165 protein-coding genes (2 of these 165 only partly in view) are annotated in these 230,686 nt (G+C 55.5%); 102 read left to right on the top strand and 63 right to left on the bottom strand.

Annotated elements, in window-relative coordinates; all coding sequences use genetic code 11:
* The 3 genes from CA54_RS08920 to CA54_RS08910 form a co-directional block, all read right to left on the bottom strand.
* Positions 1-433 carry the 5' portion of a thioredoxin family protein gene (locus CA54_RS08920; RefSeq protein WP_146370445.1) on the bottom strand. 323 nt of this gene lie to the left of the window's left edge, so 433 of the gene's 756 nt are visible here — the first part of the coding sequence; it begins with the start codon at positions 431-433; its stop codon lies off the left edge, out of view.
* A gap of 452 nt (positions 434-885) precedes the next feature.
* Positions 886-1,695, bottom strand: coding sequence for a glycosyltransferase (locus CA54_RS08915; RefSeq protein WP_146370444.1), 810 nt, complete (start codon positions 1,693-1,695; stop codon positions 886-888).
* A 328-nt stretch (positions 1,696-2,023) separates the two neighbouring features.
* On the bottom strand, positions 2,024-4,195 hold the full coding sequence (locus CA54_RS08910) for a hypothetical protein (protein WP_146370443.1): 2,172 nt from the start codon (positions 4,193-4,195) through the stop codon (positions 2,024-2,026).
* A gap of 513 nt (positions 4,196-4,708) precedes the next feature.
* Between CA54_RS08910 and rpsB the strand changes: the two genes are divergently transcribed.
* Entirely contained in the window at positions 4,709-5,449 is a 741-nt protein-coding gene (gene rpsB / locus CA54_RS08905) for a 30S ribosomal protein S2 (protein WP_146370442.1), read from the top strand.
* Between the two features lie 152 nt (positions 5,450-5,601).
* Positions 5,602-6,441 carry a translation elongation factor Ts gene (gene tsf / locus CA54_RS08900; RefSeq protein WP_146370441.1) on the top strand — a complete coding sequence of 280 codons (840 nt, stop codon included), beginning with the start codon at positions 5,602-5,604 and terminating at the stop codon, positions 6,439-6,441.
* Positions 6,442-6,771: 330 nt separating this feature from the next.
* On the opposite strand, the gene CA54_RS08895 is transcribed toward tsf, so the two are convergent.
* The 5 genes from CA54_RS08895 to CA54_RS08875 all read right to left on the bottom strand — a co-directional run bounded on the left by CA54_RS08895 (position 6,772) and on the right by CA54_RS08875 (position 11,503).
* Positions 6,772-7,977: a DUF4350 domain-containing protein gene (locus CA54_RS08895; protein WP_146370440.1), complete on the bottom strand. Its 1,206-nt coding sequence runs from the start codon at positions 7,975-7,977 to the stop codon at positions 6,772-6,774.
* A complete protein-coding gene (locus CA54_RS08890) occupies positions 7,967-8,713 on the bottom strand; it encodes a DUF4129 domain-containing protein (protein WP_146370439.1) in 747 nt (248 codons plus the stop codon). The genes CA54_RS08895 and CA54_RS08890 overlap by 11 nt, the downstream gene beginning before the upstream one ends.
* Positions 8,710-9,582, bottom strand: a complete 873-nt coding sequence (locus CA54_RS08885; protein ID WP_146370438.1) for a hypothetical protein — start codon at positions 9,580-9,582, stop codon at positions 8,710-8,712. Before CA54_RS08885 ends, CA54_RS08890 begins: the two co-directional genes overlap by 4 nt.
* Positions 9,579-10,547, bottom strand: coding sequence for a stage II sporulation protein M (locus CA54_RS08880; RefSeq protein WP_146370437.1), 969 nt, complete (start codon positions 10,545-10,547; stop codon positions 9,579-9,581). Before CA54_RS08880 ends, CA54_RS08885 begins: the two co-directional genes overlap by 4 nt.
* Before the next feature lie 92 nt (positions 10,548-10,639).
* Positions 10,640-11,503 (bottom strand): RDD family protein, encoded by an 864-nt coding sequence (locus CA54_RS08875; protein ID WP_146370436.1) that lies wholly within the window; start codon positions 11,501-11,503, stop codon positions 10,640-10,642.
* 224 nt (positions 11,504-11,727) lie between these two features.
* On the opposite strand from CA54_RS08875, the gene CA54_RS08870 reads away from it, so the two are divergent.
* From CA54_RS08870 to CA54_RS08825, 10 genes are all read left to right on the top strand, one after another.
* Complete coding sequence (locus CA54_RS08870; protein WP_146370435.1) at positions 11,728-12,888, top strand: cysteine desulfurase family protein; 1,161 nt, start codon at positions 11,728-11,730, stop codon at positions 12,886-12,888.
* 62 nt (positions 12,889-12,950) lie between these two features.
* On the top strand, positions 12,951-13,973 hold the full coding sequence (locus CA54_RS08865) for a DnaA/Hda family protein (RefSeq protein WP_231963009.1): 1,023 nt from the start codon (positions 12,951-12,953) through the stop codon (positions 13,971-13,973).
* Positions 13,974-14,351: 378 nt separating this feature from the next.
* On the top strand, positions 14,352-15,464 hold the full coding sequence (dnaN, locus tag CA54_RS08860) for a DNA polymerase III subunit beta (protein ID WP_146370433.1): 1,113 nt from the start codon (positions 14,352-14,354) through the stop codon (positions 15,462-15,464).
* Between the two features lie 5 nt (positions 15,465-15,469).
* Positions 15,470-15,787, top strand: a complete 318-nt coding sequence (locus CA54_RS08855; RefSeq protein WP_146370432.1) for a DUF721 domain-containing protein — start codon at positions 15,470-15,472, stop codon at positions 15,785-15,787.
* A gap of 106 nt (positions 15,788-15,893) precedes the next feature.
* Positions 15,894-18,386, top strand: a complete 2,493-nt coding sequence (locus CA54_RS08850; protein ID WP_146370431.1) for a DNA gyrase subunit B — start codon at positions 15,894-15,896, stop codon at positions 18,384-18,386.
* Between the two features lie 351 nt (positions 18,387-18,737).
* Positions 18,738-19,616 carry an NAD(P)-dependent oxidoreductase gene (locus tag CA54_RS08845; RefSeq protein ID WP_146370430.1) on the top strand — a complete coding sequence of 293 codons (879 nt, stop codon included), beginning with the start codon at positions 18,738-18,740 and terminating at the stop codon, positions 19,614-19,616.
* A gap of 83 nt (positions 19,617-19,699) precedes the next feature.
* Positions 19,700-20,875 (top strand): mandelate racemase/muconate lactonizing enzyme family protein, encoded by a 1,176-nt coding sequence (locus CA54_RS08840; protein WP_146370429.1) that lies wholly within the window; start codon positions 19,700-19,702, stop codon positions 20,873-20,875.
* 120 nt (positions 20,876-20,995) lie between these two features.
* On the top strand, positions 20,996-22,270 hold the full coding sequence (gene larA, locus CA54_RS08835) for a nickel-dependent lactate racemase (protein ID WP_146370428.1): 1,275 nt from the start codon (positions 20,996-20,998) through the stop codon (positions 22,268-22,270).
* Between the two features lie 124 nt (positions 22,271-22,394).
* Complete coding sequence (locus tag CA54_RS08830) at positions 22,395-23,534, top strand: aminotransferase class V-fold PLP-dependent enzyme (protein ID WP_146370427.1); 1,140 nt, start codon at positions 22,395-22,397, stop codon at positions 23,532-23,534.
* Between the two features lie 292 nt (positions 23,535-23,826).
* Positions 23,827-24,492, top strand: a complete 666-nt coding sequence (locus CA54_RS08825) for a hypothetical protein (RefSeq protein ID WP_146370426.1) — start codon at positions 23,827-23,829, stop codon at positions 24,490-24,492.
* A gap of 73 nt (positions 24,493-24,565) precedes the next feature.
* Here CA54_RS08825 and CA54_RS08820 read toward each other — a convergent pair whose 3' ends face one another.
* A complete protein-coding gene (locus CA54_RS08820; protein WP_146370425.1) occupies positions 24,566-26,254 on the bottom strand; it encodes a serine/threonine protein kinase in 1,689 nt (562 codons plus the stop codon).
* Between the two features lie 419 nt (positions 26,255-26,673).
* Between CA54_RS08820 and CA54_RS08815 the strand changes: the two genes are divergently transcribed.
* The 3 genes from CA54_RS08815 (at position 26,674) to CA54_RS08805 (ending at position 28,531) form a co-directional block, all read left to right on the top strand.
* Entirely contained in the window at positions 26,674-27,153 is a 480-nt protein-coding gene (locus CA54_RS08815) for a metallophosphoesterase (RefSeq protein WP_197532308.1), read from the top strand.
* A 129-nt stretch (positions 27,154-27,282) separates the two neighbouring features.
* Complete coding sequence (gene tadA / locus CA54_RS08810; RefSeq protein ID WP_231963008.1) at positions 27,283-27,771, top strand: tRNA adenosine(34) deaminase TadA; 489 nt, start codon at positions 27,283-27,285, stop codon at positions 27,769-27,771.
* Between the two features lie 160 nt (positions 27,772-27,931).
* Positions 27,932-28,531, top strand: a complete 600-nt coding sequence (locus CA54_RS08805; RefSeq protein ID WP_146370423.1) for a hypothetical protein — start codon at positions 27,932-27,934, stop codon at positions 28,529-28,531.
* A gap of 300 nt (positions 28,532-28,831) precedes the next feature.
* Here the strand turns inward: CA54_RS08805 and CA54_RS08800 are convergent, their stop codons facing one another.
* From CA54_RS08800 to CA54_RS08785, 4 genes are all read right to left on the bottom strand, one after another.
* Positions 28,832-32,230, bottom strand: coding sequence for a hypothetical protein (locus tag CA54_RS08800; protein ID WP_146370422.1), 3,399 nt, complete (start codon positions 32,228-32,230; stop codon positions 28,832-28,834).
* Positions 32,231-32,441: 211 nt separating this feature from the next.
* Positions 32,442-32,870: a VOC family protein gene (locus tag CA54_RS08795; RefSeq protein WP_146372328.1), complete on the bottom strand. Its 429-nt coding sequence runs from the start codon at positions 32,868-32,870 to the stop codon at positions 32,442-32,444.
* Positions 32,871-33,002: 132 nt separating this feature from the next.
* Positions 33,003-35,420, bottom strand: coding sequence for a hypothetical protein (locus CA54_RS08790; RefSeq protein ID WP_197532307.1), 2,418 nt, complete (start codon positions 35,418-35,420; stop codon positions 33,003-33,005).
* 86 nt (positions 35,421-35,506) lie between these two features.
* Positions 35,507-37,309: a GTPase domain-containing protein gene (locus CA54_RS08785; protein WP_146370421.1), complete on the bottom strand. Its 1,803-nt coding sequence runs from the start codon at positions 37,307-37,309 to the stop codon at positions 35,507-35,509.
* 430 nt (positions 37,310-37,739) lie between these two features.
* On the opposite strand from CA54_RS08785, the gene CA54_RS08780 reads away from it, so the two are divergent.
* From CA54_RS08780 to CA54_RS08770, 3 genes are all read left to right on the top strand, one after another.
* Positions 37,740-40,529 (top strand): HEAT repeat domain-containing protein, encoded by a 2,790-nt coding sequence (locus CA54_RS08780; protein ID WP_146370420.1) that lies wholly within the window; start codon positions 37,740-37,742, stop codon positions 40,527-40,529.
* 89 nt (positions 40,530-40,618) lie between these two features.
* Complete coding sequence (locus tag CA54_RS08775; protein ID WP_145373592.1) at positions 40,619-40,999, top strand: STAS domain-containing protein; 381 nt, start codon at positions 40,619-40,621, stop codon at positions 40,997-40,999.
* Positions 41,000-41,049: 50 nt separating this feature from the next.
* Positions 41,050-41,436 (top strand): hypothetical protein, encoded by a 387-nt coding sequence (locus CA54_RS08770; protein ID WP_146370419.1) that lies wholly within the window; start codon positions 41,050-41,052, stop codon positions 41,434-41,436.
* Positions 41,437-41,468: 32 nt separating this feature from the next.
* Here CA54_RS08770 and CA54_RS08765 read toward each other — a convergent pair whose 3' ends face one another.
* From CA54_RS08765 to lpxD, 7 genes are all read right to left on the bottom strand, one after another.
* Positions 41,469-42,995, bottom strand: coding sequence for a S1C family serine protease (locus CA54_RS08765; RefSeq protein WP_146370418.1), 1,527 nt, complete (start codon positions 42,993-42,995; stop codon positions 41,469-41,471).
* A 243-nt stretch (positions 42,996-43,238) separates the two neighbouring features.
* Positions 43,239-43,682 carry a winged helix DNA-binding protein gene (locus tag CA54_RS08760; RefSeq protein ID WP_145373594.1) on the bottom strand — a complete coding sequence of 148 codons (444 nt, stop codon included), beginning with the start codon at positions 43,680-43,682 and terminating at the stop codon, positions 43,239-43,241.
* A 373-nt stretch (positions 43,683-44,055) separates the two neighbouring features.
* Positions 44,056-45,036, bottom strand: a complete 981-nt coding sequence (locus tag CA54_RS08755) for an NADPH:quinone oxidoreductase family protein (protein WP_146370417.1) — start codon at positions 45,034-45,036, stop codon at positions 44,056-44,058.
* Between the two features lie 192 nt (positions 45,037-45,228).
* Complete coding sequence (locus CA54_RS08750) at positions 45,229-46,605, bottom strand: VanZ family protein (protein WP_146370416.1); 1,377 nt, start codon at positions 46,603-46,605, stop codon at positions 45,229-45,231.
* Positions 46,606-46,620: 15 nt separating this feature from the next.
* Positions 46,621-47,082, bottom strand: coding sequence for a transcriptional regulator NrdR (gene nrdR / locus CA54_RS08745; protein ID WP_146370415.1), 462 nt, complete (start codon positions 47,080-47,082; stop codon positions 46,621-46,623).
* Positions 47,083-47,808: 726 nt separating this feature from the next.
* Positions 47,809-48,702, bottom strand: coding sequence for an LpxI family protein (locus tag CA54_RS08740; RefSeq protein ID WP_146370414.1), 894 nt, complete (start codon positions 48,700-48,702; stop codon positions 47,809-47,811).
* Between the two features lie 61 nt (positions 48,703-48,763).
* Complete coding sequence (gene lpxD / locus CA54_RS08735; RefSeq protein ID WP_197532306.1) at positions 48,764-49,852, bottom strand: UDP-3-O-(3-hydroxymyristoyl)glucosamine N-acyltransferase; 1,089 nt, start codon at positions 49,850-49,852, stop codon at positions 48,764-48,766.
* A gap of 399 nt (positions 49,853-50,251) precedes the next feature.
* Between lpxD and aroH the strand changes: the two genes are divergently transcribed.
* Complete coding sequence (gene aroH, locus CA54_RS08730) at positions 50,252-50,623, top strand: chorismate mutase (RefSeq protein WP_146370412.1); 372 nt, start codon at positions 50,252-50,254, stop codon at positions 50,621-50,623.
* 50 nt (positions 50,624-50,673) lie between these two features.
* On the opposite strand, the gene CA54_RS08725 is transcribed toward aroH, so the two are convergent.
* The 3 genes from CA54_RS08725 to CA54_RS08715 form a co-directional block, all read right to left on the bottom strand.
* Positions 50,674-51,477: a hypothetical protein gene (locus CA54_RS08725; protein WP_146370411.1), complete on the bottom strand. Its 804-nt coding sequence runs from the start codon at positions 51,475-51,477 to the stop codon at positions 50,674-50,676.
* Between the two features lie 256 nt (positions 51,478-51,733).
* Positions 51,734-53,260 carry a hypothetical protein gene (locus CA54_RS08720; protein WP_146370410.1) on the bottom strand — a complete coding sequence of 509 codons (1,527 nt, stop codon included), beginning with the start codon at positions 53,258-53,260 and terminating at the stop codon, positions 51,734-51,736.
* 144 nt (positions 53,261-53,404) lie between these two features.
* Positions 53,405-56,086, bottom strand: coding sequence for a zinc-dependent metalloprotease (locus tag CA54_RS08715; RefSeq protein ID WP_146370409.1), 2,682 nt, complete (start codon positions 56,084-56,086; stop codon positions 53,405-53,407).
* Positions 56,087-56,639: 553 nt separating this feature from the next.
* On the opposite strand from CA54_RS08715, the gene metF reads away from it, so the two are divergent.
* The 8 genes from metF (at position 56,640) to CA54_RS08675 (ending at position 67,755) form a co-directional block, all read left to right on the top strand.
* Positions 56,640-57,518: a methylenetetrahydrofolate reductase [NAD(P)H] gene (metF, locus tag CA54_RS08710; RefSeq protein ID WP_146370408.1), complete on the top strand. Its 879-nt coding sequence runs from the start codon at positions 56,640-56,642 to the stop codon at positions 57,516-57,518.
* A gap of 17 nt (positions 57,519-57,535) precedes the next feature.
* Positions 57,536-58,078 carry a CbrC family protein gene (locus tag CA54_RS30180; RefSeq protein WP_146370407.1) on the top strand — a complete coding sequence of 181 codons (543 nt, stop codon included), beginning with the start codon at positions 57,536-57,538 and terminating at the stop codon, positions 58,076-58,078.
* Positions 58,079-58,154: 76 nt separating this feature from the next.
* Positions 58,155-61,865, top strand: coding sequence for a methionine synthase (gene metH, locus CA54_RS08700; protein WP_146370406.1), 3,711 nt, complete (start codon positions 58,155-58,157; stop codon positions 61,863-61,865).
* A gap of 174 nt (positions 61,866-62,039) precedes the next feature.
* Positions 62,040-64,010, top strand: coding sequence for a S16 family serine protease (locus CA54_RS08695; protein WP_146370405.1), 1,971 nt, complete (start codon positions 62,040-62,042; stop codon positions 64,008-64,010).
* Between the two features lie 92 nt (positions 64,011-64,102).
* Entirely contained in the window at positions 64,103-65,548 is a 1,446-nt protein-coding gene (locus tag CA54_RS08690) for a DUF1501 domain-containing protein (protein ID WP_146370404.1), read from the top strand.
* A gap of 146 nt (positions 65,549-65,694) precedes the next feature.
* On the top strand, positions 65,695-66,945 hold the full coding sequence (locus CA54_RS08685) for a mandelate racemase/muconate lactonizing enzyme family protein (RefSeq protein ID WP_146370403.1): 1,251 nt from the start codon (positions 65,695-65,697) through the stop codon (positions 66,943-66,945).
* Between the two features lie 74 nt (positions 66,946-67,019).
* Entirely contained in the window at positions 67,020-67,448 is a 429-nt protein-coding gene (locus tag CA54_RS08680) for a hypothetical protein (RefSeq protein WP_146370402.1), read from the top strand.
* 46 nt (positions 67,449-67,494) lie between these two features.
* Positions 67,495-67,755: a hypothetical protein gene (locus CA54_RS08675; RefSeq protein WP_146370401.1), complete on the top strand. Its 261-nt coding sequence runs from the start codon at positions 67,495-67,497 to the stop codon at positions 67,753-67,755.
* Positions 67,756-67,857: 102 nt separating this feature from the next.
* Here CA54_RS08675 and CA54_RS08670 read toward each other — a convergent pair whose 3' ends face one another.
* Positions 67,858-69,105 (bottom strand): SGNH/GDSL hydrolase family protein, encoded by a 1,248-nt coding sequence (locus CA54_RS08670; protein ID WP_146370400.1) that lies wholly within the window; start codon positions 69,103-69,105, stop codon positions 67,858-67,860.
* 152 nt (positions 69,106-69,257) lie between these two features.
* Here CA54_RS08670 and CA54_RS08665 point away from each other — a divergent pair, with 152 nt between their 5' ends.
* The 5 genes from CA54_RS08665 (at position 69,258) to CA54_RS08645 (ending at position 83,077) form a co-directional block, all read left to right on the top strand.
* A complete protein-coding gene (locus CA54_RS08665; protein ID WP_146370399.1) occupies positions 69,258-72,287 on the top strand; it encodes a PVC-type heme-binding CxxCH protein in 3,030 nt (1,009 codons plus the stop codon).
* A 119-nt stretch (positions 72,288-72,406) separates the two neighbouring features.
* Positions 72,407-75,562, top strand: coding sequence for a PSD1 and planctomycete cytochrome C domain-containing protein (locus CA54_RS08660; protein WP_146370398.1), 3,156 nt, complete (start codon positions 72,407-72,409; stop codon positions 75,560-75,562).
* Between the two features lie 8 nt (positions 75,563-75,570).
* The gene (locus CA54_RS08655; RefSeq protein WP_146370397.1) at positions 75,571-76,992 is read left to right on the top strand and encodes a DUF1501 domain-containing protein; all 1,422 of its coding nucleotides are present in this window, start codon (positions 75,571-75,573) and stop codon (positions 76,990-76,992) included.
* 163 nt (positions 76,993-77,155) lie between these two features.
* Positions 77,156-78,220, top strand: coding sequence for a PKD domain-containing protein (locus CA54_RS08650; protein ID WP_146370396.1), 1,065 nt, complete (start codon positions 77,156-77,158; stop codon positions 78,218-78,220).
* A gap of 243 nt (positions 78,221-78,463) precedes the next feature.
* Complete coding sequence (locus tag CA54_RS08645; protein WP_146370395.1) at positions 78,464-83,077, top strand: inverse autotransporter beta domain-containing protein; 4,614 nt, start codon at positions 78,464-78,466, stop codon at positions 83,075-83,077.
* A gap of 42 nt (positions 83,078-83,119) precedes the next feature.
* Here the strand turns inward: CA54_RS08645 and CA54_RS08640 are convergent, their stop codons facing one another.
* Positions 83,120-86,113 (bottom strand): PVC-type heme-binding CxxCH protein, encoded by a 2,994-nt coding sequence (locus tag CA54_RS08640; RefSeq protein ID WP_197532305.1) that lies wholly within the window; start codon positions 86,111-86,113, stop codon positions 83,120-83,122.
* 89 nt (positions 86,114-86,202) lie between these two features.
* Positions 86,203-86,976 carry an HpcH/HpaI aldolase family protein gene (locus tag CA54_RS08635; protein WP_146370394.1) on the bottom strand — a complete coding sequence of 258 codons (774 nt, stop codon included), beginning with the start codon at positions 86,974-86,976 and terminating at the stop codon, positions 86,203-86,205.
* Between the two features lie 264 nt (positions 86,977-87,240).
* On the opposite strand from CA54_RS08635, the gene CA54_RS08630 reads away from it, so the two are divergent.
* On the top strand, positions 87,241-88,581 hold the full coding sequence (locus CA54_RS08630; protein WP_197532304.1) for a DUF1593 domain-containing protein: 1,341 nt from the start codon (positions 87,241-87,243) through the stop codon (positions 88,579-88,581).
* Between the two features lie 26 nt (positions 88,582-88,607).
* Here the strand turns inward: CA54_RS08630 and pelA are convergent, their stop codons facing one another.
* Entirely contained in the window at positions 88,608-89,729 is a 1,122-nt protein-coding gene (gene pelA, locus CA54_RS08625) for a pectate lyase (protein ID WP_197532303.1), read from the bottom strand.
* A gap of 416 nt (positions 89,730-90,145) precedes the next feature.
* Here pelA and msrA point away from each other — a divergent pair, with 416 nt between their 5' ends.
* From msrA to CA54_RS08595, 7 genes are all read left to right on the top strand, one after another.
* Positions 90,146-90,877: a peptide-methionine (S)-S-oxide reductase MsrA gene (msrA, locus tag CA54_RS08620; protein WP_231963006.1), complete on the top strand. Its 732-nt coding sequence runs from the start codon at positions 90,146-90,148 to the stop codon at positions 90,875-90,877.
* Between the two features lie 145 nt (positions 90,878-91,022).
* On the top strand, positions 91,023-92,288 hold the full coding sequence (locus CA54_RS08615) for an alpha/beta hydrolase family protein (RefSeq protein WP_146370392.1): 1,266 nt from the start codon (positions 91,023-91,025) through the stop codon (positions 92,286-92,288).
* Between the two features lie 16 nt (positions 92,289-92,304).
* Complete coding sequence (locus tag CA54_RS08610) at positions 92,305-92,865, top strand: SMI1/KNR4 family protein (protein WP_146370391.1); 561 nt, start codon at positions 92,305-92,307, stop codon at positions 92,863-92,865.
* Between the two features lie 59 nt (positions 92,866-92,924).
* Positions 92,925-93,116 carry a hypothetical protein gene (locus tag CA54_RS08605; protein ID WP_146370390.1) on the top strand — a complete coding sequence of 64 codons (192 nt, stop codon included), beginning with the start codon at positions 92,925-92,927 and terminating at the stop codon, positions 93,114-93,116.
* Between the two features lie 149 nt (positions 93,117-93,265).
* Positions 93,266-94,534 carry a citrate synthase gene (locus tag CA54_RS08600; protein WP_146370389.1) on the top strand — a complete coding sequence of 423 codons (1,269 nt, stop codon included), beginning with the start codon at positions 93,266-93,268 and terminating at the stop codon, positions 94,532-94,534.
* A 74-nt stretch (positions 94,535-94,608) separates the two neighbouring features.
* Positions 94,609-94,815: a hypothetical protein gene (locus CA54_RS29205; RefSeq protein ID WP_197532301.1), complete on the top strand. Its 207-nt coding sequence runs from the start codon at positions 94,609-94,611 to the stop codon at positions 94,813-94,815.
* Entirely contained in the window at positions 94,799-95,539 is a 741-nt protein-coding gene (locus CA54_RS08595) for a CorA family divalent cation transporter (protein WP_197532300.1), read from the top strand. The genes CA54_RS29205 and CA54_RS08595 overlap by 17 nt, the downstream gene beginning before the upstream one ends.
* Positions 95,540-95,564: 25 nt before the next feature.
* Here CA54_RS08595 and CA54_RS08590 read toward each other — a convergent pair whose 3' ends face one another.
* Positions 95,565-96,209: a DUF2306 domain-containing protein gene (locus CA54_RS08590; protein WP_146370387.1), complete on the bottom strand. Its 645-nt coding sequence runs from the start codon at positions 96,207-96,209 to the stop codon at positions 95,565-95,567.
* Between the two features lie 485 nt (positions 96,210-96,694).
* Between CA54_RS08590 and CA54_RS08585 the strand changes: the two genes are divergently transcribed.
* Entirely contained in the window at positions 96,695-98,467 is a 1,773-nt protein-coding gene (locus tag CA54_RS08585; RefSeq protein ID WP_146370386.1) for an arylsulfatase, read from the top strand.
* A gap of 112 nt (positions 98,468-98,579) precedes the next feature.
* Here CA54_RS08585 and leuB read toward each other — a convergent pair whose 3' ends face one another.
* The 6 genes from leuB to CA54_RS08555 all read right to left on the bottom strand — a co-directional run bounded on the left by leuB (position 98,580) and on the right by CA54_RS08555 (position 105,647).
* Entirely contained in the window at positions 98,580-99,650 is a 1,071-nt protein-coding gene (gene leuB / locus CA54_RS08580) for a 3-isopropylmalate dehydrogenase (protein WP_146370385.1), read from the bottom strand.
* A gap of 124 nt (positions 99,651-99,774) precedes the next feature.
* Positions 99,775-101,160 (bottom strand): UDP-N-acetylglucosamine 1-carboxyvinyltransferase, encoded by a 1,386-nt coding sequence (murA, locus tag CA54_RS08575; RefSeq protein WP_146370384.1) that lies wholly within the window; start codon positions 101,158-101,160, stop codon positions 99,775-99,777.
* A 46-nt stretch (positions 101,161-101,206) separates the two neighbouring features.
* The gene (prmC, locus tag CA54_RS08570) at positions 101,207-102,100 is read right to left on the bottom strand and encodes a peptide chain release factor N(5)-glutamine methyltransferase (protein WP_146370383.1); all 894 of its coding nucleotides are present in this window, start codon (positions 102,098-102,100) and stop codon (positions 101,207-101,209) included.
* Between the two features lie 69 nt (positions 102,101-102,169).
* Positions 102,170-103,255, bottom strand: coding sequence for a peptide chain release factor 1 (prfA, locus tag CA54_RS08565; RefSeq protein WP_146370382.1), 1,086 nt, complete (start codon positions 103,253-103,255; stop codon positions 102,170-102,172).
* Positions 103,256-103,411: 156 nt separating this feature from the next.
* Positions 103,412-103,732, bottom strand: a complete 321-nt coding sequence (locus tag CA54_RS08560; RefSeq protein WP_146370381.1) for a type B 50S ribosomal protein L31 — start codon at positions 103,730-103,732, stop codon at positions 103,412-103,414.
* A 337-nt stretch (positions 103,733-104,069) separates the two neighbouring features.
* Entirely contained in the window at positions 104,070-105,647 is a 1,578-nt protein-coding gene (locus CA54_RS08555; protein WP_146370380.1) for an aldehyde dehydrogenase (NADP(+)), read from the bottom strand.
* A gap of 290 nt (positions 105,648-105,937) precedes the next feature.
* Here CA54_RS08555 and CA54_RS08550 point away from each other — a divergent pair, with 290 nt between their 5' ends.
* On the top strand, positions 105,938-106,957 hold the full coding sequence (locus CA54_RS08550; RefSeq protein WP_146370379.1) for a tetratricopeptide repeat protein: 1,020 nt from the start codon (positions 105,938-105,940) through the stop codon (positions 106,955-106,957).
* Positions 106,958-107,296: 339 nt separating this feature from the next.
* The gene (locus CA54_RS08545) at positions 107,297-108,079 is read left to right on the top strand and encodes a DUF3050 domain-containing protein (RefSeq protein ID WP_146370378.1); all 783 of its coding nucleotides are present in this window, start codon (positions 107,297-107,299) and stop codon (positions 108,077-108,079) included.
* Positions 108,080-108,315: 236 nt separating this feature from the next.
* Here the strand turns inward: CA54_RS08545 and CA54_RS08540 are convergent, their stop codons facing one another.
* Entirely contained in the window at positions 108,316-109,125 is an 810-nt protein-coding gene (locus CA54_RS08540; protein WP_146370377.1) for an SDR family NAD(P)-dependent oxidoreductase, read from the bottom strand.
* Positions 109,126-109,205: 80 nt separating this feature from the next.
* Between CA54_RS08540 and CA54_RS08535 the strand changes: the two genes are divergently transcribed.
* Positions 109,206-111,980, top strand: a complete 2,775-nt coding sequence (locus CA54_RS08535; RefSeq protein ID WP_146370376.1) for a multiheme c-type cytochrome — start codon at positions 109,206-109,208, stop codon at positions 111,978-111,980.
* 31 nt (positions 111,981-112,011) lie between these two features.
* On the top strand, positions 112,012-113,835 hold the full coding sequence (locus tag CA54_RS08530) for a CRTAC1 family protein (RefSeq protein WP_197532299.1): 1,824 nt from the start codon (positions 112,012-112,014) through the stop codon (positions 113,833-113,835).
* A gap of 289 nt (positions 113,836-114,124) precedes the next feature.
* Here the strand turns inward: CA54_RS08530 and CA54_RS08525 are convergent, their stop codons facing one another.
* A complete protein-coding gene (locus CA54_RS08525) occupies positions 114,125-114,751 on the bottom strand; it encodes a nucleotidyltransferase family protein (protein ID WP_146370374.1) in 627 nt (208 codons plus the stop codon).
* Positions 114,752-114,800: 49 nt separating this feature from the next.
* The gene (locus CA54_RS08520; RefSeq protein ID WP_197532298.1) at positions 114,801-115,796 is read right to left on the bottom strand and encodes a helix-turn-helix transcriptional regulator; all 996 of its coding nucleotides are present in this window, start codon (positions 115,794-115,796) and stop codon (positions 114,801-114,803) included.
* Positions 115,797-116,108: 312 nt separating this feature from the next.
* On the opposite strand from CA54_RS08520, the gene CA54_RS08515 reads away from it, so the two are divergent.
* Positions 116,109-117,416, top strand: coding sequence for a protein kinase domain-containing protein (locus CA54_RS08515; protein WP_146370372.1), 1,308 nt, complete (start codon positions 116,109-116,111; stop codon positions 117,414-117,416).
* 192 nt (positions 117,417-117,608) lie between these two features.
* Positions 117,609-119,366 (top strand): aspartate--tRNA ligase, encoded by a 1,758-nt coding sequence (gene aspS, locus CA54_RS08510; protein WP_146370371.1) that lies wholly within the window; start codon positions 117,609-117,611, stop codon positions 119,364-119,366.
* A gap of 227 nt (positions 119,367-119,593) precedes the next feature.
* Here the strand turns inward: aspS and egtD are convergent, their stop codons facing one another.
* Positions 119,594-120,556: an L-histidine N(alpha)-methyltransferase gene (gene egtD, locus CA54_RS08505; protein WP_146370370.1), complete on the bottom strand. Its 963-nt coding sequence runs from the start codon at positions 120,554-120,556 to the stop codon at positions 119,594-119,596.
* A gap of 218 nt (positions 120,557-120,774) precedes the next feature.
* Between egtD and egtB the strand changes: the two genes are divergently transcribed.
* Complete coding sequence (gene egtB / locus CA54_RS08500; protein ID WP_146370369.1) at positions 120,775-122,037, top strand: ergothioneine biosynthesis protein EgtB; 1,263 nt, start codon at positions 120,775-120,777, stop codon at positions 122,035-122,037.
* 125 nt (positions 122,038-122,162) lie between these two features.
* Here the strand turns inward: egtB and CA54_RS08495 are convergent, their stop codons facing one another.
* The 4 genes from CA54_RS08495 to CA54_RS29785 all read right to left on the bottom strand — a co-directional run bounded on the left by CA54_RS08495 (position 122,163) and on the right by CA54_RS29785 (position 130,422).
* Complete coding sequence (locus tag CA54_RS08495) at positions 122,163-125,708, bottom strand: hypothetical protein (protein WP_146370368.1); 3,546 nt, start codon at positions 125,706-125,708, stop codon at positions 122,163-122,165.
* Positions 125,709-125,736: 28 nt separating this feature from the next.
* A complete protein-coding gene (locus tag CA54_RS08490; RefSeq protein ID WP_146370367.1) occupies positions 125,737-127,026 on the bottom strand; it encodes an outer membrane protein assembly factor BamB family protein in 1,290 nt (429 codons plus the stop codon).
* 94 nt (positions 127,027-127,120) lie between these two features.
* Positions 127,121-129,460: a sulfatase-like hydrolase/transferase gene (locus CA54_RS08485; RefSeq protein WP_231963005.1), complete on the bottom strand. Its 2,340-nt coding sequence runs from the start codon at positions 129,458-129,460 to the stop codon at positions 127,121-127,123.
* Between the two features lie 611 nt (positions 129,461-130,071).
* Complete coding sequence (locus CA54_RS29785) at positions 130,072-130,422, bottom strand: hypothetical protein (RefSeq protein WP_231963004.1); 351 nt, start codon at positions 130,420-130,422, stop codon at positions 130,072-130,074.
* On the opposite strand from CA54_RS29785, the gene CA54_RS30175 reads away from it, so the two are divergent.
* Positions 130,367-130,786, top strand: coding sequence for a BON domain-containing protein (locus CA54_RS30175; RefSeq protein ID WP_390816733.1), 420 nt, complete (start codon positions 130,367-130,369; stop codon positions 130,784-130,786). The genes CA54_RS29785 and CA54_RS30175 overlap by 56 nt on opposite strands.
* Positions 130,787-131,818: 1,032 nt before the next feature.
* On the opposite strand, the gene CA54_RS08475 is transcribed toward CA54_RS30175, so the two are convergent.
* On the bottom strand, positions 131,819-135,685 hold the full coding sequence (locus tag CA54_RS08475) for a secretin N-terminal domain-containing protein (protein WP_197532297.1): 3,867 nt from the start codon (positions 135,683-135,685) through the stop codon (positions 131,819-131,821).
* Between the two features lie 572 nt (positions 135,686-136,257).
* Between CA54_RS08475 and CA54_RS08470 the strand changes: the two genes are divergently transcribed.
* From CA54_RS08470 to flhB, 25 genes are all read left to right on the top strand, one after another.
* Positions 136,258-138,888, top strand: a complete 2,631-nt coding sequence (locus CA54_RS08470; RefSeq protein WP_146370364.1) for a tetratricopeptide repeat protein — start codon at positions 136,258-136,260, stop codon at positions 138,886-138,888.
* 52 nt (positions 138,889-138,940) lie between these two features.
* Positions 138,941-139,393 (top strand): hypothetical protein, encoded by a 453-nt coding sequence (locus CA54_RS08465; RefSeq protein WP_146370363.1) that lies wholly within the window; start codon positions 138,941-138,943, stop codon positions 139,391-139,393.
* Positions 139,394-139,455: 62 nt separating this feature from the next.
* A complete protein-coding gene (locus CA54_RS08460) occupies positions 139,456-140,919 on the top strand; it encodes a sigma-54-dependent transcriptional regulator (RefSeq protein ID WP_197532296.1) in 1,464 nt (487 codons plus the stop codon).
* A 15-nt stretch (positions 140,920-140,934) separates the two neighbouring features.
* A complete protein-coding gene (locus CA54_RS08455; protein ID WP_146370361.1) occupies positions 140,935-141,408 on the top strand; it encodes a flagellar basal body rod protein FlgB in 474 nt (157 codons plus the stop codon).
* 25 nt (positions 141,409-141,433) lie between these two features.
* Positions 141,434-141,841: a flagellar basal body rod protein FlgC gene (gene flgC / locus CA54_RS08450; RefSeq protein WP_146370360.1), complete on the top strand. Its 408-nt coding sequence runs from the start codon at positions 141,434-141,436 to the stop codon at positions 141,839-141,841.
* Positions 141,842-141,903: 62 nt separating this feature from the next.
* Entirely contained in the window at positions 141,904-142,236 is a 333-nt protein-coding gene (locus CA54_RS08445; RefSeq protein ID WP_145373654.1) for a flagellar hook-basal body complex protein FliE, read from the top strand.
* 68 nt (positions 142,237-142,304) lie between these two features.
* A complete protein-coding gene (locus tag CA54_RS08440) occupies positions 142,305-143,918 on the top strand; it encodes a hypothetical protein (RefSeq protein WP_146370359.1) in 1,614 nt (537 codons plus the stop codon).
* A 58-nt stretch (positions 143,919-143,976) separates the two neighbouring features.
* Entirely contained in the window at positions 143,977-144,996 is a 1,020-nt protein-coding gene (gene fliG, locus CA54_RS08435) for a flagellar motor switch protein FliG (RefSeq protein ID WP_146370358.1), read from the top strand.
* A gap of 79 nt (positions 144,997-145,075) precedes the next feature.
* The gene (locus CA54_RS08430) at positions 145,076-145,792 is read left to right on the top strand and encodes a FliH/SctL family protein (protein WP_146370357.1); all 717 of its coding nucleotides are present in this window, start codon (positions 145,076-145,078) and stop codon (positions 145,790-145,792) included.
* Positions 145,793-145,879: 87 nt separating this feature from the next.
* A complete protein-coding gene (locus CA54_RS08425; RefSeq protein WP_146370356.1) occupies positions 145,880-147,235 on the top strand; it encodes a FliI/YscN family ATPase in 1,356 nt (451 codons plus the stop codon).
* A gap of 86 nt (positions 147,236-147,321) precedes the next feature.
* Complete coding sequence (fliJ, locus tag CA54_RS08420; protein ID WP_146370355.1) at positions 147,322-147,777, top strand: flagellar export protein FliJ; 456 nt, start codon at positions 147,322-147,324, stop codon at positions 147,775-147,777.
* Positions 147,771-148,442, top strand: a complete 672-nt coding sequence (locus tag CA54_RS08415; RefSeq protein ID WP_146370354.1) for a hypothetical protein — start codon at positions 147,771-147,773, stop codon at positions 148,440-148,442. The genes fliJ and CA54_RS08415 overlap by 7 nt, the downstream gene beginning before the upstream one ends.
* 111 nt (positions 148,443-148,553) lie before the next feature.
* On the top strand, positions 148,554-150,389 hold the full coding sequence (locus CA54_RS08410) for a flagellar hook-length control protein FliK (RefSeq protein WP_146370353.1): 1,836 nt from the start codon (positions 148,554-148,556) through the stop codon (positions 150,387-150,389).
* A 149-nt stretch (positions 150,390-150,538) separates the two neighbouring features.
* Positions 150,539-150,967 carry a flagellar hook assembly protein FlgD gene (locus CA54_RS08405; RefSeq protein ID WP_146370352.1) on the top strand — a complete coding sequence of 143 codons (429 nt, stop codon included), beginning with the start codon at positions 150,539-150,541 and terminating at the stop codon, positions 150,965-150,967.
* Between the two features lie 248 nt (positions 150,968-151,215).
* On the top strand, positions 151,216-152,973 hold the full coding sequence (locus tag CA54_RS08400) for a flagellar hook protein FlgE (protein WP_315851698.1): 1,758 nt from the start codon (positions 151,216-151,218) through the stop codon (positions 152,971-152,973).
* Between the two features lie 50 nt (positions 152,974-153,023).
* Entirely contained in the window at positions 153,024-153,215 is a 192-nt protein-coding gene (locus CA54_RS08395; RefSeq protein WP_145373664.1) for a flagellar FlbD family protein, read from the top strand.
* Positions 153,216-153,350: 135 nt separating this feature from the next.
* Positions 153,351-154,133, top strand: a complete 783-nt coding sequence (locus CA54_RS08390) for a motility protein A (protein ID WP_146370350.1) — start codon at positions 153,351-153,353, stop codon at positions 154,131-154,133.
* A gap of 123 nt (positions 154,134-154,256) precedes the next feature.
* Entirely contained in the window at positions 154,257-154,976 is a 720-nt protein-coding gene (locus CA54_RS08385; RefSeq protein WP_146370349.1) for an OmpA/MotB family protein, read from the top strand.
* Positions 154,977-155,201: 225 nt separating this feature from the next.
* A complete protein-coding gene (locus CA54_RS08380) occupies positions 155,202-155,759 on the top strand; it encodes a flagellar basal body-associated FliL family protein (RefSeq protein WP_197532295.1) in 558 nt (185 codons plus the stop codon).
* 60 nt (positions 155,760-155,819) lie between these two features.
* On the top strand, positions 155,820-156,599 hold the full coding sequence (fliN, locus tag CA54_RS08375; RefSeq protein ID WP_197532294.1) for a flagellar motor switch protein FliN: 780 nt from the start codon (positions 155,820-155,822) through the stop codon (positions 156,597-156,599).
* A gap of 89 nt (positions 156,600-156,688) precedes the next feature.
* On the top strand, positions 156,689-157,495 hold the full coding sequence (locus tag CA54_RS08370; protein ID WP_146370347.1) for a FliO/MopB family protein: 807 nt from the start codon (positions 156,689-156,691) through the stop codon (positions 157,493-157,495).
* On the top strand, positions 157,488-158,507 hold the full coding sequence (gene fliP, locus CA54_RS08365) for a flagellar type III secretion system pore protein FliP (RefSeq protein ID WP_146370346.1): 1,020 nt from the start codon (positions 157,488-157,490) through the stop codon (positions 158,505-158,507). The genes CA54_RS08370 and fliP overlap by 8 nt, the downstream gene beginning before the upstream one ends.
* Positions 158,508-158,631: 124 nt before the next feature.
* On the top strand, positions 158,632-158,898 hold the full coding sequence (gene fliQ, locus CA54_RS08360) for a flagellar biosynthesis protein FliQ (protein WP_146370345.1): 267 nt from the start codon (positions 158,632-158,634) through the stop codon (positions 158,896-158,898).
* 226 nt (positions 158,899-159,124) lie between these two features.
* The gene (locus tag CA54_RS08355; protein ID WP_146370344.1) at positions 159,125-160,120 is read left to right on the top strand and encodes a flagellar biosynthetic protein FliR; all 996 of its coding nucleotides are present in this window, start codon (positions 159,125-159,127) and stop codon (positions 160,118-160,120) included.
* A 72-nt stretch (positions 160,121-160,192) separates the two neighbouring features.
* Entirely contained in the window at positions 160,193-161,266 is a 1,074-nt protein-coding gene (gene flhB / locus CA54_RS08350; protein ID WP_146370343.1) for a flagellar biosynthesis protein FlhB, read from the top strand.
* Between the two features lie 107 nt (positions 161,267-161,373).
* Here flhB and CA54_RS08345 read toward each other — a convergent pair whose 3' ends face one another.
* Positions 161,374-161,715, bottom strand: coding sequence for a translation initiation factor (locus CA54_RS08345; protein ID WP_146370342.1), 342 nt, complete (start codon positions 161,713-161,715; stop codon positions 161,374-161,376).
* 369 nt (positions 161,716-162,084) lie between these two features.
* On the opposite strand from CA54_RS08345, the gene CA54_RS08340 reads away from it, so the two are divergent.
* Together CA54_RS08340 and CA54_RS08335 are read left to right on the top strand one after the other, a co-directional pair.
* On the top strand, positions 162,085-162,963 hold the full coding sequence (locus CA54_RS08340; protein ID WP_146370341.1) for an HDOD domain-containing protein: 879 nt from the start codon (positions 162,085-162,087) through the stop codon (positions 162,961-162,963).
* A 12-nt stretch (positions 162,964-162,975) separates the two neighbouring features.
* Complete coding sequence (locus CA54_RS08335; protein WP_146370340.1) at positions 162,976-165,165, top strand: hybrid sensor histidine kinase/response regulator; 2,190 nt, start codon at positions 162,976-162,978, stop codon at positions 165,163-165,165.
* 70 nt (positions 165,166-165,235) lie between these two features.
* Here CA54_RS08335 and CA54_RS08330 read toward each other — a convergent pair whose 3' ends face one another.
* From CA54_RS08330 to CA54_RS08305, 6 genes are all read right to left on the bottom strand, one after another.
* Positions 165,236-165,628: a hypothetical protein gene (locus CA54_RS08330; protein ID WP_146370339.1), complete on the bottom strand. Its 393-nt coding sequence runs from the start codon at positions 165,626-165,628 to the stop codon at positions 165,236-165,238.
* Positions 165,621-166,190 (bottom strand): RNA polymerase sigma factor, encoded by a 570-nt coding sequence (locus CA54_RS08325; protein WP_197532293.1) that lies wholly within the window; start codon positions 166,188-166,190, stop codon positions 165,621-165,623. Before CA54_RS08325 ends, CA54_RS08330 begins: the two co-directional genes overlap by 8 nt.
* 128 nt (positions 166,191-166,318) lie before the next feature.
* Complete coding sequence (locus tag CA54_RS08320) at positions 166,319-167,389, bottom strand: phosphotransferase family protein (RefSeq protein ID WP_146370338.1); 1,071 nt, start codon at positions 167,387-167,389, stop codon at positions 166,319-166,321.
* Between the two features lie 63 nt (positions 167,390-167,452).
* Entirely contained in the window at positions 167,453-168,652 is a 1,200-nt protein-coding gene (locus CA54_RS08315) for an acyl-CoA dehydrogenase family protein (protein ID WP_146370337.1), read from the bottom strand.
* A gap of 27 nt (positions 168,653-168,679) precedes the next feature.
* Positions 168,680-169,411, bottom strand: a complete 732-nt coding sequence (locus CA54_RS08310) for a histidine phosphatase family protein (protein WP_146370336.1) — start codon at positions 169,409-169,411, stop codon at positions 168,680-168,682.
* Positions 169,412-169,473: 62 nt separating this feature from the next.
* The gene (locus CA54_RS08305) at positions 169,474-170,829 is read right to left on the bottom strand and encodes an outer membrane protein assembly factor BamB family protein (protein WP_146370335.1); all 1,356 of its coding nucleotides are present in this window, start codon (positions 170,827-170,829) and stop codon (positions 169,474-169,476) included.
* A 405-nt stretch (positions 170,830-171,234) separates the two neighbouring features.
* Between CA54_RS08305 and CA54_RS08300 the strand changes: the two genes are divergently transcribed.
* From CA54_RS08300 to CA54_RS08225, 16 genes are all read left to right on the top strand, one after another.
* Positions 171,235-174,093 carry an MMPL family transporter gene (locus CA54_RS08300; RefSeq protein WP_146370334.1) on the top strand — a complete coding sequence of 953 codons (2,859 nt, stop codon included), beginning with the start codon at positions 171,235-171,237 and terminating at the stop codon, positions 174,091-174,093.
* A 132-nt stretch (positions 174,094-174,225) separates the two neighbouring features.
* A complete protein-coding gene (locus CA54_RS08295) occupies positions 174,226-175,446 on the top strand; it encodes a L,D-transpeptidase family protein (RefSeq protein ID WP_197532292.1) in 1,221 nt (406 codons plus the stop codon).
* A gap of 242 nt (positions 175,447-175,688) precedes the next feature.
* Entirely contained in the window at positions 175,689-176,639 is a 951-nt protein-coding gene (locus tag CA54_RS08290; protein ID WP_146372321.1) for a glucosamine-6-phosphate isomerase, read from the top strand.
* A 263-nt stretch (positions 176,640-176,902) separates the two neighbouring features.
* Positions 176,903-178,225 carry a Gfo/Idh/MocA family protein gene (locus CA54_RS08285; protein WP_231963000.1) on the top strand — a complete coding sequence of 441 codons (1,323 nt, stop codon included), beginning with the start codon at positions 176,903-176,905 and terminating at the stop codon, positions 178,223-178,225.
* Positions 178,226-178,295: 70 nt separating this feature from the next.
* Positions 178,296-179,720, top strand: a complete 1,425-nt coding sequence (locus CA54_RS08280; protein WP_146370332.1) for a hypothetical protein — start codon at positions 178,296-178,298, stop codon at positions 179,718-179,720.
* A gap of 191 nt (positions 179,721-179,911) precedes the next feature.
* Positions 179,912-180,418 (top strand): RNA polymerase sigma factor, encoded by a 507-nt coding sequence (locus tag CA54_RS08275; RefSeq protein WP_146370331.1) that lies wholly within the window; start codon positions 179,912-179,914, stop codon positions 180,416-180,418.
* A complete protein-coding gene (locus CA54_RS08270; RefSeq protein ID WP_146370330.1) occupies positions 180,405-182,150 on the top strand; it encodes a hypothetical protein in 1,746 nt (581 codons plus the stop codon). Before CA54_RS08275 ends, CA54_RS08270 begins: the two co-directional genes overlap by 14 nt.
* A gap of 687 nt (positions 182,151-182,837) precedes the next feature.
* On the top strand, positions 182,838-183,863 hold the full coding sequence (locus CA54_RS08265) for an AAA family ATPase (RefSeq protein ID WP_146370329.1): 1,026 nt from the start codon (positions 182,838-182,840) through the stop codon (positions 183,861-183,863).
* A 149-nt stretch (positions 183,864-184,012) separates the two neighbouring features.
* Positions 184,013-184,924, top strand: coding sequence for a DUF58 domain-containing protein (locus CA54_RS08260; protein ID WP_146370328.1), 912 nt, complete (start codon positions 184,013-184,015; stop codon positions 184,922-184,924).
* A complete protein-coding gene (locus CA54_RS08255) occupies positions 184,921-186,903 on the top strand; it encodes a BatA domain-containing protein (protein ID WP_146370327.1) in 1,983 nt (660 codons plus the stop codon). The genes CA54_RS08260 and CA54_RS08255 overlap by 4 nt, the downstream gene beginning before the upstream one ends.
* Positions 186,900-189,095, top strand: a complete 2,196-nt coding sequence (locus CA54_RS08250; protein ID WP_146370326.1) for a VWA domain-containing protein — start codon at positions 186,900-186,902, stop codon at positions 189,093-189,095. Before CA54_RS08255 ends, CA54_RS08250 begins: the two co-directional genes overlap by 4 nt.
* A 49-nt stretch (positions 189,096-189,144) precedes the next feature.
* The gene (locus CA54_RS08245) at positions 189,145-192,414 is read left to right on the top strand and encodes a hypothetical protein (RefSeq protein ID WP_146370325.1); all 3,270 of its coding nucleotides are present in this window, start codon (positions 189,145-189,147) and stop codon (positions 192,412-192,414) included.
* Positions 192,415-192,431: 17 nt separating this feature from the next.
* Positions 192,432-193,490, top strand: coding sequence for a hypothetical protein (locus tag CA54_RS08240; RefSeq protein ID WP_146370324.1), 1,059 nt, complete (start codon positions 192,432-192,434; stop codon positions 193,488-193,490).
* Between the two features lie 29 nt (positions 193,491-193,519).
* Positions 193,520-194,404 (top strand): hypothetical protein, encoded by an 885-nt coding sequence (locus CA54_RS08235; RefSeq protein WP_146370323.1) that lies wholly within the window; start codon positions 193,520-193,522, stop codon positions 194,402-194,404.
* 50 nt (positions 194,405-194,454) lie between these two features.
* The gene (locus CA54_RS08230; protein ID WP_231962999.1) at positions 194,455-195,546 is read left to right on the top strand and encodes a squalene--hopene cyclase; all 1,092 of its coding nucleotides are present in this window, start codon (positions 194,455-194,457) and stop codon (positions 195,544-195,546) included.
* A gap of 3 nt (positions 195,547-195,549) precedes the next feature.
* Positions 195,550-198,336 (top strand): TlpA family protein disulfide reductase, encoded by a 2,787-nt coding sequence (locus tag CA54_RS08225; protein ID WP_146370322.1) that lies wholly within the window; start codon positions 195,550-195,552, stop codon positions 198,334-198,336.
* A 69-nt stretch (positions 198,337-198,405) separates the two neighbouring features.
* Here CA54_RS08225 and CA54_RS08220 read toward each other — a convergent pair whose 3' ends face one another.
* The 6 genes from CA54_RS08220 to CA54_RS08195 form a co-directional block, all read right to left on the bottom strand.
* A complete protein-coding gene (locus tag CA54_RS08220; protein WP_146370321.1) occupies positions 198,406-199,401 on the bottom strand; it encodes an endonuclease V in 996 nt (331 codons plus the stop codon).
* Between the two features lie 111 nt (positions 199,402-199,512).
* Positions 199,513-200,610 carry an EAL domain-containing protein gene (locus CA54_RS08215; RefSeq protein WP_146370320.1) on the bottom strand — a complete coding sequence of 366 codons (1,098 nt, stop codon included), beginning with the start codon at positions 200,608-200,610 and terminating at the stop codon, positions 199,513-199,515.
* A gap of 255 nt (positions 200,611-200,865) precedes the next feature.
* Complete coding sequence (locus tag CA54_RS08210; protein ID WP_146370319.1) at positions 200,866-204,816, bottom strand: CHAT domain-containing protein; 3,951 nt, start codon at positions 204,814-204,816, stop codon at positions 200,866-200,868.
* On the bottom strand, positions 204,813-208,664 hold the full coding sequence (locus CA54_RS08205) for a tandem-95 repeat protein (RefSeq protein WP_146370318.1): 3,852 nt from the start codon (positions 208,662-208,664) through the stop codon (positions 204,813-204,815). Before CA54_RS08205 ends, CA54_RS08210 begins: the two co-directional genes overlap by 4 nt.
* 114 nt (positions 208,665-208,778) lie before the next feature.
* Positions 208,779-209,558: a DUF4384 domain-containing protein gene (locus tag CA54_RS08200; protein WP_146370317.1), complete on the bottom strand. Its 780-nt coding sequence runs from the start codon at positions 209,556-209,558 to the stop codon at positions 208,779-208,781.
* Positions 209,559-209,575: 17 nt separating this feature from the next.
* Complete coding sequence (locus CA54_RS08195) at positions 209,576-211,630, bottom strand: serine/threonine-protein kinase (RefSeq protein ID WP_146370316.1); 2,055 nt, start codon at positions 211,628-211,630, stop codon at positions 209,576-209,578.
* A gap of 549 nt (positions 211,631-212,179) precedes the next feature.
* Between CA54_RS08195 and CA54_RS08190 the strand changes: the two genes are divergently transcribed.
* The gene (locus CA54_RS08190; RefSeq protein ID WP_146370315.1) at positions 212,180-212,419 is read left to right on the top strand and encodes a hypothetical protein; all 240 of its coding nucleotides are present in this window, start codon (positions 212,180-212,182) and stop codon (positions 212,417-212,419) included.
* A 10-nt stretch (positions 212,420-212,429) separates the two neighbouring features.
* Here CA54_RS08190 and CA54_RS08185 read toward each other — a convergent pair whose 3' ends face one another.
* From CA54_RS08185 to CA54_RS08175, 3 genes are all read right to left on the bottom strand, one after another.
* Positions 212,430-213,482 carry a peptidyl-alpha-hydroxyglycine alpha-amidating lyase family protein gene (locus CA54_RS08185; RefSeq protein WP_146370314.1) on the bottom strand — a complete coding sequence of 351 codons (1,053 nt, stop codon included), beginning with the start codon at positions 213,480-213,482 and terminating at the stop codon, positions 212,430-212,432.
* Positions 213,483-213,555: 73 nt separating this feature from the next.
* The gene (locus CA54_RS08180; RefSeq protein ID WP_146370313.1) at positions 213,556-213,900 is read right to left on the bottom strand and encodes a 4a-hydroxytetrahydrobiopterin dehydratase; all 345 of its coding nucleotides are present in this window, start codon (positions 213,898-213,900) and stop codon (positions 213,556-213,558) included.
* Between the two features lie 25 nt (positions 213,901-213,925).
* Complete coding sequence (locus CA54_RS08175; protein WP_146370312.1) at positions 213,926-214,699, bottom strand: SDR family NAD(P)-dependent oxidoreductase; 774 nt, start codon at positions 214,697-214,699, stop codon at positions 213,926-213,928.
* Positions 214,700-215,117: 418 nt separating this feature from the next.
* On the opposite strand from CA54_RS08175, the gene CA54_RS08170 reads away from it, so the two are divergent.
* Positions 215,118-216,677, top strand: coding sequence for a sialate O-acetylesterase (locus CA54_RS08170; protein ID WP_146370311.1), 1,560 nt, complete (start codon positions 215,118-215,120; stop codon positions 216,675-216,677).
* Between the two features lie 182 nt (positions 216,678-216,859).
* Entirely contained in the window at positions 216,860-217,957 is a 1,098-nt protein-coding gene (locus tag CA54_RS08165; protein ID WP_146370310.1) for a leucine-rich repeat domain-containing protein, read from the top strand.
* Positions 217,958-217,996: 39 nt separating this feature from the next.
* Here the strand turns inward: CA54_RS08165 and CA54_RS08160 are convergent, their stop codons facing one another.
* The gene (locus tag CA54_RS08160; protein WP_146370309.1) at positions 217,997-218,971 is read right to left on the bottom strand and encodes a CBS domain-containing protein; all 975 of its coding nucleotides are present in this window, start codon (positions 218,969-218,971) and stop codon (positions 217,997-217,999) included.
* A gap of 369 nt (positions 218,972-219,340) precedes the next feature.
* Here CA54_RS08160 and CA54_RS29195 point away from each other — a divergent pair, with 369 nt between their 5' ends.
* The gene (locus tag CA54_RS29195) at positions 219,341-219,511 is read left to right on the top strand and encodes a hypothetical protein (RefSeq protein ID WP_197532291.1); all 171 of its coding nucleotides are present in this window, start codon (positions 219,341-219,343) and stop codon (positions 219,509-219,511) included.
* Here CA54_RS29195 and CA54_RS08150 read toward each other — a convergent pair.
* Positions 219,508-220,695 (bottom strand): MFS transporter, encoded by a 1,188-nt coding sequence (locus CA54_RS08150; protein WP_146370308.1) that lies wholly within the window; start codon positions 220,693-220,695, stop codon positions 219,508-219,510. The two genes, CA54_RS29195 and CA54_RS08150, sit on opposite strands and share 4 nt — an antisense overlap.
* 301 nt (positions 220,696-220,996) lie before the next feature.
* Here CA54_RS08150 and CA54_RS08145 point away from each other — a divergent pair, with 301 nt between their 5' ends.
* The gene (locus tag CA54_RS08145; RefSeq protein WP_146370307.1) at positions 220,997-221,767 is read left to right on the top strand and encodes an HpcH/HpaI aldolase family protein; all 771 of its coding nucleotides are present in this window, start codon (positions 220,997-220,999) and stop codon (positions 221,765-221,767) included.
* On the opposite strand, the gene CA54_RS08140 is transcribed toward CA54_RS08145, so the two are convergent.
* Positions 221,764-222,654: an RAD55 family ATPase gene (locus CA54_RS08140; RefSeq protein WP_146370306.1), complete on the bottom strand. Its 891-nt coding sequence runs from the start codon at positions 222,652-222,654 to the stop codon at positions 221,764-221,766. The two genes, CA54_RS08145 and CA54_RS08140, sit on opposite strands and share 4 nt — an antisense overlap.
* Before the next feature lie 389 nt (positions 222,655-223,043).
* On the opposite strand from CA54_RS08140, the gene CA54_RS08135 reads away from it, so the two are divergent.
* From CA54_RS08135 to CA54_RS08115, 5 genes are all read left to right on the top strand, one after another.
* Positions 223,044-223,895, top strand: a complete 852-nt coding sequence (locus CA54_RS08135) for a carboxylesterase family protein (protein WP_146370305.1) — start codon at positions 223,044-223,046, stop codon at positions 223,893-223,895.
* A gap of 262 nt (positions 223,896-224,157) precedes the next feature.
* Positions 224,158-224,511, top strand: a complete 354-nt coding sequence (locus CA54_RS08130) for a hypothetical protein (protein WP_146370304.1) — start codon at positions 224,158-224,160, stop codon at positions 224,509-224,511.
* 146 nt (positions 224,512-224,657) lie between these two features.
* On the top strand, positions 224,658-226,037 hold the full coding sequence (locus CA54_RS08125; protein ID WP_197532290.1) for an efflux RND transporter periplasmic adaptor subunit: 1,380 nt from the start codon (positions 224,658-224,660) through the stop codon (positions 226,035-226,037).
* 9 nt (positions 226,038-226,046) lie between these two features.
* Positions 226,047-229,484, top strand: a complete 3,438-nt coding sequence (locus CA54_RS08120; protein WP_146370303.1) for an efflux RND transporter permease subunit — start codon at positions 226,047-226,049, stop codon at positions 229,482-229,484.
* A gap of 48 nt (positions 229,485-229,532) precedes the next feature.
* On the top strand, positions 229,533-230,018 hold the full coding sequence (locus CA54_RS08115; protein WP_146370302.1) for a hypothetical protein: 486 nt from the start codon (positions 229,533-229,535) through the stop codon (positions 230,016-230,018).
* A 273-nt stretch (positions 230,019-230,291) separates the two neighbouring features.
* Here the strand turns inward: CA54_RS08115 and CA54_RS08110 are convergent, their stop codons facing one another.
* Positions 230,292-230,686: the 3' portion of a WD40 repeat domain-containing protein gene (locus CA54_RS08110; protein WP_197532289.1), read on the bottom strand. It continues 235 nt past the right edge of the window; 395 of the gene's 630 nt are visible here — the last part of the coding sequence; its start codon lies beyond the right edge, outside the window; its stop codon occupies positions 230,292-230,294.

Raw genomic sequence — 230,686 nt, 5'->3', positions numbered from 1 at the left:
CGCCCAAACCGGAAGCCTGAGCGACTTTGCCAGCCAAGATGGTGACTTGATCGGCAGAAGTCATTCCCACTAACCGGCCCGCTTCGCGTCCGCGGATTAACTTCACCATGGTGGGCAGCGATGTCACCCGAAACTTGCGGGTCATCGCCCGGTCTTTATCAACATCGATTCGCCGAATCTTCAGGCCCTGCTTTTCCAATTGGGCCAGCACCGGTGCCATCTTTTGACATGGTCCACACCAATCAGCCTCGAAGGCGAGGATCTCTGTCGCGGGCGTCATCGCCTTGGCTGTTGCTGCGGGATGTCGTGGGGAACGTGTACAGGTCGCGGAGCGTTGACTCCTGGGGCAGGGGCAACAGGTTTCGTCCGCATCGGCGGCACAGGCGATCGTGATGATTCCGCCGAGTACGAGACTGAAAGGCGTTACATTCATTTTGAGAGTCCTATTCTCAGAGAGTGGTGGGTCACATGGCAGGTTGCTGTTGCTGCTCACGTGCCGGGACTCAATGCAAATCGCTTGCCACTTCGCAGCCTGGCGGCGGAAGAATTCTTTTCGAGAGACACCAACCACTTGGCACGGTAGCGGGTTGCGGAAATGTTTTTTTCGCAGCGGTCGCGTATCCCAATTTCGCGGTGAGCGGCAGCCGGCAGCGAGGTTGTAAAATCGTCACACCCACTTTGCACGAACGACAACTGGCGGGGTGGTGATCAAGGCCGGTCTATGAACCCGATCACCACGGAGGCACGGAGGACACAGAGTCAGAAAGGCTGTCGGCTTTAGACCGTAGGCCGTAGGGAGAATTCGCAACGTGGCAATAGCGTATAGCGACCAACGGGAGCGGACCAATCACCTCGAGCGGCAGCTCGCACCAAGCGGCTGAGCCGCTATGCCGCACGGCGATTGGATTGGCCGGAGTCGAAGCCCCATTTTGAGATCCAGCGCAGATACGATTGCAGATGCAACAGCGCATCGCGGGAGAGGACGCTTTTGCTGCCGCGTTGCTCGTGATGATAGCAACGAGCAGCCCCGTTGATCATGACGCGCCAACCCGCCTGGGACACGCGGCGGCACATGTCGACGTCTTCAAAATACTTGGCAAACCGGTTGTCGAACGCGCCGACCTGTTCGTACGTTTCGCGACGGAGCAGCATGAAACAACCCGACACCCAGTCGCAGTCGACCGTGCCGCTGTGGTCCTGCTCCATGCAGAGGTAATCCGCGATCGCCTTGGGAAAAATCATCTCCATTCCCAACCGCCGCGCTGCGATCGTCTTGATGGTTTGGAATCGTCGAGCGGGGTGCGCGTAGTTGCCGTCGGGATGATAAATCCCGCAACTGGCCAAGCCGCAATCGGGATAGGCATCCATGAATTCGACCATCCGCGAAACGCAGCGCGAATCGATATCGAAATGCATGTCGGTGTTCATCAACAAGATGTAGCGCGCCGTTGACGCTTTGAGAATCCGGTTGAGATTCTCGGCATAGCCCAGCCGCTGCTCGTTGTGAATCACCTGTGTAGCAGGGAAGGTTTGCTCCCAATCCCCGGTCCCGTCAGCGGAACAATTGTCGACAAGAATCAGCCCCACATTATCGGTCCCATCCGACGCTGCCAGCGACGCGATCAGCGGCGTCATAAAGTGCCGTTCACCGGTATAAATGATGCCGACTTCAACCTCGGGACCTTGGCCGTTCATGAAAACTGCCCTTTTTGAACGAATCGAGATCGCCGAGTCGTTCGGTTTTTTACGGCTTTAAATTAGCCACAGATGAAACACAGATTGAACACAGATCAAAAAAGTTGCTATTGGTCCTCGTACTCACAATTCCAAGTCATTTCGTTGTGCAACGAAACAACGAATGAAACACCTATTGCTGTATGCTGGACACTGAGAGTTACATTTCTCGGTACGGCTGGTCGTGCGTGACAGTCAGCGGTCGTCTTGGGAATCACTGATCGACGGTATCGAATCCGTGTTTAATCTGTGTTTCATCCGTGGCTAAGAATTCTTGTCAAACAAAACGTCACGATGCTTTGCGGTAGTGGTTTGGTTGGCGGTAATGGGTTTGTTGTTTGTATAGGTTGTCGATGTGATCGTTGATGAGTTGTTGTGCTGCTTCGGATTCGATCAGTTTTTTGATGTGGTGATCGACCCACCGTTGCCAACGCGAGGCGGAGAGTGTTGCCGGGGCAACTTCTTCTGGTTGGACCGATTTCCATTGCGGAAACAATCCTCGGAACCACGCGATGACCGACAGCCCGATGTCGAGCAGTTCAATCGGTATGTCGGCTGCTTTGATGGCAGCGATTTCCAAACGGGAATTGCGTCCGCCGTAAATGGGGATCCACCGTCCCAAGCGCGCAGCATTGTCCCGAATCAAAAAGGTCGCCAGTTGTTTGTGAGCTGCATACATTTGTACGGGAAAGGCCAAACTCCCGACCAGCGGTAAGATCCCGATCGCCAGTGCTTCGCCATAGCGAACGCCGCGCCAGCGATTGCGTGCCATTCGCCACAATGTGATTGCCGTTCGAGCGATGGGAGAAACAGCCATGGGCAACAGATACCACGGATCTTTTGTGACCGCAAAAGCCGCCAGTCCGCCCACTTTGAGAGGAATCAGCACCGGCATGATCAGCTTCAAACTGAGATGCATGCCAAAGCACCGCGCGTATTCGTCGAGTTCGTGGGAATCCGATTGTTTTTCTAAGCTGGCCTGTTCACGGGGAGGCAGTCGACCGGCAGTCGTCCATTCCCGCAACGACCGACGAATCATCTGCCGGCCATATTCACGTTGATAACGTCCCGAGGCGATCAACAAGACAAATCGTGCCAGTTGTGTCCGTCGCTGTTGCGGATCGGACAACCAGCGCTGCAGGCCAGCCGGCGTCAATTTGGCTAAGATGGCATTCGTCAAGAATCGAGGAGACAGCCGTGCAAATCTCCGCTCCGGAGAAATGCGTCCCGCCTTTCGCCATTGTTTGGTTTTGCGATCACAATATTCGGCAAATTGTTTGCGGCGAAAACTGCGATGCAGGATCGCCTGCCGGGCTGTGCGACGGGCCAGCCGATTGCCGCACATCTGTTGCAGAAATCGCCCTGGGCTGCCGGGAATCACGCCCAGCCAAAAGATCGGTCGCGACCAGAGTCGTGACGATGAGCGGAATTGGTTTGCCGTCTTTTCGTCGATGATTTCGTGCCGTTGCCAGATGTCAAAACAGCGTAGTCGCTGCGCTTTGCGAAAGGAACGTGAAAACAAAGATGTGCTGCGGCGGCCCAGGGCAATCTCGGCTTGTTTCCACCGCTCTGTATGCTCGATCAAAGCCTCGACATCGTCGGCCAACTGTTGAAACCCCGTGCGGCCCAGTTCGGATTGCAATTTCGGCCAATGCTCTTCAACGAAATTTCGCAGCATGCGCGGCTCTAGATCATCGAACAGCGGCATCGACCGCATTCGCCAACCTGCTGCGAGGTAAAAGGGGACGAGTAATGCAGGAATGCCGGATTCGAGGTCGACGACGACGTACTCGGATTTGGTCCGGAGTAGATTCGCCGTGGCGACGACAGCCGATTGACTCACCTGCCAACCAGAGCCAACCAACCCGCATTCGTGCATCAATGCTTCCAACCGCCGCATGATCCGCAACAGATCGTCGATTTCTTCCGGGGGCTGCTGATTGTTTCCGTACGGATTTCCAAAGCCGTTTCGCAGCGTGCGGCGCAATGTTTGAAGATCAGCCGCAGCGGGACGAATCCCCCGGCCGCGAATCAATTCGCTTCCCAGTACGAACGCGCGGCTGGAACGGTCCCAGCGAACGTACAACGGTTCAGCCACGCGCACACCGGGGACGAGCGCTTCGACCAGTCTTGCCGCGACTCGTCGGCGATAGAAGCAGGCAAGAATGGCATCTTCGGAATTTTGGTAGGCAAACGGCGCTTGAAAGGCGCAGCGATAGACCGCACGAGTCAGCCAACCTGGTCGAAAGATTTTTTCGACACACAAGCGGGTGTGGCCGGTTTGGTCGCGAGCTTTGACGAGTATCGCCTCGGCGGCCCGACCCGCCCCCAATTTGAGTAGAGACTCAATCTTCTGTGGGACCCAATTGTTGCGCGCGGGCACCAAACCAATTTTGCCGGGCGGAGAAAATTGGATTGCGCTTGTCGTCTCTGCGACGGCGACGCACGGTCGGTCCTGCATGTGCGATCTCATTAACTCCGGTCGATCCTTGACCGAAGGAGCATTCATTCGGAATCGGGTGTTCGCTTAAAAAATGAGCAACATCCGGTGGATAGTAAATCGTGTCCCGGCCTAGGCGGACGGAGGGAAACGGGCGGGATGTTAACGAATGTTCAAAATTGCAGCAACTTCGGTTTTTTTGAGATGTTGGGGGGGAGGGGAGGTCGCGCGAGAATGGATTCGCCCGGAGGGTGTGCTGCCGTTGTTCACAACGTAGTTAATTGACGAATGGGCACCAACGCGTTACGATCCAGCCCTCACGACGTGAGAAATCCGTATGCGCGCCGGGTCAAAAGGCGGGTCCCTGTGCAACGGAATTCCTAATAGTTATCTACCCGCCACGCTAGTCAAACGCAAAAGCTCGTCTGGAGACAAAGCCTTTCCAGTACACGAGTTTGCCGCATCTAGTCGCGCTGAAATGCGACTGCCGGTCACGCCGTTTTTCTGGTCAAAATCTGAGGAGATTTTCGTCGCATGCCGAATATTGTCGTCAAGGAAATTTTGGAAGCAGGTGTTCACTTCGGTCACCGAGTGAGCAAATGGAATCCCAAGATGCGGCCGTACATTTATGGTCGCCGCAACTTGATTCATATCATCGACTTAAAGGAAACCGTCCGCGGGCTGTTGCGGGCGAAAAAGTACCTCTCGCAAGTCTCCTCGCAAGGCAGTTTGATCCTGTTTTGCGGCACGAAGCGCCAAGCGGCCGATCCGGTCGAACAAGCGGCCAAGGCTTGCGGAATGCCCTACGTCACCGAACGTTGGTTAGGTGGCACGCTAACGAACTTCCGCACGATTCGCAGTCGACTGCGGCGTTTGGAAGAGTTGGAAGCGCTGGAAGAAAGCGGCAAACTGGCGACGTTTTCCAAGAAAATGCAATCGTCGCTCAACCGCGAGCGGACGAAGATTTTCCGCAACTTGAGCGGAATTCGCGCGATGAACCGCCTTCCCGAAGTGCTGGTCGTCATCGATCCCCGCAAAGAGAAAAACGCCGTCCACGAGGCACGAATTTTGGGAATCAAAGTGGTTGCTTTGATCGACACCGACTCGGACCCCGATTCTGTCGATCTGCCCATTCCCGGCAATGATGACAGCATCCGCTCGATCCATCTGATCCTGCAACACTTGAGTCAGGCCATCAACGGAGGCAAAGTCGACGTCCCCAAAGACGACGCACCGGCTGCTCCCCCCGAACCTGCTCCCGTTCCGTCGCTCTAGACCGAATAGCCTTATGATGAACCGGTGGGGCCCGCCCTTAAGTGGGATGGGCCCCCAACCGATTCGTATTTGCTTCAACACAGTCGCCGCAAAACCATGCGTTGGGCAGTTTGCGGCTAAACGTTACCAATAGAAAAAAGAAAGTAGGCACGATGGCAGAAATCACAGCTGCCGCTGTGAAGGCACTGCGGGAGCGGACCGACCTCCCGATGATGGAATGCAAAAAAGCATTGGTCGCCGCCAATGGTGATGAAGAAGGCGCTGTTGAGTACCTGAAGAACCAAGTCGGCAAAGTGATGGACAAGCGCAAAGACAACGTCACGGCCGAGGGCAAGTTCTGCGTGGCGATTGCCGACGATGGCAGCGCCGGCGTGATGATTGAAATGATGTGCGAGTCTGATCCGGTCTCCAAAAGCGACGACTTCAATTTTCTCGCCGCCCAGTGTGCCAAACAACTATTGACCGGCCCGGGCGCAGCGACGGCTGACGAATTGTTGGCACAGCCTGTTCCGGATGATCCGTCGAAAACGCTCAAAGATCTGCACGAAGAGATCACCAACAAGATCCGTGAAAAAATGGTGATCGGTCGCGTGATCAAAGTCGACGGTCCGGTGGGGTCCTACGTGCATCACGACGGCAAAACCGGCGTGTTGTTCCAAGCGGCCGGAGACTCCAAATCCGAGGATATCCTCAAGGACATGGCGATGCACATCGCCGCACTGAAACCCAAAGTCGCCTTGCCCGAAGAACTCGACGCGGCTGCTGTGGAAGCGCAACGCGGAGAGTTGTCCGAAAAGGCCAAAGCCTCGGGCAAACCGGAAAACATTGTCGACAAAATCGTTGACGGTCAAATGAAGAAGTTCTTCGACGAACAAGGCGTGCTGATCGCACAAGCCTTCGCCAAGGATGATTCTAAAACGGTCGAAAAAGCATTGGACGAAGCGGGCCTCAAAGCGGTCGGCTTTACCTGCTGGGAATTGGGGAAAAAGTAGTTCCTCGATGAACTGACATTGAGAAATCTAAAACGGGCGAGAACCAAAGCAAGTTCTCGTCGGTTTTTTTATGCGCACCTTAATCGTCAAACATAAAAAACGAGGGTGCCACTGGCTATGCCAGTGTTTCGCAAATATCGCACACACGGGAAATCGCACTGGCAAAGCCAGTGGCACCCCATCCTAGTAATCAATCGTGATGAAGCGCTGAATTCATTAGGAGCGCCGTGCACGACGGCAAGCCGTCGGTTTGGGGGCTTAGGTTTGACTCCCGTTAATCTGCGTTTTATCTGTGTTCAATCTGTGGCTAAGAATCCTCACCACCACAGTTTAGCTTTTCGCTCGTACGCTTTGTTTGCGGAGAATTCCAGCGCGCAATGTGGCGAGATCGCGGATGATTTCCGCGGCGGCGCGGCGTTTTAATTTGGATCCATTGATTGCACTGTTAGCGCGCGCGAGTAGGTCTCGCACCTGTTGCGGTTCCTGATCCGCGCGGCGGGCCAGTGTTTCCAGAGCTTGGTTGTCAGTGAGCGACATATGACGAAACTGCAGATCCTTGCGCAACTGTTCGTAATAGTCGCGCAGAGCCATACGGCCGTCACCCGTACGATAATACATGTTCCCCAGTGCGTCGGTGTGGTCCACGATATTGTGTCGCGGTTTATACAACGCTGGAAGTTGCCGACCGAATCGCCGTGAGCCGTACCAAACAAACAACAGCAACAAGGCCAACAACTGCACTGTCAACGGACGCAATAAGGGATCGAATAACAAACCCACGACCTTCGGCGCGCCGATCGAGTTGTAATATTCGTCGAAAATGACATGACTCTCCGGCGAGGCGACTGATTCCACCAACCGCTGCGCCAAGATGCCGTTGTCCTTATACGCCAACGATCCATTGGAAAAAATCTCATCTGAGGCAAGCAATAAGACGCGGCCCGAGCCATACGGTTTCAACACGGCTTGCGCCGCGTCGTCAAACTCAACAATAACCTCGCCCCCGTCGCCGGTGACCTTCCCAGTCGATCGCCAGCGCAGCTCGCCGCCGCCAAATAGCGTGGTCTGTACCGGCTGCGGTTCCTCTTCCTGATTTTGTTCCTGCACCTGCTCCAGCATTTCTCCAAGATTAATATCAAAATCGAACAGCGGTTCGACCTGCAGCCCTAGCTCGTCAATCTTTAATGACGGAGCACCATAGGCGGGTGCGATGATCAGCGAGCCACCTTGCTCGACCCAATCCAACAACACCTTCCATTCGCGTTGATCGGGTTGCCGACTCGGGCCGAGCAGGCAGAAAACGTCGTCGTCGTACATCTCTTCCACAACGCTGGCCGGCGAAAGATCATTGCGGCGGGCTTCGACAAATCTTCGTTGCTCCAGCAGGAAAAACGCCTTTTTGCCCGCGCGTTCGGTGCTGTAGGTATCGTTCAACGGTTGCTGCGAATAGCGCGGAAACCAGAAATGCAGCGAGATCACCGCTATCAATCCGGCCTGCCACAACCAGGACCAGAATGTGGACGCGTTACGTCGCATGAAACGCCCCCAGATAATTGTCCAGCGACGTTTCGTAATGTTCGGGAAGCACATCGCGGCGGCCGAAACAGATTGGCTCGTAGATCCCTACGATCTGGCCCAGCGCTGCATACAACTCATTTCGCGAACGCACCGCACGGAGATAGTCGCGACACGTCAATCCGCGACGAAATCGAATCAAGCCTTCCCGTTCGATGTAGCTCATCGCTCCTAATAATAGTTGGGCAATGGCTTCGCGCGTATTGCCGGCGGCGGCCAATTCAGCGGCGCGATTCAGGTAAACGTCGGCCGACAATTCCGCTGGGGAGAGGGCAGCATCCCCTTCCTCAAAATCATCAGGCAGCCAGTCTTCCTTTTTGGAACGGCGCTTTATCGACGTAATCCCCACGTAGACCACATAGACAATCAACCCGCAGAGCACGGCGACGACGATCCAAAACATATAGGACAACATCGGTCCCAGTACACTGCCGATTGCCTCGGTGGTTCTCTTGACCCAATCGGGCAATTCGGCCGGTTTGAATTCCGAATCCGTGATTTCAGCGTCGCTGCGATCGTACTTCAATCGGCGAAATTCCGGTGTGGAGAAAATATCCTCGATCTCGTCGCGGACGACATTGGGATCTTCGAATGCGGTCGGCTGCGGTCCGTCCTGTGCGTTGAGCGGAGCAGCCGCCAGCGCGATCAGGACCAACCAACAAACGCAGGCCAGCGCGCGGTTTGTCAGCGTGATCATGACGTGGCCTCCAGTCGATCGGCTTCCTGCGCCAATTCCAATTCCATATCCCAGCAATCGCGGCGGACGCGGAGGTCGATGTAGGTGAAGAACCACGCCAAACGCCCCAAGGGATAGACCAAAAAGGCGCAAAACGTGATCAAGCAGAGCACCTTGGGGTCACCCCATAACAAAAAGCCCATGTCACCGTCGGGGCCAAGTCGTGGGAAGAAAATGGGAATGTGAAACAAAAAATTGATCGCCAAATCAAAGACCAAAAAGAACACCAACCACAACAACGCACAATATCCCACAATCATGCCACCGCCGATCAACAGTTCGCCAAACTGCTTATGAATCAATTTGCTGCCCCGCGTTTCGTGCACATGATGCGACAAGTCCGCCAACACGGTCCGCTCCACGAGAAATCCGGAACGAATGGCCAACCACACGCCGGGAAACAGGCACAACACAAAGCCCAGTAGCACTCGAATTGCGAGGTCCCAATCTTCAAGAAAGAACATCAGGATCACCGAGCCCACAGCCGCCCGCAACAACAGTCCTCGAAAGAACAGGCTGATCAATCGGCCCGGTTTCTGTTTCAACACGCGCCGCCAGGAGAACGGTTCGCCGAACGACGCTGCGGCCGTGCCACTGATGAGCAAAATGCCCAGGGGGGAACTGAGGACGAAAAACAACAGCGCCGGCAGGCGCAAATCGTATTCGTAGAAGTACACCATCACATAAACTGCGACGCAACAAGGCAAAGCAAACAGGGCCAGCAACTGAGCGATTGGCTTAAAATATTGGCGGTAGAATAGCACAGCCATGTCGAGGCAATTGGAAACGCTCAGCGGTTCTAGGCGGATACGGACGTGATCGAACCTCATGCCACCTCCTCGCCGCGACCCGCGAGTGTGAGATACAAAATCACTAACAGCCACAGCATGCCGCCGGCGGTATATTTGATTTCATCCGCTATGGGCGCCGGCGACCAGAAGGCTTCGATCATGGCGGCCACCATCAACATCACAGCGGCGCCGCCGGCGATTTGCACTGCTTCGAGTCCGCGGGTTCTGAGCGAATCAATCCGCGTCCGCTGGCCGGGATGCACGATGGCCTCGCCCAGCATCAGTCCGGCGCCACCGGCGACAGCGATGGCGGTCAATTCAAACGACCCGTGTGAGACGACGAAACTCAAGAGGTTTTCACCGTGCCCTTTGCCGATGAGATAACCGAACGTCGCACCGATGACGATGCCGTTGGTCAACAGCAGGTAGACCGTGCCGGTGCCCAATAAGACTCCCATGGCGAAACACCGCAGTGCGATGCCGACATTGTTCATGACATAAAATCCCCCCATTGCCGCGCGGTCGGTCCCGAACTCTTCAAACTCAGCCTCGGCGTACATGTCTTCCATCTGGTCGAGTTGTTGCACAGGCAGAATGCGGGTGGCCAGCTCCGGCCGATTTTGCACGACGATCCACGTGATCAATAGCGGCAGAAAGAACATTGCAGCTGCGGTGATGAAAAAGCCGATGTTCCGGCGAAAAATGCGGGGGAAACCTCTGGAGAGGAAGGCGAAAAAATCGTGGCTACGCGTCGGCGGGGCCTTATAGAAAATGTTGTGCCCCTTGGTGACCAAATCGTTCAGGTAGGAGGTCAAGCCTGCTCCCCAATCGCGCGTGCGGACGATGGATAAGTCGTGGCAGACTTCACGGAATAGCTGCGAGAACTGTGAGGCATCGTTTCCGGATAACTTTTTCCAGCCTTTATTGTCCACCTTGTGGATCAACGCCTCAAAGCGGGTCCAGTCCGCTTGGCGCTTGCGTCGATATTCCCGTTTGCTAATCATGCAGGCAAATCCGCTTCGTGTGACGCGATGGGCAAGTTAAAAACGTTCCAAAATGCTTTACTACTCGTTCCCAATCTCCGTTTGGGAACGCGTTACGGTGACGTAAACATGGCCTCGCCGGCGACGGCCTGTTGTCGCTGGTCTGGGTGGTGGTCATGGATTTCGTCGGCGTCGTTGTTCATGGTGCGATGGAATGTCACGTAGACGCGCGCTAAAAAAGCCATGGGGTATTCCTCAACAAAATTTGCTTCCCCTTGGAAGTTGAGTTTCTTCGCTAAGACCGCTGCCAAACGCGCCGCCAATTCGTGGCCCCGTTGATGCGTAACGACGAACCGCCGCTGTAAGAATTCTTCGATCAATGTCAACGTTTTGTGTGGTGGAACGTAGGTGCCGATGTCCGTGCGGGACAGCGGTTGAATTTTTTCTAGGATGATCGGTTCGCGCGGAAGCTGCACTTTGCGTTCCTCAATCACAACCGTTCCCGCAGCCAGGTCGCCCAGTCGTCGAAACTTGCCGGAAGTGAATGCGGAAATGAAGCCGATGCCGTAGAGTGGAATCATGTCAGCCGCGCGGAGAAAGTTGCGCATCAACGCCGACCAAAAACTGATCGGATAGCCCGCTTCTTGAATCACGCGGATGCTCATCGCATGTTTGCCGATCGTCTTGCCGCGAAAGAACCCCTCGAAGATGGCGAAGTAGCCCCACTCCATGAGGAACAACAGCACCAGCCACAGGCCCATCGGCACCCCTTCGATGGCCATTTCCGAGATCTCCGCCACGATGGCCGCCACGAACAATACGATCCCGCGAATGACCGTGTCGATTACATAGGCCCACAACCGCAGCGCCGGCCCCGCTAGCCGATAGGTCAACACCACGTTTTCGGGCGTTTCGATAGCGCTGTGCAATTCGACAATCGCCGGAACGTCGCTGGATGTCAGGTCGAGGGAACTCATTCAGTCGAGCGCCAACCGTGGAAGGATCTTGGAAACCAGGAAGACTTCGCCAACAGAAAACGAAGTCCACACCTAGATCGTAAACCGCCGCCCGCCGCAACGCTACTGTGTTGTTGACCTCGACCGCCAAATCCACCCGCCCCGCCGCTTGTGATGTCGACAGCTTTCCAGGTAAAACAGCATGAACTCCCCCTCTTTTTTTCTCTCCACGACGTCGTGCAATCATGGCCGCTGACACGTCTGATCACTGGATCTATCTCGACAACAACGCCACCACACGGCCGTTGCCGGAAGTGCTTGACGTGATGCAGCGACATTTCGCCGACAGTTTTGCAAATCCCGGGAGTCGACACGCAGCCGGTCGCGCTGCTCGCAAGGTGCTGGAGGCATCTCGCGAATCGATCGCTCAGATTCTGGGAGCCACGCCGGAGGAACTGATCTTTACCAGCGGCGGCACCGAATCGATCAACCTCGCCATACGCGGCTTGGTTGGCACGACCCCCGGCACAATCGCCCTACCGCACGGAGAACATCCTGCGACTCTCGAAGCATGTCGCGCCCTGCAGCGGCGCGGCTGGAAACTGCATTTTCTCGATATCGACGGCGAAGGCCGGTTGATTGATGAACAGTTTCCTCAACTGCCGTGGGAGGATTTGCAACTGGTTACGGTGATATTGGCACATAACGAAACCGGCGTGATCCAGGATCTGGGCCCGTTGGCAGCGTTGTGCCAGCAGCATCGCGTTCCGTTGCACGTGGATGCCGTTCAAGCAGCGGGCAAGATTCCGGTCGATATTCATGCGCTGGGCGTCGATGCCATGAGCATCGGTGCGCACAAATTCAATGGCCCGCGGGGGATTGGCGGATTGTTGATCAAAGCGGAGCGGAGGCTGAATCCGTTGATTTTTGGGGGGCATCAGGAAGCAGAGCGGCGACCAGGTACCGAACCGGTGGCTTTGATTGCGGGCATGGCGGCTGCCTTGGAGGCATTTCACGCGGATCCGACGTCACGATTCGAACTGTTGCAGCAACTCCGCGACCGGTTGCAAGCAGGATTGCGGGAGCGGTGTCCACCGGTTATCGTCAATGGCTCGCAGCAACATCGCTTGCCCAATACGCTGAACATCGCCTTTCCTGGTTTGGGGGGGGATCCGCTGCTGATTGCTCTCGATTTGGAAGGAATCGCCTGTTCGTTGGGAAGCGCCTGTGCCAGCGGTTCGTCGGAGCCGGCCCCCGTTTTGGTGGCGATGAATTGTCCGGACGAAGTGCTGGATTGTTCGATTCGTTTCAGTGTGGGAGTCGGGAATACAGAGGCGGAAATGGATGATGCCGTCGGTCGAATCGCCGGCGTCGTGAACCGCATGCGAGACAATTGCTCCTCATAAACAAAACCGGAATGACCATGAGCGTCAGCCCTGCAAAAGCCGAATCTGGTCGAATCGTTTCGATGCCGTCGCGCGTCGATTCGCACCTGCTGGTTTTGCCTGAAAACGCATTGGCATTTACAGCTGTCGAAACGCTTTCAGAAACGCCGCACAGCAAAAACGCCCAAATCGCCTTTATTTATGGGCCTTCGGGTGTGGGGAAAACGCAACTGGCGCAGCATTTTCTGCAGCGCGTTCGCTCCGCCGACCGGCGTCCGACAGTGATGTTCAAACATGCGGCTGAGTTTATCGACGAATTCGTCGAAGCGGCCCAAGCCAACAACATTCCGCAATTTCAGCAATCTTTTGCGGCGATCCACTGTTTGGTGATTGAAGATTTTCAGGCGTTTGAAGGCTCCCCGGAAAGCCAACAACAGTTGTTGGCGCAAGTTGACCGCATTATTGCGCGTGGCGGGCAGATTCTGTTCACGTCGCGAAAAAGCCCAGGAGAACTCAAAAACAGCAACGAAAAACTAGTCAACCGCTGTATTGGCGGTGTCTGCGCAGCCATACCACTGCCCAGTCTCTCGAGCCGCAAACAGTTATTGGCGCATTTCGCCAGCGTAGAAATGATTCCGCTCCCCGACGCAGCAGCGGAATTGCTGGCCGTGGAATTGTCAGTTTCGCCGCGGGAACTACGGGCAGCGATCATTCAGGTCGAAGCAGCAGCGCGTTTAGGAGGTTGCCGGATCGACACACCGTTTGTCCGCAACTACCTACAGCATGAAGCCAAGCGGCCCGACCTCGGATTGTCGGACATCACACGAGCCGTGGCGCGGCAGTTTGATATTTCTGTCAGTCGGCTTCGTTCTAGAAGTCGCAACCAGGAGTCAGCATTGGCGCGGCAGTGCGCGATGTATTTAGCGCGTGAGTTGACGGAAAAGCGGTTGGAGGAGATTGGCCGCTACTTTGGGAATCGGGACCATGCGACGGTCGTCTATGCCTGTCGTCGGATCAAATCGCGAGCGTTGGAGAGCGCCGAAATACGTCGCCATATTACCCAGATTCTCCAAACGCTCAACACTTCTGCGAGTCCAAATTGTTAGTAACTTGTTGATGGATTGGCGATGAATTTGTGGTGAAAATGCGTGTTGACTCCAGTGCCTGAGTCACCGTCGATAACTGGGCAGTTGTTGACAAATTCTCGACGTTTTTTCACCCAATTTTCAACAATCTCTAAACAGCCACATCAGCTGGTTGACGTTTTTTAAGTGTTTTCATATCATACACTTTCGTAAAATGATTGCCAAAGTATCCACAGCAAAATAGGTGCCTTGATACTACTACTGATAATTTTAAATTATCTATAAAGAAACGGCTCCATTCAAAGCAAAAATTGTGGGTAAGATGAAGTCGGGCATTGCGTCCGATTGGGGCTTCCCAATTTCCGATACCTATCGTTTTTATCAGGTAACCGTGTCGGCATGAAACTCACTTGTAATTGCGCGATTCTCGCAAACGCCTTTCAGACCGTCAGCGGCGTCGTTCCTTCAAGAACTCCCAAAGAGATTTTGAAGAACGTGAAGCTGGAAGTCTTTGAAAATTCGATCGCTTTGATCGGAACGGACCAGGAAGTCGGCATTCGTTATGTGATCCAAGATGTCGACACGGCCGAAGCGGGCGAGTTGTTGTTGCCGGCCAGTCGGATCATTGCCATCTTGCGTGAGCTGCGCGACGAGACGGTGATGTTGGAGTCGACCGGCGACACCGTACGCATCAAATCGGGGCATAGCGAATTTGAATTGCCGTTGGAAGATCCAGCAGAGTTTCCTTCCATCAGTGAATTCGACGCAGAGAATTATATCATTGTCGAGGCTGCAACGATTCGGCAGATGATTCGTCGAACGATCTTTGCGACCGATACAGAGAGCACGCGATATGCCTTGGGTGGGATCCTGGTGGAAACCGAGGGCGAGTCGATCAAACTGGTTGCCACCGACAGTCGCCGCTTGGCGTTGATGTCGGCGAGTTGCAGTTACAAGGGCGAGCCGCCCACACCGGAAAGTCCGCCGGTCATCCCCGCGAAGGCGATGTCGATGATCGAACGTTCGCTTTCGGATGACGACAAGGAAGTGCACATTGCTATTCGCGACAACGACATTTTAATTCGTTCGGGACATTCCACGATTTATAGCCGCCTGGTCGAAGGTCGCTTTCCGAAGTACGATGCGGTGATTCCGAAACAATCGGAGGTTTCGTTGCAGTTGGTGGTCGATCCTTTTTATTCGGCCGTGCGACAGGCGCAGATCGTAACGGACCAGGAGAGTCGCGGGGTCAATTTCAATTTTGCACCCGGTTTGTTGTCGTTGGACAGCCGGGCTTCAACCGTGGGTCAGTCGCGCGTGGAAGTACCGATCAGCTACGACGGTCCGGAAATCAGCATCACCTTCGATCCGCGATTTGTGGCTGAATTTTTACGGGTCTTGGAACCGGAAAAACAGATCACGCTGGAATTGACCGACGGCGAAAGCGCAGCTGCATTGAAGACGGACGACGGATACATCTACGTCATCATGCCGTTGTCGAGGGATCGTTAAAAATCATGGCTGCGCAAAATGGGCCGGTACATGTATCGGCGGCTTTGAGTGAATTGATTCAGCGTCGCGGCTATGCGCGTACATTGGGCCAAGCGCAATTGCGAACTGTTTGGGAGGAGGTCGCAGGAGCGGACGTCGCCAAGCAGACGCGGGTCACGGGAATTAATCGCGGCGCTTTGCAAGTGGAAGTTTCCAATTCCGCATTGTTGAGCGAGTTGGTTTCATTTGGTCGCCCTGGTTTGTTGAGTGCGCTGCGCGAACGACAACCGGAGTTGAACATCAAGGACTTGAAGTTTCGACTCAACGGCGGCATCGGCAAGTGAACGGCGGGACGACAGCCGGTCACATGACCGATTCCTCGCATGCCTTTCGGGACCGCCGGACGGTCCGGGCAAGAATGAGTCCATTGACTTGGACGGAGAATAGACATTGAGTGAAGCATCAGAAAAACCAGCCCCGCAAGGGGGAGCGGAATACGGCGAAGCCCAGATTCGTGCGCTGGAAGGAATCGAAGGGATTCGCACCAGGCCGGCGATGTATATCGGCGATACCGGTACGCGGGGCTTTCACCATTTGGTTTACGAAGTGGTGGACAACAGCGTCGACGAAGCGGTCAATAAACACGCTTCGAAGATTTCCGTCAAAATCAATGCCGACGGCAGCGTGACGTGTCGCGACGATGGCCGAGGGATCCCCGTAGGTCCGATGCCGGATGTCGACAATCGGCCGGCTGTTGAGGTGGTACTGACGCACATTCATGCCGGTGGGAAATTTGACCGCGACAGCGGCTACAAAACCGGGACCGGCGGATTGCACGGCGTGGGGATTACGGCTGTCAATGCGTTGAGTGAATGGTTGGAAGTGGAAGTCCGCCGCGAAGGCTTTGTGTGGATGATGGAATTTGCCCGCGGTGAAGTCACGACGCCGTTGAAAAAATTGGGGACGACCGACAAGACCGGCACGAAGCTGACCTTCAAGCCCGACACGACAATCTTTGAGGAGTCGAACTTCAGCTATGACACCCTGCACAAACGGATGCAGGAGTTGGCGTTTTTGAACAAAGGCATTCGGATTCGGATTTCCGACGATCGTACCGACCAGTCGGAGGAATTCATTTATGAAGGGGGGTTGGTGCAATTTGTCGAGCATCTCAACCGCACGGAGAACCCGCTGTTTCCCGAAGTGATCGAAGTACACGGCGAAATCGAAGGGGTCGAGGTTGAGGTCGCGTTGCAGTACAACGACGGGTTTTCTGAAAACCTGCGGACCTACACCAACAACATCAATACGATTGAAGGCGGGACGCATCTGAGCGGATTCAAAAGCGCGCTCACGCGTACGCTCAACGCCTACGGCAAAAAAGCGAACCTGTTTAAAGACACGACTCCCAGCGGCGACGACTTTCGCGAGGGATTGACCGCTGTCATTTCCGTGCGCGTTCCCGACCCGCAATTCGAAGGTCAGACGAAGACAAAACTGGGCAACAGCGAAGTCGAGGGTTACGTCACGACCGTGACCAATGATGCGTTGATGAAGTTCTTTGAAGAGAACCCCTCGACGGCCAAACGGGTCTGCCAAAAAGGAATGCTCGCGGCCGAAGCACGGGAAGCAGCACGCAAGCAACGCGAAATGGTTCGTCGTAAAGGCGCGCTGACGACTGGGGGACTGCCGGAAAAATTGCGGGATTGCCGGACGAAGGAATTGGCGATCAGCGAATTGTACCTGGTCGAAGGGGACTCGGCCGGCGGATCGGCCGACACTGGCCGCGACTCGAACACCCAAGCCATTTTGCCGCTGCGGGGAAAAATCCTCAACGTGGAGAAAGCGCGGCTGGTCAAGGTTCTCGACAACGCCGAGATTTCAAACATTTTCAAAGCCGTCGGTGTGCCGCCCGGTGCGGAACTTGAAGATGTCGAAAAGCGGCGGTATGGCAAGATCATCATCATGACCGACGCCGACGTCGATGGCAGCCACATTCGTACGCTGTTGCTGACGTTTATCTTTCGGCACATGCGGGAGTTGGTAAAGTCGGGCTGTATCTATATCGCCCAACCGCCATTGTATCGCGTGGAGCAGAAAAAGAAAAAGCGTTATGTGCAAACGCAAGAACAAATGATGCAAGAGTTGGTTACGTTTGGTTTGGATTGCAGTACGCTGCATGCCGCAGATGGAACGGTCTTTGCCGGCGATCATTTGACAGAGATCGTGGGCATGATTGCTGAACTAGAAGAACCGCTGGAGACGTTGGAGCGTCGCGGAATTTCATTGCGGCACTTAGCAGCTGAGCACAAAACTGAAAAAGGATTGTTACCGCGGTACCGGTTGTTCTTGGGGCGCGAGCAACATTGGTTCAATGATCAAGAGGAAGTGGATGCTTTCTTAGCGAAGTGCAAAGCGGAGATCGGCGGCGAATTAGATGTGGCCGACGAAACCCTGACCGAACCGGGTGAGGAGAATGGCGACAAACAACCTGTGGCCGAAACGACGTTGCAAGTGGTCGACTTGCACGAAGTTCGTACGATCAATCGCGTGTTGACGAGCTTGTCCGGTTTTGGTCTGAAGTTAGATGACTTTGTACCGGCCGAGATCAAGGACGGCGTCGTTGTCTTTCCGTTCCACGTCGAGCATGATGACAAACAGACCGACGTGGCCAGCTTGCGGGAGTTGTTACCGTCACTGCGGGATATTGGCGAAAAAAGCAAAGGTCTCAAACTCACACGGTTTAAAGGTCTGGGCGAAATGGACCCCGAGGAATTGTGGGAAACTGCCATGGATTCCAGCAGGCGTGTCTTGTTGCAGGTCACCATGGAGGACGCCACGGCTGCCGATGAGATTTTTCGCGTGTTAATGGGGGACCACGTGGAGCCTCGCCGCGATTTCATCGAAAAACATGCCTTGGATGTGCGCGACCTGGATATTTGACGCGCTCATCTGCATCCCCAACCCGTTCCACAATCACATACAGGTCACAGGCCGGCCTCAATCCAGTTCCTAACTCGGATTTTTGCCTTGTTATTGGGCAGGACTTCTACTTTCGGGCAGTTTGGAGCGGGCTGTTCCAGGGTTTTACTTGGGCTTTCCGGGATCATCGGAGAACTTTATTGCTTAAGGGTCATTGCATCAATTAAGATGAATACTTGATGAAACTGGCCAAATTGGCGATGATCCATTTGTTCCTAGTCAGCGTTCACACATCGATCGCGACTGTTGCGCTATTAAAACGAACTTGGCTGCGATTACTTAACCGCTTTATTTCCAATTGTTTACGATCAGATGAGTGTCAAAAGGCTTGGGATAGTTGGACTTGGATTGTTGGGAACTGCTCTCGCAGAGCGGTTTGCAGCCGCTGGCTATTCTTTGTTGGGATACGACCTGGATCCAGCTGCTCGTGACCGATTGAAAGCGATGGGAGGGCAACCGGTTCGCTCTTCACGCGACGTAGCGATGGGATGTTCACGGATCGTGTTGTGCCTACCGAATTCCGATGTCGTCAAACACGTCATATCGGAAATGTTGCCGGTGGCATGGAGTTCGACGATCTTGATCGACACGACCACCGGCTTGCCTGAAAAAATGGTTGGCTTGTCGAAGATGGTTTCCAGCCAAAATATCGGCTATTTGGATGCCACAATCGGGGGTTCCAGCGCACAGGTTCGCGAGGGAGACGCGATTGTCATTGCCGGCGGTGAGCGCAAAGCGTTCGACGAGTGCGGCGAGATATTTGATTGCTTCGCTCGGGAAAAATTTTACGTCGGTCCCTGTGGTACGGGTGCCGAAGTCAAGCTGGCCGTCAATATGGTCTTGGGTTTGAATCGCGCAGCTTTGGCCGAGGGGCTGAAGTTCGCCGAGTCGTTAGGTTTGGATCCCCAAGAAGTGCTGAAGATCCTTCGCGCCAGTCCCGCCTATTCGACAGTGATGGATACCAAGGGGGACAAAATGCTTGAGGGCGATTTCACGCCGCAAGCTAAGTTGTCGCAGCATCTCAAGGATGTCCGTTTGATGTTGCATATTGGCGTTAAAAATGGGGCGAAGCTGCCGTTAACGCAAATGCACAAACGGATTTTGAAAAAGGCGCAAGTTGACGGATACGGTGATGAGGACAATAGCGCAATCATCAAGGTGTATGATCCGTCGCCGAATGACAAATCGTGATGTCATGAACGCGTGAATTCACTTGCAGAGATAACAATCGCCCGCGGCTATGCCGTGGGTTTTTGCGTTTCAGGATGCGTACGATGCGAATCATCCAAGTATTGGAGCGGACGGCGGCTATGAAGTCGTCGATTCGCAATTCCGTGATCGATTTTTCGCAGATGACGACATCTTGCGTAGCGGTGGTGACTGATGTCGTGCGCGACGGTCAACCGGTGATCGGTTACGGTTTCAATTCCAACGGCCGTTATGCACAAGGAGGGATCTTGCGCGAGCGGATCATTCCGCGCTTGTTGGCCGCCGATGCTGAGGCATTGCTGACGGACGATCAATCCAACATTTGCCCCTTCAAAGCGCAGCAGGTGATGTTGGCGAATGAAAAGCCGGGCGGACATGGCGAGCGATGCGTAGCAGTCGGCACGGTGGATATGGCGCTATGGGATGCAGTCGCCAAGATCGCCGGCCAACCGTTGTATCGTCTGTTGTCGGAGCGCTACAACAACTCACAAGCGGACGAGCGGGTCTATGTTTATGCCGCAGGGGGATATTATTATCCCGGCAAAGATCGAAGCGGACTGCAAGAAGAACTGCGGCGCTATTTCGACATGGGGTATGACGCCTGCAAGATGAAAATCGGCGGCGCTACTTTGGACGAGGATCTGCGACGCATCGAAGCCGCCTTGGAAGTCGTCGGGGACGGCAAGCATTTGGCGGTGGATGCGAATGCGCGTTTTGATGTCGAAACTGCTTTGGACTATGCTGCGGCACTGGCGCCGTTGGGGCTCAAGTGGTACGAAGAACCAGTCGGACCATTGAACTACGCGGGACATGCTCAGGTCGCGGAAGCGTATGAGGGGCCGTTGGCGACGGGCGAGAATTTGTTTTCGATGGCCGATGCCCGCAATCTGATACGGCACGGCGGACTGCGGCCGGATCGCGATATTTTGCAATTCGATCCGGTGCTGAGTTACGGCTTGGTGGAATATTTGCGAACACTAGAGATGTTGGTCGAGCAGGGGTGGAGCCGTCGTCGCTGCATTCCCCATGGGGGACACCAATTCGCACTACACATCGCTGCGGGGATGGGACTGGGGGGCAACGAGTCGTATCCAGAAGTCTTCCAACCGTTCGGCGGTTTCGCCGACGACAGCCCGATCGAGAACGGGTACGTCACATTGCCGGACGTGCCGGGGATTGGAATGGAACTGAAAGCGGAGTTGATGCTGGAGTTTGCGGCATTGGTGGCGGGGAGGGTGTAGTCGGCTCAATGATCGCATGCTGGTCGTTCGTGGCCGCGTACGCGTATAATTACGTGAGTGTTTTTGATTGTCTCCATAGGTTTTAAAACCTTTTCAAATAAATGAACGGGATGTTTGCTGATGCGTGTGCAACTCGATTATGGGAAGACCGGGCTGGATGTGGAATTGCCGGATGACCGGGTGGTGGGGCTGTTGCAGACCCAGGATGCGGAGCCGCTGACAGATCCTCAAGCGGCGATTCGGGCGGCGATTGCGGACCCGATCGGCACTCAGCCGCTCTCAGAGTTGGCCCGTGGGAAACAGACGGCCTGTATTGTCGTATGTGATATTACGCGGCCGGTCCCGAACAAACAGATTTTGCCGGAATTGCTTTCGACGATCGAACAGGCGGGGGTCCCGCGCGAGGGGATCACGATTCTTGTGGCAACGGGTCTGCATCGTCCCAACGAAGGGGACGAGTTGGTCGAATTGGTCGGAGCGGACGTCGCGGAGAATTACTGCTGCGAGAATCATCACGGCAAGGTGCTCGACGAACATACATATCTGGGAACCACCGAGCGGGGCGTGCCGGCTTGGATTGATACGCGGTATATCGAAGCGGAACTGAAGATCACCACGGGATTGATCGAACCGCATCTGATGGCCGGGTATTCGGGGGGCCGCAAATTGATTTGCCCCGGGATTGCTGCGTTGGAAACGGTCAAGATTTGGCACGGACCGGACTTTTTAGAGCACCCCAAAGCAGACCAGGGTTTCTTGGAAGGCAATCCGGTGCACGAAGAGAACACATTGATCGCCAAATTAGCGGGTTGCGATTTCATTGTGAATGTTACGCTCGATAAGGAGCGTCGCGTAACGTCGGTGGTGGCCGGCGACATGGAAGAGGCGTTTCTGGCAGGTGTGTCGTTCATCGAAAAACATGTGAAAGCTCCGCTGCCCGAAGCGGTGGATGTGGTCGTGACCTGCAGCGCGGGTTATCCGCTGGATACGACGTTTTATCAAGCGGTCAAAGGGCTGACCGGAGCGTTGCCGATCGTCAAGCAGGGAGGGACGATTGTGATTGCCGCTAGTTTGACCGAAGGGATTGGCAGTCCGGAATTCCAAAGTCTGTTCGACGACAATGCGTCGTTGGAGATCTTCATGGAACGGATTTTGGGCAAAGAGTATTTCGTGATGGACCAATGGCAACTCGAGGAACTGGCCAAGGTCCGCCGCAAAGCGAAAGTCAAATTTGTCACCGACGGCCTGCCGGCCGAGACGATCAACGGTTTGTTTGTCGAGTCGGCCGCCACCGTTGAAGAAGCGGTCGCCTCGTCGCTGACGGAATATGGACCTGAGGCTCAAGTGGCGGTGATTCCCCAAGGTCCGTATGTGCTGCCGACGGTTGGTGCGTGATGGTGTGCCGTTGGCAGCTTGTCCGTTCGTGGTTTATGGGTGACGTGTATCACACTGCTGGGTAAGCCCGCAGTAGCACCCGTTAAAGTGTTCGCCGCCGTAATGGGAGTCATCATTTCATCTCATGCCCCAATGGTACGAACAACTGCGCTCGCAAATGCCGGTGACACAGAAGTGGGCGTACTTTGACCATGCAGCCGTAGCGCCGCTAAGTTTGCCTGCGCAGACGGTGCTTCAGGAGTGGGCGGCGGATGTGACGGAGAATGGGGATGCGAATTGGGGTGCGTGGCGCAAAGAGGTAGAACGCGTCCGCCGCACTGCTGCCAAATTATTAAATGCCAAACAGGCAGAGATTGCGCTGATTCACAATACGACCGAAGGGGTCAATCTTGTTGCAGAAGGATTTCCTTGGAGGGCAGGGGACAACGTTGTGCTCCCTGCGGGTGAGTTTCCCACGAACTTGTATCCCTGGTTGAACCTGGCGGACCGCGGTGTCGAAGTGCGGCAAGTGGCGACGGAGCGGGAGCGTTTGGATCTAACAGCGGTCGCAGCTGCCTGTGATGAGCGGACGCGGATCGTGTCGGTCAGTTGGGTGGGGTATGCCACCGGTTGGCGAAATGATTTGGATGTGTTGGTGGAGTTGGCGCACAGTCGAGGGGCCTTGTTGTTCGTCGATGCGATTCAAGCGCTGGGCGTGCAACCTTTGGATGTCGCGCGTACTGAAGTCGATTTTCTCGCTGCTGATGGGCACAAGTGGATGCTTGGTCCCGAGGGGGCGGGCGTCTTTTATATGCGGCATGAACATCTTGAGCGATTGCGGCCGTTGGGCGTGGGTTGGAACAGCGTCAAACAAGCGGGGGAGTTTAGCGACAGTCGTTTTGATCTGCGCGAGACGGCCGGGCGGTATGAAGGGGGTTCGTACAACATGCCGGGCATCGCGGCGCTCGGTGCATCGCTCGCGCTGTTGAGCGAATATGGCGTTTCAGCGATTGCTTCGCGAATTGATGACGTCGGCAACCAGCTTTGCGATGCGCTCACTCAGCGCGGGGCGACGATTGTCAGTTGCCGCGAACCGCAGCATCGTTCGGGCATTGTTGCTTTTGATTGGCCGACAACGGAGCCGCTCCCAGAAATCCAGCGCCGCTGCCGAGAGCAGGGTGTGATTCTCAACACGCGCGGCGGGCATCTGCGGGTCAGTCCGCATGCGTACACCAACGCGGATGATATTTCGCAGCTCTGCACGGCCTTGGAAGCGACATCGTAACCGGCGCTTTTCGCCGCCGCAGAATTGTTGCGACCGCTGCATTGCTCGCAGACCGCATCATCCGCGCGAACAGACAAAATTGCTTGATGCGTGCCGCAGGAATGCGTGGGCTATAGTTGTGAGTGGCCGCAGCGAAAGAATGCCGAATCAGCAGCGTTTCGACCTGAATTTCTGGCCAATTTCGCGGATATCACGCCGATAGAAGATGCAGCGGGCGGTACCGCCGCGCGCCTTGGTTTTGAGCGTGATTCTCGTCTTGGAAAATTGTGTGTGTCGTTGTGGGAGAAATGTGATGGCGGGCTTGCTGAACGGAAAACAATATTTGTGTCGGGTCGCTCTCCGGCCGTTGGTCGTCACATTCCTGGCGTTTTTCTGCTTTGGCCCAAGCACGACAACAGCGGCTGATCCGAAAGCGGATGCGGTCAAAAATTTCCCGAAGTATTCGGTGTTTTCCAAAGGCGTGGAGAAATATTTCGGTCGGAAGCGGGGATTTCGCGACGGCGATATCATTTCGCAGTCGGAGGTTCGCGAAGTGTTTCGCAAGTTGAAGTCGATGGGCTGGGTGGTCACCGACCAGAAGGAGATTTTGGCTCAGGTGTTGCCGGATAACGATTACATGGTCCGGCAACTGCGCACCAAAAAGGGCCGCGTCTTTATGGCCGATCTGTCGAAGACACCCGCGGCGTATGACCGGTTGGAGCGGTTTCTGCGGCTGCCGCTGAGCAAGCGGGAATTTCGCGGTTTGCTCAACGGTCCCGATGGCTACAAGATGTTTTCGTATATGGTCACCTCACGCGGCGGCAAGGCATTGGGGCAGCAGCTTTCCAACATCAAACAAGGGCGCAATTTCAACAAGCCGACGGGTCATATTTATACCGTCGACCAGTTGGTGAAGCGACTCTCGGAAAGCCATGCGAACTACGTGGCGGGCCTGAAGACGGCGGCGGCGAAGAAATAACGAGTGGGATCGAGCCTGCCGATGCTCTCCCTACGGTCTACGGACTAAAGCCCAAGGCCGCGTTCTCCCTCCGCTATTGTCGCGAATCGTAGTACCGATTGAGGACGCGTACGCGGTAGACTTGGTGGGCGATGACGAAACCAATGACCCCTTGGACGGCGGCATAGATGATGCCGTAATGGAATAGTGCGATTTCTTCCGGGCGCAACCACGCGAACACGGCGAAGGCGAGGATCGTCACCATTGTGGTGAACACGACCAAACGCACGCGGAAGAACAAACCGGCGGCAGCGATGATCATGGGATAGCCGATCAGCAACGGTCCGACCGGTGGGTCGACGATGGCCAGCAGAATGGTCAGCAAAATGGCATCGGTCGCGCACCACGCAAAGCGGGCGAAATTGGCGAGGTGTTCTTGATTGAGCATCCATTGAAACATGAACGCCGTTAAGCCCCATAATCCGAGCAACACCAGCACGTCGCGGTGAAAGCTCCAATCGTATCCGTCGTAGGAATACTTGGCCTGCACGACGAGGATGGTTAACAACAGCGCCCCTAACCGCGAGACCAATGCCGGTTCGCGGCGCGCCCAGCGGCGCAGTTGGTAAGCAAGTCCCACCGGCCGCGCTTCGACCGGTTCTCGTTTGAGAAAGCGGACCAAGTCATCGGCCAGCGCAGTCGCGGAGGCATAGCGTTTTTCGGGACGTTTTTCTAAGCAGCGCAAACAGATCAGTTCCAAATCGCGGGGGATATGGCGGTTGAGCTTGGTGGGCAAGGTCGGTTCTCCTTCGAGGACCTGCACCAACGTATCGAGCGGGTTGGGTTCCTGAAACGGCGGGCGACCGGTGAGCATTTCGTAGAGAATTGCGCCCAAACTATAGACATCGCTGGCGGCGGTCACCGATGAGGCTTGACCGGCGGCTTGTTCGGGCGCCATATAACTGGGCGTGCCGACAATGGTGCCGGTGCGGGTGAGGTTATCTTCGGTGTTGAAGACTTTGGCTAATCCAAAGTCAGTGACGATCGGTTCGCCGTCCGGATCGATCAGAATGTTTGCCGGTTTCAGGTCGCGATGCACGATGCCGTGTTGATGCAGATAGTCGATAGCCCGTGCTGCAGCGATAATGAATGCCGCTGCTTTTTCCGGAGCATAGATCCGCTTCGTCAAAGCTTCGGCCAAACTGGGACCTTCGACGAAATCCATGGCGAAGAAATGTTGTCCGTGCACCTGTCCGACTTCGTGGACGGCAACGATGTGCGAATGCCGCAGTCCGCCGGCGGCTTTGGCTTCTTCATAAAATCGGTGCACGTCGTCGTGCGAGGCGAGGTGGCTGGAGAGGATCATTTTCAGCGCCACTGCTCGGCCGAGATCCGCTTGCCAAGCTTTGTAGACGACACCCATCCCGCCGCGGCCGAGTTCGGCTTGGAGTTCATATTTTCCAAAGGGGCGAGGAAACCCGGTTTGGAATTGAACGCTCTCGGTTATGTGGACGGCATTGTCAGCCGATGGGTCGGTTTGCGTGTGCTGCTGTTCGTAGTAGACCAGCGTTTGTAATGAATCGTCGGCAGGCGGTGCTAACGAATCCAATCCCTCGAGGCATTTGAGCAACTCGACCAAGTCGGGGTGGTCCCGTTTCAATTGCGCCTGCTGTTGGTAGTCGCCGCGATGGAGTGCATCGTTGTAGGCATTCAGACGGGCGAAGCGGAGTTCTTCGTCCGGATCTAAGGAATCGTCGGAAGGGGAAGTCTCGGTATTAGACATAGATCACTGCCTATCTGTCGCCGGTGAAGTCGCGCGCCGATTCAATACTACAACCACAGCCCACCAATTCCTAGACGTGCGGCTTAGCCGCTTGGTGCGAGCTTCCGCTCGGTTTTGTATGGTCCGCTCCCGTTGGTCGCTTTGCATTTGAGTAGAGAGATCCGGGGGGGCGAAGCTCCGTCAGAGCCGCGCGCTACCGGAATGTGTCATTGTCTCTGGAGATTTTACAAAGCATCCTTTATGTACCGATGCTGCTCAGCGGGAGTTTCACCATACGGTTTGATAGCCGGCGAAATCATCCTCACTTGCAACGCAACGGCGATTGTTTATGCGTCATGCGCGTTGCATTGACGTGATCAACGCTTTTTCGAAAATGGAAACTCGCAAATTAAAGGTCATAGACAAAGGAGATGCGGGGCATGTTGATTGGCATCATTTCTGATTCGCACGATCACCTACCGAGACTGGAAGCTGGGCTGGAGCGGTTGCGAAAAGAAGGGGCTGAGTTGTTGATTCATCCCGGAGACATCATCGCGCCATTTGCCGCTAAGATTTTGGCCAGTTGGCAAGGTCCGTTGCATGTGGTTTATGGAAATAACGATGGCGAGCGGTGCGGACTGAAATCGGTGCTGCCGCAAATCGTCGATGGTCCGCTGCTTGTCGAATGCAAAGGGAAACGGATCAGCGTTGACCACTATCCCCCCGACGACGCGCATCCGCCGGTCGACGATGTGGATGTGATTCTGTTCGGGCATACGCATGAGGTCGTCAACGAGCGCCGCAACGGAACGTTGTATCTCAATCCGGGCGAAAACTGTGGTTGGGTCCATGGGGAATCGACGGTCGCTACGCTCGACACCGACGGGCTGAAGGCGGAGATCATTCGTTTGGACGTATAGACGGGCATAAAGAGTCGCCAGGGTTAAAAAAGAGGCGGCTGTGTGTTCTCGATCTCGCCGGTGTGGTACAACCGAATTGAGTCGTTGATCGCCTGAACCCCATTCCATACGATTTGCTGAGACCGGCTGTTGATTCGCCCTCCCGACAATCCGCTTGATGATCATAAGATCTACATGGCCAAGGCATTGGATCAGGCGCGTGCGGCCTATGAGGAGGGGGAAGTGCCGGTCGGAGCGGTGATTGTGCATGGCGGGCGGATTATTGCCGAAGCACACAATCAACGCGAAGCACTCAACGATCCGACTGCGCACGCCGAGATGATCGCCATCACGCAGGCGGCTGAGGCGTTGGAATCGTGGCGACTGCTGGATTGCGTGCTCTATGTCACGCTCGAACCCTGTCCGATGTGCGCCGGAGCGATTGTGCAGGCACGGATTCCGGCCGTGACGTACGGGACGACCGATCCCAAAGCGGGGGCCTGCCAGTCGCTGTATACGATCACCAGTGACCCGCGGTTGAATCACCAGTCGACAATCGTGGGGGGCATTCTGCTGGAGGAATGCCGGGACCTGTTGAGACAGTTTTTCGCTGAACAGCGGGCGCTGGGCAAGAAATAATCCCGCTCTGCCGAATCGCAGAAATGTCCCTCATCGAGGCGGTTTCTGCAGCGGTAGTCTATGATTCGGTCCGCGGAGCGTTATAATTTCCGACGCAGCTGCGCGATCGTGCAGCGGAGTGACCGAGCGTCCCCGTCTATTAAATAAATGGAGTGAATTGATGATGAAGTTACAACGCCTTTCTGTACTGTTTTCCGCAGTCGCCATTGGCATGTTTACCTTGGCCGGCTGTTCCGGGGAAAAGGAAATCGATCACCCGGACGTTCCGACCAATACCGAAGGCCAGCATGATCATGGCCACGAAGGTCCGCATGGCGGGCATATCATTGAATTGGGCGACGAACAATATCATGCTGAGTTGACGCACGATGAAGCGACCCACAGCGTGACCGTCTATATCTTGGATGGCAGCGCAACAAAGGCGTCGCCGATCGAAGCCGAATCGTTGACGATCAATCTGGTCGCCGACGGCGAGCCGAAGCAATTCGAGCTGGCAGCCAAGCCGCTGGATGGCGAAGAGGGAGCCTCCTCACGGTTCACGTTGGAGAGTGAAGAACTGCTGCATGAGATCGAAGAAGAAGGTTCTAAGCCGCAGCTGCGATTCACTGTCGGCGAACAGCAGTTCACTGCCCCCATTGAGCTAGGCCATCATGATCACGATCACGGACACGACCATGACGAACATGGTCATGGCGAAGAGGGGCACGACGATCATGACCATGATGATCACGACGACAAACCGGCTCCAGCACCGGAATAATCCTCCGCATTGCTGCCGTCTCCAGATCGAATATAAAATCGCCGCGCGTTCTCCCAAGAGGACGCGCGGTTTTTTTTGTGTAGATACTTTTACCAGGCCCCTCTCTCAGTTTGTAGGATGCGTCGCGACGCACCTTTCGCACGTAGGACGACAGATTGTCCCACCACAATGTGGTGATGGTCGACAACCGTTGTGCGAAAACCCTCACCCCGGCCCTCTCCCAATGGGAGAGAGGGGTCGGTTTGGGCGAAGATATGAGCGCGCGTACGATTTCAAGTAACTGGATAGCGAGTAGGGTGGCTAATTTAAAATCCACTGTTGCAACAGGAGCAATCCGCCGCTGCCGCTGAGTGGAATTGCCAGTGCTCGGAGGAGATAGTCCTCTGTCCATGAACGGTACGCACCGCGGTCCTCGTTATTGAGCGCCGCAATGATATCTTTGTAATTGGTTTTGGAATTCGAAACGCCTGTTGGGGGATCGGCTTGATAGTCGGTGAGGATGCGAACGAACTTTCTTCGTACGGTTTGAGCGTCGCGTCGCATGTACAGCGCTGCCCAAAACAACGTCACTAACAGTACGGCCCACAGAATGATGATCGGCACATTTATCCGCCAATTATCGAATGTCCCGAGTTGTGCAATATACATCACCAACAAGATGAAAAACGGGTACTGCAGTGTTTTACCGACTTCGTCGGTTCTGCGTGCGACTAGCTCAATCAACTTGCGAAACCCGGCGGCGTTATCGCCGGTTCTCTGCAGCTTATCAATCTCTTTGATAGTTTTCCGGCAACTTCGCACGTGGATCAAAACGAACTGCGTCAACCAGATTAACATTGCGTAGGCAGCCAGTAGACACAACCACGCAACCCATCCGGAAACTGGGCCGCGAAAGGGAAGAAAGGGCCATGATTTCGATCCGAGCAACAGTAGTATGGCCCCAAAAAACAAAACAGACAGGATCGCGGAAATGACGAGGCTGCTCCGCAACGCATGAAAAGTGGGCATCGAATCGAACTGAAACTCTTGAAACGACTTGGTCAGGTCCGCTTCGAGGTTCGTCCTCAGGCTGGCTTCATTTTGTTTGAGATCTTGATAAGAACAACGGAGCAGATACCCGCTGGTCGATGCAGAGAGGGCGAGCAAAATTGTCGACGGCCAGATGCTGATCCCCTCGAAGAGGGCGAACGGTTCGCCGTCGGCATCGCGATGCTGGTGCGTTATGAGCAGCACCACACCAATGACCGCAATGAGAATCAAAATGGCGATGCCCATGTAGGTCCAGATCGATCGGGATGCCTTTTCGTCGGCCGCACTAGCGGTCTCTGGGGTGGGACGAAGCGGGAGGTGAATGCCGAAGTGAATTAGGACTCCGATTACTCCGCTCGCCCAAAGGCGGTTGAAGCCATTGAGCAAATGACGCGCAGCCTGAGCGATGTCCTTACGGACGTTGAGTTTGGGAGGCACCACGATCGCGACCAGAATGGTAAGCAACGCGGCTGAGGCGACAAGTTTTGCTGATTTGTTAAACAGTTGGCCCAGCGTGAGCGACTCGCGGGGGCTGGGGGGATGGAATTTTGCTGAGAGGCTACCCTCAGGATTTTCTTTCCAGCGGGAAAAGATCTTGTTCCATTGTTCTTTATTTTTGGCAGCGGGTGAAATGTCGCCTCCGGTGGTCGTCAATTGATAGGGACCGTGGCGACCGATTTCAAACAGCAACGGTTGCAACGGCTCAAATGTGCCACCGGGTTCCCAAAGATGACGCGGAGCACCGACGAAACGAGCGGCCGGAAAATTTGGGGCCGTTAAGAGACCAACAGCCCGCCGGTCATCGGTTGCCAGCAATGTGGCTAGGAAAAAAGAGGTTTGGTAGCTGTTGCGAAACGGCGGTACGTCTCGCTGTAGGTCGGAGTGCAACATCAATCCGAAGTGCGACGCGACGATGATATTGCGGGTGGTTGGATACTCCGTTTTTCTCCAAAAGTTGGCGTCGAGATCGGTGGTGAAAAACTGGGAATTTGGAAAATTCTTACGTATCGCACGCAGGATCAATAGCTTGTCAAACATGTCGCTGCCCACGACACCGATAGCAGTAATGCCCCGCTTGCCGTTGTCCCGCAATTGTTGGTCGACTTCGGTGAGGTGCCGTTTCAAGCGATCCAGGTAGTCGTATTGCGATTTTCCTTCTGGTTCGATCATGTCATAGACCGGTCGGCCACCGTGATCCAGTTCGTGTCGATTCTTCTCTTTTAATGCTTCGGAGTTCGCTTTCTGGTTGTGTGTTTCGCCGTCCAATCCGCGGAGATAGGCCACTGTTGTGAGACTCATGCTGCCGCCTTGGTTGAATCCTAAAATCGAGTTGTAATTATCAATAATCGCGCGGCCATATTGTGTGTCCCGTTCAGCAATCAGCACAACGTGGCAGTCATTGACTTTCGCCCCGTCTGGCGGCCAGGCGTCACGGAGTTGCAGTTCGTGTTTGACTGCTTTGGCCAGCTGCACATCGGTGCCGATCGTGCGGAACACGATCACCCCTGAGGCGGTCTCGGTTCCGTTGGTAAAGGTAGTGAGCGCACCCTCAGTATTGGGGGGATCGGTGTTTCGCAAATATTGGTGCGCGATCGTAGCCATGGGCGAATAGATGCGAACATTGTCGACAAGATATTCCTGTTTTCCCAAATAGCCGCAGGGCAGTGACTTGGCTTTGCCAGACTCATCCAATTCGGTTGTGTTTTGAGCCGTTGGATTTTTGTTGAAGCAGTGCGGGTTGTCGTTTTCATACGCCATATCGAGCAAGACGTCGGATGTAGACGGACCCAAGATCCGCACGTGCGCGTGAATTGGATTGTCAATCTTCTCTTTCGGTTCCGACGAAAGTGATTGGTCCAGGATTTGGGCAATTGTGGCCAACGGCCGGATGCCCAGTTGTCGTTCGTCGATCCAACAGACCAACACCGGCGTTTTGGGAATGGTCATTGATTCGCGATCGCAAAGATTGCGTCCCGAACTGCAAGTGCAGCCGCCCGATGCTTCGACCACGTCCGGGCAGGTGGTTTCGGTCGGCTTGTTGTCCTCAAAGACCCCGTTGGCGAGGTTGCCGACGTATAACTCAATCGGAATCTTAATTTCGACTTTCTTCGTCTTCGCTGCACCGAGACTGTCAACTTGAATCGGCAGACAGACATAACTAATCCGTTTGTGTAACTTCGGGCGATAGTCACTCAACGACAAACCCGACACAACGGAATACCGAATCCGCATTCGACGTTCTCGGTCATCGCCATAACGGTCGCCCGGTAATAACACGGGCAAAACCACGAGGTTGGCGACCGACTTGGCGGGGCCTTCGCAATTCTGCTTAGCCAAGGCATCCCATATCTTTGAAGAAAATTCCTCTTCGATCGCGTCGCGCAAGTATTTGCGCAATAACTCAACAGAATTTTCACATGACGGATCGGCTTGTGCACACGGATCGGGCTTCTGCTGAGTTTCATAAATCACCGATAGCGGATCTTCCCAAAGTCGCGCGTCGACAGCATCAATGCCCTCTAATGAGGGGGGTGCGGGAAACCCGGCCGTTTCGGAGGCGGGGGGGCGGGCGGTCTTGAGCTCGGGTGTGAACGTCACGTAGCCATAGATAACCATCACGATGGCAATCGTGCTGGGGACGACCAAAGACGTCGACGGTTTATCAGACATCGGGGCACGACCTCACGATACAAGTTCAGCGTGAGGACCGTAACGAACGCTGCCTGCGTCGTCGTAACGATCGAAATCACATGAGTTCGTTGTCGATTGAGAACTGCCGGAGCAATTTGATGGAAGCCGACGCGACGAACCACTCTGTCCAGTGGACAATGGATTGCCGCTGGAATCAAGCACTTTTTTTCGAATGTCGCCGGCAATGCGTTTAGGGAATGATCAAACTTCCATCTTCGCGGAATTCAAATGCTCCCCAGGCGACTTCCCAAAGATGACCGTCGAGGTCACTAAAATAGCCTGAATACCCACCCCAAAAGGTATCCGCCGCCGGCTTTTCAAGCGTAGCGCCCGCCGCCACTGCTTGGTCGAGCACCTGATTGACCTCCGCTTTTTCACGCACGTTGTGCGCCAACGTGATCCCGGAGAACTGACCCCGCTCCGGCACAAGATCGGGTGAAACATCCTCGGCTAATTTGTCTAAAGGATAAAGTCCCAAGCAGGTGCCGCCGGTTTGAAAAAAGATCACCCCCTGCTCGGCCGTGTAGCTGGTGGGAAACCCCAGCCCATCGCGATAAAACCGCAACGAAGCATCGAGGTCATTGACGCCCAGCGTAATGAGACTCACACGAGGTTCCATCTGCAATTCTTCCTGTAATAACATGGATCATCGAAAACCACGGCAAAGCCGTCGGTTTGGGGTGCCAAAACCAGCAACCACAACATCATCTGCCTACTCTTTTCTGGCCACCGGCCACCTCACCACCGGCCACTACTCCGCCTCCCGTATCAACCAAACCTCCGCCACCTGGCAACCACGGCCGTTACGGCCGACGCCTTGTTCGCGGGTCCAGGTGAGCGTCAATTCTCCGTCGGCGGTTGTGGCTTGCGGGATGTCGTATTCGAAGAGCGGTTCGGGCATGCTTTTATCGATCAGCGGATGAATTTCATGCTCGTCGTCCGCCACGAGACGGATTTTAATCCAATCGGTGTCGCCAGCGTAACAGACGCGGAGTCGGTATTTCGCCTGTTTGTCGAGATCGTTGTACTGCATGGTGAGCGGCGCGTTGTGCATTGCTCCGGCATGCCGCCACCAGGAGATGGGGTTCGTAGAAATCACCCCGCGACGGATGCTTGTCCCCAAGAGCGAGGACTCAAAATACTGCGGATCCGTTTTCGCTCCCGGGCCGCGGACCAAGTGTGGTTGCCGCGCGGGGTCGCCCAAGTCGTCGTGGAATCCGCCTGGACCGGGGTTAGTCCAATTGACGATTTTGTCGATCTCTGCCAGCCGCTGTGGTTCATCCTTGAGTTTGCGAATGGCGGCGAAACGTTTTTGTAGCCAGGGGCGATTGTTGAGCGGCATGTCGATCGTATCCAAGTTGGCGCCTCGCTCGATGGCGATTGCGCCGTGTCGCGGCACGCTGAGTTGCATGCGAATGCTTTTGTTGAGCGCGTCCCCCAGTTCAAACACCTTTGCCCGCCATTCCGGCGATGGCGGATTATCCACCGCTTGCATCAACGTCTTCTCAGCCGCATCGATCGCTGTTAGCGCCCCGGTTGGCTCGGCGGTCCGCAATTGTTGTAGAGCCTGTTCTTCCAACGCGGTTTCATAGATCAAGCGGCTACGGACGTAGGCGTCGTAATAGGCGCGGTATAACGCTTGTTGGAATCGCCAATTCAATAACAACTGCGGCGACGCGTCTGCTTCCATGTTTTGGAATTGGGCCAGCGTCGTAGACACGCCTTGGTTGGTCAGCAGTGCACCGCGCCAATTCTGTTCTAATGCCAGCAGTCCCTGGGCAAATTCCTCTTCGTATTGCGGGCCGATAAAATACCGGCTGTATTGCCGCAGGATTTCGATCACCGGCGTGTTGGGATTCCAGCCGAGCATGCTCCAGACAATTTTGTTCACGTCATCGTTGCAGCCTTCGGAGTAGGTGAGGAATCCCTGCGAATGTTTGTACAACAGGCGAAAGATGTTGGCTTCGTCGACCGGTCGGGGGTTGATTCCTTCGCGGGCGATGGTCATCGCATAGGCCAAGTCCCAATCGGGAACGGGGTATTGGCAATGCCGACTGTGGGTGATGTCGGGATAGCGGCGGATTGGATATTTCTTGGGAATGGCTGCCCGCAGTTTTTCTAGCGGGGTCCACACCTGCGGCCCAAACACGACGCCCGCCAGCCAATCGGGTTGCTCGGTTTTGAGGAAATCCAAAAAGATGTCGGTCCACTCGTCACTGAAACTTTGCGGCGAGACCCACATCTCGGCGTGGGGATGATACTTGCGGAGACTGGCTGCCTGTTTTTCCAACAGCGCCATGAGCGGACGCGGATGCGTATGTCCCGGGTCGCCGCCGGGAACAAACACCGCATCAATCCGCGGCAGTTTTTTGAAGACCTCTTCCCATTCCTTCAGGGCGAACTCGACGGTTTTGGGATCGGCATAGTCTTCATCCATCGCTGGATACCAGATCCAAACGTCTTGATCGTATTCGTCGCAGATCCGCGACATCTCGATCATCATTTCCATTTTAGGTAACGGAAAATGCGGGCTAAGATCGTCGTCGTCTGAGCGGGGCGGAATCAACTCGATCGCGTTGTTACCGAAGACGACCAGGTCGCGGATGTACTGATCCCACATCGGCACAGTCCAGGCATCGTAGGAATTGGTTTTGGGACGATAGCCGAGTTGATGTCCCCGTAGCGGGACTTGGGGGGCGGAGGATATCATGAGGTCATCTGGTAGCAGTGCTTGACCAGGTGACATCCGCAGTGCACGCAATAAGCGGCCCACAGCGAACAACAAACCTCGCTCATCATTGCCCATGCAGACCACCATCGGTGGTTGATCGTCGGCCCCAACCGAGAGGCTGTACCCTTCTGCCGGCCAATCCTTGATCTTGTTGAGTGGTTGACCGAACTCAGTTTTCGCCAATCCTTCCATTGTGTTGAGCACAATCACCGGCGCGGTGTTGTCTTTCGCTTGCTGCATGATCGGCCAACGAATCTGCGTCCGCTTCTCAACCTCCTCGACCAACACCTGCGCCGCTTTTTTCTGCAGTTTGGTGGCCTCCTGCGGGGCTAGGATGACCGCCCGCGAAAGGTCCAAATCGGCGGCTGCGACGTCATTGGAAAAAATCCCGCCGAGCAGGACAAGGCCGAGGGCGACAATCAACGTGGGGATTCTCATCGCGGGACTCTCTGGTGGTGCAGGGATTGGAATGTCGCCCTCCAGCGTACAGCGGGTCGGCAGGCATTTCAAACATGCGGAGGCCGTTACGTCTCCACCGGTACCGCTGCTCCCAGTCCCGCTGGTGTCGCAATGTGCCGTCTTAACGACTTTGTAGTGGACGAGAGGACTTCAAGTCGTTCGGTGTGCGTTTCGATTGCTGCGCATGTCGATTCCAGATCGGGGAACAATCCGGTGGCGATTTTGCTTTGTGCCAGCGATTGGGCTAACCCGGCGATTTCGCGGTTGAGCCCCTTGCGTAAGCGACGGGTGAAGAGCATCACCAATGTGCCGGACCAGAGCACCAAAAAAATCCCCGCTGTGACGTAATAGTCCATCGACTTGGGTGGAGCATCGTTGACCGGCATGTCGTAAAAGAAGTTGCGGGCCGGCCAAAAGAGAATGTATCCGACCATCGACATCAACAACAATTCGTACCACCAACGTACGAAAAACCCGGAATGCTTGTCTGCTAACCGGTCGATGAGTTGATCGACCCGCGTTGTGGCGTCCCCGAGGAATTGATCCTCGAGTCGCGCTGCTTCGTTACGGAGTGAATCCAAATTGCCGGGTTGTGCGAGATCGAGATCCAGTTTCGCGGATTGGACGTACCCGTTGATCACAACCTGCGACTCGCGCAGAGCGGCATCGTCGAGACCGAATGTTGACAACCGTTCTAAGCGGCTTTCGGCGCGCTGTTCGCTCCGTTTTTCCGCCAACCAACGGACGCCTTGCGCCGCACCAATCAATGCCACCTGTGCCGACGACCGTGCGCGAAATAATGTAAAACTGGCGATGAAATTGCCGAGGCCGTTGTACAGCCGCAGCACCGATGAAAATGGGCTCATGCCCCAGTTTTGCGTCACCGAAGAAATCAACCGCCGCTCCCACAGATTGCGGCTGGAGAGCAATTCGTCGCACAGTTGGTCCGACATCTTGCCGACCAATTTGTGCCGTTGTTCTTGAAGGATCTCTTCCAGTTCCTGAAGTTGGGGTTGATGGGCGACAATGTTGGTCTGGCAATGATCGAGCGCTGATTGCACCAGATCCACTAGATTGGCGCGGCGAATCAACGTCCGTTGCGAGGCTGCGAGCTGTGTGGTGAGCAGATCCTGCAACCGGCCGAAATCACCCGAAGGACGTTGCCCCGCTTGTTGTTCTCGTAAGGCCCGTAACGAATCGACAAAGAAGACATCGGGGACTTCGTAGCGGCCGTCGAGTTGCGAAATCCAATCGTTGCGAATGTCTTCGTCGACGTCCGCATGCGTCTGCACAAACAACAATCGGCAACCGGTGGCGGCTTGGCCGAGCTCGTCGACGACGCGGGCGGAGCGGTATTTTTGTTGCGTCGACGTGTAGATCAACACGTCGCAGTGCGGCAGTAGCTGATGCAGTTGTTCCAGGTTGCTGCCGGCATTGGCCGCTTCGCTGGTATCGGGGTCGGGGCAATCGATGACGGCGATATCGCGGAGCACAGGGGTATCGCATTTGACAACATCGAGTTTATCCAACGGCAGGCCGAGCATCTCGACATCGGTCTGGGAATGCACGAGCAACATTGGGCGAATGGTGGTTGGCCGTTGGCGGGCACTGGGTGAGATTTCGCGGCCGACGAGCGCATTGACCAATGCGCTTTTACCGGTTCCCGTGCCGCCGAACGTGGCGACGACCAATGGCGATTCCAAGCGGACGCGTAGTCCTTCAATCCGCCGCAACAATCGGCGGACCAGCGCCTGCGACTGTCGCAGCGGTTCCCAACCGATTTCCGGCTCGACCCACTCGTTGAGTTTGGCGACAAGTTCATCGACCTGCGCGAGCATTTCGAGTTGGGCAAGTTCCGGAGCGGTCATCGGGTGAATCCGTCCTCTTGGGCAACTTTCGGGGAGGCAAATCGCGATCAGTCAATGGTCGCACCTCATTGTACCTTGTTAATTCGTTGCTGACACCGGGGATCTTAAGTGCTGGTAGAAAAATGAGATAGATCCATTTTCAAGTTTCCGGCGACAGTTACTACTGCAAGATAAATCATACCAACGACTTGTAGCAAGTGGTGATAGTTCAGTTTTAGCGGACGGCCATCCTGTTTTTGTTCGTTGTTTGCACCGCTTTGTGCATCCAGACTGCACTTTGAGCGTGGGCGGCTTCGTGGTACGCTCCGCCCGTCTCTCCCCCGTCAAAAATCGGTCTATTTGCAGGCTCTCGCACGTCATTTCCGTTGGCGGCAACCGACAACATCGGTGGTCTGCGTCATGATCGGTCAACACTTTCGGCAGTTGGGCTATGAAGCGGTCGTTGGTCAACCGAACGCTACCGGGCGTCCATGGGACGTTGGTGGTCGCGGTCTGCGCCGTCTGTCTGTCGGTCGCGGGTTGCCAGATGTTCGACGTGGAGACGTTGCGGAACCGGTTTGCAGTGTTGTCGGATCAAACCCCGGCGACGTCGCGACTGACCGATGCGATTGCCGATACGCTCAATGCCGATGCCTGGATGGCGAATCATGAATGGTCGCCGGTGACCGAACCGGGATCGCCGCTGCATGGTCTACGAGCTGCGCCGGAGCTGCCTAGGTGGTTGTTTCGTCCAGCAGTCTCCACCGGCAAGCCCTTGTTCATGGTGGAAGATGTGATTGCTGCTTATTACACCGAGGGCAATCAGGATTCGGTGGCGGCATCGACGGATCCGCGCTCGGCAATCGAACGGGAAGCGATCACGCAACTGTCGATCATTGCCCATCGCGACGATTTGGTGGGATGGAATGCGGCGATCCTGTTAGCACACCGCGACGCCCGATCCGCGCGGCCGTTTGTAACGGTCTTGGCGCAACTGGTTGGTGATCCACCGATGATTGGCGACGACCCGAACGAGGAGAACAAGAAATCCACAACCGTAATCGGAAATGCACCGCGGCCGATCTCTCCCGATATGCGGGCCGCTGCAGCCGAGGCGTGGTGTCTGGTTTTGGCGACCGCTGAAACCAATGGCGAAACGGCCATGGCGCTGCCGGGGCATTTGCTGGACGACATGCGACGTGGTCGAGAAGCGCGGCAGATTTTGAAAGACGATTTGCCGATGTCGGTGGAAGGCGAATTGATTCGTGGTATTGGTCGCCGGGTTGCTCCGGTGCGGATTCGCGAATTGGCAGCACTGTTGAATCGTCCGCCGCAGACCGGTCCGCAAGCTTCCGGCGGTGACTTGCGGCGACAGGAATTGCATCGCGCCGCCATCGACGCGTGCGTGCATTATGCAATGACCCAACAAGCCGCCACGGAGGAGCCTGTGAACCTGCATGACGATACGGTCTGGCCGCGCACGCTGTGGAATTGTGATGACGACAACGATCCCTGGGTCCGGAATGGATTCGGGTTGTTGTTGGTGATCACGAAAGATTCGCGCGCTTTGGAGGTCTTGTCGAAACAGATTGCCGATTCCAATAGCGACGTTCAACACCGTGCGCTGCAAAATTTGGGCGTCCTTCAGAACGAAGAAGCTCGCGGCGAATTACGAGAGTACATGACGCGCGAGTCTTTGTTGCGCAAAACGGCCATTCAAGGATTGGCCGCCTTTGGGGATACGGAACTTGTCGGTTACGTCGGCGATGAAGATGCACGCGTGCGGGAAGAACTGGCGCGGCAACTTGCCATGTTTCCCAGCTCCGCATCGGCTGCAGCAATGGCGGACCTGTTAACCGACGACGTATTCTCCGTGCAAGTGGCGGCGGTGGAAGGGGTGAAGCACTGGCCCGATGCGTTGCTGCTGCCGTTGCTATTGCAAGCGGGAGTGGACGGAAATTATCAAACGCGGGATAACAGTTTGGCGGCCTTTGCTCGTCGCACAGGTAGAGTGGTCCCACCTTTCCGCCCGGATGATGAGTACTCGTTACGGTACGACCGCGCGACTCAAATTGCAGCGACGGCGGGGATCGCCTATCCACCGTTGCATGAGGCTTCGCAAGCGAGGGTGGAATCGCTGACACGCGTCGATACTGAGCGCGTGGAGGAGATCGCCCAACGTCTAAAAACCGCTGTCAGTCTGGGGGGTGCAGCGGCTGGAGGCTTTGAAATTGAGTGGTTCCGACGTCTGAAACCAGAAGACATGCCGTCGGTGGAGAAGGTGTATCACCGCAGCGAACCGGCGGCGCGGTCTTTTCTGTTGCGCGAAATTCTTCCGCACTTGGCGCCCGAATACGATGCTCTGTTGCGGATGGACGATGCGGACGTCAAACGTCGTCGCGCCGCTGCAGCGGACTTACGAAAAATCGGAAATGCGCGCACCTTGTCGGATATCGTTTTGGAACAGTTGTCTGAACTGTTGGTTCGCGAAGAGGACACCGTGGTTTGGCGCGATGTGATCGCCGCTATCGAGCAGGATACCAGCGAACCGGTCACGCGGATTGTGCAACTGGCAGTCAATCATCGTTGGCCCGATGTGCGGCAGCACGGTTGCGACTATGTGTTGAAACATGGACGCCCTGAATTCGCCCTATGGATGCAGGCGTTGTTTCAGGACTCCAACCCGATGGTGCAACTGACGGCAATTCGTGCCGCCGGACAATGTCGCAATCAACGGGTTTTGGAAGACCAGGTGGATGACAAAGGCAATGTAACGCTGATTGGCCTCAGGCGGTTGATGACGTCCTTCACGGGCGAAAAACATATGGCGGTTGTCGGCAGCATGGCGCGGCTGTTGGATCCCGGCGGACTGGACGAATTGAATCGAATCAGTTATTCCGGCGATTGGCGGACGCGTGTTTTGGCCATCGATGTGATGGCGGCCACCGGCCAGACCCGTTTTGTGGACCGATTGATCGATGTGCTGTGGCTGGACCGAGAGGCACGACCTGAAGTTCATCAAGCAGCACTGCGGGCGATTGAAGCTTTGATTCCCGTGGAAGAACACCCGGAGGAGTTGAATCGTTTGGCGACTCCTCAACAACAGGCAGCGACTTGGCACGGCTGGTGGGAGCAGCGTCGGCGAAAATTTCCGACAAATTCCCCACAATCGGCCGGAAACGGATATAATCGGCCGCAACGGGCCCAGCAGGCGGCAATGACCGGCCCTACGCCCCGTTGATCCCTGTCCGCAGGATTAGATTTGATCATGACCTTTTTGAAATGGACGCAACCCTGTTTTGCCGCTGGCAGAACGAAAGGATGAATCTCATGAGCGACGCTTCCGACAATCCGCAAAGCGAAAGCTTTCAAATCGAGTACCATGGCGGCTGCGTGTTGATCATCCCGGCGACGGACGTGGAGTCCATGCAATGGGATTTGATTGAACAGGCGGCCGACATTGTGATGACGCCGTTGCGGGACCTGGAAGTCCCGATGGTCGTCTTCGACCTGAGCGAAGTGAGCTACTTCGGCTCGGTCTTCTTGTCGCTGTTACTGCGGTGCCACAAATTCGTCAAAAGCGCAGGCGGAGAATTGGTCCTGTGCGGCGCGAGCGAAATGGCCAAGGAGTTGCTGTCGGTGACGGCTCTGGACACGCTGTGGGCGATCTACGAGGACCGCGAAGAGGCGCTGGAAGCGCTGGCGGGGTGACTGGTGGCCAGAGCCCGTAAAACTGGCGCCCCGAACGACATGGAGGTGAAATGCGTCGCAATCATCTATTCATGCTGGCAATCGTCGCATTGTTGTGTTCGTGCGCATCACAATTCGACTGCTCGCCCGTTTGGGAAAAAGCGAGCGGAGATTGCTACTTCTATTGCGAAAAGTGCGGAAGTCTACAGGGTGGCATTTTCACCAAGGGTCCGATCAAGGAATTTGCCGGCGCCGGCAAAGAAAGCTGCATTCACGAATGGCAAGAAGTTTCCCGTGAGCGATTCAAACAACTGGGGACGGAACTTTATGGGTGCGATTGGTCGCAGGAAATCCCTTTTTTCAGGGACGACTGGCCCCAGGCGCCACGGCAGTTAGAACAAATGCATGATCTTCCGCTGATGACTCCGGAAGATTCGTATGAGTTGGAGCAGCCTTAAGCGAAACGATTCGCTGTTCTGGTAGAACTAAATTACCGCGACCAGACTTCCTTCAGATCGCTTGATGCAGACTTAACGATGCCATTGTCCACCATGATCTGATCATGTTTGGAGTCAAGTTCGGCCCGATTGAATACGATTGTGGTATTTCGATTGTCGTCGATTTCGATCACGATCTGCTCATCTTCGATCGCTGCGAGGATCAGCGCGGCCGATTGAATGCTCGTGACTTTCTTACCGTTGATTGCGCGGACCACCGCCGGCGTGAGCAATTTTGTATCGCGCGTCAGACCGGTGGAAATCAATTTTGGAATCACCACGAGATGTTCGTCAGTCGACTCGGTTCGGGCGAATCGCCGCATTAAATAGGGGTTGTCTGACTTCTGCATCTCTTTAAACAAACCAAGCGCCATTGCTGCATTCCTGCCACCTTGCAACATCATCGAGTTGACGAGATCGGGAAACTCAGCGTTGGCGACTCCAAATACAATGGGGCCATATACGAAGTAACTCGGCTGTTGATCGTTCAAGAACTTTAATAGGTAGTGGCCGTCGCTGAACACTGGGACCTGAACGTGCATTTCCTTTCCGGCACGTATGATTCGCAGTTGGACTTGCCCATCCTGCGCGCTGCGGTCCAATGCATACTCACAGGAGACCTGAGTATTGGAGTCATAATCGACCTTGGCGAGATTGCTCACGTCAAACTCACCGATGTGTGTGATGACATCGTTGAGTTGTAGAGGATAATCCGCAATGGGGATCGGCTGCCGTACGAAGCGAATCCCCGTTTCTCCCTCAGGCAATTTCAACCACTCTCGCAGTTCCTTATCGTTACACAACAGCGATTCGAACCACAATTGTGGTTTTCCGTCATACTTCCCATCTTCGATGTCCTCCAAAAATCGCTGGATCTCGACGCAGGGGATGGCATATCCAATGTCATTGGCACCTGAAAGCAGACCAAACGTGAGCCCCACGATTTTGTTGCCTTCGATCACTGGACCGCCGCTGTTTCCGCTATTCACGGGGGCATCGATTTGAATTCGCAAACCCATTTCCTCTTGGCGATATTCCACATAATCGATGCGGGATACGACACCCTCTGTCACTGAAAGCGATTCCCCACCCTTTGGATATCCCAAGACTTGAATTTTTGTCCCAGGCGAGGGGACAGTCTCGGCGATGCTGGCCACGACGGAGTCTGCCGGTAACGGTTTGTCCAATTTTACAAGGGCCAGATCCATCCCCGGTGACACAGCTTGAACAGTCGCCGAGAGGCGATCTGATTGGCCGTTCACACTGATCGACGTATCCGTGCTATAGGCAATGACGTGATAATTCGTCAGCAGTGTGTCGGGCGACAGCATGACTCCCGATCCGGTTACGTTTTTACCGTCGCCTCGTTTCCAAGGTGTCGACAAGCTGGGACTTCGTTTCGTCGCGTAAACCTTGACGACCGCGCTTCGAATCGAGTTGCTTTCAGTTTCCGCATTCAGCGTGGTTGCCCCCAATGCCAGAAGAATGCATGCAGCTACAAGAGCGCGGGGTCTGTACATCGTGAGATCCTTTAGAAATGTTCACGGAAATCGAAATCGCACAGCATATGTGTCGCTGATCCGTCTAATGCTGTGGCCCCAAGTTTCGCGAACTTCCGCGCGAATTCAGAGGCGACCGGATACATCCTACAAAGATGTCTATTCAGAATATCAATAACTCCAACCTGTAAGCAAATAAAAAAACCGTCGACGAAATCTCGTCGACGGTTTTGCTTTTAGCAACCGCTATGGTGGAGTCGCCGCTTAAACGCGTGAACCGTTTTCGACCCCGATGTGGGGACCGTCTACCTTGTGTCCACTGGAATGCCATGAAGTGTCACGCGGTGGACCATGCGCGGCCCGCTTCAACCGTTGGTCAATTTCGTCACCGAACCGAACATTGTGGTAGGCGGTTGCCTTTTCTTTGCCTTGTTCGGTCAATACCAAGCACGTCCGGCGACGGTCGCGGGCTAACGTTTCGCGGGTGATCAAACCACGGCGTTCTAAACCGCGAATCGAGAGAGCGAACGAGGCGCTGGCGAAGTTTTTGTTCAAGTCACCGGCCTTAATATCGTTCTCCGGATCGTCACTCGTGTGAAGATGTTGTCCCCAGGCTTCGTACAAGTGAATCAAACAATCACAACGGTCGTTGCAGGCTGCGATATAACGCAGCGTAAATATCTGCTGGTAAGATAATCCTCGAGACATTATATGGTTCCTCCGCGCAATGAAACGAATAAGGGGCTATTAGAAAGTCCACCGGACCACTCGCGGGCACGACGTACCCGCGAGATGGTCTCACTTGGATAGCGGTGCCCGCACGTCCTTACCCATCACGCGACGGAGGGAGGCTCAACCGGCAGAAAAACGGGGAAGATTTAGCGATTTTCCGAGAAAATTGTGGCGTGGTGGCAGACCAAACCTAGGGTGCGCTCACTCCGTTCGCGACCCTAGGCTATGATGTCTAACGCCTTTGGCGTAAAGGGGATGTGTCAAATGTCCGTGTCGTGGTCAAGACGGGTAGAATCGGTATTACCGCTAGGGACGCGCGTCTATCAATTTATCGCGAGTACCTGCCTGCTCAGCGGTCGAATCCTAGCACAATCTTGCCGACGGCTTGGCGGTTGATAAAGACGTTCAGCGCCTCGACATACTGCTCAAGCGGAAAAACCTGTGAAATCAATGGCTTGAGGCGGCCCTGTTCGTACAGGTCGAATAGCTCAGCGCAATTTTTCCGGCACAGTTCCGGTTCACGGCGGCGGAAGTCGCCCCAGAAGACGCCGACCAGTTGGCAGCCTTTGAGCAGCGCTAGATTGGTGGGGTATTTGGGGATCGTCCCGCTGGTGAAGCCGACGACGAGAATTCGCCCCTTCCAATTCACGCAGCGGGTTGCTTGATCAAACAGGTCTCCTCCGACTGGGTCATAAATGACATCGGCTCCTTTGCCGCCGGTCAGTTTCTTGACCTTATCCTTGAGCGCTCCATCGCCGTAGTTGATCAACTCGTCCGCTCCATGTTGTTGGGCGATCGCCAATTTTTCATCGGTACTGGCAGCGGCGATGACGTGTGCGCCGAATGCTTTGCCGATTTCTACCGCAGCCAATCCGACCCCGCCGCTGGCGCCCAGAACCAACAGCGTTTCTCCGGGTTGTAAATCAGCGCGTTGTTTTAGGGCGTGATACGAGGTGTGATAGATCAACCCAAACCCGGCGGCCGTTTCGAAGTCCATGGCATCGGGAATTGGGTCGACCGCTGCCGCATCGGCCACGACGCGCTGCGCCATGCCGCCGATTCCCGGCAGTGCCATAACGCGATGCCCGACTTCAAAGTCGGTCACGCCTTCACCGACCTGCGTAATGGTCCCAGCGACTTCGGCTCCCGGGATGAACGGGAAGGGGGGTTGGAATTGATACTTTCCGGCAATTTGCAACGTGTCGGGAAAGTTCAAACCTGCGGCATGGATGTCGATCAGCACTTGCCCGGCTGCGGGTTGTGGATCGGGGATCTCTTCGAGGGTTAAGTTTTCCGGCGGTCCATAGGACTTGCACAACACGGCTTTCATAGCGACTCACCTTGCCTTTCCGTTGGTACCCGATTGGAGTGCCCATTCTCACTACAATTGGTTTCAAAACCCTCTGACGCGTTACGTGGACTCTTGGATCTAAGTGTCTAAAACAAGCGCAATCGGGTTTTGAAACTAGTTCTAGCCATTGTAAGCACTGTCGCGGCGAAGTCCTATCCTGGGGACGATCGTTTACGTGGACTTATGGTGGTGCCGCAACAATCGCGCGGTCACGACTAAGCCGATTGCTGCGCCGATCGTGCAGAGCAGGGCATCGGACGCGTCGGGGGTGTGGTGGCTGTTGAGCACCTGTGCGACCTCGATCAACATGCCCAGCGCCATGGCATAGATCAGGCACGCTGCCCAGAGCATCCAGCGGGTTTTGAGGGTGGCTGTCGGATAGTAGACCGTCCGCGCCAAGATTGCGCCCAACGGCAGAAAGAGCAAGGTTTTTCGCAGTATTTCCGTCAGCGCGCGAAATTGTGAAACTGCCAATAAACTGGCGCCTGGAACGCGCAGCATCTGTTGAAATCGATCTCGCACCAGCGTGCGGTCTTCGATCAATTCAAAGGGGAGTGAAAAATAAATGACGATGATCAGCGAATAAATCCCCGTGATCAACAGCCAATGCCAAGTTCGCAAACCCGAGTAAGCTGGTGTGGATGATGGGTGCCGCGGTATGAGCGCATGCGTGACTGCCGCCCCGATGGCGACGCCGATCGTGCCGGTTATCAAATCGGTGGCATCGGTAAAACGGGACATCACCGGCAGTTGGCAGAGTTCGACCGCGAGTACGATTCCCGCACCGACGAAAATACTCTCGGGTAACGACCGCAGCGTTCGTCCAGGCGGCAACCAACCAATGGTCGCCAAGGCGCCGACCGGCACGAATACCAGAATATCGGTGGACAATTCGCCGAGCGTCGGCCAATTCCATTGCGTTTTTGAAAAGGGGATCAACACGAGTCGGTGACTGACAAGTTTTTCGTAAAGTTCTTCCGGATGGATTGTCAGATTCAGTGGCAGGACGGCATAAATCACCAGTCCCGCTAGATAGGCCTGCAATAGCCAACTGATCTGTCGACGGGTCCCGGTCTGTCCCGAATAGGTCCGTAACCAGTTCGTAATGGTTTCGCCGGCATACCACCACAAACCGATCCCGATCATGGCGCCGAGACATTGCGCAATGATGTCGGCGATTGAGAAGTAACGTTGGGGCAGCCAGAGCTGTCCGACTTCGAGACAAATGCTCAGCGCCAAACATCCAACAAGAATCGTGGGGATCGACAGCCACCAAAGTAACGGACGGCGGCGATCAACAGAAGAGGCGCCCAACAGACAAAAACTGATGGGCACGAACAACAGCACATTGGTGGCCCAGTCGGAACGGTCGATTCGTCCAAAGGCAATCAGCGGCTCGACCCGGATGATCTCCCAGGCCTCATCGGCGGAGCGCGTGATGGTTTCAAACGGCACCCAGGAACCGTACACCGCGATCGTTATGAAAAACAAAGCCAATGCGGCGTAATGAGCGCGCCGCGGGGCAGGGGCGACGACAGAGCTGGGCATATTACGAGTCCTACATCACCGCCGGTCCGGGTCGCGGAGCATCGGTTCCAGTTCTTCGACGAAGTCGTTGACGTCCTTGAATTCACGGTAGACCGAGGCAAAGCGCACAAAGGCCACTTGGTCGACGCCGCGGAGGATGTTGAACACACGCTCGCCGATGTAGGGTGAAGGGACCTCGCGTTCGAAATTCTGATAGACGTCCGTTTCGACCTTATTGACGATTTCCTCGATCTGTTCGTCGCTGACGGGACGTTTGAAGCAAGCCTTTTCTAGTCCGGCGCGAATGTTGTGCCGATCAAAGGGAACGCGGCTGCCATCCTTTTTGATCACCTTCAGCGGCGCTTCTTCGACTTTTTCATAGGTCGTAAAACGGCGGCCGCAGTCCAGGCATTCGCGTCTCCGGCGAATCGCGTGATCCTGACTGGCTCGTGAATCGGTGACTTTGGTTTCGTCGTGGTGGCAAAAAGGACACTTCATGAGAAGCGCACTCCGCATATCTACAGGTCGTTTCAAATCCGATGGATGCGTCGCGCGGAAGTTTGCTCGACAGTCGCGACGATCAGTGCACCCGGGTATTGAAACTGGTTCTAGGCAAACTCGAGAACATTTCTCCACGGGAAACGGTGCCGGATGGGTTTCCGGTGGAGAAATCTCCCAACTCGTTATCCGCCAAGTAGTAGCGTAGCCGATGCGCACACAGTTTGCCAGAGGGATTGCCCGTGTTCAGCTCGGGTCGCCGTTGATGTCGCTGGGTGAGCCTCACAGCACAGCTGCCGTTGCACATATGTCAACTAAAAAAAATGGGCGGCACCCTGGGGGGCGCGCCCATTTGGTATTGCTGTTGCGACGCGGTCTATGACCGGTGTGCTATGCGAGGCGAGAGAAGAAAAAGGTGACGGTTTCAGGGTCGGTGAATTTCGCGAGTCTACTTGAGGGGATTGGGGAAGTGAATTCGTGGGGTGGGTTAAAAATCTCTCAACTTAAGGCACAGTGAGGTCTCTCAGGTCTCACCATGTTTTTGTCGGATCAGCGGGGTGACCCGACCACTTCTACATTAGAGGAGCCCGCAAAAAGCGGCCTTCCACCGAAACCGTCACCAATGGGTCTTTGAATACTCTGCGTGTAGGAAAAGTGTCTTTGAAAATCGTCCGCCACGACTGCCGGGGGAGCAGGGTAGTTTTTACTATGGAATCCGCTAGCCTCTCACGCGCACTGTTTGAGCCGGACTTCTTCGGCGTTGAGCGAGACGATGGTAATCCCAAATTTATTGGCTAGTCGCAGGACTTCTTGTTCGTCGAGTAGGATGGTTTTGTCACTTTCGATGGCCAATACTTTGGCCCCGGTCTCATGCATGGTTTGAATTGTTTGGATGCCGATGGTGGGAACGTCAAACCGCATGTCCTGTTGTGGTTTGGCGACTTTGACCACCGTGAACCCGCCTTTTTTGCACAATTCTCCAGCACGACGGATTGCGGCGTCGGTGCCTTCGATGGCTTCGACGGCTAACACGGCCGTTTCGCGGACGGCGATACTTTGGCCGACATCCAACCGGCCCATTTCTTTGGCCAACTCCCAGCCAAAGTTGATATCTTTCCATTGCGAAGGGCTGGGTCGTTTTTTCGTGAGGAATCCATGTTTCACGACGATCTCCGGACAGTAATTCAGGGCGGATTCAAAAATGATATTGTCGCGCGCGAACTCTTGGATCACGGCCAACAATAAAGTGTCGTCTTTTTTATCGCGTGCGGCGTACGTCATCAACATGTGTGCGGCCCGCCAGTCGGGAATCATCCGTAACCAACGGTAGGGATGAAAGAGCACGACTTTTTCAATCTTGCCGGCCATGACCGCACGTTGGACGCCGACTTTTTTGAAACGGCGAATGGCTTTGCCGACTTTAGAGATGGCCACGCCTACATACGTCTCGCAAACGTCGGCCAACTCCTCGGAGGCCATGCCGAGCACGCCGACAGCGTGTACGGAAATGCCTTGCCGCCGCGCCGCTTGTGCGAATACGAAGGGGAACCGACCCGCGCCGGCCAACAAGCCGATGCTTTGCGGCTGCGCGGATTGCGTGTTGTTGTCGAAACTTTCCATGTTGCTGTTATGAACTAACAAGTGTTTTTTGGGATTTTGTGAACGAAGCGTGAATGACCGGTTATCCCGCCTTCGCTAACGGTGGGTTGTCGTCGCCCAACTGCGATAACAATTCCGCCACGTCTTCAATTCGTGATTCCATTTTTCGCACGCGCCGCGCCATTTCGGGCAGCTTTTGCATGGCCATGAGCGACCGCATGCCGTCCCGTTCAGGCTGCACCGGCTGTCCGACATAGGCTTGTCCACCCGGCAGATCCTTGTGTACGCCCGACTTGGACGCCAACTTGGCGCCGTCGCCGATATGCACGTGGTCGGCGACACCGACTTGGCCGGCGCACATCACATAGTCGCCCGTCGTCACTGATCCGGCGAAACCGACCTGCGAGGCAAACACGTTGTGCGCGCCCAGCACGCAGTTGTGGCCGATCATGATTTGATTGTCGAGTTTGGTGCCGCGGCCGATTTTTGTGGCACCGATCATGGCCCGGTCGATAGTGGTTCCAGCGCCGATTTCAACGTCGTCTTCGATGATCACTGTTCCCAGTTGGGGAATTTTTTCAAACGCGCCGTTTTTAAGTTGATAACCGAATCCGTCCGCTCCCAAGACAGCGGTCGCATGCAGGATCACGCGATCGCCCAGTGTGACCTGATCGTAAAGCACGACATTGGGATACAGCGTACACCCGTCGCCGATCTGGCAACCCGCTCCGATCGACACGCCGGGATGAATGTCGCAATCACTGCCGATGATCGTCTCGGCCCCGATCGATGCGCCGGGATGAATGTTCGTCCCGGGACCGATGATGGCGGTGGTGTCGACATAGGCTTGTGGGGAGACGCCGATTTCGAGTCGCGGCCGCCGTGGTCGGAAATGTTCCAGCACGCCGCAAAAGGCGGTCAGCGGATCATCGACAAAAATCAGCGGGATCGACAGGGTTGCCGTCGTGGCGGCATCGGACAATGACTTGGAGATCAAAGCGGCGCCGGCGGCGCTTTGCGGGAGGAGCCGCAAGTTGGCTTCGTCGACCGCAAAGGTAATGTCTTGGGCACAGGCGTCGACTGTCGATTGGGCGCCGGTGATTTCTTGGCCGGCATCGCCTTGGACCTCGCCACCGACCAACGCAGCCAATTCAGCGATTGTCGCGGACATCGATGGATTCCTTTCCATTTCAAACGAGCGACATCAGTTTTGTCGCCACCGTCCGTGAAGTATTTGAGTGACTCAATTATCCGGTTGAGAAAATTTGGCAAGCCTCGTCCGTGTGGGCTCGTTGCTTTCCAATTTCTCCAATGTTGATGAGAGACAATTTCAGGGGAGCCGTCACAGGCAAAAGGACCGCGCAGGACTCCACTCATGGGGTTTGTATGCGAAATCTCAAAAGTAACGCAAGACCTGTTTTGGGATCAGCCGTAGTTTCCGTGATTCCCACCTAGAAACGGCCAACGGCGATTGCCCGGCCGCCGCGGATTTGCGATACTGGGTGATTATCTCAAAAGTTGTCCGCATCCCGACTGGGAGCGGCCGTTTCTAGTGGAAATGAATATCGTCATGCCCGTCAGAGGAATTCGCGGCGCCACGACCGTCGACATCGATACCCCCGAAGAAATCCGCGCCGCCACGCGCGAATTGCTGATCGCGGTGCTCAAAGCCAACCAGGTTGAGGAGTTCGACGAGTTGGCATCGGTGTTTTTGACGACTTCACACGATTTGACATCGGCGTTTCCCGCCGCTGCCGCTCGTGAATTGGGCATGGACCTTGTCCCGTTGCTGTGCGCTACGGAAATCGCCGTCCCGGGAGCAATGCCCCGCTGCATCCGCGTTCTCATGCACATCAACACCGACCGCTCGCAGCAAGAAATCACGCACGTCTACCTGCGCGAGGCCCAGAAACTTCGCCCGGATATGAGCAGCGCTCAGTAGGACTGGTGTGTGCGAACGGGCGGGGCTCGAAATTCGCGATTGCCCACTGGCTAAAACGCTGCGTCGACGGATATCTCGCCGATGATGGCTGTCTTGGTGCTCCACTCGATTTGCTCGTCGGAACCGCTCTCGGGCATCTCCTCGAAGGGGATTCCGCGTTCATGCATGACGTTGGTCAGATCGGCCAGCGGATCTTGCGTGAGATCGGTGGGAAAAGCGGCATCGAGCCATTCGCGGTGTTTGCGGACCAATTGCAGGTTTTCCGGCGGCACCTGCAGCAGCACCTTGGCCCGGTTCACGACGGTTAACCAAGCGGCTTGGGTCAGGATTTCGTGTGCGCGGACGTCGCTTAGGGAGGAGAACGCCGTTTTATCGGCGGTCAGAATGGTGACGTGTTGTTCTCCTGCCGCAACAATTGCCGCTAAATCATTCCGCTCGTCCGTAGCGTCGGCTGTGAGTGCCGCACCGAGAGTCAGTGTTAACCCCACAAACTGCTCGGGGGTCATCTGCTCGCGCCGCAAGGCACGCATTAACTGTTTGTTGATCGGGAGTTGCCGGGCGATGAGTTCCACCGACCAGCGGTCTTCAAAGGCGTCGTTCTCCTGACGAATCAGGTCTTGAATCGGCAGCGTCCGTTCCTGCGTCCAGTGGGGCCGTGGAAGCAATGTCGAGGGAATCTCTGGGAGCTTTTTGTCCGGCAGGCTGTTGATGATCGATTGGAACGATTCAAACTCTGCTGGCGAAACCTTTTCGTCGATTCCCTTGGTGGTGTGCACAATCTCTTCGCCACCACAGCCGCTGGCTAGCGCGGTAAAAAGAGCAACAAGCACGGTCGATCGAGAGACACGATTCACAATCTCGTTCCTTGAAACGTCCCAGAATTCACAGGGAGATACTGCCGGGATTTTCCGGTCGATGGCGTCCGCTGTGGAAATCAGCGTTGCCATTGTTAGTCGATATCGGAATTCGGCGCGTCTGATCGCCATCGCAGGGGACATTCTGCACCCACCAGCGAGACTGTGCGGAATGTCGAGCGGCGCAATTCGTCTGCAGTGAATATCCCGCTTCTCACAGATGGGGCGGTCCTGCGGCCTGTTCGGCCTGCTGGACCTATGGCATTTGAAAACCGTGCACGCGCATTAGCATGGCGATTCCCACCGCCAATTGCAGAACGAACACGGCAGCCCAGCGACTTCGTTTTGGCAGGGAACTTGGTTCACTGTCGACGGCGAGGCTTCCTGCGGCCAGCCACACCAGCCAGGGCATCAGCAGGATCCACAGCCGGGCTAGCTCGCCCATATTTTTGCCGCTGATCCACAATAGGCCCCCGACGCTCAAACAGGTCCAGACGAGTCCGGCGAGGCGAGAGCGATAATCGGGGCGGAGCATGCGCAGCCCGCCGAGGATCGCACAGCAGGCTAAAGGGATGCCGGCGGCGATACAAAACTCCAACGGATTGACGGCCAACCATTTCCAATAGGTGCGAGGGTATTCGGCATAAAAGCCGGCGTGGTTGCGATAATTCCAAATCCAAACTGTGAGTAAGTTGATGCCGGTGACCCACCACAGTGCCACCCCCGGCAAGAGAAATCCGATGGCTGCCCACGTCTTGCTAAACCAAAGCTTGGCCAGGGCGCCCGGCACGCGCTGCTCCGGTTCGCACAGCCAACCGCGCCAGAGCGTGATGATTCCCAATCCGACCCACACGGGAAGGATGGCCAAGCTACAACTCAATCCGATCAACAAAATGCCGCCGGCGAGTAGACTTCTCCAGGCGGAACGTTGTTCCCAGCCGGTGAGCCAGAAGTACCAAATCAAAACCCCCAGCAACGGATACAGCGCGTCTGATTTGGGTAAAAACAGCGCCAGCGCCGGAATGGTCGGCCACAACGATACCGCTAGCCATGCGGTCTGCCGGGTGAAGTCGCGGAGGATGAGTAGGAACAACGGGATGACGGTTGCCGCCGCCGTGAATTGTGTGAGCAGTGCGGCTAACCAGATGGCGGCTCGATGTTCGGGCCGCACTGCCTGCGGGGTGCTTGCGTGGTTTTGGGCGATGAGGTCCATCGCGTCAGAGAACGACGCGGGTTCGGTATAGCGAAGCCAAGCAGTCAGGTTGGGGGACGAGCGGCAAGTTTCGATCAGCCAATGATAGGCGATGAACAGTCCCGGTGGATGCGTTCCCACGTGGAGCACATCTCCCTCGGCCATCAATGTTTCGTATCCGCCGAGGAATTCGTCGAAGTCTTGTTCATGATCACGGGCCATGGTGAAGTAACCCGATGCGCCCGGATAGTACAGGACCCAGGCGGTCTTAGAAAATCGCCGGTCCGCCGGTGCCGCGTCTTGCGCCACCCACAGCCAGCCAAATCCGAGCAGGACCATTCCGCACAACCACAGTCCGGTTTCGAAACTCCGACATTTGGCGATGCGGGCTTCGCCGGCCCAGACATAGGTAAAATAAATCGCCCCGCAGACGCTGGCCATGATGAGGGTCAAGCCCCAATCGAGCGGGGGACCGATGCGATCCCACACCCATTCGCCGGGAATGCCCAGGGGAATTTCGGTGTACCAGATTGCGCCCGTGACCAGGAACGACAACAGGGTCAGTAAGAAGATGAAGCGAAAGGATTTCATTTTCACATTATGGACGACGCAGCCAGGAGATCAAACCACATCTGCTCCCTACCGTAATCGCGAAATCATGGACTCCTGTTGCCTACTAAAAAAACCCCGCCAGGTTCTGGCGGGGTTCGTGCGTTTCTTCAACAGCCGCAACCGTCAGTCGACGGAGCGGATTTGAACTTGGGAATTGAGCGTTTTGCGAATCCGCTCTTGGCAATCCTGCAAGTGGGCGCGGGAATAGTCGTCCAATTTCAGGTTTTCCTTGCCCAACACGGCTGTGATTTGACGATCCAAATCGGCCAGATGCAAGCGGGCCAACGTCCGTGCATCCTCGGGCATATCCACCCCGCTCAGTCGAAACGGGCTGGTCAGCGTCCACATGGACGTTCCCGGCATGTTGACGACATCGGCGAATTGCTTGACTGCTAAGCGTTGCAGGTTGCGGCGGAAGCTGGAGATATACGGTTTACGATTTGTAAATTCGCCCCCGGCTTCTTGGGGTTGCCACTCGCTGAAACAGGCTTGGACCAACGTGCGCAGGTGTTCGGCCAATGTGTAGGTATCGGTCCCTTCGGGGACTTTCAACTCGCTGTCGAGCAGCCGGGCCAAGGTGATTTGGTGCAACAGCCGGTACAAGATCCGCGATTGCATCATCGCCACGAATTCGTGAATCGGATAATCCAAGCGGATGTAATTCCGAACGCCCCAGTGATTCCAGCGCGTGGCTGCCAGGTAGTTCAAGATCTCAGGCGGGAAGTTTTGAGTGCTGAAGGCCGATTCGGCCAACAGTTTCATCGCGGCCCGTTGCCGTTCCGGTTCGACCAGTTCATAAGGAGCTCGTGCGTCTTTAGAACCTTTGTGGTCGCGATTGACGTACACGCCACCGGGGAAGCGTGCGGCGAAGTAGGCGGTCCGCCAGTATTCGCTGAACAACATACCGAATGCTTGGCGGGCACGTTGGTAGCCGTCTCCATCTTCAACGGTCGTCTCCACAACTTCCGGCCAGAGACTGGCGGCGGTTGCCATTTGTCGTTTCGCAAACTCCAACGGGTCTTTGCCCAAGTCGAAGCGATTCGACAGGGGATCGGAATCGTAGCTACGGGTGTCTTCGTCGGTGGCAAAATCCAACGCCGGTTCGGTGGAACGCGCGGCAACAGCCTTGAGTTCATCGCCCTTCTTGTCGGAGTAGCCATATTCGATGGCCCAGTAGTCATAAGGTCCGATGGTCTGCGGGAAGTACAATCCTTGCTTTTGTCCTTTGGGGACGATATTGGCCGGTGTGTAATCCATCACGCTCGACACGGTTCCTTCAGCGGCCCCTTTTTCGGGATCGTTGATTTCTTCCAATGTCTTCCAAGCGCTCGCTTTGAAGTTGTGCCGTAACCCGAGCGTGTGCCCGACTTCGTGCATGACGACTTCTTTGAGTGCTTGTCCGATGAACTCCTCGGGGAGTTCGCCTTTTTTCACAGCTCCGGTCCGTGACATCAACACAGCGGCCGAAAAGCCCATTTGGTGTTGCAGGCCATTGCAAAGCGAACAGCCTTGGCCGGGTAGATGACGGTGTTGCGTGAGTTCTTTCGGTTGCGCCGCACTCTTGTGCCGTTGGTTGAGGAACTGGCCGATGGGCAATTCATCATTGGTCAGCGGGTCGCCCCCCATCATCATGGCAACGTCATTGGAGGAGAACGTTTCATATTTGGTCGACCAATATTTCAGGAAGTCGGCATCAAAAATGATATCGGCGTCGAGGATTTCGCCCGTTTTGGGATTCACCCGTGAAGGTCCCATCGCGAAACCGGCCTCGGCCGTGATCCAGCGGAAGGTGTTGTAGCGGATGTCTTCGGGATCGAAGTCGAAGCCCGCCTCTCCCTGCCGTCGGACGTTGATCGCTTCATAATAGCCCAGCTTCTCGAAGGCTTTGTTCCATTCCTTGAATCCCTCTAGGACATAGGGGAGCCAGCGGTGCGGAACGGTTTCTTCGATGAAGAAGGTAATTTGTTTCTTGGGGACGGAGGTCGGCCCTTTGTCGTCTTCTTTTTGCAGATTCCAGCGATTGATGTAGCGAATAAAGTGCTCATCCTCGTCGCTGGAGAAGTCCTTGATCACCGTGGTGAAATAGCCCACGCGGTCATCCGCGAGGCGCGGCTTATAATCCGATTTTCCCAGTTCGCTGATGCTGTGATGGACTTGCACGGTCACGCCGCGGGGATCGACGATCGCATCGGAGGTGCCACGGCCTTGATAAACGGCGGCAACGCGCAGTTCGACGTTTTTCTCAAACGCCTTGACCTTCTCCCAGGTCGACCGGTCCGAAGCAAAGGCATAGCCAATCGAACGGCCGATGCCGGCATCGTCGCTCATGAAAATTTTGGACACATCGACCAAGTGGCTGGAACGGTCGGTATCCAGAATCGGCAATGCGTAGAGAACGCTATCGCTGAACGCCAGTTTGAGCGCGTCGGCGGTCGGCCCCTTTTTGCTGGCTTTGTAGCGGACGTTGCGGCGAATCACGTGGATTTTGTCGCCTACTTTTTTAAATGTCCAGAGTGCGTCGTCGCCGAATCCCCAGCTCATGCCTCCGAGTACGGAACCGACGCCGATGCCTTTCGCGATCGAGGTCGAGATCAGATATTCCTTGCTCAGGTCGCTGGCTTTGAGATCGACCAAAAGTTTCTGGTCTTTGTGGTACATGGTCCACATGCCTTCGACCTTGGTTTTATCCTTGATCTGTTTGTCGAATTTCGACTCTTTCTTTGCCGCCGCGGCATCTGCGGCATACAACGGGCTCGAAGCAGCCAAGATGGCGATAACAAGCGACCAAGCGCATGGTTTTAACATAGTCTTCACTCTCCAAATATTCGTGAGACGCGACGATTGGTGAACCCGAAGGTCGGGACATTGCCCAATTCGGGAAATAGGGGGGAATCGCACCAATCGGAATAAGTCGTGCGTTTGCTCTATTCTACGTGACAACAATACTTTATGCCACTGGAAGTCAGAATGTTGGGGGGAGAATGCAATTTCCCTGTTATGGACAGTCTGTTGTATAAGTACGACTGGCTGTAAGCGTTTGCGCGATAAGATCTTTGGAAATTTTGTGAGAATTTCTAGCCAACCACGGTTCGATTGAGCGAGTCACCATCCCAGTCCGGCGCCACGGATCTTGTCCTAACCTGCTGTCCAACATAAGATTCCGATCGAGCCGCTCTCCGGCGCACCGCCGGCGACTCTCCGCAGCGTCCGGTGAGAAGGGGCAGCATTTCGTTTACAGCAGTGCGGCAATTGGCGTAAACTAGTGTTTACCCGCCAATTGGGGAAATGCCCCAGTTTCATGAGATTGAAACTTTCAGAGGGCAGTGCGGACGGGAATTGAACGACAGGAACGTGACACATGCGGATGCGGGATATTTATAGTAACGGGGAATTTCGGTTATCGATCGAGATTTTTCCCCCAAAAACCGAAGCAGGCGATGCTGCGCTTTTTGAAAACCTGCAACGGTTGGTCGATTATCGTCCCGCCTTCGTGTCTTGTACTTATGGGGCTGGGGGCAGCACCCGCTCGCGGACCATTGATCTGTGCGCCGAAATTCAAATGCGGTTTGCTTTGCCCGCCACCGCGCATCTGACTTGTGTGGGCGCAACACGTGAGGAATTGCATCAGTGGCTCAGCGAGGCGCGGCAACGGGGCGTGAAAAACATCATGGCACTCCGCGGCGACGCACCGGCTGGTGCGGAGACCTTTCCACATGTCGACGGTGGGTTGCGGTATGCCAACGAGTTGGTCGAACTGATTCGCGGTGAACTTCCCGATCAGGGAATCGGTGTCGCCGGGTATCCGGAAATCCATCCTGAGGCCCCCAACGCCGACGAGGATCTGTCGAACCTCCGCCGCAAGGTCGACGCTGGAGCCGATGCGGTATTTACACAGTTGTTTTTTGCCAACGAGCATTTCTTCGAATTCCGCCGCAGGTACGAACAGGCCGGGATAAAGATTCCGCTGATTCCAGGCATCATGCCGATTACGAATTTCGAGCGGATCAAACGGATTACGAAAATGTGCGGCGCGGCGTTTCCAGAGACATTGGCAACCAAATTGGAAGCAGCCCAGGACGACGAACAGGCACAATTTCACATCGGTGTGGAGTATGCCGTTGGGCAATGTCGCGAGCTGATGGACAACGGCGTTCCCGGCATTCATTTTTATGCCTTGAACAAATCGAAAGCCTGCGAAGCGATCCTCAATGCGCTGGATTATCAGGCGGTTACATAGAAGAATCCGCATGAACGATGGGGCAAGTCTTCACCTACATCGCCGATGACATTCTTCCGCAGTATGCGGAAATGCGAAGGTGCGATTGGTGCCAGACGGAGTCGAGTCTCTACAGGATCAATATCGAAAATAGCCAGGGTTTTTCTGACTCAGCATGCATCAATTGCATTAAAACTCTTCCACTGCGATGGATTTACCCCAAGGATAACGAACGTATAATCGCCCAATTAATTGATCAACGGTTCCCCAAAGGTACCAAATCGCAAAGTCAGCGGTTTGCTTTCACTGTTGAATTATGTGACGACTATCGTCGGACGCCTTGTCTGCCGAATTTTATTCAGAACGACGATTGGCCTCATTGCTGTGGCGATTTCACCGAGTTCATCGGTGACGCAGGCACGACGTTCACCGGACTCTACAATGAATTCGAATGGTGGGGGCATCAGGACGATATGGCAAGGGAATATGGGATCGAGCAATTGATAGACGGGGAAGATCGCATATCGCTGTTCAAGTGTCTTCATTGCCTCCGCAAGTTTTGGATATGCCAATATACTTAGATGTGTGAAAAAATAGTCAAAACTGTCAGGTCCGATACCCACGGATCATTTTTTAGTTGAACGAAAAAGTCTACCCATGGCGACAACAGCTTCAGTTTCCGATACGACCGATCAATTGATCCACCTCCTTGAGCAGCGGATTCTCGTGCTTGACGGTGCGATGGGGTCTTTGATTCTCGCCGAACGTCCCAGTGAAGAGGATTATCGCGGTGCGCGGTTTGCCGATCACCATAGTGATCTAAAGAACTGCAACGATATTCTGGTGCTCACGCAGCCGGCGATGATCGAGGGGATTCATCGCCAATATCTCGAAGCGGGCGCGGATATTATTCTGACGGATACCTTCAACGCCAATGGGGTCTCGCTGAAAGAGTACGACCTAGAGCAATACACCTACGAACTCAACAAGACGGCGGTAGAAATCGCGCGGCGGGCGACCGATGAGTTCACGGCGTTGACGCCTGACAAACCTCGTTTCGTCGCCGGCAGCATCGGTCCCATGAACCGGTCGTTGTCGGTCTCTCCGGACGTGAACGATCCCGGCAAACGATTAGTGACTTTCGACGAAGTGGTCGAGGGGTACACCGAGCAACTGCGGGGTTTAATCGATGGTGGCGCGGATATTTTGTTGCCCGAAACGGCGTTTGATACGTTGAACATGAAGGCTTGTCTGTTCGCGATCGACAAGTATTTTCGTGAACACGACATCAGCTTGCCGGTGATGATTTCCGGGACGATCACTGACGATAGCGGCCGCACGATGACCGGCCAAACCATCGAGGCGTTTTGGACCAGCATTTCGCATTTTGACATGCTCAGCATTGGTTTGAACTGCGCGCTCGGCCCGGAGAAGATGCGGCCCTATTTGGAGTCGATTTCGCAGATCGCTCCGTTCTACGTCAGTTGTTATCCCAATGCGGGTCTGCCCAATGAAATGGGCGAGTTCGACATGACGCCTGCGGAGATGGCCAAGACGTTGCGCGAATTTGCTGACAATGGTTGGTTGAACATCGTGGGTGGCTGTTGTGGTAGCACGCCGGCGCACATTCGCAAAATCGCCGAGGCGGTCGCCGATCTTCAGCCCCGGCCGGTTCCGACTGTCTCGAAGTGTTCGACCTACAGCGGCTTGGAACTGCTGGAGATCCGTCCTGAGTCGAATTTCATCATGATCGGCGAGCGGACCAACGTCACCGGTTCGCGCAAGTTCGCGCGGTTGATCAAAGAGGAAAAATACGACGAAGCGCTGAGTGTCGCCCGCGATCAGGTCGAGGGGGGCGCGAACATGATCGACATCAATATGGATGAAGGTCTGATCGACAGCGCAGCTGTGATGGCCAAGTTCTTAAATCTTGTCGCCGCTGAGCCCGATATCTCGCGCGTGCCGATCATGATCGACAGCTCCAAATGGTCGGTGATCGAAGCGGGTTTGAAATGTGTGCAAGGCAAAGCGGTTGTGAACTCGATCAGCCTCAAGGAGGGGGAAGAGGTCTTTTTGGCGCAAGCGCGGAGAATCCACGCCTACGGTGCCGCCGCGGTCGTGATGGCGTTTGATGAAGAAGGCCAAGCGGCCGATGCGCAGCGGAAAGTCGAAATCTGCAAACGTGCCTACGACCTGCTGACACAAAAAATCGGTTTCCCGGCTGAGGACATCATCTTCGATGCCAACATTCTGACCGTGGGAACGGGGATGGAAGAGCATGCCAACTATGCTGTCGAATTTATCGAAGCAGTCCGGCAGATCAAACAACAATGTCCCGGTGCGAAGACTTCCGGCGGCGTGAGCAATGTTTCGTTCTCGTTTCGTGGCAATAACGTCGTTCGCGAAGCAATCAACGCGGCGTTTTTGTATCACGCGATCTCGGCCGGGTTGGATATGGGCATCGTCAATGCTGGCCAGTTAGAGGTCTACGAAGAAATTGAGCCGACGTTGCTGGAGTACGTCGAAGATGTGCTGCTCAATCGTCGTGAGGATGCGACGGAGCGGTTGATTGATTATGCCGAGCAGATCAAGGATCAAGCGACAGGTCAGGCCGAAGTGAAAACGGCCGCTTGGCGCGAGGAATCGGTTGAGGAACGGCTCAAGCATGCATTGCTCAAAGGCATTACCGATTTTATTGACGAAGATACAGAAGAAGCCCGGCAAAAATATGACCGCCCGCTGCACGTGATTCAAGGACCGTTGATGGATGGTATGGCGGTCGTGGGTGAGCTATTCGGTACCGGAAAAATGTTCTTGCCGCAGGTCGTCAAAAGTGCTCGCGTGATGAAACGCTCGGTGGCCTACCTGACGCCGTACATGGAGCAAGAAAAAATCGATATGGGCATCGCGGACGAAAAGGCCCGCGGCACGATGGTGATTGCCACCGTGAAAGGAGACGTGCACGACATCGGCAAGAACATCGTGGCGGTCGTGCTGCGCTGTAACAACTTTGATATCGTCGACCTAGGCGTGATGGTCGCAGCTGACAAAATCATCGACAAGGCGATCGAAGTTGGCGCCGATCTGATTGGCTTGAGCGGACTGATTACGCCATCGCTCGACGAGATGGCGCATGTTGCCAAGGAGATGCAGCGCCGCGGATTGACGATCCCTTTGATTGTCGGTGGAGCGACGACGAGCGCGAAACATACGGCTGTTAAAATCGCGCCGCAGTACGACCCGATTGTCGCGCATGTGGGCGATGCGTCGCTGTCGGTGCCGGTGATGGAAAGCATTCTCGATGCGGATAAGAAGGCGGAGTTCGACGCGAAGAACCGCGCTGCACAACAGCGCGACCGTGAAATGTTTGCTGCCCGGCAACAAAAGAAACTGATTTCGTATGACGAAGCGGTCACGGCGCGATTCACCACGGATTGGTCGAGTGTCGATATCCAGCAACCGAGTTTTACCGGCACCAAGGTGCTGTCCGATTTTCCGTTGGAGAAGATCGTTCCGTTTATCGATTGGTCGCCGTTTTTCCAGACCTGGGAACTGCGCGGCAAGTATCCCAAAATTCTCGATGACCCGAACATGGGCGTCGAAGCGCGTAAGTTGTTCGACTCGGCCCAGGAATCCTTGGCGCAATTGATTGCCGAGAAACAACTGCATGCGGCGGGTGTGTATGGATTTTGGCCGGCCAATTCCGTCGGCGATGACATCGTGCTTTACACCGATGAATCCCGCAGCGAGGAGGTCACGCGGTTCCATACGCTGCGGCAGCAATGGGAGCGGAAGGGGCAGGACCATTACTTGGCGCTGTCTGATTTCATCGCTCCGCTGGAGAGCGGCCGCAGCGATTACCTGGGGGCCTTTGCCGTGACGGCTGGTTTGGGAATCGGTCCGATCGTGGCGAAATGTGAAGCAGAGCACGACGACTATCAGTCGATCATGACCAAGGCGTTGGCCGATCGTCTGGCGGAGGCGTTTGCTGAGTTGCTGCACCAACAAGCGCGGCGGGATTGGGGATTTGGAGCTGTCGAAGAGTTATCGAGCGACGATTTGATTGCCGAGAAATACCGCGGCATCCGACCCGCGCCGGGTTACCCCGCTTGTCCCGACCACACGGAAAAGCGGATCCTGTTTGATCTGCTCGATGCTGAAGTACAGACAGGTATCGAACTGACCGAAAACTTCGCCATGCTTCCCGCAGCAGCGGTGTCGGGTCTGTACTTCGCGCATCCGCAGGCACGGTATTTCTCCGTCGACCGGATTACCAAAGATCAAGCCGAAGCCTACGCTGCTCGCAAGGGGATGCCGTTGGCTGAGGTTGAGCGCTGGTTGTCGCCGAATCTGGGGTATGAGGCGTAAGCTCAGTACTCTCTGTGCAGGATTAGCGAATAGGCTCGCCTTGCGCAAATATTGCTTTCGATTCCGGCGTCGTTTAAGCTGGGGGGTCTGTGCAGTGGGGCAACAGTCGGGGTGGTTGTTGCATGGGCATCGAACGCTTCGGTCATCGTCAATCCGCGTGAAAGGCTGCTTGCAATGATGCGACTCTCAACCATGGGCCTGATTGTCTTGCTGTTGACGGCAGTGCTCCCTGGTACCGGGTTTTCCGCCGGGGAAGAGGCAGCTGTCACCCCCATCTCCAAAGTCACAGTCTATCCGCTGGCCTACGGGACTCGGGCGGGTGATGACACTCCGTTTGGCGTTTGTCATGCCATACCGATTACTGTCGGGGGAGCTCCCCAGGGCGAAATTCGCATCGGCATCTTTGAAGACAAATTGTCCGGCGCCAGTCCTATGTGGCGCGCGGCGGCTTGGCAAGCTTCTCTCACAGCGGCGCAGCTTCTCGATTTTAATCCGCAGGCAATGCAGGCCACGTTTACTGTGGAAGGCAAGATTGACGGTCCCAGCGCCGGTGCTTTGTTGACGATCGGTGTGCTTTCGGCCGTCCTGGGCGATCCGCTGCGCGACGATGTGACAATGACCGGTACGATCAATCCCGATGGCATGATCGGTCCGGTGGGAGGGATTCCCTTTAAGATCGAAGGGGCTGCCCGAGCGGGAAAAACAACCGTGTTGATTCCCGCCCACAGCCGGCTGGAACTCGACCCTCGGACCAAAGAAATCATCGATCTGATCGGGCACGGAGAAAAACATGGGGTCAAGGTCATTCCCGTCAATGACATCTGGACGGCTTACAAGATTTTCACAGGCAAACCGCTTCCTCGTCCGGAAGCCAAGGAGTTGCCGACTGTCTCGCCTAAGATGAGCAAGCATGTGCTCAAACATATTCCCCGGTGGAACAAGTTGTACAAATCGGCCCGTGAGAAATACGTCTCTTGGCCTGATTTCGGGCATCCCGAATACGCCAACCAACAGCTGGCCTCGGCGGACAAGATTAACAAGCAAATCAATTCGCTGTTGGTCGAAGGTCAGTTCGCCCCCGCCTACTGGGACGCCGCCTGGTCGGCTGCCTTGGCTTGGGTGGCGCATGAAGTTGGCCGCTACCATTACTCCAACAATGCCTATGGCCGCGATGCCGCCGTCAAATTGATGTTCCAAGACCAGTGGTTGGAAAAGGAAGTCGAAACGACGGCAGCGGCCATCCGTTTTTATCGGCCGCAGACGTTTGATCAGCTCTCGATTTATATGGAAGCCTGTAACGCGTTTTTCACGGGGTTGTGTTATCGCAGTCTGGCAAATGTCATCCGTGAAAATCTGCCGGACGATCCGGATGTTGCGGGTGTTTGGATCGTGGCTGTTGCTGAACAGCATGTTGTCTGTTGGCTCAACATGAAGCTGGCTCGCGATTATCTTGAACTCGCGGATAGTTACGAAGGAACGCCGATTCCCGAAGGCGCGCCGGTGAATGAGCTCTCGAAATTCTTTTTGCGAAGTACCGAAGCTGGGTTGTCGATGGTCAACGAGCTTGAGGTGAAAAAGGTTGCCAAAAAATACAAGCTCAACAACGACGCAGCCATCGCCGCCTTGTCACTGAGCGACCCGGCGTATGCTATGGCCCAGTTGGGTATGAAGCAGATCATTCCCAGCCTTCCCAAGTATTTTGGCGAGGGAAAACAACTCGAATACGCGCGATTGGCTGCGGCGATTGGACTGCATACGCGGGCAGCGATGTTGATTGCTAAATATTATTCGCTGGGGGTGGAATTAGACGATAACTACAATTTCGTGCGGCTCAAACGTGAGCGGGCATTGGAAGATTGGTTGGACGACTCGAAGGACCAGGCACAACGCGCGATTACCGGGCTGGGAGATGCCGGCATCGACCAAACGACTTGCCTGCAGATTTTCTCCATCGCACGAATCTACGAAGGTCGCAGCGCCACCGATCGCATCGAAGCTTTGGGGTATTATTTCACCACCAACGTGCTAGCGCAGGTGCTCCAACGCTTAGCTGCCGGCGAGCATGCTCCTGAACTGGATGTGCCCCAGCCAGCTCCGCTGCCTGCCCCCTTGCCGGCACCGATTCCGCCACCCTCTGAGGAATAAACCTCCGCGATAAGCCCGCCGGTTTATTGATCAACCGCGTTGGCACGGACATCGCCTCGAATTTTTGTCGATCATCGATTGAGGACTCAACCATGTCGCCTTGGGAAAGCTATCAAATGCAACATTCGCGGCGAACGTTTCTCGGTCGGACTTCGGCCGGAATGGGGACGTTAGCACTCGGCGCGCTACTGCAACCGTCGTTGTTCGCTGCCGGTGCGAGCGATGCCGATTCGGTCCCCCAATGGAACGGTGTGGTGCAGCCGCTACATTTTCCGCCCAAATGCAAACGGGTGATTCATCTTTGCATGGCGGGTGGCGCTTCGCATTTGGAGACGTTGGACTACAAACCCAAGCTGGCGGAGTTAGACGGGCAGCCGATGCCCAAGTCATTCACCGACGGCCAACAGATCGCGCAACTGCAAGGGCAGCGCGACAAACTCAAATGCCTGGGCCCGACGCATGCTTTTCAAAAATTCGGCGAATCGGGCCAGCAGATCAGCAGCATCCTGCCGCACATTGGGTCGATTGCCGATGACATTTGCATCATCAATTCGATGCAGACCGATCAGATCAATCACGATCCCGCGCACACGTTGATGAATACCGGCACCAGCATTCCTGGACGGCCGTCGATGGGGTCCTGGCTGCTGTACGGGCTGGGTAGTGACAGTCAGGATTTACCGGGCTACGTGGTGATGACTTCCGTCGGCGGGGGACAGTCGCAACCGATCGCTTCGCGGCAATGGCATAGCGGATTTTTGCCCAGCCAATTTCAAGGAGTCGAGTTCCGCTCTAAAGGAGATCCGGTGCTGTACGTAAACAGTCCCGGAGGCGTCGCTTTAAAGCAGCAGCGCGAAGTCATCGATGCGGTGCAACAGCTCAATCGTTTGGGCAACGAAAAGTTTCACGATCCGGAAATCGCCACGCGGATCAGCCAATATGAGTTGGCATTCAAAATGCAAACCTCGGTTCCCGACCTGATGAACATTGCTGGTGAGCCGAAGCACATTTTGGAGATGTACGGCACCGAAGGGGGGGACGGTTCGTTTGCGTCGAATTGCCTCTTGGCCCGTCGTTTGGCCGAACGGGGGGTGCGGTTCATTCAACTGTACCATCGTGGCTGGGACCATCACGGTGATATCAAAAATGGAGCAGCGGTCACGGCCAAACTGGTCGACCAAGGCTCAGCGGCGCTGGTCAAAGACCTCAAGCAGCGGGGCATGCTGGATGATACGCTGATCATCTGGGGCGGAGAATTCGGTCGCACCCCAATGGCGCAAGGCACGGGGCGTGATCACCATATTAAAGCGTTCTCCACGTGGTTAGCCGGCGGCGGCATTCAAGGGGGTATCACCTACGGTGCTAGCGATGAATTGGGTTACGCGGCTGTCGATAAGATCACGCACGTCAACGACCTACACGCCACGATGCTGGCGCAATTCGGAATCGATCATGAGAAGCTGACGTACCGCTTTCAAGGTCGCGACTTCCGCTTGACCGATGTGCATGGGCATGTTGTTCAGGATATTTTGGTGTAGCGGGACGGTTACTGGAATTCTTAAAGAGGCCGCGCGCAAAGACGCGAAGCCGCAAAGAAAAAAGAGGGTGGAGAATAAACTCTCTTTGCGGCTTCGCGTCTTTGCGTGAGGTATTTTTCTTTTCTTTTTGGAAACGAACAGACGCCATGACGAACCAGAAATCTAACCGTCGTGAATTGTTGCAGTCGGGGGCGCTGTTGGCGGCGGGGGGATTGTTGGGAGGGGCGCAGCAGCTTCGTGCGGCGGAGGCGGTGCCGGGGTTGGATGTTCCGCCTTTGAAAATCACCGCGGTGAAGACCTATTTGTTACGGCACACTTTGCAGCGGGCGTTTGGGGTTTCGGTGTCGGTTCCGTTGGATAAAACGCGTTCGGCGCTGCTTGTGAAAATCGAAACCGATACGGGACTCGTTGGGTGGGGCGAGACCGCTCCGGTGAATGGGACGCAGGGGGCGATTGATGATCAACTCGGTCCGCGGCTGATCGGCAAAAATCCTTTGATGCACCGGCAATTGTGGCGCGCGTTGTGGGGTGCGAATTTTGGCGATGCGCTGGCTGTGGGAGCGTTGGACATCGCGCTGAATGACCTGCGCGGTAAAGCGTTGAATCTGCCGGTCTCGGCGCTGTTTGGCGGGCGATTGCGGGACCGTGTTCCGGTGTATGCCTCGGCGATGAATTATGTCGCTGGGCAGGAGCCGGAGACTCAATATCCGCGGGAAGCTGAGGCGCTGGTGAAACAAGGTTTTCGCGCGCTGAAGATGCGGCTGGGGCGGTATTCGGTCGCCCGCGAAGCCCAGGTGGCCGCAGCGGTTCGGCAAGCGGTCGGCGCTGATGTGAAACTGATGGCCGACGGCAATGCGGCTTATACGTTGACGTCGGCACTGCGGATGGGTGAGAAACTCAACGATCTGGGATTTGAATACTTCGAAGAACCGTTGCCGCAATCCCCCAAGTATGCCGGGTATGAAGAACTGCGGCAGAAACTTCCGCTCGCATTGGCGGCCGGTGAAGCGGTCGACTCGCGTGGCAGCGCTAAGCAATTGATCGACCGCCGCGTGATGGACATCATTCAACCCGATGTCAGCCTGTGCGGGGGAATTGGCGAAGCATTGTTCATTTCCGAACTGGCAGCGCTCTCGGGAATCCGCACGATTCCACACTGTTGGGGCGGCGCGATTCTGATCGCTGCCACGGTCCACCTGCTGAGCCTCATGCCCGACCCACATTGGGGCTTCCCGACCGACACACCGATGCTGGAGTTGGACCAATCGGAGAATCCCTGGCGAACGGAAATCGTCGCGCAGCCGTTGGAGCAGCGAGAGGGCTTTGTCGCGGTTCCGACCGGGGCGGGGTTGGGGATTGAGGTGGATGAGGCGGCAGTGGAGCGGTATGCGGTTTGATTTCGTACGTCAGGCGGGAGCCTGACATACGGGGCTTTAGCGAACGAACCTCGAATACGAGAGGGCATTGTCTCATGCGATGGGCTGAACCAATCCAATCGACTCTAGGTGGGTTTTCCGCAAACTGCCTGGAGCGCGTGGTGTTCGCCACATACAAATCATACATGCCTGACTCCAGGACGATGTGTAATGACTTCGATTTGCAAGTACGCTATATCGGTGCATGGGAAAAATTCTATCTTGTCAGGATGTATATCACACGCGCCAGCAATATAGAGATAGCAATGCTTAGTTACGGGGCTCTATACTTTGACGACCTGTTTATTGACGATGTGTCGGGTAGGCAGATGGAGGGAGTCAAGTATCACTTTGCAGATGAGGGGGGCAATTTCTCGTTCTACTGCAATGAGGTTGAGGTGAAGTCAATCCATGAATATGAAAATGATTCATTAGGGCGGCAACTCTGGCCGCCTGACTCATCGGCCGGTGGACGTCCCACGTGAATTCGTCAGGCGGGAGCCTGACCTACGGGTTAAGGGAGAATCACGCGTGGAAAAAATCTGGAACGTCCTGGTGTTCATCGTGGCTATGATTGTCGCGATTGGTGTCGGGCTGATGTTGTATGTTTCTGGATTTGCCGGAGTTGGATTTTCCGGCAGGATGCTTCATTTCGATTTTCACGGCGGTAATACGTCGGGGCCAACCATACTGTTCATTGAGCTGCCAAGTTTCGTGTTGTGGGGTGCTTTGGCGATTGTCTGCTTTGGGGTCTGGTGGATAGCGCGCCGATTGTGGAAAAGGTCGCATTAACGCGCCGGCGGCTTACGATTGATCAAGTGCCGTAGGTCAGGCTCCCGCCTGACGACCCTATGTAGGACATCCACCGGCCCATGTGTCAGGTGGGAGCCTGACCTACGGGGTTTTTGGTTTTTGTTTGGTATCGGGTTCGAGCAGGGTGGCGATTGTTTGGGTGTAGATGCGGTGGCCGAAGTCGTTGGGGTGGTTGACGCCGTTGCCGGTTTGGTCCCAGTCTTGTTTGTGGTTTAAAATCTCGGTCCAGATCGATGTGACATCGGCCAGGGCGATGCCCGGTTTGCAGAGTTGGGACAGGGCGTCGCGGTAAGCGGGGAATAGTTCTTGTTTCAGAGCGGTCCAATCGCGATTGCCCAGCATCGAGGCAACCAGGATGAATTCGGTTTCGGGCAGTTGTTCACGAATCAGGTCGATCATTTTTTGTGTGTTGGCTTGATACTCCTGGGCGGAGCGGCCGGAGGAGTCGTTCATGCCGAATGCGAGGATCACCAGGTCCGGTTTGGATTCGATGACCTTGTCGATTTGCGTTAGCCCCCAAGTCGTGGTCGTGCCACCCACAGCTAGGTTGGTGAGTTCGACGGGTGCACCGAAACGCGATTCTAGGTGGATCTGCAAGAGTTCGGGATAGGCGGGTTGAAAGGGAGGGGCCTTGCCCAGTGCTGAGGAATTCGCCCCGGCGGAGATGCTGTCGCCGATGAGCACGATGGAGAGGGGTTGCTTGTTGGTCAATTTGTCGACGGTTCGCGGCAGCGCCTGCGCGTCGAATTTGGGGAGCGTGGACTTCCATGGATCCGGTGCGTGTTCGTAGGTGATGCAGGTTTGCATATCGGCATATTCCAGGACGGCGCCGAAGAAGATTTCGCCGTTGCCGTCGCGATGCGTTAAGCGGTATTTTTGCGAGCCGGCCGGGCGGCGCAGGTCTTGCGGAGTTTGCGAGGCGATTCTTGAACCAGCTGGGAGAACGATCTCGCGCGAACCAGGTTTCCAGGTGTAGTCGCGTCCTTCTTCGTAGGTCACGTCGCCGGCGGAGTTCCGGACGGTTACGATTTTGGTCACGGGGAACAGCAGACTGGCTTTGGCTCCGCCGGTTTGTGGATCTTTGATGAATAAGACCGATTCCCCTTCGACGCGGTCTCCCTGCCAGAAGGGCCGCAGGAGTTCGGGCGCGTATTTCCAGGAACCTGGTTGAGGTTCTTCGGCACTGACGACGGCTTGCATGGCCAGGAGCAGCATGATGACTGGGCGAATACGGCGCAGGTCTGTCGACGTCGGGAGAAAGCGTTGGGGGAGCATGATGTGCGTCTTATTGAAGAGGACTTCGAATGGGTTTTTGGGTACGTTCGTCAATGTACGCGACGGTTCGGCGGATGACAACGCCTTTGGCCTTGCGGACCAGAGTGCTCGACTTGCTGTGAAACGGACGATCAATGGCTTACACTTTTTTAAGCAACCTTTGACGATTCCCCGAACTGAATTCACTGAGGTAAATCAGCGACATCATGCCGTTTTGGAAATATCAATTGCGGGGCATTCTGGCCGCGCTCGTAGCGACCGTTTTTAGTGGCACTTTGTTTGCAGCAGAAGAAGCACCGCGTTTGCGGAATACCGAAGCAGGTTCGCCGCCATCGGCAGCGGAGACGGTTGAGCGGATTCAGGTTCCTGACGGGTTTCAGGTCACGCTGTTTGCGGGTGAACCGGACGTCCAACAGCCGATCGGCATGACGACCGATGAACGGGGCCGGTTGTGGGTTGCTGAAAACTATACCTATGCGGAGCACCCGCTGGGATTCGACAAGACGCAGCATGATCGCATTGTCATTCTAGAAGATACCGACGATGACGGTCAATTTGATGTTCGTAAGGTGTTTATCGATGACCTCCAAAAACTGACCAGTGTGGAAGTCGGCATGGGGGGCGTCTGGGTGTTGTGCGCGCCGCAATTGCTGTTTATTCCCGACCGAAATCACGACGACGTTCCCGACGGACCGCCGGAAGTTGTGCTGGATGGCTGGGATGAAGGATCGGTCCGGCACAACATCGTCAACGGATTGCGTTGGGGGCCGGATGGTTGGTTGTATGGGCGGCATGGCATTCTAGCGACATCGTTTGTCGGTCCACCTGGCGCTTCGGCGTCTCAACGTCGCAAATTGAATTGCTGCATCTGGCGGTATCATCCCACGCGCAAGGTGTTTGAGGTGGTGGCCGACGGCACGACGAATTCTTGGGGATTTGATTTCGACGAACATGGCGAGATGTTTTTCATCAATACGGTGATCGGCCATTTGTGGCATCTTGTGCCCGGCGCGCATTACCGCCGCATGTATGGAGCCGATTTTAATCCGTACGTTTACGAACTCATCGAGCAATGCGCGGATCATTTCCACTGGGACACGGGAGAAGTGTGGCATCAGATCCGCAAAGGGGTCAGCGATACCACGTTGGCCGCCGGCGGCGGACATGCGCATAGCGGGCTGCTGATTTATCAGGGAGACAATTGGCCCGAGCGTTATCGCGGGACGATGTTGACGCTTAACTTTCACGGTCGGCGGATGAACAACGATCGTTTGGAGCGTGACCAGGCCGGCTATGTGGGAAAACATGCGGACGATTTGTTCATTGTCGACAACCCTTGGTTTCGTGGACTCGATTTGATCACGGGGCCGGATGGGGGTGTCTTTATCGCCGACTGGTCTGATAGTGGAGAATGCCACGACAACGACGGAATTCACCGCACATCAGGTCGGATCTACAAGATGACCTATGGGCAGCCGCGACCGCTCGGTGATTTCGACCTTGCGCAACAGAGCGACTTAAAACTCGTCAAATTACAGTCGCACGAAAATGCCTGGAGCGCCCGCCAATCTCGACGTCTGTTGCAGGAGCGCGCTGCTTTGGGGCAGGAGATGCCGCAGGCTCGTAAGGCGTTGTTGAAAATGTTTGCTGAAGATTCCGACGTGACGCACCAATTGCGAGCAATGTGGTGCCTGTATGCGATTGGTGCGACCGATGAGGAGTGGCTCCGCGGGCAACTCGATGATGACAACGAGCATGTCCGCGTGTGGGCTTTACGTTTGCTGGCGGATGATGGTACGTTTAGCGCACCGACGATTGCGAAAATGCGCGAACTGGCTCAGGCCGATCCGTCGGGCTTGGTGCGGTTGCATTTGGCCTCCACATTGCAGAGGCTTCCGTTGGAGAGTCGTTGGGACATCGCCGACGCATTGGCACAACATGCGGCGGATGCCCAAGACCGGGCCTTGCCGTTGATGATTTGGTATGGAATCGAACCGGCGATTCCTACCGATCCGGGTCGATCAATCGCCTTGGCGGAACGGAGTAAGATTGGGTTGTTGCGACGGTTGATTGCTCGTCGTCTGACCAGCGATTTGGAATCGCAGCCCGCAGCGGTCGACCAATTGCTGCAACTCATCGGGACAGGAAATGATGCCGAGTTTCAGTTGGATATTTTGCAGGGCATGAATGGCGCCTTGCGCGGTTGGCGAAAAGCGCCGCAACCGAAAACGTGGCCCCGTGCGGCGGAGATTGTGTTTTCATCCGCCCCGGAAAAGGTACAAGAACAAGCCCGGCAATTGGGGGTGGTGTTTGGGGATGGCCAAGCGATTTCGGAGTTGCGCGAGATTGTGACGGATACGGATGCCGATGCGGAGACGCGGCGGAACGCTTTGCGGTTTTTGGTCGATGACCGTTCCCCCGAGGCATTGGCGTTGCTCAAACATGTGTTGGGCGATTTGGTGTTGATGAATGAAGTCCTCCGCGGCTTTGCGGCGTTTGACGATCCTCAAATCCCGCGACTAATTTTAGAACGATATGCCCGACTCGAACCCAGTGCGCGGGAAGTGGCCATCGCGACACTTGCTTCGCGTCCCGCTTCCGCCCGAGCATTACTGAAGTCAATTGCCGAGGGAAAGATTCAACCCTCTGCCATTTCCGCATTTCATGCGCGACAGATTCGCAGCTTTAAGGATCCGGCGCTGAATGAAGAGCTCACCAAACAGTGGGGCGCACTGCGTGATAGTTCGGAAGAGAAGGTCAAACGTATCGCGGAATTGACTGCGGCGCTGGCTCCTGAAAAGCTGCAAGCCGGCCATGCGGGCAAGGGGCGTGTGCTGTTTGAGAAAACGTGTAGCAACTGTCACGTGCTCTATGGTGCGGGAGGACGCGTCGGTCCGGATCTGACCGGTTCCAACCGGCAGAATCTGAATTACTTGTTGGAAAACATTGTCGATCCCAGTGCTTCGGTGGGGCAGGAATTTCAAGCGTCGGCGATTGTGCTGAATGACGGCCGCGTTGTGACCGGTGTCGTCGTAGCGCAATCGGACCGCACTTTAGAGGTGCAAACGGAAAAGGAACGTTTAGTGATCGATCGGTCGGATGTGGAAGAGGTTGTGAATCAAAAGATGTCGCTCATGCCGGACGGTTTGCTGAAGCAACTTAAGGCCGAAGAGATCCGCGATTTATTTGCTTACCTCACCAGTCGATCCCAGGTCCCGCTGCCGTCGAAACCGTGATGGCCTTTGGGTAGGGCGAGTGGCCACCCCGTTGAATTCGCTGGTCGGTGCTTCTCTTGTCGGGTAGAATGACGGGAGAGGGCAATGACTTTTACGAACACTCCAAGGTGACTGATTTGATGGTGCGTGCAATCCGATTTTGCGGATGTCTGATCCTGTTCGTGGGCGCTGCGGTTTTCTATGGAATAGAACTGCATGCCGATGAGCCGAGCAAACCGACCAGCGCTAAACAGGATTCCACGGAGAAGGTCTCGTTTCGCCGAGAGATATTGCCTTTGCTTTTCGAGCGGTGTTTTCTTTGTCATGGCCCGGATGAAGGGACGCGCGAGGCGGAGTTGCGGCTGGATCTTGCGGAAGAAGCGACGCGTGATCGCGATGGGACTTTTGTGATCAAACCGGGAGACCCCGCTGCCAGCGAAATCCTAGCCCGTCTGACGGCCGACGATGAAGCCTTGATCATGCCTCCGTCCGATTCGGGGCATGAGCCGTTGTCGAAAGCGCAAATCGAAAATATCCGCCGTTGGATTGCCGAAGGGGCCCAGTGGTCGCGGCATTGGGCCTTTGTTCCGCCGGAACGGCCGGATGTTCCCACGGTGAAAAATACCGCTTGGGTGCGCAACGCCATCGATGCGTTCATACTGCAGCGGTTGGAACAAGAAGACCTTGCTCCAACTGCCGAAGCCAAACGGGTGACATTGTTGCGGCGGTTGAGTCTCGATTTGATCGGGCTGCCGCCGACTGTCGATGAGATCGACGCGTTCTTGGCGGACGAATCGCCGGCTGCGTATGAGCGGCAAGTCGAACGGTTGTTGGCCTCGCCGCACTATGGAGAGCGTTGGGGGCGAATCTGGTTGGATGCGGCGCGTTACGCCGATTCGGATGGATTCGAAAAGGACAAACCGCGCGAGGTGTGGTTCTATCGCGATTGGGTGATCAACGCATTGAACCGTGATTTGCCTTACAACCAATTCATCATCGAGCAAATCGCGGGCGACCTGCTGCCGAACGCCACGCAAGACCAGATTGTGGCGACCGGTTTTCTGCGCAATTCGATGCTGAATGAAGAAGGGGGGATTGACCCCGAAGAATTTCGCATGCAAGCGATGTTCGACCGCATGGATACAGTTGGCAAATCTGTGTTGGGCCTGACCGTGCAGTGCGCGCAATGTCACAGCCACAAGTACGATCCGTTTACCCATCACGATTACTACAACATGTTCGCGTTTTTGAACAATTGTCATGAAGCCCAACCGACGGTCTATACAGTTGCTCAACAACAGAAACGGGACGACATCTTTCGCCGGATCAACGAGATCGAAGAGCAACTCCGCGCGGCAACATCGGATTGGCGAGAGCGGATGGCTGCCTGGGAAGAGCAGGTTCGGGGTGATCAACCGCAGTGGACCATGCTGCCGATCGAGAACGCCGGCAACAATTCGCAGCGATACTTACAGCAGCAGGATGGCTCGTTGTTGGCGCAAGGTTATGCCCCGACGCGCTCGACGGGTCAGTTTTCGGTGACCACCGATCTCCCGAGCATCCGCTCCTTTCGATTGGAAGTGCTCAACGATCCGAACCTGCCGGCCGGTGGTCCCGGTCGTGCGCTGAACGGGTTGCTGGCGCTGTCGGAATTCAAAGCTCAAGCGGTCAGTGTTGATGACCCTCAGCAGAAAATCGATATCAAATTTGCGCGAGCGACTGCGGATTTCAGCAATGATCACCGGCAGCTGGGTCCGCCGTATACCGATGGGAAAGATCCCAAGGCGGGTCTCACCGGTTCTGTGGAATACGCGATCGATGGGGACCAGAAAACCGCCTGGGGGATCGATGCCGGGCCGGGGCGCAGAAATCAGCCGCGCAAAGCGGTCTTCGTTGCCGATAAAGACGTTGCTTTTCCGGGGGGAACCAAGCTGGTCTTTAGCTTGGCGCAAAGTCACGGCGGTTCGAATAGCAACGACAATCAAACCTTGAATTTGGGCCGGTTTCGTATTTCAGCAACCGGGGTGGAAGCGGTCGCCGATCCGCTCTCGGTTGCAGTGCGAGAAATTCTTGAGGTGCCGATGGAAGACCGCACCGAATCGCAGTTGAGCACGGTGTTTCGTTATTGGCGGACTACGGTCCCTGACTGGAGCGCAGAGAACGAGCAGATCGAAACTCTCTGGAGCGAGCATCCCGAAGGGACAACACAATTTGTGCTGCGGGAACGTGACGCCGAACGTCCCACACATTTGTTGGACCGCGGCGATTTTCTCAAACCGAAAGATATCGCCGATCCAGCCGTGCCGGAATTTCTCAATCCACTCTCCCAAGGCAAACCGGTCAATCGTCTGGCCTTTGCAAAATGGCTGGTGGATCCACAGTCTCCCACGACAGCGCGCTCGATTGTGAATCGGGTCTGGCAAGCGTATTTCGGGACCGGTCTTGTGGATACCCCCGAAGACTTAGGATCGACCGGGAGTCTGCCATCGCATCCTGAGTTGTTGGATTGGCTATCCGTGGAATTAGTGGAGCAGGGGTGGAGCCTCAAACATCTCCACCGCCAGATTGTGCTTTCCAACACTTATCGACAAGACTCTTCGGTCACGGCGGATTTACTGGCCCGCGATCCGGTGAATCGACTGTTGGCTCGTGGCCCTCGTTTTCGTGTCGATGCTGAAGTTGTCCGCGATATTTTTCTTGCAGCAAGTAGACTGCTAGAAAAGAAAGTGGGTGGCCCGAGCGTCTTTCCGCCGGCGCCGGAATTTCTCTTTCGTCGTCCGGCTAGCTACGGCGACAAGACTTGGAATGTGGAAACCGGTCCGCAACGTTATCGCCGTGCGCTTTACACCTTTCGCTTTCGTTCAATTCCCTACCCAGCTTTGCAAGCCTTCGACGCACCCAGCGGCGAAATTGCGACCGTGCAACGACCGCGATCCAATTCGCCACTCCAGGCACTCACAACGCTCAACGAACCGCTGTTTTTCGAATGTGCGGAAGGATTGGCACAACAAACGATCGCACAGGGTGGCGAATCCGACCAGGACCGATTGGAATTCGCGTTTCGCAGTTGCGTTTCTCGCAAACCGACACCGGAGGAATCCGCCACGCTGCTCGAATTTCTCGATGAGCAAACTCAGCGACTCCAGGACGGGTCGCTCGATCCGAAACAGATTCTGGGGAATCAGCAGGGGGACACTTCTGAGCTGCCGGAAATTGTCGAACAGATTCAGTTGGCTGCCTGGACAGTCGTGAGTCGCGTGCTGCTCAACCTAGACGAAACCATCACGAAAGAATAAATGATCCGATGCCGTCTTCAATAAATTCTGACAATCTGAACCAACGCCTGACCTCCCGCCGCTGGTTTCTGCAGGAGTGCGGGATCGGGGTGGGTGCGATTGCGCTGGGGCAATTGCTGGAACAAAAAGCCCTTGCAGCGGACGCGCTCGCGCCCAAGCAGCCGCATTTTCCAGGGCGGGCGAAGAACGTCATTCAATTGTTCATGGGGGGTGGCCCCAGTCATTTGGAGCTGTTTGATTATAAACCGGCGCTCGCCAAATTCGATGGGCAACTTCCACCGGCCGATCTGATTAAAGATTACCGAGCGGCATTTATTAGCCCCAATTCCAAACTGTTAGGCCCCAAGTTCCAGTTTTCTAAGCATGGGGAATGTGGTGCGGAACTCTCTGAACTGTTACCGAATATGGCAGAGGTTGTGGATGAGATTGCCATTGTCAAATCTATGGTGACCGACGCGTTCAATCATGCGCCGGCGCAGATTATTATGAGCACCGGCTCGCAACAATTCGGCAAGCCGAGTCTTGGTGCCTGGACGACGTATGGGTTGGGAAGTGAATCACGCGACTTGCCGGCGTTTGTGGTGCTCAGCTCGGGAAATAAAGGTCCCAGCGGCGGGAACGCCAATTGGGGCAGCGGGTTTCTGCCGACGGTTTATCAAGGCGTATCGTTTCGCAGCACGGGTGATCCGGTTTTGTATCTGTCCAACCCCGCCGGTGTCGATCAGCAACTGCAACGGGACTCGTTGGATGTCATTACCCAGCTCAACGAGAAGCGGCAACAACAAGTCGGCGATCCGGAAATCGCCACACGGATCAATTCCTTCGAGATGGCTTATCGCATGCAGTCCAGTGCTCCGGAGCTGATGGACATGAGCAGCGAGCCGCAGCACATTCTGGACATGTACGGTGCGGAGCCGGGCGTGCCGTCATTTGCGATGAACTGTTTGCTGGCGCGGCGGATGATTGAGCGCGGCGTGCGGTTTGTGGAACTGTTTCACGAATCCTGGGACCAACATGGTGGATTGGTCAAAGGTCTCAAGCAAAACTGCATCGACACAGAACAAGCGTCCGCGGCCTTGGTCAAAGATCTCAAACAACGCGGATTGTTGGATGAGACGTTGGTGATTTGGGGAGGCGAATTCGGACGCACGCCGATGGTTCAAGGCAGTACCGACGGCCGGGACCACCATCCCAATGCCTTTTCGATGTGGCTTGCGGGCGGCGGCGTGAAAGGGGGCGTGACGTTAGGGGCTAGCGACGATTTCGGATTCAATGTGATTGAAGACCGCGTCCATGTTCACGATTTACACCGCACGATCCTGCATCTGCTGGGCTTCGATGGGAATCAGCTCACGTTTTCCTATCAGGGACTCGATCAACGCTTGGTCGGCGTCGAACCGACGCGCATCGTCAAAGAACTGCTGGCCTAAGTGTCGGCTGTGAAAAAACGATGGTTCTCGGTTTTCTTGATGATCATGGGAAGCGATGGTTTTTTTGTGGTTGCCTGTGCGGGGCTAACACAACCAATTGGACGCGCAGGTCGGGTGTGGTTATTCTCAGCGAGTCCCTGTGTGAACTCGAAGGAGAACAACCATGCATTCTGTTTGCCTGTTGATTGCCGCTTTGAGCATCGGCTTGGAGCGGCCCGAAGTTGAATATCAGGTGTTTCAGTTTCCGGCGAATCAAATTCCGCGGATTGATGGCGACGCCGACGATTGGTCCATTGTTCCTGAGTCGTACACGATTGGCACGAAGGAACTCCGGGAGACGGTGGTTGGCCTGGGTGATAAGCACGATCAGGACAATCTTGATGTGCAGGTCAAAGTCGGCTGGGTGAAAGGGCTGAATCGGCTCTATTTTCTGTATGAAGCCCAGGACAATTATTGGGACTTTGCCCGGGGGGATTTGCACAACGATATCTTCGAGATCGTCGTCGACGGTGATTTGTCGGGCGGACCGTTGATTCGTCAGATGCATCCCAATCCCAAGCTCCGCGACAAACTGGACACGCATTTTTTGTTTCACGGCGCGCATGCGCAAAACTATCACATCTTCACGCCCGCCGAGGGGAAAGACTGGGCGATGGTGTGGGGCGCGCAGCCTTGGATCAAAGATTTGCCCTACGCCAACGCAGCTTGTAAGTACAACTTCAAGCATGGCGAGAGTGGGAAACTCGTGCTGGAATTTTTCGTGACGCCCTTCGACTACGCTCCCCCGGACCCCGCGCGGGCAGTGCCGACGAAACTAGTAGAAGATAAAAAAATCGGCCTGTCTTGGGCGGTGCTGGACTACGACGACGAACAGGCCGAACGCTACTCCGGGTTTTGGAATCTGTCGCACAAGACGACCATGTATGGGGATGCTTCGGACTTGGTTGCGTTTCGGTTGATGCCCTTGGAAAAGCAGTTTCGCAAGCCGGTCGAAGCGGATTGGTCATTTCAGGTCATTAACCGCGCGAATCGAGATGTGGCATTCCGCGATCGTTCGTTTGGTGACATCACATCTTGGCGGTGGGATTTTGGCGACGGGACGTCCTCGACCGAGCGTCACCCGACACACCATTATAAAAAGCCGGGCGAATTCATCGTGACGCTGCATGTTGAGGGGCCGAAAGGCAAGGCGCGTCGCGCAAAAATCTGGGACGTGACGCTGCCGTAACAGGCGCGAATTGAGAGCGTATCTTCAAAATCCGTCTATGCAATTGCCTATTACTGCCCTCCCTGTTTTGAGATGGCACCCCGCACCGCGCTACAAAGAGTTTATGTGTTGGGAGAGGTGTAATTGAAATAACTGGTACAGGCTGAACTTTCGGCAGGATATGTCTCGGAAACCTACGGGAATGTTTCTATTGGCCGTCGGAACGAACCATGATCCACCGACTAAGTAAACGCTACCCTGCAGATGCGTGGACTGTTTATTTGCGAATTCTTTGTCAAGGACGACAAAATGTTGCGAGTCGTGCGACCATATCGTTCCACAGTTGCCGTTGGTTGTGGCCTGTTCCTGCTGATCGTGCTCACTGCGACACAGGATGCGTCAGCGCAAAGCTTTGGGCCGCGCATCGGTCTTCATGGGCAGACGCGGCAGAATGGTGTCGATGACAATTATTCCGACCTGCGCGCCTTCATTCCTTTTGGCGACGAAGAACGGTTGTTCTTCTTTGACACGCGACTCTTAGCCGACGAAAACTCCGATCTCGGCTACAATCTCGGTGGTGGTCTGCGCGGCTACCTCGAAGGTGCCGATGTTGTCTGGGGACTCAACGTCTTCACCGACCAGCGTCAGACTCCCTATGCGACTTACCGCCAGATGGGCTTTGGCTGGGAGTTGTTTTTTGATGAGTTGCAATTTCGCAACAACTTTTACATGCCCATCAGTCACGATCGGACAGTCCTCTCGACGTATTCGACCGGGATCGTCGGCGGTGGGTCGCCGATGTTGCGGTTCCAGGATTACTTTTTGCTGTACGGCGGCACGTACGGGCAAGAGTCTGAAATCGAGCAGTCGTTACGTGGCGTCGACTTCGAGGTCGGGGGCCCATTGACGGACGACCAGATCAATTGGGGTGTGCTCAGCGGGTATGTCGGCGGTTACTATTACGATAATCCGAGCCTGCAAGACGCGCCCGGCATCACGGGGCGGTTGAACGCCAATTTCTCCAACAGCATCGATGTGAACCTGGGAATTCAACACGACCGCTTTTTCAAAACGCAGGTCGTGTTTGGCATGACGATCTATTCCGATTTGTTCAAACGAGATCGGCCCATGTATCGCGATGTGGTTCGCGATCGTATGGATGATCCGGTCTACCGAAAATCGGTGATTACTGTCGCGCGGGGGACGATCGACGCCGGTCCCATCGATTTAGAAGAGCGTCTGAAAAACCCCGATGGAACCGACCTGCGGATCGTGCACGTCAACAGTGCCGCGGCGAATGGGGGGGATGGTACGTATGAGGATCCGCTCAATGATGTGAGTGGCGTGTTACCGGTTTCGAAAGTCAACGACATTGTTTACCTGTACTCCGATAGCACTTTTGACGGCCAAGGGACGTTGCGACTGCGGGACCGCCAACGTTTGTTGGGCGAAGGTGGGGGTGCGGTTTATGAAATCGATACGTTGCAATTGGGCTTTGTAACGCTGCCGGCGGGCAATGGTTCGGGCGGAGCGATTCCGATTTTTCAGAATTCGATGGGACCCTCGGTCGCGTTGGCCAGCAACACGTGGGCGACGAATTTCACGATCAACGATCCGCAGTCCGGAGCGGCCATCATTGGAAACCATGCCGCAAACGCGTTGGTCGATAACGTAACGATCCACACAACAGGGGACAGCGTCGAAGGGATTTATCTGACTGGCAACTCATCGGTGACTGCGGGTGAGAACACGAACATCACCGCCTTGGGAGCCAGAGCCTATGGTGCCTATGTGCAAGATTCCTCTTCGTTGATCTTCAATAGCAGCAATAATATCAAGACGACTGGACTCGAGGCCTATGGTGTTTTTGCGGTGGATTCCTCATCGGTCACGATTGGTAACAAAAGTAACATTGAAACCTTGGGCATCGAAGTTCACGGTATTTTTGCGGATGACAACTCCTGGGTGACCCTCGACGGTGGCAGCACGGTGTCCACCGCGGGACTTGATGCCCACGGTATCTATGCCGAAGACTCCTCCCGGGTGTCCGTCGATGGAGCAAGTCGGATCTCGACTCTCGGAGTGTTTGCGCACGGCATCGAAACGGTGGGATCTTCGACGGCAACAGTCGACAACGCCAGTCGGATCACCACCTTCGGTGGCTTTACGCACGGTGTCCGTGCAGCGGACTCCTCCAAGGTGACCATCGACAACGGTAGCGAAATCATTACGAAGGGCGGCGAAGCCTACGGTATTCTGGCCGAGGATTCCTCCAAAGTGGTGGTCAACCATGGGAGTACAATCGAAACCGCGGGTGTCGATTCACAGGGGGTTTTTGCGGACAACTTCTCAACGGTCCGCATCGACAACGGCAGTCGCGTTACGACCGCTGGAATCTTGTCGGATGGTCTCCAGGCGGTAGGTTCCTCGCGACTGACCGTCGACAACGGAAGTCGCATCAACACAGTGGGAGCCGATGCTTTGGGCATCTGGTTGGAGGATTCCTCAAAGGCAACTGTTGATAACGGTAGCGAAATCAACACATTGGGTCTCGATGCCTACGGTGTTTATGCGACGGACTCGTCGGAGTTGATCGTTGATAATGACAGCAAAATCAACACAGCCGGTCTCGGAGCGTACGGGGTCTTTTTGGAAGATGGCTCGTCGGCCAAAATTGATCACATGAGTATTGTCACCACTACAGGCGTTAGTGCCTACGGCGTTATCGCGGAAGATACGTCCTCGGTGACGGTCGACAATGACAGCCGTGTCATTACCCGCGGACTGAGCGCGCACGGTATCTATGCGGACAATTCATCGGAGATCAAGATCGATAACGGGAGTCGTGTGACCACCAATGCTGGATTGGCTGACGGTATCCATGCGGTGAGTTCCTCCACACTCCTTGTGGACAATAATAGTCGTATCAAGTCCAAGGGAGTCGATTCGCTCGGTATCTTCCTGGATGATTCGTCCAGTGCGGTGATTGACAACGGTAGTGAAGTGACGACCGTGGGACTGCGGGGACTCGGCATTTTTGGGGATGACACATCCTGGGCGAGAATTGACAACGGCAGTTTGGTCACCACCGTCGGGATTGATGCTCATGGTGTTGTCATGACAGACACCTCGGCGTTGACAGTCGACAATAGCAGTCGGGTGGAGACCGGCGGCGGGGGAGCGTTCGGCGTCTATTTGCACGATTCCTCAACCGCGACCATCGACCGCTCGAGCCAAATCAACACGTTGGGAGCCGCCGCTTACGGCGTCGTTGCTGAGAACTCTTCGGAATTGACAGTAGACCGCAGCAGTCGTGTGAACACGGCTGGGTTGGGTTCGCACGGCATTATTGCCGTCGACACTTCGGTGGTGACGGTGGATAACGGAAGTCGCATCAACACGATCGGGATTGGTGCATTTGGTATCAGTGCGATCGACAACACAACGGTCACTGTTGACCATACCAGTGAAATTAACACATTGGGATTAGAAGCGGTCGGTATTTTTGCGGAGGATTCCTCGTGGGTCACGGTGGATAACAACAGTATCATCACGACCTTGGGAATCGACGCCCATGGTCTCCAGGCGATTGAAGTTTCGACGTTGATCGTCGACAACGAAAGCCGCGTGAATACCTCTGGCGGCGGTGCCTTTGGCGTCTTTTTAGAGGACGCCTCGGCCGCTACAGTTGACAATGGCAGTTGGATCACCACTACCGGGGCGATTGCCTTTGGCGTTACGGCTGATGATACGTCCGAAGTCACAATCGACAATGGAAGTCGAGTCACCACAAACGGGTTGGGTTCGCACGGTATCGTTGCCACTGATACTTCGGTGGTACTCGTCGACAACGGGGGGGCCGTCAATACCCTGGGGGTTGGTGCCTTCGGCATCAATGCGTTCGATGCCTCCACGATCACGGTTGACCATGCTAGTTCAATCAATACCGCCGGCGTAGGTGCCTATGGCGCCATCATAGGAGGCGGGTCGACGCTGACGGTCGACAACGGCAGCAGCATTACCACCAACGGCTTGGATTCACATGGCATCTTCGCCTACAACACCGCCTGGGTGACGGTCGACAACAGCAGTAGCATTACCACCAACGGAATCTCCGCACATGGTATTTCGGCAGCGGATGGCTCGACGCTGCTCGTCGACAATCTGAGCAGTATTACGACACATGCCGACTTGGCATTGGGTGTCTATTTGAACGGGACAGCTGCGGGGACGATCGACGCATTGAGCAGCGTGACAACGCACGGTGCGTTCGCCAACGGCATCGGGGCGGGTGGCTTGTCGACGTTGACGATTGACAATGGCAGTATCATTACGACCACCGCCACCGACGCAGTGGGCATCTTTACCCAGGACAGCGCCTGGGTGATGGTGGACAATGGCAGTCGTGTCACCACCAGCGGACTCCGCGCCCACGGTATTTATAGCAAGGATGATTCGACGCCTTTCGTTGACAACGGAAGTTTAATATCGACCATTGGTTTGTCAGCAACAGGCATCGAGATTGTAGATTCCTCCGTATTGAACGTCGGCAACGCAAGCACCATCACGACCATCGGGATTTCTTCGATTGGAATTTATGCAAAGGACTCCACGACGGCGACAGTGGACGGATCGACGATTTCATCGTTACTGTCCAGCGAGATCTTCGCGGAACGCATTGTGCTCGGGGGCGGCAGCCTGACTTTGCAGGCCACCAACAACGTGCTTGCTGGGGGAAGTGGTACGGTATCGCTATTCCAAGCGCTGGGGGGATCGATCATCGTGGATGGTTTTGCCGACAAGGCCAGTTTCGCTGCGTCCAATGGCATACCGACCGGCAATGTCACCGACATCGGCAACATTGTCTTTGTCCCCTAACGGCGTCGGTGTCCACGCCCTCCGGCGCGGTGCCGAGGGCGTTCACTTCTGCGACGGCGTCCCCGGGATATGGCGGGGCTGGGGATCGCCGGGCGGGGTGGCGCGTGTTAGGAATTCAAACAGGTCGGCCATTTCCTGCGGCTTGAGTTGAGACTCCAAATTTTCGGGCATCATCGAGAGTTTGCTCACGATGCGTTCGTCGATCTGGTCGCGGGGAATGGTCTCCAGTTTGCCGCCTTGCACTTTGAGCACGATTCGCTGCGCATTGTCCTCCACCACGAGACCCGTCACGACACGCCCTTTGGTCGTCGCGATGATCGTAGCCTGGTAGGCGGCGCCGATCACCAAACTGGGATCAAACACATTGGAGAGCAATTGCTCGTACGAGGCCCGACCGTTGACGGTGATATCGGGGCCAAGGTCGGCCCCTTTGCCGTGAATTGTGTGACATTGGCCGCACAATTTGTGAAACACTTGCTGCCCGGCGGTTGCATCGCCGGGGGTTTTGCGAAGAAAGGTGCGCATTTGAGCCAGTACCTTTTCACGGTTGGGATCGCGTTTCGTCCGTACTGTGCCCCAAACGGATCGCACAGATTTGACCAATTCCTTATCGTGGCTGGTGAGCAGCTTGCGGACTTGGTTGACGTTGATCGCACTGGCGGGAATTTTCTTTTCGTCGATGGCGGTCAGTAGTTTTTTGCTCCAGTGACCACGATCGGTGAGTCGTTCAATCGCATCGGGTTGCAGATCTGGTTCCAAGCCGGAATATGCTGCCAGAATCACGTCCGCCACGCCGGGATCTTGCATTTGTCCCAATGTGGTGATGATCGCTGCGCGAAATTGTTGCGCATGCCGTTCCGGATCGGTCAATATTCCTTGCACGGTCGGCAGGATTGTCTTGTCATTTTGCGAGGCAAGCACCTCCAACGCGCGGATTCGATCCGGCGTGGGGTGTTCGCCTGATTCAAAAAGTTGGCGGCAAATATCCAGCGATGCCTTGTCACCCCAGGACGCAGCCAAAACGACGATATCAGCATGCGGCGGCATGGCGTCATCCGTGAGTAACGGTTGCACCCGAGGTTCCAAAATTGTGCGGAGTCGCGATAAGCGGTCGCCGGCCAATTCCCCGGTTTGAATCCGCTTGGCCAGCACAATCAGAGAATCGTTAGGTTCGGCTTGCTGGTCGTCGGGAGCGATCAGGGTGCTATAGATCTGCGCCGCTGATTCCGGGCCCCCTTGTTCGACGGCCAGCAGGCGATCCAACAGCCGCGGCAACAAGGCCATGATGTTTCGATCTTGCTGGAAATCTCGCTGCGTCAGCAACTCAATGAACCGCTGCGGCTGCTCATCCAATCGGGGGTGTAGATTCTGCCAGACGATGTGTGGAATCAGTTGATCGTTGTCGCAATGCGATAGCACGTCCAACAGTACCGGCATCGTGTCGAGGTCGTCGATCTTCGGGGCGGCGATGGCCACTTGCAGTTGAACATCGGGTGAGTCGTCGCTGGCCAGCACTGCGATCCGTTGGTCGATATCGTCGGACACTTCGCCAAAGTTTCCAGCGGCGCGCACGCCCCATGCGCGGAAGATGGCATCGTCGTGATCCAACAACCGGCGGTGGAATGGTTCCTCCAACGCCCCGGTGCCAATCAATGCCCACAACGCGTGCAAACGGGTTTTTCGTGGTGCGTCGTTGTTGCGGCAAAGCTCCTGCAGCTTGCGGTTGGTGGTGGCATCGTTTCGTTCAGCGAGTAGTCGTTGCGCCACGCCGCGAAAATAATCGTTCGGTCCGCTTAACCGCTCGATCAACTCATCCCCCGATTCGCTTGCCATGTCAAACGACTCGGCACGCGGGGTGTTGTTGTAACGAATGCGATACAGCCTGCCTTTCAGGCGATCGACGCCCGGCGCGTCGCGGCGCGCGTCCTGATAGCAATGGTAGCGATCGTACCAGTCGAGAACGTACAGGCAGCCGTCGGGCCCGGTTTTTTGTGCCACCGGCATGAACCAGACATCGTTAGCTGTGAGGAAATCGGGGCGCGGCGACGCGAAATAGGTCGAACCCTTCCGCTCCAACACATCCACATTGAGACAGCCGCCATGGATATTGCCCATGTACAAACGGTTGCGGTACTCCGGGGGATAGGCGTCGCTGTCGAAATAGTGAATGCCGCAGTAGGCCGCTTTTTGATGCTTGTGTTCGACAATCGATTGCAGTTTCCAAGTGAAGGGCGGATAGGGGCCACCTTGGCGATGGTAGTAACCGGTCTCGGTCAGATGCCACAGGTGGTCGATCACACACGCGCTGATGAACGCGCTGCCTTCCTCATCCCAGGTGACGCCCCAGGGGTTGCTGGTCCCTTCGCAGAACAGTTCGAATTCGCGCGTCCGTGGATTGATGCGGAACAGCGCACAGGTGAAGTCGAATTCCTTACCGTTTTGCCGCACATGACTGTGATTGAAGACGCCATTGAGGCCGTACAAATAACCGTCGGGTCCCCAGGTGAGAGAGTTGGGCAATTCGTGCGTATCGTCGCGACCGAAGCCGGTGACGACGACCTCTGTCGTATCGGCTTTTAAGTCGCCGTCGGTATCGCGGAGAAACAGAATATCGGGCGCATTTGCCACCCAGACACCGCCGTATCCTACAGCAATGCCCGAGGGAATGTTCAGCCCGTCGGCAAAGACCGTCGTTTTGTCGACGCGGCCGTCACCGTTGGTATCCTCTAAGACTTTGATGCGGTCGCGGCCCTTGCCGGGGGAGGACCGGGGGTATTCCACGCTCTCGGTGATCCAAATCCGGCCGCGTTCATCGAACGTCATCGCCACGGGATTGACGATATCCGGCTCGGATGCCACCAACTCGACCGTGAAGCCGTCTGGAACCATCATCTTGGCGATTGCATCTTGCGGCGAGAGCGGTGGCCCGGGGGGTTTGTCCTGGCGACGCGGAATGATCGGCGGCGCAGCCACAAGGGGAACTGCCAGTTGAGTGAGCGCGACTAAAAACAGCAGTATCAACCTCACTGCAAGCATACGTTCACCTCGAAGATGTCTCATTCTGGTCTGAATTGTCGTTGTTCTGTCGTCGCGAATCACTGAGGCTCCCTTGGAGTCGCATGCAGCTATTGAGCTTGTTCGCGAACCGCACTCAATCCGTCGGCCAACGCTTGCTGGTAGATCCAGAGGTCGCCGCCAAACGCGATCATTTGAAAGCCTTGTTTGATCAGCGCATTGGCATTATCCACGCCATCCGCCATGAAGCCGCCGATCTTGCCATGTTTGTGGGCGGCTTCGAGTACGCGACTCACAGCGGATTTGAATTGGGGATGATCGAATTGCGCGGGAATTCCCAGTGAATTCGAGAGGTCGAAATGACCAATCCACAATACGTCGATGCCCGGCACAGCTGCGATCGCATCGACGTTCTCAACGCCCGTTGCTGTTTCGATTTGGGCAATCAGATGCTGTTGAGAATTGGCGCTGTTCATTTTTTCAACGATATCACCGCCTTGGTAGTCGTCGTGGGCAACGCCAAACGCAGCTCCGCGGCGGCCGGCGGGGGGATACTTCGCGCTGCGGACAATCAATTCCGCCTGTTCGGCCGTTTCCACCATCGGCACCATGACCCCCATCGCGCCCATATCAAAGATCCGCGCGATGAAGTGATATTCCGTGACTGGTACGCGGACGATCGGGACTGTTCCGTCGGGCGTGGTCGCCATCAACATACGGATCGACTCGACACTCCAGCCGGTATGCTCCATATCGAAGACAATAAATTCCGCCCCGGCTTCAGCAGCGATGCGGGCGACTCCGGTCGTATTGAATTCAAAAACAAACGTGCCGAGTGAAAAGTCGCCGGAAGCTAATTTTCGTTTCACGGGATTGTCTTGCATGATCTTCCCTTATTTGGAACTTGAAGTCCCGATCTGTGTGAGTGATTGGCACGATGTGTTTTTGCCACTGGGGCGACGATGAGGGGACGTTGCCATCGAGGGAAACAAATCTCGCTCAGAAATGTGATCTACGGATCTAGCGGCTCAGGTCGCAATCCTCGATAATACCATCTAAATTATTGATCAAACACCGATGGATCACAAGCAGCAACTGCTGTGGTTATTTTGGACTTTCCTGCTCAGTTACTCTTAAAGGTTACAGAGATGAACAAATGTGGAGCGATGGGTCTTGCGGCCACCCTAGTTTTCCTGGCGGTCACGGCGGCTGCCTCAGCAGCGGAGGCCATCGAGCGTCCGCGGGTGATTGTGACGACCGATGGCGAAGTGGACGATCGCTGTTCGATGAACCGCTTCTTGTTGTACGCCAATGATTGGGATATCCGCGGACTCATTCATTCCAGTTCGAAACACCACTGGAAAGGCAATACACAGCAACCCGGCCACAAGTGGAATGAAATCTCCTGGTTGGACGAGCAACTCGCCGCTTATGAAGCGGTTTACCCACTGCTCAAACAACACGCTCCGGGGTATCCCACGGCTGACGAGCTACGGAGCCAAGTGTTTGTGGGCAATATCGAACTCGAAGGGGATATGCGCGAAGCCACCCCGGGATCGAATCGTATTGTCGAAGTGCTGTTGGAAAAGGACCCCTCGCCCGTATGGCTGCAGGCCTGGGGAGGCGTTAATACAATTGCCCGTGCGCTGAAGACCATTGAAGAAAAATATCCCAACCGCGTCGAAGAGGTTTCAGCCAAGGCCAAAATCTACTTGATCACGCATCAGGACAACACGTATGACACGTACATCCGCAAAGCATGGCCGAACGTGGAAGTCTTGCTCAGCAATTATCCTTCCTTCGGCGCCATCGCCTATGGCTGGGGCAAACTTCTGCCGCCGGACGAGAAAAAATATTTCGGCCGCGTTTGGATGCGGGAAAACCTTTTAAAAAAACATGGCCCGTTGTTAGATCTGTACGAACACAAGGAACTCCGCTTTCGCTCCGAAGGAGATTCCCCTGCATTTTTGCATGTGATCAACACCGGTCTGCGTAGTGATGAGCATCCCACGTATGGCGGTTGGGGCGGCCGCTTCTATCAAGCCAAGCCGCATCTGTGGAGGTCGGTGGATGGCAAGCAACCGGGACCGCATTCGATCAGTCGTTGGGCCATCGAATTTCAAAACGACTGGGCTGCACGGGCCGATTGGTGTGTGAAAGACTACGAACAAGCGAATCATCATCCGGTCGTCACACTCCGACACGAGCAGGATATCACAGCTTCACCGGGAGCGAACATCATGCTCGAGGCGGAAGCTAGCGACCCCGACGGGGACACGCTGCAGTACCAGTGGTGGCCGTATCAGGAAGCGGGCACGTATCCGGCGGCGCTGACGATTGAAAATGCCGAGGCGCAACGAGCAACGTTTCGTGTACCCGACGATGCCCAAGCGGGGCAAACCATGCACCTGGTTTGCACGGTGAGCGACAACGGCAGTCCACCCTTGAAGAAGCATCGACGCGTGATTGTGACCTGCGGACCAGAATGAGGCGACATCGGCGAGATTTTGCGCCCTTATGGGCTTTTTGGTGTGGAGATTCGTGCTTTCCAGGCGGGGTAAAGATCCGTTTTCAAATGCACCGGCCAATTGCCGTACCAGCCATAGCCGACGCGGCGTTCGAGTTTGACGTCGGCCAGGCGATAGACTTTGATGCCGTCGCGATTACAGAAAAAGGGCCGGTTGGTTTCGATTTCATAGTAGCGGGTCCAAATCGGCGGCGCTTGTGGGTCCTGGACTTCGATCCGATCGATCTTGGCGGTAAAGTTTTCGAATCGGACCGGCGTGATCGGAATGGTCTTGATTCGTAGCCCTTCGATTTTGGATGCTTCAAACCAAGCCATCGCACTCTCGACAGCTTCGATCACTTCCGGGGACGGGTGGGGCAGTTCCATCAAGAACCGGACCACGCCTGTGCTTTCTTGGGGTGTGATCGATGGGAGTTCGTAGGTTCTTGCGCGGACGGGCGCGAATGTGACATGGTCGTGCTGTTGACACCAGGCAGTTTTACGGCCATTCACTTCAATCTGGCATTTCAACGTGGCGTCGATGGCCTGTTCCAGGGAGCGGTCCAACCGGGCGCGCAATTGGGGGTCTAACCATGCGAAGTCCGGGCTACCGTTGCGGATTTTTAGGAGCAACCTCATCACTCCCACCATCACGTCGTCGTTGAAGGTGATGGCATCGACATCCTTGCCCCGCCACCCGCCGGTCGGTCGTTGTTCTCGGAGGAGATAATCCAAACCCTTCACCGCTGCCTTGCGATAGCGCGGCAACCCGGTGACTTGAAAGACCCGGGCGAGATACTCGATTTGCGGGTACGTGTTGCGGTTGTCAAAGGTACTGCGGCCGAGGGAGCCTTTGCGAATTTTGCGGATTTCCTCCACATCGATCTCGGCCAGCCAATCCAAGTTGGTGGGCCATCCGCCATCGGCGTTTTGATATCGCAACAGGTTTTCCGCGATATGCACGATTTGCTCGGGGCGATACCGTAGGTCATTCCGGCCACGACCGTCCTTCATTTGCCAGTGGTGAATGCTGTCTCTGAACAGGGACAAATCGATTGGCTCGTAGTTCCCCTGAAGAGCCTGTTGCAGTTTGGTGTCGGCTGCGTCGGCCCGGCAGGTGACTTGGTTCATGACCGTACCGACCACGCAGACTGCGAGTACAATCGCGCTCTGTCGACACCCTTTGAATTCTCGCCGCATACTTACTTCTCTCTCGCTTTTTGCATCAATCTTGTGGGCAATCGTCTGGTTTCAGAAATTACCTGGGCGCGTTGTTCGGTAGGGATCGCACACTGCGACCGCAAGCGGTCGGTTTGGGGGTTTTGTTAGCCATTCCGTAAAATCTGTGTTTGATCCGTGTTCATCTGTGGCTAAGAATAATGGCCATCCTGGGTTGCGGATCCGCCGTATTGCAATCTTAGTCGGTTCGTAGAAAGCTCACTATGCCTGCGGAAAAATCGTCGAGAGACCTATGACGCTCTTTCCAGGCTTTGAGGCGGGTGGTTAAGATACTGTCGGTGGCCGGGCTTGCCGGAGCTGCCGACGGAATGCGAGCCGAACGTCCGATTTCCATCAAAACAGACGAGAACAACATGCGCACCAGCCATCGAATTCTCGCCGCGATTTTTATTGGCGGCGGATTACTCTTTGCCACGATTTACGCGAGACAACAACCGATGCCTGAATCAAACAAACCAGAACCGACCCCTCAAACCGATGCCGTCGAACCGGCCGGTCCTGCTGCGACGGAAGTTGCGACTTTCGGCGCCGGCTGTTTTTGGTGTACCGAAGGGGTGTTTCTGCAATTGAAGGGGGTCCAGTCGGTGGTCTCCGGCTACACCGGCGGTCAAGTGCCCAATCCGACCTACGAGCAAATCTGCACCGGCAGAACCGGACATGCGGAGGTGGTGCAGATTACCTTTGACCCCTCGGTGGTGACGTTTGCCGATTTGCTCAAAGTCTTTTGGCAAACGCACGACCCGACAACACTGAACCGTCAAGGCAACGATACCGGCACGCAATACCGTTCGGCAATTTTCTATCACAGCCCCGAGCAACAACAACAGGCGGAAGCGTACAAAAAACAGCTCGACGAATCGGGGTCATTCGCAAACCCGATCGTGACTGAAATCGTAGCTGCTCAGGAGTTTTTCCCGGCCGAGGATTATCATCAAAACTACTATGATCTCAACGAGCAACAACCGTATTGCCAATTTGTGATCCGACCGAAGATTGAAAAACTCAAAAAAGAGTTTCATGACAAATTGAAAACCAATTAGTAACAGGTTCATGATTGGCCGGGCGACCAAGCTGCGGTCATTCCTGTTTCTTGTGATCGATGCCCCCTGCACGATCCGTCCTGACATTCCCCACCTCGACCCGCTCTGATTTTTCTACCGTGCTGACTAGGAATGACTCAACGCTATGCAGAACCTCCCAACAATTTTTACCGTCGCTGCACTTTTATGGATTCCCACCGTCGCGCTGGCGGACTCGGCCATCAAACCGTCTCCCCAATTGCCCGAGACGATGCCGTGGGACTTGGAGACACTCAGCCAGCAGCCTAGCTTTGAATGGGTCGATGAGCAAAGTCCCGTGCGGTCGTTGTTTTATGCCGGTGAACCGTATGGCGGCCAACCGACGCGGGTCTTCGCTTACTACGCCACACCCGGCACGCTGGCGGGCGATTCGTCGCTCGATAAAAACTTGCCTGCTGTGGTGCTGCTGCATGGTGGGGGCGGAACGGCGTTCAAAGAATGGGCGGAGCTGTGGGCCAAGCGGGGTTATGCCGCGATCGCTATGGACTTAGCCGGGCACCGACCGGTTGAGGGGAAAAATCCACACGATGGTCGCAATCGCACACGCCTGGATGATGGCGGACCGAATCAAGGGGACGAAGAAAAGTTCGGCAGCATCGACAAGCCGGCCAAGGAGCAATGGCCCTATCATGCGGTCGCCAACGCGATCCGCGCGCATTCACTGATTCGCAGCTTTCCCGGCGTTGATCCGCAGCGCACGGCTGTTACGGGAATCAGTTGGGGCGGCTACCTGACCTGCATCGTGTCGGGCGTCGATAACCGCTTCAAAGTCGCCGTCCCCGTCTATGGTTGTGGATTTCTGCAGGAGAACAGTGCCTGGGTTCCGCGTATGGCGAAGATGGAACCGGCGCAACGCGACCGCTGGGTGCAGCTTTGGGATCCATCGCAATACTTGCCTGCCGTTTCGATGCCGATCCTGTTCGTCAACGGCACCAATGACTTCGCCTATCCGCTGGACAGCTACATGAAAAGTTTCGATGCCGTCCCCAGCCCCAAGCAATTACGCGTCACCGTGAACATGCCTCACGGTCATCCCCCCGGTTGGGCTCCGCAAGAAATCGGTCTGTTTGTGGACCAACACCTGCGCGGCGCCGATCCACTACCCAAGCTCGACATGCTGATGGTCAAAGACGGCCAAGCATCGCTCCGCTGGCAAGGCCCTGCGAAGATCACCAAGGCAGAGCTGCATTACACGACCGACACAGTGGAAATCAACAAGCGGAAGTGGAAATCGATTCCGGCAACGATTGAAGGGCAACAGGTCGTGGCCGCAGCTCCTCCAGAAAACGCGACGGCTTGGTTTTTCACAGTGCAGGATGAGCGCGGTGCCGTCGTCAGTAGCCGTGTGACTTTTCCGGGTGAGCGCCCGTAGGCAAGGTGTAATTGGCATGAGCAACAAATACGACGATGACATGAAACGGCTAGAGGCGGGTTTTCTTTTGCAATCGCCAGGGCGAAGCAAAAAACGCGGCACTTGTCAAAGATACGATAGTGCTCTTCCGTTAACAGAACACGACTTGTCGCAACTGGAAGCGATTCTTCCTGATCCAATTCCAGACGGTTATCGGCATTTTCTGCAATTTTATGGCGATGCCTGTTGGCGATCGCGGCAATGGGACTGCCGGCTCATTGATGAGCCGGACATCACCTTGAACGTGTCTTATTTTTTTGGAATTCGTGAGAATAGCTGTTATCCATTACGGCCTGTATATGAAACCAATGTTGCTGAGTTCGATCTGCCGCCACGCCTATTGCCAATTGCCCAGTGCGACGGAGGGCTGTACTGTATTTCTTTGAGCGGTGATGACCGAGGGCAAGTGCTTGGGTGGCATACTGAAGACGTTGATAGAGAGGAGGTCGATGGTGAACTTATCGCGATTTCCGAAGGTGCGTCTGTAGTAGCGTATGCGTTTGATGAATTCCTGCACCAGATTTACCTAATCGATTGACACTACAACCGGTGCGGCCGCGTTATGAGTGTGAGTACGACGTCCAGGGCAATCGGACCGTGATTCGCGACAATGTTGTGCAGATCGGCTTAACCGTCTACTACGACCAGGTCGGCGTGGCGGAAGCTATTGAATTTTCCAGCAAAATCGGGGAATTTGAGTCAGAAGAACTGAACGGAAATGCCTTTTTGGCTCGATCATTTCCCGGCAGGTTCGTATTATTGGAGTGTGGCTTTGGTTCCGAAGGGTAGTCGGGGTCTGCCCAGCAATTTCGGGTCCTACCGGGATGACAGCCTGCTCCCGCAACCGGCAGCAGCGATGATTGCCGATTCAAAAAGAGCGAAACACGTTCACGGGATACTCAACAGACCTTGATGGCCAGTAGGCAAGGGGAATGACGATGGGGACGGCTAAGTTGGTTCTGGACGGTCAGGAATACGAGCTTCCGGTGATTACGGGGTCCGAGGGGGAGCGCGCAGTCGACATCACCAGTCTCAGGTCCGACGCCGATATCATCACGCTGGATTCCGGTTACGGCAACACCGGTTCCTGCGAAAGCGCAATCACGTTCATCAACGGCGAAGAGGGAATTTTACGGTATCGCGGATATCCCATCGAGCAGCTTGCCGAATCCGCCACCTTCCCGGAAATCAGCTACCTGCTCATTTACGGCGAGCTTCCCAACCTAGAGCAATTGTCGAATTTCCGTCAACAATTGACCTTTCACAGCATGATCCACGAAGACATGAAAAAGTTCTTCGAGGGTTTTCGGCCGTCTGCCCACCCGATGGCGATTCTCTCGGCCATGGTCGCCTCGATGTCGACCTACTACCCGGAACTTGCTGAAGACGACGACATGAATGTCATTCGTCTGCTCGCCAAAGCCAAAACCATTGCAGCTTACGCCTACAAAAAATCGATCGGCCAACCGTTTATCTATCCCCGGGATGATTTGTCTTACTGCGCCAACTTTCTGCACATGATGTTTGCCATGCCAACGACAACCTACGATGTCCCGCCGGAATTGGCCAACGCCCTGAACATGCTGTTGATTCTGCATGCGGATCACGAACAGAATTGCAGCACCTCGACGGTGCGAATGGTCGCCAGCAGCCAAGCCAACTTTTTTGCCTCGATCTCCGCCGGCATCGGCGCCTTATCGGGACCGCTACATGGCGGAGCGAATCAAAAGGTGTTGGAAATGTTGGAGATGATTCAGCAAGATGGCGGCGACTATATGAAATATGTCAATCTCGCCAAGGACAAGGACGATGAGTTTCGTCTGATGGGCTTTGGCCATCGTGTTTATAAGAACTTTGATCCCCGCGCGACGTTCCTTCGCAAGGCGGCCGACAACGTGATCAAAACGATGGGTATCGACGATCCGCTGCTGAATATTGCCAAAGGCCTGGAAGAGGTCGCTCTGAGTGACGAATATTTCATTGAGCGCAAGTTGTATCCCAACGTCGATTTCTACAGCGGCATCCTGTACCGCGCCATGGGAATTCCCTCAGCGATGTTCACAGTCATGTTCGCCCTGGGACGTTTGCCGGGTTGGATTGCCCATTGGAAAGAACTGCGGCAAGATCCCGGCAGCCGCATCAATCGGCCCCGCCAAGTTTACACGGGACCCAACGAGCGCACCTACGTGCCGATGGACCAACGCTAACGGCCGGTTATCAAACGCATGGGACAGCCATTTTGCCTGAGGCGAGCTGATTTTCGGCGCTTCACCGAGCGATCGTGGTGGAGTCGCTGCCAAAAACCAAACTGTCAGCTGAATGGGTCGACGATGAGACACATCGTTGGATCGATATCAAAGATACCACAATCGACGAATTGAAAGATGTGTTCGCGCCTTACAACCTACCCGCTTCCATTCTCGCAGCTTGCCTTGCTACGGAACGGACGGCGCGGTTTATTTCGCGGAGCGATGCGTTTTTGTCTTGAGCTGCCCACGCATCTGGGCTGGGACGTGTACTCCAAACCGTACGTATCCGTCCTGTACTTGCCGACAACCGTGATCAGTATCCATCGCGACTTCGTGCATTCCATTAAGGACGTGATCGATGACTTAAATGAGGAGGTGCAGCTGTTCGAACGAAGTGCATCGGCCTTGCTGTATCACTTGTTGACCTCCATCGGTAAGAAAAACCTGGACGCCGCTCTGGATGTGCGTACCGAGGCCGAAGAACTTGCCATGGCGCTCGACCGCGATCCTGAGCAGATTGATCCTCAGCAGATCGCCGAGATGCGACGAAGGATTAGCCACCATGCGACGGTGCACGACGACCATACCTACTGCGCCGGCGTCTTGCGAACTGTCGAGTCGAAATCGTTGCAATTCACCGGGACGTCGAGACTTTTCGGCGAACAATTGCGACTGGCAGAGGTCGCCGGCCAAATGATCGCAGGCGCTCAATCCCGCGTCGCCGACCTGCAGGGCACCTACGACGCGACCGTTCAGCAAAAGGTAGAAAACCGCTTGCGCATGCTGACACTGCTGCCGGCGATCTTCCTGCCGTTGACGCTCATTTCGGGCATTTACGGCATGAATTTCACCGACTTGCCCGGCATGGGCATCCCGACCGGATATCTCATTGTCATCGGCATCATGCTGGCCACTCTATTTGGAATGGGACTGTATCTGAAGCGCAACGGTTGGTTTGATTGAAGGTCGCACTCAACCTGTCGGGCACTCATTTGTCGACCGCCGACGTCGATACATGCGATGCAGATCGCTTTGTCATACCGAGAAAGCATTCCGTGGCAATCAAATTCGGTACCCAGGCGATCCAGGCCACTGTCTGATAGACTTCCTCAAACTCGAACCCAAGTATGACGAGGACGGGAATCCACAACCGGAGAGTCACGGCAGCGAAGGTTAGCGCGTAGCTACGAATCATCCATTCCCGATGCTGAGACACACGGCCATGAAGGATTGACCAGAAGGCCAACGTACCGGTCAGCAACCACAGCGCTGCCAGCATCCCAAAGCCGAAATGGGTCGAGAGCCCCCCGTAAGAATGGGGAGCAAGGAATAGGCCGCCGATCGCCCCAAATCCGACAGTGGCGGCAAGGTAAACGCCACCCAAGAATCGGTGCAACTGCAGGTGACGATTCCTAAACCGCTTCCAGAATTGAAACGGCCCAATCACGATTGCTACAACTCCACCTCCGATGTGGCTCAGCAACGAGATTGGGTGGTCGACGTAGACCGCGCGGTTTTGTTCGAAATAGGTGTCGGGATTCAATGAAAAGTACCGGAACGACGTGATCGCCACTAACAAAGCCAGAAGAGTCATTATGCTCCAACCGAGCACGCGGGCAGCCGATTTCATCATGGGATTGTGCTCACTATAGTCAGATGTGTCGTTCTTGGATTTTTTCTCTATCAGTCTCGTTCGAGCAGCTCTCCCCGCTGTATGTCATTCGCATGTTGTGGCGGCTTATTTGGACTGATCAGAACACAGGCAATTTCCGATCACGGCCTGCATATTGTTACGGTGAGAACATTGCGATTCTACATCGATGAATCCAACGCTTGAGATTTCTTTCCAATCGGGAGTAAGCGCCTTTGCGCCTTGGCCTCAATGACCGGACAGAAATTCGTTAAACGATAACCAGTTGCTTGCAGCTGAGCGGCCGTAAACGCGACGACCGGATCGTCATATAAACATATGAACCGGCAGGGAGATTGTATTGGCTGATTCATTATTTACGGGATTTGCACGAATTTTTTAATATGAATTTCACCAAAGTCGTGTTCAAATAGTTTTCACTACATCGATGACTCAACTCTACGTCCATTCATTTCCGAAGGGTAGCTATGAAGACGCAACGGTTTCGAATTTACTGCACACTCGCCCTGGGAGTATTGTTCGGCTATGTCGCCGCTGATTCCAACACAGAGGTCGACGTGAACGCCAATGCCGCGACGCCTGAGGTCACAGTTGGTGAAACGGCAAGTCCGGTCGCTGTTCAAGGGGACCTAAGCAATCAGTTCGCACACAGCAATGTGGTGTTACCCGCAGCACAAGCCGTGGCAACGTCTGCGGCTGGGCAGGCGAAAAAACAGCCGAACATCATCATGATCATGGGTGACGACATCGGCATGTGGAACATCGGGGCCTATCATCGCGGTATGATGGCTGGCCGAACGCCGAACATCGATCAGCTTGCGCGCGAAGGCGCGATTTTTACAGACTACTATGCAGAAGCAAGTTGCACGGCGGGTCGAGCGAACTTTATCACCGGCCAACTTCCCATCCGCACAGGTTTGACGACAGTCGGTCAAGCAGGTGCAAAGATTGGCATGCCCGCAGCCGCGCCCACAATCGCCACCGTGCTAAAGGATATGGGATATGCCACTGGCCAGTTTGGCAAAAACCACTTAGGGGACCGGAATGAGTTTCTGCCGACACTGCACGGCTTCGACGAGTTTTTCGGATACCTGTACCACCTGGATGCCATGGAAGACCCGTTTCACCCGGGCTACCCGCAAGAACTTAAGGAGAAATACGGGCCGCGCAATCTCTTGCATACCTGGGCGACGGACAAAGACGACACGACCGTCGATCCGCGTTGGGGCAAGGTAGGCAAGCAAAAAATTGTCGACGAAGGTCCACTTCCGCCCCACCCGATCAAAGGCATAAAACACAACATGGAGGATGTCGATGACGAAATCCTCAAACTGACCCTTGCCTTTATCGACAAAGCCCACGCGGAGGGCAAGCCATTTTTCGTCTGGCTGAATCCAACACGCATGCACGTTGTGACACACCTCAACGAAAAGTACGAAGGCATGCGTACCGCTGAAAACGAATGGACGATTGAAGAGGCCGGCATGGCGCAGTTTGATGATGTCGTCGGCGCCGTGATGGCACACCTGAAAAAAATCGGAGTGGCCGACAACACGATTGTGGGTGTCACTACCGACAACGGAACGGAAAACTTCACGTGGCCTGACGGCGGTCAAACGCCATTTGCGGGCGCTAAGGGCATGGTCCAAGAAGGGGGCTTTCGTGTGCCCATGGTCCTGCGCTGGCCCGGCACAGTGAAACCAAACCAAGTCATCAACGGTGTGATGTCAGGTATGGATTGGTTGCCAACTTTCGTAGCGGCAGCAGGAAATCCAGACATCAATGAGGAGCTCAAGCAGGGCAAAAAACTCAATGGCAAAGAGTATAAAGTGCATTTGGATGGCTATGACCAGACGGACATGCTGAGCACAGGCGCCAAATCTGCCCGCAACGAACTCTGGTATTTTGCGGAAAGTAGTTTGGGAGCGGCTCGTGTTGGCAACTTCAAGTATACATTTCTGAATCAGCCGGACGGTTGGTTTGGTCCGAAAGTGTCAGCCGGTTGGCCGGGAATCGTCAATCTACGTCTCGATCCGTTCGAGCGGACAACGATCGGTCAGTCGATGGCTGCCTACAACTGGTGGGCGTATGAATTCTGGCGGTTTGTTTTTGTGCAAGAAGAGGTTGCTAAATTGGCAAAAACAGCTATCGAATTCCCACCGATGCAAGAAGGTGCGAGTTTCAATCTCGACGCAATCAAGAAAAAACTTGCAGACCATGCCGCTGCGCTCTCGAAGTGATCAGAAAAAAACGGATGGGCGCGTTTCGTCGCGCCCATCCGTTTCATTTGATTTCCCATTGTTGCGACACTAGATGTTCGATGATCTGAACATCTACAACCGCATGTCGCAATCAACCCAACACTGCCAGCACCGCTGCGCCCATTTGTTCGGTCGATAGGCATTTGCCGCCGGCTGCGATGTCTGCGGTGCGGTGGCCGGCGTCTAGGACTGCTTCGACGGCTGCATCGATCGCGGCGGCTTCTTCCGTCAAACCCAGCGAATGGTGTAGCGCCATCGCGGCGGCCAAAATTGTGGCTAGTGGATTGGCAATGCCCTGGCTGGCGATGTCCGGTGCGGAACCGTGAATCGGTTCATACAACCCCGGTCCCGCTTCGCCCAACGATGCCGACGGCAACATGCCCAACGAACCGGGCAGCATGCTCCCTTCGTCGGTGAGAATATCGCCAAACATATTGCCGGTGACGACCACATCAAAATCACGCGGTCGCGAAATGAGGTGCATGGCCATCGCATCGACCAACACGACGTCGTATTGGATGTCCGGAAATTCGTCAGCCATGACCTGCGCCGCCACGCGCCGCCAGAGTCGCGAAACCTCCAACACGTTGGCTTTGTCGACCGACGTCACGCGACCGCTGCGCAGTTGCGCCGCTTTGGCGGCGAGTCGCACGATGCGGGCCACCTCTTCGGTGTTGTAGACCATCATGCTATAGGCTTCTTCGCCACTGGCATGCGGCTTGACCCCCGAGTCGCCGAAATAAATGCCGCCGGTCAATTCGCGCAGGAAGAGAATGTCGGTCCCTTCAATGATCTCGCGCTTCAGCGGCGAAGCATCGATGAGTTGTTTGTATGGTTTGATCGGCCGCAGGTTGGCGAACAGTTGGAGTTCTTTGCGGAGCGACAACAGTCCCGCTTCGGGACGCGTCTTGGCATTGGGGTCGTCCCACTTTGGACCGCCGACCGCACCCAAAAGAATCGCATCGGCTTTGCGGCAAGCGGCGAGTGTCTCGTCGGGCAGCGGCGTGCCGTGGCTGTCGATGGCATTGCCGCCCATGGGGCAACTGGTGAATTGAAACGAATGCCCAAACCGTTTGGCGACGGCTTCTAAAACGAGTTGTCCTTGCTCAATGATCTCCGGCCCAATTCCATCGCCCGGCAACAACACAATATTCGCATCCACAGTCAATCAACCTTTCGCAAACAGTAATTACGGCACAACGTCTCATGAACCCCCAATGTAACGCTGAAGAGGACGAAACGCCAGAACGCGGGCGGTGTGGTTGAGAGCGGTGCCCACGGTCCGGCTACGCTGAACGTTTTTGGGACGTCGTGTTGGCGATCGGATGCGACCAATGCGGGCCGGTGAGTTCGGCGGCGGTTTGCGGCTGGTCCAGGCGCAGGCTGTGTGGGAAGGTGTCGGCGCGGTCTTCGACCCGTTCGATGTGGGCACCGAGTTGTCGCAATTTGCGTTCCAGCCGCTCGTATCCACGGTCCAAATGGTAGATGCGGCGGATCGCTGAATCCCCTTGGGCGGACAAGCCGGCGATAACGAGCGCTGCGCTGGCGCGTAGATCGGAGGCCATTACGGCGGCCCCGCTGAGTTGACCGGCGCCATTGATGATCGCCGACGGACCTTCGCGGCGAATCATCGCGCCCATCCGGGCCAATTCGGCGGCATGCATGAAACGATCGGGAAAGACTTTGTCCGTGATTACGCTGATTCCCGGTGTGCAGGCGAGCAGCGACATCAGTTGCGCTTGCACATCGGTCGGGATGCCGGGGTAGGGCAGGGCGATGCAATCCGCAGCGCGCAGCTCTCCGCTGGTTGTGATGCGGAGACGGTTCTCGCCCACGTTGGCAATCTTCACACCAATTTCTGAAAGCTTTTCGAGCACCGCCGTTAAATGTTGAGAGCGTACGTTTTTCAGTTCGACGTCACCGTTAGTTACGGCGGCAGCGATCATCAGCGTGGCTGCTTCGATCCGGTCCGGGACGATGCGGTGAGTCGTACCGGTCAGTTCCTCGACGCCATCGATTTCTAAAAACGGTGTACCCAACCCCGAGATGCGGGCGCCCATATTGTTGAGATAATTCCCTAAGTCGACGACTTCCGGTTCACACGCGGCCGATTCGATCGTTGTTTTTCCGCGGGCCAAGGCGGCGGCGACCATGATGTTGCAGGTGCCGGTGACGGTGCTCCCAAACGGTCCACCCAGATAGATCCGTGCGCCGCGCAGTCGACCGGCTTCAGCGATAACGTAACCCCGCTCAACTCGAATATCAGCGCCTAAAGCGGCGAGGCCTTTGAGATGCAGGTCGATGGGACGGTCACCGATATTGCACCCCCCGGGCAGGGAGATGCATGCGCGGCCGCGGCGTGCCAGCAATGGTCCCAAAACACAGACACTGGCCCGCATGGTGCGGACGAGTTCATAATCGGCGGCATGGGGCCGGTCGTCGACGACTTCGAGTCGCAAATCCCCACTTGCATCGCGATTGACGTTCATGCCCAGCTCGCTGAGCAATTTGCACAGCGTGCGAACGTCGACCAGATCGGGGACATCTTGGAGCACCGACGGCCCGCTTGAGGCCAATGCAGCCGCCATGATCGGCAAGGCTGCATTCTTAGCGCCATTGATCGTGACGGTTCCCGCAAGCGGCGTTCCACCGCGTATCACAAACATGTCCATCCCTGGACCTCCTCGACCCATACGGTCAAGACTTGTATTTGTATCTTCAAAGCCGCTCTGCAACCGCGACGCGCGGGCGATGGGCTAAATCGTTGACGATCCGTGCCGCACAATAATCGCCGCTTGCGGCAATCAATTCAGGCAGAACGTTACCTTGTTCGGACCCGATTTCCAACAGCAAAAACCCGCCCGATTTAAGATGTTGGCCAACTTCTGCAAGAATCCGGCGGATCACATCCAGTCCGTCCGCTCCGCCAGCTAGCGCCAAGTGGGGTTCGTGATCGCGGACATCGGCATCGAGCTGGGCCAATTCGGCATCCGCAATATAGGGCGGATTGCTGATGACAAAATCGAATTGTGCCTCGGAATCCAGCGGAGCGAAGAGATCGCCTTCGAGAAAATCGATGCGTTCAGCAACGTTGTGTGCGGTTGCGTTCTTGACGGCGATGTTCAAGGCGGCGGGGCTGATATCGACGGCCACAATCTTGGCGGCGGGCAAATTCGCCGCGGTCGCGACGGCGATACAACCCGAGCCGGTTCCCAGTTCGAGGATCTGCGGTTGTGGCCGGCCAGCCGCTAATGTGAGTAATTCCAGCACTAATGTTTCGGTGTCGGGCCGCGGAATCAACACATCGGACGAGACATGCAAATCGAGTCCATAGAATTCGCGGTGCCCAACCAAATAGGCGACCGGTTCCGCCTGAGCGCGGCGCGTGACGAGCGCCCGCATGCTGGCGCGAACCTCGTCGTCAAGAACATCGTCGTAATGCGTATAGAGTTGAATCCGCGGGCAGGCGCGGGCGTGGGCCAAGAGGATTTCGGCGTCCAGACGCGGCGTGTCGCTGCCATGTTTCTTCAGATGTCCGGTGGTCCAGTCGATGACGCGACCGACGGTCCACGGCTGGTCGGTCTCGGTCGTCGTTCGTGCGTCTGAACTCACAGGTTTTAAATCCGATTATCACGGCCGGGAAGCGAAGCCGAAATGAATGAGCGGGTCGCATTCAGGCGACTACTTACCGCTCTCTTCGCTGCCGAGGCTTTGCAAACGTTCTTGGCGGTCGAAGGCCATCAAATTCTCAATCAGTTCGTCGAGGTTACCGAGCATGATCTGGTCAAGCTTGTACAACGTCAGATTGATGCGGTGATCAGAGAGGCGGTTTTGCGGAAAGTTGTACGTCCGAATCCGCTGGCTGCGATCACCTGAACCGATCAGCGTGCGGCGTTGTTCGGCCCGTTCCGATTGCGCCTGTTGTTGTTTCATTTCCAACAACCGGCTTCGCAAGACGCGCATCGCTTTGGAGCGATTTTTGTGTTGGCTTTTTTCATCCTGGCAACTGACGACCGTATTGGTGGGCAAGTGTGTGATCCGTACGGCGCTGGCGGTCTTATTGACTTTTTGCCCGCCGGGACCGCTGGCAAAATAGGTATCAACTCGCAGTTCATCGTTACTGATCTCAAGCTCAACTTCATCGGCTTCAGGCAGAACGGCGACGGTGGCGGCGCTGGTATGAATGCGGCCTTGCGTTTCTGTGTCGGGAACGCGTTGCACGCGATGACCGCCGCTTTCGAATTGCAACTGCATGAAGGCCCCGTCGCCCTTCACCGAAAACGTGATGGCCTTGATGCCGCCCACATCGGATTCACTGCGGTCAAGTTCTTCAACCTTCCACCGGCGGTTTTCAGCCAAACGCAGGTACATCACGAACAGGTCACGCGCAAACAGCGAGGCTTCGTCCCCGCCGGTACCAGCACGGATTTCCATGATCAAACTGCCCCGTGTGGCGGCGTCGCCGGCCGTCACCAAGTCTTCCAGGTCCACCTGAATCACCGCTTGACGAGCGAGTAGTTCCTCAAGTTCGGCTTCCGCGTATTCCCGGGATTCGGGGTCTTTTTCCTCGTCGACCATTTCGCGGACTGCGACAACGTTTTCTTCGAGTTCCTTATACTCGCGGACCATCAGCGCAGTTTTGGCTAAGCCGCCATGTTCGCGCTGGATCTTGAGCAGTTGAGCCGTATCGGAGAGGATTTCCGGATCGATGAGAAGTTTTTCCAACTCCTCGAATCGTTCCAGTTTTTGCTCCAAGCTGGGATACATGATTTTCACTTATCGCGACCAAGAGAGACTGGCGGAAGATAACCGCACATGGCGAGTCTCTTCGTTGCCACCAAGTCTCTGGACCTGAAGGAAACGGCGCAGGCGTTTTCGGGCAATTCGCACACAACGGCGCGGAGCCCGTTATGGCCGTGGGCGTTAACCTTCAGCCGCCGCTTCTTCGGTCTTGTTCTCCGCCGCTGCATCGTCTTTTGCTTTGGACCCTTTGCGGCGTTCGTCCCAACCGTATTTTTGTTGGAACTTCTCGACGCGACCCGCGCTGTCGACGTACTTGGCTTTGCCCGTGTAGAAGGGATGCGATGCCGCACTGACCGGAACGGTGATCAACGGGTAGGTCTTGCCGTCTTCCCATTCAATCGTTTTGTCTGACTTGAGTGTCGACCGCGTGAGGAATTTTTCGCCGCACGAAGCGTCCAAAAAGACGACTTCGTGATAATCGGGATGAACGTCTGCTTTCATCGTAGTGCCACCATCTGTTGTTCAAGTACCGGGAAACCGCCGCATGGGTGTTTCGACCGGTGTCTAAATCGCCATTGAAGCGGATCGGCTAACCAAATAGCCGCCGACTTCAAAAAATTTGCGGGATATCCGGGCGCAGCATCCACCCAGGCAAGCCGTAGTGTACGCATGCCGACGCCCGACGACAAGCGACATTCGTCGCCCAGCGCCTTCTGCGACCAGTTTCCCAGGGATCCTCCTACCGGCCACAGCCGATCGGGAAATCAAAATACGGGTGCAAGTCGACGTAACTTGTTATGTGTAAATAGATTAACGCTGTTTGATTGCCTGCCGGGAATTAGACGTCCGCCTGGGTCCAAGTTGCATCGACCAACCGCCACATTCCCCCGCCGGGGTGTTGATCCTGTAATGCGGGCGGTAGACGATGCGGGCGGATGTTGTCGTAGCATTGCAGCATCGAAAACCGATGGATGCTCGCCGGAATTCCCACAGCTGTGAAGACCGGGTGTCCCGTCGCTGGGAAGGGACCGCCGTGATTCATCGCCGAAGAGACCGCCACGCCGGTTGGCATTTTGTCGTTGAGCAGGCGCCCGACGTGCGGACGAACGGTAGCCGCCAGTTGGTCGTAGACATCGTCGTCACACCCGCCGGTGTCGCTATAAATCGCGCCGGTCAGGTTACCTTCCAGACTGTCAGCGATGGCGGTCATTTCGTCGATGTCTTCGGCAATGACTAACAGCGAACAATTGCCGAACGCCTCGGTTTGCAAGCCTTCCGGATCGGCCAGGAATTTGGCACCGTCGACTTTCAGCAGCGTATTCTGATGCGAGTAACCGCTGCCCCCTCCCGATTCACCGCCGGCAATCACGTGCGCCCCTGCGGATTGCAGAGCGAAGATGCCCGATGCCATGCTGTGCTGCACTCCCTCGCCAAGCAACGTCCCCACCGGAGCGGAGTTGAATTTTTCGGTGACCGCGGCGATGAATTCCTCCGCAGCTTCACCGGCGGGTAACACCACAACTCCCGGATTAGTACAGAACTGACCGGTTCCCATCAGGCAACTGCCGGCGAACTCTTCAGCCAAGTCTTGGCAGCGTTCTTCCAAAGCGCCCGGTAGGACGAAGATGGGGTTGATGCTGGATAACTCCAGATAAATCGGCTTGCCGACTTTGTCGGCGGCTTCCTTGAGGTACAAACCGGCCGAACGTGCGCCGGTATAACCGGTCGCTCCCATCATCGGGTGCGAGACGAGTTTTGCGCCGTCGGCGTGATCGCAGCGATAGATCAATTGCACCAGCGCCGGTGGCATGTCGGTTTCCAGCGCCGCTTGCAACGCTTCTTCGGCAAAGATGCGCGTTGTATTGGGGTGCGACGAATGCCCTTTGGCGATCACCGGATTCCCGGCCGCAATCGCCGCTGCGAAGTCGCCACCCGAGATCCCGTTAAAAGCGAAGGGAAAGTTATTCGGCCCGAAAACCACCACCGGCCCGATCGGTCCGTACATCGCGCGGATGTTGGTTGCCGTGTCGATCGTAGCGGTCGCCCAGGTCCCTTCGCGGGCGGCGGCGGCGGCAAGGCGGAGTTGATTGGATGTGCGGGGCAATTCGATACCAGCCAACCGGCCATCTTTGGGAAGGGCGGTTTCCTGGTGAGCCGTCGTCGCCAACTCATCAGCCCGTGCATCGATGCGGTCGGCGTATTTCTCCAGGAATGCGGCAAACCGTGCCCCCGGCCAACCTCGCATCTGCTTGGCAGCCTCTGCGGCGGCATGAATTGCTTGCTCGATCTCCCCCCAAGGACTAACCGGGAATTGATCCGGCAGCGCCTCAGCGACCGTCGGGTTGGTCGCTTGAAAGGTCTCGGTGCCGGACGAAGCCGTCCATTCGCCGTTGATAAGTACGGGGTGCGTGGTCATGGTTGTGGGTCCCATATATTGATGACGTTGATCGTAGAATTTCGTTGTGGATCCGAACCGACAGCATACCGGGAGTTGTCGGTGGGGCGAAAGGTATGGCTGCAAAATCGCGATACAGACGGAAAAAGCGTGGGAATTTTGTGCGCGGGTCTCCCGACACTGTGCCCGGCCAGCATATTTAGGTGAATTCACGACTCAGATTTACGTATAGCCATTTATCATCAGGACTGCTAATGCAACGTAAATACCATCGATGAGTTTCCAAGGTCATCAATTTGGAGGTTGCCGCCATGCGCGTCATGAAACAATGTCGTTTTTTGATTATGCCGTTAATGGTTGTCATTGTTTTTACGGCGATGAAGAATGCAACGGCACTCGAGCCACTTCCTCTGGCAGATCAGGGTAAGGCGGGTGCGGATACCTGGGAAACACCTTCCGGCTTGGCTCAATTCATGGCAATGACAATCGAGGATGACGGAAAAAGAGCACGAGCGCTAACCGAGATTGGAGCAGCTCAATTCGAGGCGGGTGAAAAGCAGCAGGCCCTGGAAACACTGGGGCACGCCGTCAGAGCCGCACAAAAGTCAAGAAATGTGCGTCAAAAAGCGTCGGCCCTCAATAGCATTGTGTTGATCCTAGTCAAAGCGAGAAAAGACGAGAGGGTACGAGAAGTCGTGCAGGCGATTCGCGACCATCGCGAAAGGAGAACCGTCCAACGAAATCTTGTCCACTATCACATAGCGACTGGAGATTTTGAAAGGGCGGTGGAAACGGTCCGAACAATGGAGAGCGATAGCACTCAGGCATTCTTACTGATCGAGATTGCAGCGGCCCAAGTTAAGAAGGGTGACCAAAAACAGGCTTTGGAGACTTTGAAGCAAGCCACCGAAGTCGCTGAGACAATCCAAACCCCGCACAGGAAAGCCTCGCTATTGAATAGTGTTTCCAGAATCTTATTTCATGCTGGAGATAAGGAACAGGCATTGGCCGTCCTGAATCAAGCCTTGGAACTTGCTCAGATGATTGAAAATTCAAGGAGTAAGGCGTTTGCGTTGGGGGAAATTGCCGCGTCGCAAAAACAGATGCGAGGCACTGTGGAAGCAATCGTAACGCTGAAGCAGGCCTTGGAAGTATCCCAGGCCATCAAAAATGAAACGACTCAAAATTTTACAATTCGCAAGATTGCCATAGAGTTTGCGATGGAACCTCGCACCGACGAAAAAATCGAGAACTCCAATCGCCGCATGAAAAAAGAATTCACGCCGGAGGAAAAGCAGATTGTCAAATTGTTCGTGGAGGCGATGAATTGAAATATTGCGAGCGACACGCAAATGACAGTCACCTACTGCGGGAGCGATTTGAACGAAACCTCGACCATATTTCGAACGTATCCGCCAGCCAGCAGCGGCCGGTATAACCGGCCCTACACTTATGTCGCTGGGTACGTCAAAGGAGAACCGGCGTTTGCGTTGAGGCGGACAGTCTGAGCGGGGCGAAGTTTGCGGCGACTTGTCGGGATAGACAGAGTCGTCATAATGGCCTGAAATGACCGGGCCTTAGGCGTTCGATTCATGGGGGTGTCGTGTTGATCCCTTAGAGGATCACTCTCGCTAAACCTGCCAGACTCCCTCACAGCAGAAAAAAGATCATTGAATCCACTTTACACAATCGAAAAACGAATCGCTCCGCTGAAGGACGCATTGCTCAATCATCGCATCTACGCCGAAATTGATCGCATGGATGCGTTGCGGGTGTTTATGGAACATCACGTCTTTGCCGTATGGGACTTCATGTCTTTGCTCAAGGTGTTGCAGCGGCAACTTTGCTGCGTCGAAGTCCCGTGGATTCCCGCCGCCGACCCACAGAGCTGTCGACTCGTGAACGAGATTGTGCTTGCCGAAGAATCCGACGAGGATGGTCGAGGCGGAATTGCCAGCCATTTCGAGCTTTATCATCACTCGATGAAACAGTGCGGGGCTAATACCGCTGGGATTGACGGCTTTCTGAGTGAATTGCGTCAAAGCCCCGGGAGTCTGGCTGCCATGGAATCTCCGGAAGTTCCCCCAGCGGCTCGGCGGTTTGTGCAACAGACCTTCAAACTCATCGAGACGGGCAACCTATGTGCCGTTGCTTCGGCGTTCACGTTTGGTCGAGAAGATTTGCTGCCGGAAGTCTTTCAGCGCATCGTGGATGAGTTGAATACACAGGGCGGCGGCACCTTGGAAGATTTCAAGTATTATCTAGATCGCCACATCAGCCTGGATGGAGACGAGCACGGTCCGATGGCGACCCGTCTGCTTCAGTCTCTTTGCGGTGCCGACGTTTCACTTTGGGAAGAGGCTGAACAAGCAGCGGTTGATTGTTTAGTGGCGCGGCAAGAACTGTGGGATGGAATCTGTGATGCGATCAGCCAGAATGAGTCGTCGCGGTGAACTCACTTTTTGTTTGGCAGAACGTCATTCAATAGGATGATTCAAGGTCGACGTTGCGGTAGGTCCGGCTGTGCCGGACGATTGCGGGAGCGATTTGAACGAAACCTCGACTATGCTCGGAGAGTATCCGCTAGCTAACAGCGGCCGGTCAAACCGGCCCTACATTTATGCGGTTTTAGCCCAAGACTGCGTTAGGTGCATTGCGAAATTATTAGTTCGCTGTCTCGAATCCCCCATCACCAGTGCATCACAAACCCGCCGTCGACGTTGATCGTTTGACCGGTCACATGGGCGGCGCGGTTGGAGGAGAGGAAAACGACCATGTCGGCGATGTCCTCGGGCGTTTGCCATTGGCCGAGGGGGACCACGGCTTTGATTTTTTCTTCGGCCCAGTCTTCGTAGGTGCGCTGTTGATCGGGTGGTTGTTGATCGTTCCAGGCTTGCCAGACGCCGCGGTTAAGCGGGGTTTGCACCATGCCGGGGCAGACGCTATTCACGCGGATGCAGTGCGGCGCTAAATCTTTGGCGGTGCATTGGGCAAAGTTGATCACAGCTGCCTTGGAGGCACTGTAGGGCGGATCGGTTTGCGAGCCAATTTGCCCGGCGACCGATGAGATAAAAACAATCGTGCCTGATTTGCGTTGCTTCATCGGCTCGGCGACGGCGTGGGCGACGTGGACGGTGCCCATGATGTTCACCTCGAGCGTCGCCCGCCAATCAGACGGCTGTAAGTTCGTAAACGGGAATCCGAACTTTCCAGAACCAATCGCGGCGCAATGGACCACGTGATCGATTGGCCCCAATTCCCGGGCGGTGGCGGCCGCCGCGTCCAGGACTTGGGCCTCTTCGCAGATGTCGGTCGCGATGCCGCAGGTGGCGACGCCGAATTCGCTTGCCAGATCCGCAGCAGCGGTGGTGACGTTTTTCGCCAGATCCCAAATAGCGACGCGGGCTCCTTCGGCGGCGAATCCGCGGGCGACGGCCAAACCGATGCCGCTCGCGCCGCCGGTCACGACGGCGACATGATCTTTAATATTCAGTTGCATCGAGGATTCTCTTGAATCGGGACGAAAAAATTATCTACGGCTGGGCCAAAGCGGTTGGCTGAGTATAAAATGCTAGAAGCATGACAAGCAATCGCTCACAATCCGATGACGGCGCACTTGTTGCAAAAAGACCCCGTTTGACGGTGCTCTGGTGCGCCGTAGCTGTGGTCGTGGCGGCGCTGGGTATTTACCTCGCCGGCGTCGCTGCGATGAGCGCCATCACGGGGATTACGACGGACAATTTTTTTTGGCTCTGGACGTTTCTAGCGCATATCCTTGTCGGCGCGGTCTTTACCGCAGGGTTGTTGGTGATTGCGGCGCGGCGCTGTCTGCGCGGGTACCGTGAGCGCAATTGGCGGATGCAGTCTGTCTGGGCGGTGGTGGGTGTGCTGATTCTGGTTGTATTTGTTTCCGGCGCCGCATTATTTCGCGACGGTCGAGAATTGCAAATCACGAAATCGGTTTGGCGTCCCATTTTGTATGGGGCGCACGTTGTCGTACCGGTGCTGTTATTGGGACTTGTGCTGGGATTTCACCGTTCGATTTTTGGCCAGCGGCGTTGGGGGGTGATTCCATTCGTGGGGGCGACGACGCTCGGCGTGGTGGGATTGGCGTTTCTACACGGACAGGCGCCCACGATGGAGGTCTCCGTGTCACCCGAAAGCGATAAGCTACCCTACTACCCCGCACTCGCCCGTACGGCCTCAGGCGATCCGATCCCGGCGCCTGCGTTGATGCGCGATGCGGAATGCAAAGCCTGCCATGCCGACGTGCATGCCGATTGGCAGCAGAGCGCGCATCGCTTCAGCTCGTTCAACAATCCCGTCTACTTGGCGTCGGCACGAGAAACTCGGGCCGATGCGATTAAAAAACATGGCAACGATCAAGCGTTCAAATTTTGTGCCGGCTGCCACGATCCAGTCCCAATGTTCAGCAATTCGCTCGATGCCGCCTTTGACGATCCACAAAGCACAGTCGCTCAGGCGGGGCTGACCTGCACGGCGTGCCATGCGATCACGGAAGTCGCACACGGAGCAACGACCACCACGCGGGGAAACGCCGATTACACAATCGCCCAGCCACGTCAATATCCACTCGCCGGCAGCGACAACGGAGTGCTGAGTTGGTTGCATCGGCAATTGTTGCTGACCAAACCGGCAATGCACAAACAGACATTCCTCAAGCCGGTACATAAGACACCGGAGTTCTGCGGGACCTGCCACAAGGTACATTTGCCTGAGCAGCTCAACGACTACAAATTCGTGAGGGGGCAAAACCATTACGACTCGTTTGTGCAAAGCGGCGTTTCGGGGTACGGAGCGCGGAGTTTTTATTATCCGCCGCACGCCGCCGAGAATTGTGCCACCTGCCATATGCCGCCACGGGAATCACACGACCTGGGGGCCACCGATTCCCGCATCCGCAATCACCTGTTCCCCGCCGCCAATACCGGCTTGCCGGCGCTGCGCGGCGCGGAGGATGTCGTCGAACTGCATCGCAACGTTCTCGAAGGGGCGTTGCGCGTTGATCTGTTTGGAATTCGCGAAGCTGGCCGCATCGACGGGCCGTTGCATGCGCCGCTGCGACCAGAACTTCCTGAGTTGAAACCGGGCGCGACGTATTTGTTGGAAGCGGTGATTCGAAATTTGCTGGTGGGACATCACTTCACGCAAGGGACCGCCGACTCGAATCAAATCTGGTTGGACATTCGTGTCACCGATGGTGCGGGAAACGTGATCGGCCGGAGCGGCGCTCTCGACAACGACCGACGTGTCGATCCTTGGGCGCATTTTATCAATGCCTTTGTCGTCGACCGACAAGGAAATCGCATAAGCCGCCGTAATGCTCAAGACATCTTTGTGCCGCTCTACAACCACGAAATCCCACCGGGGGCCGCCCAAACGGTGCACTACAGTTTCATGCTGCCTGAGGACGTCACAGGACCGGTGACGGTGGATGTGCGGTTGCGGTATCGGAAATTTGACCGCGAATTGCTGGAATTCGTCAGTCACGATTTGCAGCGGCCCGAATTGGCGCAGATAGAATTGCCAATTGTCGACATTGCTGAAGACCGGGTCGGATTTGCCGTGGAGAATTCAACGGCGACGAACCACAACGAGGACGTTAATATTCCCGTTTGGCAGCGTTGGAACGACTTCGGCATTGGACTGTTGCTCAACGGACAAGCGGAATTACGGCAGGCCGAATCGGCATTTCGCGCGGTTCAGCCACTCGATTTTGGGCAGGGATCGGTCAATCTGGTCCGCGTGTTGCTCAAAGAAGGACGTTTGGCTGAGGCGGCGGAATTGCTGGCGGGGCTGGATTCGCGCGACGATGCGCCTGTGAATTGGTGGACACTCGCGTGGCTGAATGGCGTGCTGCAACATCGTCTGGGAAATCTAGTAGCAGCAGAGACACATTTGCGGCGAATACTCGAAACCAAAGATCCCGAATTGGCGGAGCGTGGATTCGATTTCAGTCGCGATTATGTCGTGCTGAACCAGTTGGGCGAAGTCCTCTTTGATCGCGCCCGGCTTTGCCGAGCCCCCTCAGAGACCAAAGAGCGCGAGCGTTTGCTCCGCGCGGCAGCGGACATGTTCCAGCACACATTGCATCTCGATTCCGAAAACGTCGTCGCACACCACAACCTGTCCCAGTTACACAAGGAGTTGGGGGACGACGAATCGGCACTGGCCTATTGGCACAATCATTTAAGGTACAAACCGGACGACAGCGCCCGCGGCGAGGCGATTCGAGCTGCGCGCGAAAAATACCCCGCTGCCAACCATGCCGCCGGGGATGTGGTGATTTATGATTTACAGCGTCCCGGCGGACCGGGGCGCGATACGGAGTAAGGACTCTCAATTCACGGAGACCCTCAATACAATGAAAAATGTAAAACTTCAACACTGGCTGATCATGCTACTGGCGGTCGTGATCGGGCTGGTGATGTTTTTCTGCCTAGCGCCGGTACCGAATTCCAATGACGTCGACGAAGCCCCACCGCCGCCCCCGCCTGTGGTTCCCGCGGAACCAGCAGCAACGTCGGACCAAACCCGCGCGCCGCCTCCTGCTGCGCCAGTCCTGCCGGAGATTCCTTTCACCGACATTTCGGATGAAGCGGGCATTACCTTTGTGCACAAGAACGGCGCCGCTAGTGAGATGTTGTTGCCCGAAACCATGGGCAGCGGCGCGGCGTTTTTCGACTATGACAACGACGGCGATCAAGACTTGTTGCTGGTGAACGCCACGACTTGGCCGCACGCGACCTCGCAGTCCTCCACGGCGACTTCCGTTCTCTATCAAAACGACGGCAACGGGCAGTTTGAAGATGTGTCCGCTGCTGTCGGATTGAACCTGAGCTGTTATGGAACGGGCGTCGCCGTGGGGGATTTCGATAACGATGGTTGGCGGGACCTGTTTATTGCTGCTGTCGGGCGCGATCATCTGTTTCGCAACAACGCGGGACAGTTTGAGGAAATCACGACCAAAGCAGGAGTCGCCGGCGACGAAACCGCCTACAGCAGCAGTTGCGGTTGGTGGGACTACGACAATGACGGCGACCTCGATTTGTTTGTCTGCCATTACATCGATTGGTCGCGGTCGTCGGATTTGGCGCAGAATTTCTCGCGGACCGGCGGCATGCGGGACTATGGTCCGCCGCTCGATTTTGGAGGGACCTTTTCGAAGTTATTTCGGAACGACGGTGCAGGGCAGTTTTCCGACGTCACCGCTGCCGCCGGAATCGAAGTCCGATCTTCCACGGGCCGTCCGTTGGGCAAGTCACTGGGACTGATTCCCGTAGACGTGGACGGGGATGGTTGGTTGGATCTGATTGTGGCCAACGATACGGTGCGCAACTTTTTGTTTCACAATCAACAAGACGGTACGTTTTTGGAGATCGGGGTGCGGGCGGGGATTGCCTTTGACAATTCCGGCAATGCGCGAGGCGGTATGGGGATCGATGCCGGTTTCTTGCGAAATGACACGTCGCTGGCAGTGACGATTGGAGACTTTGCCAATGAGGCGTCGGCGCTGTTTGTGGCGCGGCGGCCGCTGTTGTTTGCGGACGAAGCCACGATTAGCGGACTCGGTGCGGCAACCCTGCTGGATTTGACATTCGGCACGTTTTATTTTGATGCCGATCTCGACGGACGGCTTGATATTCTGGCTGCCAACGGGCATATCAGTTCGCAAATCGAACGCGTGCAAACCAGCCAAACACACGCCCAAGCTCCGCAGTTGTTTTGGAACGCCGGTCCAGGCGCGCCGCTGGAGTTCGTGCCGCTCACTGCCAAGCAGTGCAGCGAAGATTTTGTCAAACCGATCGTCGGCCGGGGCGCCGCTTATGCCGATGTCGATGGCGACGGCGATCAAGATGTGCTCATGACCACTGCCGGTGACCGCCCGCGTTTATTGCGTAACGATCAACAGACCGGTCATCATTGGCTGCGGCTGAAGCTGATCGGCACGACGGCCAATCGTGATGCGATCGGCGCTCGGGTGGATGTGCATGTGGGGGAGACGACCTTTACCAAGCAGGTGATGCCGACGCGGAGTTATCTATCGCAGATGGAATTGCCCGTCACGTTCGGACTCGGCGGGCGGGCCACCGTCGATAAAGTCACCGTGCATTGGCCGGGCGGCAGCGAACAGGTCGTTGACGATCTGCAAGTCAATGCACTGAATGTCGTGACGCAACCGCGGTGATGTGAGGAGCCGAAAGAGGGAGTCCACCCTGGGTAAATCTGGGAGCATTTTCCGTAGTGAGCCGATTGAGATACTCCTTCAGGGTCTGATCTTGATGGTCACGGCGCGAACCTGGAGTCCGCTGACTCCGTTCGCGACCCCAGGCTTTGGTGAAAAACGCCTTCAGCGTAACAAGCTGGGTTTGTACAACCATTGTTACATATCAGTTGATAGAAATCGCAGCGACCAACGGGAGCGACCTATATAAGTCGAGCGGTAGCTCGCACGAAGCGGCAGTGCCGCATGGAGCTTATTCGTTTTCGCGTCGCCATTCAACTTGGAGTCGCTCGTAGTCTTCCAGCGTGTCTAGGTCGAGCAGAATGTGGTCGGAGGGGACGGGGAATTCTTGGACGTGGGATTCGTGGTCGTGGACCAGCCGATTCAGCCCTTGGTGCGGTGGAATGCGTGGGACTTCATCGGCCAATTCCCAGCGAAACACAGTCGGGTGGCCGCGATGGCCTTTGTGTGTGGGAATCAAAATTGGAGCCGCACCGGCTCGCCAGCTTGCTAAAAGGGACTCAACGATTTTCGCATCAACCAGCGGATGATCGGCGGGTATCAACATCCAGCCATCGTCGGCGTTGGGATGCCGTTCCGTGGCGAGATAGTCCAACGCATATTGCACGCTCTGCCGCATATCGGCGGGGTCATTTTCTGGGCAGACAACCAGTGCACCCGCCGCCTCGGCCGCTTCCTGCAGGGTGGTGTCGTCCGGGCGGACCACAACGATTACGTCGTCCACGCCCCCTTCGCGCAGGGCGCCGACCAATCGTGCAATCACTGTTGAACCGCCAAGCGGCAACAAAAGCTTGGGCCGGCCCATTCTCCGACTCTGCCCCGCCGCTGGAAGCACGGCATAAATCCGCCTGTGACTCACCGTATAACTCTCCTTGGAGTGCCTGTGTTTGCCAAACCTGCCGTTTTGGTTATTTTTTCTTCGCTAGCTCTTCTGCGTAAATTTCCGTCATACCGCGCAGCCGCTCGGCAATCAACATTCGGAGTTTTTCCGGTCGCAGTACCTCAGCTTGATCGCCGTATCCCAGAATCCACCAAGATATCTCATTCAGTCCATCGACGGTAACCGAAAAATCCATGGTTTCATCGTCGTTCCAAGTCACTTGTTGTGTTTTATGCCAGCGGACTTCGGCCACATTTTGCGCCACCATTTTCTGAAATCGAACCACGACTTGTTGGCTTTTTCCCGGCTCGCGAATCAAATGCCAAGCATTCCCTAAATAACGCTCTAAGGAAAACCTAGGAGGGATCGTGTAGGTACGATTGAGTAAATCGGCGGCCAAGACTCGGCCCAAGTTGAACGTACGGACTTCCCGGTGCATTGTTGATCGGCCGATCACGTACCAACTACGGCGAATGAATAGCAGGCGATAGGGATGCACGACCGTGGAGATGTTCTCCCATTCGGTCAAGCTTTGATACTGAATCCGGACACAGCGCCGCCGCGAAACGGCCTTCACGAACAGATCGTAATACGACCGGTCGGCGGAGAGGGGGTTGTGTGAATCGAGTCGGACCGCCAATGTTTGCGAAACGCCGTTGAGTTGGTCGCGGAGGTGTTGTGGCAGATTGCTGGCGAGTTTTAAGGCGGCGTTGCGTGCGCCGTTTTGAAACGGCACGCCACCGTCTCCATCGGCCAGTTCGTAGCATAACGTCAGCAGCGCGAGTGCCTCGTCCAGGGTGAATTCCGTGGGAGGCAGATAGGTGTTGGACGGCAGCGAGTATCCTTGCTGCTGCTCGTCGTATTGTATGTGAATACCCCCTTCTTGGAGCGTATTGATATAGCGAAAGATTGTCCGCCGGCTGACGCCGCACATTTCGGCCAATTGGTTCGCATTGTGATTTCTTCCGGATTGCAAAAGTTGCACCAAACGCAGTACGCGGTGGAGACGCTCATCGGCGGACATAGGCAAAGTCTTTTTGAAAATTCGAGCAAAATTTCCGCAGTCTCCCATCAACGCAGACGGGAGGGTGTTTGTAGAGACCGATCCATCTTTATAGCCCGCCCTTTATTCATAACCCATTTTCGACCGGTTGTGTTATAGTAAAAGCCTGTGGCAAGATCGAAGAATTGCATTGAGTGAAGTCTTCCTTGAGAGATAATGGTAGGAGTAATTGCGGATCCTGTTCGGAGAATATTCGGCTTTACGGTTCGAAAATCGGGGTGTCCGAGTAAAGATGATAGCGCAGTTACACGGCGGGTACGGGGAGCCTAGGCCATGTTTGAAAGTGGGGAATCGACGTTTCTTGCGGGCAAACTGCCGATGCGCGCCATCCCGGCAGAAGTCACCGCTCTGATCGAACCGTTTATGCATCGACGGAGGTTTGCTGCTGGGCAATTCCTGATGCAGCAAGGGGACACCGCCAAGTCGATCATGGTCCTCGATGAGGGTGTCGTGGAGATTTTTACCACGGACGAATCGGGGACGCGGCAGCATATCAACAAAGGCAGTCGCGGCGACGTGTTGGGCGAAATGGCGCTGCTCTCAGGCGAGCCCCGCTCCGCCAGTGTGTTGGCTCTAAGCGACGTCAAAGCGCTCGTGCTACCTGCAGAGCGGTTTCATGAACTAGCCCACGATCATCCCGCGTTGAGCGTGGTCCTCACCAAACTGGTCGCCGACCGGTTGGCCGGCAGCGGTCCGGATGTGTTGCATGGCAAAACGTTCCACGACTACCGAATCGTGCGTCGCCTGGGGCGAGGGGGGATGTCGATCGTGTATGAGGCGATCGATCCCAACGGGCAACACGTTGCGCTCAAAATGATGAGCCACAGTTTGGTGTACGATGATTTCGGCCGCGAGCAATTCGAACGAGAAGTCCGGGCGATCGAATCGCTCAATCACGAAAACATCGTCCGCGTGTTCGGGCGGTTCGCCGCATTTCATTCGTTCTTCATGATCATGGAACATTGCCGAGGGGCCAATCTCTCCGAAGTCATTAAATACAACGGTCCGCTGCCCGAAGAGGAAATTCAGAAAATCGTCGGCCAATTGGCAGCCGCCGTTCTCGCCGCCCATGATTCCGGACTGGTACATCGCGACATCAAGCCGGCCAACATCATGCTCGTCCCGGAGGGGACGGTCAAATTGATGGATTTTGGATTGGCCGCTCCGGTGATCGATGAATCTTTGTCGGAGTACGCCAAGCACGTTGTGGGCACACCCCGCTATATGGCGCCGGAACAACTCGCCGGCAAACCGGCCGGTTTTCCAGCGGATTATTTTTCGTTCGGTGCCGTCGTCTATGAACTGCTCACCGGCAAGCCGCTTTTTGCAGAGCGAAAACTGTCCCGTTTACGCAAGCGGCATGCTCTCTGGAATTTCCCCGATTACGACGTGCTGCGGCCGACAAAAAATGAATGGAGTCGCCAACTGCTGGCTGAGTGCCTGATTCGCGATCCTCAGAAGCGGCGACCTGATCTCAAAGCGATCGCAAAATGGGCCGCCTCAGTCGATGCCGGCATGCTCCCCGGTGGCAACGCCGACACCGGAAAGACAGGTTGGGAAGACGAAACGATCATGGAATGACAGCAGCCAGAGCATTTGGAAGGCCAAATCCTTCCTCAAGACTGTCCCCTCAAGCCTCAGGCCTTTCATATGGCAATTTCCCGAACCTTGCGACTGGTTTGGTTATCCTCTATCTTGGGGTTTCGGTGAAATTTTGCTTCGATCGGCGGCGTCCGGTCGGTTTTTGGGCGTTTTGTCAAAGGACACGTTCCCTTGTTACGGACTCATACGTGCGGCGACCTGCGCGCTGCGGATGCTGAAAAGACTGTCACACTCTGTGGTTGGGTCGATACTTGGCGCGATTTCGGGGGCTTGGTCTTCTTGGATCTCCGCGACCGCTATGGCATTACGCAAATCACCGTCAACCCGGAACATGACGCCGAAATGCACAAACTCGCCCGCACTTTGCGGAACGAAGATGTCATTCAGGTGACCGGCATTGTCGCGATCCGCCCCGATGACATGGTGAATCCCAAACTGGTCACAGGCGAAATTGACCTCAAAGCCCGTGAGTTGACGCTGCTCAACCGCAGCAAAACCCCGCCGTTTGAACCGGGAACCACCGATCCGCCGGGCGAAGAACATCGGCTCACGTATCGCTTCATCGACCTCCGCCGCAAGCAATTGCAGGATGCGATGATCATGCGCCACCGGTTCACGAAATTGGTTCGCGACTACTTCGACGAGCATGGCTTTCTGGACATCGAGACCCCCATTTTGGGCCGCAGTTCGCCCGAAGGGGCGCGGGATTACCTAGTCCCCAGTCGCGTGCATCCAGGCTGTTTTTATGCCCTGCCGCAATCACCGCAAATCTACAAGCAAATCCTGATGGTCGCCGGGTTCGACCGGTATATGCAAATCGCGCGCTGTTTTCGCGATGAAGACCTCCGCGCCGATCGCCAACCGGAGTTCACGCAAATCGACATCGAAATGGCCTTCGTGACCCGCGACGACATTCTGGAACTGGTCGACGGGTTGATTCGCTACATGATGAAAAACCTCCGCGACGTGGAGGTCCCGGAAATTCCCCGGCTGGATCACGCCGACGTGATGGAACGTTACGGGAACGACAAACCGGACCTGCGGTTCGGCATGGAATTGGTCGACATCGGCGATATCGCCGGCGGTTGCGGATTTGGTGTGTTTCAAAAGACGATCGAGTCAGGCGGCCGCGTGCGAGGACTGACCGCACCAGGCGCCGCTGAAAAGTATAGCCGTAAGAAGATCGACGAATTAACGGCATACGTAGGAGACTACCGCGCGAAGGGACTAGCCTTTTTCCGCGTCCAAGAGGGACAGCTCGATTCACCAATCGCCAAGTTTTTCTCCGACGACGAACAAAAAGCGATCATCGAAAAGATGAACGCCCAGCCGGGCGACCTATTGTTTTTTGTCGCTGACAAGGCCGAAGTGACCTCCGCCGCACTAGCCGCGTTGCGAAACCGTTTGGGTAAGGAACTGGAATTGTATGATCCGAGCGACATGCACTTCAGTTGGGTACTCGATTTCCCCTTGGTCACACACAATCCGGACGAGGGCCGATGGGATGCGGAGCATCATCCGTTTTGCAACCCGGTCGCCGAAGATCTGGAATACTTCAAAACCGACCCCAGTAAGATTCGCGCCGAGTCGTATGATTTGGTGATCAATGGTTACGAGTCGGCCAGCGGCAGCGTTCGTATTCACGATCCGGCTGTCCAACAACAGATCTTCGATCTGCTGGGGATCAATGCCGAAGAAGCAGAGGCGCGGTTTGGGTTCTTGTTGGAATCGCTGCGCTACGGTGCTCCCCCGCATGCGGGGTTGGCGTTGGGGTTGGATCGATGGGTGATGTTGTTGTTGGGTTACGACAACATCCGCGACGTGATCGCCTTCCCCAAAACACAAAAAGCCTCGGACTTGCTCAGCGGCGCCCCCTCCACCGTCGACGACCACCAACTCCGCGACCTAAACATAAAAACCGACCTCTAGCGGCACAGCCGCTTTGAGCGAGCTTCCGCTCGGAGGGGGTTATGTCGCTCCCGTTGGTCGCCGCGCTTTGTTCATGTAGCGGTCCTGGAGGGCGAAGCTCCTGCTGAGCCGCATCGGTAGACTGGACCATTGGTAGACCAGGCGTGGTTTGCAAAATCGCCGGAAAAAGGAGATGTTCCGATAGCGCGGCTCGGACGGAGCATCGCACCTAGCGGCTGAGCCGCCCGCTAGTTGGTGACGGTTAGGTATTGGACGCTGAAGTATTGGCGGTCGTCGGTCCAGACGGTTTTTACTTGCCAGCCGGCGCGGGCGGCGATTTTGGCGAAGCTCTCCAATGTGTGCTTGTGAGAGTTTTCGGTGTGTATGGTTTCGCCGGCGGCAAAATTGATTTTTTGGCCGGCGATTGTTACTTGTTGGTCACAGCTGCTTTCTAGGTGCATTTCGATCCGTGCGTGTTGGGGATTGTAGATCGCCCGGTGTTGAAATTGCTCGACGTCGAAATCGGCATTCAACTCCGCATTGGCGCGGTGCAATAGATTTTGATTGAACTGCCCAGTGACCCCTTCGGCATCGTCGTAGGCTGCTTCTAAAACCGCTGGATCTTTTTGTAAGTCGACACCGATCAACAGACATCCATCGCGGCCGCACAAGCGGGCCATGCCTTTCAAAATTTCGATTGATTCATCGACCTCAAAATTTCCGATCGTTGAACCGGAGAAATACGCCGCTCGGCGTGAACCATTCACTAGCGAGTCTGGCAGTTCAAAGTCCCGCGTAAAATCGGCACAGACCGGAACGATATCGATATCGGGACACTTTTCCTCCAAAGCTGCTGCCGACGAGCAAAGGTGTTCACGTGAAATATCGACGGGGAAGTAGACGTTCGGCTCGTGGAGATGCTCGAGCAAAATTTCGGTCTTCAGTCCACTCCCGCTGCCATACTCAATCACGGCGCAATCCGAACCGAGTGCGTCGGCGATTTCAGAGCCGTAATTTTGCAGGATGCTGATTTCCGCGCGGGTGGGGTAGTAGTCCTCTAACTCACAAATCAGCTCGAACAATTGCGAGCCGCGCTCGTCGTAGAGGTATTTGCACGGCAATGTCTTAGGAGATTGGGAAAGACCCGTTAAAAGATCGTGTCGAAAGTCGCTACTGCGCGGCGCGCAATCCATCAGGGCGATTTGACTCATTGAGGGGTCGCTTTCCGTAGAAAGTTCATATAGATGTGGGTTGTTCGGCCCGCTGTAGTGATTATCACCCTACCGGATTTTGCGGGAAATGAAAACCGGCACGGAATTATAGACATTTTTTCTCGACAAACACCCCGTGGGTCGTCAGGATGAGCGATTTTTCACCGACTCGCTTTGAACCTGCTCAGGTTAGCAAAAATGAGGGAGAGGCGAACAAGATGGACTACGCAAACTTAAGGGACGCCTACCTGGCCGTTCGCCGCCAAAGCGAGGCGATCGTCGCGCAACTCGAGCCGGAAGATTGCGTGGTGCAATCCATGCCCGATGTCAGCCCGACACGTTGGCATTTGGCACACGTCACTTGGTTTTTTGAAACATTTGTCCTCAAACCGTTTTTGCCCAGCTACGAATCGACCCATCCGGCGTTCGAGTATCTGTTCAATTCGTACTACAACACGGTGGGTCGACAATTCCCCCGCGCACAGCGTGGATTGCTGTCGCGCCCCACAGTTGCGGACGTGCTCGATTATCGCCGGCACGTGGATCAGCACATGCAGCGACTGCTGGAGGATCCGCCGCACGATTTCGCTGAACCGGCGCGTGTTATCGAAATTGGGCTGAACCACGAACAACAACATCAGGAATTGATGCTGACTGATATCAAGCATGTCTTTTCCTGCAATCCGCTCTACCCCGCTTTTCAAAATCGCGCTGCCAGCGAGTCATCGACCACGCGGCAACTCGGCTGGCAGCGGTTTGATGAAGGGCTATACGAAATCGGAAAGGCGGGAGACGGATTCGCCTTCGATAACGAATCACCGCGACATCGTGTGTTTGTCGAGTCATTTGAATTGGCGGATCGACTGGTGACTTGCGGTGAGTTCCGTAAGTTCATCGAAGATGACGGATACCAACGGTCGGAGTTCTGGCTTTCCGCCGGGTGGGCTACGGTTCAGGAGAACCAAGCGCTCGGTCCCGGGCCCGATGCGTGGCCGTATGCGATGTATTGGCAACAACGCGATGAGGATTGGTACCATTTCACGCTCAACGGCATGCGGCCGATCGATCCGGCCGAACCGATGTGCCATGTCAGTTATTTCGAAGCGGACGCTTACGCCCGTTGGGCCGGGGCCCGTTTGCCGACCGAAGCGGAATGGGAAATCGCCGCTGCAGACCAGTCGCTCACCGGGAATTTTATTGAAAGCGGAGCACTCCACCCACTGCCTGTCGCTCAGGACAGCAATTCCCGACAAACCTTCGGCGACGTTTGGGAATGGACGGCGAGCCAGTACACGGCTTATCCGGGCTACGCAGCAGCCGACGGTGCGTTGGGCGAATACAACGGCAAATTCATGTGCAATCAGTTTGTCTTGCGCGGTGGTTCATGCGTGACACCCGCATCCCACATCCGCTCCACCTACCGCAACTTCTTCCCCCCCTCCGCACGCTGGCAGTTTTCAGGCATCCGTTTGGCGAAGTAAAATTCGCAAACCGAATGCATTGTGGCTTCCACCCAATGTAGGGCAGGCTCCCGCCTGTCGCATTTACCAATGCACGTCCAACTTATCATCCGGCAGGCGGGAGCCTGCCCTACGTTCTCATCGGACTATTTATGCGATGCTGGCGTGCGCTGGCGTTTGGTTTTGGCGAGTTCGCGGAAATAGCGGCGAATGATATTGGCGTAATCGCCGCCCGGTCGATTCAGCGCCGACTCGAGGATTTCGGTACGCAATTTTCCGGGGAGTTCTCCCCAATGCCGACCGGAGAGTTTTTCGAAATCCTCACGAAGTTCCGCCAACTCGTCGGCTGGAGCATTGCTGCCGCTGCCACCTGCCGTGTTTCCTGGAGAACCGGCTTGGCCGGTCTGTTGCGAGCGTTGGCCTTGGCTGCGGCGCGATTGTTTTTGGCCTTGTCCCGGTTGCAGACTTTCGGTCGCCTGTGACAGCGAGTCGGCCGCCTGTTGCATCTTTTCCGAAGCACCTTGCTGTGGCGACTCTGCATTGGCTGGTTGGTCTGGAGAGGACTGTTGTTTCTGGTCTTGCTGCATCTGTTGTTGTGCCTGTTGCATTTGCTGCATGGCTTGCGTGATGTCGTCGGCGGGCTGCGCGGGCATTTCGCCTTGGCCGGCTTGTTGTTCGCCGGCGAGTTGTTGGATTGCTTGCGCGACATCGTTCAACAGGCTGGCAGCTTGATGCCCTTGTTGGCCGGCTGCTTGGGATTGATTTTGCTTAAGCGATTCCGTCGCCTGCTGCATCTGTTTGCGGGCTTGGGCGGTCTCCTGCTCCGCTTGGCGAGTCTGTTCGCCTTGCGGTTTGAGATTGAGCGGCTTTGCTTCTAAATCTTGGGCGGACTCCTGCAATTGACGTTGCAATTCTTCTGTCTGTGCGGCCAAGTTCTTCTGTCCAAACTGCTGGGCCGCCTGTCGTCGCTGAGGGTCGGCGGCCATCTCGGCGAATTGCTGCGACAATTCTTGTTGCCTTTGCCGCAAAGCCTGGGCCTGGGCATTCAATGACTCCTGGTCGGTCGTCATTTCTTGGGCCATGTCAGCCGCTTGTTGGGCGGCTTTTGCGGCTTGTGGTGCTTGGCCGTTTGCCGCTGCTGTAGCGGCGCGATGCGCTTGTTGAGCCATGTTGAGCGCCTGTTGAGCCAATTTCGATTGGGGTCCGAGTTGGCCAGCCGCTTGCCGCGCGAAATCGACCGCTTCACGGGCCAAATCACGCTGCGCGGTGATCAGCTTGAGGTTCTGCTGCGTGGCTTCGTTGGTCGCATCGGTCTCTGCAATGGGGTCTTGTTCGATCGTGGTTGCTAATTCTTCTTGCGCATCGGCAATACCCTGGGCTGCGCGGCCCAAGCGGCCGAGTTCCTGCAACCGCGCTTGCCGGGCTGCTTCGAGGATTTCGGGATGTTGTTCAACAAGGTCCTTCAATTGTTCGGCCAACTCGGCGGCTTGTTTTTCCGCTTGTCGTTGTTGCTCGACCAATGTTTGCAGGTCCTGCTGTTGCTGGGCCGATTCGGGTTGGGCGGCTAGTTCCGCTTGCCGACGCTGTAGTGCGGCGAGTTGTTGTGATAATTCTTGTGCCTGCGCTGCCATGCGGTCCAGATCCAACAGATCACGCTCAAGCGCTGCCAATCGTTCGAACCGCCGCCGCAATTCCGCCAACGCTTCGTCCGCGTCATCCAGTTGGGTGACCGATGCTTGCAGTGCTGCTGTGCGTTGCTCGCCGGTTTCGGAGATCGCCTGTGTGATATCGTGGGCCGAGGTTTGCAGGTATTCTTTCGCGATCTTGCGTGCGGTCGGCGCCAGGCTCGACAGAACCGGCCGTTTGTCGAAGGTGTCGGCCACGTGCTCCAAGCGTTGGGCCAGTTGCCGTTGTTGTGTGGCGAGCGTTCGCAGGAACTTTGGGGTGTCCGTATCTTTTAAAGCGGCGACGCGCGATTGTTGTTGTCGCGTTTCGTTGTGGATCTCAGCCAGTTCCTCCGCCAACCGTTGGTGTTCGCGAGCGAGTGATTGCTCTTTGGCCGAAGGGGCGTCGGGTTGGATCAACACGGTGTGCGGCTCGGAGGTCACCCACTGCGGTCCGGGGCTTGGCCGGTTATCGGCAGCGCGAAATCGGTAGGTGAAGAGTGTGCCGGGCATTTGTAGCTTTGAGGGGAGATCGACCTCAAAGGTAGAGGATACTTCTGCAGCCCCCAGCTTCGCGGCGGGGGCATCGATAATTTGCGATCCTCCTTGCGGGAATTCAATTTCCAGTTGCAGCTGACTGACCGCGAAATCGTCGCGCACAGTTGCCGTGACTCCCAGTGGAGCACCGGGCGCGATCGACATCGGCAGATCATCGTGCAACCCGATGAACTCAGGAGGGTGGTCGCGGCGGATGCGCAAGCTGCGGGCGACGGTCGGCACGTTATGGAATCCATGAGGATCGACGAGGAAAAATTCAAACGGCCCTCCCTGGTCTGCGGTGAACTCCAAACGCGCCGACCGGCTGTTAACGGCAATTGTGAATGCGTGGCGGACAATGTCTGGGGGTATCTTCTCGATGTCGTTGGCGGCAAAGACTTTCTTCAAATCCCGACGATTGCCTTGTAACCATTCCGCGGCGACCACTTTGTTGGGGAAGGTCAATTCCCCGCGCAAGCGGCTGTGCTCAAAGACCGTGATCTCGCCGACCGCGCCGTCGTGCGACTCTGCCGGCAGTTTTGTGTATTCAGGCGGTTGGACATACAATACGCAGGTGCCCATTTGCGGAGGATCGACCACGCGGACGGTGTAGCTTCGTGAGCGTGCTTTACCAGCGGCAAATGCGAATTGAAAGTCGTCTTGTACGTGGGGAATCGTCACTAGGAACGCCTCGGCGGTGGGACTCCACTCGACGGGGCGCACGACGCCGGCTTGCGGTCCCGCGGTGAATTCCAATTTCGCCTCGCGCGGCAAGGAATCCCTTCCCTGTCGAGAATGAGGAACGGCCCGCAGTGTCATGTCCTGTCCGCGTGCGGCGACACGGTCTCCGCCGGGGACATCGAAATAGATATCGCTCGCACGCTCATAATTGCCCCATGGAATCAGAAACCGCGTGAGCATGAGCCGATAACCGTCCGGAGCGAACAGCGCCGGTGCGGCTAAAAGCAATACTGCGGCCAAGCCGAGTAGTCCTATGCGTACGCTCTGTTTTGCGGGGGCGGCGGAATTGAAATCGATCGGGGCGGTGGCCTGCAACGTCTCGCGGGTAAGGTGATTGAGCATCAACGCGGAACCGCGCCAACTCGTGGGGGTTTCCGCATGCGTAAGTTCCACCAGCGAGGAAAGCCGTTCACCCAGCGCGGGATGCGCCACTTCGACGACTGCCGCCAAATTCACACCAGCATAACGGTTGAGCAATGGGCGAATGATAGACCAACTGGTTATGACTAGAGCCACAATTCCGGTGGCGCCCAGCCAGATGACACGTAGGGCTGTGGGGACTTCTAAGAAAAAATCGGCAGCCAGTCCGGCAGCGATCATAGCGCCGCTGACAGCCAGCAACAGACCAATCCCGCGCAGGAGTGCCAACCGCCGCAACCGTCGGGCTAATCCGCGCAGCTTTGCCGCTACGTCTTCGGGGAGCGACGTAAACGTTGCCGGTGATTCAGGGGATTGAATAAGACTGGACATGGTTCAAGCAATCACCGAGAGGCCTGCGCTATTCGCCGAGACAATACAACATTTCTTGTCGTTTGCCATCCACGGTCTCCACGACCCGCATGTAAATACGGCTGCCACAGATGGCCGGTGTCGCATAGGTTTCATCGCCGAGTTGGTTTTTGGAGACGTTTTCCAGTCCCTCGGGGCTGACCGTGACGACGTAGGTCGTTGCGTCTTCGGTCGTGGCATACAATCGGCCGCCCGCTAACACGGGGGTCGAAGTGAACGGACCGCCGATGCGTTTTTTCCAGAGTTCTTCGCCACTGTCGCTCTTCCAGCAATAGACAATTCCCTTATCGGACACTGCGTACAGATGGCCATCGATGACTAGCATCGAAGGGACATAGACGCGGGTCTTGTTTTCCCAGGCGATCTCGCCCGAACCGTCGCCGCGGATGGCAGAAACATGGTTCTTGGGGTAGCCGCCGCTGGAAAAGACGAGGTTTCCGTCGGTGGGAGTCGACGTCACACATTCAGTCGTCGCTCCCTCGACTTCCCAATTCTGCTTGCCGGTCAGCGGGTCATAACTCGAGACAAGATCGCAACCGGTGAAGATCACTTGGTCCTTGCCGGCGACGTTGAGAATGATCGGCGACGCGTAATTCGGCTCACTCGGCCGATTGTGTTTCCAGACTAGCTCGCCGGTCTCGCGATCGAAAGCGGCAATCGCGCCGCCTCCTTTGTTGTCGGCCGAGACGATTACTACCGAACCGTAAATGGCCGGTGACGATCCATAGCCCTGATGCACGACATAATCAGTGACCTTTTTTTGCCACAACTTTTTCCCGTCGATGGTCAGCGCGGTGGTATAGACGGCGTCGTTGTTGAGAAAATTGATGAATAACCGCTCGCCGTCGCAAGCGACGGACGACGAAGCCTGTGTCGATTTTTTGTTGCCTTTATCGGTCAGGCCGCCGGTGTGGACGTCGGTTTTCCAAAGCTGATTTCCCGTCTCGCGATCGAAACAGATCACCGACTGGGTTTGTTGTTCTTCATCAGCGGTGGTGATAAAGATGCGCTCGCCCACCACGGTTGGCGAACTGTGTCCGCGGCCTGGAATCGGCGCTTTCCAGATCACGTTTTCGTCTTTGCTCCAGGTGGTCGGCGGCGATTGGCCGGCTGGAGCGATGCCGTTGCGCTGATATCCTCGCCACCAAGGCCAATCCGCTTCGGAAACTGAAATCGCGGCTGGAGTGGCGACAGCCGTGCCCGATTCCTGCTCCGCGCATCCGGTCGACTCGACCACGAACAACAACGTCACAGCTAAAACCATGTAAACCCGGGGCATATCGACTCGGCTTTCTATATTTTATAAGTCATGCGGTGCATGACGGTTCTGTATCTGGTGAATTATGTTGGAGCTTCATCATGCACAGCATGACCTACTTTTCCGTAGTGGCGGTTGCTTGTTTAACGGCGAAGTCGATCAATTCTTGGCAGTGAAAAAACCCGTCCCAGTAATTGTGGCCTTGCCCGTCGGCAATGACAAGTTGCACGAGCGATTCGGCGCCGGCGGCTTTGTAGCGACGCACGAATTCGGCGGAGTTTGTCTCCAAGGGGACGACCTTGTCGCTGTCGCCATGAATGAAAAAGGCTGGGACACCGGCGCGGGCGAGTGCTTCTACATTTTCGATGGGATTGTGCTTTGCGAGCCGGTTTTGTAGTTGCTCGGCAGTCAAACCGTATGCACCAGCCGCCTTGTCCACACCGGGATAGGCGGTCAGGTCCAAAACGGGATAGATCCCGGCGATGCCGGCGACTTTCTCGGGGTGAGCCGCCGCCCAACTGGTGATCATCAAGCCTCCTCGACTGCGGCCCAACAAGCACGGTTTTTGCGCAAAGCCCCGTTTGGTGGTCAGTTCACGATGCAAGGCGTTGTACAATTTTTGTCCGCGCGGACTGCCGAAGGACTCGCCGATATCGATCCCCGCCACGGCGACCCCAGCTGCGAGGAATTGTTCGTGCATCCATTTTTCGTGGCGGTCGGGCAGACCCGGTAATGTGGGTGCGTAGAGAATCCAAGGTTGCGGCTTGCAGCGTTTTTCTCGCGGGGGATAGAAGATAAAAGCTGGTCGATCGGCGACAAAAAACGATTTGCCCGGCAGGATCAGCTCTTTGCGGGGCAACAACGACGATTGCGGCAAATCGCGCGTTGCAAATTGGCGGAATTCATACTCAAGCTGTTCCCATTTGCGCCGCATGTCGTCGACTTTGTCAGGATGTTTGGCGGCCAGGTTGTGTTGTTCAGTGCGATCCCCGTGAAGGTCATAGAGTTCCCAGTCGTCGTCGCGCGCGGCAACCAATTTCCAATTGCCGACGCGCAGCGCGCGATTGCCTTCGTGCGACCACCACAGTGAATCCCGCTTGACCGTGTCGTCCTTCGCGAACGCTGGGACGAGGCTTTTGCCCGGTGCGGGGGGGACCGGTTGGTCGTTCCAAGTTTTCAGCGGCGCGCCGCCGGCGATATCGAGAATCGTGGGGACGATGTCGATGACGTGTCCAACATTCTGTCGCAATTCTCCCTTGGCTGAAATTCCCGCCGGCCAATGCGCGATCAAAGGCGTGGAGATGCCTCCTTCGTGCACCCAAGTTTTGTGACGGCGGAAGGGGGTGTTGGAGGTCGTCGACCAACCCGGTCCCAAGCAGAGATATGTCGCGGCGGAGCCGGGAGCGGCGGCCGGGTCGTGACCATCGTCGCGAACCATAATCTCAGCGCTGCCGCCATTGTCTGAGAGAAACAAGATCAACGTGTTGTCCAGCGCGCCCATGGCACGCAACTGCGCGAGCACGCGGCCGATGTCGCGGTCGACACGGTCAATCATTGCCGCGTGAATTGCCATCTTGGTGGCTTGAAATTCCTGTTGCGTAGCTGTCATTGTCTCCCAGGGCAGGGGGCGATTGACTTCCCCCGGGCCGAGGATTTCTAGCGCCTTGGGGAAGTGGTAGGGCGGGCCGATATCGGGTTCGACGTCAGACAATTCGCCGTCGACTAAACCGATTTCTTGAATGCCTTGCCATCGCGCGTCGCGCACCTTTTCCCAGCCAGCGCGATATTGTTCGCGATATTTGGCGATGTCTTCGGGCAATCCATGCAACGGAAAGTGCGGGGCGGTGAAGGCTAGGTAATGAAAAAAGGGCGTTTCGCCATGTTTCTCCGCATGCTCTTTCAAGGTGCGGACTGCATGGTCGGCGATGGCATTGGTGGCGTAATAGTCACCGCCCGGTTCGACGGGTGGGAGTTTCTGGTCGTCTTCGTAATGCACTTTCGGATTAAAGAACCGGCCTTGGTCTTGCACGTAATACGAGCGGTCGAATCCACACTGCAGCGGCAGGCCGTCGACGTGCCATTTGCCGGAGTGGTAGCTGCGATAGCCGAGCGGCTTGAGCATGTCGGGCAACAGCCGCGCCCACTGCGGCCGTTTCCCCCGCCCACCGCTGGGAATTCCCGGTAGGCTATCGCGGCGAATCTGCTGCGCATAATAACCGGTCAGCAGCGCCCCTCGCGTCGGCCAACAGCGGGCGGTGTTATAGAACTGCGTAAACCGCAAACCGTCTTTGGCAAGGGCGTCTAGATTCGGCGTTTCAATCTCGCCACCGTAACAACCGATATCGGAGTAGCCCAGGTCGTCGGCAAGGATCACCAGCACGTTGGGGCGCTCGGCGGCGCCGGCCGTGAGGGGCAGGAGTGTCAAAGCGCAAATCACCGTCAGAAAGTATTTCATGGAATGGGCCTTTCCAGACTCATCTTCAGTCGAGGGAGTCGCACTGCCGATTCTGTCACGGGTTTCCTGGCAACGGGAGTTCGTGGTCTGTGGTTTGCCGTTTATTGTCTTCAGATTAACGGGTTCACCCACCCAATACCACGATCGCGCACAACCACGCGTCTCTATGGAACCGCGATTGTGGTTGAACCGTTATAGCGCCCGCGCAATTCGCAATGACATTGATCAGCGTTACTTGTCCCAACCCGACTGGTCACGAGAGGAGTCGATTGACGACTACATATTCATTGTTCAGGAGATAGAAACACCGCCGACTTCGCTCATTTAAGCAGTAGATCGTTTTTCTTCCTGGACTCGTGTCTCAACCCCAGCTTCTGCAGCACAAGGCTTTTTGCTGTCTTCACTACGGAAAAATTTCAAATCCTCAAGCGCCTCTTGAGGTTGAGGCGATTGAAACGTGCGTTGAAAGAACGAGTGGAGCCATTTCGACGTGTGCTCGACATCTCGTGGAGACGCACCCCCAAAAACAACGCAAACTGTAACGACTATGCACCGTTGTGGTAGACTATTCAGACGTCGGCCCGCTTGCGACCGAAGACAAGCATAGGTCTCTAATTCTCGACGGTGAATGCTATGATGACGCGCTGGATGCTGCCCCTGTTGGTCGTAACGATTTTGGCGGTTGCACCGCGCGCTGCCGAAGCCCAATTGTTTGGTAAACGGACATTGGGCGGCAGTTCGTTGTCGAGGCGAGCGAGCCCCGGCGCTGCCGCCGCCGATACCGGTTCGGTGACCGGGAATGAGCGATTCATTCGCGGCAATCGCAGCCGTCGCGCGTTTGTCGGTTCGGACTCGCAGGACGTCACTAGTTTTGTCGGTTCGGAGCAAGCCACCACGACGGGCAACGTGACCTCGACGACTACCGGCTTGCGTCCGCCACCCGATGAAAGTGCGCGAATCAACAAGCCGCTTCCGCCGCGCAGTGCGACATCGCTGTATTATCCCAGGCTGGTGATTCGCTTTGATGTCCCTCATCGGCAAAGGGCCGAACCGACCGTTATTGCGTATCGACTTGAGGAATCAGATTCATTTCGGCAACTGGGGGAGATTGAGGTGGTGGTCTCAGGTCCGACGGCCACGTTGCGGGGTGAGGTTGCCTCCGAATCGGATCGTCGGCTAGCTGCTCTGCTTGCCACTTTCGAACCCGGAATCGATCACGTACAAAACGACCTGACCGTGAATACCGAGTTGAAGTTGCCGCCGCTGCCTCCTGAGCCAGGGACTGAGGCGGATGCACCTCCGCTGGCGCCGCCGGCTGCGAATTAGTTGCGCCCTTTGACTCGGCCTGATGGGGGCTCGTTTGTTCTGTATCCTGTGCGTTCACTGGCGACCCCGAGTGGTCGACAAACGCCGCTGGAACATCGATTGTCACGGTCGACATCGCTTCTTTGTTCGATTCTTTCACGGCAGCTTGTGATTCATAGCCGACCGGTTCAATGCTGTATAAGTGATCTCGTTGGTGGTCAATAAACTTCTGAAGCCGCGCTCCGGACGATTCGATCGGGCCACCCGCTTGAACAACGCCGAGTGACGCATCGCGCTGTGCGGCGGCTTGTTCGATCGGCGATCCATGAGAAGTGGGTTTTTCAGCGGTTGTTGTCGCTACAGTTTCTTCGGGCAGCGCGCCGGGCAGAATTTTCGGAGCGGCATCGGACATCACCGCGCCACCTTGAGTCGGTTCGAATCGAACGAAGAGCGAAATACGTCGTTGCGGTCCGCCCACCTCGTCCCATGGCAACCAGACACTATAGGAATGTCCGATGTCCGACTTGCTGCGGTGTTTGGCCAGCTGTTCGGGCAAAAAGACAAAGCGTTTCTCCGGTTTGGTCGCCTTGCCTTTCCCGTTGTCATCACCAAAGGCATAGACGGTTAACGTTCCATCGACAATCAACGGCTCGGCGGGTTTGTCGTCCATGTTGCTTTTGTCAACGTAGAACATGATCCGTCCGCCAAATCCGCGTATGGAGGGTTTATTCCGTTGATTGAGGATCGTGTCGGTCCAAACCACTGAAAGGCGATTCGGCACCGCGACCGGGGGTAGCGGTTCTTCGTCAGCAGCATCCGTCACCTGGTCCTCGGCAAACTTTGCGTCGGCGGGCTTTGCCTCCGGCGGAACCTTTGACCAAGGCATGGTGGCGGGCATCTTGAATTCGACGCAGCCGCTGAACCCCAGCACGCAGGTTAAGAGAACCCAATGGGACAAACGATTGTCAACGATTTTGATAAACATCGTGGACGAAACCTTCACTCATATCGAATAGGAAGTCGACGGAACAAATTCAATCAGGATTGAGGCAATTACCGCGTCATTTGATCGGGCACAATCGGCCCGTTGGAACCTTCGGGGCTGTAGAGGACCTTAGGGATTCCCGTACGAGAATCGGACGGTTGTGCTTTTCGTATCCGCCGTAACCGGACATTCAAATTCGGGTTCGGCGTCCCTTGTGGATTGTCGTCAGGAAACAAGGTTTCGACATCGTCCCAGGAGGACTGGACTGCCGAACGGCGATCGATGCGGCTTTGAGGGTTAGAATTAGGATAGATCACATCTTCTTGCGGTTGGGGAATCAAAGCCGGCTGGGCGGGAGTTATGCCTTCGCCGCGGGGATCGGTGTCGGGATATATCACGGGAATGGCGTCGTTGTACATCGGGCAGCCCGATTCGCCACACAGCAGAGGATCGTGATTTTGCAATTCGCACACGTCGGTAGCGCACCAACTCATGCGGGCGTATTCTTCCATCTTGACCCGTTCCATATCTTGCTGGTCACGGATCACGTGCGGGGTGAGAATGATCAATAATTCCGTCCGCCGATCGGCATTAAAATCGTAGCTGAAGAGTTGTCCAAGCAGAGGCAGCTCAGAAAGATAAGGAACGCGGCGACGAATTTCCTCCGTGCGTTTGGTGATCAATCCGCCGAGAATGATTGTTTCGCCATCAGCGGCGCTAACGGTTGTCTGAGCCGTGATGACGTTGATGCGGGGCGATTTGACGATCGTTCCATCGGTGGAGACCAAGACGGGTATTCCATCTGCATCGCTGCCCACGTCGGATTTTTCGGAGTCGATTTCCATCACCACCATCCCTTCGGGGCTGATACGCGGGGTGACGCCGAGAATCAAGCCGACATTTTCTAATGCAACACTATTCACCGTACCGGTCAACCCGACTGTAGAACCGGTGATGCGGGGCACGCGTTGACCAACTTGAATATAGGCTGGCTGATTATCCAGCGTCGTCACTTGCGGACGGCTAAGGACTTCCAAACGTCTGTTCTCGTGCAAGGCCCGCAACAGGATATTTACGCTGTCGCTACCGGCCGAAAGGACGAGACCTCCGTAGCCAAGTTGTGAGTTTGTGCGCCCCACGGCAAAATTTGACAATGCTTGGCCAGCCACTGAAGCTGCAGTCGCTAACGATCGGGCGCTGCCGCTGTTCCCGAGTTCCGCCTGATTAAAGTCAAAGCCCGGCTCGAACGTAGCTCCAATCACTTCTTGTTCGGTCGCGGTGATAATTCCTTGGTCGGTTGATTGTTGGGCGGTCCGTGTCAAGGTTTGTGAATCGGTAAGATTGCTCAACAGGCTGCGATCGAAAAGCAATGAATCTTGCAGTCCCAACTCCACACCAAATTCGTCAGTATCGTTTAAGCCGACTTCGGCGATCAATACTTGGATCATGACCTTGGGGGGTTGTTCGTCGAGTTTTTCGACAATGGTTTTGATCTCTTCAAAAAACCGTGGTGTGGCACTGACGATCAAGTTGTTCCCAACCGGTTCGGGCACAACAACCACTTCGCGTTCGATCTGTTGAAAAGCACTCAAACCGCCCGGGGACGCCAATTGAATTTGTCGTTCACTGCGTAAGAAATCGCCAATTGCGCGGGCGACATCTGTCGCCGAAACGTTTTTCAAACGATACACGATATTCTGCCGCAGTTTGACTTCGCGTTCATCCAAACGTAGCAACAATGCTTCGATGATTCGCAAATGACCCGCCGAACCGGTGGCGATAATACTGTTGGTGCGCGTGTCGATGGCGAATCGCAATGGCGCGAGTGAGGTTTCCCCTTCGGCACCGGGGAGTTGGGGGCCGGCACCGGCGCCGGTTTGTGTCGGCAGCAACGACCGCAGCATCTGCACCAAGTCGGCCGCGTCGCTGTTGATGATCCGAAACACTTTAATTTGTGCGGTGTCCACCGGTGTTTCATCGAGTTGGCGAATCAGCTCGCCCAACAGCTCCATGCTTTCGGGCGGTGCGGAAACGACGAGCGTATTTTTACGCGGGTCGGGTGTGATTTGAACATTGTTCAACAGCCCCGATTTGAGGACTTTTTTGCCAGCCGTATCGATCGCCAGCAGTTCCAACACCGAAGAGGCCTGTCCGCCACCACCGGCGGCACCTGTAATTGCTTGTGTCAAAACTTGGGCGACGTCGGCTGCCAAGGAGTTCTTCAACGAGAAGATTCGAGCCTGGTGAACCGATGAACTTTCGGCGACATCAATCCGGCTGATTAACAGCGCCACATCCCGCATGTCTCGCGGTGCTGCTTGGATGAGCAACGCATTGGTGCGCGGGTCAGCTGTGACACGCACCGACGCGGCCAATCCCGGACGATTGGTGAAATATTGTTGTACGGTTTGCTGCGCCTGTGCTGCCGGAGCGTGTTTCAGCCGAAAGACGCGCAATTGCGAGTTGGGGTCTACGGGACTGTCCAGCGAGGCGATCAATTCCTTCAGCACCTCCAGCGCTTCGCCCCAGCCAATCAAGAGCAGTGCATTGGGCGTGATCAGCGGTGTTTGCTCTACGCGACCTTGTCGGCCACCGATTAAATCGGGAAGCACACCGGTGATTAACGTTGATAATTGTTGGCTATCGACATGCTTGAGCAGCACGACATCGATTTCCGGTTCCGCTTCGGCGCTGAGTCGTTCAATTTCATTGATGATGCGGGTCATTTCTTCGACGTCACGATCGCGTCCCCGCAGAATGATCACGTCCAAATCAGGCAATGTTTCGACTTCGACATCGGTCCCCAACTCCCGCAACCGTTCGCGTTGGCGGTCTAGCTCGGCGTCCTGGGCGTCCATGGGTCCGTCCGGATCCAGTACCGGGGCGGAATCGTTGTTGGTGTCTGTTTCTTGGAAGGCAAAATTGGCCGGGCGGACTTGCGAATCAGTGATGAGGTGCGTCCCTTTATCCCCGGATATTTCACGGACAGCTTTTGGTGATTTTAGTTTGGTTTTTTCACCGCGGTAGGCGCGAACGGCTTCCTCGACCTTGTCAGGACTACTGCGTCGAAGTGCGAGGATACGAATCCGGCGGCCTTCGGTTGTCTCGCGACTATCGAGTGCCCGTACGAGTCTCGCGACTTGAGCAACGGCTTGGTCCTGTCCATACACCAAAAACTGATTGCGACGGCGGTCGATGGTGATTTCGACATCGTGTCCGGCAATTTTCGAGAGAACATAACTCTGTTTGGGACTTTCGTTGACGCGGATCGGTTGCATGCGCTTGCCGAACAACTGTCGCAACATTGGCAGGATGTCGGCTGCTTGAGAATTGATCAACGAGACAAACAATTCACGCGGCTGGTCGGTCGACGGTTGCTCTACGGGCTGACGTGGTTGTGGACCTCCATTGAGCGTGATGGTCCGTTCCACCTCTTGGATTTCTAGCGGCGGTGTCGGTTCGTCCAATCGCGACGAGATCCAGTCATGAATTTGCTGCGGTGCCACAACGAGTAACCGCGAAGCATCGACATCAATTGCGACACGGACCTTACGGTTCTCTTGGAATCGTTTGCGGAGGCTGTCGGCCGCTTCTTGCAGTCCGGCAGGCTCGATGGCATAGGATTGGACAACCGGCTTCGTCTCAACCGGCGCCGTAGTTGCCTTCGAATTGCGATCTACCGATTTGATCAACTGCTGCGCAATCTGTTGAGCGTTTTTCGGCCCGCGGAGCAAGATTTGATTGTTTTGACGATCAGCGACCAAATGCGTGGTGTCGTCGAGATTATCCAGTAGCTCCTCCAGCATTTTCTCGACTTCAGTCGCCGATTTATGCCGTAGCGGATAGACCTGATATTCAGCGGCCGAACTCGACTGGGCCGCGGCGATACCCGAGAGGTAAAGTGTCAACAGAACGACAGTGAACGCGCATTTCATAGGTAGCAGTTTCCACAAAGCTTCTCGTTGTTGAAGTACGATCACGAGAAAATCCTCGCATAAAATTCGGTGGGCGAGCAACGTGCGCCACGCGAATTTGTCGGTGTTCCAGAAATGATGAGTTGTCGAAAATGTGAGTGAGAGAGGGGGCGGAATACTACGCAATTCCAAGTAGCCCATCAAGGGCAATTGATCCGTCCGTTGTGAGAGAAAAATCTGTTCTGAGACAGGGGTCGGACGCAGCTGTATAATAACGATTCACAGCGCAAGCCATCTTGACAGAATCGAACGGTTGCGGGTATTACACGCTCCCTCTTCACAGACACTCTCTCACATATATACGCATTGACGAACCTGCAGCCATGGCGCATCGCGTCTGACCGCTGCCTATCCGTTGCGCGAGGCTGTTTCCTACACCGCGAATGCGGGCAGGTCTGCAATCACGCATTCCGACGGCATTTAGACACCTCTCCATTCCGACCACACTTCACCAACATTTGCGACTCGTTCTTCTTGGATATTCATTCAAGATGAGTCACGCGTTTCATTCCTAACTTAGCGGACGTCCCTCCATGGCGACCGAACCCCAACAATCCGAATCCGGACTACCGGAATCAGATACGGCTCTGGCCGATGCGCCGAGCGTAGAGGGTTTGGAAAACGTCGGTGATTTCGAACCTCCGTTGGGGCTTGTGGCCAGATTGATGGACAAGTTTCGGGGCGTGGCCAGCGGCGTGCAGGATTGGGTAACGCCGGCGAATTTGAAATTGGCCGGTTTTACGACGGTCGGTTTCTTGTTGTTGTTCGCCGGGATCTACATCGCCACACGCGAGGAAGGGCCAACGAACTCCGAGAAATTGATAGCGGCTCTCGAATTTTTAAAAACCGGAGATGACGGACCCGCGGCGCGCATCGCTCAGGAAATCCAGCAAGAAGGTTTCCAGGATCCAGATTTTCCAGGCGGCGACCAATTCATTCTGGGCATCGTGGCGTTTCGGCAAGCCGAGAAATTGACCGAAGACGAAGGCCGGGAACAAAAATATCTGGTGGCCAAGAGTTTCTTGGAAGAGGCGCAGGAACGGGCCTTGACCGAAGAATACGAGGCGCAATGGGCCTACGCACTCGGCTTGAGCATGTATCGCATTGGCCGGGCGAAAGCGGCGCAACCCCTATTGGAAAAAGCGGTTGAATCCTATGTCCCCGGCAAGATCGAATCGGGATTATTGCTGGCGGACACTTATGTTTATTCCAAAACCACCGAAGACCTAGCCAAAGCGCAGGCTCTGAATATCGCTATCGCCGCCCTCCCCGAACTGAACGATCAACAGCGCGACCGTGTCTTTTTGCAACGTGCACAGATTTTGTATGCAATGGACAAACCGAGTGAAGCCGAAGCGGCTTTGGCCGATGTCCACGCGGAAACCGACGGAATTACGATTCTGCGGGCTGAGGTGCTGATGAAAGCCGGCAAGTACGCTGAGGCCTTGGAAAAATTGCGTCCCGTGGAAGCGGGCGAGGGCTTGCGACAAAAGTTTCCACGTCAGGCACGATACTTAATGGGATTGTGCGAACAGCGGTTGGCCCAACGAGATCGTACGAATCAAACCGTCCATTACGACGCGGCTCGCAATTATTACGAACGGACCTACAAACAATTTCGCGGATCACACGAAGCTGTTGCGGCGCAGTTGTGGGCGGCGGACATTTTGAGACGGCAGAATTTTCATGAAAAGGCGTTGGAGACCTATCACGATGTCTTACGGCAGGTTCACAACCCGAGCGACTTCAGTAACAAATGGATCGACGTCAAGGTGTTTCGCGGTGTGATTTTGGACGCCTGGAATTCCTGGAACGAGATGGAGTTGTATCAACACTCGATCGCACTTTCTGAGCACATGGCTCCACTGTTTCCCTCGGCTTTGGCCCGGGAGTACGGGGCTTTGGCGAATCAAAAGGCCGCACAGCATCTTGAGGATCAACTTGCGGTTGCCAACAACCAGAAACGTCAGCAACGACAAAGCGAACTCGAAAACCGCTGGGTACGTAGCGGGCAAGCATTCGCACTCCTCGCAGCCGAACGCAAGACGTCTGCCGAATATCCCACCGATTTGTGGATGGCGGCAGAGCACTTCTTGAAAGGGCATGACTATCAAAGCGCTGTGAATTATCTCACGTTGTTTCTGAATACGAATCCCACAAAGCAGTTGCCCGCCGCCTTGGTGCTCAAGGGTCGGGTCTTGATGCAACTTCATTTGTTTGAGGATGCACTGAATCACTTTCAAAGAGTCATTACCAGCCATCCCACGCATGTCATGGCCTTCCAAGCGCGGCTGTTGATCGGAACGTGCTATTTTGAAACCGATCGTCATGAATTGGCGGAACAAACTTGGCGCGAAATGTTGATTTCCGACCAACTGACACCTGCAGCGGAGGAATGGCAAGACGCGCTGTTTGGATTGGGAAAACTGCTGCATCTCACTTGCGAAGAAATAGCGATGCAAGCGGCGACGGTGGAAGCGACGGATCAGGAAGCTGCGGAAAAACTGAAATTCACCGCGTATCGGCGCTGGGATGAAGCCATCATCCGGTTGGATGAATATGTCAAACGATTTGACCTGCCGACAAAGGCAACCATCGACCCGCGCCATCGCGAACGCACCAAAATGTTGATGGAGGCTCGCTACTACCTTGCCAAGGCGTGCCAGCGCAGCGCCGAATATCAGCAAACGAAAATGAAGGCCGCTGAAACCGAAAACGCCCGCAACCAGTTTTTCAACCAGATGAAACAACTGCTCGATCAATCCAACAGTAACTATGAGCGGTTGAAGACAGAATTGTTATTGGCATCGGATGCAGGCCGCATCGACGCATTGGGGCGTGAGTTTTTGCGGAACTGTTACTTTGAAATCCCCAATAACTTCTTCAATTTCCAGGACTACCACGGAGCGGTGATTCGTTATCGCGAAGCGGCCGGACGGTATCAAAACCATCCCGATGCGCTGCGGGCCATGGTCCAGGAAGCGAACTGTTATGACCGGCTCAATCGTCCCCTGGACGCCCGCGGGGCGCTGGCGCAGGCGAAATTTATTTTGGAGCAAATCCCCGACCAGGATTTTCTGGAACACAGCGAAGCGTTGAATAAGGACCAATGGAGAGATTGGTTGCAATGGGCCATTGAATTGCACAATCGACCCTCTGCTTAACGACTGACGTTCTGTCTCGGCCACCTTTTTTTCTTTACTTCGAAACCATCCTATGACCGGATCTCCCACGTTCAACTTTGTGCGAATCTTCGCGGCACACCGCGAATGTTGCAGCCGGTTGTTGGAATTGTCCCACAATCAGGATCGGTTAATCATCGAGGATGACTACACACAATTGTTGGTCGTCTTGGGTAAGAAACAAAAAGTTTTGAATCAAATGGAAGAGTACGCAAAGCATCGGCCGCGCATTCAAGCCTTGTGGAAGTTGCAACGCGATGAACTCGACACGGAAACACGCCGACAATGTGAGGACTTGCTCAACGGTACGGAATCCGACTTAGCGGAACTCGTCCGTCAAGAACAAGCCAGTACTGACCGCATTGAAGAACGTCGCGCAGCCACACAACAGGATTTGCAAAACCTCGACCAGGGAGGACGCGTGAGCGAAGCTTATCGTGACAGCCTGGCACCCGCGACACACCGCCGTTTGGACATCGGACAATGACCAACATTATTTCCACGCACGATACTAGTCGCCGTTTCAAATCACCTGCATTGAATCAATCCATGGACCATCGAAACGACCACAATCTGAATGCCTCTCCGTTAAAAATCTACGGGGCTGACGTACGTCAGGAACGGACACTCTCCGCACACGTGCTGGTGGTGGGCGATCAGCTTGACAGCCGAACTGCCGTGGTGGATGGGCTTGTCGAATTCGGCGCACGGGCAACAGCCGTCCATTCGCCCGCCGATGCCGAATTATTGTTGCGCAGCCAACAATTCGATTTAGTGATTCACGACGTGCACGAAGAGAGCGAATCGGCGGTTGCGGCAATCACCGCACTGGTGACAAGTTCGCAATCGACTCCGCACATTGTCATCGCGCATACAGCGGCTCCGTTTGGAATCATTGACAAAATGCAGTCGCAGCCCTGTGTGGTGATCGCCCCTCCCGTGAATCCGGAAATGCTCTACAGCATCGTGCAGCAAGTATTGACACATGCGGAAATGATTGCGGAGAACACCCGCCTGACGCGACAACTTGCACAACGGGGAACACATGACATCGTCGGAAATAGTGCGGCGATTAGCGAATTGCGTCTAAGAACTTTGCGCTGTGCCGAAGGGGACGCGCCCGTGTTGGTTCAAGGGGAACCGGGCACCGGTAAGCAATTGGTGGCTCGCGTTTTACATGATTTGGGATCGCGAGCCCATCGTCCCTTCATCACGCTGGATTGTTCGATTTTGACCGCCGCACACTTGGAGCGGGAACTGTTCGGCGACACGGCTGTCGATTCGTTTCGAGGTGGTGAACCACGACCGGGACGGCTGGACTTAGCAGCCGGCGGTACGTTGGTCGTGCAGAACGTTGACGAAATGGCGTTCATGATTCAAGCCGATTTTGCACAGGTGTTGCGCGAGCGGCGGTTTCGCCGTTTGGGGGCAACCGAATACCGTCCGCTGGACACGCACATCATCACCACAACCCGCTACGATCTGGACCATCAAGCGCGGCAGGGATTATTCCGTGAGGACCTACTCAAGCAAATCGCATCACGGATCCTCCCCACGCCCGCGCTGAAGAATCATCGGGACGACATCGCAGCGCTCACGGAACATTTTCTCCGCAACATCGCTCTCAAACAGGGGAAGCCGGCCAAACGGATTCCGGCGGCCACCATGGATATTCTGGCCAACTACGCATGGCCGGGAAATGTTCAGGAATTGGAAAACCTCATCGAGCGGGGTTGTGCCATCGACTGCGGTCCTAAATTGACTCCGGAACTGATTCGTCCCTGGTTGGCCGCTCCGACGCAAGACCACAACTCGTCCGAATCCGGCATGTCATTGAAGGAGATGGAACGCAAACTCATCGAATCGACCTTCGCGCGTTTTGCCGGCAACCGCGAAAAAACGGCACAAGCGTTGCAGATCGGCCTGCGAACGCTCTCCGGAAAACTGCGAGATTACGGCTATCCGCCACGAGGCGGCCCCGGATCCAATCAACCGTTCAAACGAGCTGCGTAACGAAAGGTTCATGTCATGATCAATTCAATATTGCAGTCGACCACGGTTCCGTTGCTGGAACAAGTGGCCTCGTTCACCGAACGCCGCCAGGAAATCTTGGCTGGCAATATGGCCAACATCAACACCGACGATTACCGCATGCGGGATTTGGACGTTAAGAAGTTCCAGTCTCTGCTGCGGGAAGCCATTAAGCAGCGAAGCCAACCCAAACAATCCCAAAGCCAATACCCGATGCCTCCTTTTCCCTCTCCGGGGCTTGCGGGCGGCGGCCAAACCACACAACCCGACATGGCTGAGTTGTTCACACCGGAAATCTTCGAGGCGGTCCAAGCCTCACCCTATAACTTGACCTTTCAAGACGGCAACAATCGCAGCATCGAAGAAGAAGCGATGGAGATGACTAAAAACGGGATGCTGCAAAGTTACGCGATCGAATTCATTAATGCTCAAATGGCCTTGTTACAGCAAGTGATTTCCGAACGGGTCTAACACTTTTTTTCTTAACGGCAAAACCATGTTCAAAACACTCGACATCAGCACCAGCGGCTTGACCGCCCAGCGGCAATGGATGAATACCATTGCCGGCAATATCGCCAACGTGAACACAACTCGCGAACCTGATGGCGGCTCGTATCAGCGGCGGTACGTCAACTTCAGTGCCGACACATCACAAAGTGACGGGATGACCCGCGGTGTGCCGGTGTCCTACGAAGTCAAACTGGATGAATCGCCGCCACGAATGGTCTACGATCCCGGCCATCCCGACGCGAACAAGGAAACCGGTATGGTGGCGTATCCCGCGTTTGATATCGTGACCGAATTCGTCAACGCCATCGCCGCCAGTCGTGCGTACGAAGCGAATATCTCGGCTGTGGAAATGTCCAAAACCATGTTCAACAAATCGCTGGAGATCCTGGCTTAGTTGCAAGGCCTTGATTCATTTCTAACGCTTCATCCAACCACCCCTTTTAATTGAAACAGACGATGCCCGGTTCCATTGGTGGATTTCAATCGAACTTGTTTCCGGCCATGCCGAAAATGCCGCACGCGCCCATTGGGGGCGCTGTCGGCGGCGCAGCCGGTGCCGATGCGCCGCAGGTTAATTTTCAAGAAGCTTTATTGAATTCCATCAACCAGGTCGGCATGCAGGAAAAGCAAGCCTATGCGGCCATTGAGTCGTCGCTCGTCAGTGATGAGGACACTCAGGTCCACGCCATGATGGCTATGAAAAAAGCGGAATTGGCGTTCCGTACGATGATCCAAATTCGCAACAAGATGGTCGACGCCTACAACGAAATCAAGGACATGCGGTTTTAACCGCTGATAAAAAACCGCAGTTGTTCTCACTCGCTCTTCTCTTCACCTAGAAAACTTCAATAAACGCCATGGACGGCATTCAAAACATATTCAAACAGATCGGCGATCTGTGGCAGTCCTTTAGCCCCAGCCAAAAAGGAACGTACACGATGATCGTGGCGCTGCTGATCGCGGCGCCGCTGATCTATTCCTACAAAGGCTCGGGGTCGGATCACGTGCCGTTATTCCCCGGGATCGCTCTGAAACCGCACGAGCTGCAATCGGTGCACAGAGCGATGGTTTCCACCGGTTTGTCGGGCTGGGATCTGGAAGGCATCGATATCGTCGTCCCCAAGGGGCGCGAAGCGGAATTTTCCAAAGCACTCGCAGGGCAGGGCGGGCTTCCGCCGGAAATCTCGGATATTGTCATCAACGTGTTGCAGGATGAAAGCCCCTGGTCGTCGGGGGATGCACGCAAAGAAAAAACCGAAGAGGGCCGCAAAAAACAGGTCCGCCAACAAATTCTCAACATGGATGGTGTCCACGAGGCCACGGTAAACTGGCCGCCAAAGGAACGCCAACGACATTTCGGTCCGAGTAAATCCCGTACCGGAATCGTCTCGGTGCGGATGGCGGGGGACCGCGAGTTGATGCCTCACGAACGCAAGTCAATGCAAGTCTTGGTTGCCGGTACGGTCGGTATTAGTCCCGACAGCGTTTCCGTGATCAACTTGGGCACAAATCGCGCATACAATCCTCAGGACATTGACTCCAACGATATGTATTTCCAACGCCGCAACGAAGAAGAATCGTTGCTGCAGGAAAAAATTCAAAGCGCGCTGAGCTTCATTCGCGGTGTGGTGGTGACCGTTGCCGTCAAACTGGAAAAAGAAGAAGCCACGACGGAACGCACCGTTTCTTATGACGCCAAGCCGATCGTGATCGAACAAACGACGTTGTCCAAAACGGAGAATTCTCGCGAGAACAAACGGAGTGACCAACCGGGCGTCGTGGGCAATACACCTCTCGAAGTTCGTGCCACCGCGAAACCGGCGCAGGAGCGGGAATTTCAACTCGATGAATCCCAGAAGAACAGCATCACTGGTGGCAAGGAATCGTACGGTGTGATTCAAGGTCTGCGACCAGTCTCCTCGACCGCCACGATTACCATTCCCGAAAGCTATTATCGAGAGCGCTTGGCAGATGACGGTATCCTTGCCCCGGGATCTGAGGCTTCGGAGGAAGATAAGGCGGCGTATCAAGCCAAGGTCACGGCTGAAGAAACAAAAATTAAACCGCGCGTGACGGAATTGGTCTCTAAGCTGGTGACCGCTCCTCCCAGTGAAGACCCGACATCGTTGGTGACCGTGATCCGTGCGCCGTGGTCGTCTCCTGAAGTGGTGGAAGGACCGGGAATCATGGATACCGCAGGCGGGATGGTGAATTCCTACGGCCGTAGTGTTGGCTTGGGCCTATTCGCATTGGCGGCGTTGTTTATGCTCAATCGCAGCATGAAAGCCGTACCACCCGCGCCGGAACCGGATATTGAGGCCATTTTGAATCCTCCCAAACCGGATGAACCAGAAGAACCGGTTCGCGAGGTGGAAGTCCTGCCCCCCTCGCGTCGAGATGATGTGCAACTTCTTGTCAAAGACAATCCCGAGATGGCTGCGGCAGTCCTGAACAAATGGCTCTCCAGCTAATCCGTAAACTGAACTGGTCATTCTCGCCTCTCCATTTCCAATTCGGCGTTTCACCAATATGCATCCCACTAGCGAATCACACAATAAAAAAATCCGCAAGGCGGCCGTGCTCCTACTGAGCCTGGATCGGGCGATGTCGGCTGAGATTATGAGCCAACTCACCAAGGACGGAATCGAACAGGTTGCGTTGGAAATCGCGCGACTGGACGACGTCACCCAAGAGGAACAAGAAGCCGTCCTGGAGGAGTTCTATCTGCAAGGACGAGCGCGGCGGCATATTGAATCCGGCGGCATTGAACACGCTTATGCTTTACTCGAACAGTCGATGGGAAAAGACGAGGCGTCTGAAATCATTGATTCCTTGCGGCAATCCATGAGTTCGGTGCCGTTTGGCTTTATGCATAAGGTCTCGGCGGAGAATGTGATCACCTTCATTATCGAAGAACATCCCCAGACGATTGCCCTCATCATGTCGCACTTGCCATCGGGCTTGGCTGCCGAAGTGCTGGGGCGACTGCCCTCGGATAAGCAGTTGGATGTTGTTCGCCGCGTTGCCACGATGGAACAAACCAGCCCAGAAGTGATTCGTGACGTGGAAAGCAGCTTGCACGCCCGGATGCGAACGATGTTTAGCCAATCGATGGAAAAAGCGGGCGGAGTCGGATCGGTTGCACAAATTCTTAACGTTACGGATCGCATGACCAACAAAGGCATCCTCGAAAATCTCGAACAGGACAATCCCGATTTGGTCGACGAGATCAAACGACTGATGTTCGTGTTTGATGACATTCTCAAACTCGACGACAAATCCGTGCAATCGCTGCTCAAGGAAGTGGACAACAGCCAATGGGCATTGGCACTCAAAGGCGCTTCGGAGGACCTCAAAGGAAAAATCATGGGCAACCTGTCGCAACGGGCTGCTGCCATGCTGCAAGAAGAAATGGACTATTTAGGTCCCGTCAAACTCAGCGACGTCGAAGCCATGCAACAACAAATTGTCGACACAGTGCGCCGTTTGGAAGACAGCGGCGAAATTACCGTCGCCTCCGGAAACGAAGCGGAACAACTCATTACGTAAGGCCTCTCCAATCACCGACTGCACGTGGCAAACTTTCTGTTTTCCACTTCAAACATATTAGCAAAGACACCTCGACCCTATGCCGGCCACACAACCCTCTCGGCTACTTAAAGCCCACGACGCGCGCAACATCGGCTCAAAGGTCGCGTTCAATTACGAAGACTTGCGCCAACGCTGCGATCAGTACATCGAACAGATTAGCGCACAGGCAAAGCAGATTTTGCTCGACGCGCGCGGTGAAGCCGAACAATTGCGTGCCGAAGCCCAGGAGCAAGGGCACGCACAGGGACTGTCCGCCGGGCACGAAGAAGGGCTCAAAGACCAGCAAAAGGCGATCGCCGATAAAGCGGACGAACTGTCGACCCAACGATTAGATGCAGCCTTACCCGTAATACAAGCCGCCGTAGATGCGCTCAACACCGAACGCAATCGTTGGTTGACCACTTGGCAGAACACGGCCATTCAACTCAGTGTGGCAATCGCCGAAAAACTACTGCATGCGGAATTGCAGCAGCGTCCAGAACTCGTGCAAGAGACCATCCGCGAGGCGCTGGAACTAGCGGCTGGTAATCCACAAATCAAACTTCGCTTGAATCCCGATGACGCGGACCACCTGGGCGACTGGTGCGACGAACTAGTGGCGACCGTTTCCACCGCAGGAACGGCCGAAATTGTCGCTGATCCACACGTCACCACGGGAGGCTGTGTGGTGGATACCAAGCATGGCCAAGTCGACGCGCGCCTCGAAACTAAACTCGCCCGCATTGCTCAGGAATTGTTAGACGACAGCGTCTAAACAAACAGCATTGAACGCGCCTTCCCCGGCAGCAGCGGGGAATATTTTTCCGGCCCCCAGCCACTCCCCACCGAAGAAGTCACCATCATGCTTGCACTGGAAGAACAAATTCAACGCATCTTGCCGGTCGGGTTGTCCGGCAGTGTGACGAAGATCGTCGGGTTGACGGTTGCCGTCAGCGACTTTCCGGCTCCGTTGGGATCGGTCTGTAAAATTGCCACCGAAAGTGGCCGCAGCGTTGAGGTCGAGGTCATCGGTTTTCAAGGCGAGCATACCTTGTTGTTACCGTACGACGAACTGACCGGCATCCGCCGCGGCAATCGCGTCACCATGGTACAGAGCGTTCCCGGCATTCGCGTCGGTGACCAATTACTTGGACGCGTGCTCGATGGTCGGGGACGGTTCATTGACTCCGGCGTCCCGGCCGCCTTACCGCATCGTGCGCCGATCCACGCTGAGGCGACTTCTCCCTTAAAGCGTCCGCGCATCGATACGCCTTTGGGAACCGGTGTGCGGGTGATCGATGGATTATTAACCGCCGGCAAAGGGCAACGGTTGGGGATCTTTGCCGGCAGTGGCGTAGGCAAAAGTGTGTTGATGGGACAAATGGCCCGCAACAGTACAGCGGACGTGAACGTGGTCGTCTTGGTGGGTGAGCGGGGACGAGAAGTCCGGGAATTTATTGAAAAGGATCTGGGACCCGAAGGACTCGCCCGTAGTGTGGTGATCGTCGCAACCAGCGATGCGCCGGCGCTACAACGCTTGCGGGCGGCGTTTGTTGGAACGGCGGTAGCGGAACACTTTCGAGATCAAGGAAAAGACGTCCTGTTGATGATGGACAGCGTGACCCGTTTCGCGCTAGCCCAACGAGAAATTGGACTAGCCGCTGGCGAACCTCCAGCGACGCGGGGTTATCCGCCGAGTGTTTTTGCCCTGTTGCCGCGACTGTTGGAGCGTAGCGGACGTAACGATCGGGGGAGCATTACCGGTTTTTACACTGTCTTGGTTGAAGCTGACGATGCCAATGAGCCGATCTCAGATACAGTACGCGGCATCCTTGACGGACACATCATGCTATCTCGAAAGCTGGCGCATCAGGCGCATTGGCCGGCGATCGATGTTTTGGCCAGTATCAGCCGGTCGATGCCCGACGTAACGACCGACCAGCATCGCGCTGCCTCTGATGGCTTGAAACAACTGCTAGCCGCCTACCGGGAATCTGAGGACCTCATCTCGATTGGAGCTTATCAATCCGGCTCGAACCAACAGGTCGACGTGAGTTTGAGAATGCGTGAGGCGATTCAACAGTTTTTGCAACAAGGAATGTCCGAATCTGCGGCCTTGGACAGCACGATCGAGCAGTTGTTGCAGTTGTCCCAAGTCCGTGAATCATTGCTGCAAAACAGTCCTGCCGGAGACGAAACACACGCGGCTTCGGCGTGACGACACGAAATTCAGTATTTAACCAACATCGCAAATTTAACAACCGGGCATTGTTCTCCCTACACAATTTGAGATAAGTCACGACCGTGCCGAAATTTCAGTTCAAACTTGAAACGTTGCTCAACATGCGTCTAGGCCGACGGGACCAATGCCGCCAAGCGTTGGCGTCAATCCTCAGCCACGATGCGGAGTTAGCAGCTGAAATGCAGCGCGTTGTGCAGCAACGTCTCGGGCAATTGCAGGAGCTGCGCGATCTGAATTCGTCACGCGACATGAACATCGACGCCACAGCGGCGCGGCGGTATTTTGCCGGACAACTGACCTCGGAAATCGCCGGCATCGAACATCAACAAAGCCTCGTTGCTGCGCAGATCGAAATCTGCCGTCAAACATTGGTCAAAGCTGACCAGGATGTCAAAGCTCTGGAGAATCTAAAGGAAAAGCAACTGGCGGAGTATTCGCAACTCCAAGAACGACGCGCCCAACGCGAACTCGAGGACAGTTGGTCCGCCACGAATCGAGATGAGGTGCCACTATGTTAAAAACCGGCATCGTAATCTTCGCCTGTTTCTGCATTGCAACCGTCATCACCGAAGCGGTCGGATTGGGCGTGCTCTGGTCGCGGGGACAACTCAATCAGCGGACCTTTCGAGAAATTGAAGTCATTCTGACCGGTTCGGATTTGCTGGGTGTCGACGTCCAAGAAAACGAACAAGAGACGCGGCAACTCTCGCTGGATGAGATCAGCGATAAGCGGGTCACCGCGATTTTGGGCATCGAAAAACGCGAAAACCTTGCCAAGCAACTGTTAAACGACGTAATGAAATTTCGGGATGACGTAACTGCCGAGCAAAAAGCGTTGATCAAAGACCGTGAACTATTCAACGCTGAATTGCAGCAAGTCAACGAACGAAACACGGCCGAAGCGACAGAACTGGCGCGAGGCATCCTCTTGGCCTCTTCGCCCAAGGTTGCCGTCGATCGTTTGATGGAATTGACCGTTGAGGAAGACGTCATCTTGTTACGAGGAATGCCTGACGAAAACATCGCGAAGATACTCAAGGAATTTAAAACAGGACTGGCGCAGGAACGAGCGCAACGCGCACGGCTTATCTACGAATCGATTTATCGCGGCGAACCAACCAGTTCAGTGATCAACAAACACTCCGAAGACGGACAACCACAGGTAACCACCCCGGCCGGCTAACCAACAGACTTCGCACATGGCGTAATCCTCTACAGACGATAGAGCGGGCATACCGATCGCGTCGTTCGTAATCGTTGATCGGAAACCGACCCGCTCACAGGAACATGAGTTATGTCCTCGGATAATTTTAATTTTTCGATCGATGCACTTCCGGTCTCGGCACCGGCAAAGCCTTCGTCGCTTGATACGTCGGCAAACCACAGCGATTCCGCGCAGAGTGGGTTTCGCGATGTGCTTTCCGGTTCAATGGACGAGACCCGCCAAGCCCGGCGAACCGACCGCCGTGATGAGGCGCCGTCGTCGACGCGCGAAGCCGCAGCACAGAAGCCGTCGACAGATGACCGTTCTAACGATCCAGCGCGGCAACGCGCGGAGATCAATGCGGACACAAAACGCGCCGAGGCACAAAACGCCAGCGCCGACGAACAGATTTCAACCGAACCGGCCGATCCGACCGAAGCTGAGACGGACACCGGTCAAAAGCCTACTGCTCTGCCGCAAGCGGCTGAAGGGGCGCCGCCGGCGGAATTTGTGGCAGCGCTGATGGCGACGCAAACCACAACCGCTGCTGTGGATTCCGAATCGGCAGCTTCCTCTTTTGAAACAACCACGATTACGGTTCAATCGCCCCCACAAGGACTTGTGACAGCCTTAGCCGCCACAGGCAACGGATCCGCCAACTCGCAGTTGATCAATAATCAACAGGCCGATGGGGTTCCTGGGTTGGAATCCGCTGCGAATGAAACGATAACGGTCGATCAGCCGGCAAACGCGGCAGCGGTGGACGGGCAACCGGTTGAGGCGGTTCAACCGGCGATCGAGAATCCAGCAGCCTCCGGAGTGGCTACGACAACACCTGCCAGCTATACGGTTTCCTCGACGCCAACAGAAGGTCGTCCAACGCCCGTATCGCCGCCAACAACGGAGCCTCAGGTCTCGACCGGTCAGAATGCGGAAAACGTCGTGCCGGAGACCAATGAACCACCAGTCGCGCCGAAAAATTCGCCACAACAGCCAACCGAGACATCGAAGACCGCGCAGCAACAATCGGTCGTTGAATATACAAATGGATTGGCAACTGCGGACGAGGGGACTGATCCGCAGCCTACCCCACCGCCAACAACAACAGCAGGCAGTTCCGCAAAAAACTCTGAGACCACCGATACGGTTTCCTCTGACAAAGCCGGACCGCAACAACCGCTGGATACCACACTGGACGGTCAGCAGTCGCAAAGCGGTTCGTCCGACGATCAATCACAGCAGCAATCGTCGAACTCGGCGCCATTTGCCGATTCGTTGACGAAGACGAGCGAAGCAGCAAGCCTACAAAGTCCTCTTGTCCCGGCTGATGATTCGGCGACCGGTCAGGAATCGACCGAGCCGGTTTTGGGCGGGCCCGCACCCATTTCGCAGCAGTCGGATGTCTCACGAACTGTCGGGACAACCGCGACCACCACAGTGGAAACAGCTGTGGATGTTCAGCGTCCTGATTTTGCGATGCGCGTCGCCAACGCAGTCCGCACCTCAGCCGATAACCGCCAAGAGGTCACCATGCGCCTCACGCCACCGGAATTGGGGGCGTTGCGTATTCAAGTCGCTGTCGAACAGGGAAAGGTCTCGGCGCGGATTGACGCACAATCGTCGGCAGCCCAGAAAATTCTCCTCGACAGCCTGCCGCAATTGAAAGAAGCACTGGTCCAAAACGGAGCGAGTGTGGAACGCATTGAAGTGATGCTGGCCGACAACTCGCCGAATGACCAAGGTGGCGCTCTGGGACAGGGATTTACGGAACAAGGCGAACCGGGCAACGCGCCGCGGGACCAATCGACTTATGGAGACGACGGTCGCGGTTTGGCCGAAGCCGAAGAGACATTGGAAACCGCAGCGCCAGCGGCCCCAGGAATCACCCGAAATCGCGGCATGCTTGAACTCGATATAACCATCTAGACGCCGGTCGGAATCCGGCACGCAAACTCGCAAAAATTGGCAACCGACGACACAACGTTTCACATTGGCTGTTCCACAAATTGTTGATCAATTTGTTTGTTGAATGTCAGCCGGCGACATAGAAGGCCGGCTCTCGGAAGGAACCGATCATGGATGTCAATACAACCACGAGTACCGGCGCTTCGTCGACGGCCACGACTGTAGAGTCCGGCAAAACGGGTTTTGCAGCATTGAATGCCGACGATTTCATGAAGTTGTTATTAACGCAACTTCAGAATCAGGATCCCTCGGAGCCTACGAGCAACGAAGAGCTGCTCAACCAGCTCTCGTCCATGCAGAGTTTGGCATCGAGTATTGAATTGGGCGACACGCTCAAGGATATCGTCTCCAACCAGCAATTGACCGACGGTGCTGCGTTTTTGGGATCGTATGTCACGGGTGACAACGACCAAAATGTCGCCGTGGATGGGGTTGTGGACCGCGTCGTCATGCGGGAAGGATCTGCCTATCTCGGAATCGGCGAGCAAGAAATCCCGGTCCGAAATGTCACACAGGTGAACGCGCTGTTCGCCCAATAACGTTTCCGGACTGAATAGAATAGAACTCCACCGTCGGCCGAAATCCCCTTTGGCGCGCGGTGGTTCTTGCTGCGCTGTGACGAAGTGGATCAAGCGAACTTCCCAGATTACCAAGTTCCCCGGACCGTCATTGCCCAGACAATTGTACCGGCTGCAAAATATCCGGTCGATAAAACGACTGTGCGAAATTGTTCCGCCCTGGGGAGTCACATTTCGCGCTGAAAACGACTGTCACCTGTCTCGACCGAATGATTGGATTGGTCGAGCCGAATTGTCATGCTAGACCGTGGGGGGTCATTATGGGTCTTACGTCCGCGTTGAATACGTCTTTGAACGGCTTGTCTTTGAACGAAACTGCGATTGATGTTTTAAGTAACAATATCGCCAACGCGGGGACCAACGCGTTTAAGTCGTCTCAGGTTCAGTTCTCGACGCAGTTGGCTCGTACGCTCAGTTTTGGTTCGCGTCCCACCGCGACAAACGGCGGGACCAACGCCAAACAAATCGGCCTGGGGGCCACGGTCGCGGCGATTATACCCGACTTCAGCCAGGGCAGTATCACTAATACAACGACACCGTCGGACTTGGCGATTCAAGGCGATGGTTTTTTCATCGTCGAAAGCCAGGAAGGCAACGTCTATACGCGGAATGGTACGTTCCGTCTCAACAGCGAGAACGTACTCACCAATAGCCAAGGTCTGCGGGTGCAAGCTTATGGTGTGGATGACGATTTCAACATCATCAATACTGAATTGAAGGGCGTGCAAATTCCGCTCGGTGAATTGAGTATCGCTGAAGCCACCGAAAATGTGGTGATGAGTGGAGCTCTCTCCCCGCAGGGCGAAATTGGTACGCATGGGACGTTGTTGGAAACAGCACCGTTGGTCATTGATGGCGCCGGCACAGCACTTAGCTCTACGGCGACTTTGCTTTCGGCCGTCCGATTAGCTTCCGATCCCGCCACGCCATTGTTTACTGGCATCCCTGCCGATTTGGAACTGACCGGAGTCAAGGGGGGACGAACACTTGATACAAAGACTTTGGCGGTCACCGCGACGACGACCGTCCAGGACTATATGGACTTTCTCGATGAAACCCTGGGCTTGCAGTCGAACAGCGTACCCACCGATGCCGATGGCATTGCCGTGGGTGTCGACCTCAGTGGTGGCATGATTCGTGCCAAAGGAAATCGTGGGTCCGTCAACGACATTTCCGTTCCTGTGGGTTCGATGGTCATGAACGGTGGTGTCGTTGGCTTGGATATTCCTCGAAATGGCGAAGCTGCTGACGGAGAAAGCACATTCACCACGTTCGTCGTTTTCGACTCGTTGGGCGAAGCACTGACCGTGCGGATGAGCGCCTACAAAGAAGCTGAAACGACCAGTAGCACGACGTTTCGCTATATTTTGGAAAGCGATAACAACAGTTCGGGAGTCCCCGGCGATGTCGATATCGCCTTGGGAAGCAGTACGGTGGTATTCGATAGCGTCGGTAATGTCGCCGACCAACCCAACAACTCGTTCTCGGTCGATCGGAACGGGAGTGCCGCCGTCAGTCCGATGGTTTTTGAGGTCGATATGTCGGCGATCTCAGGAATTTCATCGTCGGGTAGTAACCTCAACTTGAAATCGCAAGACGGTTCCAGTCCCGGTGTATTGACGAGTTTTGTGATTGATGAACAAGGGGTGATCAACGGCGTTTTTGACAACGGGGTCATCCGAACTTTAGGGCAAGTCGTATTGGCCCGTTTCACCAATCCGGGCGGCCTGTTGCAAGATGGCGGCGATACGTTCCGGGAAGGGGTCAGTTCCGGTGAACCGTTGGTGAGCACACCCGGGACATTCGGTGCCGGAACCATTCGTGCCGGTGCTATCGAATTGTCCAATACCGACATCGGACGAAGTCTCGTCGATTTAATCGTGGCCTCAACCAACTATCGCGGCAATGCCCGTGTCATCGATTCCACGAATCGGCTCGTGGATGAGCTGTTGCTGTTGGGCCGATAATCAACGACTCAATCGGTGATTGCGGCAAAACTTTCTGAAGGTAGGCGGCCATGATTCAACTCACGCGGCTCAACGGCGACCAGTTCGTGCTCAATGCGGAATTGATCCGCTTTGTGGAAAGTCGCCCTGATACGTACATCACGCTCACCACAGACGATCGCTTTGTCGTACGTGAAAGTATGGATGAGGTTGTACAGCGCTCGATCCAGTACTCGCGTCAGATTCGCGGCGGCATCGTCTAACACACTGTCGGATAGAAATGGTTTCGAAGACCGGGTGACGGATCTTGTTGGTAATTTTTGAGCGGACAGGCAACCCGGTCATAGTGCCGTCAAGCCAAATGTGTCGACTCAGCGTTCAGGGATGAAAACAGGCTCATGGACAAAGCAACAATTGGCGGATTGGCGAGCGGAGTCGCATTGTTGGTCATCGCGGTGTTCGTTGCGCCTGGATCAAAGTTCTCAGCGTTTTGGGATACCGCCTCCGCCGCCGTCGTCGTGGGGGGCGCGATCGCGGCAACGGCAATCGCCTTTCCCGTGGTGGCACTGCTCAAGTTTCCGCGGGTCATCAAAAAGACCCTGCAACCCAATGCCTTAGAAGCCGCTCCGGTGATTGCGGAGCTAGTCGGTCTGGCTGAAGTCGCCCGTAAAGACGGGATTCTGGCGTTGGAGCAAAAAACGGAAGAGATCGAAGACCCGTTCATTTTGCTGGGCATCCAAATGGCGGTCGACGGCATTGACTCGGAATTGATGGAGGAATTGCTCCGCACCGAAGTCGATTCAGTCGCCGAACGCCACAAAACCGGCAAGATGTTGTTGGACACGCTAGGCCGTTACGCACCGGCATTCGGCATGATCGGGACGTTAATGGGTTTGATCATCATGTTGGGAAACATGGACGACCCCGACGCGATCGGTCCCGGTATGGCGGTCGCCTTGATCACGACGCTCTATGGAGCCATCGTCTCCAACTTAGTTTGCCTCCCATTGGCCGACAAGTTGGCCTATTACAGTAAACGCGAAGTGGAAATCCGAGAAATCATCGTGCGAGGAATTCTCTCCATCCAACAAGGGGACAACCCGCGCGTGGTGGAGCAAAAACTGAAGACCTGCCTGCCGGCCGACCAACGCGGTTCGGACGAAATGGCAGACGCCGCTTAACGAGCCAATGGGGGCCGTTGGAAGCGGGCCGCCTATATCCAAGATTTGCTCTCCTGAGCGGGCAACGATTAGTTGGCCCCGCTTTTCCTTTTACCGGAAATCATCTCGGCCGAGGCGCGACTCATGCCTGTTCAAGACGATCCCGCTCCCGGCGTTCCCGAATGGGTTGTGACCTACGGTGACATGATGTCGCTGCTGCTGACATTCTTCATCATGCTTGTCTCGATGAGCGAGATGAAAGAGGAAGGGAAGATGCGGGCCGCTTTGGATGCCATCAGCGAGGCATTTGGCAATGAACAAGCGATGATGGGATCACCCGGCGATTCGTTCCAAACGACCAGCGTGCTCAGTAAGCTGAGTTCGGTGGGGAATCTTTCGTTGGGGGGCACGCGCGAATCGGCGCTGAAAAATCGAGGTGCTGCGGGTAAATACGACCCGGTGCAACGAATTCGCGAAGGGACCGTCGTCACATTGGGCGGTGCAGCCATGTTTAAGCCTTTTGAGGCGGAGCTATCCAACGAGCTGAAACGGAGTCTGGATTCGATTGCGGACGTTTTGCGAAAGCGGTCGCGGCGGATTGAAGTGCGGGGGCATGCTGCGCCCACGGCATTGCCCAAGAACAGCAAGTTTCGAGATGCCTTCGACTTGTCATTCGCCCGCGCCGATGCCGTTGCCAAGTATCTTATCTCAAAAGAGATTCGCCCTTCGCGGATCCTGGTCAGTGCTGCCGGAGACAACGAACCGCGCTCTCTACGTCGCGGTTCTGAGCACCAAGCGCTCAATCGTCGGGTTGACGTGTATTTGATAGATTCCTATATAGAGCGGTCTTCAAAACACCGTTAGCGGTAGGATTTCTCAAAATCGACCGACGGATACATCGACGGCAGCCTCGCGCGACGTGATCAACACGCGTATTGGCAGCTCGGATTGGATTGTCGATGGTTCGCGAATCGTGGCGCGGCGGGTTTCGATGTTTGTCTGTTGTCGGCCTGTCGTCGATAGAGACAATTCGCGAAGTCAACGTACATTCCGCACGAATCAGCCAATACCGTCATGGAGGATGGTTCAATGGCGACGGCCACCACCGACGACCCCGGTAATGACACAGCGGAGGAACTTCCCGACGATCTGGAAGTCGCTCACGCCGCAGTCGCCGCACGTAAAAAAAAGATCAAGGCCGCTGGTTTAGTCATCGGGCTCACGGTCGTCATGATGGGCGTCGGCTATATGTTCATGCCCGAAAGCAGCGCGGAAAATCTTGCTGAAGATGATGAGTCCGCCCTAGCCGCATCCGAAATCGAGGACGATACCGCCGAAGTCGAGATTGGCCAATTCAATTGCACCAACTCACGCGCAGGGATCGACATCAGCGTACACGTGAATTTTTCGTTGGTTGCCGAAGTCCAAAAGAGCAACGAACAAAATTTTCTTGATGCCAAGGATTTGTATGAGGCACGGATCCGTGACATCGTCAATCGCGTGGCCCGCAGCGCCAGTCGCGACGACCTCAACGACCCAGCTTTAGACACACTCAAACGTGAATTTCGCGAAGGTATCAACCGCATCGTTCGCAAACATTATATCGTGAAGATCCATATTCCCGACTGGCAAACGATGGAACGTTAATGCCATTGTTGTGACGAAACCACGACAGGCGTTAAAACGTCTCTACAAGCGAGAGCAACCGTGTCCGACGAAAACGACGATCTCCTCGATCCGGCGGAAATTGAAGCACTGCTCAACGAAGCAGGTGCTGGTGACGCGCCGACTCCTCCTCCGCCACAGGCAACTTCGCCGGACGCAGATGCTCCCCCGAACGCTCCGAGTACACCGGATGAGGAGAGTGACCAATTGTCGCAGGACGATTTGGATCGTCTCATGGCCGAAGCGACAAGCGGTACAGCGCCGCTGGAATCGCAGCCGAAACCGCCAGCAGCCGCCGCGCCGCCCCAGGATAACGACGGTGATTTGCTTGACCCCAGTGAAATCGAACAACTACTCAATGCGCAGGATTCTGGTGCTGCTGCCAGTCCCGCGACCGCTGCGACCTCGGCACCGGCGTCAAACCTTTCCGCCGAAACCGACGAATTGCTGCGACAAGCCGAAGCAGGATTGGCGGCCGCCATTTCCTCCGATGGCGGTGCACGAGGCAATCCGGGACCCTTTGGAAACCCACAACCTTACACCTTCGAAGAATTCGGGAAATCTGATTCCAGTGCCGCAAACGTCGCGCTGAATACGCTGCACGACGTGGAATTGGACATTCGCATCGAACTGGGCCGTACGGAATTGTTGATCGAAGAAGTCCTCCAACTCCGCGATGGATCGGTGGTTCCCCTCGACAAACTGGCCGGCGATCCTGTGGACGTGATCGTCAATGAACGCCTGATTGCCCGTGGCGAGGTTTTGGTTCTGAACGACAACTTCTGCGTACGAATTACGGAAATCCTGCCCCCACATCTCTAATCGGACGTCCTTGCACCACGTGAAGATTTTTCAGTACGCAGCAATGCAGCTGACTTGAAGTTTCCTGCGACTCATTCGTTCTCGAGACTATGACACGAAACCAATTATTTGCATTCGTCGGGCTGTGTGTCTGGGCAGGGTGCGCGCTGCCCGCTGCATCTCTCGCCGCACCTCCGGGAACAACGATCGGCCATTCGAATCCCCCCGCGGTCAACGGTGAAGCACAAGCACAGGGCTTTCAAAATCCGCTTGACAAAAAGTTTCCGCAAGCGAGCTCAGCTAAGAAATCCTCGGCATCCCCATCAGAGACACAGCGCAAGAAAAAAAGCGGATCGTTGGTGCAATCGGTATTGGGTTTGGCATTCGTGCTTTGCCTGATTCTCATCGTCGCGGCCTGGGCCAAACGATATTTGCCGCAAGCCAATACTGCACTTCCTTCTGAAGCTGTGCAAATTCTCGGACAGCGGGCTGTCGGACAACGGCAGATGATTCAATTGATTCGTTGTGGCTCACGGATATTAGTCCTCGGCGCGACTCCCAACGGCCTGACCACGTTGAGCGAAATCACCGATCCGGTCGAGGTCGATTATCTCGCCGGGTTGTGCCGCCAAGACCACCCCCATTCCGTCACATCCGCCTTTTCGCGTCTCTTTCAAAATTATCGCGAGATGAGCGACGAAACAGCAGCGCCTGCCAATCCCATGGGGGCGCTGTCGTCGAAGATGCGACGGACTGATCCGGCGACGGATGCATCACAAAGTCCGCCACATCAATCCATGACCGAGACATCAGCCGAGACGCCCGAACGTTCACTGAAGGAGCGATTAGGCCGCCTCGGTCCGTCTGGCGATTCCTCGCGATTCTCGCCGCCCGGAGCGGAGGGTTCGTATGAATAAATCCCCCGCTGCGACGAAGGACTATCTCAAATCAGCAATCCTCCGCGCGCGACGTTTGGCGCTCTTGTTTGCCGGATTGGTTTTGGTGAGCGTGCTCGTCGCTCCGGCTGATTCTTGGGCGCAAAATGGCGGCGAAGGCAAACGGCCCCGCGCGCGTGCCAACCAGGGTGCCGTTCGCGCTCCCGGAGCACCACTGCCGGTTGATCCCGGCCCGAACCTCCCTGCCGCAAAGCAAAACGGCCTGCCGATCGTTGGTGATTTTAGCCCCGAGGCACTCGTCTCGCCCGACGGCATGACTTCGACTATGAACCTGATGCTCACGCTGACGGTGATGACGCTGGCCCCGTCGATTTTCATCATGACCACTTGCTTCATCCGCTTCATCGTGGTGTTAGGGTTGTTGCGGCAAGCACTGGGCACGCAACAACTCCCCCCCAATCAAGTCATCGTTTCCTTGGCGTTGTTTCTCACCTTTGCCGTGATGGGGCCGATCTGGCAGCAGAGTTACGAATCGGGCATCCGCCCCTATACGAACAACGAAGAGATTGTTCTCGAAGACGGAAACGATCGGCTCACGCAGACATTCATCAATACCACGCGTCCGCTGCGTAGTTTCATGATCTGGCAAATCGACATCGGTAACAATGAGAACTCATTGATGCTGTTTGTCGACTATCAACGGGGACGGCCTGGATTTGTTGAGCCGGAAACCTACGACGATGTCTCCATCTGGGCGCTATTGCCGGCCTTCATGCTCAGCGAACTGAAGACGGCGTTTATCATCGGCTTTGTGATTTATTTGCCGTTCGTGATCATCGATATGGTCATCGCCTCGGTATTGATCAGCATGGGCATGATGATGTTACCGCCGGTACTGATTTCGCTGCCATTCAAATTGTTGCTATTCGTGTTGATCGACGGCTGGACGCTCACGGTCGGCATGCTGTTGGAAAGCGTCACCGTCTCCGAGTCATTATCTGCTCTAGCCCATTTACCACCCCCATTCGTATGACATCCGTAAGGACAATGGATTCCAGGTAGCGGCGATCGTCTCTTGGATCCACGTTTCCAAAGTGTTCAATCTGTGGCTTAATAGCCCGTACCATTTCCATCGGCGTTCCTCCAAAGACAGTGGCATGAATCCTGATCAAGCTGTTGAATTGGCCCGCAGCGCCGTCGTGCTGACGCTCTTGCTCAGCGTACCGATTATGGGCGTAGCCACATTGGTTGGCTTGGTGATTAGTATTGGTCAAGCCGTGACGCAAATCCAAGATCAGACTTTGAGCTTCGTCCCTAAGATCATTCTGATGCTCGTTACGACATTGTTGTTACTTCCTTGGTCGATCACCCTCATCGTCGAATATTCGGAAGATTTATTTCACAGTATTCCTGGCATGTTTTAACGCACGTGCCGCTATGGTTCCCGATTCCAGACAGGCAAGGATGCCCGTTATGAATAACTTTTTCACCATGGTCTTTTCGGTGCTCGCCTTGGCGGCCGCCGTCCTGTTCTTCGCTCAGTCCATGCCGACTGAATTGGCTCGCAGAATCCTTTCCTAAGCTCCTTGGAATCCTCTCCCGGATTCACCAGGAGCTCTCCCGCGAGGCGCACAGCCGCCCTCTTCGCACGTGACCGAACTTCTCTCCAATTTGCTCCATGAGACCGCCGGGTCCAATGCACTCAATGCACTGACCGGTACGGCGATTGGATATTTCTACGCCTTCACATTTGTCATGTTGCGTATGGCCGGGCTGATGACCATTGGACCGGTCTTCGGCCATCCCGGCTTGCCGGTGAATGTCCGCGTGCTGTTGGTGGTCGCACTGTCGATGCTGGTCACGCCAGCGATCTTCGCCGAGGCTCCGTGGCAGACGGTCGCCAAGTATGACGTCAACGGCGATGGGCTGCTGGCAATTGACGAAGCGCCGGTCAAGATGCAACCCCGCATTGCCCGCCTATTGGAGTCCGCGCCCCCTGGCAGGCAAGACGCCGTCTCACCGCAACAGCTCGTCACATCAATCGAACCGCCGAAGTCGTTGGTCGATTATCTCTGGTCGGGAGTGGGCGAATTCTCTCTCGGGCTGGTGTTAGGCATCGGCGTCACGATTATTCTTTCGGGACTGCAACTTGCGGGGCACATGATTGATCAACAAAGCGGGACGGCGGTAGGAGAAATCTTCAACCCGGCGTTCAATACCTCGGAAACTGTGACCGCGCGCTTGTTATCCTGGTTGGGATTGGCGATCTTTCTGGCTGTTGACGGCCAACTCAGCATGGTGTCCGCACTGCTCGAAACCTATCAGGCCTTTCCGATTGGGGAAGGTTTCGTCGATAGCGGCGCAATTGATCTGCTGCACAACCTCTTCATACGTTCGTTGGCCTTAGCTCTGCAAGTCGCCGCTCCGGTGTTGGCCGTGATGTCGCTGATCGCCGTCACGATGGGATTTTTAGGGCTGTCGGTCCCGCAAATCAACGTGCTGGTTGTCGGCTTTCCCATTCGCGCGACCATCAGCTTGGTCGTGGTGAGTTTGACGCTCGTTGGCGCTGGTGGCGTGATTGTCGAGGCAGTCGAAACGTGCATTGAACAGTTGGAATATGCCATCGTCGGTGTCCCTCCGCTTTAGAAAACCACGTCAGGCGGTTACCCGTACCACACAATCCTCTTCACCTTGTTGCGCTGCGGCGGAATCTGATTCATGGCGGACGATCTTGGTGACAAGACAGAAGAACCAACAGATCGCAAGCGGAGTCAAACCCGCGAAAAGGGAAACGTTGCGCGCAGTCAGGACCTGAATACCGCCGGTTTGTTGTTGGCGGCAGCCGCGAGTTTGAAGTTTCTGGGGCCGGGTCTCGTCGAAGCCCTTGTGAAAGTGCTGAGGATGTTTCTTGCTCCCCGCGATTGGGAAACTGTCGATGCTCCGTTGATCTCTAAACTGTTGTGGGATGTCTTTTCTCTGTTGGCGACAGGCATCCTGCCGTTCATGGTCGCCATGGCAGCCGCTGCGCTCGTATTAAACCTGGTGCAAGTTGGCTTCTTCGCCACCACCGAACCGCTGATTCCCAAATTCTCCAGGTTGAATCCACTGGAGGGGGCCAAACGAATTTTGTCGATCACCGGTTTGGTGAAGTTGGCAGTCAGTATCGGGAAAATCGCCATCGTCGCCACCATTGCCGGCTGGTTCGTCACCGAACAGATGGGACATTTTTTGGAGACCATCAATTTTGAAACCGGTATTTTCTTCGCCGACATCGGCGCGTCGATGGTGACCTTAGCATTTCAACTGGCCGCTGCGCTAATCATTTTGGCGATGCTCGACTATGGATTCCAACTGTGGAAATTCAATAAAGACCTCATGATGACCAAACAAGAGGTCCGTGAGGAAATGAAAAACATGGATGGCGATCCGCACATACGGCAGCGGCGCAAAGAGGCTCATCGCAAATTAGCCACTTCGCAGGAATTACGCCAAGTGCAGGAAGCCGACGTGGTCGTAACCAATCCCACCGAATTGGCCGTTGCCATCAAGTACGACGCAGAGAACATGGACGCGCCGATTGTTGTCGCCAAAGGAGCCGGAGAATTCGCCGCCCGCATCCGGCAACTCGCCGCCCAACATGGCGTCCCCATTGTTGAGAAAAAGCCGCTCGCGCAAGCGCTCTACAAAAACATCAAACCGGGCCAAGCCGTTCCGGTCGATCTCTACGAAGCGGTCGCCGAAATTTTGGCTTACGTCTACCGCCTCAACAACAAAGCCGCCTCTGCAGCCTGACCGGGCACCCAATCGAGGAGCGTGTCTTGAGAATGGGGTGGGGCGAAGCACCTGCCGTGACGGCCAGCGACGTCGTCTCGGCAATGTCGCCGGGAACCGTACCGTACTCAGCCTTGCGTGCGATAACCCAAAGTCGTCAATACGTCGCGGACCCGATCCAATTGACGGCCTTGGATTTCAATGGCCCCCTCTTTGAGCGTCCCGCCGGCGCCGCAAGCGGATTTGACTTTCTTCAGCAACTGCGGCAGATGGTCCGCTTCATCATTGAGATTGCGGATCACGGTCACGACTTTGCCTTTGCGCCGCTTTTCGACCGCTAGTTTGGCGGTCTGTTTTCCCGGCGGCACAATTTCCACTTCAGGCGGCGGACAGGTACAGTCCGCCTCGAGTTGCTCACACTGCGGGCAATGCGGCGGGCGGTCCCACTGGGTTCCTTCGAATAAATGCATGCGCAACTCCCAAGAGGGGACGTATTCCTGCTCCGTCCACCACTCTGACAAGACTCCAACTACCGTTATGACTCACCCAAATCTTTGAGGGATCTACTCAAATAGGTAGTTCTACCGGGGGGTCGGCGGAGTTTCAACCGTCATATTCCCTACGGTTTACGACATGATGCCATATCTCAACACATTCCTCTGTCCTGAACGTCAGTGCTTTGAAACGTATCCTAAGTTGTCATTGATGACACATCATGGAAAAGCGCCGAACGTCAGTCTGTGCAGAATAAGCGCCAAATTCTAGCCAGTAACTTTAATGGGGTCGGAAAGGATCCAATCCACTAAAAAGCAGTGATTTTTTAGGTGCGAGGGAAAACCATGGTCGGTAGTACGATGACACTCAGCGAGCAAATGGCGGCGCTGGATCGACTCGTGAAGCGAATCGACGAGATTTCAAGTCTTCCCGATATCGCGATGCGCGTGATTGAAGTTGTCAGTTCCCCAGATTCGGCAGTCGCCGATTTGCGGTTGATTGTTGAAAGCGATCCCGCATTGGTCGCACGGATTTTGCGAACCGCCAATTCATCTGCCTATGGTTTGAGCACGCGCGTCGACAGCATCCATCGCGCCATCGCGCTGCTGGGATTCAACGCCGTCAAGGATTTGGCAGTCACGGCATCGATTGCGCAAATCTTTAAGGACAAAACCAACATCGGCACCTACAGCCGCGCCGCACTGTGGAAACACCTTGTCTGTGTCGCAGTGGCATCACGAATGATCGCCTCGCGGAGTGGAATTCAAGAATTCGACGAAGCGTACATGTGCGGGCTTTTGCATGACATCGGGATTGTATTAATGGATCAGCACAATCACAAAGGGTTTCTCGAGGTAGTTGAAGCCATCTCTACCGAGGAACCAACCTTAGTCACCGAACGCCGCATCTTGGGTTTTGACCACACACAGCTTGGTTCCGAAGTGTCCCAGAGATGGGGTTTTCCCACGAGTGTGCTGCAAACGATCAAATACCACCATGATACGTCGCGTTGCGATCCCGAAGTTCGTCCCATCGCACAAGCTGTCGAAGTCGCGAATTTCTTCTGTACGAAAAAGAACATCACCGCCATGGGGTTGATGAACATCCCCGCCCCTGCGGGTGAGACGTTCGCCGCACTCTCTATTGGGCGAAATGAATTGAAGGTCTTGTTTCAAGATCTTGACATAGAGCTTGAAAAATCACGAGACCTATACGAACTCTAACCGGGGCTGACGATGTCTAACGTGGATTTACTAACCGATGAAATCTTTGGGTGTGACACGGCGAAAAGCGAGTCGCAATCCTGTTTGGAGTTGATCCAGGCGGCGTTAGAACCGTTCGATATCCGGCAACTGTCCGTGTGGGATACCGATGGTCGCTGCCGTGCGAGTTGGCCGTCGATGGATTTGGAGTCCGCAGAAGACACCAGTGCCGGTTTGGGGACCATGGATTCGTCCTGTGATGGGCACAAGTGGTCAACCAATCACGATGGCCGCGCTCAATTAGCGGTGCCGTTGGGGCATCAAGGGTTGCCCACCGGTTTTCTGGTAGCCGAGTTCAGTCATACGCCTGCTGTCGAATTCGAAGCCGAACAAATACGGCAGCAGTTGCCGTGGATTCGCGCTGCGGGGACAGCGGTCATGACTGTCAGCGAACAAACCGAAGCCGCTGTGGAATCCGAGGCGCGGACCAAGCAGATGGAACAGCAGCATCGCGCGTTTCAAGAAGAACACTTGCGCATCGTTGAAATGAATCTCAACGAAAGCGACGCGCGAATGCGCGAGCATCAGCGATATGCCACGCAATTGAGAATGGAGGTCGATGCGCGGACTCGTGACTTGATGGTCAGTGAAGCGGAAACGCGTTCGATTTTGGATACAGCTCCTGACGGCATTGTTACGTTTGATCGCGATGGGGTGATTCAATCGTGTAACCGTGTTGCCGATTCCATGTTCGGGTATTCCCAAGATCAAGTCGTCGGCATGCACGTGTCGGTGTTGCTGGGCGAATCGGTGCAATGGATCTTAGCCGAAGGCGGGTTCGGTTCTACGGAATCGAGTCATGTGAAATGTGTGGATCATGAGTTCACCGCTAAGCGTCTAAACGACTCTGAGTTTCCCATGCACTTTGCAGTCAGTTCAGTCAAGATCGAAAGCGGCTGCCTGTTTACCGTCATCATGCGTGACGTGACCCAACAAAAGGAAACCGAACAACTTATCCGCTCGCAAACCGAACGGTTGGAGGCGATCAATAAAGCCAAAAGCGAGTTTCTGGCGAACATGAGCCACGAAATTCGTACTCCGATGACCGCAATTTTAGGATTTGCCGAAGTTCTGCGGGAAAGCAACGCTCACCCAGACCAGATCGAAGCCATCAACACTATCCTGCGTAACGGTACCTATCTGCTCGAAATCATCAATGACATCCTGGATTTGTCAAAAATTGAATCGGGAAAGATTGAAGTCGAATTAATGTCGGTCGACCCCATTCAGATTGTTCGAGACGTCACCTCATTGATGAGTGTCCGCGCTGTTCCCAAGCGATTAACTCTTGACATCGAATGCCGTGGACCGATTCCCGAATCCATTAAATCTGACCCCACACGGTTGCGGCAAATTTTGGTGAATCTTGTCGGCAACGCAATCAAATTCACTGAGACTGGAGGCGTCAAAATTGCCATGGAACTGGCTGGCCAAAATACGTCTTCCCCGAAATTGATGTTTGAAGTCATCGACACCGGTATTGGCATCACGCCAGATCAGATGGATCGACTATTCAAACCATTTGCTCAAGCGGATTCGTCCGTCACACGTCGTTTCGGCGGAACAGGGCTTGGCTTGGCCATCTCGCATCGGCTTTCGGAGATGCTGGGCGGCCAAATCATGGTCGAGAGCGAACAGGGGCAGGGGAGTACATTTCGAGTTTCCGTCGCCACCGGTGACTTGAACAATGTGCGACTCCTAACCGATGCCACGACAGCGAACGTTGATTCGGAAAAACGACCCGCTGCGCGTTGTTCGTTATCTCAGCAGGGGCTGCAATGCCGCGTTTTGTTGGCCGAGGATGGTCCTGACAATCAACGGCTGATCAGTTTTCTACTCAAAAAAGCGGGCATGGAAGTGACAGTCGTCGACAACGGCGAGTTGGCACTCAACGCAGCTTTAGAAGCGGTTGCGGCCGGCGAGCCGTTCGATGTCATTTTGATGGATATGCAAATGCCGGTCATGGATGGCTATACGGCTGCAACCAAACTCCGTGAAGCCGAATACCGCCGACCGATCATTGCTTTGACCGCCCATGCCATGAAAACCGACCGGCAAAAATGCCTCGACGCCGGTTGCGATGAATACACAACTAAGCCAATCCAACGCGAAGAGCTATTCGGCCTCATCCGAGAGTTGGCCGGAACCACATCCGCCGAATGACCTCGCAGAACTAGCTTGGCTGGTTTGATTGCAGCGGCAACAATCCGGCACAACAGCCGAGGGTTTGCGCTTACGATCCGGGCGCCGTGGGTGTACCGAGTGCCGCTCTCAGAATCCGCGACTGTTTGAAGCGCGACTGAAATGATCGCTCGACTGTTCCCCATTCGTCCCCGTGAGAGCCGGCCGACTCCGACAACCAGTCGGCGTTGTCCTCCAGTTGCGTCTGCTGCCGGTCGACAAAAGCGCGTGCCGGTTGGGCCAGGAGACGTTGTGCTGATCCGGCTGTCCAAATCACGCCAAACAACAAGGCCGCTGCGACCCAGACGCGGCGACGCTGTGCGCGCTCATGATAGGCGCGGACCGATTTGGCGAGTGCTTGACGACGCAATGCCGACGAAGGCTCGGGATAATCACGGGCCGCGAAAATCATCTGCTCGATATTGCTGAATTGCTTGTCACGCATAGGTGACCTCATTTGCCATGGGCTGCAGAAGATGAGTAAGTTTTTCAAGCGCATAGCGATATCGGCTGGCGGCGGTGTTGGGAGATTCACCGAGGACTTCGGCAATTTCCAAAAACGTCATCCCTTCCCAGATTTTTAGTACAACGACCTCGCCTTGTGCGGGAGGTAGTTCGCGAATCGCAGCTCGGATTTGTGCATTGGCTTCTTGCTGGTCGAGTTGGCAACTCTCGGTCACACCGATCGGAGCCACCGTCGCCAAGGAACAGGCTGCGCGTTTCTTCCGTAGAATCTTCAACGCTTCATTGCGGACAACCTTCAAAAAGTAGGGCCAAGGATGATCCGCTCCGGCCAAAGCCTTGGGCCGCAACGTCATTCGCACCATGGCCGCTTGCAGCGCGTCTTCGGCGTCTTCTCTGTTCCGCGTCAACGTTTCCGCGTAGCGCAACAGCCGTGACGCCGTGTAATCATAGAGTTTAGCCAGCGCGCACATTTCTCCCTGGCCGAGCTGCCGAGCAAACTCAGCGACGCAAACCGAGAAATGTGAGGTAGATGCGTCCATCATGTTCTACTTCCATAGATGCCATTGCTGGGCCGGTTTGTCTACAAAAAAGTGAGGAATTCGACAATTTTTGGAAACTCCTCCCCATTCGCACCGACACGCCCTCACTCGCGAAAACCTTGCCACCGCGGTCAAATCATCTCGCCGCGATCAGCCACGTGCAGGGCAGCGACCCCTAAACTCTCCACTGCTCGATTCAAGCCGGCAAATCGAGGATCGCGCGTATGCCCTTCGGCGTACCGGTAATAAATCTGCTGCACGATCACTGCCAGCTTAAACAGCCCGAAGCAATAATGAAACAAAATTCCGGAAGTATCGCGCCCGGTAACCTCTTGGTAACGACGCACAATCTCCAGCCGCGTTAAATTCCCCGGCAAATTGGTCGGCCCGGCAATGAAGGCTTTCAGCGCCGGCTCGTCATCTTCCTGGACCCAGTACGACAATGAGACCCCCAAGTCCAACAACGGGTCTCCCAAGGTGCACATTTCCCAGTCGAGTACGGCAATGATTTTTGTCAGGTCCTGCGGATCCAACACCAAGTTGTCGAACTTGAAGTCATTGTGAATCAACGACACGCCGCTCGAGGGAGGAATATGATCGGCCAACCACCGCGCGATATTTTCCATCTCGGGAAAATCATCGGTGCGGGCCTGTTGGTAGCGCTTGGTCCAGCCTGCGACTTGCCGTTCAATGAATCCTTCCGGCTTGCCAAGGTCGCCCAGTCCGGCCGCTTCGAAATCAATGGCGTGCAGCGCCGCCAAATTGTCGACGAACGACTCTCCCAGCCCGCGCAGCGTCGCTGCATCTAAATCGTATTTCTGCTGCTTCGGCGATCGCAAAATCACCCCTTGGCAGCGCTGCATCACATAGAACGGAGCACCGAGGACGTCGTCATCATCGCAGTAGACCAACGGCTGCGGCACCAAGTCATAGACGCCGGACAATTGAGAAAGGACGCGAAACTCACGCCCCATATCGTGCGCCGATTTGACACGGTTCCCAAATGGCGGTCGCCGTAGCACCAGTTCCCGATCCCCCAACCGCAACAGATAGGTCAGATTCGAAAATCCGGACGGAAACTGTTCCACGACCAACGGTCCCGACGCATCGGGAAGATGAGTGCGCAGATACTCGCCAAGTTTGTCGGTATCCAATTGTTCGCCCTCGCGAACATCCGCCGGTTGATCGAGGTGAATGGACATAGGGGGTTTAGGCTATAGGTTTTAGGCTGTAGGCTTGAGGGGAATGTTTGATGCTGGGTGACATTATTTTTTCATACCGAAACTCCGCAGCGCGCGTTTGGCGAGAACAGTTTTGTGCACTTCGTCTGGCCCATCATAAATGCGAGCGCCCCGTTCTTGGCGATAGAAGTATTGCAGGATCGTATCGTCGCTGACGCCCAAAGCTCCGTGAACTTGGATCGCGCGGTCGACGACCGCCATCAGAACACCGGCCACGTAAAACTTGATCGCTGAGATTTCCTCACGGGCTGCTTTGGTCCCCTCGTTGTCAATCTTCCAAGCAGCATGCAGCACCATCAGCCGGGCGGCGTTGATTTCTGCGCGGCTTTCGGCGATCCAATTTTGAACGGTCTGCCGGTTGCCGAGCGGATCTCCCGGTGCCAACTCCCGCGTGGCAGCCCGCTGGCACATCAGGTCAAAGCTACGTTCGCAGATGCCGATCCAGCGCATGCAATGATGAATGCGGCCCGGTCCCAATCGCGCTTGAGCGATGGAAAAACCGGCCCCTTCTTCTCCCAGCAGATTGGACACCGGCACGCGGACGTTATCGAAACGCAATTCACTGTGGCTGGGCCATCCATCTCCCGCATGTCCCATCACCGGAATGTTGCGAATCCAGCGATAACCGGGAACATCGGTAGGGACGATGATTTGACTGGCCCGCTGATGCGGCTCAGCGTCGGGGTTGGTCACAACCATGGCGACGGCAAACGCAGCGCCATCGGCCGCAGAAGAAAACCATTTGTGGCCGTTAATGACATACTCGTCGCCGTCGCGGACAGCTGTGGTTTTCATCCAGACTGGATTCGAACCGGCGCATTCCGGCTCGGTCATGGCAAAGCAGCTGCGACTCTTTCCGGCGGCCAACGGCAACAGGAATTGTTCCTTTTGCGCAGCGGTGCCAAACTCAGCAAGAATTTCCATGTTGCCCGCATCGGGAGCTTGGCAGTTGAAGACATAGTGTCCCATCGGAGTGCGGCCTAGTTCTTCGCTCAGCATCGCATGTTGCATAAACCCCAAGCCGACGCCGCCATATTCGGCCGGCACTTGAGGGGCCCAGAGTTTCATCTCCTTGACACGTGTCCGTTTCTCTTCGAGCGTGGGGACCAAATCGGCAAACGTGCCGCTGACGAAGCGTTCTTCCAACGGATACACTTCCTCGCGGAGGAATTGTCCCACATTGGCGAGCATGTCTTGAATATCTGTCGGGATCGAAAAATCCATCGGTCGGATTCCTATAGCTTCGAGAGATTAGCGGTAAGTGACGATGTCGTCTTCGAGATGGGCGACGGAATTGAACGAATCAAGTGTCAGCCGGTCGTCGCTGAACAGAAATCGATTCAGCGTACAATTTCGCAGCCGCCAACCGAGTTGTAAAGCAGCCTCGTGTTCCAAACCGAGCGATTGTTGCAAAATCACCGTCATCGGCCCGACCGAACTGAACGCCAAAACATGACTACCGCGGGGTTGGTTGCCTGTTGTTTTTTTTAATCCGAGGCATACCCGCGCATGGAATTGCGCATAAGGTTCGACACCGGCCACCACAATTTTGTCAGCCACCCACAGTTTGGTGACCGCTTCAAACAGCCGTTGAAAATGTTTTTGGATCGCATTCCGATCGTGGTTGTCGCCCTCACGGCTGCGGCGATAATTTTCCGCCAGTTCTAGCAAATGGGGGTGCTCGCCGATGATCGTATCCAAGGACTGTCGCAAAATGACATCGGCGCCATGTTCGTCGAGTTCATCAATGACCATGGGTTCGGGAAAAGGCAAACCAGCAGTTTGATACGCTTGGGCGGTCCAAGCGGCCGTGTCGCGATGACGTTTTGCCGGTCCGGTGATCACACAATCAAATTGTACGCGGCGGTCCGCCAGCGCTTTTCCCAATTGCCGCGCCTGTTCACAACCCCGTTCCGAGAGCTGGTCATAATCGTCTTCAAAAAACGACGCTTGGGCGTGCCGAACCAGATAGAGCGTGCTCATAATATTTCAAACACAATTCGCGGTAGTCATTATGATGGACTCTGACCAGTCGTCCAGCCCTGCTATTTCTTAGCCGCCTGTTCGATGCAATAGATCCCGCTATCCGTGCGGATCAACAATTTGCCTTGGGCCATCGCCGGGGTGGCCATACACATCGTGTCATCGGTGAGCGAATTGGTTCTCAACAATTCGTAGTCCCGCCCCGCGCGGAACACGAATGTGACCCCATCTTCATTGAGGCAAAAGATCTTGCCTTCATAAGCCCAGGGCGAAGCGGTGAAATTTTTGCCGTTGGGGATCCGCTGCTTGCCATATACCTGTTTGCCGGTTTGGGCGTCATAGCAAGCAAAAAAACCGCGATCCAATAAAACGTACAACAGGTCGCCGTAGACAATCGTCGAGGGATTGTAGGGGCCGGCTTGTTTTTGGCACCAGGCGATGTAGTCGTTGCTAGTCTCTTCTTTGCCCAGGCTGATGTCGCCTGTGGCGCCCGGGCGAATCGCGAACAGCGGCTTCTTTTTGTCGAGCACGTACCCCGAACTGACGTACAACAAACCGGAGTCCGCATATGGCGTAGCAATGGTGATGCTCGACATACCGCCGAATTCATAGAGCGGCTTGCCGGCGAGATCATATGCGCGAACTTTTCCCGTGCCGGGCGTGATGATTTCGGTGCGGAGTTCGTTTTCCCAGATGTAGGGCGTCGCCCAGTTGCTTTTCTCGTCTCGTTTTATGTTCCAGATTTCGTCACCGGTCCGTTTATCGAGTGCGACGAGCCGCGAGTCTTCTTCGTTGTCGTTGACGAAATATAACCGGTCGCCGTGGAGTACCGGCGAAGCGGCGCTGCCCCAATCGTAGCGGGTTTTTGTGACCGGCAGCGGTTGCGACCAGACTTCGTTTCCTTCCATGTCGTAACAAAAAATCCCCAGGTTGCCGAAGTAGGCATACACCCGCTGGCCGTCAGTGACGGGCGTTTCGGAGGCGTAACTGTTCTTCAAATGCAGCGGGCCTTTCGGGAGCCCCTTGTAGGCGACGGACTCCCACATCGGCTTACCGGTGTTGAGGTTCAGGCAAATCACCTTCCAGCTATGCACGGTCGTCGGCACGGTGGGGCGATTGCCACCGAAATACAGCCCTTTTTTAGGCTTCTCGGTGTCTCCTTCGTTGACCACCGTGGTCAGAAAAACCCGATCGCCCCAAATTACCGGGGACGACCATCCCCGGCCGGCCAATTCTTGTTTCCAGGCGACGTTCTCTGTGGCGCTCCAGATGGTGGGCAGGTCGGTTTCCTCCGAAACGCCTCGCGCACCGGGACCGCGGAATTGAGGCCAATTCTCCTCGCCGTTTGTAACTGTTGACCAAAAACCGGTCAGTACCACCATAGCAAGGATCAAACGCGTTTTGCCCAATATTCTCATGTGTTCATTCTCTGTTGAGGTCCGCATGATTTCGGTGAGGCGCACCGGTTTGTTGTACTCTTCGGCGAAGGGAATAACAACCAGAGGCTCGGGATGACAAACGGGCGAGTGAATCGCATTGCCGCCGCAACATCACGTTACATGGGTTCACTGAATCCGCTTCAAACACAATCAACTTGCCCCGATTGGGGGGTTCGCACTAGAATGCGGGCTGTGATGGGAAGACTTCGCTGTAAGTCATTTGAGAATCGTTTGTTGCGGCCTAAACCATTATATGGCTCAATGATCGACTTTCGATTTGTGTCCCTCGGTCGAACAGACTGCGGCATTTTTGCGACGATCATGGTTGTCGTGATCCCGTTGTCCGCGTATTGAAAGCCAACATTTCCCGTTTGGACGTATTTGATGTCCCATTCCTCCTTTGAGCCGGGCCGGCATACGTCAGCCAAATTGCCGTTGCGCTCAATCACAGAGTGGGCGATCCGGCACCCGGTCTGGGCACTATTGATAGCGATTGCATTCGGCGCCGGCGGTGTGGCCTATTCCGGCATGAGTCTGGGATTCAAGACGAAACGGGCTGACTTGATCGACCCGTCGGCCGAATATCATCGCCGCTGGCTGAACTATACCGACAGCTTCGGCGACCAATCGGACATGGTCGTCGTCGTCGAAGGCGAAAATCCGGACGACATCAAACAAGTCATCGATGACCTGGGTTGGCATCTCGAACAAGACACGGAACACTTTTCGCAAGTGCTGTATCGCACCGATGCCAAAGCCCCCGCGCTGCGCGCCAAGGGACTGCAATTTTTGAACACCGACGAGTTGCACCAGATCGACCGCTGGCTGGATGAATTGAGCCGTGTACTCAAAGGGCAGTGGGGTCTGTTCAACATCTCGTCGATCTTTCTCGGCTTACGCCACCAAGTTGAACGTGCCGATCCGGGAACGAGCAATGAACCGTCCCCCGCGATGGAGCCGCTTTTTTATCAGGCTCAACTATTCGCCAATAGCTTAGACCGTTTCGCCGCCAAGAAGAGTGTTTTTGTTTCGCCCTGGCAGAGTATGTCGGCCATCGGTGCGGATCTCCCCGAGTCCGACCGGCAAGAACTTCATTTGATGAATGCCGCCGGAACGATGGGCTTTCTCAAAGTCCGGGCTGTGGTCGAGGAAAACGACTTCGCCGGCGCTTCGGCATCGATTCAACGATTACGAGAGGTGCTCGAAACGTTACGGGGCAGTTATCCCGATGCGAAAATCGGTTTGACCGGCATCCCTGTTCTTGAGTTCGACGAGATGCAGCAATCACAACAGGCGATGTTGTGGGCGTCGGGAATTTCATTTGGCGGCGTAGCCATCTTTTTGATCATCGGTTTTCGCGGCGTGCGGCATCCGCTGATGGCGCTGGCCATGTTGTTGGTGGCGATGGCATGGTCGCTGGGGGCCGCGACGGGAATCATCGGGCATTTGAACATTCTGTCGGTTTCGTTTTTTGCAATTCTGATCGGGCTGGGGATCGATTTTGCGATCCATTATTTGGCGCGATATCTGGAATTGCGACATGCGGGCGAAGAATTACAGTCGGCTCTTGTGGATACGGCGACCAGCGTGGGGCCGGGGATCGTGACTGCGGGCATTACAACGGCGCTGGCATTTTATTGCGCCGCGTTTACTGACTTTTTAGGCGTTGCCGAGTTGGGCATCATTGCCGGCACCGGCATTTTGCTGTGTGTGGTTGCCGCTTTCATTATGCTGCCCGCCCTAGTGACGCTGGGTGATCAACATACCGAACCGCGACAATTGCCCATTCCTTTTCAAGGCCGCGCGCTCAAACGGCTCATATCGCGGCATCCGGTGCTTGTGGTTGCCGTTACGTTAGCCATGACCGGTTATGTCGGTGTCTACGGGCTGAATGTCAAATACGACTACAATTTGTTGAACCTGCAAGCGGAAAACCTGGAGTCGGTCGAAGTCCAATCACGGGTCTTCGAACAATCGGATGGCTCGTTGCTGTTCGCCGTCTCGGTCGCCGACTCGCCGGAACAGGCGTTGGAGCTCAAAGAAAAATTCTTGAAACTCGACGGCGTCAAACGCGTCGTCGAATTGGCCTCGCAATTACCAAAGACCGCTTCCGAAGATACGTCGCTACTCGTGCAAGCGATCAACGTCCGCTTGGCAAACTTACCGCCCCGCAACTCATCGATCGCGCAGCTTGCCGGAAAAACGTATGAAGTCGAGCCTGACAAAGTGGGGCTTCGCGTTGAGGAATTGTGGGAACAATTACAGAAATTCCCCACCCCGCTCTCTCAGGCTGCCACAAATTCTTTGGATAAGTTTCTCAACCGCTTCGACGAACTCACCGCCGAAGAACAGGTCAAACTGATCGCCGCCTACGAAGATCGCATGACGGCCGATTTGCTCAGCCAGCTCTACGAAATCCGTGACGCCTCCGACGTCCAGCCGGTGACCATCGACGATTTCCCCGAAACCGTCCGGTCACGGATGGTCAGCGACAAAGGCAAATGGTTATTGCAGATCTATCCCGCGTATGAAATCTGGGATCACGAACCGCTGGAAAGATTTGTGCAGGAAGTACGTGAAGTCGATCCCAACGTCACTGGGACGCCACTCCAAAACTATGAAGCAGCACAGCAAATTGCGACCAGTTACGAACGAGTCGCGATCTATGCTTTGATCACCGTTTTTATTGTTCTGTTGATCGATTTCCATAGCATCAAGGATGGACTGTTGGCGCTGTTGCCTCCATTGGCCGGCGGCGCTCTGATGATGGGAGTCCTGGGACTTTTGGGAGTGGATCTCAATCCGGCGAATCTGATCGTCTTGCCGTTGGTGATCGGCATCGGTGTCGACGATGGCGTGCACGTTGTGCACGACTTCCGCCAGCAAACGGCAAATTACCGAATGTCGGCCAGCACAACCAATGCCATCGTGTTGACGTCGCTGACCTCAATGATCGGTTTCGGCAGTATGATGGTCGCCTCACATCGTGGGCTGTATAGCTTGGGACTCGTGCTTGTGGTCGGCGTGGGGGCTTGTCTATTCGTTTCGTTGGTGATGCTGCCGGCTTTGTTAACATTGTTTTCGCGAGAGACCCCCAAGTCCCACCCCTGGCGGTTCACCGACGAGGGCCGCGCCATGCCCCGCGATCGCGGAGCCCGGTCACGGGAGCAGGAAGAGGCACTGCCTCAACCCGATTCACCGATTGATTTTACGACGACGGATAACCCCAATCTGTTATCTTAAAACGCCGGGAGATTCGAGTGGCTGCCTTGCCAAGCAGCGCCGAGAAAACCCGCATTCACCGACCTCCCCAGTTGTGCTAGATTCTTGCCCGTTTTGGAAATGTACGGGCCAACAAATCCAAGGAGGGATCGGATGAAAAAGAAAAAACGGATGCGCTCGCTGTTAGGTGTCACCTTGTTAATGGGGATCGGTGCCGCCGTGATTTGGCAGGTTGATCCGCTACGCATGAATGGCATCCCGAGGTTCCTAGCCAATCCCGACTTAGAGGCAATCACCCAAACACCCCCAGAGGCTGACAACGAGTCGCTCGCTCCGCACGCCGCTAGCGCTCCCAATCAATCCGCTTCCGGCGAAGCAGCTGAACCGCCGCTGCAGCAGGATTTCGTGTTCGAAACCGAACCCGAAATCGTGACGGAGCCCGAATCGCCGCAAACGGATTTTGATACCGTTGAATTGTTTGATTCCACGCCCACTGAGTTGGCTGCAGGCGAGACAACCGAGATTGGCACGGACGTTTTTGAGTCTGATGTGTTTGAGACTCAAGAAATCGACGTCACCCCCCGCGCCCGCAGGGCGAGCGGTGGGCAAGTGACATCGCGGGACGCCTCGATCATCACGGTGGCCGGAACCGAACCCGCTGCACAATCCACGACGACCGACAGTGCGATCTCGTCGGAACACCTTTTGGAAATCAACCAGCTCATCGAAAACGGTAAAGAGCTAGCCGCCCACAAACAGCTATCCGCTTGGTACTGGAACCATCCGCAGGACCGCCCGCGATTCCAAGAGCCGATGGAACAATTGGCCCGGTCGATCTATTTCTCTCCACAACCGCACTATGAAGAGGCATATGTTGTCCAATCGGGCGATCAGCTGCGCAAGATCGCCAAGCAATACAAACTCTCCTGGCAATATCTGGCGCGGCTCAATCAAGTGAATCCTCGCAAAATCCGCGTCGGTCAAAAGTTGAAGATCGTCAACGGCCCGTTCGATGCCGTCGTCGATCTCAGTGAATACCAACTCACCATTCTCTGCCGCGGACAATTCGTCCGGCAATACAGCGTCGGAATCGGCAAGGATGGCACTTCGCCGATTGGCAAATTTACCGTCAAGGACAAGCTCGAAGACCCGGTCTATTACGGTCCCGACGGCGTGATCGCCAACGACAGTCCTGACAATCCGCTCGGCGAACGCTGGATCGACATCGGCGACAGCTTCGGCATCCACGGCACGATCGATCCCGAATCGATCGGCAAAAGCGAATCCCGCGGCTGCATTCGCATGCTCAACAACGACGTCGCCGAGGTCTACGATTTTCTAACCGTCGGCTCAACCGTCTGGATCCGCCGCTAACGCGGTGACTTGTACCCTCGCTGCCAACGGCTAACATGGGAATCGTTTCCATTACGGGAATGATTCACCACGGAGGCTGAAAGAGGTCGTAGGCTTTAGTCTGTAGACCTTAGGAAAAAGACAGGATCGTCCAACGCCAATTCCTACAGTCTAAAGCCTAAGGTCTCTTTCAGCCTCCGTGGTGAGAAGCCTCTAAATGGGCCAATCAAACGGCAATAGCGTTACACCTCGGGAGTAGCATGATGGACTTGTTGAGTACGATTGACGGCTCGTTGTTGGAAGGTTTTTTTCCTGCCGGTTGGGATCTGGCTAAAATCGATGCCTGTGTCGATGACAACCCGGCATCGATCACGGATCGCCAAGGTTTTTGGCATCCCGAGTTTTCGCCGGTCCCTTGCGCGAACGTCGGTGACTTCGATGCGATGCTGGGGCATGAAATCGCCCACACCATTCGGCTCAGTCGCGACGCCGGTGAGCAACTGGCGCTGATTCTTCCTGTCGGTCCCATGGGCATGTATCGCTGGGCGGTCTATTTCCTCCAGCAATGGGGTGTCGCCTGTGATCATGTACACGGTTTCAATATGGACGAGTGGAGTGATGCCGACGGCAACACGCTGCCCTCGGACAATAGCGGCGCGTTTCAATATGCAATGGAGCAAGCGTTCTACGGACCGCTCGGGGACTTGACCGTTCCACAGACACAGCGCAATTTTGCGACCAAAGAAAACCTGCCGACCTTCGGCGAGAAAATCGGCAACCTCAAATCAGCGGGGGCGAAACTGGGTGTCATCTTTGGAATCGGCCGCGTCTGTCACATCGCGTTTTGGGAACCGCAATTTGCCGCTGAGTATGATACCGAAGCAGAGTGGAAAGCGCAGACGCACCGCATCGGCGCAAAACTGCATCCGCTGACCATCGAGCAAAACGCGATCACCAGTTTCAAAAGCCGCACCACCCTGGTGCCCGCCTTCGCCAACACAATCGGCCCAGGGTTATTCCTGCAAGCCGACAAAATCATCGGCGGCGCCGACGGCATCCTGGGTCGCGGCATGATGTGGCAAGGCCTCAGCCTATGGATGACACTCCGCCACGGCCCCAGCACCTGGATCCCCTCCAGCTACATGCCGACACTACCGGGCAAACTGTTTTACCTAGAGGAACTCGCCGGTCCGTTGGTGGCGGAGTGTAATTAGTAGGCAGTAGACGGTAGACAGAAAGAGAAGTGTCCGTGGCTTGCACGACGTAAACCTTTCCCACCCGACAGCCTGCGGTCTAAAGCCTGATTAAGTAGCCAGTGGCGAGTGGCCGGTGGCCAGAAAAACACTGCAACGGCTGATCCTCAAGCCTGTACCCTCACGCCTCAAGCCTTTTCAACCTTGGAATCCCCTCACGGGGGCGCCATAATAGAGTCTCTGCGTTATTTTGATGACACGTTGACCAATGGGATGAAGTTCTGATGACTGATATGCAGCCGATCGATTTTGTGAATCCTCCGATCAATCGTCGCCAATTTCTCAATTCCAGCGCCAAGAACGCCGCTGGCATGGCGGTGGGGATGGTGGGATTGGCGAGCGCCGGAGCGGTTGCTAAAGCGGCGCCCAATGAGCGGATCAATGTTGCCGGCATTGGAATTCGCGGACAGGGCAAGTTTGTGACCTCCAGCATGGCGTCGCTACCCGACGTCAATCTCGCCACGGTTTGTGATATCGATGAAAATCTGCTGCCCCGCGCTGCGAAATCAATTCAGGATGCGCAGGGCAAAGCTCCGCAATTCGAAACCGATTTCCGCAAAGTGCTCGACGACAAATCGATCGATGCGGTCGTGATTGCCACACCCGATCATTGGCATGCATTGATTGCCATCATGGCTTGCCAAGCCGGCAAAGATGTTTATGTCGAAAAACCGGTCTCGCACAACGTGCTGGAAGGGGTCCGCATGGTCGAGGCAGCTCGCAAGCACAATCGCGTCGTGCAGTCGGGTATCCACCAACGGTCCGGTTCGCATTTTCAGTCGGCGGTCGATTACGTCCGTAGCGGAAAACTGGGCAAGGTTCGACTCGCCAAAGCTTGGACAATTCACACGCGAAAACCGATTGGCCACAAAGCGGACGCGCCGACGCCCGCCGGTGTGAACTATGACATGTGGCTGGGTCCGGCAGCATCGCGTCCGTTCAATCCCAATCGCTTCCACTACAACTGGCATTGGTTCTGGGATTACGGCACCGGAGAGATGGGCAACTGGGGCGTGCACATGCTCGACATCGCCCGTTGGGGAATGGGTGTCGATTTGCCGAATCACGTTTCGGCCAGCGGCGGCAAGTTTTATTTTGACGACGACCAACAGACACCCGACACGCATTTGGTGCACTATCGCTACGACGATGCAATGATCACTTGGGAGCATCGGTTGTGGACGAATCACGGTCAAGAAGGCCGCAGCGCCGCCGCCGGTTTTTACGGCGACAACGGCACGCTGATCGTCGATCGCGGCGGCTGGAAAGTCTACGATCAAAAAGACGCCCCCACCTCCGACACCAGCGACCAAGCGCGGACGCACCACGAAAACTTCATCCACTGCATCAAGACCCGCGAGACGCCGACCTCGGACATCGAGATCGGCCACATCACCAGCGCGATGTGCCACCTCGGCAACGTCGCCTACCGCATCGGCCGCGATATCCAATTCGACCCGGCAACAATGAGTTGCGGAAATGATAGCGAAGCGAACGCGCTGTTGGGGCGTGAGTATCGCAAGGAGTGGGATTTGCCGGTGGTGTAGGTTAGGCTGTCCTCGGCGGATCGAATTTACCCAAGATGAATCGCGTTCATGATTTCAAGGGCAGATGACGATGGGAACAGAGCGTAAATGGCAGCGGCATATCTCAGTCCTGCTCGCACAGTGCCTTATTTTCATGACGCTCGCCTGCTCAGCAACACCAACCCGCGCCGACTCGCCGCAAACCATCGAAATGGAACTTGCTGGCCAGGACGGTAATGAGCAACACGGTTACGGCAATTGCCAATGGTTACACCCGCACGACAAATGCCAGGAACCGGAGTTGCAGCTGCCGGAGTTGGTGTCGGAGAATCCGGTGTTTTATGCTGCCAAGTTTGGCGAGGCGGATGACCGTGTGTTTACATTCGTGATCGATGAGAGCGACGGCACGGATCAGGGATACGACGTCGTCTATGCCGATGCGGACAACGATAACCGCATTGACCCCGAAACGGAACGGTTTCCTTTCACGTTGGGATCCTCATCTAAAACGAAGCCCGTGCGGATTCGTTTGTTGGTGGCAAACGGTGACATCATCACTCCCTATTACGTCGATTTCACTGCGTTCCGGTATCGGGATAAAAAACACCCGCAAAAAAAGGTCCACGCCAATCTTCGCAACAGTTCATACTATCTGGGTGAGGCAGATTTCGAGGGGCGTCGACACAAGTTCATCGTTTTGGATCTGAACAGCAACGGCCGCTACAACGATTACGAACCCAAGCTGTTTAAAGGGGATCGCTTGCTGATCGATTTGGACGGCGATGGCCGTTTCCGCAGTTTCGATGACCCGAAAAAAAATGAATCGTTCCCTTTAAGCCGGTTCACATCTGTGGCTGGGCGGTGGTTTTCGATTGTTCCCAGTCCTGATGGATCACGTGCTAAAGTCGCAGCAGCCGATCCGCCGGTGGGCGTGCTTGAAGCATCGCCGCACATCAAACGTGTGTCAGTGCGGTCGTCGTCGCAAACATTGGACTTGGTTTTCAATGAAGGCCGGGCCGAGGCAATTGTTGGTGCTTACGAGGTGCATTCTGTCGAACTCACGTCACCCAAAGGGGAGTCCTTGGAGTGGAGCTTGGTTTCCCGCATCGACAAAGATCGCCCCAAACTGGTCGTCGCCAAAGGTGAAATATTGAAGTTCGAGTTCGGGGAACCGCTCCGTGTTGAATTGGAAGTTGAACCGCAAGAAAATCGCGCCCGCATGGTGAAACTTCGCATGCAGATTGTTGGCAACCGCGGCGAGAACTATTTGTACAACGAAGATCGAGAAATCGTAGCACCCCCCGGTCTCATTGTGCTCGATTCCAACGAACGTCCCGTGGCGACATGGCCAGTTCGCAACGGAATCGTTCTTGGTGAGAATGGCAATTCGTGGTCCATACCCCGAAGTTTTACTGGAAAGTATGAACTCTGGCCGGTGGTTGATCTGCCCGGCCTGGATTTCGAAACCGTCGGCCGAGAGGTCGAGTTTCGCGAAGGGGAAATCGTCTCGCCGTAAACGACGAACCCAGCTGCCTAGGTCGGGCAGTCGCCGCACGCCGTCGCCGCATGGAAGCTGGCTGCCTGAGAGCAGCCAATTGTGTTGTCCAAAACATTAAGGTCGGAGAATTGGTAAGGTTTTTCGTTCTGGTACGACAAGGTCATTAGAACGGATGATTCACACGACCGATTTTCTAAATAAGGACAATCATGCCCGATTGGGATGCCCTGGTGCGCGAGCACGGACCAGCCGTTTTGCGAATTGCCGTTCGCATTCTTGGCGGCCTTCCCGATGCTGAAGACGTGACCCAGGATGTGTTCTGCGAAGCATGGCAAATTCAAGCCTCTCAACAAGTGGCTAACTGGCCGGGGTTGTTGCGGCGGCTGGCTGTGTTGCGTTCGCTCGACAAACTTCGGCGACGACGTTCGCATGCGCCGCTGACGGAAGACCATCTTGTGGACACCGCTGAAGCGCCCCACGATCGCATGCTAGCGCGCGAGTTGGCCGATCGATTGCGAGGCTGCTTGTGCCAACTTCCCGAACAGCAGGCGGCCGTGTTTTCGCTGTTCTATTTTGAACATCTCAATCGCGAAGAGATTGCCACTACGCTGGGAACCACGGTCGGCGCGGTTTCGACTGCTCACTCCAAGGCTCGCCGGAATCTGAAGACGGCGCTCACCGAAACTCTCCAGGAGCCCAATTGTGACCAACGCTAATGCATTGAACAATGAAGAACATTTGGAATCGCCATTGCGCGAGGCGGTTGAAGCCGTGCGTGCGGAGCAAGTTCCGGATGAAGTGTTGCAGCGTGCGATTGTCCGGGCATTGGACATCCCGTCTGTTTCCGTTGCGCCCCCCGAACGGTCGCGACATCGCGGCCGATGGGTGCCGCGGCGTTGGCTGGGCTTTGCTGTCGGCACTGCGGCGGTGGTGATGGTTGCGTTCATTTGGCACTTAGGAAACCGCTCGGTTTTGGCGGATGTCGTCAAAGCGGTCTCCAATAAAACCTGGCTGCACGCCCAAGGTCAGGGACCGAATGGAGTTGCCATCGAGATGTGGTATTCCCCTAAACATAGAATCATTGCCATGCGCCAGGGGCGGAAAGAGGTGGCGGAAACGCTCTTCGCCAATGTGGGGCAAGACACGATCGAGTTTTACAAGAAGGATGGGGCAGGGAATCCGTTGTTGTCGCGGCTGCCGATCGATAAAGACCAGCGGAAACAATTCTCGTCCGGTGAAAGCACGTTGAATTCTCTCTTCTTCGGACGTCCGTTGCAGGGAGCTGCCGCAGAGGAACTGGAGATCACCGGCCATACGGAGCAGACGATCCACGATGGCGATGATATTTTCATCGAACATCGTTTCACGACGCGCGTTGCCGAAAATAAACAACCGACCGAAACCGTGCTTCGCGTGGACCCCGAAACTGAACTTCCGGTCGCGTGGGAATCGAAAATCGGAAAGACGCGGGTCTTTTCTTGCCGGGTCGATTTTCCAGCGACCGGCCCGCAGACCATTTATGCGCTGGGCATTCCCCGCGACGTGGAGGTTCTCGATCAGACTCCCAGCCCCGATCAGGAACGCATTCTGGCCGCGTTGAAAACGGGGCGGACCGAGTTCGATTCTTACCGCGCGGTCGTGGTAGAATCGAATTCCGCCGATCACCATGCCAATGGTTCTCTGGTCTATCAGGTGTGGCGTCAAGGGCTGAAATGGCGCGTCGAGCAATTGCGGCAGCCCGTTCGATTGGGGCAAGGCCCTCATGCGGACGAAGTCCCCGAGGGGGAAGAACCCCGCTCATGGTGGTTAGAACGGGGCTATGAGTGGGAGAAGATGCCGGAGTCGGTCTCGGATGGTACACAGGAAATTCGACTCGAAAAGATCAAGGTACAACCCCGTCAGCCTGACCCGAGTAACCCTCGTTATATTTTAATCGTATCGTACAAACCTGTCGCTACGAATACATTTCGGCCGCGGACGACCGACCCGCGGCCGCGCGACTACCGCATCATGCCGGAGTTCCACGCGTATCCGTTCCTGTTCGGTGCGGGCATCTGGGGTTTTCAAATCAACGTCGACGCACATCCTACCGAAGGCCCGCCGCGGACTGTGCTTGTGGATTCGCGAAAGAAGAGTCCCTCGAAATTACCCGGTCGAATTCGCGGTGCCCGCTATTGGGTGGACCCGTCGCGTGGGTATGTGGTTCAGCAAACGCAATGGCTGAAGACCGGGCAGGCGGATCAATCCCGCGGAGGCCGCGTGGAGATGGAAGAATTGGCCGTTTCGCCCAGCGGCCTGTGGTATCCCCGAGTGGTCCGCGAGCTTCAAAACTCTGTGAACTTGGACGACGGAACTACCAACGATACGTTTTTGCGGTTCTACGTCGACTTCGAGGCGGAGATTCCCGACGAATTGTTTGATGTGAATAATTGGGGGCCGATCGAATAATCCTCTACCTCGGAAGACGCACGATATCATTTCGACCGGTCACGTCTCACCGCGACCGGGCGATTCTTGAGGCAACGATCTACGAATCGCGTGATATAGGGTGCACATGCTGCGTCTTGGTGAATAGCTGCGGTTTGTCCGCCAGGTCGATTTTCAACGATTGGTGCTCGGGAGCGAGAAATTTGGAACCAAACTCGGCCGGCGCGCGTCCCACGCTGAGGCGATCGGCGCCGTGGTGGGTTATTCCACACGCAGAAAGGGCGAATTCGTACTGCATCTTTTAAAAATTTGGTAACTTCGCCGATGAATTGGCGCTGCTCCGCGCAAATCACATTGGGGCGAATTTTGCCCCAAGTCCGCTGAGTCGCGAAAAAATCGTGCTATTGAAAGAAATAGTAGGCCAGTTACCCGTTTAAGTATCGGCGAAGAGGCAGGCTTCGAAAAACGTGCGGTCAAATGTTTCGCTAGGTGACTTTGTGACAATATTGTCACGACCGCCAAAGCGGGATTGACTGTCTGGGCAGGACGCAGGAGGATCTAACTCTGCGTTTAATAAATGGCCGCCGCTTGCGAATAACTTGGAAATCGCGTAGATTGATTAGACAAATTACACTTGTACGCCATATCTATTGGCCCAGTGGGCACGGACTGTTTCATCATAGTTTGATTGACAATTGAGGAGCACGCATGCCGGAATCTGTAGCGCTGCCGGAAATGAAGCTTTCGGAAAACGATGTCCAGGCGATTGACGATCTGCGCGACCTTTATGGTCGGCTCCGCACGGAGTTGGGGCGCGTCATCGTTGGTCAGGAAGAAACGATCGAACGCTTGTCGATCTGCCTGTTCGCCCGCGGGCATGCTCTGTTGATGGGGGTGCCGGGGCTGGCCAAAACGCTCTTGGTGAGCAAGTTGGCCGAAACCATGTCGCTGAAATTCAGCCGAATTCAGTTTACTCCCGACCTGATGCCGATGGACATCACCGGGACGGATATTCTGCAGGATAGCGAGCACGGGCGGCGAGAATTTCAGTTCGTGCACGGCCCGGTCTTCGCCAATATGGTGTTAGCCGACGAAATCAACCGCGCTCCTCCCAAGACCCAAGCGGCGATGCTCGAAGCGATGCAAGAGCATAAAGTGACCGCTGTCGGAAAAACGTTTCCGCTGGAACAACCATTCCTGGTGCTAGCGACGCAGAATCCGGTCGAGCAGGAAGGAACCTATCCGTTGCCTGAAGCGCAATTGGATCGGTTTATGTTCTTGATCGAACTCGATTATCCCTCCGAAGCCGAGGAAGTGAAAATCGCCCGGACCACAACCGGCGATGCGTTGCCGGAATTGGAACACTTGGTGCATGCGGCGGAGATCATCGCCCATCAAAATCTAGTACGCCGCGTTCCGGTGCCCGATCATATCTATACGTACGCCGCGCGATTGGTGCGGCAGACGCGACCAGCCGGCGACTCCGCACCCGAATGGCTGAAGCCGCTGGTGGCCTGGGGAGCCGGTCCGCGGGCGGTGCAAAATCTGATTCTGGCTGCCAAAGCGCGGGCGGCATTGATGGGTAGTTACATGGTGCGGCTGGAAGATATTCAGGAAGTCGCCGCTCCGGTATTAACGCACCGGGTGATCACGACGTTTGCTGCGCAAGCGGAGGGCATCAGCGCGAAGGAAATCGTGCGGCGTCTGATTGAGGAAACCAGCACTGACGAATAACAGCCGGGTCTTTGCATGGGTTTTGAAACTACCTGTAGAGACCTGCTGTTGTGAAGGTGGCAAGGTCGGGAGACCTTGCCACAGCTGGTATCCAGAGTTGTGTGCGGGTTTTCTGTAACCTGTCGATTCGACTGGTGAAGGAGTCGTTGATGTTTCCGGATGGTAATCGCCGGGAGTTCTTGGATCCGTCGGCGCTGTCGCGCTTATCGGGGCTGCCGCTGTTCGCGCGGCGACCGATGATGGGCAGCGTTTCCGGTCGGCATCCCAGTCCGCACCGCGGCGCCAGCGTGGAGTTTGCGGAGTACCGGAAATATGTCCCGGGCGACGATTTGCGAAGGCTCGATTGGCGGGCTTACGGTCGGACCGACCGTTTCTATGTCAAGGAATTCGAGGCGGACACCAACCTGCGGTGTTGCCTGGTGCTAGATACCAGCGGCTCGATGGACTTCGGCAGCGGCGACATCACCAAGTTGCAGTATGCCCTCAAAATCGCCGGCGCATTGAGTTATCTAGCGGTCCAACAAGGGGACGCCATCGGCCTCTCTTGTGTGGCCGAGGACATGATTCAAAATATCCCGCCGCGACGAAATCCTGCGCATCTGATGCACGTTTTTGACACGTTGGAAAAAGCCGTCCCCAAGGATGGCACGCAGTTGACGAGCGTGTTGCACGAGTTAGCTGAAACGATTCGCCAACGGGCGTTGATTGTGATCATCTCGGACTTTTTTGTGGAACCGGCAGAGTTGCGGAGCTGTTTTGAGCATCTGCAATTTCGTAAACACGATGTCACCGCGTTCCACTTGTTGGATCCACAGGAATTGGGATTCGAATTTCGCCGCCCGATGCGGTTTTTGGATATGGAAGGCGGACCGGCCATTTTTGCTGAGCCGAACGAGATCGCCGACCGTTATCACAAAGCACTCCAAGAATATTTGGAGAATCTCAAACAGGTCGTGTTACAGACGGGAATCGATTACCACCGCACGGTGATCGATGAAGATTACGAAAAAGTTTTGACACAATTCTTGGCCGGGCGGACGCGAGCGCGAGGCGTACGATGAGTTTTTTGCAGCCGATGCTCTTGGCGGCGTTACCAATAATTGCGCTGCCGATCATCATCCATCTGATCAACCAACGCCGTTACCAAACGACGCGCTGGGCGGCGATGATGTTTTTACTCGCCGCCAATCGCATGTCGCGAGGGTATGCGCGCATCCGGCAATGGTTGATTTTACTGTTTCGCACGCTGGCAATCGCCGGTTTGATCTTTGCCATCAGCCGCCCGTTGGCCAGCGGTTGGCTGGGAGTGACCGCCGGGGGCCGCACGGATACAACGATCATTCTGTTGGACCGTTCGCCCAGCATGCAACAACTCGGCCCGGGAGCAGTCGTCTCAAAGCTCGAAACGGGGCGGCAGCAATTGGCTAAAACTCTCGAAACGCTGGGATCGACGCGGTACGTGCTGATTGAAAGCACCAAAAACGTCCCGCGCGAATTGAACGATCCTACAGACTTGTTGAACCTGCCGGAAACGGAACCGACGAGTACGTCCGCCGACCTCCCGGCGATGTTGCAGGCAGCCCACAGTTACATTGCGGCCAACCAATCGGGCCGGACGGAGATCTGGATCTGTTCCGACTTGCGCGAGAACGATTGGAACGCCGAAAGCAGCCGATGGAAATCACTGCGGGACAGCTTTTTGGAATTCTCCCAAGGTGTGCGTTTCCATCTACTGGCCTATCCCCGCGCCGCACCGCAAAACGTCGCCGTTCGTGTGACGGACGTACGACGGCAACAAACCAGCGAGGGTGTTGAGTTGTTGGTGTCGCTGCATTTGACGCGGGAAGGGGATTCGGACGAACGGTTAGCGGTCCCGGTGCAGTTGGAGATCGACGGCGCCCGATCGGAAATCAACGTCGACATGGTGGGGGCGCAATACGAACTCAAGGATTACCGCATCGGCCTGACGGAAAATCAGAAACAGGGCTGGGGCCGCGTGTCGATACCCGCCGACGCCAATCCGGCCGACAACGATTTCTATTTTGCCTTCGATGAACCCCCCGAGCGGCACACACTGATTGTGGCCGACGATCCCACCAACGTCCGGCCACTGCAACTGACCGCTTCGATATCTCCCGATCCGCAAGCCAAGAGCGTTGCCACGGTCGTGACCGAAGATCAGTTGGGAACCGTCGAATGGGAGCAAATGGCATTGGTGCTGTGGCATGCTCCACTACCCGACGCAGATGTCGCCCAACAACTGACCAATTTTGTCAGCCGTGGCGGCCGTGTTGTGTTTTTCCCCCCGCGGTCAACCAGTGGACGGGAATTCATGGGCGTGGCTTGGCAAGACTGGCAGAAACCCCCGAAGGAAATCGGCATCGAAACCTGGCGGAGCGATCAGGATATACTCGCGCACACGCTCAGCGGCACCTCGTTACCGGTTGGCGAACTGCAGATTCGCGAATACTGTGAACTGTCCGGTGAAGTGACTCCTCTGGCTCAGTTACCCAGTGGCAAGCCTCTGTTGGCACGCATGACGACCGATCATGGCGGTGTGTATTTTTGTGCAACCACCCCAGCACCGAGTGATTCGTCGCTGGCCACCAACGGCATTGTGCTGTACGTCGCTGTGCAACGGGCCTTGGCGTCCGGAGCCGAGGCGTTGGGTAATACGCGACAATTGATCGCCGGCGAACAGCCAATTGAATTGGCGACCACTTGGGAGCGATTGACCGGCGACGAAGAAGGGTTGTCCACGGAGTACGCATTTCATCGCGGCGTTTATACGGCTGGTGATCGCTTGTTGGCGGTCAACCGTTCGGCCGAAGAAGAACAGGCCTCCCTGTTAGCCGATGAGAAGGTAGCGGGGCTGTTCAATGGACTCGATTTCGCCCGTGTGGATGATGAAGCGGGAACGATCAATTCGTTGATCGAGGAAATTTGGCGGGTGTTCTTAGCCGTCATGATGGTGTCGATGATTGTGGAAGCCGCGCTCTGCTTGCCGAAAATTCGGCCGACTCAAGGAGCCGCCGCATGAACACCACACGCACGCTGACATTTCAGTGGACCGGTTGGTCGTTGGGCATCTCCATCGTCGTGGTGCTGGTGACAGCCGCCTATTGTTACGCCGCTTGGCGCCGCAGCGGCTACCAACGGACATTCGGTTTGCTGGAGTTGTTACGGCTGTTGTTGGTGATCTTTGCGGCAGTCATGTTCAACCAGCCGGAATACATCGAAGAGTTCTTGCCGGATGAAAAGCCGTCGGTGGTGGTCCTCTGGGATGACTCGCGGAGCATGGAAACGCGGGATGTCAAAAACGCTGGGCAATCGGGCGATGCGCTGACAACACGTCGCGACGCCATCGCTCCGCTGACAGAATCCGCGGCATGGCACAAATTGCACGAGCGGATCGACGTGGTCCTGCAACCATTCTCGACCCCGGAAAGCTCGGGAAGCAATCTGTACCAACCGCTCAATGATGTTATGGAGAAACAAACCAATTTGTTGGGCGTGGTCTTTGCCTCGGATGGGGATTGGAACGAAGGCCCGCCGCCCGTGCAGGCGGCAACCCGCATGCGGCTGAAAGAGGTCCCCATTTTCGCGGTTCCAGTCGGGAGCTCGATCCCGTTACCGGATGTGGAATTATTGAGCCTCGATGCGCCCACGTTTGGCGTGGCCGGTAAATCGGTCCGCATTCCGTTTTCCATCAACAGTTCGCTGCCGCGCGATCACGTCGCAACAGTAACCATGCGGACATCCGATGGTGAGGAGTTGCAGAAAGAAGTCAACGTCAAGGCCATGGGCCGCACGAGCGATTGGATCATCTGGAAGCCGGAGAAAATCGGCGATTACCAACTCACGGTCAATGTCCCCACGCATCACGATGAATCGCTGACCGACAACAATGAGCTTTCCGCGCCGATATCGATCCGCGAAGAAAAACTGCGGGTGCTGGTTGTCGAATCCTACCCGCGTTGGGAATACCGTTACCTGCGCAACGCCCTGTCACGTGATCCGGGCGTCGAGGTTTCCTGCCTATTGTTTCACCCCGGCCTGAGCAAGGTCGGCGGCGGCAATCGGGATTACATCAAGGAGTTCCCCGACGGGCTGGACGAACTCTCGAAGTACGATGTGGTTTTCTTGGGCGATGTGGGATTGGATGACGGGCAGTTGACCGTCGAACAGTGCCGATTGCTCAAAGGGCTTGTCGAACATCAGGCGAGCGGCTTGGTGTTCATGCCCGGGTTTTACGGACGGCAATTTTCGTTGTTGGAAACTGAGTTGGATGCGTTGTATCCAGTGGTTCTCGACGAAGCGCAACCGGGGGGGTGGGGTTCGCGAACGCCGAGTCATTTTGAATTGACCGAATTGGGCCGGCGGAGTTTGTTAACCAAACTGGCCGACACGCGCGAGGACAATATCGAAGTCTGGAGCGGATTGCCCGGCTTTCAATGGCACGCACCTGTGCTCCGCGCACGAGCAGGGACCGACGTGCTGAGCGTCCACGAAAGTGAAACCAACAAAAATGGCCGCGTGCCCTTGCTGGTGACGCGGACTTATGGTGCCGGCAAAGTTTTATTTATGGGAACCGACGGCGCCTGGCGCTGGCGGAAAGGGGTGGAGGACAAATACCACTATCGTTTCTGGGGTCAGGTGGTCCGCTGGATGGCGTACCAGCGCAATATGGCCAAAGGCGAATCGATGCGGTTGTACTACTCGCCCGACCAACCACAAATCGATCAAACGGTCATGTTTAATGCCAACGTGATGGAGAAGAGCGGCGAACCATTGACCAAGGGAGACGTTGTTGCCCGGATCACTTCTCCCTCCGGAAAACTGGAAACCGTGCGGTTTGTTTCGGCGGGGGATGAATGGGGCGCCTTCGCGGGTCGGTTCACCACCGCTGAGCCAGGTCAGCACGAAATGGTGCTGTCCTGCAAGCAAACTGGCACAACCTTAGAAACCTCGTTTTTCGTTCAAGGGGTGGCCAACGAACGGGCCGGCCGGCCGGCGCGGCCGGAAGTCTTGGACGAATTGGCCCGCGTCACCCGCGGAAAAGTTATCGCAGCGGGCAAAATCGATGATGTCATGAACTCATTGGCTGCACTACCAGATCCACCCGCCTCGGTGCGGCGTGTACAGTTGTGGAGTCATCCGATCCCGGCAGCCTGTCTGATCGCCCTGTTTGGCGTATTTTGGGTAGGACGCAAGGCGGCCGGGCTGATATGATAATACTGCGGTTAAACACCATTTCCTCATGCTCTCAAGGAACACGGCCATGAGCACTGTTTCCAAGCCCACTCACCATTTGGAACTGCCGCCGTCACTCAATTCCCAGCTCGACGAATTTCGTCGCCGGGTGTGGACGATCAAAATGATCGAAGCCGCCTGCGTGGCCGTCTTCGCTGTGGTCGTAGCCTTCTTGTCGGTCTTCGTGCTGGACCGCTTGTGGGATACGCCGCAGGCGTTGCGATTGGGTGTCTTCTTCGCGGCGCTGGGGGCGTGTTTGATTGTGCCGTTGTATTTGCATCGCTGGATTTGGAATCAACGTCGCCCGGATCAATTGGCGCGATTGCTGGGCAAGAAAATGCTGCTGGGCGATCACCTGCTGGGGATCATCGAATTGGTCCGGAGCGATTCCGAACAAGCCCGCTCGCGCACGCTGTGTGAAGCGGCGATCGTTCAGGTTGCCGAGGACGCGCGCAACAAGAATTTTCAAACCGCGACTCCACGAACGCGGCATCGCTTGTGGAGCGGACTGGCGATTGGCGCCGTTGCCATTGCAGCTGGTTTGTTGCTCTTTGTTCCGGCAGCTGCCAGCAATGCCTGGGCGCGCTTGCTCACGCCCTGGAACAACACCCCCCGCTACACCTTTGCCGCCGTCGAAGCTTTGCCGGCAGAATTGGTCATCGCCCATGGTGAACCGCACCAATTGCAGATTGTCCTGCAGGACGACTCGAAGTGGCAGCCGTTGCAGGGTGAGATTCAAGTGGGGCGGCAACAAGCGATTGCCGCGCAGTTGAAAGATGGTGCCTACGAATTTGAAATTCCGCCCCAGATCGACGACGGGCCAATGAAGGTTCGTATTGGTGATTCGCGACAAAATCTGTTGATCCGCCCGACACTGCGGCCCGAGTTGACTTCGGTCGTTGCCAACGTGCGATTGCCGGACTATTTAGAGCAAGACAAGCCGTTTGAACGCGACGTCCGTGGCGGATCGATCTCAATGGTCAAAGGCAGCCAAGCCACGTTTTCGATGACAGCCGGACGCAATTTGTTGGCCGCTTCGGTCAATGGCCAACCGGTCAAAGCCTCAGGGGCTGACATTGCGGGCATCCCGGTGACCGCCGATGAATCGCGCGAGCTGGTGATCGAATGGCGCGACGAATTCGGTTTGGCCGGCAAAGAGCCGTTTAATCTAATGGTCAAAGCACACGACGATGAGGCCCCGACACTCTCCTGCGAAAACCTGCCGCGAAAACGAGTGGTGCTCGATTCGGAACAACTGACGTTTCAGGTCAAAGCCCGCGACGACTTCGGCGTTCGCCGCATCGGCATGGAATGGCAAGGTCTGGATGAAACACTTGTCGAAAACCGGGCGGAAGGGGAACGCATTCTCGCCGCCGGCGGCAGCGAACTGGCCGCTCTTGATATCACCGGCACCTTCTCCGCGCAATCGCAGGGGATCGAGCCACAACCGATTAGCCTCCGCATCTTCGTCGAGGATTACTTCCCCGGCCGTGAGCGAGTCTATTCGCCCGAGTACGTGATGTACGTGCTCAATGCCGAGCAGCACGCGATTTGGCTCACCGACCAACTGAGTCGTTGGCATCGCCAGTCGTTGGAAGTTCGTGACCGCGAATTGCAATTGTATGGGGTCAACAAGGAATTGCGTGAACTCACCCCGGACGATCTGGACAAGCCGGAAAACCGGGAACGCATTGACCGCCAAGCTGCAGCGGAGCGAGCCAATGGACGCCGCCTGTCGAGTTTGACCGACAGCGGCACGGAGTTGATTCGCCAAGCTTCGCGCAACCCGGAATTTGGTGTGGGACATCTGGAACAATGGGCCGAAATGTTGCAGATTCTTAAAGACATTTCGGACAATCGTATGCCCTCGGTGGCGGACCTACTCAAAGAAGCATCCAAAGCCCAAAAGACCGCATCCAACCAGCCGGCCAATAAGGCTCCCACGATTGGGAATGTTCGCGACATCAAATCGGGACAACCGGCTCCGACCAAAGAAGACAAAGACGCGAAGCCGACAGCCGTGCCGGGAATCTCCGACGTGGAATCGTCGCAGCAGTTGGCGGACAAGAATAAAAAGCCGGAAGAAAAACAAGAACCGAAGAATCCGAGCAGCCCGTCATTGAAGTTGCCCGTAACCACATTGATGGATAGCGGCGGGCCTTCCAGCGGCAAAAAACCGCCGCAGAAAAAGAAGATGGACGAGGCGATCGCCGAACAGGAAGACTTGTTGGCCGAGTTTGACCGCATTGCTGATGAGTTGAACAACATTCTGGCCAATCTCGAAGGCAGCACGTTGGTCAAACGGCTCAAAGCGGCGTCTCGTGAACAGTACAAGATCGCCGGCAAAATCGGTGACCAGATCGATGGAGCCTTCGGCGTGGCGACTTCGCGTATTAAAAAGCCAAGTCGCGAAGTGTTCACCGGTCTTTCCGGCCGCGAAGAACAAAGTAGCCAAAACGTGTCGGTGATCATGGACGACATGCAGGCTTACTTTGAACGCCGCAAGATGATGAAATTTAAGTCGACATTGGAAGACATGAAGGAACAGGATGTCGTTGGCAACCTGCGTCAATTGGGAGATGACCTTCCCAAAGAACATGGACTCTCGATCGCGCAAGCCGAGTATTGGTCCGACTCGCTGGACCGTTGGGCCGAAGACTTGGTCGACCCTGCCTGTGCCGGGCAATGTCCGGGATGCAAATCGAAAGGCAGCTTACCCCCTTCGATCATCCTGGCGGTGCTGCAGGTCTTAGAAGCGGAAATCAACCTCCGCGAGGATACGCGCGTTGCCCAGCAGGCAAAAGCCGCGCTGGCTGAAGAAAAATATGAAGGCGAAGCGCATAAGCTGGCGAATACTCAGAAGGGATTGAAAGCCAAGATCGAAGATGTGGAGAAACGGATTCGCGCTCTGAAGGATGGCGAACAACTCTTCGGTAAGGAAATTGCCTTGATGCAAAAAGTCGCCGCAGTCATGCAGGAAGCGGCCGAAATTCTGGCATCGCCGAATACCGATGCACCCGCGATTGCCGCTGAGACGGAGGTCATTGAACTGCTGTTGGCCTCGAAACGGATCAAGCCCGGGAGCGGTGGCGGCGGGGGTTCCAACCCGGGTGGCGGCGGTGGCGGCGACACACAGGACGCGGCCATCGCGCTGATCGGCAGCGGCGTGAACGAGAAAGAAGTTCGCGAAGATCATGGCGCGCAACAAGCGACGGGCGAAACGGGATCGGGGTTGCCCGAAGAATTCCGCGCCGGTTTGGACGAGTACTTCAATCAACTCGAACGCCCGAGTCGATAACCGGAAGGAAGTTCACGATGCGATACCCAATGCGAGCAATCCTCCTCGCAGTTTGTTTCTGCCTTGGTTTTGGCAGTCCTGCGGCGCGAGGCGAGGAAGCTGCTGCGAAGAAAAATACGGCCGACGAAAAGAAGGCGACCGTAACCGAAGTGGCTGCGCGGAACGATGCTCAACAGAAGGCAAAAGCCGCAGTGGCAAAGCAGGCAGCGGCACAGCAGGCCGCAGCGGCGGCTAAGCGCGCGGCTGTGGTAAAGAAGTTGAAGGCCGCTGCCAAAAAACCAAGGCCGAAACGCCCGGCAGCAGCTGATGCAGTTGCCGCCGACGTCATCTTTCTACAAAACGGTCGAGCAATGCGGGCGGATCAAGTCCGTACGCAACTCAGGAATTTGTATAAAGTCGAGCTGGCCTACGCAAACCGCATCTGCGATATGTCGCCGCAGCAGCGTGAGCAAGTGGCGGTTGCAGCTGTGGAATCGATAGACGTCTTCATTGAGAAACTCAGTAAGAAAAAGAACCGTCGCGCGCGGGGCGGAGGGCTCATCAACGGTCAAGCGACCTTGAGTGTCGACCAGCGGGCAACGGTGCAAGCGGAAATCAAGAAACTGGTCGATACAAATTTACGTCCCGAACAGGCCGCTCAATACCTCGACGAGCTCACCAAGCGCGAAGAGCGGTTTCAGCAGGCGACCGTCCAGTTTTTTGTGGCCCGCATTGACGAGAAGTTACGCCTGACAGAGGAGCAACGTACAAAACTTCAAAAAGCGCTGGAAGACAATTGGCGGGATCAGTACGGCCAGACAGTTGAAGTGTTGATGAGCAACCCCATGTACGTCCCACAAGTCTCCAGCGGGTCGCTCATGGCGATTTTAGACGACTACCAAAAAGATGTCTGGCGGACGCTGCAAAGAATTGGACCACAACACGCTGGCATTTTTGGGCGAGGCCGCGTCAACGAAATTGTTGACGACTTTGAATTGCCCGAGGCTAAAAATCCTAAGAATCAGGAAAAGGCCAAACGCTTGGGTGGCGGAGGCGATGTGCTCATTGAAGGCGGAGTCAACGTATTGATTGAGTAACGGCCGTCCAACAACAAGGAACCAAGCCGGTGCAGACCGACGTCACAACAACCCGAACATTACCCTCCCGCCCACTTCGTGGACGGACTGAGGTGGCGCAGTTTCTGCGTCGCGCGTTATGGGGCGGGTTGCTGTTGCTGTCCGGTTTCTGGAGTGGGACGGCTTGTGGACAAGACGACGATGGTTTGGTGGATGGAGACGCGCCGCAGCCGGTGGCCGTTAATCGGTTTCAAATCAATCCCGATCAATTCGATCAATGGGTCTTTCGCGGCAATGGCAATGCACGGCAAGCTCGCAAGCGGCTGGACTCGCAATTGACGATGCGGATGAACGAAATCCACCGCATCTGCAGACTCGATCAGACTCAAAAACGGAAACTGTCGTTGGCCGCCGCGGGCGACATCAAACGGTTTTATGACGATGTCGAAAAAATGCGTGCCAAATTCATGGCCGTCCGCAACGACCGCAATGCGTTTGGAAATATCTGGCAGGAGATCCAACCGCTGCAACAAAAAGTCAGTTCTGGACTATTCGAAACGGATTCATTGTTTCACAAAACAATCCGCGGCACATTGACGCCCAAGCAACGGGTAAAATATGACCGTGCCGAACTCAAGCGGCGCAATTTCCGCTTCAAGGCCCAGGTAGCGGTAGCGGTCAGTTTGTTGGAACGCCGCATGCCCCTGACCGAGGCGCAGCGTAGCCAATTGATCAAATTAATTTCAGAGGTCGCCCCACCACCGCTGCGATTCGGGCAATACGACCGATATGTAGTTTGGTATTTCGCCTCCCAGATCCCCGAGGCAACACTCAAGCAGATTTTTGACGACGCGCAATGGGAGGTTTTTAAACCACAGATGAGGCAAGGGAAGGGCATGCGGCAGACACTCAAACGCGAGGGGTATATCCCTTGATCTCGAAGGTGCATTTATTATTCGACCATTTGCCGGAAGGCACGAACTTGATGACTCAAACCGACCCACGACAACCGAGACACATCCGCTCGCCGCGCTTTGCCATGCACCTGCTGCTTGCGGCAGTGATGGGGGGATTGATTCTAGCGCCCGCCGCGGCGAAAGCGCAAGCACCATTGCCGGGTATCCGCCACGGCGACGTCGTGCCACGCGATGTCCGTGAAATGTATGACCGGGGTTTGCAATTCTTGGCCACCACACAAGCGGCGGACGGTTCCTGGTCCGATGGTCAAACCGGCCCCGGCGTCACAGGCTTAGGATTGATGGTGTTTCTCGCATCGGGAGAAGATCCAAATTACGGAAAATACAGCAGTAACATCCGGCGTTGTTTGCGGAGCATTATTTCCGAACAAAACGCGGGGACCGGCTTTTTCGGCAACAGCATGTATCACCACGGGTTCGCGATGTTGGGGCTGGCGGAGGCTTATGGTGCAGTTGATGAGCGCAACTTGTGGCCTGTAGGGAAAAAGAACAACGCCCGCTCCATCGGCGAATCGTTGGAGTTGGCTGTCCGTGCAGCAATCACGTCGCAGAAAAAAAACTCGCTCAATGCGTGGAGGTATTCGCCCGATTCCAACGATGCGGATACCTCGGTGAGTGGATCGGTCATGGTCGGTTTGCTCGCCGCGCGGAACGCGGGGATTGAGGTTCCCGACACGGCAATCGATAAAGCCGTGGCCTATTTCGCCAGCATGACGTCCGGTTCGGGCGAAGTCGGCTATTCCGGCTTGGGTGGGTTTGGCGAATCGTTGGCGCGAAGTTCCATCGCCACTTTGGTCTACGCCATCGCGCATCGTAAAGACTTGGACAAATATAAAGCGACCGTCAAATATCTCACCGACCGACTAGAAACCGAAGCCAGCAGCTGGCCGGAATACGCTCGCTACTATCAGGCGCAAGCGTTGTTTCAAGGGGATGTCGAAGCCTGGGAAAAGTGGAACAAGATTCTCATTCGTCGACTCAAGACCGTTCAACAAGCCAATGGCAGCTTTCAAGGTCAGTTCGGAGCGTCATTGAGCACATCCATGAATCTGCTGGCTTTGGCGTTGAATTACCGATTTCTGCCGATTTACGAGCGATAAGCCATGACTTTTAAAAGCGTTGTTTTGACGTCGATATTGTGCTTATCGGCCCTCGCCGGTTTGGGCGGATCGCTGTGCGCCGCGGATGATGTTCGCGAAGATGCCATTTTGCGATTGGCAAGCGGCGACTATATGACCGGCAGCCTGGGCGATTCCGCGACGCCCGATGTCGTGACCTGGAATTCGCCGCCATTTACAAAGCCGTTGACCTTTCCCGCTGGGCGGGTGGTTTCGGTACATTTTCCCGTGGGCCTCGACCGGCCCGCACCGAAGGGCTCTTATTGCGTGGAGCTTGCCGGCGGTGACCAACTGTTCGGCGAATTGGTCAGCTTGTCTCCGACGGATATGGTGCTTGACTCGACGCGGTTTGGCAAACTCAAGATCGCCCGCAGTCACATCCGCCGGATTCTCAGTTGGGGCGAAGGCGCCAAGGTCGTCTGGCAAGGCCCCAGCGGTTTGGGAGGCTGGGATCACTCCGGCGAGAAAGCCAAATGGACAGAGGAAGGGGGGCAATTGGTCACGAACAACCAGGACGCCTTCTTGCAGCGCGATCTGGAAATTCCGAGCCGCGCCGGCATTGAATTGGAAATCTCCTGGAAGAAAAAAGCCGACTTTGTGATCGCGCTGGGTGTCGATGACAACCCCAAGAATATCCAACAAGCGTTTCGCCTCGAAGTCTGGGAACAGGACTTGGTCTTAATGCGCGAAACCGATGACGAGGTCGACGTCACGTCGCTGCTCAAACTCAAAGCCGGTGGCGGGCAATTGCATTTGCAGATTTATCTTGACCAAGAAAAAAACCGCATCTTTGCCTATACGGCTGACGGCCGTCGGTTGGGAGATCTGGAAGTCGCCAAGTCAAACTCCCCCGCCGCTTTTACGCTCTCCGGATTGCGCGTGATGAACAAACGCGGCGACCTAAGATTGGACCGCTTGCGGATTACGGAATGGAATGGTGAAGCCCCCCATGATGTCCAGGGGAATGCATCGCGCGCCCACCTTGCCGATGGCACAATCATCAACGGCACTGTGCAATCTTATGACGCGGACACAGACGAATTCATTATGCTCAGAGATGACAAACCGGTCCGTATCAAAGAAGGCCAAGCTGTCAGTTTCTCTATGCCCGCTGAGACGCCCGAGGAACCGCGTGTGATTAGCGCGATTTTTCCCGACAACAATCGCATTAGCGGGTCGATTGTCAAAATCGAAAAGGGCAAGGTGTCCATCAAATCCCCGGGTATCGAAAACGAACTCGTGTTTCCTGCCACGGATTTGCATTCACTCGCTTCCAGTATCAAGCAACTACCTCCGCAGGCTCGTGAAGAACGCGAAGGTCGATTAGAGATCCCCGGTCTTCGCCTACGAGGCTACTTGGTCGACGCTCAGGTGAAAGCCGATGGCAGTTGCCTGATGTTTCATCCGCGGGAAGGGCTCTCCAGCAGCCCACTTGGAGCAGAGGTTTCCGGAAGAATCGTCTATCGCGATCCCCCGCCGCCGCAACCGAAAAAACAGGTGCAGCAGCAGCGAAGACGAGTGGTCCGACAGCGGCGCGGTTTTTGGGGAGGCGTGATCGAAAAACTTTCCACCGGAAATCCAGCGGGCGCGGTCTCGGGACCCTCCGGACGAGCCATACATCTTTATACCGGGGATGTGATTCCCGGTAAGGTGAAGCGCATTGACGAAAAGGGGGTCTACTTCGATTCGACGATGACCGACGCCAAATTTGTACCCAACGAAAAAGTCAAAGCCGTGGAGTTTATCAGAGCGCAATCGACGATTAAATTCAGCAAGAAAAAGCGGGAGCGGTTGTTAACGTTGCCGCGCATGCAAAAACACAATCCTCCCACGCACATGATTCGGTCAATCAAAGGGGACTACTTGCGAGCACGGATCTTGGACATGGACGAGGAATACCTCACCGTCGAAGTCCGGTTGGAAACCAAGAAGATTCGCCGCGAATATGTTTCGCGTATCATTTGGTTGCATGGTGATGACCTGAATCTCGATGAATCGGCTGACGAAGACCCGGTTGCGAAACCGCTTACCAAATTACGGGTGCAAACCATGCGGAGTGACAACTCCCGGCTGACCTTCGAACCAGACGCAGTGGCCAATGCAACGATTTCGGGCACCAGCGATGTGTTGGGGCAATGCCAGGTCGAGCTGAAGCTTGTCGATCAATTGATCTTCGGCGATGCCATCGAAGAGGCGGCATCCAAGTTGACCTACCATCAATGGAAACTCAAGCACGCCGTCGAACCCAGCTACCTGTCCGCGTCGGGCGCGCAAAATACCGGCCTGGACTCCTCGTTGGTGGGTGAAATGGCACCCGACTTTACCTTAAAGCTCATGCAAGGGGGCGACTTTCACCTCGCGGACCAGAAAGGGAAAATCATCGTGCTCGATTTCTGGGCCACTTGGTGCGGTCCGTGTATGCAGGCGATGCCGCAAGTGGACGGCGTGGCACGCGAGTTCGAGGGACAACAAGTCGAATTGGTCACCGTAAACCTGGAAGAAAATCCCGAACGGATCCGTCAAACGTTGGAACGCCTGAAGTTGTCGCCGACAGTTGCGTTGGACCAAGATGGGGCAGTCGCGGACAAGTATTCCGCCACATCCATCCCACAGACGGTGATCATCGACCGAGACGGAAAAATTGTGCGGCTGTTCGTCGGCGGGGGACCGCAATTCGGAGAACAATTGCGCAAAGCTCTCCAAGAAGTCATTTCTGGAAAACTGCCCGGCGAAGACCCACCAGCCGACGCGCAGCCCGCAGCCGATGAATAGCCTGCCCCAGGAGATGAATCCGCACTGGGGATGACTCCGCAACCGAATAGTCAGTGGGCCGAGTGAGTGCTACGACTGAGCGGCGGAAATGCGGCGGACTTCATCGCGGCTTAGTTTATCGGCCCAATGAGTCGGTTCTGGAAGACGATGGCCAGCCAGCAGGCTTTGCGTGACTTCTAAGGCGGTGGCAAAATCGATGCGATGCCCCGGGGAAACATAAATCAACTTCGAGCTGTTCCGCGATTTGAGCGCCATCCCCAAAACTTCTTCGCCATCCACCACAGGACGCGCTTCGCGATGCGCCATGTCATCGGTCTCAACTTGGCCACACAATAATTTCTTGCTGATCCCCACCGTTGCCACGTCAGCGGCAATACCCAACATACAGGCGATGCCCATGCGGCGGTCGTGCATGACACCGTTGCCATCGACAAAGACCAGATCCGGCATGCGATCCTCCCGGCGGACTTGATCCAACAACCGCAACAACAAGGGCAATTCCCGGAAGGACAAAAACGTAGGGATGTACGGAAACGCGACCTCCGCAGTCAGGGTGGTCGACCATAACAATTTGCGTGTGGCCACATCGATCAACGCGTATCCGGCGACGGCTCTCCCGTCAGTGATATAAGAGAGATCCACGCCGCCAACGGTTTGCGGTCGCGCCGCAGGACGCGTCAGTTGCAGTCGCTTGGTGTAGTCCTCTTGCAGTGCGCTCAATGTCCGCAGCGGCTGTGATGATTGAAAGCCATCGAAAAACCACCGCGGTAACTCAATGCGATCTTTCTCGACTTCGATTCCTTCGGATTGCAATCGAAGGCATTTGTCGGCCGCGTCCCCCGTATAGTACAAACCCAGTTCGCCAGCGGCGAGGACAATGCGGTGTACTGGCAATGCGGCTGCGACTAACGGATCCAGGACATAACTGCCGACCCAGCGGGTTGCGCTATCGCTACCTAGCGCCGCAGCCAATGCTCCATAGGTCGTCACGCGGCCCGGTGGAATCTGGGCTATCAAATCCCGCAACGCGGCCGGCAGATCGGGAATCTCAACGTCAATGTCCATGCAGCAACGGTTCCGGCGGCGGGGAACAAACTCAGCCGCGCAACTTCAGCGCGATGGCACGATGATACAATTGCGCGGCGATAGCAATCAAGCAGAGCCACTGTGGGCAGCTCACGCAACCGGGACGGAGTCGACCAGCATCGGGCGGCCGAAGAAATACCCTTGCGCGAAATCAAACCCGATTTGCTGACAGATTTCAGCTTCTTCGGGGCGCTCAATCCCCTCAGCCAGAGCGGCGATTCCGAAATCACGAACCATCGTGACCAGCGATTCGACCATTTGTTGCTGTTGCGGGTGGAGATGGATGTCGCGAATGAGTTTGATGTCGAACTTGAGGTAATCGGGGGGAACCGCAACTAGGTCGAGCAATCGCGTCTGCCCGGCGCCGAAGTCGTCGTAGGCCAACCCAATATTTAGGTCGGTGATCGCCTCCCGGAACGTTTGCATCTCCTCCAAATCTGTGACAGCACCTTCGTGAATCTCAATGGTTAATGGCCGCTGGGGAAATCGTTCGCGGAGTTCACGCAAATTGTCGAGCAGTCCTAGCGTCATTTTTTCACACGGGTGTGTGTTAATAAACAAGTTGGTCGCGGGAATGATTTGATCGCCGGTTCGCACCCCTTCCCAGCGTAGCATCGTGCTCAATTCCGCGGCCAAGTGCAGTCGTTCGGCCACCAGAAACATGTCACGTGGAGTTTCCAGACCATCGATCCGACTCCGCGACAGGATTTCATATCCGATGACGCTCTTGTCGGCGAATGCGATGATTGGCTGAAATACCGGAACGACCGCGCGGGAAGACATCAGGTTGTGAAACCGTGCCAGCATCCCACTCAGGTCGCACGAGGAATCTGAAATGGTATTGTTAAAGCTCTTTGCGGCTTCACGTTTCACTCGGAAATCGATTGTGGCGAATTGGATCAAGTCTCCTTCGCCAATCGGAGTCGTCCCGGCGACGCGATGGCCGTTGACGAATGTTCCATTGGTGCTATCCAAATCTCGGAGAAAGAGTTTATCTCCTACCGATACAATTTCGGCATGTGCTTTGGAAACCGCGGGAGAGGGCAAGCAGAGCCCCAGCTCGGCGGAGCGACCGATGCGAAACGGGACCGAGTTGATTGGAATATGTTGCACCCGATCGCGCTGATCGATGAGCCCTTCCAAGAACCAAAGTTCTTGATCAGTTGCGGGTAGTATTTGAGTTGTCATGACGAGCTACTCTGGGAAACGATCCGCAGTTTCTGGAAAGGTCAACCGGGACAATCCACCGCAACGATTCCGACGGAATGTCGGCACAATTTTCCAGCCATACATTGAAGTGTGGCTCGCGAAATGCTTCTAAGCAAACTCTCTGCGTAAGTTTCCGTGGTTGTGAATCGTAATCGTAGGAAAAGCAGCGGTTGTATGCGGAAATCGATATAGTGAGCCGCTCGATGCAGGGGGTTTTTCCGAGTGCTGTAAGCGTTATTTTCGCGATAAGTCGCCCAATCCGTCGTGTGAGAGCGGCCGTTGAGGGACCGACGGATCTTCCACGCCAGGACCAATCAATACGAACGGTGCCCAGAAGAAGGGGTGAGACCACCGGGAATTATTACGGACGCGGCGGCGGGCTGTTTGTAATGCTTTGGCATAGTTGACCGGCTGATCCGATTTGGACTGATTGGCCATCTCTTCAAAGAATTCTCCCACCAGTTCCGAGGTGGACTCATCTTCGACCGTCCAGTGACTGGCAACCACGCGCCGCGCACCCGCTTTGAAAAAGGCGCGTGCCAGGCTAAAGCCAGCCTCCATCGTTCCATCCGGACCGACATTGGTTTCACAGGCACTGAGTACAGCTAACTCGCATTGGTTGAGTTTCAAGGTATAGATTTCATTCAGCGCCAGCACACCGTCAGACTGTTTTGCATCCGACGCATTGTGGGGCGGCGTTAACAGAATGCCTCCCAACAGGTTGCCATGCTGTTGGTCAACGAACGCATGAGCGGCAAAGTGCAAATAACGTTGCCCCGGCAATGCTGCCAGCACGTTGGTCTCAGTCGCTTGCTCACCCCGCAGCACAGTCACGCGTTTCTGGTCAAACAGGCTAGCGACGCGACGACTTTCCGCGTCGGTGTTCGGTAACCGGTCGACTTGGCCCCGCATGCCGAGATAGTCACTGCCAATCGGATCGGCTGCAGCTACTAATTTCTGAGAACGATTTGAAAGCGGATAGGCCGGATCGCCGATCGTAAGCAAGGTCGCAGCACCGCGCGTATCGTTGCGCGGCTGCGCTACGAGCGCGGCCAGGGCACCCGCGGAAGGAGCATATGAAATCGGCGGAAATTCATCCAAGACATACCGCGGTTGCGGTTTATCGCTAAGCACCAATGCTTCCAAGGGAAGTTTATGCAGCGCACCGTCCGGAACAACGATCAGCCGGTCGGGCTTCGATTGACGAATGTGATCCCGTACCGCTGCCGGCAATAGAATATCGGCCATGGCTGTGGAACTTGGTCCGAATGCATCTTCCTCTTTTTTGATGCGTTTTCTTCGGACACCGCGCACAGACTCGACCCCGTCGACCATCAACGATTGCAGGTAGTTGTCGACTAACACGTCTGCGCGGGCGCGGGTTAATGGCAAAGGCTTTTTAGTAACCTGGATCCCGGCGGGGGTGGGGATATTAACACGCTGTCGTTTCAGTCCGCGAGTCGACAACGCCATGCGCTGTTGCCGTGCTGTGACCACGTTTGCATTCACGTGATATCCGACCGGGATGTCCAACATAAAGACTTCCGGTTGTTTCATTTGGTCGCCGATAACCACCAAATAACCGCGACTGCGGCCCAAATAGTAGTACAACAGCATCGTTCCCGGACGGACCACTTCGCGTTGCAGTTGGCTCCATTGGTTTAGGTTTTTGACCAGCAGATTGCGGTATTGAGGACTGGCATCGAGAATCTGATGCCAGATTTTGGCATATTCATCTTGGGCGTGTTGCAACTCGGCCACGAGTAGTTGGGTCTCTTCACTGGTGGCATCCGACTCGGCCATCTGTTGTGCCTGGGAGCGCACGTGATTGATGCGGCGCTTGAGGTTCTGTTCTTTTTGCAACAGTGGTTCATCCGCTGTGCCGTATAGTCCCTGGCGGGGATCGACACCAGCTGATTTGAGTTGGTCAAGAAACGTGCGGCTGCGACCTCGTTCGGCATAGGCCAAGGCTTGTGCGAAATCTCCGTCGCGGAGGCTTAGGTGAAATACGGCGTCAAAAGCGGGGGCAAATTGCGAGAAGAAGTCAGCGCGATGTTGTTCTGCTCCATACGTATCGACACGAGTCTCTTCGGCGATGTCGATCGCTTCGTCTAGCAATTCTCGCGATTCCAGTTCATCACCGTCCAGGTGCCGAAGCTGCGCCAGCTTCCACAAACTGACGAATCGCATGACGGGATAGGTGTCGGAATCGCCGTCGAGTACATGCAATGCTGCCCGATACGATTGTTCTGCTTGTTTCAAATCGCCCTGCAATTGCGCCGTCGCACCCAGATAGTTATAACTCCGCGCGGTGAGGGCATGTTGTCCCAATTTTTGTTGTTGCTGGAGAACCTGTTTCCAGAGTGCATCGGCCTGTGCATAGTCCTTATCGACCAGTGCGACAATCGCCAAGCAGTGTTGAGCCGAGCTCATCACAGGGCCGTCGGGGACGTTCATTTGTTCGCAGAGTTGCAGCGTCTTATTGGCGAATTCTCGAGTCTTTTCAAAATCCTCTTCAGCGGTATACATCGTTGCCAAAGCGCAATAGACCGCGGGTTCGCTGACCGAATTGGCGGACGACATCCCCGACGACTTGGCGATAGTGAGTGCTTCTTCACATTGCTTAATCGCTTCGGCGTATTGACCTTGGGACTTGTAGGTTTTTGCCAGGTTGAGCAATAAGTTACCGCGATGGCCGTCCGCCTTTGTGCCGCACTTGCGGCAGATTTCGATGCCGCGGCGGTACAGTCTCACGGCTGTGGAATAATTCGCGGCTAAGGCTGCGTTGGTCGCAAGCAGGTTGTAGGTTTCAGCGAGATCGCGATCTTCCGGCAGTGCGTATTGCTGGTAGAGTTGGAGACACTCTTCGCACAGCGCGTTGGCTTCGGCCAGATTGCCTGTTGCCTGTTCGACGAGCGCTAAGTTATTCAAAGTGCGCGGCAACTGGCTGAGGTCCAGCGGATCCTGCTGCCGTCGCACCTTTAAAGCTTGTGTCAAAAACCGGCGGGCCTCGGGATAGGAGCCAACAGCTGCGTGCAATGCGCCGCGCTCACTGGTGAGGTGATAGGCCGGTAGGCTGTCCTTGGACCAATTCCAGGGCTGATCCGAAACCAATTCGACCGCTTGTCGGTATTGTTGTGTGTAGCGCAGCAGGTCTTTGAGCTTCCAAAATGCATTCATCGACTCCAACGAGTCGTGGCCTTTCCCGGCCGCATGTTGAATGATGTTTTTGTAAAGTTGTTCCGCTTGTTCGGCGGCTTGTCGCGCGGCGTCGGATTGGCCATAGCGATTCAATAGAATCGAGTACTGGCTGTACAGATCGCCGCGAGACATCGCAGTCGCGAGACTGTCGTTGGTATTGAGTGCCAAGGCGCTCTTCAGGGCACCAATCGCACGACCGAGATCACCCATCGCCTCGTATTGATTTGCGAGTTCGGCCAATAGTATTTGTCGGCCTCGTACGTAATCATGAGTGGCGGATAATCTCAGGAGTGATTGCAACTGGGCGACAGATTGTTCGGCCTGTCCCGTTTTGCGAAGTGCCCGAGCCAAATTGTGGCCCAGGACGATTTGGTCTCTCAGCGGCAACGCCTCGCGATGGTCGCGCAGTATCGTCTCTGCAAAATTTGCAGCCGTCCGCCAGCGCCGGTCTGTGATGTCTTGCTCTTCAAGACGATCGGCGATCATAGCCAACGTCACCAGTCCCTCCATTTTCAGGACCGGGTCCAACGGACGATCGACCTGGAGTGCTAGCGCTTGCTGATAGAAACGTTCTGCCTGCCGGTAATGTGCCAATGTGAAGTAGCATTTACCCAGTCGTATGTCGGTGGATCGCAGGCGGCTCGATTCTCCCGCTGTTTCCAACGCCGTCCGCAATCCGACCCCCAGTTGGATGGCTTTATCGTAATGTCCCAACCGATAATAGATCTCAAACAATTGCTCCGTACAGATCCGGCGAGTGGCAATGTCCTGCGGGTCTTGTTCGGATGTTTCATCGTAGACTTGCCGAAACAATTGCTCGGCCTGCAGGAAACGACCTGCATTGTAGGCCACATGCGCCTGTTGCATGATGTCACGATGAGACGGCGACGCAGTGACCGACTGGCCATCTGCCAAGATCGCGACGAGCAGTCCACAGCAAAGGATTGCTGCGCGCGGGAGATGAGTCATTTTAGCGCCATTCATGACTTGGGATTCTCGTTGAGGGGGGGAGAAAACCTGCGTGTACGCGCTGCTTTGCGCTGCTGCGTACTTTTCCGATGGGAGACATGCCCGGCGGCGATCGTTGTTGCGATGACAGCCAGCACCGATTGGTCGACATGTGTTGGGGTGAGTTCATCGCCGGAACCAAAATAGGACTCCGAGTCTTCCGCAGGCACTGGGGCAGTGTGCCACATTTCGTCGACAGCTTGCTGTGATTCATCTCCTACAGGTTGCTGCCAGGGGACCATCGCTGGAACAGATGGCACCAAATTGGCATCGCTTTCGGCCAAGATGACGGGCTGAACATCCTCTGGATTCACAGCGTCCTTATTATGGGCTGTCGAGCTTTGTTCGATGATCCGGTCAAAGACAAACGCGCTTTCATCCCCTTCAAAATAGGCGGAGTTCAGCAACAAGTCATCGTCGACAGGCACGGCCCAGCTTCCGGTCCGAAGTTGCATCGCGTTATTACTATCAGCCACCAACGCGCCGTTACCACCAGCGGCATCTACGTCGCCCAGAGGCGCATCAGAATGCGCGTCCGTAAATTGTCCCGCAGCTTGCGGGTCAGTCACCCCACCGCCGGCGAGGGAGTACAGACCAAGGTCGTTGTCCGATCCGTGAAATATGAAATAGTTCGATTCAACGACATCGGTCACATAATTCAGATGCAAAGCTTGCGAAGACGTTTGGGCCGCGACCGCGTCTGAAATGGCGATCGCTGCCTGCGAAGAACTGATGAGTTCATTCGTCGAGTCAAATGGATTCTCAATACCTGTATCAACGTCATTCAATACCAGTGGTGGCGGTTGGACATCAATCGTGACTACGGCCGCTGCCGAGGTTGAGTCCGACCCGACGATTCTGTAGCTAAAGCTGTCTTGACCGACATAGTCGGCATCGGGTGTATAGATAAACGCCCCACTGGTATGCAATCTAACCGTTCCGTGTGCCGGTCCGGAGACAAGTTCCACCTGCCCAATGTCTCCATCGGCGGGGTTGTCATTGTTCAAGACGCCACCATCACTGACCAACAATGGTGTGTTTGCAATGACCGCAAAGTCATCACCCTCGGCTGTCGGCAATCGGGCCACTGACAATGTCACTGTCGATGTCTCAGAAATGGCACTGCCATCGCTGGCCGCGTAGGTGAATTGATCGATTCCATAAAAACCCGCATCGGGAATATACGAGAACGTACCATCGGATGCCAAAATCACCCGACCATGGGCTGCCCCTCGGATCAACACCGCTTGCAGATCGGATGACTCCACATCCAAGTCGTTGTCGAGCACGCTTTCGTTCGTGTTCAATCGACTATTTTGCCAAAGCTGATACGAGTCATCTTCGGAAAGCGGAGTGTCATTTTGTGATATCACCGTGATCGAGAATGTCGTATCCACCCATTCCCCGCCGGTATCTCGTGCACGAATGGTGATGTCCGACGCCCCGAATTGATTCGAGGCTAAATTCACCGCCAATTTTCCGGTCACCGGGTCAATGGAGATGTCGGAGAAGAGCAGGGGGTTGGTATTGTTGGTCACCGTATAATCTAGCGCCGAATCCACATCCTCCACATCGTTAAACGCGTCGAACAAATCGATGAGGTTGAGGCGAGAATCCTCAAGAACGGTAATGTTCGCAATTCCGACTGTGGTCGGTGTGTCATTCTCGGGCGCGACTGTCACCGTGAAAGTGGTCTCAATAAACTGGCCTTCCGTGTCGGTCGCCCGTACGGTGATCAAGCTCGTTCCGAAGGCGTTTGCCGCATAGGACAGCGTGAGTGTTCCCGCGCCGCCATCAATGTTGATGCCGAAAAACAGGCCGGCGTTTGTGTTGCCGGTGATCGAGTAGATCAAAGCTGAGTCGGCATCTTCAACATCGGCGAATGCGGTGAACAGATTGATCACCGTATCCGCTGCGTCTTCAGCAACAGAGACATTACCGACCCCAGACGTTGTAGGATCATCATTTTCCGCTGCAACGTTTACCGTAAATGCCGTTTCGACATAAGCGCCATCGCTATCGGTGGCCCGTACGGTAATGACCGAACTGCCGTAGGCGTTTGCATCGAACTGAAGCGTCAATGTACCGGCCACACCATTAATGAGGATCCCCGAAAAGAGCGCGGCATTCGTATTGCCCGTGATGGTGTACGTTAGATCGGCATCCGCGCTTTCATTATCGTTGAAGGCAGTAAAGAGGTCGACCACCGCATCGGCGCCGTCTTCAGTAGTGTTGACGTCGCTGATTCCAGCCGTCGTCGGTGGGGTGTTATCGAATAATACTTGAAGAAAGAGATCCGAACCGCCCGAGGAAACGACTGTCTCCGTTGAGGCGGTGGGATCCAGGTCCGTAGTGCCAAAGACCGAACCGGTACTCAACAGCCGACCGTTGATGTCGATGGCGATACCATAGGCAAATGCGTCGCCCGTGCCGGAGGAGGTGGCCGCCCATTGAAATTCACCTGCTGAGTTCAGTTTTACGGAAAAGGCTGAATGGGAAGCCGTTGAAATCAGGTTGAAAATATCGAGCCCCAAGGGGTTAAAGTCAGCTGTGTTTTGATATTCTCCAACCACAAAGACGTTGTTATTAGAATCGACATCCACGCCGTAGGCGTAATCTTCGTCTTCTCCCCCCATGCTGGCGGTCCAAAGCAGTGCTCCGGATGAATCTAGTTTTGTGACAAATATATCGTAGCCGCCTTCGCTGTTTAGCGAGGTGACACCCGCACCTGGGTCAAAGTCGACCGTGCCTGTGTAGCTGCCGACAAACACAATATTGTCATCCGCATCGACCACCACGTCTCGCGCAACGTTCTCACCCGCCCCCCGAGTGGTGGCGGCCCATAAAAACGCACCATCCGAGTCAAACTTCGAGACGAACGTATCGAAGCTATCGGCACCACTGATTCCGAAGGACATACCGGACCCCGTATCGAAGTTGACAGTGTCCATGTAGTAACCGGTCGTCACGATATTGCCTGACGAATCCAAGTCGATTCCTGAGATCCCGTCAATGCGGCCGGCACCGAATGTTTCGACCCAGACCATATCACCGTCGCTGTCCATTTTTGCGAGATACGCGTCGAAAGAACCGTTGGAGTCGATCGGTGCGATGACTCCAGCGAGCGGGTCGAAGTCCGCTGATCCGGTAAATGATCCGGCGGCATAAACACTACCGGCAGCGTCGACTGCGAGATCATTTCCGGAAATGAAGCCGGCGCCGATGAAGGTATTGCTCCAAACATATTCGCCGGCAGCATCGAGTTTAAGTACGAACGCGTCGGCGGTACTGCCTCCAGCTTTGACGTCCGTATCAACGCCGGGATCGAAATCGACGCCGACTGTGCCGTCGAAGTTTCCAATGACATAAATCTTGCCGCTTGCATCCACCGAAATACCCTGTCCGGTGTCGTCCCCCGTCCCGCCAAAACCTTTGGCCCACAAAAAGTTGCCATCAGAGTCGTACTTCGCAATGAATGCGTCGCTGCCTCCATTGCTCACCAACTCGGTCACACCGGCCGTCGGATCAAAATCAACAGTCCCGCGAAACTCACCGGTGACATAAACATTCCCTGCGCTATCGGTGTCCAACTCATAACCAACATCGTCCTGGTTATCGCCAACTCCGAAGGCAAATCCTAGGTCGGCGGACAGAAGCGTCCGTCCTTCCATGCATTCGAAATCTAACCGCCGAAATAGTGCGAGTTCGCACCGATCTCTGCCCAGTCCCATCATTTGCCGCAGGCGCGGAGTTCGCGCATCGGCTGGTAGCCCGATGATGCGTTCCAGCTTGCGGATAAGATGTTCGCCGATGTTTCCCAGCATAGTGGTTCCCACGATTGGCACCGAAGACCGTTTGAAGTTCAGTTCTTCCTTGAAATAATTTGAGGAGCCATTACTCAGGATAGCGAGCAGATTCTGAAACGAATTGCGAAGGGGTCATTCGCGACTCGACAAGGGAATCGTCAAAAATAGGTCGGGTTTCACTTTGTCATCGTAGGAACCGACGACCACCGTTTTGCCGGTATGGCCTGGTTTGGTTTTGGGTTGCCAGGACATACCTCGCAATCGAATCCGCGGTCCATTCAGGTCCCGACGCTGGGGCCGGCCCTTTCCTGGATTCACATTCATCGCCGTGTTGAAGACGCGGTCTTGCTGTTTTTTCAGCTGTGAGCGCTGGCTTTTCGTCAATTGTGCCGGTTCGGTGAAAGCTTCGGTCGATGTCAATTCCGGCCGTTTTTCAGGTGTAGCGAAGACCATCAGGCGTTCAATGCCCAATGGGGGCGTGACTTCAAAATAACCATCTTGTGGAATCGTCAGTGGTTTGCCCGGCTCCAAACGCGGAACGTATCCGGCCGAATCATGTCGGTCGGGGACTAAAAAACTCCGCAACCCGTGGCTTGATTCATGAAACACATACAGAAACAATTCCGTATCGGCTTCGACCACTAAGCGAAACTCCTGCCCTATTTTGAATGTGTGTTTCGCCTCATCGACGGCCGATTCGGTACCATCCTCGTTGCGAAGAATGATTGAGTACCGCAAGGACGTGACCCGTTTCAGGCCCGTTGTCGATAGACCTTCGCCGACAACCTTGCCATCGCTGTCGACTTGGCGGCGCGGCGCGGATGTGTTGGATGAACTGTCGTCAGCGAATGCGCTGAGGGCCGATCCGGCAGTCAAAACGGCAACGCACAGCGTGACAAAGTAGCGAATCATGGTGGTACCTCCCCTGTTCAATTCTCAGTGCTCCGGTTCACAACATGCAACGGAACGGCTTTCCTGGCCCACCACGTTGCCGGCGGTATTGGGGGCTTGGTGAACGGGTAGGGTTCTCCCGTCTTCAATTTTTGAATCACAGCTTGAAAAATAGACGGCTTCGCAAACGCCGCTTCCAAGTTGTGCAGATCGCCTTTTGTGTACATGGCGCCGAATTGGCCTTGTACAAAATGGTCCCGTTTATCGAAATTAAGCGGAGCAGCAGAATTCGGTCGTTGCGGCGCACCTTGCAATGGATCGCTTTCGGTGAGATACAACACCACGAGATCGTCACCCTCTGAAGCGGCACTCGGTTCAAAGGCAGTGAGCCAACGTCCCGATTCAAGCGGCTTGGTCCAATGAAATTGAAACAAGTTACCGTCGCTGCCAAAGACAAGCATCGTGAGATAGCCGCCATTGGGGGCGCGGACGCGGATCGTGGCAAATTCATCCGGTTGTGGAATTTCGTCGTCATCGACAAACACGGTTTCGGATGGTTTGCCGGCAACCAGCATCTGAACGTCCAAATTGCTGTCGTGCCGCCATTGTGGGGCCGATTGAAGTTCCAACAGCCATTGAGCCGTGTGCAGAAAACTGTCGTTGTTGTAAGCTGCGAGCACTTTCGCTTCGTCATCCGCAGCATATGCGGGAATCATGGGGGTTGCGAGATTTTCAAATGGACGTCCCAACAACTCATCGCCCTGCGGAGCACGTGCGACTGGCTGGGTTGCGGAGGAATGTTGCCAACCTGCCGCAGCCACCACCGCCAATGCACCCATAATCCCCGCGATTAAAGCAAAAACTCGGACCTTGTGTTTGTGTTCGCCCGTATCAGCCAACGGCGAGGCGGTAATGCGATTGGCAAATGGCAACAACGCTGCAATCACTTCGGCACACGATTGATAGCGGTCCTGTGGATAGTGCGCCAACATGCGACGAATAACCGTCGATAGTTCCGGTGGGACATCCTCGCGAAAGTCAGTCGCATTGGGCCGCGGCGCACTCACCACCGCGCACAGCAACTCTTCGCGCGTCTCGCTCACAAACGGCATCCGCCCGGTCAGCATGTAAAACAAAGTACAACCCAGGCTGTAAATGTCCGCAGCCGCCGTCACGCTCTGCGCATCGGCCCATTGTTCGGGAGCCATTACTTCCGGTGTGCCTAAGGAGACCGCTCCCTGGGTCAGTTGTGACGAACTTCGGCGCTTCGTCGATTCCGGATCCCGCAGTTGCGCGATTCCCAAATCGAGAACCTTCAAGCCGCCGTCCGGTGTGACCATGATGTTGGCCGGTTTGATATCGCGATGGATCACACCGCGGTCATGCGCGTGCGCCAAGACTTCGGCGACGGTGATCACCGAATCAATCGCCATGCCGATCGACATCTCACCGCCGTCGCTGTAAAGTTCCTCGACATACTGTTTGAGGTTTCGCCCACGAACGTATTCGATCGCAATGAATTGAACGTCCCGGTCGTGCCCCGCGTGGAAAATAGTCGTGAGATGTGCGTGTTGCAGTTGCGCCAGCAGCTGTGCTTCCCGTTGAAAGCGTTCCAAGTTCAAGCTGGCATCTGACTGTCCAATTCCGGTGGCGGTCTGAATCGTCTTGATCGCTTCTAACCGCGGCAAACGCGTGTTGCGGGCTTTGAACACATCTCCCATCCCGCCGCTGCCCAGCTTTTCCAGCAGGATATAGTGGTCTAGCCACAAATCCTCGGGCTTACCCGCCATTGTTTTTTGTGCTTGAAACGACGTCAGCACCGGAAACCGTTCATCGGACCCGGAATTCCAACTCGCATCCATCAATTGCAGTTGCGCGAGAATGGGGACCAAGTCCTCCGGCGAGCCGGCTGCCTCGGCAGCTGCATCCCATTCCTCAAGCGTAATTAATTGCAGTTCAATGAGTTTTTGTTTTGCCAACGCTGCTTCGAGAATGGGGCGCGTATCGATGGCGACAGCCACTGTAGAGTCGGCGGCGATGAGTTGCGATTCATCACTTTGTGGAGAAATTGCGTTATCGATAACGGCAGCCACTGTTGAAACCTCTGGTGTGACGAAAAAGTCTGACTGTAGTTTGCAAAAAAGTCGGCAATCCGTTCGCCATGATCAATCTCGAAAGAGAACGGTCCACAATGCGCAAGAATGAACCGCAGTGAAACCCTAGGTTGCGTATCATGACCTGTCAAAAATCCCCGACCGACCCCCGCGTGTATAGCTGGCCGTCGTTCCCGCAGCATTGGTGGAACGGTCCCTATCGTCACAACCCGTACCGCGCGAACTGCCGGCGTTTGTTCGTGTCGTTCAGTCAGCCACCGCTGCAACTTTGCCAATGCGGGTTGTAACTCTTGCCGAATTGGCGGTTCGAGATGGACTGAGATAGAAGTCGCGCGATCCGCAGCGCGGGAATTTGCAGGAATGCAACCAAATACCAAACCCAAGGTTGCGGCGGACGGGTTGCCCCAGCAACGGATTTTAGCCGCATTTGGCATTTGTCTTGCGTATGCCAATGGCGTGACATGACGTGACGTCTGTTCACGAGCCAAAAACAATCAATCGCAATCATGACCAGGGGGGAACCTGAGAATGTCCGCGTGCTTTAATAGAAATCCGCAAAAAACATCCTGCGATATCGATACACTGCAGGCGATCTGCCAAACATCCACCGTAAAAGCGACCGTGGATGCCATTGTTGACGATATGGCGCGGCGCCGCATCGACCTATCACAGGTCACACTCGACGAGATGAAAGGGTATCTCACCACGGCGCTGCGGCGGTGCGACAAATCCGCAACCGCCCTTCGCCCGCCGAAATGTGTAACTTGATTTCGCTCGGCTATTTACTTTTGGCCGGCGCGCGTTGGGTCACCGGAACGAATTTTTGCGCCCGTTCGCCGTAGATGTCGCCCACATACAGATTGCCCTGCGAGTCCTGTGCAATACAGTGCACACCGACCGCTTCGCCCGGCTTCAGCCGCGAGACGTCCGGTTTGTCTTTGTTCTCGCCGATGTCGCCCAGGGGGATCGACCAGACTTGTTGGACGCGGCCATCGGTGTTGAAACGCATGAACAATTGGTCCTTGTATTCCGGCGCTTTGCCGTCCCGGACCCACCAGTGGGGTGACGATCCGCAGACCCAGACTTCATCTTTTTTGTTGATCGAAATCCCCCAAGGCATGATTAAATTGGACCATTGATCGACCAATTCGCCCTCCTGCGTAAAGATCTGAATCCGCGCGCTGTTGCGATCGGCGACATACAACAAGCCTTGGGAGTCGAGTTGAATCGCGTGCGGCAAGACAAACTTGCCCGGTTCCGTACCGTAACTCCCCCAGGCCTTCACAAACTTGCCGTCCTTGTCGAAATGCACAATCCGGCGATTCCCATAACCATCGGTGACGAAAATATCCCCTTTTGGCGTAATCACCATATCGGTCGGCATATTGAAATGCAGCTCATCATCCCCTTTTTCACCGCGGACGCCGAGCGTCTGTAGCAGTTCTCCTTCGGGAGTAAATTTCTGCACGACATGCAAACCAAAATCGGCCACCCAGATGTTCCCATCGGGACCGATCCGCAATTGGTGTGGATTGAGGAATCGATCCTTGCCCCAAGAACGGACGAATTCGCCGCTGGCCGAATAGACCTGAACCGGATCAGGGCCTTTGCGAAAGAACCACACCTGATCCTTGTCATCGACTGCTAACCCGGACACCCAACCGGCACCGCTAATGGATTCCGGCCGTTGCGGCCATGCGGGATCAACATCGTATTCGGTGATCGTCGGGGCCACCGCATGCGTTGGATTCTGTGCCACCGTCTGATCGATGAACAGGGACAATGCTGCCAATGCCGACATCAAGGTGAGCACGGAATATCGATAGTTCATAGGGCCAATTCCTGGTGATGAAGGTTTACGAAGATGAGTCTATCAAGATTGAGGGGCGGTCGAAATCCAACCGTCAATGTACCCAGGTTTTTGGGTACCCGTCGAACGGCGAATCCTCGCCGGGCTGCCACAACACGATCTCGTCAATGCGTTTCGCCAGAGCAATGTCTAATTGCGTGATACCTTTCACGCGATGCGTCTGCAGTTTGACGATCACTTGCGCATACCCCAACGCTAAATCGGGGTGATGATAGGCCGCATCAGCGAGATAGCCGATTGTGCTGGCCAGCATCAGTGTGTGCGACCAGCCGGGAGTTTTGTAGAGCCGGCGAATCCAGCCGTCACGATATTCCCACTCGGGCATCGATTCCAGCGTCTGCTTGATTTCTTCGTCGGACAATTGAATGTAATTGGGCATGGTCTTTTCCTTTCAGATTCTGGACCTATCGAATGGCCCCTCCGTTGGCTGAGATGACTTGTCCCGTAATGTAGTCGGCATCGTGCGAAACCAAAAAGCGGGCCAGTTTGGCAATATCTTCCGGCGTGCCCCAGCGCTGCAGCGGCGTTTCCGCCAACACCCGTGCTTGCCACGTCTCGCTCGCATTATCACCCCAGGCGGTTTGAATCCACCCCGGCGCAATGCAATTCACGCGGACCTGCGGTGCGACACTCACCGCTAACGAGCGGGTGAACCCCATGACCGCATTTTTCGCGGTTGCAAACAATTCTCCGCTGTCCCCCTCCATGCCTCGATCCGCCTGATCCCAACCGATATTGAGAATCACGCCGTGACCTGACTTCTGCATACGGTGACCGACCTCTTTGCCAATCAGTACCGCTGACCGCACATCGACATCCAACAGCTTTTGTAGCTTTTCACCATAGTCCAACGTCGCTCCGTCGCCCGTCAATAGATCCACACCGGCATTGTTGATCCAGATGTCGAGGCCGTCCCAGTGACTCCAAGCCGCGTCGATCAGCTTCTGTGCGGAATCGGGTTGTCCCACATCAGCGGAAAGCAGATGAGCTTCGCCGCCGGTCGATTGAATCTCCTCACACACCGCGGTAGCCGCCTCCAGTGATTGACGGCAATGCACAATCGTTCGCGCTCCTCCGCGCGCCAACTCCAAAGCAATCGCACGACCGATGCCTGTCGACGCACCGGTAACGACCGCCCTGAGCGAGGACAAATCCGCGAACTGTTTCCCGTCTGTCATGGCCGCACCGTAAAAAAACGCCTGTTGGTTCCGTATCTGTTCAAACGATCGATCAACAATGAGTGAAATCAAACGCGTGCCCTGAAAGGGTTCGTCCTCGTAGCCTAGAGTAAGCGGCAACGCCCCGCCACCCTCGGAGAATGGGCTCCGTTTGCGACTCCAGGCTACGATGAGTTACGCCTTCGGCGTAAAAAGGTAAATGTCGAATCGGCCGTCGTCGGCTTCGTGACGATTGTCCTTGCTCATCCAATCGATCGGTCGCCTACCCCACCCCACTCTACATGCGGCGCCTTCCCTATGTCCATCGACAGACCGTCGTATCGAGCCGCCGATAGGGTTGAACCGGGGTGCGCCTCAGAGTAGAAGTGAGGTAGTGACATCGTGACTTTTATACTTTGAGATTCAAGGAACCCTGCCCATGCCCGCGCTACACCGGAATTTGCTCCTGACCGGTTGTTTGTTACTTGCCGTTTTTTCCACCACACAATCGACGCGCGCAGACGTCAAGATGCCGGCGCTGTTCGGCGACCATATGGTTTTGCAACAAGGGCAGCCGATCCCGATCTGGGGCTGGGCCGATCCCGGCGAACAAGTGCGGGTGACGCTTGGCGGAGACGTTCGCACGGTCACCGCCGATGCGGAGGGCCGGTGGAAGGTCCTGCTCGGCAAATTGAGCGCCGGCGGCCCGCACAAGTTGGAGATTCAGGGAAACAATGCCCTGACGCTCAGCGACGTGCTTATCGGCGAGGTCTGGGTTTGCTCCGGCCAATCGAACATGCAGTGGGACGTATCACGGTCGAATGATAGCGACCTAGAAATCGCCTCGGCGAAGTATCCCAACATTCGGCTAATCACCGTTCCCCAAGTCGGCACGCAGGAACCACAGGACGATTTCAAAGGTAAATGGGAACTTTGTTCGCCTGAAACGGTTCCCTCGTTTTCCGCCGTTGGCTATTTCTTCGGCCGCCAATTGTACCAGACCTTGGATGTACCGATCGGGCTGATCGACAACTCTTGGGGTGGCTCCTCCGCCGAAGCTTGGGTGCGCCGGGATCTTCTTGAAGCTGATGCCCAGTATGGCCCGCTGATGGAGCGTTGGGAAAAAACCGAATCGACTTACGACCACGACAAAGCTGTGGCCAACTACAAGGAAAAATTGGCCGCTTGGAAAACCAAGAAAGAGGCGGGTGAAAAAGTTGGCAATCAACCGCGTGCCCCGCGCAATCCGCTGACCAATCAACATCGCCCAGGCAACCTGTACAACGGCGTGCTTAAGCCGGTGATCGGTTACGGTATTCGCGGCGCGATTTGGTACCAGGGTGAATCCAATGCCGGCCGTGCCTATCAATACCGCAACTTGTTTCCGCTCATGATTCAAAACTGGCGCGACGAATGGGGCCAAGGCGATTTCCCGTTTTACTTCGTGCAATTGGCCGACTTCCGCAACGAAGTTCCCGGACCGGCCGATTCGGCCTGGGCCGAACTGCGTGAAGCCCAAACCATGACGATGTCCAAATTACCCAACACAGGTGAAGCGGTAATCCTCAATCTGGGTGAGTCGAGTGACATCCACCCCAAAAACAAACAAGACGTCGCCAAACGTCTCGCCCGCTGGGCACTGGCCCACGATTACGGCATGGATATCGTCTATCGCAGCCCCATTTATAAATCGATGGAGACCGACGGCAATAAAAGCGTGCTCACGTTCGACCACGTGGGCGGCGGGTTGGATACCTTTGACGTGCCGCAACTGATCGGCTTCACGATTGCTGGAGAAGACCAAAAGTTTGTACCGGCGACCGCCAAGATCATCGGCAAAAACCAAATCGAGGTGACCAGCGATCAAATCGAAGCCCCCGTGGCGGTTCGCTACGCTTGGGCCGACAACCCCGTATGCAACGTGCAAAACGTCGAAGGCCTGCCGCTCACACCGTTTCGTACCGACGACTGGAAAGGTGTGACAGCGGATTCACACTAACCATCCATCGATGCATGAAGGCAAATCCCCCCAACCCCCCGGTTCTGCCGGGGGGTTTTTGTTTTTCAGGTCCCATAATTCAAAGCAATTCGTTTCGTCGCCGCTAGACAAATCCTGCAATCGCGTGGATCAACACAGTAGTTGTTGTATTACAGAAGGTGATTGACCGCCGGAGATCCCACATGCCCCAACCCGTCACCAGCGAAGAACCAACCGTTGACCCGCCCCTGTCGCTGCGGTTTCGATTGTTTTTGTACGCGTTGCTTCTGGCGTGCATCGGAATGCCGCTCGCCGGTTGGTGGTGGGTACGCTACCGCACTACGGTCGCGCTGGAACTCCAGGAATTGGGTGGGGACGTCACATTTTTCGACGGACAGACCAACGTCATCTTCCAATCACCCCAACGGATCTATTTGAATTCCAATAAAATTGACGACGCATTGGTCAGCCAAATATCCCGCTATGGAAATCTGCAAGAACTGGACCTCCGGGAAGGTGAACTCTCCGAGGTCGGCATGGTCGATCTGGGAAAGCTGACACAACTCAAAGAGCTTTCCTTGTCCAATATGCAGATCAGTGGCGGTCTGGAATACCTCGAGAATCTCACTGATATCGAGGACTTGATGCTGTACGGGGCGACCATTGACAATGAAGAACTGAGGACGATCGGACGGCTCACAAATTTGCGTTCCTTGAATTTGGGGCGTACGCAAATCACCGATGCGGGACTGCAGCATCTTTCCAGGCTGACCAAACTGCGAGAACTGTGGTTAGCCGACACTAAGATCAGTGATGCCGGGCTGGTCTTTCTACCAACAACAATGCCTCTCGAATTCCTAGACCTTTCCGGTACGAATGTCACCGACGACGGACTGGCGCAATGGAAGCTGGTCAAGGCGCCTCGCGTGTTGAGTTTGCGACGTACGCAAGTCACCGGTCGCGGATTTTCGTCAATCCCGTTTTTGCAAAACGTCGTTAGTTTGGATCTCCGAGAAACACCGCTCGACAATGTCGGTTTAAGTGAAATCGGACAATTGAAAAGCCTTGAAGGATTGCATCTCTATAAATGCCGCATCACCGATGCAGGACTGCAAAACTTGAAATCGCTATCCTCGCTGCAAAGGCTTTACCTAGCAGAAACCAGCGTTACTGAAGAGTCTGTCCCCTTACTGAAGTCAGCCTGGAGGCTCAGGTCGTTATCACTCAAGGGTTTGAATTTCAGCGAGGACGCGATTTTGGAAATTGAGCGCGCCCAGCCGAGTTGCATAATCACGCGCTAACGTCGTCTTTCGGACCAGTCCGAAACACCGGTCATGTCATTACGCGAACCGCGTCTCTTGCCGGTCGCTGATGCTACTCAGGTACAACATTGCTTTAACCGGTTCCGGGGCGATTTGGATTAGGTTATTCGTAGCCAATAAGACATCGCGACGACTGATTTGGCCAATGAGCTTGCCTTCGTGAAGCACGGGGAGTCGGCGATAAGGGGTTGTTAAGAAAACCTGAGCGATGCCCAAGAGATCCAAATCCGCAGTGATTGTGTGAGCTTTCCTGTCGCTAAAGTTGTGGACTGCCGTCGAAGGCAACGGGCCGTGCTCGGTGGGTTCTTCTGCTTCGCTCAGGTCGACTTGACGGCTTTCGGCAATCAAGGCCTCACGGCGATCATTAACGATTGCCGTGAGGATGTTCTCGTTCAGCAACACGTCGCGGCGACTGATTTGTCCCACCAATTTGCCGTCTTTAAGCACGCATAGCCGACGGTAGGGCGTATCCAGAAAAATCTGCGCGCATTCCAGCAGAGTCGTCTGTTCGGAAATCGTGCGTCCCCGATCGGGATTCTTAAATGCGCCGACTTCGGTGGTCGGCATATTTTCATATGCGGCGTCTACGAGCACGCGCATACTCGTTTTTTCGGAAAACACACCTAGAAAATTGCGATCAGCATCGATGACCGGAACACCCGACACATGGTGCTTGAGCAGATAGGCAATGGCATCGAAGACATCGGTCCGCGGGTCCAGCGTCACCAGTTTTGTTGCCATGAACTGACTGGCAGTTGGTGGCGCCGCACTTGGGTACCCCCGCTCGCTCGCCAAGTGGGCGATGAGCGTGAGCACACTCATGCAGCATTTTTCACTGAACATACCGAGATACAACCGGTTGTCGCCAACCACCGGTGCACCGGTAATCTTATGTTTGAGTAACGATTTGATCGACTCAAAAACATCTTGATCGGGATTCAGCGTGACCAGTTTTTCGACCATGATGTCTTGGGCAAGTCGCGGACTCTCCATGGGGCACCTCTCTAGTGTTCCAGGTGGCAACAACGTGCAGAGTGAGACGTGAATGACCGGCCGTCAGAATGGAAAGTGCAAAGTATAAGTATACCACTGTGCGAGAATAATTACGAATTTGATTTCTACTCTCGGCGACCTCGCGCTGCCCTAAATCCCTGATGGCATTGAATTTCGGGATAAAACAAAGACAATCAATGCGTGTCGCGACAAGGCCGACGACGGTCGTCGGTTCGAGCGGCAATCGACACGATCTCGACGACAGCCGGATGGGGTCGTTGTCTATCCAGTACAGGGAGTGAGCTGTAAAAGTCGGAGTTGTGGGGTGTGGGTATGTCGGCGCCACGGTGGCCTATGCGATGGTCATGGATGGCGTGGGACGTCAAATTGTTTTTAGTTGATCTCGATCGCCAACGGGCCGAAGCCGAAGCAAACGACATCATGCATGCCGTGCCCTTTTCGCTCAACGACGAGGAAACTGCCGCGTTTCATGCCAGCGCCGCCATCGTCCGCGATGCAAACGATTCGCTCAATCTCTAAACGCTGGTCGAGTCTCTCTTGCCGATAAAATGCAAGATGAGCGCCATCATGCCCGATGCGGCGGCGGCGATGGCTAAGCCGCCATAGACTTTGAAATCGCTCCCCGCATATCCGGCAAAGGTGGGCCCCAGCGCGCCGATACCGAAGCAGGCCATGTTGCTGAATCCGTAGCCGATGCTGCGGCGATGGAACGGGACGTACTGCGCGATCAGTGAATTGTATATCGGCTGCGTCATAAAGTGCACGAGGCCCAACAGGCAGGCGGCAGCGAACCGCGCTGGGCCGGTGGCCACGGCCATCCACAACAGTGGGCCAATGTTGGCGAACATGATCAGCGCCAATTGAATCTGCAATCGACCGGGCCGGGCAAATTTTCCGGCGATTCCTTGTCCCAATACCCCCATAATGAGCACGACCGCCGCGAGCAGGTTGCGAAAACTGGCAGGCTCCATAAACGAGGGGCGCAACTCAGCTGAGTTCAAATAGCGCGGTAAAAAATGCATAAACGCTGCATAGATGAATCCAGCCATCGCACCGCCGGCGACCAAAATCAAATAGGCTCCCCAGCGGCCTTCATCGCGTTCGGTTTCACTATTCGGAGTGGACGTTACGGGTGGTTTGCGATGCTCTGTCAATCCAAAGAAGAGATAAGCCGCCAGCCCTAAGCCCGGAATGACCAGCAACAGATAATACTGCTGCCAAGTGACTGCTCCCGTCCAAAAGACAAGGGCTGCTATAAACGGAGCTCCAGCGATGCCGATCGAACCGAAGATGCCATGCCAGCCGAGCGCAACACCACGGGTTTCCGGCGTCGTTTCCCGCGAGATAAACGCCAAGCCGGCTGGGTGATAAATGCTGGCAAAACAACCCATGGCGAACATCACGCCATACAGCGCATCGAATGACGTGCAGGTCCAAACTAACAGCGACGTCGCCGCGCAGCCGAGCAAATAGATCACCAACATCGGCTTCGACCCAAAGCGATCCGCTAGCCAACCGGCAAAGAACGCCCCCACGCCGAACGGCACGCGCCACACGGTACCCAACACGCCAGTTTGCTCGCGGGCGACGTCAAAATCATCGCCAATCATCTGTTCCACGCTGGGCAGCGAGAGTTCAAACACGTGCACGAGTGCATGCGCCATCGAGATAAGTATGACCAGACGAAAGGTTGTGGCGTTCATGATCGGCGGGGATCGCTGTGGGCGGCGTTGATGGTGATCGTGCGGGCCTTATTCATAGAAGTGCCAGACAGGAACATCAAGTCCGCCGGTGGGTAGGAACCCGTTTTGGAGCGAATAACTGTCCTGCATTGCGCAGGGACTTGCGCTCTGCATCGGTCCCCGTCCACGCACCAATGGGACTTCTGGTCACTGGCCACCGGACACTGTCCACTCGCCCACGTTAGTTGCGACCGCTGCCCAGCAGCGGCATAATGAGTTCAACAGCGACTTGAAAAATAACGCCAACGGGAGTGGAACAACGATGGAGACGGTCAAACAGCGGTTACAGCGCGATGCGATGGTCATGGTCTGCGGGATCGGGCGGGTCTGCCATCACAACATTGTGCAGATGCTCGGCATGCAGGGTGGAATCGACGCGATTTGGTTCGATCAGGAACATGCGGGGCTGTCGTTTGAAACTCTGGAAATCGGCACGATGGCCGCCCGCGCGCACGGCATGGATAGCTTCGTGCGGCTAGCACCGACCGATTATGCCGTGATCACCCGTTGCTACGAAGCCGGCGCCGGCGGCATTATGGCAGCCCAAATCGAGTCCGCCGAACAGGCCGAACAAGTGGTGCAGTGGTCCAAATTCTATCCCCGCGGCCATCGTGGATTGAATGGCGGGGGTTTCGACGGTCGCTTCGGGAATACGCCGGCAGCGGAATTCTGTGAGCGCGCCAATCGCGAATTGTTCATCGCTATTCAAATCGAAACCGCTGGCGCCTTAGAGCAGTGCGACGAGATCGCTGCCATTGACGGCGTGGACCTACTGTTTGTCGGCCCAGCCGATTTGAGTCAAAACCTGGGGATCACCGGACAATTCGATCATCCCCGATTGCAAGAGGGAATCGACCGCGTCGCCGCCGCTTGCAAAAAGCATGGCAAACACTGGGGCATCGTCCCCACCTCACCGGAGTCCGCCGATCGCTGCGTCGAAAACGGCTGCAAAATGCTCGTCCCGCTCGCCGACGTGAAGATCCTCAACGCGGGAATTCGCGCGAACAAAGAGGCGTATGCGAAGTATTTTTAGTTGGCCGTTCCCATCACAATCCCGCGCTCGGTCACCTCAAACGGGATGATCGCGTCGTCGCAGGCGCTGCCGCGATGTTTGGCCACGTGTAGCGCGCGGCCCATGCGGTTGGCTTCGCGTGTTTTGCCCATATAGATGATCGTGTTCGCGTTGGCAAACACGTCTCCCGAATCAATCGGCCGCACTAGCATATCGTCCAACATCACATCGTGCGTTGTATACAGCAACAAGCAGGCGATCTCCGTATGGTTGTAACGATGCTTGTCGACCTCTGCGGAGTTGGCGCGGAATTGTTCGCGAAATAAATCGCGCGCCACCCAATCGTCCTCTTTGCGCAAAATCTGGTGATAGACGTAATCGAATGTGTCGAACTGAAACGAGTCGCTGGCTTTTACCGTCGGTTCGACACCGTCGATCACACAACGTCGCACTCCTTGCACAAAGTTGCCGTAGAAAAAACGAATGCACATTTGCAGCTTCTTGAGCAACTCCAGCTTCCAGACCTTCCAGTCATCGAATTCCAAATCGCCGCGCGTTACGCGACGACCGTTGCGGGCAAAGATGTGCAGGTAGTCCCGCCGCGCAGACTCACGGTTCCAAACCTCGCTGGGATGCACTTGATCGCCAGGGGGTTGGCAGGAGAGTTCCCAGTCAAATAGCCGCCGGGCATAGTCGTCCTGGTTTTGCGAATCGCCGCGGGTGGTCATGTCGAATATAATCCCCGGCTCGCCTTCTTGCGCGCAGCCCTGATGCGCGAACTGCAAGCCGAGTTGAGTTTTCCCAATCCCCGTTGCGCCGGCAACAACAGTCAACGTTCCAGGAATCAACCCGCCACCCAGGGCCTCGTCGAGTGCAGGAATACCGGTTTGGATGCGGTGTGTAGGCATATTCAATAGTTCGTCGTCTCGGTTCCCAACAGCATGCGCCCACCCTTGATTAGGGCAGCGCAAAAATAAAACGCTCAATCTGTTAATTCATAAGGTCTTCAGCGTGAGCTGGCAAGGCGACGCGAGACGATTTGTTCAAGTCTCCTCACGATGCTTACTTGCTGGTAGCGGCATTTCCCTCCGTCATGGTCTTTGTAAACGGCGCAGCATCGGCTCGTCCGCCCGTGCAAAGAGCGTGACCAGAAAAAACAGTGCTGGACAAGCTAGGAGTGGCACCTGACGGTCGTATGTTTTTGTTTTTTCAACGGGCTGATAAGATGCTTCTACGTTCCTTGAAACGACCACAATTGATGTTGATACCGATGTTAATGAACGGTTTGGAGAAAATAATGATTTTTGCGGCACTTAAACAATGGCATTGCTTGGTACTGGCCGGTCTGCTTTTGGGAGTGGGGCTCCACGAGAAATTGGACGCGGCTGACGCATTTTCAGAACCGATCGATGTCTCGTTTACTGCTGAATGCGATGGGACGATTCAAAAATATGTGGTACTGCTGCCCCATGGGTTTTCAACGGACCAGTCTTATTCGTTAATGGTCGCGCTGCATGGGCATGGGAGTGATCGTTGGCAATTCGCGACGGCGGCCGTTAATGAGTGCCGCGCAGCCCGCGATGTGGCTTTAAAACATGAGATGATCTTCGTTGCACCCGATTACCGTGCCAAAACCTCGTGGATGGGCCCTCAGGCAGAGGCCGACATGATTCAGATACTCGAAGCGCTCAAATCGAAATACAAAATTGATAAAACCATCTTGGTTGGGGCTTCGATGGGAGGCAGCTCCAGTCTCAGCTTTGCAGCAATGCACCCAGAACTCATTGATGGAGTCGCAGCCATGAACGGCACAGCCAATCACTTGGAGTACGAAAACTTCCAGGATGCCATTCAGGCCTCTTTCGGTGGCTCGAAACAAGAAATCCCCGCAGAATACAAACGGCGGAGCGCCGAGTATTGGCCGGAGCGGCTAACAATGCCGGTGGCGATCACGACAGGGGGCTTAGATAAATCGGTACCTCCCGATAGCTGTACCCGGTTAGCCAAAGTGCTCAAGAAACTGAACGCACACGTCTTGCACATCCATCGCCCCCAGGGAGGGCACAGCACAACCTCCGCAGATGCCGTCAAAGCGCTGGATTTTGTTTGCGAACGCGTGCTGACGGAAGAGAAAACCTCTACGAAATAATCCCGAAAAACCTTTCGTGTAGCGGGATGAAAACCGCATCCCGTATGTGAAAAGTACGCGAACCGTGTCGCACCAGAATTCAAATATTTGCATTCAGGCATCGTCAGTCCGTGTTTAAGGCATGATGGCCACGCCTTAGACACCTTGCAGATGCCGCCGCTCTGATTTATACTTGCCTGATTAGAAAGGTTTGCCATTCGCAATGATGTACCGTGTTTTCGCCATTCTCCTGACATTAGCCGTGCCCCTACAGGGGTTTGCGGTGCCACATTGTCATGGCGAGAGTGTTGCGGGACAACCGGCCGACCATCATCAAGCACCGCATTTCCACTTTGGGCACGGTCATCATCACGACGACTCCACTACAGTCGACCCCCAGGGACAGGAAGCGCCGTCGCCTGCTGAAGAACACGACGACGATGCTGTCTACGTGACTGCCGATCTTGCCGTAGGCATCATGCAGGTCCGGGCGTTGACCTTGGACGCAAGTTCGCTGGCCCTCACGGTGCCCGACGATTCGCTTGCGATTCAATGTGCCTGTTTTGATTGTTTGGCTGCTCCGCCGGATTATGGTGTCGAGCACATCTTCCTCGCAACAGCCGCTCTCCGGCTGTAATTCAACCACCGCTTCGGCTGCGTGATGGCGATAGAACTCCCGTTCCGTCCCCAAATTCTCATGTCAGCCGCCGCTTGCGTCATGTGGTCTCTTTCCTCGTCTCCAGTTGGTGGCGAGCGGATACATGGTGGTTGGAGGCACTTGTTGTGTTGCGTCTTCTTAAGATCTTTGCCGTCGTTCTGGTCCTCGGCGGTGTCATGGCCGGTGGCTATTTCACTCGTGACCTCTGGGTTCCTTGGCTGGTCAATCAGCAAGCGTCCGGTGATCCGACTACCGATTCTTCTACAGCGGGTGTGGCATTACCGAACGAGCAAGTCAACCTGTCGCCTCAGGCACAGAAAAACCTACAGCTCCATTCTAAGCCGCTCCAACCCACAAGCTACTGGAAGACCATCCAAATTCCCGGCACCGTCGTCGACCGTCCGGGCATCAGTGACCGCGGTGTCGTTGCTCCTGTATCGGCCGTCGTGACGGCAATTCACCATTACGCAGGAGAGACGCTCGAATCGGGAGCGACTTTGTTCACGCTCCGTTTGGTCGGGGAATCATTCCAGACCTCGCAGACCGAACTCTTCAAGGCCATGAAGGAGAGTGAAATCACCCAAGAGGAGATTAAGCGACTCACCCCGCTATTCGAATCGGGAGCGGTGCCGCGTTCTAAACACATTGAGTTGAAAAACGAATTGCGACGATTAGCCGTCACCATGCAGGCCCATCGCCAAGACCTGCAAATCCGAGGTCTGACATCTGCACAAATCGATTCGGTTGCGAGCGGCACGTTCATCTCAGAGATTAGCGTCGCCGTTCCTGCGGGATTGGTCGTTGATGAAAATGACAAGAGCCAGAACATCAATTCCGGCATCTTTGAGCTGCAACAGCTCAACATCGAACTCGGCCAGCACGTTCAAGCCGGGCAACGGCTCTGCACGCTTTCGCAGCATCAATCGTTGTTCATCGAAGGTCGTGCCTTTCGACGGGAATTACCACTTTTGCAGCGGGCGGCGGAAGAGGCGTGGCCGATTCGCGCCGAATTGTTGGAGTCCTCCGAATACGACTGGCAGGATTCGATTCCTCCCCTCACGATTCATCACATCTCCAACGAACTCAACGACGACAAGCGGACGATTTCATTTTTCCTGTCGTTGGAAAACCAGTCACGGTCGTACCAACGAGACGGCCAGCGGCTTTTCCTGTGGCGTTTTCGCCCCGGCCAACGTGTGCAGTTACACGTTCAAGTCGAACAGCTTGAAAACGTCTTTGTCCTGCCGGCAGCAGCGGTCGTTAAAGAAGGACCGGAGTTTTATGTGTTTCGCCACAATGGAAACATCTTCGACCGCAAGCCGGTTCATGTGTTGCACCAAACACAGGATGCTGTTGTCGTCTCCAACGATGGCAGTGTCCCTGCAGGAATTTATATTGCTCAAACCGGGGCGGTGCAGTTGAACCGTGTCCTCAAATCCCAAAGCGGCTCGGCTCCTTCCGGCGTGCATGTTCACGCCGACGGTTCCGTCCATGCGAACCATTAAGGAGCCGCCATGTTAGATTCCGTGATTCGATTTTCGCTCCGGCATCGACCACTCATCTTGATGCTGAGTATGGCTGCCCTGGTTTATGGGGGATACCTGTCGACGACGATGCCCATCGATGTCTTCCCTGACCTCGACCGGCCGCGTGTGGTGATCCTCACTGAGTGCCCGGGCTATTCACCCGAAGAGATCGAAACACTCGTCACGCAGCCCATCGAACAAGCTGTCCTCGGCGCCAATAGTGTGGTCGCCGTGCGCAGTCAATCAAGCATGGGCTTAGTCGTGATCTATATCGAATTCGAATGGGATACCGAAATCCGTGCTGCCCGGCAGGTCGTACAAGAACGTCTGGCGACCGTACTCGGACTGATGCCCGAAGGCGTCCAGCCGTTGCTGGCCCCACCCACTTCGATCATGGGGCAGATCATGCACGTCGGTATTCATCGACAAAACGGGCCGCACGGAGGATTATTGGCGACGATTGGCCAGTCCGACATGCTCCTCGAACAGGTGCTGACCGATTCGGGCACTAAGTATTACGCCTGGAGACCGCAGCAGCGGCACGAGCCTGAATCGTGGGAAGAAATTCCGATTGACGAATGGAACGAACTCGCGACGCAGCATTCGACTGCGGACGGGCAAACGATCCGTCTCACGATAGCGGGAGATCAATACGTCGCCACGTTCCTATCGCCGAAACAGCAGTCGATGGAACTACGCACCATCGCTGACTGGGTCGTCCGGCCTCGCTTGCTGCGGCTTTCAGGCATCGCCGAAGTCATCGTGCTCGGGGCGGACGAAAAACAATACCACGTGGAAATGAATCCGGAAAAACTTCTCGAATACGGCGTCTCGGTGCAGCAGGTCGAAGACGCGGTTCGAAACAATAACCTCAATACCAGCGGCGGATTCACCAAAGAAGGACAATTGGAACGTCCCATTCGAGTCATCGGTCGCTTGGGGCCGGGTAGCTCACAAGTGATTGAAGACCTGCGAAAAATTCCGGTCGATGCCGGGACGAGTCGCCCAGTCCTGATCGAAGATGTGGCGGAAGTCAAAGAAGGTTCGCCGCAAAAACGGGGCGACGCCAGTATCGACGGCCATGCGGGAATCGTAATCACGCTCGTCAAACAACCCCACGTCGACACACGAGGACTGACGGAACGCATTCACGCCGCCCTGATTGATGTCGAAGGTTCGCTGCCGGCAGACATACTGATCAATCGGGACTTGTTTCAACTCAAAAATTTCATCGACCGCGGCATTTACTATGTGGGCGAAGCTTTGGTGATCGGTGCGGTGTTGGTCGTCGTCGTGCTGGCGGTGTTCCTGATGAATTTCCGCACGACGTTTATCACACTGACTGCGATTCCACTTTCGCTGATGATCACTACGCTGGTTTTTCACCTGATTGGCGCAGTCATCGGTCGGGAACTATCGATCAACGTGATGACGCTTGGCGGTTTGGCCGTGGCCATGGGAGAACTCGTCGACGATGCCATCGTTGATGTGGAAAACATCTATCGCCGTCTGAACGAAAACAATGCACGCCCCAAACCACGACCGGCGTTGTTGGTTGTCTATGAAGCCAGTCGGGAGATCCGCAGTGCTATCGTCTTCGGCACGGCTGTCGTGATTCTCGTCTTCCTGCCGCTGTTTGCGATGTCGGGTGTAGAAGGACGACTGTTTGTCCCGCTAGGAATTGCTTACATCGTCTCGATACTGGCTTCGCTCCTCGTTTCGCTGACCGTGACGCCGGTATTGTCGTATTACTTGCTGGCAGGATCCAAAGCAACGCATCGGCACCGGGACGGACTGCTGTTGCGCGTGCTGAAGTGGATGGCGAGTTATCTGGTTCGTTTCAGTATGCGATTTGCCGGACTCCTGCTTGTGCTGACGTGGGTTCTGGTAGGCCTGAGTGTGCTCGTGCTCTCCCAACTGGGTACCGATTTCCTGCCGCAATTTGACGAAGGCAGCGTACAAGTCAACCTGACTCTTCCCGCAGGGGCGTCGCTGCAAGCGACCAATGACGCCGCCGATATCGTCGATGCCAAATTGGAACCGTTGCTCAAGACGTCAGAAAACCCTGACGGCGAAATCCTGCACTTCGTGCGACGATCCGGTCGAGCCGAATTGGATGAACACGCGCAACCGGTCAATATGAGCGAGTACATCTTGAGCATGAATCCCGCCAGTGAACAAAGCCGAGACGAGACAATTCAAGAACTTCTCGGCGAACTCAAGCAGGAGTTACCGGGAGTGGATATCGAAATCGACCAACCACTGGCCCATTTGATCAGTCACATGCTCTCCGGCGTTTACGCCCACGTCGCTATCAAAGTCTATGGTGACGACCTCAGCACGTTGCAGCGCTTGGCCCAACAAGTCAAAGGTGAAATTGCAGACATCCCCGGTATGACGACACCAGTCATCGAGTCGCAGGTGTTCGTCGACGAGCTGCATATCGTTCTGCGCCCGGAGGAGTTGGCGTACTATGGCGTGAGTCGTGCCTATGTCGCCCATTACGTCCAAACGGCACTGCGAGGAGATACCGTCTCGCAAGTTCTGGAAGGCTCTCGTCGATTTGATCTGGTCGTGCGACTGCGAGACGAAGAACGCACCGACTATTTCAGTCTGCGCGACCTGCGAATCGATCTCCCGGAGGGGCGCGGACAAATCAAGCTCGAGGATGTGGCCGAATTCCCGGATGGAAAGACCGGCCCCAACCAACTCATGCGGGAAAACGTCAGGCGGCGAATGGTCGTTCGCTGCAACACTCAAGGACGTGACCTGGGAAGCGTGGTGGCCGACATCGAGAATCGGATCAACAGCCGTATACGCATGCCTGAAGGTTACTACGTGGAATATGCCGGACAATTCGAGAGCCAACGTTCCGCAACACTAATGATCAGCCTGCTCGCAGCCGTGTCGTTGATCGGCGTGTTTGTGGTCTTGCTGATGTTGATGCCATCCGTGCGGGTCGTCCTGCAAATACTCAATGCGATTCCCACAGCTTTCATCGGTGGCGTGGCGGCTTTAGCTTTGACCGGTCAAACACTAACAGTCGCCAGTCTTGTCGGTTTCATTTCTCTGGGCGGCATCTCTGTCCGAAACGGAATCCTACTGGTGACACACTATTTTCATCTCATCCAACAGGAAGACGAAGAGTTTTCGAAGCCCATGATCTTGCGGGGAAGTCTGGAACGCTTGGCCCCCGTGCTGATGACGGCCATCACAGCTATCATGGGACTTCTGCCCATTGTTGTGGGGGGACAAAAACCGGGCCTAGAAATCCTTTATCCGGTTGCCACCGTCATCGTCGGCGGCTTGATCACGTCCACTTTTTGCGAGTTCCTGATTCATCCCGGCTTGTTCTGGAAGTTCAGCGGGCGAGATGCCATCCGACAGACAGAAGGTGAATTCAGCGAGGAAGAACTACTGCAATAATGGTTATCGCAGTAAAGAATTTAATAATTCCTTTCAAGGAGAATCGAAGTGTTACGCATTCATTTACTAACAGCCGCTTTCGCACTGTGTACACTGGCCGGCTGCGGTGAGACGCCCAAACCCGAAGAGACCTCGCCTCCAGCAAATTCCACCGAAGCAGGGCACGGCCACAGCCACAGCCACAGCGAGGGCCCCAATGGTGGAGTGATCGCTGACTGGGGTGGTGGCAAATTCCATGTTGAGTTTACAGTGGACCACGATACGAAGATCGCCACCGTATATATTCTCGACAACAATGCGAAAAACCCGGCACCCATCGACGCGGAGAAACTACTACTCAACATCGCTGATCCCGTCTTTCAGGTCGAACTAATGCCCGTGCCGTTGGAAGGTGAAGCAGAAGGCACAAGTTCCCGCTTCATCGGCAAAAATGATAAGCTCGGCGTCGTGCAAGAGTTCGCCGGGACAATCAGCGGCGAAGCCGACGGAACTCCGTATGCCGGTGACTTCAAGGAGGAAACCCACAGCCATTAAAACCCTGCCGCGGCAGACAATCTCGCTACGGCGCGGGGCAAGTCCCAAAGGTCGATGCGTGTAAAAGACCGGTGTACTGCCAAATAATCGAGGATTCTCAAACTTTTGCGAAAATGACTGCCGCAGGAGATCGGAATCAAGGCGGTCGCCGGTGCATTTTCCCCCGAAAGCGTTTAGGCAGAGCGAGCGTCGTAAGTCGAGCGCTATGGACACATCACATCACGCCGAGCGGCGGATTGGTCGTGGAGTTGACTCAGACGGAGGATAGCCAGGTCAATGCCTGACCGAAGGCGACCGATCAGCATCTAGGTTCAGCACGACCAAGCTGCCCTCTTGCACGACGGCCAGAAATCGACCATCAGACGAAAGTTCCAGGCCGCGGACTTCCCCGTCGCCGACTTGGATCTCAAACAAGCTGCGGCCGGTGGGAACATGCGAAAAGACCAGGTTTCCGCCTTCATCGCCGCTGACGATGGTCCGGCCATCTGGCAAAAAGGCAACCGTGTTGAGCGGATGGTTGTGAGCTGGAATCGTGTGCAACAATTCGTTATTGGGCACGTCCCAAATGCGGAGGGTGCGATCATCACCAGCGCTCGCTATCAGTTGCCCGTCATCGCTGAATGCGACGCCACTGATTGAGTTGGTATGCCCGATGAACTTATTGACGA

This window comes from Symmachiella macrocystis, assembly GCF_007860075.1.
GTDB lineage: Bacteria > Planctomycetota > Planctomycetia > Planctomycetales > Planctomycetaceae > Symmachiella > Symmachiella macrocystis.
Note: the sequence above shows the minus strand (reverse complement) of the source record. Positions and strands in the feature narration are given on the sequence as shown.

Bases quoted from the DNA above. Each gene is read 5' to 3' on its own strand.
- CA54_RS08915 (WP_146370444.1), bottom strand. From the start codon at position 1,695: ATGAACGGCCAAGGTCCCGAGGTTGAAGTCGGCATCATTTATACCGGT.
- CA54_RS08910 (WP_146370443.1), bottom strand. From the start codon at position 4,195: ATGCAGGACCGACCGTGCGTCGCCGTCGCAGAGACGACAAGCGCAATC.
- rpsB (WP_146370442.1), top strand. From the start codon at position 4,709: ATGCCGAATATTGTCGTCAAGGAAATTTTGGAAGCAGGTGTTCACTTC.
- tsf (WP_146370441.1), top strand. From the start codon at position 5,602: ATGGCAGAAATCACAGCTGCCGCTGTGAAGGCACTGCGGGAGCGGACC.
- CA54_RS08895 (WP_146370440.1), bottom strand. From the start codon at position 7,977: ATGCGACGTAACGCGTCCACATTCTGGTCCTGGTTGTGGCAGGCCGGA.
- CA54_RS08890 (WP_146370439.1), bottom strand. From the start codon at position 8,713: ATGATCACGCTGACAAACCGCGCGCTGGCCTGCGTTTGTTGGTTGGTC.
- CA54_RS08885 (WP_146370438.1), bottom strand. From the start codon at position 9,582: ATGAGGTTCGATCACGTCCGTATCCGCCTAGAACCGCTGAGCGTTTCC.
- CA54_RS08880 (WP_146370437.1), bottom strand. From the start codon at position 10,547: ATGATTAGCAAACGGGAATATCGACGCAAGCGCCAAGCGGACTGGACC.
- CA54_RS08875 (WP_146370436.1), bottom strand. From the start codon at position 11,503: ATGAGTTCCCTCGACCTGACATCCAGCGACGTTCCGGCGATTGTCGAA.
- CA54_RS08870 (WP_146370435.1), top strand. From the start codon at position 11,728: ATGGCCGCTGACACGTCTGATCACTGGATCTATCTCGACAACAACGCC.
- CA54_RS08865 (WP_231963009.1), top strand. From the start codon at position 12,951: ATGCCGTCGCGCGTCGATTCGCACCTGCTGGTTTTGCCTGAAAACGCA.
- dnaN (WP_146370433.1), top strand. From the start codon at position 14,352: ATGAAACTCACTTGTAATTGCGCGATTCTCGCAAACGCCTTTCAGACC.
- CA54_RS08855 (WP_146370432.1), top strand. From the start codon at position 15,470: ATGGCTGCGCAAAATGGGCCGGTACATGTATCGGCGGCTTTGAGTGAA.
- CA54_RS08845 (WP_146370430.1), top strand. From the start codon at position 18,738: ATGAGTGTCAAAAGGCTTGGGATAGTTGGACTTGGATTGTTGGGAACT.
- CA54_RS08840 (WP_146370429.1), top strand. From the start codon at position 19,700: ATGCGAATCATCCAAGTATTGGAGCGGACGGCGGCTATGAAGTCGTCG.
- larA (WP_146370428.1), top strand. From the start codon at position 20,996: ATGCGTGTGCAACTCGATTATGGGAAGACCGGGCTGGATGTGGAATTG.
- CA54_RS08830 (WP_146370427.1), top strand. From the start codon at position 22,395: ATGCCCCAATGGTACGAACAACTGCGCTCGCAAATGCCGGTGACACAG.
- CA54_RS08825 (WP_146370426.1), top strand. From the start codon at position 23,827: ATGGCGGGCTTGCTGAACGGAAAACAATATTTGTGTCGGGTCGCTCTC.
- CA54_RS08820 (WP_146370425.1), bottom strand. From the start codon at position 26,254: ATGTCTAATACCGAGACTTCCCCTTCCGACGATTCCTTAGATCCGGAC.
- CA54_RS08815 (WP_197532308.1), top strand. From the start codon at position 26,674: ATGTTGATTGGCATCATTTCTGATTCGCACGATCACCTACCGAGACTG.
- CA54_RS08805 (WP_146370423.1), top strand. From the start codon at position 27,932: ATGATGAAGTTACAACGCCTTTCTGTACTGTTTTCCGCAGTCGCCATT.
- CA54_RS08800 (WP_146370422.1), bottom strand. From the start codon at position 32,230: ATGTCTGATAAACCGTCGACGTCTTTGGTCGTCCCCAGCACGATTGCC.
- CA54_RS08795 (WP_146372328.1), bottom strand. From the start codon at position 32,870: ATGGAACCTCGTGTGAGTCTCATTACGCTGGGCGTCAATGACCTCGAT.
- CA54_RS08790 (WP_197532307.1), bottom strand. From the start codon at position 35,420: ATGAGAATCCCCACGTTGATTGTCGCCCTCGGCCTTGTCCTGCTCGGC.
- CA54_RS08785 (WP_146370421.1), bottom strand. From the start codon at position 37,309: ATGACCGCTCCGGAACTTGCCCAACTCGAAATGCTCGCGCAGGTCGAT.
- CA54_RS08780 (WP_146370420.1), top strand. From the start codon at position 37,740: ATGAAGCGGTCGTTGGTCAACCGAACGCTACCGGGCGTCCATGGGACG.
- CA54_RS08775 (WP_145373592.1), top strand. From the start codon at position 40,619: ATGAGCGACGCTTCCGACAATCCGCAAAGCGAAAGCTTTCAAATCGAG.
- CA54_RS08770 (WP_146370419.1), top strand. From the start codon at position 41,050: ATGCGTCGCAATCATCTATTCATGCTGGCAATCGTCGCATTGTTGTGT.
- CA54_RS08765 (WP_146370418.1), bottom strand. From the start codon at position 42,995: ATGTACAGACCCCGCGCTCTTGTAGCTGCATGCATTCTTCTGGCATTG.
- CA54_RS08760 (WP_145373594.1), bottom strand. From the start codon at position 43,682: ATGTCTCGAGGATTATCTTACCAGCAGATATTTACGCTGCGTTATATC.
- CA54_RS08755 (WP_146370417.1), bottom strand. From the start codon at position 45,036: ATGAAAGCCGTGTTGTGCAAGTCCTATGGACCGCCGGAAAACTTAACC.
- CA54_RS08750 (WP_146370416.1), bottom strand. From the start codon at position 46,605: ATGCCCAGCTCTGTCGTCGCCCCTGCCCCGCGGCGCGCTCATTACGCC.
- nrdR (WP_146370415.1), bottom strand. From the start codon at position 47,082: ATGAAGTGTCCTTTTTGCCACCACGACGAAACCAAAGTCACCGATTCA.
- CA54_RS08740 (WP_146370414.1), bottom strand. From the start codon at position 48,702: ATGGAAAGTTTCGACAACAACACGCAATCCGCGCAGCCGCAAAGCATC.
- lpxD (WP_197532306.1), bottom strand. From the start codon at position 49,852: ATGTCCGCGACAATCGCTGAATTGGCTGCGTTGGTCGGTGGCGAGGTC.
- aroH (WP_146370412.1), top strand. From the start codon at position 50,252: ATGCCCGTCAGAGGAATTCGCGGCGCCACGACCGTCGACATCGATACC.
- CA54_RS08720 (WP_146370410.1), bottom strand. From the start codon at position 53,260: ATGAAATCCTTTCGCTTCATCTTCTTACTGACCCTGTTGTCGTTCCTG.
- CA54_RS08715 (WP_146370409.1), bottom strand. From the start codon at position 56,086: ATGTTAAAACCATGCGCTTGGTCGCTTGTTATCGCCATCTTGGCTGCT.
- metF (WP_146370408.1), top strand. From the start codon at position 56,640: ATGCGGATGCGGGATATTTATAGTAACGGGGAATTTCGGTTATCGATC.
- CA54_RS30180 (WP_146370407.1), top strand. From the start codon at position 57,536: ATGGGGCAAGTCTTCACCTACATCGCCGATGACATTCTTCCGCAGTAT.
- metH (WP_146370406.1), top strand. From the start codon at position 58,155: ATGGCGACAACAGCTTCAGTTTCCGATACGACCGATCAATTGATCCAC.
- CA54_RS08695 (WP_146370405.1), top strand. From the start codon at position 62,040: ATGATGCGACTCTCAACCATGGGCCTGATTGTCTTGCTGTTGACGGCA.
- CA54_RS08690 (WP_146370404.1), top strand. From the start codon at position 64,103: ATGTCGCCTTGGGAAAGCTATCAAATGCAACATTCGCGGCGAACGTTT.
- CA54_RS08685 (WP_146370403.1), top strand. From the start codon at position 65,695: ATGACGAACCAGAAATCTAACCGTCGTGAATTGTTGCAGTCGGGGGCG.
- CA54_RS08680 (WP_146370402.1), top strand. From the start codon at position 67,020: ATGCGATGGGCTGAACCAATCCAATCGACTCTAGGTGGGTTTTCCGCA.
- CA54_RS08665 (WP_146370399.1), top strand. From the start codon at position 69,258: ATGCCGTTTTGGAAATATCAATTGCGGGGCATTCTGGCCGCGCTCGTA.
- CA54_RS08660 (WP_146370398.1), top strand. From the start codon at position 72,407: ATGGTGCGTGCAATCCGATTTTGCGGATGTCTGATCCTGTTCGTGGGC.
- CA54_RS08655 (WP_146370397.1), top strand. From the start codon at position 75,571: ATGCCGTCTTCAATAAATTCTGACAATCTGAACCAACGCCTGACCTCC.
- CA54_RS08650 (WP_146370396.1), top strand. From the start codon at position 77,156: ATGCATTCTGTTTGCCTGTTGATTGCCGCTTTGAGCATCGGCTTGGAG.
- CA54_RS08645 (WP_146370395.1), top strand. From the start codon at position 78,464: ATGCGTGGACTGTTTATTTGCGAATTCTTTGTCAAGGACGACAAAATG.
- CA54_RS08640 (WP_197532305.1), bottom strand. From the start codon at position 86,113: ATGCTTGCAGTGAGGTTGATACTGCTGTTTTTAGTCGCGCTCACTCAA.
- CA54_RS08635 (WP_146370394.1), bottom strand. From the start codon at position 86,976: ATGCAAGACAATCCCGTGAAACGAAAATTAGCTTCCGGCGACTTTTCA.
- CA54_RS08630 (WP_197532304.1), top strand. From the start codon at position 87,241: ATGAACAAATGTGGAGCGATGGGTCTTGCGGCCACCCTAGTTTTCCTG.
- pelA (WP_197532303.1), bottom strand. From the start codon at position 89,729: ATGAACCAAGTCACCTGCCGGGCCGACGCAGCCGACACCAAACTGCAA.
- msrA (WP_231963006.1), top strand. From the start codon at position 90,146: ATGCGAGCCGAACGTCCGATTTCCATCAAAACAGACGAGAACAACATG.
- CA54_RS08615 (WP_146370392.1), top strand. From the start codon at position 91,023: ATGCAGAACCTCCCAACAATTTTTACCGTCGCTGCACTTTTATGGATT.
- CA54_RS08610 (WP_146370391.1), top strand. From the start codon at position 92,305: ATGAGCAACAAATACGACGATGACATGAAACGGCTAGAGGCGGGTTTT.
- CA54_RS08600 (WP_146370389.1), top strand. From the start codon at position 93,266: ATGGGGACGGCTAAGTTGGTTCTGGACGGTCAGGAATACGAGCTTCCG.
- CA54_RS08595 (WP_197532300.1), top strand. From the start codon at position 94,799: ATGCGTTTTTGTCTTGAGCTGCCCACGCATCTGGGCTGGGACGTGTAC.
- CA54_RS08590 (WP_146370387.1), bottom strand. From the start codon at position 96,209: ATGATGAAATCGGCTGCCCGCGTGCTCGGTTGGAGCATAATGACTCTT.
- CA54_RS08585 (WP_146370386.1), top strand. From the start codon at position 96,695: ATGAAGACGCAACGGTTTCGAATTTACTGCACACTCGCCCTGGGAGTA.
- murA (WP_146370384.1), bottom strand. From the start codon at position 101,160: ATGGACATGTTTGTGATACGCGGTGGAACGCCGCTTGCGGGAACCGTC.
- prfA (WP_146370382.1), bottom strand. From the start codon at position 103,255: ATGTATCCCAGCTTGGAGCAAAAACTGGAACGATTCGAGGAGTTGGAA.
- CA54_RS08560 (WP_146370381.1), bottom strand. From the start codon at position 103,732: ATGAAAGCAGACGTTCATCCCGATTATCACGAAGTCGTCTTTTTGGAC.
- CA54_RS08555 (WP_146370380.1), bottom strand. From the start codon at position 105,647: ATGACCACGCACCCCGTACTTATCAACGGCGAATGGACGGCTTCGTCC.
- CA54_RS08550 (WP_146370379.1), top strand. From the start codon at position 105,938: ATGCGCGTCATGAAACAATGTCGTTTTTTGATTATGCCGTTAATGGTT.
- CA54_RS08540 (WP_146370377.1), bottom strand. From the start codon at position 109,125: ATGCAACTGAATATTAAAGATCATGTCGCCGTCGTGACCGGCGGCGCG.
- CA54_RS08535 (WP_146370376.1), top strand. From the start codon at position 109,206: ATGACAAGCAATCGCTCACAATCCGATGACGGCGCACTTGTTGCAAAA.
- CA54_RS08530 (WP_197532299.1), top strand. From the start codon at position 112,012: ATGAAAAATGTAAAACTTCAACACTGGCTGATCATGCTACTGGCGGTC.
- CA54_RS08520 (WP_197532298.1), bottom strand. From the start codon at position 115,796: ATGTCCGCCGATGAGCGTCTCCACCGCGTACTGCGTTTGGTGCAACTT.
- CA54_RS08515 (WP_146370372.1), top strand. From the start codon at position 116,109: ATGTTTGAAAGTGGGGAATCGACGTTTCTTGCGGGCAAACTGCCGATG.
- egtD (WP_146370370.1), bottom strand. From the start codon at position 120,556: ATGAGTCAAATCGCCCTGATGGATTGCGCGCCGCGCAGTAGCGACTTT.
- egtB (WP_146370369.1), top strand. From the start codon at position 120,775: ATGGACTACGCAAACTTAAGGGACGCCTACCTGGCCGTTCGCCGCCAA.
- CA54_RS08495 (WP_146370368.1), bottom strand. From the start codon at position 125,708: ATGTCCAGTCTTATTCAATCCCCTGAATCACCGGCAACGTTTACGTCG.
- CA54_RS08490 (WP_146370367.1), bottom strand. From the start codon at position 127,026: ATGCCCCGGGTTTACATGGTTTTAGCTGTGACGTTGTTGTTCGTGGTC.
- CA54_RS08485 (WP_231963005.1), bottom strand. From the start codon at position 129,460: ATGAAATACTTTCTGACGGTGATTTGCGCTTTGACACTCCTGCCCCTC.
- CA54_RS08475 (WP_197532297.1), bottom strand. From the start codon at position 135,685: ATGAAATGCGCGTTCACTGTCGTTCTGTTGACACTTTACCTCTCGGGT.
- CA54_RS08470 (WP_146370364.1), top strand. From the start codon at position 136,258: ATGGCGACCGAACCCCAACAATCCGAATCCGGACTACCGGAATCAGAT.
- CA54_RS08465 (WP_146370363.1), top strand. From the start codon at position 138,941: ATGACCGGATCTCCCACGTTCAACTTTGTGCGAATCTTCGCGGCACAC.
- CA54_RS08460 (WP_197532296.1), top strand. From the start codon at position 139,456: ATGGACCATCGAAACGACCACAATCTGAATGCCTCTCCGTTAAAAATC.
- CA54_RS08455 (WP_146370361.1), top strand. From the start codon at position 140,935: ATGATCAATTCAATATTGCAGTCGACCACGGTTCCGTTGCTGGAACAA.
- flgC (WP_146370360.1), top strand. From the start codon at position 141,434: ATGTTCAAAACACTCGACATCAGCACCAGCGGCTTGACCGCCCAGCGG.
- CA54_RS08445 (WP_145373654.1), top strand. From the start codon at position 141,904: ATGCCCGGTTCCATTGGTGGATTTCAATCGAACTTGTTTCCGGCCATG.
- CA54_RS08440 (WP_146370359.1), top strand. From the start codon at position 142,305: ATGGACGGCATTCAAAACATATTCAAACAGATCGGCGATCTGTGGCAG.
- fliG (WP_146370358.1), top strand. From the start codon at position 143,977: ATGCATCCCACTAGCGAATCACACAATAAAAAAATCCGCAAGGCGGCC.
- CA54_RS08430 (WP_146370357.1), top strand. From the start codon at position 145,076: ATGCCGGCCACACAACCCTCTCGGCTACTTAAAGCCCACGACGCGCGC.
- CA54_RS08425 (WP_146370356.1), top strand. From the start codon at position 145,880: ATGCTTGCACTGGAAGAACAAATTCAACGCATCTTGCCGGTCGGGTTG.
- CA54_RS08415 (WP_146370354.1), top strand. From the start codon at position 147,771: ATGTTAAAAACCGGCATCGTAATCTTCGCCTGTTTCTGCATTGCAACC.
- CA54_RS08410 (WP_146370353.1), top strand. From the start codon at position 148,554: ATGTCCTCGGATAATTTTAATTTTTCGATCGATGCACTTCCGGTCTCG.
- CA54_RS08405 (WP_146370352.1), top strand. From the start codon at position 150,539: ATGGATGTCAATACAACCACGAGTACCGGCGCTTCGTCGACGGCCACG.
- CA54_RS08400 (WP_315851698.1), top strand. From the start codon at position 151,216: ATGATTGGATTGGTCGAGCCGAATTGTCATGCTAGACCGTGGGGGGTC.
- CA54_RS08395 (WP_145373664.1), top strand. From the start codon at position 153,024: ATGATTCAACTCACGCGGCTCAACGGCGACCAGTTCGTGCTCAATGCG.
- CA54_RS08390 (WP_146370350.1), top strand. From the start codon at position 153,351: ATGGACAAAGCAACAATTGGCGGATTGGCGAGCGGAGTCGCATTGTTG.
- CA54_RS08385 (WP_146370349.1), top strand. From the start codon at position 154,257: ATGCCTGTTCAAGACGATCCCGCTCCCGGCGTTCCCGAATGGGTTGTG.
- CA54_RS08380 (WP_197532295.1), top strand. From the start codon at position 155,202: ATGGCGACGGCCACCACCGACGACCCCGGTAATGACACAGCGGAGGAA.
- CA54_RS08370 (WP_146370347.1), top strand. From the start codon at position 156,689: ATGACACGAAACCAATTATTTGCATTCGTCGGGCTGTGTGTCTGGGCA.
- fliP (WP_146370346.1), top strand. From the start codon at position 157,488: ATGAATAAATCCCCCGCTGCGACGAAGGACTATCTCAAATCAGCAATC.
- fliQ (WP_146370345.1), top strand. From the start codon at position 158,632: ATGAATCCTGATCAAGCTGTTGAATTGGCCCGCAGCGCCGTCGTGCTG.
- flhB (WP_146370343.1), top strand. From the start codon at position 160,193: ATGGCGGACGATCTTGGTGACAAGACAGAAGAACCAACAGATCGCAAG.
- CA54_RS08345 (WP_146370342.1), bottom strand. From the start codon at position 161,715: ATGCATTTATTCGAAGGAACCCAGTGGGACCGCCCGCCGCATTGCCCG.
- CA54_RS08340 (WP_146370341.1), top strand. From the start codon at position 162,085: ATGGTCGGTAGTACGATGACACTCAGCGAGCAAATGGCGGCGCTGGAT.
- CA54_RS08335 (WP_146370340.1), top strand. From the start codon at position 162,976: ATGTCTAACGTGGATTTACTAACCGATGAAATCTTTGGGTGTGACACG.
- CA54_RS08330 (WP_146370339.1), bottom strand. From the start codon at position 165,628: ATGCGTGACAAGCAATTCAGCAATATCGAGCAGATGATTTTCGCGGCC.
- CA54_RS08325 (WP_197532293.1), bottom strand. From the start codon at position 166,190: ATGATGGACGCATCTACCTCACATTTCTCGGTTTGCGTCGCTGAGTTT.
- CA54_RS08320 (WP_146370338.1), bottom strand. From the start codon at position 167,389: ATGTCCATTCACCTCGATCAACCGGCGGATGTTCGCGAGGGCGAACAA.
- CA54_RS08315 (WP_146370337.1), bottom strand. From the start codon at position 168,652: ATGGATTTTTCGATCCCGACAGATATTCAAGACATGCTCGCCAATGTG.
- CA54_RS08310 (WP_146370336.1), bottom strand. From the start codon at position 169,411: ATGAGCACGCTCTATCTGGTTCGGCACGCCCAAGCGTCGTTTTTTGAA.
- CA54_RS08305 (WP_146370335.1), bottom strand. From the start codon at position 170,829: ATGAGAATATTGGGCAAAACGCGTTTGATCCTTGCTATGGTGGTACTG.
- CA54_RS08300 (WP_146370334.1), top strand. From the start codon at position 171,235: ATGTCCCATTCCTCCTTTGAGCCGGGCCGGCATACGTCAGCCAAATTG.
- CA54_RS08295 (WP_197532292.1), top strand. From the start codon at position 174,226: ATGAAAAAGAAAAAACGGATGCGCTCGCTGTTAGGTGTCACCTTGTTA.
- CA54_RS08290 (WP_146372321.1), top strand. From the start codon at position 175,689: ATGGACTTGTTGAGTACGATTGACGGCTCGTTGTTGGAAGGTTTTTTT.
- CA54_RS08285 (WP_231963000.1), top strand. From the start codon at position 176,903: ATGACTGATATGCAGCCGATCGATTTTGTGAATCCTCCGATCAATCGT.
- CA54_RS08280 (WP_146370332.1), top strand. From the start codon at position 178,296: ATGGGAACAGAGCGTAAATGGCAGCGGCATATCTCAGTCCTGCTCGCA.
- CA54_RS08275 (WP_146370331.1), top strand. From the start codon at position 179,912: ATGCCCGATTGGGATGCCCTGGTGCGCGAGCACGGACCAGCCGTTTTG.
- CA54_RS08265 (WP_146370329.1), top strand. From the start codon at position 182,838: ATGCCGGAATCTGTAGCGCTGCCGGAAATGAAGCTTTCGGAAAACGAT.
- CA54_RS08260 (WP_146370328.1), top strand. From the start codon at position 184,013: ATGTTTCCGGATGGTAATCGCCGGGAGTTCTTGGATCCGTCGGCGCTG.
- CA54_RS08255 (WP_146370327.1), top strand. From the start codon at position 184,921: ATGAGTTTTTTGCAGCCGATGCTCTTGGCGGCGTTACCAATAATTGCG.
- CA54_RS08250 (WP_146370326.1), top strand. From the start codon at position 186,900: ATGAACACCACACGCACGCTGACATTTCAGTGGACCGGTTGGTCGTTG.
- CA54_RS08245 (WP_146370325.1), top strand. From the start codon at position 189,145: ATGAGCACTGTTTCCAAGCCCACTCACCATTTGGAACTGCCGCCGTCA.
- CA54_RS08240 (WP_146370324.1), top strand. From the start codon at position 192,432: ATGCGATACCCAATGCGAGCAATCCTCCTCGCAGTTTGTTTCTGCCTT.
- CA54_RS08230 (WP_231962999.1), top strand. From the start codon at position 194,455: ATGACTCAAACCGACCCACGACAACCGAGACACATCCGCTCGCCGCGC.
- CA54_RS08225 (WP_146370322.1), top strand. From the start codon at position 195,550: ATGACTTTTAAAAGCGTTGTTTTGACGTCGATATTGTGCTTATCGGCC.
- CA54_RS08220 (WP_146370321.1), bottom strand. From the start codon at position 199,401: ATGGACATTGACGTTGAGATTCCCGATCTGCCGGCCGCGTTGCGGGAT.
- CA54_RS08215 (WP_146370320.1), bottom strand. From the start codon at position 200,610: ATGACAACTCAAATACTACCCGCAACTGATCAAGAACTTTGGTTCTTG.
- CA54_RS08210 (WP_146370319.1), bottom strand. From the start codon at position 204,816: ATGAATGGCGCTAAAATGACTCATCTCCCGCGCGCAGCAATCCTTTGC.
- CA54_RS08205 (WP_146370318.1), bottom strand. From the start codon at position 208,664: ATGCTGGGAAACATCGGCGAACATCTTATCCGCAAGCTGGAACGCATC.
- CA54_RS08200 (WP_146370317.1), bottom strand. From the start codon at position 209,558: ATGATTCGCTACTTTGTCACGCTGTGCGTTGCCGTTTTGACTGCCGGA.
- CA54_RS08190 (WP_146370315.1), top strand. From the start codon at position 212,180: ATGTCCGCGTGCTTTAATAGAAATCCGCAAAAAACATCCTGCGATATC.
- CA54_RS08185 (WP_146370314.1), bottom strand. From the start codon at position 213,482: ATGAACTATCGATATTCCGTGCTCACCTTGATGTCGGCATTGGCAGCA.
- CA54_RS08180 (WP_146370313.1), bottom strand. From the start codon at position 213,900: ATGCCCAATTACATTCAATTGTCCGACGAAGAAATCAAGCAGACGCTG.
- CA54_RS08175 (WP_146370312.1), bottom strand. From the start codon at position 214,699: ATGACAGACGGGAAACAGTTCGCGGATTTGTCCTCGCTCAGGGCGGTC.
- CA54_RS08170 (WP_146370311.1), top strand. From the start codon at position 215,118: ATGCCCGCGCTACACCGGAATTTGCTCCTGACCGGTTGTTTGTTACTT.
- CA54_RS08165 (WP_146370310.1), top strand. From the start codon at position 216,860: ATGCCCCAACCCGTCACCAGCGAAGAACCAACCGTTGACCCGCCCCTG.
- CA54_RS08160 (WP_146370309.1), bottom strand. From the start codon at position 218,971: ATGGAGAGTCCGCGACTTGCCCAAGACATCATGGTCGAAAAACTGGTC.
- CA54_RS29195 (WP_197532291.1), top strand. From the start codon at position 219,341: ATGGCGTGGGACGTCAAATTGTTTTTAGTTGATCTCGATCGCCAACGG.
- CA54_RS08150 (WP_146370308.1), bottom strand. From the start codon at position 220,695: ATGAACGCCACAACCTTTCGTCTGGTCATACTTATCTCGATGGCGCAT.
- CA54_RS08145 (WP_146370307.1), top strand. From the start codon at position 220,997: ATGGAGACGGTCAAACAGCGGTTACAGCGCGATGCGATGGTCATGGTC.
- CA54_RS08140 (WP_146370306.1), bottom strand. From the start codon at position 222,654: ATGCCTACACACCGCATCCAAACCGGTATTCCTGCACTCGACGAGGCC.
- CA54_RS08135 (WP_146370305.1), top strand. From the start codon at position 223,044: ATGATTTTTGCGGCACTTAAACAATGGCATTGCTTGGTACTGGCCGGT.
- CA54_RS08120 (WP_146370303.1), top strand. From the start codon at position 226,047: ATGTTAGATTCCGTGATTCGATTTTCGCTCCGGCATCGACCACTCATC.